At 52.9% G+C, this 186265-nt stretch carries 196 protein-coding genes, 1 other RNA gene and 1 pseudogene; 85 read left to right on the top strand and 113 right to left on the bottom strand.

The window, feature by feature from the left end; translation table 11 throughout:
- Positions 1–117, bottom strand: a 117-nt coding sequence (locus PHE17_RS21695; RefSeq protein ID WP_363320076.1) for a pentapeptide repeat-containing protein, incomplete at its 3' end; no start/stop codon positions are given.
- Between PHE17_RS21695 and PHE17_RS21690 the strand changes: the two are divergent.
- Positions 61–276: pseudogene (locus tag PHE17_RS21690) on the top strand (hypothetical protein); the annotation flags it as partial. The gene PHE17_RS21695 and the pseudogene PHE17_RS21690 sit on opposite strands and share 57 nt — an antisense overlap.
- A 28-nt stretch (positions 277–304) precedes the next feature.
- Here the strand turns inward: PHE17_RS21690 and PHE17_RS05380 are convergent.
- The 9 genes from PHE17_RS05380 to PHE17_RS05340 all read right to left on the bottom strand — a co-directional run bounded on the left by PHE17_RS05380 (position 305) and on the right by PHE17_RS05340 (position 4958).
- On the bottom strand, positions 305–565 hold the full coding sequence (locus PHE17_RS05380; protein ID WP_301014792.1) for a hypothetical protein: 261 nt from the start codon (positions 563–565) through the stop codon (positions 305–307).
- 31 nt (positions 566–596) lie between these two features.
- Positions 597–1418, bottom strand: a complete 822-nt coding sequence (locus PHE17_RS05375; protein WP_301014791.1) for a hypothetical protein — start codon at positions 1416–1418, stop codon at positions 597–599.
- A gap of 13 nt (positions 1419–1431) precedes the next feature.
- A complete protein-coding gene (locus PHE17_RS05370) occupies positions 1432–1710 on the bottom strand; it encodes a hypothetical protein (protein ID WP_301014790.1) in 279 nt (92 codons plus the stop codon).
- The gene (locus PHE17_RS05365; RefSeq protein ID WP_301014789.1) at positions 1698–2477 is read right to left on the bottom strand and encodes a phosphoadenosine phosphosulfate reductase family protein; all 780 of its coding nucleotides are present in this window, start codon (positions 2475–2477) and stop codon (positions 1698–1700) included. Before PHE17_RS05365 ends, PHE17_RS05370 begins: the two co-directional genes overlap by 13 nt.
- A 69-nt stretch (positions 2478–2546) precedes the next feature.
- Positions 2547–3551, bottom strand: a complete 1005-nt coding sequence (locus PHE17_RS05360) for a hypothetical protein (protein ID WP_301014788.1) — start codon at positions 3549–3551, stop codon at positions 2547–2549.
- Positions 3552–3716: 165 nt separating this feature from the next.
- Positions 3717–4001, bottom strand: a complete 285-nt coding sequence (locus tag PHE17_RS05355) for a hypothetical protein (RefSeq protein WP_301014787.1) — start codon at positions 3999–4001, stop codon at positions 3717–3719.
- Positions 4002–4096: 95 nt separating this feature from the next.
- On the bottom strand, positions 4097–4267 hold the full coding sequence (locus PHE17_RS05350; protein ID WP_301014786.1) for a hypothetical protein: 171 nt from the start codon (positions 4265–4267) through the stop codon (positions 4097–4099).
- Positions 4268–4376: 109 nt separating this feature from the next.
- The gene (locus PHE17_RS05345; RefSeq protein WP_301014785.1) at positions 4377–4604 is read right to left on the bottom strand and encodes a hypothetical protein; all 228 of its coding nucleotides are present in this window, start codon (positions 4602–4604) and stop codon (positions 4377–4379) included.
- A gap of 111 nt (positions 4605–4715) precedes the next feature.
- On the bottom strand, positions 4716–4958 hold the full coding sequence (locus PHE17_RS05340; RefSeq protein ID WP_301014784.1) for a hypothetical protein: 243 nt from the start codon (positions 4956–4958) through the stop codon (positions 4716–4718).
- A gap of 131 nt (positions 4959–5089) precedes the next feature.
- On the opposite strand from PHE17_RS05340, the gene PHE17_RS05335 reads away from it, so the two are divergent.
- Entirely contained in the window at positions 5090–5752 is a 663-nt protein-coding gene (locus PHE17_RS05335) for a S24 family peptidase (protein ID WP_301014783.1), read from the top strand.
- 58 nt (positions 5753–5810) lie between these two features.
- Here the strand turns inward: PHE17_RS05335 and PHE17_RS05330 are convergent, their stop codons facing one another.
- Together PHE17_RS05330 and PHE17_RS05325 are read right to left on the bottom strand one after the other, a co-directional pair.
- The gene (locus PHE17_RS05330) at positions 5811–6887 is read right to left on the bottom strand and encodes a type I restriction endonuclease (RefSeq protein ID WP_301014782.1); all 1077 of its coding nucleotides are present in this window, start codon (positions 6885–6887) and stop codon (positions 5811–5813) included.
- A gap of 13 nt (positions 6888–6900) precedes the next feature.
- A complete protein-coding gene (locus PHE17_RS05325) occupies positions 6901–7224 on the bottom strand; it encodes a TM2 domain-containing protein (RefSeq protein ID WP_301014781.1) in 324 nt (107 codons plus the stop codon).
- 509 nt (positions 7225–7733) lie between these two features.
- On the opposite strand from PHE17_RS05325, the gene PHE17_RS05320 reads away from it, so the two are divergent.
- The 3 genes from PHE17_RS05320 to PHE17_RS05310 are packed head-to-tail and all read left to right on the top strand — an operon-like array spanning position 7734 to position 9222.
- Complete coding sequence (locus PHE17_RS05320) at positions 7734–8051, top strand: hypothetical protein (protein WP_301014780.1); 318 nt, start codon at positions 7734–7736, stop codon at positions 8049–8051.
- Positions 8048–8896 carry a hypothetical protein gene (locus PHE17_RS05315; protein WP_301014779.1) on the top strand — a complete coding sequence of 283 codons (849 nt, stop codon included), beginning with the start codon at positions 8048–8050 and terminating at the stop codon, positions 8894–8896. Before PHE17_RS05320 ends, PHE17_RS05315 begins: the two co-directional genes overlap by 4 nt.
- An 11-nt stretch (positions 8897–8907) precedes the next feature.
- Positions 8908–9222 carry a hypothetical protein gene (locus tag PHE17_RS05310; protein WP_301014778.1) on the top strand — a complete coding sequence of 105 codons (315 nt, stop codon included), beginning with the start codon at positions 8908–8910 and terminating at the stop codon, positions 9220–9222.
- Between the two features lie 48 nt (positions 9223–9270).
- On the opposite strand, the gene PHE17_RS05305 is transcribed toward PHE17_RS05310, so the two are convergent.
- Entirely contained in the window at positions 9271–9792 is a 522-nt protein-coding gene (locus PHE17_RS05305; RefSeq protein WP_301014777.1) for a thermonuclease family protein, read from the bottom strand.
- On the opposite strand from PHE17_RS05305, the gene PHE17_RS05300 reads away from it, so the two are divergent.
- From PHE17_RS05300 to PHE17_RS05225, 16 genes are all read left to right on the top strand, one after another.
- Positions 9764–11302 (top strand): hypothetical protein, encoded by a 1539-nt coding sequence (locus tag PHE17_RS05300; protein ID WP_301014776.1) that lies wholly within the window; start codon positions 9764–9766, stop codon positions 11300–11302. The genes PHE17_RS05305 and PHE17_RS05300 overlap by 29 nt on opposite strands.
- Before the next feature lie 30 nt (positions 11303–11332).
- On the top strand, positions 11333–11587 hold the full coding sequence (locus tag PHE17_RS05295) for a hypothetical protein (protein WP_301014775.1): 255 nt from the start codon (positions 11333–11335) through the stop codon (positions 11585–11587).
- Between the two features lie 363 nt (positions 11588–11950).
- A complete protein-coding gene (locus tag PHE17_RS05290) occupies positions 11951–13645 on the top strand; it encodes a DNA translocase FtsK (RefSeq protein ID WP_301014774.1) in 1695 nt (564 codons plus the stop codon).
- Between the two features lie 66 nt (positions 13646–13711).
- Positions 13712–13903, top strand: coding sequence for a hypothetical protein (locus tag PHE17_RS05285; protein WP_301014773.1), 192 nt, complete (start codon positions 13712–13714; stop codon positions 13901–13903).
- Positions 13904–13944: 41 nt separating this feature from the next.
- Positions 13945–14256: a hypothetical protein gene (locus PHE17_RS05280; protein WP_301014772.1), complete on the top strand. Its 312-nt coding sequence runs from the start codon at positions 13945–13947 to the stop codon at positions 14254–14256.
- A gap of 31 nt (positions 14257–14287) precedes the next feature.
- Positions 14288–14545, top strand: a complete 258-nt coding sequence (locus PHE17_RS05275) for a hypothetical protein (protein WP_301014771.1) — start codon at positions 14288–14290, stop codon at positions 14543–14545.
- A complete protein-coding gene (locus PHE17_RS05270; protein WP_301014770.1) occupies positions 14542–14766 on the top strand; it encodes a hypothetical protein in 225 nt (74 codons plus the stop codon). The genes PHE17_RS05275 and PHE17_RS05270 overlap by 4 nt, the downstream gene beginning before the upstream one ends.
- Positions 14756–15220 carry a hypothetical protein gene (locus PHE17_RS05265; protein WP_301014769.1) on the top strand — a complete coding sequence of 155 codons (465 nt, stop codon included), beginning with the start codon at positions 14756–14758 and terminating at the stop codon, positions 15218–15220. The genes PHE17_RS05270 and PHE17_RS05265 overlap by 11 nt, the downstream gene beginning before the upstream one ends.
- Before the next feature lie 248 nt (positions 15221–15468).
- The gene (locus PHE17_RS05260; RefSeq protein WP_301014768.1) at positions 15469–16650 is read left to right on the top strand and encodes a site-specific integrase; all 1182 of its coding nucleotides are present in this window, start codon (positions 15469–15471) and stop codon (positions 16648–16650) included.
- A 255-nt stretch (positions 16651–16905) separates the two neighbouring features.
- Entirely contained in the window at positions 16906–17391 is a 486-nt protein-coding gene (locus PHE17_RS05255) for a C-GCAxxG-C-C family protein (RefSeq protein WP_301014767.1), read from the top strand.
- 234 nt (positions 17392–17625) lie between these two features.
- Positions 17626–18252 (top strand): hypothetical protein, encoded by a 627-nt coding sequence (locus tag PHE17_RS05250; protein ID WP_301014766.1) that lies wholly within the window; start codon positions 17626–17628, stop codon positions 18250–18252.
- A 146-nt stretch (positions 18253–18398) separates the two neighbouring features.
- Positions 18399–18986: a hypothetical protein gene (locus tag PHE17_RS05245; protein ID WP_301014765.1), complete on the top strand. Its 588-nt coding sequence runs from the start codon at positions 18399–18401 to the stop codon at positions 18984–18986.
- 57 nt (positions 18987–19043) lie between these two features.
- Positions 19044–20591, top strand: coding sequence for a hypothetical protein (locus PHE17_RS05240; protein WP_301014764.1), 1548 nt, complete (start codon positions 19044–19046; stop codon positions 20589–20591).
- Between the two features lie 159 nt (positions 20592–20750).
- Entirely contained in the window at positions 20751–22247 is a 1497-nt protein-coding gene (locus tag PHE17_RS05235; RefSeq protein WP_301014763.1) for a hypothetical protein, read from the top strand.
- A 4-nt stretch (positions 22248–22251) separates the two neighbouring features.
- Positions 22252–22719, top strand: a complete 468-nt coding sequence (locus PHE17_RS05230; protein ID WP_301014762.1) for a hypothetical protein — start codon at positions 22252–22254, stop codon at positions 22717–22719.
- A complete protein-coding gene (locus tag PHE17_RS05225) occupies positions 22688–23842 on the top strand; it encodes a hypothetical protein (protein WP_301014761.1) in 1155 nt (384 codons plus the stop codon). The genes PHE17_RS05230 and PHE17_RS05225 overlap by 32 nt, the downstream gene beginning before the upstream one ends.
- Positions 23843–23854: 12 nt before the next feature.
- Here the strand turns inward: PHE17_RS05225 and PHE17_RS05220 are convergent, their stop codons facing one another.
- Positions 23855–25279 (bottom strand): sigma-54 dependent transcriptional regulator, encoded by a 1425-nt coding sequence (locus tag PHE17_RS05220; RefSeq protein ID WP_301014760.1) that lies wholly within the window; start codon positions 25277–25279, stop codon positions 23855–23857.
- A gap of 382 nt (positions 25280–25661) precedes the next feature.
- On the opposite strand from PHE17_RS05220, the gene PHE17_RS05215 reads away from it, so the two are divergent.
- A complete protein-coding gene (locus PHE17_RS05215) occupies positions 25662–26267 on the top strand; it encodes a hypothetical protein (protein ID WP_301014759.1) in 606 nt (201 codons plus the stop codon).
- Positions 26268–26770: 503 nt separating this feature from the next.
- Positions 26771–27376, top strand: coding sequence for a hypothetical protein (locus PHE17_RS05210; protein ID WP_301014758.1), 606 nt, complete (start codon positions 26771–26773; stop codon positions 27374–27376).
- 57 nt (positions 27377–27433) lie between these two features.
- Here the strand turns inward: PHE17_RS05210 and PHE17_RS05205 are convergent, their stop codons facing one another.
- The 15 genes from PHE17_RS05205 to PHE17_RS05135 form a co-directional block, all read right to left on the bottom strand.
- Entirely contained in the window at positions 27434–28441 is a 1008-nt protein-coding gene (locus PHE17_RS05205; RefSeq protein WP_301014757.1) for an aromatic ring-hydroxylating dioxygenase subunit alpha, read from the bottom strand.
- Positions 28438–29559: a hypothetical protein gene (locus PHE17_RS05200; RefSeq protein WP_301014756.1), complete on the bottom strand. Its 1122-nt coding sequence runs from the start codon at positions 29557–29559 to the stop codon at positions 28438–28440. The genes PHE17_RS05205 and PHE17_RS05200 overlap by 4 nt, the downstream gene beginning before the upstream one ends.
- A complete protein-coding gene (locus PHE17_RS05195; RefSeq protein WP_301014755.1) occupies positions 29550–30704 on the bottom strand; it encodes an ATP-grasp domain-containing protein in 1155 nt (384 codons plus the stop codon). The genes PHE17_RS05200 and PHE17_RS05195 overlap by 10 nt, the downstream gene beginning before the upstream one ends.
- Entirely contained in the window at positions 30692–32035 is a 1344-nt protein-coding gene (locus tag PHE17_RS05190; RefSeq protein WP_301014754.1) for a F390 synthetase-related protein, read from the bottom strand. The genes PHE17_RS05195 and PHE17_RS05190 overlap by 13 nt, the downstream gene beginning before the upstream one ends.
- Entirely contained in the window at positions 32025–32876 is an 852-nt protein-coding gene (locus PHE17_RS05185; RefSeq protein WP_301014753.1) for an MBL fold metallo-hydrolase, read from the bottom strand. The genes PHE17_RS05190 and PHE17_RS05185 overlap by 11 nt, the downstream gene beginning before the upstream one ends.
- Entirely contained in the window at positions 32876–33886 is a 1011-nt protein-coding gene (locus PHE17_RS05180; RefSeq protein WP_301014752.1) for an NAD(P)-dependent oxidoreductase, read from the bottom strand. The genes PHE17_RS05185 and PHE17_RS05180 overlap by 1 nt, the downstream gene beginning before the upstream one ends.
- Positions 33886–34893: a beta-ketoacyl-ACP synthase 3 gene (locus tag PHE17_RS05175; protein ID WP_301014751.1), complete on the bottom strand. Its 1008-nt coding sequence runs from the start codon at positions 34891–34893 to the stop codon at positions 33886–33888. The genes PHE17_RS05180 and PHE17_RS05175 overlap by 1 nt, the downstream gene beginning before the upstream one ends.
- A gap of 2 nt (positions 34894–34895) precedes the next feature.
- On the bottom strand, positions 34896–36047 hold the full coding sequence (locus PHE17_RS05170; RefSeq protein ID WP_301014750.1) for a deoxyguanosinetriphosphate triphosphohydrolase: 1152 nt from the start codon (positions 36045–36047) through the stop codon (positions 34896–34898).
- A 12-nt stretch (positions 36048–36059) separates the two neighbouring features.
- Positions 36060–37301, bottom strand: a complete 1242-nt coding sequence (opgC, locus tag PHE17_RS05165; protein ID WP_301014749.1) for an OpgC domain-containing protein — start codon at positions 37299–37301, stop codon at positions 36060–36062.
- Positions 37302–37369: 68 nt separating this feature from the next.
- Positions 37370–38965: a hypothetical protein gene (locus tag PHE17_RS05160; RefSeq protein ID WP_301014748.1), complete on the bottom strand. Its 1596-nt coding sequence runs from the start codon at positions 38963–38965 to the stop codon at positions 37370–37372.
- A gap of 28 nt (positions 38966–38993) precedes the next feature.
- Positions 38994–40439, bottom strand: coding sequence for a DUF3131 domain-containing protein (locus PHE17_RS05155; RefSeq protein WP_301014747.1), 1446 nt, complete (start codon positions 40437–40439; stop codon positions 38994–38996).
- On the bottom strand, positions 40426–40953 hold the full coding sequence (locus tag PHE17_RS05150) for a hypothetical protein (protein ID WP_301014746.1): 528 nt from the start codon (positions 40951–40953) through the stop codon (positions 40426–40428). The genes PHE17_RS05155 and PHE17_RS05150 overlap by 14 nt, the downstream gene beginning before the upstream one ends.
- A gap of 36 nt (positions 40954–40989) precedes the next feature.
- Entirely contained in the window at positions 40990–42336 is a 1347-nt protein-coding gene (locus PHE17_RS05145) for an ATP-binding protein (protein ID WP_301014745.1), read from the bottom strand.
- Complete coding sequence (locus tag PHE17_RS05140) at positions 42336–42884, bottom strand: heme NO-binding domain-containing protein (protein WP_301014744.1); 549 nt, start codon at positions 42882–42884, stop codon at positions 42336–42338. The genes PHE17_RS05145 and PHE17_RS05140 overlap by 1 nt, the downstream gene beginning before the upstream one ends.
- A 51-nt stretch (positions 42885–42935) precedes the next feature.
- Positions 42936–43292 carry an Hpt domain-containing protein gene (locus PHE17_RS05135; RefSeq protein WP_301014743.1) on the bottom strand — a complete coding sequence of 119 codons (357 nt, stop codon included), beginning with the start codon at positions 43290–43292 and terminating at the stop codon, positions 42936–42938.
- A gap of 160 nt (positions 43293–43452) precedes the next feature.
- Between PHE17_RS05135 and PHE17_RS05130 the strand changes: the two genes are divergently transcribed.
- The 7 genes from PHE17_RS05130 (at position 43453) to PHE17_RS05100 (ending at position 52062) form a co-directional block, all read left to right on the top strand.
- Positions 43453–44655, top strand: a complete 1203-nt coding sequence (locus PHE17_RS05130) for a SpoIIE family protein phosphatase (protein ID WP_301014742.1) — start codon at positions 43453–43455, stop codon at positions 44653–44655.
- 84 nt (positions 44656–44739) lie between these two features.
- Positions 44740–45078 (top strand): STAS domain-containing protein, encoded by a 339-nt coding sequence (locus PHE17_RS05125; RefSeq protein WP_301014741.1) that lies wholly within the window; start codon positions 44740–44742, stop codon positions 45076–45078.
- A 36-nt stretch (positions 45079–45114) separates the two neighbouring features.
- Positions 45115–46305, top strand: coding sequence for an NDP-sugar synthase (locus PHE17_RS05120; RefSeq protein WP_301014740.1), 1191 nt, complete (start codon positions 45115–45117; stop codon positions 46303–46305).
- Positions 46305–46736: an ATP-binding protein gene (locus tag PHE17_RS05115; protein ID WP_301014739.1), complete on the top strand. Its 432-nt coding sequence runs from the start codon at positions 46305–46307 to the stop codon at positions 46734–46736. The genes PHE17_RS05120 and PHE17_RS05115 overlap by 1 nt, the downstream gene beginning before the upstream one ends.
- A 2-nt stretch (positions 46737–46738) precedes the next feature.
- The gene (locus PHE17_RS05110) at positions 46739–48889 is read left to right on the top strand and encodes a glycoside hydrolase family 2 TIM barrel-domain containing protein (protein ID WP_301014738.1); all 2151 of its coding nucleotides are present in this window, start codon (positions 46739–46741) and stop codon (positions 48887–48889) included.
- Positions 48890–48901: 12 nt separating this feature from the next.
- Positions 48902–50749 carry a cellulose synthase catalytic subunit gene (locus tag PHE17_RS05105; RefSeq protein ID WP_301014737.1) on the top strand — a complete coding sequence of 616 codons (1848 nt, stop codon included), beginning with the start codon at positions 48902–48904 and terminating at the stop codon, positions 50747–50749.
- Entirely contained in the window at positions 50746–52062 is a 1317-nt protein-coding gene (locus PHE17_RS05100; protein WP_301014736.1) for a DUF3131 domain-containing protein, read from the top strand. The genes PHE17_RS05105 and PHE17_RS05100 overlap by 4 nt, the downstream gene beginning before the upstream one ends.
- Before the next feature lie 5 nt (positions 52063–52067).
- Here PHE17_RS05100 and PHE17_RS05095 read toward each other — a convergent pair whose 3' ends face one another.
- Both PHE17_RS05095 and PHE17_RS05090 read right to left on the bottom strand, forming a co-directional pair.
- Complete coding sequence (locus PHE17_RS05095; RefSeq protein WP_301014735.1) at positions 52068–53432, bottom strand: sigma-54 dependent transcriptional regulator; 1365 nt, start codon at positions 53430–53432, stop codon at positions 52068–52070.
- The gene (locus PHE17_RS05090) at positions 53429–54895 is read right to left on the bottom strand and encodes a HAMP domain-containing sensor histidine kinase (protein WP_301014734.1); all 1467 of its coding nucleotides are present in this window, start codon (positions 54893–54895) and stop codon (positions 53429–53431) included. Before PHE17_RS05090 ends, PHE17_RS05095 begins: the two co-directional genes overlap by 4 nt.
- Positions 54896–55149: 254 nt before the next feature.
- On the opposite strand from PHE17_RS05090, the gene PHE17_RS05085 reads away from it, so the two are divergent.
- The 11 genes from PHE17_RS05085 to dapE all read left to right on the top strand — a co-directional run bounded on the left by PHE17_RS05085 (position 55150) and on the right by dapE (position 63157).
- The gene (locus PHE17_RS05085; protein ID WP_301014733.1) at positions 55150–55350 is read left to right on the top strand and encodes a hypothetical protein; all 201 of its coding nucleotides are present in this window, start codon (positions 55150–55152) and stop codon (positions 55348–55350) included.
- A 19-nt stretch (positions 55351–55369) separates the two neighbouring features.
- The gene (locus PHE17_RS05080; RefSeq protein WP_301014732.1) at positions 55370–57130 is read left to right on the top strand and encodes a SulP family inorganic anion transporter; all 1761 of its coding nucleotides are present in this window, start codon (positions 55370–55372) and stop codon (positions 57128–57130) included.
- Between the two features lie 118 nt (positions 57131–57248).
- The gene (locus PHE17_RS05075) at positions 57249–57494 is read left to right on the top strand and encodes an AbrB/MazE/SpoVT family DNA-binding domain-containing protein (protein WP_301014731.1); all 246 of its coding nucleotides are present in this window, start codon (positions 57249–57251) and stop codon (positions 57492–57494) included.
- Positions 57481–57870: a PIN domain-containing protein gene (locus tag PHE17_RS05070; protein ID WP_301014730.1), complete on the top strand. Its 390-nt coding sequence runs from the start codon at positions 57481–57483 to the stop codon at positions 57868–57870. The genes PHE17_RS05075 and PHE17_RS05070 overlap by 14 nt, the downstream gene beginning before the upstream one ends.
- Positions 57871–57920: 50 nt before the next feature.
- Positions 57921–59093, top strand: coding sequence for a hypothetical protein (locus PHE17_RS05065; protein ID WP_301014729.1), 1173 nt, complete (start codon positions 57921–57923; stop codon positions 59091–59093).
- A 9-nt stretch (positions 59094–59102) separates the two neighbouring features.
- Positions 59103–59339, top strand: a complete 237-nt coding sequence (locus tag PHE17_RS05060; protein WP_301014728.1) for a hypothetical protein — start codon at positions 59103–59105, stop codon at positions 59337–59339.
- Positions 59340–59351: 12 nt separating this feature from the next.
- Positions 59352–59804, top strand: coding sequence for a hypothetical protein (locus tag PHE17_RS05055; RefSeq protein WP_301014727.1), 453 nt, complete (start codon positions 59352–59354; stop codon positions 59802–59804).
- An 18-nt stretch (positions 59805–59822) separates the two neighbouring features.
- Positions 59823–61253 carry a siroheme synthase CysG gene (gene cysG, locus PHE17_RS05050; protein ID WP_301014726.1) on the top strand — a complete coding sequence of 477 codons (1431 nt, stop codon included), beginning with the start codon at positions 59823–59825 and terminating at the stop codon, positions 61251–61253.
- A 1-nt stretch (position 61254) separates the two neighbouring features.
- Entirely contained in the window at positions 61255–61656 is a 402-nt protein-coding gene (locus PHE17_RS05045; RefSeq protein WP_301014725.1) for a S24 family peptidase, read from the top strand.
- The gene (locus tag PHE17_RS05040) at positions 61653–62000 is read left to right on the top strand and encodes an ArsC family reductase (RefSeq protein WP_301014724.1); all 348 of its coding nucleotides are present in this window, start codon (positions 61653–61655) and stop codon (positions 61998–62000) included. The genes PHE17_RS05045 and PHE17_RS05040 overlap by 4 nt, the downstream gene beginning before the upstream one ends.
- Positions 62001–62017: 17 nt before the next feature.
- On the top strand, positions 62018–63157 hold the full coding sequence (dapE, locus tag PHE17_RS05035) for a succinyl-diaminopimelate desuccinylase (RefSeq protein WP_301014723.1): 1140 nt from the start codon (positions 62018–62020) through the stop codon (positions 63155–63157).
- A 15-nt stretch (positions 63158–63172) separates the two neighbouring features.
- Here the strand turns inward: dapE and PHE17_RS05030 are convergent, their stop codons facing one another.
- Complete coding sequence (locus PHE17_RS05030; RefSeq protein WP_301014722.1) at positions 63173–63637, bottom strand: DNA-binding protein; 465 nt, start codon at positions 63635–63637, stop codon at positions 63173–63175.
- Between the two features lie 431 nt (positions 63638–64068).
- Between PHE17_RS05030 and lptD the strand changes: the two genes are divergently transcribed.
- The 11 genes from lptD (at position 64069) to PHE17_RS04975 (ending at position 74816) form a co-directional block, all read left to right on the top strand.
- On the top strand, positions 64069–66249 hold the full coding sequence (lptD, locus tag PHE17_RS05025; protein WP_301014721.1) for an LPS assembly protein LptD: 2181 nt from the start codon (positions 64069–64071) through the stop codon (positions 66247–66249).
- Positions 66236–67408, top strand: a complete 1173-nt coding sequence (locus PHE17_RS05020) for a peptidylprolyl isomerase (protein WP_301014720.1) — start codon at positions 66236–66238, stop codon at positions 67406–67408. The genes lptD and PHE17_RS05020 overlap by 14 nt, the downstream gene beginning before the upstream one ends.
- Before the next feature lie 6 nt (positions 67409–67414).
- Entirely contained in the window at positions 67415–68431 is a 1017-nt protein-coding gene (pdxA, locus tag PHE17_RS05015) for a 4-hydroxythreonine-4-phosphate dehydrogenase PdxA (RefSeq protein ID WP_301014719.1), read from the top strand.
- A gap of 327 nt (positions 68432–68758) precedes the next feature.
- On the top strand, positions 68759–69340 hold the full coding sequence (gene rsxA / locus PHE17_RS05010) for an electron transport complex subunit RsxA (RefSeq protein WP_301014718.1): 582 nt from the start codon (positions 68759–68761) through the stop codon (positions 69338–69340).
- An 8-nt stretch (positions 69341–69348) separates the two neighbouring features.
- Positions 69349–69897 carry an electron transport complex subunit RsxB gene (gene rsxB, locus PHE17_RS05005; RefSeq protein WP_301014717.1) on the top strand — a complete coding sequence of 183 codons (549 nt, stop codon included), beginning with the start codon at positions 69349–69351 and terminating at the stop codon, positions 69895–69897.
- Complete coding sequence (gene rsxC, locus PHE17_RS05000) at positions 69894–71456, top strand: electron transport complex subunit RsxC (protein ID WP_301014716.1); 1563 nt, start codon at positions 69894–69896, stop codon at positions 71454–71456. Before rsxB ends, rsxC begins: the two co-directional genes overlap by 4 nt.
- Positions 71453–72469 (top strand): electron transport complex subunit RsxD, encoded by a 1017-nt coding sequence (rsxD, locus tag PHE17_RS04995; RefSeq protein ID WP_301014715.1) that lies wholly within the window; start codon positions 71453–71455, stop codon positions 72467–72469. Before rsxC ends, rsxD begins: the two co-directional genes overlap by 4 nt.
- Before the next feature lie 10 nt (positions 72470–72479).
- Positions 72480–73124, top strand: a complete 645-nt coding sequence (gene rsxG, locus PHE17_RS04990; protein ID WP_301014714.1) for an electron transport complex subunit RsxG — start codon at positions 72480–72482, stop codon at positions 73122–73124.
- A complete protein-coding gene (locus PHE17_RS04985; protein ID WP_301014713.1) occupies positions 73121–73759 on the top strand; it encodes an electron transport complex subunit E in 639 nt (212 codons plus the stop codon). The genes rsxG and PHE17_RS04985 overlap by 4 nt, the downstream gene beginning before the upstream one ends.
- Positions 73756–74388 (top strand): endonuclease III, encoded by a 633-nt coding sequence (gene nth, locus PHE17_RS04980; protein ID WP_301014712.1) that lies wholly within the window; start codon positions 73756–73758, stop codon positions 74386–74388. Before PHE17_RS04985 ends, nth begins: the two co-directional genes overlap by 4 nt.
- Complete coding sequence (locus tag PHE17_RS04975; protein ID WP_301014711.1) at positions 74388–74816, top strand: DUF1841 family protein; 429 nt, start codon at positions 74388–74390, stop codon at positions 74814–74816. Before nth ends, PHE17_RS04975 begins: the two co-directional genes overlap by 1 nt.
- On the opposite strand, the gene PHE17_RS04970 is transcribed toward PHE17_RS04975, so the two are convergent.
- Complete coding sequence (locus tag PHE17_RS04970; RefSeq protein ID WP_301014710.1) at positions 74813–75154, bottom strand: hypothetical protein; 342 nt, start codon at positions 75152–75154, stop codon at positions 74813–74815. The genes PHE17_RS04975 and PHE17_RS04970 overlap by 4 nt on opposite strands.
- A 208-nt stretch (positions 75155–75362) precedes the next feature.
- On the opposite strand from PHE17_RS04970, the gene PHE17_RS04965 reads away from it, so the two are divergent.
- The 3 genes from PHE17_RS04965 to PHE17_RS04955 all read left to right on the top strand — a co-directional run bounded on the left by PHE17_RS04965 (position 75363) and on the right by PHE17_RS04955 (position 78441).
- Positions 75363–76154: an inositol monophosphatase family protein gene (locus PHE17_RS04965; RefSeq protein ID WP_301014709.1), complete on the top strand. Its 792-nt coding sequence runs from the start codon at positions 75363–75365 to the stop codon at positions 76152–76154.
- Between the two features lie 154 nt (positions 76155–76308).
- Positions 76309–77766, top strand: a complete 1458-nt coding sequence (locus tag PHE17_RS04960; RefSeq protein ID WP_301014708.1) for a hypothetical protein — start codon at positions 76309–76311, stop codon at positions 77764–77766.
- A gap of 63 nt (positions 77767–77829) precedes the next feature.
- Positions 77830–78441: a hypothetical protein gene (locus PHE17_RS04955; protein WP_301014707.1), complete on the top strand. Its 612-nt coding sequence runs from the start codon at positions 77830–77832 to the stop codon at positions 78439–78441.
- 63 nt (positions 78442–78504) lie between these two features.
- Here PHE17_RS04955 and nrfD read toward each other — a convergent pair whose 3' ends face one another.
- From nrfD to dsrA, 12 genes are all read right to left on the bottom strand, one after another.
- Positions 78505–79710, bottom strand: a complete 1206-nt coding sequence (nrfD, locus tag PHE17_RS04950) for an NrfD/PsrC family molybdoenzyme membrane anchor subunit (protein ID WP_301014706.1) — start codon at positions 79708–79710, stop codon at positions 78505–78507.
- A 19-nt stretch (positions 79711–79729) separates the two neighbouring features.
- Entirely contained in the window at positions 79730–80482 is a 753-nt protein-coding gene (gene dsrO, locus PHE17_RS04945; protein ID WP_301014705.1) for a sulfate reduction electron transfer complex DsrMKJOP subunit DsrO, read from the bottom strand.
- Positions 80479–80994, bottom strand: coding sequence for a hypothetical protein (locus PHE17_RS04940; RefSeq protein ID WP_301014704.1), 516 nt, complete (start codon positions 80992–80994; stop codon positions 80479–80481). The genes dsrO and PHE17_RS04940 overlap by 4 nt, the downstream gene beginning before the upstream one ends.
- Positions 80995–81033: 39 nt before the next feature.
- Complete coding sequence (locus PHE17_RS04935; protein WP_301014703.1) at positions 81034–82995, bottom strand: NAD(P)-binding protein; 1962 nt, start codon at positions 82993–82995, stop codon at positions 81034–81036.
- A 105-nt stretch (positions 82996–83100) separates the two neighbouring features.
- Positions 83101–84657: a sulfate reduction electron transfer complex DsrMKJOP subunit DsrK gene (dsrK, locus tag PHE17_RS04930; protein WP_301014702.1), complete on the bottom strand. Its 1557-nt coding sequence runs from the start codon at positions 84655–84657 to the stop codon at positions 83101–83103.
- Positions 84658–84698: 41 nt separating this feature from the next.
- Entirely contained in the window at positions 84699–85457 is a 759-nt protein-coding gene (locus PHE17_RS04925; protein WP_301014701.1) for a respiratory nitrate reductase subunit gamma, read from the bottom strand.
- A 119-nt stretch (positions 85458–85576) separates the two neighbouring features.
- On the bottom strand, positions 85577–85912 hold the full coding sequence (locus PHE17_RS04920) for a TusE/DsrC/DsvC family sulfur relay protein (protein WP_301014700.1): 336 nt from the start codon (positions 85910–85912) through the stop codon (positions 85577–85579).
- Positions 85913–85944: 32 nt separating this feature from the next.
- Positions 85945–86250, bottom strand: coding sequence for a sulfurtransferase complex subunit TusB (gene tusB / locus PHE17_RS04915; protein WP_301014699.1), 306 nt, complete (start codon positions 86248–86250; stop codon positions 85945–85947).
- Between the two features lie 14 nt (positions 86251–86264).
- Positions 86265–86669 (bottom strand): sulfurtransferase complex subunit TusC, encoded by a 405-nt coding sequence (gene tusC / locus PHE17_RS04910; RefSeq protein ID WP_301014698.1) that lies wholly within the window; start codon positions 86667–86669, stop codon positions 86265–86267.
- Positions 86670–86682: 13 nt separating this feature from the next.
- Positions 86683–87075 carry a sulfurtransferase complex subunit TusD gene (tusD, locus tag PHE17_RS04905; RefSeq protein WP_301014697.1) on the bottom strand — a complete coding sequence of 131 codons (393 nt, stop codon included), beginning with the start codon at positions 87073–87075 and terminating at the stop codon, positions 86683–86685.
- A 28-nt stretch (positions 87076–87103) separates the two neighbouring features.
- A complete protein-coding gene (dsrB, locus tag PHE17_RS04900) occupies positions 87104–88180 on the bottom strand; it encodes a dissimilatory-type sulfite reductase subunit beta (protein WP_301014696.1) in 1077 nt (358 codons plus the stop codon).
- Between the two features lie 91 nt (positions 88181–88271).
- Complete coding sequence (gene dsrA / locus PHE17_RS04895) at positions 88272–89570, bottom strand: dissimilatory-type sulfite reductase subunit alpha (RefSeq protein ID WP_301014695.1); 1299 nt, start codon at positions 89568–89570, stop codon at positions 88272–88274.
- A 318-nt stretch (positions 89571–89888) separates the two neighbouring features.
- On the opposite strand from dsrA, the gene PHE17_RS04890 reads away from it, so the two are divergent.
- From PHE17_RS04890 to PHE17_RS04870, 5 genes are all read left to right on the top strand, one after another.
- A complete protein-coding gene (locus tag PHE17_RS04890; RefSeq protein ID WP_301014694.1) occupies positions 89889–90800 on the top strand; it encodes a TauD/TfdA family dioxygenase in 912 nt (303 codons plus the stop codon).
- Positions 90794–90991 (top strand): hypothetical protein, encoded by a 198-nt coding sequence (locus PHE17_RS04885; protein ID WP_301014693.1) that lies wholly within the window; start codon positions 90794–90796, stop codon positions 90989–90991. The genes PHE17_RS04890 and PHE17_RS04885 overlap by 7 nt, the downstream gene beginning before the upstream one ends.
- 4 nt (positions 90992–90995) lie before the next feature.
- Complete coding sequence (cas6, locus tag PHE17_RS04880) at positions 90996–91685, top strand: type I-MYXAN CRISPR-associated protein Cas6/Cmx6 (protein ID WP_301014692.1); 690 nt, start codon at positions 90996–90998, stop codon at positions 91683–91685.
- 100 nt (positions 91686–91785) lie between these two features.
- A complete protein-coding gene (locus PHE17_RS04875; RefSeq protein WP_301014691.1) occupies positions 91786–92130 on the top strand; it encodes a TusE/DsrC/DsvC family sulfur relay protein in 345 nt (114 codons plus the stop codon).
- 87 nt (positions 92131–92217) lie between these two features.
- Entirely contained in the window at positions 92218–92409 is a 192-nt protein-coding gene (locus PHE17_RS04870; protein WP_301014690.1) for a hypothetical protein, read from the top strand.
- 67 nt (positions 92410–92476) lie between these two features.
- Here PHE17_RS04870 and PHE17_RS04865 read toward each other — a convergent pair whose 3' ends face one another.
- Both PHE17_RS04865 and PHE17_RS04860 read right to left on the bottom strand, forming a co-directional pair.
- On the bottom strand, positions 92477–93349 hold the full coding sequence (locus PHE17_RS04865) for a hypothetical protein (protein WP_301014689.1): 873 nt from the start codon (positions 93347–93349) through the stop codon (positions 92477–92479).
- A 124-nt stretch (positions 93350–93473) separates the two neighbouring features.
- On the bottom strand, positions 93474–94142 hold the full coding sequence (locus PHE17_RS04860) for a Fe2+-dependent dioxygenase (protein ID WP_301014688.1): 669 nt from the start codon (positions 94140–94142) through the stop codon (positions 93474–93476).
- Between the two features lie 77 nt (positions 94143–94219).
- On the opposite strand from PHE17_RS04860, the gene PHE17_RS04855 reads away from it, so the two are divergent.
- The gene (locus PHE17_RS04855; RefSeq protein WP_301014687.1) at positions 94220–94540 is read left to right on the top strand and encodes a hypothetical protein; all 321 of its coding nucleotides are present in this window, start codon (positions 94220–94222) and stop codon (positions 94538–94540) included.
- Here PHE17_RS04855 and soxA read toward each other — a convergent pair.
- The 4 genes from soxA to PHE17_RS04835 are packed head-to-tail and all read right to left on the bottom strand — an operon-like array spanning position 94534 to position 97610.
- A complete protein-coding gene (soxA, locus tag PHE17_RS04850) occupies positions 94534–95301 on the bottom strand; it encodes a sulfur oxidation c-type cytochrome SoxA (RefSeq protein ID WP_301014686.1) in 768 nt (255 codons plus the stop codon). The two genes, PHE17_RS04855 and soxA, sit on opposite strands and share 7 nt — an antisense overlap.
- On the bottom strand, positions 95298–95768 hold the full coding sequence (gene soxX, locus PHE17_RS04845; RefSeq protein WP_301014685.1) for a sulfur oxidation c-type cytochrome SoxX: 471 nt from the start codon (positions 95766–95768) through the stop codon (positions 95298–95300). The genes soxA and soxX overlap by 4 nt, the downstream gene beginning before the upstream one ends.
- Positions 95765–96373 (bottom strand): 2OG-Fe(II) oxygenase, encoded by a 609-nt coding sequence (locus tag PHE17_RS04840; protein WP_301014684.1) that lies wholly within the window; start codon positions 96371–96373, stop codon positions 95765–95767. The genes soxX and PHE17_RS04840 overlap by 4 nt, the downstream gene beginning before the upstream one ends.
- Before the next feature lie 34 nt (positions 96374–96407).
- Positions 96408–97610, bottom strand: coding sequence for an MFS transporter (locus PHE17_RS04835; protein ID WP_301014683.1), 1203 nt, complete (start codon positions 97608–97610; stop codon positions 96408–96410).
- A gap of 102 nt (positions 97611–97712) precedes the next feature.
- On the opposite strand from PHE17_RS04835, the gene PHE17_RS04830 reads away from it, so the two are divergent.
- From PHE17_RS04830 to PHE17_RS04815, 4 genes are all read left to right on the top strand, one after another.
- The gene (locus PHE17_RS04830) at positions 97713–98588 is read left to right on the top strand and encodes a LysR family transcriptional regulator (protein ID WP_301014682.1); all 876 of its coding nucleotides are present in this window, start codon (positions 97713–97715) and stop codon (positions 98586–98588) included.
- Between the two features lie 16 nt (positions 98589–98604).
- Positions 98605–99105 (top strand): dual specificity protein phosphatase family protein, encoded by a 501-nt coding sequence (locus tag PHE17_RS04825; RefSeq protein WP_301014681.1) that lies wholly within the window; start codon positions 98605–98607, stop codon positions 99103–99105.
- Positions 99106–99241: 136 nt separating this feature from the next.
- A complete protein-coding gene (locus tag PHE17_RS04820) occupies positions 99242–99757 on the top strand; it encodes a hypothetical protein (RefSeq protein ID WP_301014680.1) in 516 nt (171 codons plus the stop codon).
- 160 nt (positions 99758–99917) lie between these two features.
- Positions 99918–100172, top strand: a complete 255-nt coding sequence (locus PHE17_RS04815) for a phosphotyrosine protein phosphatase (RefSeq protein ID WP_301014679.1) — start codon at positions 99918–99920, stop codon at positions 100170–100172.
- Positions 100173–100310: 138 nt separating this feature from the next.
- Here the strand turns inward: PHE17_RS04815 and PHE17_RS04810 are convergent, their stop codons facing one another.
- The 8 genes from PHE17_RS04810 to aroC form a co-directional block, all read right to left on the bottom strand.
- Positions 100311–103061, bottom strand: coding sequence for an SUMF1/EgtB/PvdO family nonheme iron enzyme (locus PHE17_RS04810; protein WP_301014678.1), 2751 nt, complete (start codon positions 103059–103061; stop codon positions 100311–100313).
- A gap of 197 nt (positions 103062–103258) precedes the next feature.
- Positions 103259–103465: an SUMF1/EgtB/PvdO family nonheme iron enzyme gene (locus tag PHE17_RS04805; RefSeq protein ID WP_301014797.1), complete on the bottom strand. Its 207-nt coding sequence runs from the start codon at positions 103463–103465 to the stop codon at positions 103259–103261.
- Between the two features lie 60 nt (positions 103466–103525).
- Positions 103526–103777 (bottom strand): type II toxin-antitoxin system Phd/YefM family antitoxin, encoded by a 252-nt coding sequence (locus PHE17_RS04800; RefSeq protein WP_301014677.1) that lies wholly within the window; start codon positions 103775–103777, stop codon positions 103526–103528.
- Between the two features lie 58 nt (positions 103778–103835).
- Positions 103836–104480 (bottom strand): SPOR domain-containing protein, encoded by a 645-nt coding sequence (locus PHE17_RS04795; RefSeq protein ID WP_301014676.1) that lies wholly within the window; start codon positions 104478–104480, stop codon positions 103836–103838.
- A complete protein-coding gene (locus PHE17_RS04790) occupies positions 104465–105226 on the bottom strand; it encodes a type III pantothenate kinase (protein WP_301014675.1) in 762 nt (253 codons plus the stop codon). Before PHE17_RS04790 ends, PHE17_RS04795 begins: the two co-directional genes overlap by 16 nt.
- On the bottom strand, positions 105223–105999 hold the full coding sequence (locus PHE17_RS04785; protein WP_301014674.1) for a biotin--[acetyl-CoA-carboxylase] ligase: 777 nt from the start codon (positions 105997–105999) through the stop codon (positions 105223–105225). Before PHE17_RS04785 ends, PHE17_RS04790 begins: the two co-directional genes overlap by 4 nt.
- Positions 105989–107131: an MFS transporter gene (locus PHE17_RS04780; RefSeq protein WP_301014673.1), complete on the bottom strand. Its 1143-nt coding sequence runs from the start codon at positions 107129–107131 to the stop codon at positions 105989–105991. The genes PHE17_RS04785 and PHE17_RS04780 overlap by 11 nt, the downstream gene beginning before the upstream one ends.
- 41 nt (positions 107132–107172) lie before the next feature.
- Positions 107173–108270, bottom strand: coding sequence for a chorismate synthase (gene aroC / locus PHE17_RS04775; RefSeq protein WP_301014672.1), 1098 nt, complete (start codon positions 108268–108270; stop codon positions 107173–107175).
- Positions 108271–108583: 313 nt separating this feature from the next.
- On the opposite strand from aroC, the gene PHE17_RS04770 reads away from it, so the two are divergent.
- The gene (locus PHE17_RS04770; RefSeq protein ID WP_301014671.1) at positions 108584–109198 is read left to right on the top strand and encodes a metal-dependent hydrolase; all 615 of its coding nucleotides are present in this window, start codon (positions 108584–108586) and stop codon (positions 109196–109198) included.
- Positions 109199–109262: 64 nt separating this feature from the next.
- Here the strand turns inward: PHE17_RS04770 and trxA are convergent, their stop codons facing one another.
- The 14 genes from trxA to ffh all read right to left on the bottom strand — a co-directional run bounded on the left by trxA (position 109263) and on the right by ffh (position 120916).
- Positions 109263–109631 carry a thioredoxin gene (trxA, locus tag PHE17_RS04765; protein WP_301014670.1) on the bottom strand — a complete coding sequence of 123 codons (369 nt, stop codon included), beginning with the start codon at positions 109629–109631 and terminating at the stop codon, positions 109263–109265.
- 23 nt (positions 109632–109654) lie between these two features.
- Positions 109655–110263, bottom strand: a complete 609-nt coding sequence (locus tag PHE17_RS04760) for a flavin prenyltransferase UbiX (protein ID WP_301014669.1) — start codon at positions 110261–110263, stop codon at positions 109655–109657.
- 12 nt (positions 110264–110275) lie between these two features.
- Positions 110276–111625 (bottom strand): UDP-N-acetylmuramate:L-alanyl-gamma-D-glutamyl-meso-diaminopimelate ligase, encoded by a 1350-nt coding sequence (gene mpl / locus PHE17_RS04755; protein ID WP_301014668.1) that lies wholly within the window; start codon positions 111623–111625, stop codon positions 110276–110278.
- An 18-nt stretch (positions 111626–111643) separates the two neighbouring features.
- On the bottom strand, positions 111644–113455 hold the full coding sequence (locus tag PHE17_RS04750) for an EAL domain-containing protein (RefSeq protein ID WP_301014667.1): 1812 nt from the start codon (positions 113453–113455) through the stop codon (positions 111644–111646).
- A gap of 82 nt (positions 113456–113537) precedes the next feature.
- Complete coding sequence (rplS, locus tag PHE17_RS04745) at positions 113538–113882, bottom strand: 50S ribosomal protein L19 (RefSeq protein WP_363320068.1); 345 nt, start codon at positions 113880–113882, stop codon at positions 113538–113540.
- Positions 113883–113891: 9 nt separating this feature from the next.
- Positions 113892–114641, bottom strand: a complete 750-nt coding sequence (gene trmD / locus PHE17_RS04740) for a tRNA (guanosine(37)-N1)-methyltransferase TrmD (RefSeq protein WP_301014795.1) — start codon at positions 114639–114641, stop codon at positions 113892–113894.
- A gap of 7 nt (positions 114642–114648) precedes the next feature.
- Positions 114649–115155, bottom strand: coding sequence for a ribosome maturation factor RimM (rimM, locus tag PHE17_RS04735; protein WP_301014666.1), 507 nt, complete (start codon positions 115153–115155; stop codon positions 114649–114651).
- Between the two features lie 3 nt (positions 115156–115158).
- Positions 115159–115413: a 30S ribosomal protein S16 gene (gene rpsP, locus PHE17_RS04730; protein ID WP_301014665.1), complete on the bottom strand. Its 255-nt coding sequence runs from the start codon at positions 115411–115413 to the stop codon at positions 115159–115161.
- A gap of 170 nt (positions 115414–115583) precedes the next feature.
- Positions 115584–116297, bottom strand: a complete 714-nt coding sequence (locus PHE17_RS04725) for a DUF1287 domain-containing protein (protein WP_301014664.1) — start codon at positions 116295–116297, stop codon at positions 115584–115586.
- 151 nt (positions 116298–116448) lie between these two features.
- Entirely contained in the window at positions 116449–117687 is a 1239-nt protein-coding gene (locus PHE17_RS04720; RefSeq protein ID WP_301014663.1) for a hypothetical protein, read from the bottom strand.
- A 232-nt stretch (positions 117688–117919) separates the two neighbouring features.
- Positions 117920–118279, bottom strand: a complete 360-nt coding sequence (locus PHE17_RS04715) for a hypothetical protein (RefSeq protein ID WP_301014662.1) — start codon at positions 118277–118279, stop codon at positions 117920–117922.
- A gap of 266 nt (positions 118280–118545) precedes the next feature.
- On the bottom strand, positions 118546–118830 hold the full coding sequence (locus tag PHE17_RS04710) for a hypothetical protein (protein WP_301014661.1): 285 nt from the start codon (positions 118828–118830) through the stop codon (positions 118546–118548).
- A 230-nt stretch (positions 118831–119060) separates the two neighbouring features.
- Positions 119061–119309: a hypothetical protein gene (locus PHE17_RS04705; RefSeq protein WP_301014660.1), complete on the bottom strand. Its 249-nt coding sequence runs from the start codon at positions 119307–119309 to the stop codon at positions 119061–119063.
- Positions 119310–119533: 224 nt separating this feature from the next.
- The gene (gene ffh / locus PHE17_RS04700) at positions 119534–120916 is read right to left on the bottom strand and encodes a signal recognition particle protein (RefSeq protein WP_301014659.1); all 1383 of its coding nucleotides are present in this window, start codon (positions 120914–120916) and stop codon (positions 119534–119536) included.
- A gap of 128 nt (positions 120917–121044) precedes the next feature.
- Here ffh and ccsA point away from each other — a divergent pair, with 128 nt between their 5' ends.
- The 4 genes from ccsA (at position 121045) to PHE17_RS04680 (ending at position 125200) form a co-directional block, all read left to right on the top strand.
- Complete coding sequence (gene ccsA, locus PHE17_RS04695) at positions 121045–121857, top strand: cytochrome c biogenesis protein CcsA (RefSeq protein WP_301014658.1); 813 nt, start codon at positions 121045–121047, stop codon at positions 121855–121857.
- The gene (gene radA, locus PHE17_RS04690) at positions 121854–123218 is read left to right on the top strand and encodes a DNA repair protein RadA (protein WP_301014657.1); all 1365 of its coding nucleotides are present in this window, start codon (positions 121854–121856) and stop codon (positions 123216–123218) included. The genes ccsA and radA overlap by 4 nt, the downstream gene beginning before the upstream one ends.
- A 205-nt stretch (positions 123219–123423) precedes the next feature.
- Positions 123424–124989, top strand: coding sequence for a DEAD/DEAH box helicase (locus tag PHE17_RS04685; RefSeq protein WP_301014656.1), 1566 nt, complete (start codon positions 123424–123426; stop codon positions 124987–124989).
- Positions 124990–124996: 7 nt separating this feature from the next.
- A complete protein-coding gene (locus tag PHE17_RS04680; RefSeq protein WP_301014655.1) occupies positions 124997–125200 on the top strand; it encodes a DUF465 domain-containing protein in 204 nt (67 codons plus the stop codon).
- On the opposite strand, the gene PHE17_RS04675 is transcribed toward PHE17_RS04680, so the two are convergent.
- From PHE17_RS04675 to PHE17_RS04655, 5 genes are all read right to left on the bottom strand, one after another.
- Positions 125197–126165, bottom strand: a complete 969-nt coding sequence (locus PHE17_RS04675; RefSeq protein WP_301014654.1) for a Nudix family hydrolase — start codon at positions 126163–126165, stop codon at positions 125197–125199. The two genes, PHE17_RS04680 and PHE17_RS04675, sit on opposite strands and share 4 nt — an antisense overlap.
- A 19-nt stretch (positions 126166–126184) precedes the next feature.
- On the bottom strand, positions 126185–127105 hold the full coding sequence (locus PHE17_RS04670) for a site-specific DNA-methyltransferase (RefSeq protein WP_301014653.1): 921 nt from the start codon (positions 127103–127105) through the stop codon (positions 126185–126187).
- Complete coding sequence (gene argJ, locus PHE17_RS04665) at positions 127086–128294, bottom strand: bifunctional glutamate N-acetyltransferase/amino-acid acetyltransferase ArgJ (protein WP_301014652.1); 1209 nt, start codon at positions 128292–128294, stop codon at positions 127086–127088. Before argJ ends, PHE17_RS04670 begins: the two co-directional genes overlap by 20 nt.
- A 15-nt stretch (positions 128295–128309) precedes the next feature.
- Complete coding sequence (gene secA, locus PHE17_RS04660) at positions 128310–131009, bottom strand: preprotein translocase subunit SecA (RefSeq protein ID WP_301014651.1); 2700 nt, start codon at positions 131007–131009, stop codon at positions 128310–128312.
- Positions 131010–131152: 143 nt separating this feature from the next.
- Positions 131153–132013 (bottom strand): M23 family metallopeptidase, encoded by an 861-nt coding sequence (locus PHE17_RS04655; RefSeq protein ID WP_301014650.1) that lies wholly within the window; start codon positions 132011–132013, stop codon positions 131153–131155.
- Positions 132014–132195: 182 nt separating this feature from the next.
- Between PHE17_RS04655 and PHE17_RS04650 the strand changes: the two genes are divergently transcribed.
- Positions 132196–132621 carry a hypothetical protein gene (locus PHE17_RS04650; RefSeq protein ID WP_301014649.1) on the top strand — a complete coding sequence of 142 codons (426 nt, stop codon included), beginning with the start codon at positions 132196–132198 and terminating at the stop codon, positions 132619–132621.
- Here the strand turns inward: PHE17_RS04650 and lpxC are convergent.
- The 22 genes from lpxC to PHE17_RS04540 form a co-directional block, all read right to left on the bottom strand.
- A complete protein-coding gene (gene lpxC, locus PHE17_RS04645; RefSeq protein ID WP_301014648.1) occupies positions 132618–133535 on the bottom strand; it encodes a UDP-3-O-acyl-N-acetylglucosamine deacetylase in 918 nt (305 codons plus the stop codon). The two genes, PHE17_RS04650 and lpxC, sit on opposite strands and share 4 nt — an antisense overlap.
- A gap of 229 nt (positions 133536–133764) precedes the next feature.
- On the bottom strand, positions 133765–134934 hold the full coding sequence (ftsZ, locus tag PHE17_RS04640) for a cell division protein FtsZ (protein WP_301014647.1): 1170 nt from the start codon (positions 134932–134934) through the stop codon (positions 133765–133767).
- 17 nt (positions 134935–134951) lie between these two features.
- Positions 134952–136193, bottom strand: a complete 1242-nt coding sequence (ftsA, locus tag PHE17_RS04635) for a cell division protein FtsA (protein ID WP_301014646.1) — start codon at positions 136191–136193, stop codon at positions 134952–134954.
- Between the two features lie 2 nt (positions 136194–136195).
- A complete protein-coding gene (locus PHE17_RS04630; RefSeq protein WP_301014645.1) occupies positions 136196–136999 on the bottom strand; it encodes an FtsQ-type POTRA domain-containing protein in 804 nt (267 codons plus the stop codon).
- Positions 136999–137907, bottom strand: coding sequence for a D-alanine--D-alanine ligase (locus PHE17_RS04625; RefSeq protein ID WP_301014644.1), 909 nt, complete (start codon positions 137905–137907; stop codon positions 136999–137001). The genes PHE17_RS04630 and PHE17_RS04625 overlap by 1 nt, the downstream gene beginning before the upstream one ends.
- Positions 137908–137918: 11 nt before the next feature.
- Positions 137919–139349, bottom strand: coding sequence for a UDP-N-acetylmuramate--L-alanine ligase (gene murC, locus PHE17_RS04620; protein WP_301014643.1), 1431 nt, complete (start codon positions 139347–139349; stop codon positions 137919–137921).
- Positions 139346–140470 carry an undecaprenyldiphospho-muramoylpentapeptide beta-N-acetylglucosaminyltransferase gene (gene murG, locus PHE17_RS04615; RefSeq protein WP_301014642.1) on the bottom strand — a complete coding sequence of 375 codons (1125 nt, stop codon included), beginning with the start codon at positions 140468–140470 and terminating at the stop codon, positions 139346–139348. Before murG ends, murC begins: the two co-directional genes overlap by 4 nt.
- Positions 140467–141687 carry a putative lipid II flippase FtsW gene (ftsW, locus tag PHE17_RS04610; RefSeq protein ID WP_301014641.1) on the bottom strand — a complete coding sequence of 407 codons (1221 nt, stop codon included), beginning with the start codon at positions 141685–141687 and terminating at the stop codon, positions 140467–140469. The genes murG and ftsW overlap by 4 nt, the downstream gene beginning before the upstream one ends.
- Entirely contained in the window at positions 141684–143021 is a 1338-nt protein-coding gene (gene murD, locus PHE17_RS04605) for a UDP-N-acetylmuramoyl-L-alanine--D-glutamate ligase (protein ID WP_301014640.1), read from the bottom strand. Before murD ends, ftsW begins: the two co-directional genes overlap by 4 nt.
- Before the next feature lie 14 nt (positions 143022–143035).
- Entirely contained in the window at positions 143036–144118 is a 1083-nt protein-coding gene (gene mraY / locus PHE17_RS04600) for a phospho-N-acetylmuramoyl-pentapeptide-transferase (protein WP_301014639.1), read from the bottom strand.
- Positions 144118–145461, bottom strand: coding sequence for a UDP-N-acetylmuramoyl-tripeptide--D-alanyl-D-alanine ligase (gene murF, locus PHE17_RS04595; protein ID WP_301014638.1), 1344 nt, complete (start codon positions 145459–145461; stop codon positions 144118–144120). The genes mraY and murF overlap by 1 nt, the downstream gene beginning before the upstream one ends.
- Positions 145458–146951 (bottom strand): UDP-N-acetylmuramoyl-L-alanyl-D-glutamate--2,6-diaminopimelate ligase, encoded by a 1494-nt coding sequence (locus PHE17_RS04590; RefSeq protein ID WP_301014637.1) that lies wholly within the window; start codon positions 146949–146951, stop codon positions 145458–145460. Before PHE17_RS04590 ends, murF begins: the two co-directional genes overlap by 4 nt.
- Complete coding sequence (locus tag PHE17_RS04585) at positions 146948–148783, bottom strand: penicillin-binding protein 2 (protein ID WP_301014794.1); 1836 nt, start codon at positions 148781–148783, stop codon at positions 146948–146950. Before PHE17_RS04585 ends, PHE17_RS04590 begins: the two co-directional genes overlap by 4 nt.
- A 50-nt stretch (positions 148784–148833) precedes the next feature.
- Positions 148834–149109 carry a cell division protein FtsL gene (ftsL, locus tag PHE17_RS04580; RefSeq protein ID WP_301014636.1) on the bottom strand — a complete coding sequence of 92 codons (276 nt, stop codon included), beginning with the start codon at positions 149107–149109 and terminating at the stop codon, positions 148834–148836.
- On the bottom strand, positions 149106–150056 hold the full coding sequence (gene rsmH, locus PHE17_RS04575) for a 16S rRNA (cytosine(1402)-N(4))-methyltransferase RsmH (protein ID WP_301014635.1): 951 nt from the start codon (positions 150054–150056) through the stop codon (positions 149106–149108). Before rsmH ends, ftsL begins: the two co-directional genes overlap by 4 nt.
- Positions 150056–150511, bottom strand: coding sequence for a division/cell wall cluster transcriptional repressor MraZ (gene mraZ, locus PHE17_RS04570; protein ID WP_301014634.1), 456 nt, complete (start codon positions 150509–150511; stop codon positions 150056–150058). The genes rsmH and mraZ overlap by 1 nt, the downstream gene beginning before the upstream one ends.
- Positions 150512–150777: 266 nt before the next feature.
- Positions 150778–151140: RNase P RNA component class A (gene rnpB / locus PHE17_RS04565), an RNA gene on the bottom strand.
- Positions 151141–151165: 25 nt separating this feature from the next.
- The gene (locus PHE17_RS04560; protein ID WP_301014633.1) at positions 151166–151324 is read right to left on the bottom strand and encodes a hypothetical protein; all 159 of its coding nucleotides are present in this window, start codon (positions 151322–151324) and stop codon (positions 151166–151168) included.
- A gap of 98 nt (positions 151325–151422) precedes the next feature.
- Positions 151423–151710: a hypothetical protein gene (locus PHE17_RS04555; RefSeq protein WP_301014632.1), complete on the bottom strand. Its 288-nt coding sequence runs from the start codon at positions 151708–151710 to the stop codon at positions 151423–151425.
- A 127-nt stretch (positions 151711–151837) separates the two neighbouring features.
- Entirely contained in the window at positions 151838–153466 is a 1629-nt protein-coding gene (locus PHE17_RS04550; RefSeq protein ID WP_301014631.1) for a hypothetical protein, read from the bottom strand.
- Positions 153466–156963: a WGR domain-containing protein gene (locus tag PHE17_RS04545; RefSeq protein ID WP_301014630.1), complete on the bottom strand. Its 3498-nt coding sequence runs from the start codon at positions 156961–156963 to the stop codon at positions 153466–153468. The genes PHE17_RS04550 and PHE17_RS04545 overlap by 1 nt, the downstream gene beginning before the upstream one ends.
- A complete protein-coding gene (locus PHE17_RS04540) occupies positions 156960–158630 on the bottom strand; it encodes a reverse transcriptase family protein (RefSeq protein ID WP_301014629.1) in 1671 nt (556 codons plus the stop codon). The genes PHE17_RS04545 and PHE17_RS04540 overlap by 4 nt, the downstream gene beginning before the upstream one ends.
- A 463-nt stretch (positions 158631–159093) precedes the next feature.
- Between PHE17_RS04540 and thiC the strand changes: the two genes are divergently transcribed.
- Positions 159094–160983, top strand: a complete 1890-nt coding sequence (gene thiC, locus PHE17_RS04535; protein ID WP_301014628.1) for a phosphomethylpyrimidine synthase ThiC — start codon at positions 159094–159096, stop codon at positions 160981–160983.
- Positions 160984–161043: 60 nt separating this feature from the next.
- On the opposite strand, the gene PHE17_RS04530 is transcribed toward thiC, so the two are convergent.
- The gene (locus PHE17_RS04530) at positions 161044–161748 is read right to left on the bottom strand and encodes a trypsin-like peptidase domain-containing protein (RefSeq protein ID WP_301014627.1); all 705 of its coding nucleotides are present in this window, start codon (positions 161746–161748) and stop codon (positions 161044–161046) included.
- A gap of 178 nt (positions 161749–161926) precedes the next feature.
- On the opposite strand from PHE17_RS04530, the gene PHE17_RS04525 reads away from it, so the two are divergent.
- Positions 161927–162883, top strand: a complete 957-nt coding sequence (locus PHE17_RS04525) for a hypothetical protein (RefSeq protein WP_301014626.1) — start codon at positions 161927–161929, stop codon at positions 162881–162883.
- Here the strand turns inward: PHE17_RS04525 and PHE17_RS04520 are convergent.
- The 4 genes from PHE17_RS04520 to PHE17_RS04505 all read right to left on the bottom strand — a co-directional run bounded on the left by PHE17_RS04520 (position 162880) and on the right by PHE17_RS04505 (position 165366).
- Entirely contained in the window at positions 162880–163491 is a 612-nt protein-coding gene (locus PHE17_RS04520) for an exosortase H-associated membrane protein (protein ID WP_301014625.1), read from the bottom strand. The two genes, PHE17_RS04525 and PHE17_RS04520, sit on opposite strands and share 4 nt — an antisense overlap.
- A complete protein-coding gene (xrtH, locus tag PHE17_RS04515; protein ID WP_301014624.1) occupies positions 163488–164000 on the bottom strand; it encodes an exosortase H in 513 nt (170 codons plus the stop codon). The genes PHE17_RS04520 and xrtH overlap by 4 nt, the downstream gene beginning before the upstream one ends.
- A 41-nt stretch (positions 164001–164041) precedes the next feature.
- The gene (locus PHE17_RS04510) at positions 164042–164311 is read right to left on the bottom strand and encodes a hypothetical protein (RefSeq protein ID WP_301014623.1); all 270 of its coding nucleotides are present in this window, start codon (positions 164309–164311) and stop codon (positions 164042–164044) included.
- A 143-nt stretch (positions 164312–164454) separates the two neighbouring features.
- Entirely contained in the window at positions 164455–165366 is a 912-nt protein-coding gene (locus PHE17_RS04505) for a serine/threonine-protein kinase (protein WP_301014622.1), read from the bottom strand.
- Positions 165367–165591: 225 nt separating this feature from the next.
- Between PHE17_RS04505 and rpsF the strand changes: the two genes are divergently transcribed.
- The 10 genes from rpsF (at position 165592) to PHE17_RS04455 (ending at position 173941) form a co-directional block, all read left to right on the top strand.
- On the top strand, positions 165592–165981 hold the full coding sequence (gene rpsF, locus PHE17_RS04500) for a 30S ribosomal protein S6 (protein ID WP_301014621.1): 390 nt from the start codon (positions 165592–165594) through the stop codon (positions 165979–165981).
- A 23-nt stretch (positions 165982–166004) separates the two neighbouring features.
- Entirely contained in the window at positions 166005–166232 is a 228-nt protein-coding gene (gene rpsR / locus PHE17_RS04495) for a 30S ribosomal protein S18 (protein ID WP_210227374.1), read from the top strand.
- 62 nt (positions 166233–166294) lie between these two features.
- Positions 166295–167203, top strand: a complete 909-nt coding sequence (locus PHE17_RS04490) for a hypothetical protein (protein ID WP_301014620.1) — start codon at positions 166295–166297, stop codon at positions 167201–167203.
- A gap of 48 nt (positions 167204–167251) precedes the next feature.
- On the top strand, positions 167252–167698 hold the full coding sequence (gene rplI, locus PHE17_RS04485) for a 50S ribosomal protein L9 (RefSeq protein ID WP_301014619.1): 447 nt from the start codon (positions 167252–167254) through the stop codon (positions 167696–167698).
- 163 nt (positions 167699–167861) lie between these two features.
- Positions 167862–169244 carry a replicative DNA helicase gene (gene dnaB, locus PHE17_RS04480; protein WP_301014618.1) on the top strand — a complete coding sequence of 461 codons (1383 nt, stop codon included), beginning with the start codon at positions 167862–167864 and terminating at the stop codon, positions 169242–169244.
- Between the two features lie 26 nt (positions 169245–169270).
- Complete coding sequence (gene alr, locus PHE17_RS04475; RefSeq protein ID WP_301014617.1) at positions 169271–170344, top strand: alanine racemase; 1074 nt, start codon at positions 169271–169273, stop codon at positions 170342–170344.
- A 111-nt stretch (positions 170345–170455) separates the two neighbouring features.
- On the top strand, positions 170456–171151 hold the full coding sequence (locus PHE17_RS04470; RefSeq protein WP_301014616.1) for a hypothetical protein: 696 nt from the start codon (positions 170456–170458) through the stop codon (positions 171149–171151).
- 165 nt (positions 171152–171316) lie between these two features.
- Positions 171317–172696, top strand: a complete 1380-nt coding sequence (locus PHE17_RS04465) for an ATP-binding protein (RefSeq protein WP_301014615.1) — start codon at positions 171317–171319, stop codon at positions 172694–172696.
- 12 nt (positions 172697–172708) lie between these two features.
- Positions 172709–173395: a response regulator gene (locus PHE17_RS04460; protein ID WP_301014614.1), complete on the top strand. Its 687-nt coding sequence runs from the start codon at positions 172709–172711 to the stop codon at positions 173393–173395.
- 129 nt (positions 173396–173524) lie between these two features.
- The gene (locus PHE17_RS04455) at positions 173525–173941 is read left to right on the top strand and encodes a periplasmic heavy metal sensor (protein ID WP_301014613.1); all 417 of its coding nucleotides are present in this window, start codon (positions 173525–173527) and stop codon (positions 173939–173941) included.
- 89 nt (positions 173942–174030) lie between these two features.
- Here PHE17_RS04455 and sdhD read toward each other — a convergent pair whose 3' ends face one another.
- Positions 174031–174411, bottom strand: coding sequence for a succinate dehydrogenase, hydrophobic membrane anchor protein (gene sdhD / locus PHE17_RS04450; protein WP_301014612.1), 381 nt, complete (start codon positions 174409–174411; stop codon positions 174031–174033).
- A 335-nt stretch (positions 174412–174746) separates the two neighbouring features.
- Here sdhD and PHE17_RS04445 point away from each other — a divergent pair, with 335 nt between their 5' ends.
- Positions 174747–175454 (top strand): OmpA family protein, encoded by a 708-nt coding sequence (locus PHE17_RS04445; RefSeq protein WP_301014611.1) that lies wholly within the window; start codon positions 174747–174749, stop codon positions 175452–175454.
- Between the two features lie 15 nt (positions 175455–175469).
- Positions 175470–176627 carry a mechanosensitive ion channel gene (locus PHE17_RS04440; protein ID WP_301014610.1) on the top strand — a complete coding sequence of 386 codons (1158 nt, stop codon included), beginning with the start codon at positions 175470–175472 and terminating at the stop codon, positions 176625–176627.
- A gap of 70 nt (positions 176628–176697) precedes the next feature.
- On the opposite strand, the gene PHE17_RS04435 is transcribed toward PHE17_RS04440, so the two are convergent.
- From PHE17_RS04435 to PHE17_RS04405, 7 genes are all read right to left on the bottom strand, one after another.
- Positions 176698–177750, bottom strand: coding sequence for a zinc ribbon domain-containing protein (locus PHE17_RS04435; RefSeq protein WP_301014609.1), 1053 nt, complete (start codon positions 177748–177750; stop codon positions 176698–176700).
- A gap of 13 nt (positions 177751–177763) precedes the next feature.
- Positions 177764–180325 carry a hypothetical protein gene (locus PHE17_RS04430; protein ID WP_301014608.1) on the bottom strand — a complete coding sequence of 854 codons (2562 nt, stop codon included), beginning with the start codon at positions 180323–180325 and terminating at the stop codon, positions 177764–177766.
- Between the two features lie 16 nt (positions 180326–180341).
- Entirely contained in the window at positions 180342–180959 is a 618-nt protein-coding gene (locus PHE17_RS04425; protein WP_301014607.1) for a hypothetical protein, read from the bottom strand.
- A 179-nt stretch (positions 180960–181138) separates the two neighbouring features.
- Positions 181139–183940 carry a hypothetical protein gene (locus PHE17_RS04420; protein ID WP_301014606.1) on the bottom strand — a complete coding sequence of 934 codons (2802 nt, stop codon included), beginning with the start codon at positions 183938–183940 and terminating at the stop codon, positions 181139–181141.
- Positions 183937–184800 carry a zinc ribbon domain-containing protein gene (locus tag PHE17_RS04415; RefSeq protein ID WP_301014605.1) on the bottom strand — a complete coding sequence of 288 codons (864 nt, stop codon included), beginning with the start codon at positions 184798–184800 and terminating at the stop codon, positions 183937–183939. The genes PHE17_RS04420 and PHE17_RS04415 overlap by 4 nt, the downstream gene beginning before the upstream one ends.
- Positions 184801–184981: 181 nt before the next feature.
- Entirely contained in the window at positions 184982–185977 is a 996-nt protein-coding gene (locus tag PHE17_RS04410) for an SH3 domain-containing protein (RefSeq protein ID WP_301014604.1), read from the bottom strand.
- Positions 185978–186058: 81 nt separating this feature from the next.
- Positions 186059–186265 (bottom strand): hypothetical protein (locus PHE17_RS04405; RefSeq protein WP_301014603.1); only part of this gene is annotated, 207 nt, incomplete at its 5' end.

Genomic DNA, 186265 nt, shown 5'->3' with positions numbered 1-186265 from the left:
TGCCCCGCTCAGGTCTGCCCCGCTCAGGTCTGCCCCGCTCAGGTCTGCCCCGCTCAGGTCTGCCCCGCTCAGGTCTGCCCCGCTCAGGTCTGCCCCGCTCAGGTCTGCCCGGCTCAGGTCTGCCCCTTCATTGGCAGCAATAACTACTGCATCTTTTACGCTAGTCGCCTCAGTGCTGAAAATTACTGCAAGAGTAAAACGGTGTTTAATTTCAATTTTCATCTTCGATACCTCTTTGCCTTGTTCTGTTCTGATGCGGTCATTGTGACAAATTAACTAAACTTTGTAAATCTTTTTTTTACACTCAAGATGAGCGGCAATCATCGCAAATATCAAAAATATCAACACCATCACAAGTGCGGATAACCCGCATTTCAAACCCGCTTGATTTCAAGCAGGCTTCAAACGTGCTTAGACGGCAGTCGCCCTGCAACAACATCCGGCGAACGGTGTTAAGGTGCAGCCCAACTTGATCTGCTACAAGCTGCTGCTGCTGCATGGTCGCCTTTTTGTCTTTAGGCGCTGAAAGCTGGAACCATTTCCAGATTAATTCCCTGATTTGCATAAGTTTATTATCCAAAGTGTAAAGTTTAGTTCTACTCGGCAGGTGCAACTTCGGCTTGTTCGGCCTTTACCCACGCGCACCCATCAGCAGGATTGCCGCCAATAAACCGCATTCTCCCGCACGGTGACAAATCACCCGGCTTGATGTTGTGCGCCGCTGGTTGTGGCGAGTACCGTCGACTTCCGAACACTTCGCGCATGATTCGCTCTACCTGCTCCGTGATCTGCTCAGGCGTGCTTTCCTTGGGCTTATCAGGCGCTGGCAATGCAGCGGCGGCAGATGCAGCAGATAACAGCTTCATGCCGCCAGCCGTTGCCTTGAACGACGAGCTAGGAAGCAGCTTAAGCGCGTAATCACGAGGCAGCCTGCCTGATTCAACTGAAATTTTTAACACTTGCTCACGGTGCTGGCGATCTTCACCAAGCGACACAGACCACTTGGGATGCCTGCACTCTGCCCGTGACCTGCGCACCTCTTCACGGTACTTTTCCAAGAAAGCCATGCGTGCGCCGATGCGGTCGCCATTCTGCAAAACTGGCGCTGCTACTGCCCACGCCGCCTGCATCTCACCAGACCAAATCACAGTTTCGTATTCAGTACGCGGGATTGCACTCCATGCCTCTTCTGGCGTCATGCGACCATCGTCAAGGCGCTCAAGGATATTTGCCGGTGTGAGCTGCCTACACTCAAGCCTTACGCGCTTTAATGCCGCTTCGATCATCTCTGCATTGTATCCTCCAAGGTCGTCAGCAATAACCATGATTGCCCCGGTGGTGATCTGCTGCCCCATCACTTCGGCGGTGATGGTAAGAGCAGATGCAATGCGCTTTTTGTTTTCTTTGGTGGATGGCATTTGAAAATAACTCCTAAAAAATTTCAGGGTTTGACATAGCGTCTCTTTCTTCCTCTAGTGCCAGCCATGCACCTTCAATTCCTTTTGCGTATATCAACTCTTCAATCATCCATTCATTTGAATGGCAATAACCGTATTCTTGAGACATTTTAGCCATTTGCTGAATCTCAATTTCCGTTAGCCTGCAACTATCCATCTTCGATACCTCTTTGCCTTGTTCTGCTCTGATTAATCCATTGTGCGTTTTTAACAAACGTTTGTAAATCTTTTTTTTACAAACTAGATAGAGCAAAACGCACAACCTGCCCCGCTGTTATCTAGTCCGCACTCAATTTTTGCGCCTATTTTCGTGTTGAACAACGGCTTGTTTCCGCTTGCTACTGTGATAGCTTCTAGTTTCTTTGCTATCTCGTAGTGCTTGCGCCCAGTGCTGTCGAAGTTGAAAGCACGTCCTTTTTCCTTGTCCCCTCCAGCAAGACAAGGGAAACAACCAACACGAGAAAAGCCATTGTCGTACAGCGGGTTATGTTCCCCATCTAGGTAAGTGAAAACGTCTCCCGAACTCCATTCAACAATTGGTGTGCAGTAGCGTATTCCAAGTTTATCACCCATGTACTTAGGGTATTTACTCGGCATGAACTCGTGCGGCATTATCAAAGATGCATCGTATCCTCCGTAACGTTTCGTGCGTTCTGGTGATTCATCAGCCCTAACTCCGATGTAGTTTATTATTTTTCCTCCTGTTTTAATGGCTTTGGCAATTAGCCAGTCCTTAGCTGGCTTAATCTTAAGGTATTCTGTACAGTGACGCGCACCACCTCCGGGAAAGCGACCCCACTTAGTCACTTCAGATTCAACCGATCCAGCATTAAGAGTAACTAGCTCTAGGTTATAAAGTTCTGCCACCCTCTCCACATGCGCGTAAGTCCACTGGTGCTCATACTGCGTATCGCAGAAAATGCCGACTATGTGCGCATCAGGGTTGCGCTCACGAACAAGCTTTGCACACGCTTGTGAATCTTTTCCACCTGAAATCTGTACAACATGCATTGTTTTCATTTTCTATTACTATATTTTGTTTCAATGAGTTAATTCTGACTAATTAACAAATGTTTGTAAATCTTTTTTTTACATTGCAGACGAACGGACAGAATCACCAGCGTCGATCTGGCGTAGCGCCTCTTGCAGTGCCGAGTAGTTGCCCATTGTGCGGTCTGCCTGCATTGCGCTGGATGCCGTGACCATCCGCCCTGTCATCATTTCGGCATAGAGCTTTTCGCAGTCTGCCAGCATCACCCCGACACCGTGCATTTTCTCCACGTACCAGCGGTTGTTGTGGGCTGGGAACCATCCTGCAACTGAAATTGCGTTCTGTTCACCAAGTCGCTCAACAAGGTTTGCAAGCATTCCAAAAGTTCTAGCATTGCCTATAGGCTCAATGCCGTGTCTGGCTGCGTAGGATGCGCTGTACGCACTCCAAACAAGTGACGCGCTACCCTTGCTTGCCTTTTTGGTTTTAGCGCCTTCTGCGTGATTCTGTGCGTTTTTTGGCTTGCGTGAATCTTCACATGGGAACAACTCACCAACTAGAGCAGGCGCAGGCTGCGTAGCAGGCTGTTTTGTTGGCTGCTGTTCGGCGTGCTGTTGCTTGCCGTTTTGGTCGTCGTTTGTGGTTGGTGCGATATTGGTATTATCAATTATTGTAGGATTATGAATAGTAGTAGGATATGTCGGATTTTTTTCCGAGTGCTTTTCGGATTTTTTTCCGAGTTTGCTCGGATTTTTTTCCGACATAGTGTCTCCGTGTAACTCGGATTTTTTTCCGACATAGTGGAGCTTGGTCTTTTCGGTGGGGCGCGTCAGGTCTTGCTTGCCATTCTTCGAGTAATCAATCAGGCCAAGCTCTGATAGTCTGCGCATGTGTCTGTACACCGTGTCCGGCTTAAGGTCGAGTAGCGTGAGTTCTTCGCAGATTCGCTGCCTTGCCGTCCAGTAGTACACCTCACCACATACGATGCACGGGCTTGCCCATCCACTGGCATTCACAAGAACGTCAAGGATATGGGCTTGCGTGATGTTTTCGACGCCAAGTGATATTGCCGCCGATTGGTTCACGTATAGGTTGTAACGCATTGCTTAAATTCTCGTTTAGTTATTGATCTGGAACCACAAGCGGCGTTATTATTTACAGCTTCTATATGTGGTTTGTTTTTTGTACTGGCTTTCGCAGTAAGCACTACATATCGTTTAGTGGTTAAGATAATTCACCCGGCACAATTCCAGTTGCGCCGGGTTTTTTTATGCCGCATTGCCACAAACAAATGAAGCACCACGAACAAATGCAGCCTGCATCACCCTTGATGGTTGCATCCTCAACTTTGCAGCAATTGCATAGCAGCTTTTGCCAGCGTCAATCATGCGCACCATCTCCAATTTCTTGCCAGTAATGCCGCCGCCTAGCTTTTTGCCTTCGTCGATTAACTGCTCAAGGCTTACGCTGCGTTCAGTGGCCTCCCATACCCTTGCCGATACGTTTGCATCCCAGCCGATACGCGCCCAGCGGTATACGGTTTCAGGTTGCACGCCGAGAATAGCCGCCGCCTTTGTTTTGTAACCATGGCGGCTGTTACCTGCGATCTGTGCCAGTGCCTTTTCAAGTTATGTGCTAAGTTCCATGACTATTTAACCCCTATTAATTTCTTGATCTGCTGGATTTGCTGGAATGCTTCGGCTGGACGCAGGCCAACAGAAAGCGCTATCCGGTAAGCGCTGGTTCCTTCGTTGTGCTGTAGCCAGATTTGTTGCTGCTTTTGAGAAAGCATTTTCATCAGATGTCTGTCGTAACTCATGGCTTCTGCTCCTTTTTTTTCTTTCGCTCTAATTCTTTAAGTTCACGTTCAAGCTGATGCTTTTTTCTAGTAAGTTCGTCAAGTTTTGACGGTTTTTTAGGTGTGCTGCTCATGCTACACGCTCCATCGCTTCGCCTTCTTCGATCAGACGCACTAAGTCGGCTTTGCGCCCGGTTGCATTCCACACCTTGACGGCGCAGGCCGCACCAAAGCCACGGCTGAACCAAGAGGTGACAGTGCACGGGCTTACTGCCATGTTTCTGGCAGCGCGTGTGCGGTATCCGCGAACCTTTTCAGTTCCAGCCACCATCATCAGGGCTTTTTCGAGTTCGTTCATAGTTGGTTTACCTCAGTTTTTTCGCTTGTAGAGCCACCATGATAGGCGTTATTTTACTTTATGTAAAGTTAAAGTATACAAAAAAGGCAGCAAAAAGCCGCCTCTTGTCGGTTACTTGTCCTGTAGCGCCCTCCTTCGCCGGGTGTCGAACAACTCCATCAGCAAACCAGCAACGTCAAACCCTGCCCCGGCTCCGTGCACTAGCGCCCATAGGTAGTGGTCGTGAATCGCCCCTGTCGCCTCCCATCGGTTAAGCGTGTGCTGCCTGCAACCAAGCCATTCCGCAGCGTCTGCCATGTACCCGCGCCCATCGTGACCAGCGATTTTCTTGAAAGCTTCGCGTAACTTGCTCATTATTTAATCCTCTTATAGTAGGTGTAAGTGTTTGTTATACGTAGATTATATCTCATGACAGATGATAAAAGTACCCACGGAAAGGTTAATATTGGTTTACACTAATAACCACGAAATGAGAGGGAAAACACATGGCAGACGACGCAAAAGCAGCGTTCAAAACGCGGCTCCAAGGACGGCTTAGCGAGATGGGGCTTAACTTTTCCGACCTTGCGCGGGAACTTGGGCAGGACAGGCAGGATATTTACGGCTGGACAAGGCGCGGGAGGGTTCCGCAAGAATACCTGTTTCAGACCGCCGCATTCCTTCGGTGTGACCCGCAGTGGTTGCAGGTCGGGGAAATATCAAATCCTAAAACGGTGAACATTTCAGCAAATCAAGTTGTCATACCTATCTTTAAACAGGGAGACTACAGGGATATGCAGGAAGGCGACCGTTTGAAATATGAAAGCCTGATCGGGCGTGACGAATGGCTTTCTGAGTTGTTCGGGGTTAACACGTCACAAGGTAACTACGAAATCTACCGGATGGAATCCACTGAGATGACGCCGACCATTCGCCGGGGTGATCTGGTTGTAATTGACCGCAACGCTAAAAGCCCAGTAAATGGCTTGTACGGCATTGCTGGAAAAACTGGTGGCCTTAGCATAGCAAGGGTTCAATTCGAGCCTGACGGTGAACACACGGCGATTACTTACGACAATGACAAGTTCAGCGCAATACGGATGAAAACCGCAAAGCTGGAACTTGCAGGGCGCGTGGTTTATGTTTGGCAGGGCTTGAGGGATTTGTGAGGGTGTTTCTGGTGGCCTGTTTCTATTACAGGCCACCGTGGCAATAGCTCTATGCTATTCAAGTAGTTGATTCTGTGTATCCTGATACTGTGGAAACAATCCTTTCAGTTAGTCCGTAAATGTCGTTAAGGCTCTTGATCTGAACCCGCTCTTCCTGTTTGCCATCGAACACGCCAATGTATTTTTGCGGCCTGTTGAAGTGAAGCCTGCATATTGGCTTCCGGTTATTGTCGTCAAGCAGAATTCCGCAATAGCTTTGGGTGTCGCGCATCACGACGCGGGAAATATCTACCGTCTGGCGTAATATCGCCTTGACGATTATGTACCCCTCAAGCTCTTCGCTTGTCGTGGTGACTTCCTGCTTTGCTTGTTCATAAGCCTGTAACGTTGGCTGCTGTTCCTGCTCTGGTGTTTGTATTCCGGGGCTGTTAAGGGCAATCTTAAGGCGCTCGTTTATCTTGTCGTCCAAGAATTGTTTGCACGAAGCCTTGATTATCGGCCTGAATTGCTCAAGAACTTGCGCGGTTATCCTGCCTTCGTAAATTCTTGAAATAATGAACCGTGAAAGCTCTTCGCCGGGTTCGGTCATTTCTTCAGAAATCAGCTTCTTTGCAGCCCTCAGATACTTTAGGAAGTTTGCTGTTTCAAGGATGCTCCCTACTGAAAACGACTGCTTTGAGAACTTCTTTAGCTCACCAGCATCATCTTCACGGAAATCTGTCACGTCAAACTCAAAGAATGGCCTTGAATCCATCTTGTTTGGTTGCTCAAGGTCTGAGTAAAAACGGTAAGACGCACCGTTGGTTAGCATCCCAAAGCGGGATTCTGTTGTTGTGAAGTACCGGAACAACTGGGAGGCGTGCTCTTTGCCAAGGTCTGCACCAAGCGGCTTGCACTCAACAAGCATTACCACCGCGCCATCCTTCTTTATGGCGTAATCAACCTTCTCTCCCTTCTTTATGCCAACGTCAGCGGTGAATTCTGGGACAACCTCAAGAGGGTTGAAAACATCGTAACCAAGGGCGCTAAGGAATGGCATTACAAGCGCGTTCTTCGTCGCCTCTTCGGTTCTTATATGTTCGCGCTGCCCTTCTATGCGACTTGCAAGCTCACGAATGCGGTCTATTAAATCCATCTCGTTGTTCCTTTTAGCTGTGCATTATCTTTGCCGTCTGGGCAATACTTAGTGCAATATCCTCGTTAAACCTTGCGGTAAGCCCATCAAGCCTGAATATGTCGATAAGCCACCAGATACCAAAGCCACCAAGAGTAACCCAGAACACAACCTGCAAACCCCATCTTCCGAAGTATGCGTAGTGCAGGCTTATCAACCACAAAAGCAAGGCAGGCCAGACGCTCTTTCGCTTTTTCTTGAATTGCGTGACGATGAACATTCTTGCGTCATCATCCATTTTCCTTGCCATCAGGCTGTATCCGGGTATTAGCCTGCCAAGATCATCTTCTACAGCCATCGCAATTCCTCGTGCTATTTGATTATTTTATGAACTATCAGAAATTATCACTAAACAAAAAGCAAAACAAGACGACCAAAACGCTAGATTCTTGTAAACTTTTACTTTACAATCAGTATCTTACGCACAAAAAACTGACAAACGGTATTGACCGCCTTAAATCATCCGAGTAAAGTTCACTCCATCGACACGGCGCAATAAAACGCCAAGTTGATGCGGGTTTAGAAGCCTGCCGAAGACGACCAAAGGTGGACACTACCACCGCAACTTATGCGGTTTTTTTGTGTCTGACAACTGCACATACAGCATAGTTTTCTATGGTTGGGTGTGCGGGCGTGAAGCGAAGCGATGTAAGGCGTGGTTTTGAATTGATACCTCTTTGCCATGCGTTTGCTGAGCTTGCCGGGTTTCCTTTGGTCTCCGGTCTTCTAACTCGCTCGTACATCCCGACCACCCTTATTTAGAAGTAAGGGTGTCGGGCTTAAAACTCGACCAAGGACACCAAAACTATGACAACTCAAGTCTCCATGCTCTTAAATCCTGAGCAGCTCAACGCAGCACAAGCTGTATCCCATAATATCCGTGAAGTTTCCGCATTCTTGCGCGGCAACATGATGGCAAATGATAATGCGGCCTCCATGGCTTCAATTTCTGAAGAGCCAAACACCAAATACATTGACCGCCTTGAGGCTGAATCCGCCGAACTGAAAGCACAAGTTGCCCTGCTGCAAAGTTCCCTGCTGTTCCTTGAGCGCCTGATGTTTGCAACTTTCAAGCCTGAAACTGCCGATACCTTCACCGTTGAAGTTGAAGGGGGTGCAGCATGAGCGCCATCGTCATCAACAACACTAGCCTTGAACCCATTGAATACCGTGGTGAGCGCGTGCTTACCTTCAAGATGGTTGACGCGGTTCATGCCGAAAAGCAGGCGAACGGATTAGATACAGATAGTACCTATTCAAAAGCCGGTGTAAGCAAGTCAAAAACAAGCTTCACCCGCAACCGCGCCCACTTCGTCCTTGATGAAGACTACTTCCATGCGCCAATGAAGGACGCACGGGCGCTGACCGGGGTACACGCACCGAACGGCCTTACCGTACTGACTGAATCCGGCTACCTGATGCTGGTGAAAACCTTCACTGATGATCTGGCATGGAAGATTCAGAAACAGCTTGTCCGTTCCTACTTCCGTGCACGCGGTGAAGTTGTCCCGACGCAACAGGAAATTGCCCTTCACCAGCCGGAAGTCATTCAGCCGCAAAGCGCTGACATTGCCCAGATGACCAATGCCATCATGGCGATGACCACCGGCATTACGTCGGCAATGGGTCAGATGGCGGCAAGCATTTCCCAGCTTGCGCAATCCATGCACCAGAAGCCTGAAGCGTCCTTGCCACGGGTGGAAGCGCCATACGCCATTGGTGAGCATGATGTGATTGTGATGGATGCCCGGAACATGAACCCGGCAATGCAGGAACTCCACAAGGTAATCCTGTCGTGCGGCGGTGCAAGTCGGCTTGCTGCCCTGATTGGCCTAAAGCGTCAGGACATTTACGGCTGGCAGCGTCGCGGGCGGGTTCCTGCGCATTACATCACCGATGTTAAGCGCCAGTTCCCATGGGTCAGTGTTGAAGCGCTGCTGTCATTCAAATCACCAAAATCAGAAGCGTAAGGAGAGCCATTATGAAATCTAACCAAGCAACAAAGGCATTTGCCAAAAACATCAATGCAATCCACGCGGCGAATGGCCTGCACTGGGACACCCCAGAAGGAAAGGCGCTGGCTTTGGCAATCCGTGAGCATAAGGGGTGTGTTGAGGCGTACCAGCGTGAACGCGGCTTTACCGGAAGAAGTTCTGCATGGAAAGGCTGGAATGGTGACGTGATGGCGGTGCTTAAGGCCGTGCCGTTCGACTTCGCCGTGGTTCCGTCATTCCACCGTCAGGTTGTGCTGGACGTTATCAGCACGCGGGTTTTCGGTCGCCGCAAGTCTGCCTAAGCCATAACGAAGAAGCCCGGAACTAACCGGGCTTTTTCTTTCCAGCATTCAACCCTGCCGTTTTTCCTTCCTGAACTCTTCCGGCATGACCGGGGCAACATCCAGCCACAAACCAACCCTACGCCGCGCTGCCTCTTGGTAAGCTGCCTTGAACTTTTCCGCCTGCCCGCGCTCCATCCACTTGCTGTACTTTTCGTAATAGTGGGCATTGCCAGTGGACACCATCCAGTAGTTGATGTTTAGCGCGTTGTCGTCCAGCGTGACCATGCCCACTGTACGACCGTACCTGTCGGTTTCCACGAACTCAAGCCGCCCGTGTTTTCCGGTTGCCATCTTCGCCAGTGCCGCCGCCGCCTCCTTGCCGAATGTCTGCGCTTTTTCTGGAGCGTCGATAGATGCAAGCCTGATGGTGTACGGCTTGCCATCGTCCCCGGTTGCCCGCACGGTGTCACCGTCAACAATGCGTGCGATGGTTATCCCGATCTGCCCGGCGCTGCCTTCCAGTGCGCCAGCAATTGCAATTGCGCCAATGGAAAGCGCAATGAGAAAAATGCTGAAAATGATCTTCATGGGTCTACCTCTTGTCGGATGTGTAAAACAAAGATTTACGCCTAATGCGCTTTTTGGTACATTCGGGCAAACTTTAACACAAAGAGGTATCAACATGGACTTTGCAACTTATGGAGCGATTGCAGCCGCGCTTGTTGTGCTGCTGCTGATCGGGTGGAGCACGCGCAACCGTAACCCGGTTTTCTACGCTGCTTTCCTGATTTCAGGTACTGCAAATGCGTGGTTCTGGTGGGAGGCCGGTAGCGCCTTGGGTGTCTGGTTTGCTGCCTCTGCATCTGCTACTGGGGTAATCATGGACGTTCTGAAGGTGCAGCACCAGAACAACCCCGGCCTAATAAGATTGGTACTTGTTTGGGGATTTCGCGCCGTGTCGATCTATGCCGGGTACAGCGCCGCGCACATGGCAATGGAGCAAAGCGCGGTCGCATCCATCGGCAACAGTCGTGATGTTGCCAGCATCAAAGCCGAGTTAAAGCGGGTTGATGGTGAGCTTTTTGAACAACCAAAGGCAGGCACGGAAGAGGCAATTAGCGCGGAAACTGAAAAGAAACTATCAGCACTTTATGCCATAAAAGTATACGACAAAAACGGCAGATCAGCCGGAACACTGCGAACGGTTAGCTGTGACAGCGGGTACTATGCGAAGCGTTACGCAGATGACTGCGCATCTATTTATTCGATCGAAAAAAACGGGGAAGCAGCGGGGAAGGTAGCGCGGAAGACCGGGGAACTAAGAAAAGAGAAAAAAGTTTTAGAATCACGGCTTAGTGCTGCCAGTGGTGGCAAGGTGTCGCTTCCAGTCATTAAGGACATTGCTGAATTGTGGTATGGAGCAGACTGGAAAGGCGCTACATTTGAGCAAAAACAAGAGCTTAGTAATGATGCATCACAAGTGTTTGCCGTTATCATGGCGCTGGTGTTTGAATCAACGCTACTCCTTGCAGGAATGGAAACACACCCAAAAAACCGCGTTTTCGCCGGGGAACCAAACCGGGGAACCATCGGGGAACCCTCCCCGGAAAAACGGGGAACCTCCGGGGAACCATCGGGGAACCAAGTAAGCGAAATGCAGCAAGATGCGATTGGCACGGTAATTGAATTCACTAAAAAACACATAATAGAGACTAAAGAAAAGATAAATACAGCCAACCTAGAGACAATAAAAAAGGACGCCGCTAGCGAGATGTGGGAAATGACTGCGCAAAAAATAGCAGACCTAACGGAGATAACCGACAGCAAGATGGTGGAAGCGATAGCAGCAATTTGCCGTGTTTACGAGCCAGAAGGCCGCGCTAGTCAGTCCGGCATCCAGTCGGCACTTAAGCGTTCTGGCGTCAGCTTTGGCATGGAGCGCATCAAGAAAGCGCTGGTTGCATTGGAGCGTAGCAACCTGTTTGTGGATGCAGTGGAGGACAAAAACGGGGTGTCCTACAAGTGGCGATCTTCTGCCGCCGTAGCAAATGACCTTGGAATTTGCAGCACACGTAATGTGGCTAGCCTGTTCGGGTGATATTATTTGGATTCTAACTTAGGAGGTTGTATGAAAATATCAGATGCACAGATAGATGCAATATTTGGAGATTCTCCATTCATCGCACAGAGGACATCAGACAAAAGGCGTCATGAGGTTGTTTTTCGACAAAACGATGATTGGTATGATGTAATAACAAACGACGAACCTGAGCACTGTGGTTTTTTTGAATCATATGCTGACGCAGAAAAAGTTAGGCGTCGACTGCATACTCGATGGGTTCTGTCTACATACATTCCACAAAATGATGGTGAAAAACCATGAGTGATGATGACGTTATAAGCGCAATGCCAGTATATGTATGATTGCACTTGCGTGTGGAGGTAATCCTATTGATGTATTAGCCGACCTTGTGCTATGCATTGGAGTTGATGCCAACGCCGAAAATCATATTAAATCTGTAGCGCATAACTGGATGTTCTCTCATGGGCGTGAATGGCAGTGGAATATATCCAAGCCAGACAACCATGCCACTTAGCTATCCATCATGATGCCAAGCACATAAATTATAGCCAAGCATGTCTTGGCTTTTTTGTGCCTGCCAATATTGCCGAGTATAAAAATAAGATTTACACAGATCGCGCCAAACAGCTAAAATAACCACAACAAAGTAAAGAGGTATCAGCGATGGAAAATGTAACGTATCAGCCACTACCACAGGAACGCGGGGTCAAGCCAGTAATGCGCAATATCGGTTCTGTTGGCCTGTCAGCATTCTGCAACCCGCGTGTTGTTTCCACTGCTGCACTGATTACCGTGTCAGCCGCGCTTGTGCCGATGATTCACGACGCGCCAATGATGCAACCAGTGGATTTTGCCGTTGGCTTTGCTGGGTATGCGCCAGTGTTCGGGGCGGTTGCGGCAACCGCGCTTAAGACCATCACGCCGCGCTCAGCTTTCCACCTTGCCGGGTCGTTTGCGTCAGCACTGGCAATGTTCGGGGTGGTCGGCCTTGGTGGTAAAGCCGGGTGGTACGCTGCTGCTGCTGCCCAGTACGCCTTTGGTGATGCCGCCTTGCCTCTTGCTGGCATTGCAACGGTAGCATTCCTACAAGCTGCTGGGGCGTTCAACCTGTCACGCATCGCATACGAAATCGGGGATACGTTTGATGAAATCCGTGAAAACTCACGGGCAAAGCAGGTTATCAACACCATGCCGGTTATCACCGCTCCACTGCTTGCAGCGCCGGATGGTGAAGACTTCGCGCAAGAACCAGCACTGCTACCAGCAATCAAGGCCAAGGGCGTGGGAGCTGATATTATCCGCATCCTTGGGGAGTACGGCATTAATGACGCAGCGATACTTGGCAAGGCGTCAGGCCACGTTCTTGACGTGTATACCGTGTCTGTTCCCGGTGGCGTGAAGTCAAAGGAGCTTGAGCAACTTGCTGGCGATCTGGCAAACCGCTTGGGCGTGCCGTCCGTATCTGTTCAAAGCCGTGGTGCAGGTCGGGGCAATGTGTTCGTGCAAGTGCCACGGTCAAAACGCGAAACTGTGGATTACGACAAAACCCGCAAGATGGCTGATGCAGAGTTTGCAAAGTGTGCGCTGCCAATGCTGCTGGGGGTTGATGTTTCCGGTAAGCCCGTGGTGCGCGATCTTGCCAGTGCCCCGCACATGCTGATTGCCGGGCAGACTGGTAGCGGCAAGTCAGTTGGTCTGAATGCAATCCTGCTGTCACTTGTTGAAAGCGACAAGGCGCACGTCCGGCTTGTGCTAATCGACCCGAAAAAAGTGGAACTAACTGCCTTTGAATCTGTTCCGCACCTGTTGCGCCCGATCATAACTGAAGCGGAAGAGGCCAGCGCCGCGCTACTAGAACTTGCAGCACACATGGATAGGCGTTACCAGATGTTCCTTGAGGCATCCCGCGTCGTTGGTCATCCTGTTAGAAACATCGGCGAATACAATGCAGTGGCGGAAAAGCTGAACAAGCCAGCGTTGCCCTACATCGTCTGCGTTATCGACGAATACGCGGATTTGGTGATGGTGAACCCTGAAGTAAGCAAGCCAGTCGTGCGCCTAGGTCAGAAAGCCCGTGCCGCTGGTATGCACGTCATCATTGGCACTCAGAAACCACTTGCTACCGTCATAGATTCGCTTATTAAGGCCAATTTCCCCACGCGCATTGCTTTCTCAGTGCGGACTAACATGGATAGCCGGGTAATACTTGACGAAGCCGGGGCGGAAAAACTCCTTGGCATGGGTGACAGCCTGCTGCTGGATTCAAGCACGCCAGAACCATTGCGCGTGCATGGCGTGTTTGCCAGCTCAAAGCGGGTTTCAGAGTTGGCGAATAAATGCCGCTCGTCTGCTGTGTAAAAAATAGATTTACACATTATGGTGTATTTGAGACAATTGGAACACCAAAATAAAGAGGTATCAGAGATGGCATTCAGAGACGACAGCGAAAAAGCCAATGTAGTTGATAGCTACATTGGCTTGACTATTATTGGTCATCGTGAACTTCACGGAGGCGATGAAGATTTAGCGGCCTGCATCATGGAAGCGGCTTATGAACTTTCATTAGGCTCAAGGCCACACGGATATAAGTTTGCAGTGCTGACCGATGAAGATTAATCTGGCCTGCATGTAAAACTATATCAACCAAGGATTACGCCATGTTGCTAAACGAAGCACAACTAAGAAACATCGCAGAGGACGTAGACAAAATGGAACAAGAGGCAAAAAAACTGAACAAGGTTGCACGCATCAAGCGTGAATCTCTCGAACTCGACAGCATCAGGCGCTTGCATAGTGCAGCACAAATATCTGAAAAGCCGTCCGCCATTAGCACTCGGCAGGCAGCAACGCTTCGTGCAGCAAAAAATGCTTGTGCACTTTTCCTGAAAATGATTGACCCGATTCAAGTGGCACAAGCAAAGCCGCTTGTTGCTGACCTTGAAAAAATGGCTCGCGCAATCAACAGCTAACCAATTTTAAACCAACAACCAAGAGGTAGACATGAAAGAGAAAAAGACACTTGATGAACTCCATGCAGCAATTCGCAAGCTTGTGGATATGAAGGCCGCTGTTGATTCGGCAGCTTTCGACTACTCAGAAGCGGTACGCGAAACAGCCAAGGAATTCAGCATTAGCCGAAGCATGATTTCCGGCTTCGTTGCAGAGCAAAGCCGCGAAACGTTTTTGGAAGAGGTCGGCAAAGAATTTGTTGAAACCTATGCAGAAAACCACGCAACACAAACAGGGGTGGAACAATGAGTAACGAAGCACTGAAAGACGCACTTGACGAACTGGCAAGCCTGAAACAAGGTGCGATGGATGCCGCCGAAACTTTCAAGGATGGTGTTGAAGCCGTGGCGAAAAAGCACGGAATTACCAAAGGTGCAATCACAAAGTACATAACCGCCAGAATTGCCGAAAAGCTGGATAAGCTGGAAGAAGAAGCTGGCGACATTGAGACGTTGCTTCATGCAGCTTGACCTTGTGTCAACCACCATGCGCTACCCTGTGTCCATCGGGCTTGATCCCGGTGAACACACTGGTTTTGCTGTTTACGACCGAGTTTCGCGCCGCTTTTCTGAGTTGCGCGAAATCTCTTTTGAAACTGCCGTGTGGGAAATCACCGAAAAGTACAAGGCCGCTATCATCGTTATCGAACTGCCAAACAATAAGAGCGTTTGGCACAAGCCGGGTGCAGGCGGTCTGGCGGCAATCCAGCGCACTGCCGTCAATGTTGGGTCAGTGCTGCGTGAAGCTGAACTACTCAAGCGGTCGCTGCAATACTTCGGTAAGCGCAAGGGATGCGATTATGAAATACGTACCGTCCACCCGCAAGGCAAGGTAGATGCGGCGCGGTTTGAGCGCATTACCGGGCACTCAGGACGCAGTAACCAGCATTGCCGTGATGCTGGCTTGCTGTGCTGGGGCGTGTAGTGCTTGTCCTCCTTCCAAAACTCGAAGAGCGCACAGGTATAACGCCTGATGCGTTCGGTAAACTCAAACGTACCAACGCCCTGCAAGAAGGCGAGCACTGGTACAAAGCCCCCAACGGTCGCATATTCGCTGACGTTGAAAAAATTGAGCAATGGATAAAATCACCGTACACTAAAAAACGGGGAACTGAACAGCGCGGGCAAGCATCAAACAGAGCCAATAAAAGCCCGCTACCATTGGTCTAAATCATGCCGAGAGACGGTTCAGGTGTTCGCGCAACAGCAAGCAACACCATATCAATTACGTTCATGTTCCGTGGCGTCCGCTGCCGTGAAACAATCAAGCTTCCACCAACAAAAGAAAACCTACGCCGCGCCAAGCTGCACAAGTCAGCCATAGAGGACGCAATCATTAAAGGAACGTTCGACTATTCGGCAACATTCCCAAAGTCAAAGCGGGTTAATCTGTTCGCAGAAACACCAGTACAAGAGCCGTGCGCCATCACCGTTGCCGAGTACCTGCACCAGTGGATGGAGCGGAAGGCCAAAGAGCTACACGCCAGCAGCATAAACGGTTACAGGAAAATCATTGATAACCAGATTATCCCGGCATTTGGCAGCACTCCAATTGGTGAGCTTACACGCCCGGTGGTGCGCCAGTGGATTGAAGCCCATCCAGCGACAAACAAGACGATCAGCAACGTTTTATCACCGCTTCGGGCTGCGCTTACTGATGCCGTTGATGACGGGTTTATCGAAAACAACCCGCTTGCAGGGTGGAAGTACCGCAAGAGGCAGCCACCGAAAAGCAAGCGCGGAAAAAAGAAAGACCCGTTCAGCACTGCCGAGCAATCGGCAATACTCGGGGCAACGACTGGGCAGGGGCGAAACCTGCTACAGTTCCTCTTTTGGTCTGGCCTGCGCACATCTGAGGTAGTGGCATTGGAGTGGGGTGATATTGACTGGATAGGCAGGACAGCTCACATATCCAGAGCAGAAACACAAGCGGCTGACGAACCAGAGGACACAAAGACCAATGCAGGAACGCGCCGCCTTAAGCTTCTTAACCCTGCACTTGAAGCACTGGCAAATCAGAAAGAATTCACCTTCCTTGAAGGAAAGCGGGTATTTCACAATCCCCGGACAAATGAGCCGTGGGCAGGTGATCAGCCAATACGCCGGACACTATGGACGCCAGTGCTGAAAAAGGCCGGTGTGAGATACCGGAACCCGTACCAAACCCGTCACACATACGCCAGCATGATGATAAGCAGCGGGGAGCCTATCAAGTGGCTATCGAAGCAATTGGGGCACTCTGACATGGTTACAACGTTGCGAACCTATGTAGAATGGCTTGATGATGCAGACCCAACAGCAGGTGAAAAAGCCGTTGATTTGTTCAGTTATGGCAAGATTAATGGCAAGAACTGAATTTATATAAATTATATTTTAATCAAAACAAAGACTTGTTAGACTTAAAACGCGGGTTCAATCCCCGCCGCCTCCACCAATGAGAAAAAGCCTTGCAAATCAAAAACTTGCAAGGCTCTTTACTTTATACCCCTCAAACTCAACTCATCTTTTGCATCCCAAAAACACCAGAAAACCTGATCTATATTAAGACTTTCTTATAGACCCCGTGTGAGAATGTGCGGCGAATTCCCCCCTAACACAAGGACTGAGCACATGGATAAGAAAGCAGCAAAACAAGCACTCGCAGAAGAGGCATACCACAAAGCGTTACAATATGAACTGGATTATGGCTGCTGCCCACAGTGTGTGCTGGCGACCGTACAAGAAACCGTCGGCTTGGTGGATGATGCCACCATCAAGGCAGTGCACGGGCTTTCCGGCGGTGGCGCATTGGCAGGCGCTGGCACATGCGGCGCATTGAGCGGCGGGCTGGTAGCGTTAGGGGTACGTTTCGGGCGTGACCGCGACAAATTGGATAAAGGCCGTTGCATCAATAACTTCAAGAAGTGCAAAGACCTGACAGAAAAATTCCAAGCGGAATTTGGCGGCACAACTTGCCAAGACTTGCAGCAGCAGTTCACCGGGCGCACTTACGATATGTGGGATGCGGGCGAATACAAAGCATTCGATGATGCACGCGGCAAACAGTGCGCCCACGCCACCGGCATGGTGACAAAATGGGTCATTGAAATGCTGTAACAGCACACCGCAGGTTGTAGATAGACAACGGCCTGTTGGACATTCACAGGGGATTGTTGAATATCTACAACCTCCCCTCCTTCCCCGCTCAATCAATTTTCAAACAACCTATTGTTATCACTGATAATTTCATTAGCCTCGGCAAGTTGGCACAGCTCCTGCAATATTCCAGTCAAACAGGCTGCAACACAAGCCAAACGACAATACCAAAAATGACTTTGCGAGGAACCAACCATGAAATTCAACTACATCGCCCTGAGCATCGCCTTATTTGCCGTTAGCACCCAAGGCTTCGCCGCAAACAGTGATACCGTGAAATATTCCGTTGATGTCAACCAAAGCATCAGCGTGGACAGCCCTGCTGACCCAAGCACCGCTGCGGCAGGCGATTCCATTGCAGTTGCATGGACAGTGAACAGCAATAATGCCTTCAAATACACATTTACTGGCGCATCCAAAGGCGATGATGGCTCTACCATCGCGTTCCCACAGTTCACCAAACAGGACGTGGATGCCAATGGCAAACTGGTCGATAAGAACTATGACCACCTTGATACCACCTTCGGTGTTTCCCTTTCTGAGTATGCCTCTGTCCAACGTGGCAATACCTGGGGAAATGGCAAAACGGCATCCGGCAAAGCGGAATCATTGGTGGCAGACACCTCCAAAACCGAATCCCCTTTCGGCACAATGGGTCGGGTCATGCCTAACGACAACACCGGCAAAGCAGTTGTTAGCTTGTTTGCTAAAGGCACACCGGATGCCGCTGACCAATCCGGCATCTACAACACAGAAGTCATGCTGACAGTCACAGCGGAAGAACAACTCGGCGGCAGAGAAGGCGAAAAAGAATCTGACTAAAACCTAACACCAACCCGCAACGCACAAATTGATAATTCATCAGGCTAATGGGTGACACCGACACAAGTCAGGTGTAATGTTATAAGCACCCAAGACTAAAGCCAAAGTTTGAATTATAACAATACGTGCTACTGCGAGGTGTCAGGATGAAACTCCGCAAGATGGTTGTTTTAACCATCCTCCTAAACGAACCGTTATTTGCCGTAGAGCAGGACACCGTAACGTATGCTGCACAAGTGCCCCTCGCTATCAGCGTGGACACTATCGGCACAACCTCTCAGGTGACGCCTGGCGAGATTATTTCCATGCAATGGATGGTGCATAGCAATAATGCATTCCGTTACAAATTTTCAGGGGTCGCCAAAGACGAAACGGGCAAGGAAGTGCCCTACCCCATGCTTTACAAACAGGAAATTGATGCCAATGGCAAACACATTCCTGATAGCTACGAAGTTATGGATACCCTGTTTGGTGTGACGGTATCGGACTACGGCTCAGTACAGCAATGCGACAACTGGGGAAAGGGAATGGCAGCCGTGGGTTCCGCCGCCGATCTGGTCAAGGAACCTGCCGACCTGCTCTCACCTTCCGGCAGTATGGGACGCATTATGACAGGCGATGCCGACAATCAGGCCAAGATTGGCCTTTACGCCAAAGGCATCGCCGATATGTCAGACCAGTCTGGCTTGTATAACGCCGTCGTCATGTTGACGGTCATTCCAGACGAACAATAAGCAAATACACAAACATTTTCATTTAATCAATAAAAAATCACGCGAGGTTTTTACATCATGGCCATAAAGAAAGCCCTATTACTGTTCACCCTATTTTGGCTGTTCCTGAATGAAGCCTTTGCAGGCATTCAGGTTACACCTGCGATTGTCAGGATCGAGGCCAAGGGCAGTGAATACGAAATCCCCCTGACCATCAAAAACACGTCCGATAAGGACATGAGCTATCTCGTCACCTACCTGAGCAACAACATCAGGAACGAAGACGGCGACTGGATTTATGCCAATACCGCCACCAACAAAGCTGCGATTGACTGGGCATCCTTGGACAAGGAAAAGATGGAAATCAAACCCGGCGGCAATGACGACATCAAAGTTGTCATCAAAATGAAGCCAACCATGACCGGCGACTTCAACCTTGCCCTGCTGTTGGAACAAGACCAAGACAAAATGCGCGAAAAGCTTTCGCCAGAAAACAAGACCGGGCAAAAGATCGGCGCACAAATCCTGCCACTCATGCGGGTTGCGATCCCCATTTACATCAGGAAAGCTTCCGAAGACATGATGACCATCAAGATTGGCAGCGCCATCAAGTATGACCCCATCGAAATGACGGCCTTGACCAAAGGCATCAAAGGCATCAAGGCAACGCAGGTCATCGAAAACAGCGGCATGTACGAAACACTGGCCACGACCCATTGCGACCTGATCAATGCAGAAAACAATGCCAAACTGAAAACCACCGATGCATTGCCGAAGATCATTGCCTTGTTGCCCACCGAACGCCGCCGGGTTGAATGCTTCTTCCCCGGTGTGTTACCTACAGGCAAGTACGAGATCGTCACTTACTATGACCTCAATATCCGCAATACCGAGATTGTCGAGAAAGGCTCACAACGCAAGGAATTCGATGTGTCAGCCGAGCTGGCGCAGTCCTTACAGTCTGAACTTGACTCAGAACTGCCTGCACCTGTGATCACCGATGTTACGGAATTGGCGGAACAGTTTGATGGCAAACCCAAGCCATTCAAGATCAAGATCACCAACCCAACGACAGAAACGCTCAAGTTGGAGCCGCTGGTTGAATTGGGCGAAGGGTCTGACATCAAAACCAGTGTGGAGCCTGAAAACTTGGAAATTGAAGGCGGCAAAAGCGCTATCCTGACCGTCAAAATGGATACGGCGGCAGAAGTGAAAAGCATCTACGGGCACTTGCTGCTGACCGCAACCAATATGGACGGCTATGCACCTTACCGTTTGCCAATTGCCCTGCGGGCCAGCGATGCCACCGTCAGCAGCGAAATCAAGGTCACGGGCATCAAGGTGGAAGCCGATGAGAAATCCAAGCACTTTAAACTGCTGCTCAGCAATACTGGCTCCGATTATGTGCCTGACATTACCGGCGAGATTACCATCAAGAGCTTCACAGGCCAGATCATTGACAAGCTGAAACCAGCCTTCAAGGATACCGCCCTGTTACCCGGCGAAAAGACCTTGGTTTACGGTGTCTCCGACAAGGTTGAACCGGGTTCCTACAAGCTGGATGTAAGCCTGCAAGACCGCACCGGCAAAGCCTACCAGCAAGAAGTTGAGGCCACCGTCAACTGACCAACGCGCTGACAACACCCTCCACCTTCCGGGCTACCACTTAGCCCGGAAGTCTGTAGTAGCAAGCTGGACAAGGTTTCATCTTTGATTCAGCTACTTACGCTAGAATGCCCACAGTGAGGGTAAATTCCCCCATCCCCAGACGCTTGGTAATCCTAAATGCAGACAAGAACAATAACGATAAAGGCATTGCTCCTGTTGTCAGGTTTCGCGTCTGCATGTGCGTATGGTTATGAACGTAACGGGCGTGCCGAAGCAGCCCCCACCGCCCAGCCCATCTGGCAAAACATGGACACCGCACCATCATCACCCGCCGCCAGCGTCCAGCAGGTGGATATTGCACCCGCTATTTCCCCCCCTTCCTTGCCAACCATTCAAAGTACAGATTTCGAGTCCAACGCTGCTGCAAAAAAGCAGTTTAACAAGGTGTTCGACTCGGTATACCAAGCCTTGGGGAAAGATGGGATTGACGCTGCCCAGCAGGATTTTTCCGGTAGCCGCCACTTAACGGATGGGCAAACCGTCAGTGTTGAATTCATTGAAGCCAATATCCGCGAAGCCTTCGCCGAACTTGGCAACCAAACCGGCATCCCCTTCATTCTGGAAGAAGGCGTGCAAGGTTTCGTCAGCCTGAAACAAGAAAAAGCCCCGCTAAAAAAAGTCATGGAAATGATGCTAGTTGCGGGTGGATACCGCTACAAAGAAATGGAAAATTATATTCTGATCGGAATTCCAGATTCCCAAAATCCTGTTTTTGACGACATAAAGAAGACCGAAACTGTCAACCCGGCCTTTTTGAAGCCCACTGAAATCCTGTCCTTGTTGTCTGATAAATACGTCAAGCTAGTCAAAGCCAATGATGACAACAACACCATTGCCGTTACTGCTGACCCCATTACTTTGGCAAGGATACAGGATGATATTGCTAAGATAGACCAACGTCCTGAACAGATCATGCTGGAAGTGTTGGTGGTCGATATTAGCAAAACCGCGAAAAGCCGTATGGGCATTGACTGGTGGTCCAGCAGCAGTGGCACACTGGCTGCTCCCGTCAACGGAAAAAGCCTTGGCTTTGAAGGCGTAGAAGAGAGCTTCAAACTGCTAAGCCCATTGAATATGCTGTCTTTACGTATTGAATCACTGGTTGATATTGGTGAAGCCAAAATATGGGCATCACCCAAAGTCTTAACCTCGAATGGTAAAAAAGCCAATATTTCTGTCAAATCCATCGAGACACTCCCGATCGTCTCCGGGCCACAACAATATTTGCAAGTGGAAACCAAAAACTTTGAATCGGGTGTCAGCATGATGATTACCCCCAAAGTTTCCAACGATGGCTCAATCAATTTGGTCATTGAGAATGCTCAAGTGGCAACCATTGAAATGGCAGGTGAAGCACAAACCACGGGTGAGCGTTTACCTGTCCTGACTTCACGCGCTATCAGTACAAACGTTACCATGCAAAACAATGAAACCTTGGTTATTGGCGGTTTACTGGATGTCCGAGGATCAGAAAATGACAAGCGTATACCGGGGCTGGGAACTGGTATGTTCGATAAAATTTTCGGCGCTGAACAGGCAAAAAGGGAAACCCGCGACCTTTTGATATTTATTACGCCAAGGGTCATGAAAGACAAAAAACTCAATTTAGGATGAAATCATGAAAAAAGAACTACAACTATTCGCTTTTTCCGGCATGTTAGCATTAGTCGGCTGCGCTGACGGCAATATCAAGCAAGACAACGCCATGACCCAAATCATGATGCAAAAAGAAACAGCAATCGACAACCAATACCAAGACAAACTCAGCCAACAAGATGGACGCATTAAAGGTCTTGAAGAGGCATTGATCAAAGGCTTAACCGACTCACTCCGCAGCGCCGAAGTGAACCGTGAAATTGCCAATGAAGCCCTTAGCTTGGCAAAAGAAAACAGCAACGCCTTGAAAAAGCTGGCTTCCGACTTGGCAGACTTGGAAGCCAAAGCCAAAAAATCTGCCTCTGCCAGCAAAAGCAGTCCAGCACCCGCCAAAGAAAAAGACAAAGGGACAGAAGCAAGCTTCTCAGAAAGCCCCTCCTCTGCTGACAAAGGTGGCGTTGATGACAGCGGTTTCAAAAAAATTGAATAAGTTTGCCAGCAGCATCCTCTTGCTGATGATAACCCTATCCCCACTACGGGGATGGGCGTTGGCTGTCACCCCGGATATTATTGAGCTGGAAGTAAACGCTCAGCCCGTCAGTGTCACCCTGCTACCAGCACTAGGGGATGATAAGCTAATCTACAAGTTACGCCCGACCGCCGAAGACACATGGGATAAATCCGTCAAGCTAGAAATCACTGTTGATAAGGTAAGGAAGGAAACCCTATCCCTCGAATCCCCTTATCTGTTCCTAGAATTTCCTGAAAAATACCCTGTCACCTTAAACATTACCGCCCAATCTGATGCAGCATTAGGCGACAAAGAATTAAGGGCACGACTATGGGGAGACAGCGGACAACATCCATTATTGTTACGGATAAAACCCAGCAGCAAATCACCCGAATCTACCGAAAAAAAAGAAACCTACTGCAAGAACAGCACCTTCTTCCATGACGCAATGGAGAAAGATGGGTTTTATTTAACTGATTTTGAAACCAGTCCATCAATACAGCTCTGCAATGATTATGGTTTTCCGGTAAAAATGCTATACAACTTTTACCAACTTGAATTTGACAAAGAAGGAAAGCCCATCAATCGACAAACCCTGAATGACCAAGATTTCAAAGTCAGCACGAATACCTTAGAAACCGGGCAAAAGGATACTATCCATATCATCCCCCGACAGGGACATGATTATTTTGCCATGACGGTTGATTTCGTCAAAACCGAAGACAGTGTATCAAAATTAGTCGGGCAAAATGTTTTTGTGTTTACCAAGAAAGCAAAAAGTATTCCTGATTACCAAATAACCGCAGCATCCTACCGTAAAGTCCCCTACTCCGCGTGGCTTGACTTAGAGCTTGAAAATACTGGCGAACTGCCCATGACGGCAAAGATCGACCTAATCCTCAGGAACACCAAAGGGATACCCGTCATACGAGGTGAAATGGCAAAGGATAAGCCACTGATACTCCCCCAGCAAAAGGGGGTTTTCAGCCTCGAATTTCCGGGATATGAAGAATACAGTTACCAACCCCTAACCGCAGAAATCTACATCACCTTGGATGGCAAATACCAACGCAAGCACCGTTACGCCATCAAAATAGATTAATGGCAGGGTAATTCACGCACATTCCTGATCCAGAGAATATTTCTGGATACGGTAAGTCAGTTGGCGGAAGGTCATCCCCAAAATCCGTGCCGCACGGGTACGGTTCCAATGTGTGTAATCCAATGCACGAAAGACCAAATCTTTTTCGGCATTTTCATCTTCAGGGTTCCAAACATCTTCTGATCGCAGCTCTTCAGATTCAGCCGCCTGCTTCGGTGGCAAAGCAGCGGCAACCACGTTGCCTACCGTAAAAGTTGGGGCATCCAAACGCAATGCCTGCAAGTGCAAATCCCCTGCTTCAATGACTTGGCTATTACACAGGGTACAAGCACGCTCAAGGATGTTTTCCAACTCACGCACGTTGCCGGGAAAGTCATACGTCGACAGGGAACGCCGCGCCGCATCCGACAAACGCACGGGCGACATCTGCCATGCACGGGCAATTTTCCCCAAGAAAAAGTCTGCCAGCAGCAAAATGTCGCTGCCGCGCTCACGCAATGCAGGCACATCCAGTTTGATCACATTCAGGCGGTAATACAAATCCTGCCGGAAACGCCCCGCGATGACTTCATTTTCCAAATTCTTATGGGTTGCGCTCAAAATCCGCACATCAACCCGCGTTTCATCCAAACCACCCACGGGCTTGACCGCCTTTTCCTGAATCGCACGCAACAATTTTACCTGCATGGTCAGGGGTAAATCCGCCACTTCATCCAGAAACAGCGTGCCTTTGTGCGCAGCTTGGAACAGCCCTTGTTTATCGGTAACTGCGCCAGTAAAACTGCCCTTTTTATGCCCGAAGAATTCGCTTTCCATCAAGTTTTCCGGGATTGCACCGCAGTTGACCGGAATGAAAGGCGCGGCTTGGCGTGGACTTTGTAAGTGAATCTCGTGTGCCACCCGCTCCTTACCACTGCCGGATTCGCCGTGGATGTAGACTGGCGCTTGGCTGCGAGCCAACTTCGCGATTGTTGCCTTAAGTTGCTGGATGACGGGGGAATTTCCCAGAATACTGCTCTCTTGAACATCGCCTGCCGCAGCACCTGTGTCCTTTTGCCGATGATTGCGGGCAACCAATTGTTGGGCGGCTTTAATCAATTCCCTCAGCCTCGGCATATCGACGGGCTTGGGAATGAAATCGAATGCCCCCGCCTTAAGTACGGCAATCGCCGCCTCCAAACTCACATTAGCGGTCAGGACAGCGAGCGGAATATGCGGGTGTTGTTTTTGCAGGAAATTCGCCACATCAAGGCTGCTGCCGTCAGGGAACTGCATGTCTGTCAGGCAAAAATCCGGCGCGTATTGCCCAATCTTGCTGCACGCATCTTGTACATTATTTGCCGTGACGGTGTTTAACCCCATCCGTAACAGGGTCAGTTCCATTGCTTCACGGGATGCAGGTTCACTGTCAATGATCAATACAGTTTGCTCTGCCATTGGGTTTTCCTTTTATTTTATATTTTTTGACACATGGGGCTTGGGGACATGGCCTACCCCTTCATGGTAGCTAAAATCGGGGCAAGAAACATTCGCTTTACGACGAAGTGGGTAGGCAATCTTGCGCATTTCCCGCCGCTTTGGGAAAAACCAACACCTAGCTGTTGAAAGCCAACCCAAAAACTGTAAAAAACCGCCATGCCATAGGGGGCCACCTACCAAACGAAAATCATGAAAAATTCCAACTTACTGTTATTTAATTAGTTTTTGTTAATTCAGGATAGTTGGCACAGCTCCTGCATTACCTAAGTCAAGGCCACAACGAAACAGCCTGAAAATTTAAACTGACCAATAAAACGATAATTCTACAAGGAGATTGACCATGAAACTGAACATCATCGCACTGAGCATCGCCCTGTTTGCCGTTAGCAACCAAGGTTTCGCCGCTGACAATGACACCGTAAAATACTCCGTCGACGTTAACCAGAGCATCAGCGTGGACAGCCCGGCTGACCCTAAGACCGCTGCGGCAGGGGATGCCATCCAAGTAGGTTGGACAGTCGACAGCAACAACGCTTTCAAATACGCTTTCTCTGGTGCTTCCAAGGGTGATGATGGCTCTGCCGTGACTTTCCCACAGTTCACCAAACAGGACGTGGATGCCAATGGTACGGCAGTCGCCAACAATTATGACCACCTCGACACCACCTTCGGTGTTGCCTTGGACAAGTTCCAGTCAGTACAGAAAGGCTCTACTTGGGGTGAAGCTGAAAAAGCCGGTGGCAAAGCCGAAACGCTGGTGGCTGACACTTCCAAAGCCGAATCACCTTACGGCACGATGGGGCGGGTTATGCCGGGCGACGAAACTGGCAAGGCGGCCATCAACCTGTACGCGAAAGGGACACCGGATGCAGCTGACCAATCCGGCATCTACAACACGGAAGTCATGCTGACCGTCACGGCTGAAGAGCAACTCGGCGGCAGCTAAACACAACGCTTACCTCGCAACAGCCCTGCATGATCCGTCATGTGGGGCTTTTTTGCGTCACCAGAAACTAATAGTCAGCAACGCCAGCACAAGGCTGACAGCAATCACCAACAGGATTATTTTTATATCATTCGTCATGGGGTTTCTCCTTGAGATGCCTACGATAGCCAACTGCCGCAACACCCGCCAGCCCCTTACCAAGCTAACCGACCAACGGTAAACCAGACTTCTTGAACGGCAGCACGCCCCCTTGCTGTGCTTTATTTTTCGTTTGGGGAAAACCAACACCGTCTTGTTGAAAGCAAACCCCGAACCTGTCAAAAACCTCCAACTTGCTGGCTATCGAAAAATCTCAAATTATCATAAATTATTGTTATTTAACTAGTTTTTATTAATGCTCGACAGTTGGCACAGCTCCTGCAATACCTAAGTCAAGGCCACAACGAAACAGCCTGAAAATTTAAACTGACCAATAAAACGATAATTCTACAAGGAGATTGACCATGAAACTGAACATCATCGCACTGAGCATCGCCCTGTTTGCCGTTAGCAACCAAGGCTTCGCCGCTGACAATGACACTGTAAAATACTCTGTCGATGTTAACCAAAGCATCAGCGTGGACAGCCCCGCTGACCCTAAGACCGCTGCGGCAGGTGATGCCATCCAAGTGGGTTGGACAGTCGACAGCAACAACGCCTTCAAATACGCCTTCTCGGGTGCTTCCAAGGGTGATGACGGCTCTGCCGTAACGTTCCCACAGTTCACCAAACAGGACGTTGATGCCAATGGTACGGCAGTCGCCAACAATTATGACCACCTCGACACCACCTTCGGTGTTGCCCTGAAAGAATACCAATCTGTGCAAAAGGGCGACACTTGGGGAGATGCTGACAAGGCAGGTGGCAAGGCTGAAACGCTGGTGGCTGACACATCTAAGGCGGAATCCCCTTACGGCACGATGGGGCGCGTTATGCCGGGTGATACCACTGGCAAAGCAGCCATCAACCTGTACGCTAAAGGCACACCTGATGCGGCTGACCAATCCGGCATCTACAACACAGAAGTCATGCTGACCGTCACGGCTGAAGAGCAACTCGGCGGCAGCTAAACACAACGCTTACCTCGCAGCAGCCTTGCATGATCCGTCATGTGGGGCTGTTTTTTTTTAAAGCCAGCACTCAATTGCCTTACCATCTTCAACCGTGAGCGCTTCACCTGCCAAGAGCTGACGGATTGACGGTGCTAACAAATCCAACCGACTATCCAACATCGATGCTTCCAATCTCACCTCCTGAAAACGCCCGATATTCTCACTGGTTTGTTCCAAAATACGCTTGTCTTGCCGCAAGATAACCCCAAACAACTGACGCAGGAATAACTGCTTCAACCAGCCGGGCAATATGCTGCACCGGGTCGCAACACGGGCATGAATGCGTAAACGCTGGTCACTTTCTGGGGTGAGCCACGCGCTAATCAGCAGGTTCAACCCGCGCCGCCCACGGTATTCGATTTCCGCCATGCCGGGCAGGCGGAAACGCCCCATGCTGGTTTGCCGATCCCCTTCCAACAGGCTGGAAATCAGCCCCGACTGTAAACCTTCATCGCTGTAACGCGCTTCCACCCCACTCGCCAAATGATGCACGCTGGCCCGCACTGACTGGCGTTGGCCGTCGCGCCGAATCCAACCAGCATGGACGAAATGGGTGTGGAAACCATCCAAAAAGTTTTCTGCCGCTTGCTGGAGGGTGCAGTTCACCGTATCGGTCATGAAAAAATAATCAACATTGTCCGTCACAGCAGGCATGACTGGCGGTGGCGTAGCCGCATCCGGCTCAAGGCAACCCCACACCAAACCATGCGCAATCTGGCAGGCAAAAGCGTGAACCAACGGTTTGTTACTCACGGGCAATTCCATCCCCGGCACAGTAGTGCAATGCCCATCTGCCGCGAAACGCCAGCCGTGATAAGGGCATTCCACTTCGCCCTTACGCACCCGCCCACAAGATAATGGCGCGTGACGGTGCGGACAGCGATCCTGCAAAGCTGCTGCTTCCCCAGACGCATCCCGAAACAACACCAACGGCACGCCCAACAAGGTACGCGCCAACGGTTTGCCCCGCGCTAATTCCACCGCTGTCGCCAACGGATGCCAGTAACGCCGTAATTCGATCATAGTTTTAACCGTTGCATCAAAGGGATACCAATACCGTGCAGTAGCTTGCTAAGTAGCCGCCAAATGCGTTGGCGTGCTGGTGGTAAATGCGCGATGTATACCATGCTGTATTCGATTTCCGCTTGCCCACCACGCAAGCGTTTGAAGTGCGCAGCCCCCGAACTGAAGTTGAGCAAGCATTCACGCTCGACCGCCGCTTGCAAACACAGTTGCGTAATCAGCCGATACAAACCCGTTTTCTGCGGCAAGGCGGTGTCGTAACCCACTACGGGCGCGGTCAGAATAGCGCCATTACCAAACCAGCCCAGCACGCCATCAATGCGGCCTTCGGGATTACGCAAGGCAGTCAATTCCAGCCAGCCGTCACGCTGCCCGCAACGTAACCAATCGGCACTGAACTGCGGATTCAACGGGCAATATTTTTCCAGATACAACAGGTTATACAAATGCTGCAAACGGGGGTAATCGGCATTGCTCAAGGCATGACCCGGCACGATTTCATAGTGCGTCTTGCGTAACAGCGTCGCATCAAGGCGGGTATTGTGATGGCGTAAAAATGCGGCTTGTTGCCCCGTGCATCCGTCGAATAAATACACCTGCCGACTCGGTACGGACACATAACCCAGTGCGGACAAGCGTTCCAACAACTGCGGATTACTGAAACGGTTGAGGGAACGGAAGCCGAAAACGTGATCAGGAAAGCGTTCGCGTAGCAATTGCGTCATAGCCGCCAGTTCATCACCCTGCCATTGCGGCGGGTACACATTGGTCGACAGCAACCAGTTGTTAACCTGCACAATGCGGTCAATGCGCTGACGTTCCAAATGCCTGCCCACCCCAGCGACCAACTGTTGCAAAGGCCAAGCCAACCACGGGCGACCCAAATGTGCCAGTTCGTAATCGGCATAACCCGTGAAAGCAGTCAGCGGCGACACCACGTAGCTATTATCCACGCATTCGCCACCGTCATTGATGCTCACCGGAAACTGGTACGCACCGAATTCCAGCAAGGCCATGCGGGTCGTGACATTGTTGATTTTATCCGCCGCGTGACGCACGAACCGCACTGCGAGTGAATCCTGATTTGCATCCAACTGTTCGGGCGTAATCAAGCGCATGATGATTCCTGCATGGGTTGACCATCCCATTCAATATCCGCTGTGGCTGCTGCCAGCAAACCGCGCCGCCGCGTCACCGCCCGCCCCATGATTTCCAGCAATCCGGGTAGCTGTGCCAGCAACGGCTTCCAATCCCCACGACGAATAATCACATCACGCGCCTCTGCAAAATCCTGCCAAAAGGCGCGGCTCAATCCGTGGCGCGGCAAGGCAAATAGCAGCATGGCAAGCGCGACCATACGCGGAGTTGATGTTGGTGTAAGTACGCTATCACCTCCTTCCCCCAACAACACCTTCACCAAGGCTTCCGGCTGATTATCGAACAAATGCACCCCGCTGGTGGCACGCGGATTACATTCCAGCACATAACATTGCCCGTCATCGGTTTCGATGAAATCGAACGCCACCTGCCCGTGATACCCCGTGGCTTGCCCAAACTGTTCTACGAATGCGCGAATCGCGGGTGGATCAGTCGGTTCAAACCAGATGCCTGAACCACGCCCAACCCGATAACGTGGATGGTAACAAGCGTGCGCGGTCAACTTGCCATTCACCAACAGGCTGTAACTGCAATGTTCGCGCCCCGCCACATAACGTTGCGCCACCCACGGTTGTTGCGATGTGGGTTGGATGCGTAGCAGTTGTTCACGCTCAGGACGTATCAAAGTGCGATTGGCAAAGCGCGAATAAGCAGGTTTGAATACCCATTCGTTACTACTTTTCGCAAAGTGGGCGACATCGGTGGCGGATTCCAGCAAGTGCGATTCTGGTGCGGCGACCGCCCAACCTTGCGTCATGCGAGCAAACTGGTACTTGTGGTGCAAAGGTTGCAACGCTGCCAATGGCATAGTCGCCACACGGCACGGAATGCGTTCCAAACCATAGCCCAGATAGAACACTTCCTCGCAGGTCGGCAACAGCAAATCAATGACATGGGTTTGCACTGCCTCGCGTAATGCCGCAATCCAAGCATCGGGGTTCGTGCGCGGTTCTGGCAAACGCAAATAGTGCAGCACCGCACAACTGTAACGCGCAACAGGCCAGCGCAACGAATCGGCGACGGTAACTTGCCAACCACTGGCAGCAAAAATCCGCGCCCATTCCAAACAAGCCGGAGCGCGTGCGCCCAAAATCAGAACGTGCATAAAAAGCCCTCCGGTGCGCTGAGCATTTGTACCCGCCGCCGTTTCGCCCCTAATGGCGGCACTTGCCAATCGGTGAAATGCAGCGTCGGGGCTTGTACACCAAGTTCCTGCCACAAATCCGCCAACCGCGTAGCAACGGCTTGCTGAACTTGGCTGGCATCACCATCCAACGACAAACCGATGTGCAGCGTCATACCACGTTGTTGCACGGCGAATTCGCGTATTTGCTCCCCGACCAACAACATGGCGCGACGAATAAAATCCGGGAAAATCGCCACCGCTATCCCATTATGCGCAGGCAGCCACAACACTTCATCGGCACGCCCTTCAATAGCGGCAATGCTGTGTTCCGCCCGTCCGCAAGGACACGGTTCTGTCCGCACACGCAACACGTCATTGAGGCGATAACGCACGATCAACTGCGTATCGCGGGTGAAATCGGTAATCACGGGCTGAAAACGGGTGCGTTCGGCATCCAGCCATTCCCGTTCCACCTGCACAAAACTCTCATTCAAATGCAACGCACCGTGTTCGCAGGTATAAGCCAGAAAACCTTCGGTTGCTTGATAAATCTGGTGGGGAATCCGCCCAAACGCGCTACGCACGCTGTCCGCATCGCGGCTTTCGAGCACTTCCGCCACCGCAATGATGTGGCTGGGTTGAATGCGCAAACGTCCCACCATTGCTTCCACAGCCAAGGCACGCAACACGGGCGGCGGAGCAACCAATACATCTGGCGGATTGGCATTGAGTTGCGGCACAGCAGCTTCCACCCCGTGTAACAAATCATGAAAAGTGAACTGGATGCGGCGGCTATTCAGCGTCGTGTACAGATTGCTATTCGCCCGCAGGAAAAACGCAATCCGCAACGGCGCGTGCCACGGCGACAGTAAATGCTTCAGCAAATGCGGCGGTAAGGTACGTGCCAGCAAGATGCCCGCCCAGCGCAAACGTTCGGCTTTGCTCACCAGAAACACGCCGCGATTACCGGACGTGCCACTCGACAAACCCACCGTCAAACCATCGTACACCGGACTGAAATCCCGACTGGTTTCGGCTTGCAAGGCAATCGGCAATACCGTTTCCAGCGCAACGCCGCGCGTGTTGTACGCCTGAAAATCTGCCATCAGCGTGGCTTTATCCATGTACGGCAAGTCGTCCAAAGTCGTTGGCTGCAAACCGCGAAAACGGGCGGCGCGGGGCAAAACATGGGTGAAAAACCGCTGTAGCCGTTGCTGTTGCCAGCGTTCCAACGCATCCCGCTGGCGAAAATCAAGCAGCCAACGGGTACGGGCGAAATGCGCCGCCATCAGCAGCGCGTCAGGCATCATGCAAGTATTCCTGCCATGCCACCGTGCAATGTGAAGGCAGCAAAGCCAATGCGGGTTCTTTCACCGCCAACTGCTGCAAGCCCCTGAAAGTTTGCGCGTAACGGCGACGATCCGGCGTAATCATGGCTACCAAACGCGACGGCAAACGCCCTTCGCGCAGAAATGGCAACGACCAAGCCGCATCGCCAATCAGAAACACGGGTCGCCCATCTGCATCCGGCATGAACAAACCCATTTGCCCATGACTGTGACCGGGCAAGGGCACGGCAAGCAAACTGCCATCCCCCAGCAAATCCAAACCGCTGGTAAACGGTTGCAACCACGCGGGCAAATCGACCTGCGCACAATCATCAGCGGCTTGCACACGCGGCAAGAAATCGTCCGGCAACAGCCCCGGCAAATAACCTTGCAACGTTGCCCGCCAGCGTTTGCCCGTCAGTGCCAAAAACTGTTCAGTATCCTTGCGCAAAGCAAAAAACTGTGCCTTTGGAAAATCGCGCAACCCCGCAATGTGATCGCCGTGGTAATGCGAAATAATCACCGTGCCAATATCCGCCGTGGTCAGACCCAATGTCGCCAATTGCGCGGTGAGCAATTCAGCGGGAGGTAAATCGACGGGCAAGAACTGGCGGTATAAACGTTCGGGCAAATGTTCGGTCGCGGTAAAAAAATGTTCCGCATACCCCGTGTCGTAGAGTATCCAACCGCGTGTCGGATGCTGGATCAGTCCACACAGCGCGGGAAAATCCATCATTGCCCAACGCCCACCCCGCGCTGCCATGCATTCCAGATGACGACACGCCCCGACGCGCAATAAATGTAATTTGACCGTGGTTGCCATTAGCGGTTACTCCCCATTTGGTCGCCGCGTAGCCATGCGGCATGACGGCGGATGCCTTCTTCAATGCTCACTGCTGGGCAATAACCCAACTCATTGCGTAGCGCATCAATATTCAAGGTCTGGCTGAATGCCATTACTCCCACGCTGTAACGCGTCAGTAACGGTTCGCGCCCATCCCCCCAGCGTGCGTGCAATTCCAACAAACGCGCCACTTTATCTATCAACCACCATGGTACACGCCGCGTGCGTAATGGCAGACGAAATTCCCGCGCCATGATTGCCAGCACATCCTGCAACTGGCGCGGTTCGCCATTCGTAATATTGTAGGTCGCAAGCGGACGCGGTAACGGGCGGGTCAATGCCAGCCAAATTGCTTCCACCGCATTGTCGATGTAAGTCAAATCCATGCTGATATTGCCGCCACGCATCAAGGGTAACGACCCGCGCTGCATCACCCGCAATAAACGCGGCACGAGTGTTTGATCCCACGCGCCGAACAAGGCTCGCGGACGCACAATCACCGTTTCGGGTAGTGGATTTTGCCGCACCAGCGTTTCGGCAAGCGTTTTGGTGCGCACGTATTCATTGGCTGGCGGCGGTAAAGCGGCATCTTCACGAATATCGAGCCGATCCGCAAAACCGAAATACAAACTAGGCGTGGAAACGTGAATCAAGCGGCGCGTACCCGCAGCGTGCCCCGCATCCAGCACTTCCTGCGTACTGACGACATTGGCACGATGAAACGCTTCCGGCGTACCCCACGGCGCGGATAAGGCTGCACAATGAATAATCGCATCCGTACCCTGTGCGAGTGTGCGCAAACTCGCCGCCGCGTCGGGCGTACCGTGTTCCAACGCTTGCCACGCCACCGGATGCGGTGCAAGGCACATGACTTCTTGCGCAGCAGTCGCATTCCGCCCAGTGAAAACCACTTGCGCACCTTCAGCAGCGGCACGCCACACCAGATGTCGCCCCAAGAAACCCGTGCCGCCGGTAATGAGGATTTTCATCAATACTCCAATACCATACCGCCCAACGACAAACCCGCGCCAGTCCCCAACAGCAACAGTTTTTGCCCACGCTGGATACGCCCGTCACGCACCGCAACATCCAAAGCGGTCGGCAAGGAAGCCGCAATCTGATTCCCATAATTGGCAAAAATATTAATCACTTTTTCCGATGGGAAACCCAAGCGTTTGCTGAGATGGGACAGTGCCAAATGGCTGGCTTGATGCGGCACGACCCAATCAATCTGTTCGCGCGTCACTCCGGCACTGTGCAGCAACCGTTGCAGAAAATCCGGTAAATACTGGGAAGCGAGTTTGAATACCCGTTTGCCATCCATTTGAAACAGCGTGAGGGGGTCAAACGGTTGGTCAATACGACTAGGGTGGAAACGGCTACCACCCGCAGGGATTTGGCAAAGTGCCGCGCCCTCCGAAATCGTCAGCAATTCACTGGCAAGAATGCGTGACTGGCTACCTTCCGGGCTTGCACCCAATACCGCCGCCGCTGCGCCATCACCAAAAATCGCACTGGCTTCCAAGGCTTGCCAATTCAAACCGCAGGAAGCAATGTCAGCCGCCACAATCAGCACGCGCCGATAACGCCCCGCCACCACCAGCCACGACAGCGTATCCAGTGCCGCCAAAAAACCGAGGCAACTCATGTTAATGTCAAACGCGGGAATGGTGGCATTCAAGCCCAGTTCACGGTGAATCAGCGCGGCATTACAGGGCATTCCCTGATCCATCGTGCCACTGGCAGCAATCAGGCAATCCATGTCATTCATAGCGAAATTGGCGACGGACAAAGCACGTTGGCAAGCTTGGGCAGCAAACTGGGCAGCCGTTTCATGCGCTGCGGCGAAATGGCGTTGGCTGACACCACCTGCTTGCTGAATCGTTCCCGGCGGAAACTGCAAACGCTGGTCGAGCGCGGAACTGGTAACAACCTGTGGCGGGACTGCGTGCCCCGTGCCCAGAATGGCGACGTGGCGGATAGCGTTTGTTTGCATAATTACCGTAACCCCGCTAAATCAAATAATTGCCCGTACTCGCGCATTGCGTAACGGTCGGTCATCCCCGCAATAAAATCAGCAATCGCCAGCGCCCTGCCCGTTTCCCCGTGGTCAACTTCGTAGCGTTTAGCGAATACCTGATATTTGGGCGTCAGCAAGCGGGTATCCTGCATGTAGGTTTCAAACAGCGCCCGCACCACCTTCCGCGCCCGCCACGTCATGCGGTAAACTGTGGGGTGGAAATACAGGTTCTCGCGCAGGAATTTCTTCAGCACGTTTTTCTGCGTGCGCATTTCATCACCGTAACGCATCAAGGCCAACGACTGTTTACGCACTTCGTCCAAGGTTTGCACACCAGAAAGCTGTATCGCGGCTTGGCTGCTTTCGATTAAGTCAATCACCATACGCCCGATCATGCGGCGCAAGGTTTCGCGGATCAAACGGCGGCCTGACAAATCCGGGTAAGCGGTGCGTACATGCCCGTATTCGAGCGCAAACACCGGCACTTCCTGCAACTGTTCCAGCGTGATCAGCCCCGAACGCAAACCGTCTTCGATGTCGTGGTTGTTGTAGGCAATCTCATCCGCCAAATTGGTCAGTTGCGCTTCAAGGCTAGGCTGGGTTTTGTTGAGGAAGCGCTCGCCGACATCCCCCAAGGTTGCGGCATGTTTCAGTGCACAATGTTTGAGGATGCCTTCGCGGGTTTCAAAGGTAAGGTTGATACCGGGGAAATCGGCATAACTGTCTTCCAGCACATCCACCACCCGCAGCGATTGCAGGTTATGCTCAAAGCCGCCGTAAGCCTTCATGCATTCGTTGAGTTCATCCTGCCCCGCGTGCCCAAACGGCGTATGCCCCAAGTCGTGGGAAAGCGCAATTGCTTCGGTAAGGTCTTCATTCAGCCCCATGCTGCGGGCGACCGAACGGGCAATTTGCGCCACTTCCAAAGAATGCGTCAGGCGTGTGCGGTACAAATCACCTTCGTGGTTGACGAACACCTGCGTCTTGTATTCCAGCCGCCGGAAGGCTTTAGAATGGATGATGCGGTCGCGGTCACGCTGAAATTCCGTGCGGTATTGCGGCGCAGGTTCGGGATAGTGGCGTCCCCGGCTTTGCGCGGGGATGGCGGCATAACTGGCTATCGTATTCATAATCTCCTGAGTCTAGCGCGGAACCCAGCGGAACAAAAATTCCTTTTTCACCATCACCCATACCAGCGCCAACAGCCCCGCATGAATGCCGGTATTGATCCAGAAATTGTCATACCCCGGCAGTGGTGTATTGGCAATCAATAGCAGTAAGAATACGTGGATGAAAAACACATACAGCGACGCCTGCCCCAGCGGGATCAAGAACCAACCCAACGCCTTATTAAGCGGCTGCCAGCAACGGGTCAGCAGCGCATAAATGCTGATGAACAACACCACCGCATTGAGCAAGCGCCCTACCCCCAACTTGTATTTGGGGAAATACGTACCGTAAAGCTGGTTGAACACATCTGCGGGCACAAAGTGCAACTTCGCCCATTCAGGGAATTGCGGCAGCGGGTGGTTGAATGAAAACACCATGAAACCAATGCTCAATAAGATGGAAACATACAGCACCACCTTGCCCCACTCGGTATTGAAAAAGTCCAGCACCGCTTGTTTGTAATAACCCGCCGCCACCCCATGCACATAAATGAGTTGCCACGCGAGGATCGGGAAAGCGTATTCAAACTGCGCCCCTGTCAAGCGTATCGCCGCCGTGGCAGGTGCGGGTTCCGGCAATCCATAGTTGATCAGGTAGATGACCCAACTTAAGCCCAGCAACAAATTGACACGTCCACGCTGGAGCATAAAAAACGCAAACGGCGTGATCAAGATGAACATAACCACGTACATGCCGATAATCTGGAACTGGTGCGGGCCAATCTGCAACAACAGCGCTTTGCTGATGACCTCAAAAATGCTCGCCCCAAGTCCGGGGTAAAGCTGGTAGACAACACCGGCGTAAGGGTCATGGAAGGTCGTAATAATCGTGCTGTCAATCCACGGAATGTAACGGATCGCTGCCACCAACAGGATCATCAGCACACTGACCCGGTACAAATCCACCGAGCGGCTAACCAGCCCCGGCATGGCAGCCCCCACCCCATCCTTTTTCACTTTTTTGCCATACACCATCCCCACCACAATGCCGGAAAGGATGACGAAAATTTCTGCCGTTGACACCACCCCGATACGTTCCCAGCCGATAAACATCAGCGCGGAAAAATACTCGAAATGGCTGGCAAACAGTAGCGGGATAACGAAGCCACGCATGAAATCTAGCCGTAGGTCACGGGTTGCCCCGGTATCGGCATAAATCCAATGGGTTGGAAGGCTAAAAAACGGGCGGGCGACGGACAGGGTTTCAGTGGTCATGGGGGGCGTCCTGCGATTATATTATTTTATTGCCTTGATTCTATTGACAGTCATCGCAGCAAAGCAAGTTAAAACTGCCAGCCCCGACTAACGGTAACAGCCCCTTTCCCGAAGTTGTCACCGGGTGCTTTATTTGCCCCGTAATTCGAGTATTCAACCCGCCATTTACCCGGATGTGGGTCTGAATAACCAAAGCCGTAACTCCACGTGGACTTGCCCCCTTCCAGTGGCTGGCTAACGGTGGTACGTGCGTACCAGTTGGGTTTGGGGTTCCATTGCAAGCTCGCATTGGCGCTAGGCTTACCCTTGAGCGGGGCATTCAGGCCAACGGCGGCAGCCAGTTTGTGCTTTTTCAGCGCATCCGATTTGAACTTGTAACCAACGCTGGCGTTAGTGTGCTCCAAGTCCAAACCTTTACCGGGGGCAATCGGGCCAGTATTACCGATTTGTGCCGACACCGTGCCCGGTCGCCAGTCGGAATAACCGGCACTCCACGCATAAGCGGGCTTACCGTCTTTTAGCGACAGATTGCCGTTAATAAACCAGTTCTTTTTTGGCGACCAGGTAGCACTGGCAGACAAGCTATTGCCGCCATCTTGGAGGGAAAAGGTATCCGCGATACTGCCTGCCAGCCGCAGCTTTTTAGGCTCGCTGTCGAGAATACCTGTCGTACCATGCGCTTGTGTTACCGGGATTTCCTCCTCGAAAAATACCGGAATATCCCCCGCAGGTGAGGTCATAGCGATGGTTGGCAGGATCACTTGCCCTGCTTCTGGCCTATCCAATGGCTCAGTACGCACCAACGATTTTTGCAATGCTGGTGTTTCTTCCTTATGCGCCACTGGAGGAGCCGCCACCGCAGCAACTTCAGCAACTGCCACCACGGGCGGAAGTGGAACTGGCACATGATGCGGCGCAGCGGCCTGTTTCTTGAGCGACTTACTGGCTGTTTTTACGACTGCCTGTATGGGCGCAGGTTTTGCGGGTAGCACGGATTTCGTAACCTTACACGCAGGATTCCACGTAAACGGATAAGGCACTGCTTGTTGCACACTCAGCGCAGTCGAGGAAAAATCACGCCCCAAAGGCGCTTCACGGTAAGATTCTGCCTCTGTCACCAATAAACCCGTTTCTGGGTGCGGAAAGCAGCGTTGCCGGTAAGCCTTGTGTAAAAACAGGTGGTAAGCACTCGGCGCAAGACGGATTTCATCCAACAGTTTCGGCACAAAACGCCCTGCTGGATCAGGTTCCAGAAACCCCCATTGGCGGAAACCGTCCCACTTCAGCGGCGCATCATCAGCCGCCAGCAACTTTTCTACTTTCTTTTGCCGCAACAGCAAATCGTAGAAATGCTGGTCTTCCAATACGTCGCAGTAATTCCACTGCAAAGCAATGCGCTCAGCCTCTTCGCGCAAGTCAGGGAAACGCTCGGCAGTCGCTTTCAGGGTGTGGAGGGCAATGTCCAATGTTCCGGCATAGAGTGCCGCTGCGTCAGGTTTCTGACCTAACCATTCGTCCGGCCATTCCTGACCGGGAGGGGAAATATTAAATAACTCGCGGAGGGTTTTTTGTGCTGTTTGGGAGTCAACAGCGCATTGCAGCGCCCCCAATTTTTGTAACAACGGCGTCGGTGGGTCAGACGCGCCAGCGGGCGTCATTAGCACGCCCCCTCCCATCAAGAGCAGCAGGGCTTTATTGCGCTGCGCAAACATCACAGGTTCTGGTTTTGCTGGCCTCCAGCTTCAGGCTGCGCTTACACTGCTTGCAGATGTTGTAAAATTCCCCGTATTTTTTATACAGCAGCATACTCATAATGATGCCGTTGGTATTCGCGGTAATCGACTTATTGTAACCACCACCGCTTTCATAAATGCCTGAATACCAGCCGCGTTCAGAGTCATAAGCCGTACCAACCGTATAAGCCAACTGCTTGCTGTAAGGGTCATCCGGGAACAGTAATGCCAAAGCCAATGCAGCTTTGGTAGAAACGGTTTTCAGGTTATCGTAACGCACACCTTTATCCGTAGTGGCGTTCCACGGCAAACCCGCCGTAAAAATGGTGTTGTAAAGGAAGTAAGGTTTCTGGTCGAGATTGTCTTCAGAAACGGCGGTGACAATTCCAGTTTCTTCCCAACGGCGTTTTTGCACTTTGTAGATATTTTCCAGCAAGGGGCGATTTTCATCGTCGATACCATTCTCGACGGCATCCATGACATAGGACTCGGTAACGACGTAGTTATACGCCCCCAAATCACGCGGATCACGGCGGTCATAGGCAATAGGCACGCCGTAAATCTCCGTTTTTTCGCGGAATTCATTGTTATACGTGGCGGAAACGTGTTGGTCGTAACCCAGTTCGCGGAAAATTTTGCCTGCGTATTGCTCGTAACCCAAGCGCCCTTCCTGTGCCAATTGGATTGCCTTAGAAACGGGGTCACGGTAAAGGCCGAACATCTGCCCATCTTTGATCAGGCGTTTCATGTCCCAACGTTCGATGGTCTTTTTCGCAGGGTAGGCGTATTTCGGGTGCATACACCCCAGCGTGTTCAACCACGAAACAATCCGGGCAAGGTCGAGTGCCGACACCCCAATACCCTCTGGCGAAGGGTTATTACGGTAATCGACCATTTCACCCTTACTGGTATTGTAAGCTTTATTCGGCGCTTCCTTGTTGAATAGCTCGATTTTATTCAAGGTCTTAAACATGGCCTGAATATGGTCATCAAAGGTCTTTTCGTCGATGAGACCGAAATCTTTTGCCGCGATGGTGGCTGCTAAGGCCGAACCCGTATCCCACATGGTGGTGGATTTATAGTTATCTGCCGCGTTATACAAACCCGTTTCTGGGTTGTAGTTGTTCTCAAAGTATTTCCACGCAATTTGCGCCATTTCCTTGTCTTTGCTGCACAGGTTGCCAGGTTCGCCAAGGCAGCTATTGTCCGGCCCTGCACTCAGGGCGCAAAAAGTGTCGCTCCGCCCCGGTTCTGTGCCGTGCATCAACCGCTGCAATACGCTGTAGGTTTGGGATGTTGCCGTAGTAACGGGTGGCGTGCTGCGGTTGATAGCGACAATAAGGATGCCCGCCAGCAGCAGACCTGCCAGCCACGCCAGCGCAACCCTGAGATTATTTTTGTTCATTGCCCAGCTCCCCCAGAACAGCTTCTAGCTCTTTGCGGACATCATCCGGTGCGGTATTGGTGTCACCGCCTTTCCATGCGGCTACCAGCTTGTCGATGGCGGGCATCAACCCTTGCAAACGGGCTTTTTGTGCGGCGAATGCCTCACCGGCTTGCCAGATTGCTTTTTTGGTACTGCCTAGTTTTTCCGCTGCCTCTGCACCCTTGCCTGCTGCCCGCAACTGGTTGGCCTGATTGACCGTGCCAAGGGTTTTATAAAGTTCGAGGCGGTTTTGTAGCACAGCGAGCTTCTGGTTGGTCGCTGCATCGGCATCCTTACCCAGCTTGCCCGTCACCGTATTAATGGCATCTATTTTTTCACCCAGCGGGGCAAGCGTTTTTGCCAATACCTCCGCCGAACCTTGTTGTAGGGTGTTGATTGCACCGATGTCGGCACGCAGTTGCTGGTTTTGCACGGCGAGGTAGACCACCAATGCCAGCAGCATACTCAGCAAAACATGTTGGAGACTGTTCATTGGTCATATTACCCCTGTTGTTTTTCTTGTTTTGGGCTAGGCAGGCACGAGACACCACTCCTTGAGTGCCGCAGCCAGCGTGTCAATTTGGATAGGTTTGGTCAGGCAAGCCTTCATACCCGCAGCCAAATATGCCTGTTCGTCACCTTTCATGGCATTGGCGGTCAAGGCGAGAATAGGCAAGTCACGGTGCGGAAATTCTGCACGGATTTTCCGCGTCGTTTCGACCCCACTCATACCGGGCATTTGGATGTCCATCAACACCAGATCGAAATCTTCACGGCGTAATACATCGAGTGCCTGAAAACCGTCTTCTGCTAACGTGACGTGATAGCCTAGCTTTGCCAACATCCCTTGGGCGACCATCTGGTTAATCTTGTGGTCTTCCACCACCAAAATGCGCTGGCCTTCCCCATGGCTGGCGGCGGGCGCTTGCGATACCAAGGTATTATCCACTTGGTTCTCTCCTCTCATCGGACAATCAATTTGTTCTGGGATCACGGGCAATTCCAACCAGAAAGTGCTGCCAACACCCTCAGTACTCTCTACCCCGACAGTTCCACCCATCAAATTAGCCAACTTACGGCTAATGGCAAGCCCCAGCCCCGTGCCACTGTTATTGTGTTGGTCGTAACGGTTAATCTGGCTAAACGCACGGAACAGGCTGGTTACTTTTTCCTGCGAAATGCCAATGCCAGTATCTTGCACCTCAAAACGCAGCACGTTGGCATCATGGCTGGAACGGGATACCCGCACGGTGACTTGCCCGACCGAAGTAAATTTGATGGCGTTACTGACCAAGTTCAGCAATATCTGGCGTAACCGTAACGGATCACCGCGCAAGTTGGTGGGAATACCGTTGTCCACCTTCAACACCAAAGCCAGTTGTTTTTGGCTGGCAATGGTGCGCATGGTGTCGATGATATTGGGCAAGATGTCACAGAGGTAAAAGTCCTCTTCCAACAACTCCAACTTACCTGCTTCCAAACGGGAAATATCGAGGATGTCGTTGATAATGCCCAGCAGGGATTGCGACGATTGCAGGATGGTGTCGAGTTGCTGCACCTGCGCGGTATTCAACAGGGTGTCTTGCAATAAGGTCGCCATGCCGATGATACCATTCATCGGAGTGCGGATTTCGTGGCTCATGGCAGCCAAAAAAGCGCTTTTGGCACGGTTAGCAATCATCGCCTGATCACGCGCCTCCACCAATTCGCGGGTACGTTCAGCGACGGTGTTTTCCAAAGAATCCGCTAGCGCCCGCAGTTCCTGATTAGCCCGATACAACTCTAGGCTTTTGCTTTCCAGCAGTTGCTCGGCCTGTTTGCGGGCGCTGCGTTCACGTTCCAGACGGCGGTGCAGACGTTCGACATCTGCATCCATCAGGCATCCATCCGCGTGATGTGGAATTCAACGTGAGTACCGCGCCCTGCCGAGCAATCGACGACTTCAACCTGTGCCTTAACCTTGAAATAATCCAGACAACCTTCGATCAAGCCTTCCGCCAGTGTTGCAAACGGGTGTTTGGAGCGGTAAACCATCATCAGTTTATGCTCACTCTCGCGGGTGGTCTCAAAGGTAGGGAGTTGCGCATCGGGGTATAATTTCCGCACCTCGATATGGACATAGTTTTCAATGGATTCAAGGAAGCTGAAGGCATTAGTGGCTGTGGTAAAAAACATCGGGTAAAGCGCCACGAAGCGCCCGAACAAATAATACCCGAAATGCTTGATCAGCGCCGGAACCGGCATCCCGCTTTGTTTGGAAAGGCTTTGTACCAACGCCACCATCTCCGCGTGCGGGTAAGTGCCCACCGCCGTGTACGCCCCACCCGATGGCAGGTCAGAAGCTTCGATAATGTCATCAACCATGTCGGCGGAAAACGTGCTTTCCACCATCTCCATGAATTCGGTGAAGACCATGCCTTTCATACTTATCCCCTTGTTTTAATTATTGTTATGAAATATGAAAAATGCTGCGCTCTAGGAGGTCGCTGTTTGTTGGTCTAACCAACACATTACATCTGCGCATTCTTCCCGCAGGCTTTGCCAGTTTTCTTGGGCGCGGGTTTGATCTTGGTCAGTCTTGTATTCTTCCAACAAACGGGCGAATTCAGCCAAACGGAATGCACCAATCAGCTTACTGCTGGATTTCATTTTGTGGCAAATCGAACCGACCTGCTCGCTGTCACCGGCATCAATACAAATTTTGAGCACATCAACGCCTTGCTGGGTGTCTTTGCGGAAAAAATCGACTAATTCACCAAACTCGTCAGCCATGATTTCTTGCAACATGGTGTAGGTTTGGTCGTCTACAGAAGGGCTTGTCATTGTTGTCATGGTATGTAACCCGCTGATTTTTTATTGTCCCGCACCTGATGGAGTACCAGTTGCCGGATTCACGTTAAACGATCACTTATATTTATACATATTACGTTGAGTTGATGGTAGCATAGTTGCATAAGAGTGTTAATAACATCATAAAAACAAGATATGACTCATGAATATTTTAGTCGTTGATGATGCCAGAGATATGCAGTTGATCCTGCGCCGCATCCTGACCCTCATGGGACATCAGGTGATGTTGGCTGACCACGGTCAAGCCGCGTGGGAACTGATCCAGCAAAAACATTTCCATGTTGTGATCAGTGATTGGCTGATGCCAGTGATGGATGGGCCGACCCTGTGCCGTACTATCCGTGCTGCTGACTTGCCGCATTACGTTTACATCATTTTGCTCACCGGCATGTCCGGCAAACAAAACCTGATTCATGGCATGGATGCAGGTGCGGATGATTTCGCCACCAAACCTATCGTGGGCGAAGAACTGGAAGTGCGCCTGCGGGCTGCCCAGCGGGTGCTGGATCTGGAACATACGCTGGAAGAAAAAAACCGGCATTTGGAAAACGTCAACCACTCCCTATCCGCCGCTCAAGCCCTGATTCAAAATGACCTGAAACGTGCTGCCGTCTTACAAACAGGCGTGCTTCCCAGCCAGAAAATCTTTAAGCACTTGTGTGTGGACTGGTTTTTCCAACCCGCCCAGTACATTGGTGGGGATACCTTCAACTATTTTCCGATCAATGATGAATTGCTGTTCTTTTACTCGATAGACGTATCAGGGCATGGCATATCCTCCGCCTTGCTGTCGATGTGCTTGCAAACACTGCTGAGTTCAACGGGTGAGTTGTACTGCGTCGATGAATTGAACCGGAAACAAGCGCCGATGTTCCCCTCCCGACTGGCTGAGCGCTTGAACCATCACTTGAACCACATGCTGGATACGGGCGACCACTATTTGACCCTGATCATGGGCGTGGTCGATACGGTGGACGAATGCTTGTATTTCGTACAAGCCGGACACCCCCAACCGTTCTTGTTTTCACCCGTCACGCGCAAACTGGAACGGCTGCAATGCACAGGCTTCCCCATCGGCCTGTTACCGGATGTGGAATATGAAACCATCAAAGTCCCCTTCCCCCCCGGTAGCCGCTTCATCCTCTACTCGGATGGCTTGTTGGAATTACAGACAGAATCCGGCAAACCCGTGAGCGAAGATGACTTGCAGGAACATTTGCAGGCATTGATGCACTTGCCCGCACGTCAAGTGATGGTGCAGCTAGGCAAGCAGCTTAAATTAGGGAACACGGGTGAAGACAAACCTGACGACATCTCCTTGTTAGCCATTGATTTTTGTGGCTAGCAAAACACTCTAATTATAGATATAGTTAATCTATAGATAATCAAAATAAATTACATAACAACATCAACAAAGAGGACAACAAGAATGCAATTTTCAACCCACACTCAAGGTGAATTCACTGTCGTCGCCATTGGCGAAGCCCGTATGGATGCCTCCGTTGCCCCTGAACTCAAACACAGTATCGCCCAACTGCTTGCCGATGGCGTCACCCGCATCGTCTTAGACCTCAGCCAAGTAACATTCATGGACAGCAGCAGCCTCGGCGCACTGGTCAGCCTGCTGAAAATGGTTGGCAACCGGGGCGACCTGATCGTTGCTGGCGCAAAAGGCATCGTTGCTGACCTGTTCAAACTGACCCGGATGGATCGCGTATTCCGCATGACGGAGAGCGTTGATGCCGCCACCTGCGCAGTAGCTGCCTAAGCGGAGTCCATCACCACCTGAGGAGGGGGGCTTCCTATGAAAGCGATGATTCTGGCGGCAGGCAAGGGGACAAGGGTACGTCCCATTACCAATGAAATGCCAAAACCGATGATCCCAATCCTGCGCAAGCCAGTGATGGAATCTATCGTAGAACTGCTGCGTACCCACGGTGTGCATGAAATCGTGGTCAACACCAGCCACCTTGCACCCGTGATCGAAAACTATTTCCGCGATGGCAACCAGTTGGGTGTGCACATTGCCTATTCCTATGAAGGTTACATGACCGAAGATGGGTTGGAAGGCAAAGCACTTGGCTCGGCGGGCGGCATGAAGCGCATCCAAGAGTTTTCCGGCTTTTTCGATGAAACCTTCATCGTCTTGTGCGGGGATGCATGGATTGACCTCGACATCAGTGCCGCACTGCGCCAACACCGGGAGAAAGGCGGCATTGCCACCATTATCTTGCAGGAAGTCCCACACGAAGAAGTCCACAAATACGGGGTGGTGAAACTGGACGAACACCAGCGCATTGTCCAGTTCCAAGAAAAACCCAAGCGGGAAGAAGCCGTTTCCAACCTGATCAACACTGGCATTTACATTTTCGAGCCAGAAATTTTCGACTACATCCCGGCGGAAACGGAATATGACATTGGCGGGCAATTGTTCCCTGCTTTGGTCGCAGCAGGCGAAGCCTTCTTCGGCATACCGATGGATTTCCAGTGGGTTGATATTGGCTCCGTACCAGACGTATGGGCAGCCACCCGCATGGCCTTACTGGGGCAAATCCACGGTTTCCAGATGCCCGGCAAACAAGTGCAACCGGGTGTATGGACAGGGATCAACGTCAGCATTAACTGGGATCAGGTCAAACTAACCCCTCCTGTTTACATCGGCAGCAGCAGCAAAATTGAGGCGGGTAGCCATATCACTGGCCCGTGCATGATCGGCGCAAACTGTGTGGTCGAATCCGGCGCAGAAATCAGCGAATGTCTTATCAGCGACTACACCCGCATTGGCGGTATGGCAGCGCTGGATAACAAACTGATCTTCGGCGGCGACTGCATTTCCCCGGACGGCAGTACCATGAATGTCAGTGAAACCCAAATCCGCTGGCTGGTGGATGATATGCGCCGCGTGCTCAACCCCAGCGACATTCACGACATGATGCTGTTCAATAACATGCTCAGTTACTATGGGGAACTGGAACATGAAAACGAGGTGGCCTAATGGATACGACGTATAAACACTACGACATCCGCCTTTCCATCGACAGCCGTCTGGAGCAAGTACGTGTCCTCTCCGGTGCGCTGCATGGCATCGGCAAGGAACTGCAACTCTCTGACGACAAGCTGGGGCAACTTGAACTGATGATGGTCGAAGCCGTCAACAATGTCATCGAACACGCCTATGAATTGCAGGCAGGCAATGACGTGCGGGTGCGGGTGGAATACAGCCCGCAAGCGGTACACCTGATCATTTCTGACAGCGGGCATACCATGCCGGATGAATTACATTCCGAAGCCCGCGAGATGCCCAATCCCGAAGACTTGCCGGAAGGAGGCTGGGGCATGGGTTTGATCCATTTACTGGCAGATTCCATCCACTATATCCGTGATGCCAAGGGCAACCACTTGCACGTCAGCAAGCAATTGGATTGAACATGAAACGGTACGTCTGGGCGGGCATTATGTTGTTTCTGCTGCTATTGCAGGGGTGCAGCGTAGTGCCGTCCGGTCAGCCTGTTGCTGTTGCCCATGCTGGATCACTGGCGGGTCGGTGGGAATTCCTGCCTTCCGGTTCGGTGGATATGCCTGCTGCGAACGCGCACTGGCAAACCATCAATGTTCCCGGTAACTGGTATCCACAAGGCTATGACCATCATGGGGTGGCGTGGTATCGGCTAAAATTTATCGCCAATACTTCCCCAGAAACCATTTCTACCCTGCATTTTGGCGGGGTGGATTACTTTGCGGATACCTGGCTAAACGGGCAAAAACTTGGCTCACACGAAGGCTATTTCCAACCATTTTCCTATGATGTAACGCCTTATCTGCAAGCGGGGGGACATACCTTGCTGGTGCGGGTGAATAGCCCGTTAGAAACACCGGAAGACTATTCACTGCACAAGCGCCTAATCAAAGGCATTTTTGCCCACCACGACACACGTCCCGGCGGTGCTTGGTCGGCGCGTGGGCAAGAGCGCAATACGGGGGGTATTTGGGGTGATGTAAGTTTGCACCAAACACAGTCCATTCAGCTTGAGCCGCAAAGTGTGCAAGTGCAGCCTGTGCAGGGGTTAGGGAAATGGCAGGTTAAGGTTGAGTTGGATACCTTGGGGCAATTGCCACTAGGGACGGAATTGCAGTGGCGTATTGGAGAATGGCACGGTGAAAATCCTGTGCGTAACACCCTCTCCATCCCCATCACCAACCCCAAACTCTGGTATCCCAAAGGCTACGGCGAGCAAAACCTTTACCAACTGACCGTCAGCGCCGTAAAAGATGGGCAAGTGCTTGATTCTTTCAGCCGCACTATCGGTTTCCGCAAAATCAGCAAATCGCCGCAGCAAATCTGGCGCATTAACGACCAGCGCATCCTGCTCAAAGGCACGAATTACATCGCTAACCAGTGGCTTAGTGAGATGAGCAGGGCGGATTTTCGCCGTGACATCCAATTGATGCTGGATGCGCATATCAATACCGTGCGTGTCCATGCCCACGTTACTGCGCCCGAATTTTACCGCTTGTGCGATGAAATGGGCTTGATGGTGTGGCAAGATTTTCCGCTGCAATGGGGTTATCAGGATACCCCCGAATTCCACCAGCAAGCGGTATCGCAAGTTGGTGACATGATCCGTCAATTCGGATACCACACTTCCATCATCCAGTGGACGTTACACAACGAACCGCCGTGGGATGCGGATTGGATGAAGTGGAAACACCCAGACTACGACCCGCAGCAGAACAAGGTGCTGGACAACAAGCTATACCGCGCGGCACTTGCCTTGGATACCACCCGCCCCATTGAGGCAATCTCTTCCACCAAGGAACACCCGTGGTTGGGCTGGTATTCCGGTCACTGGCTGGATTACGCCAAACCGACCAAGGCGGCGACTATTGCCGAATTCGGTGCACAAGCCTTGCCGGACAAAGCGACACTGGCGAAAATTCTAGGGCATGAAGCAACCCTGCCGGTCACTGACGCTGACTGGGAAGAATGGGCTTTCCACAATTTCCAGCGCAAAGAAACCTTGGAAATAGCCAAAGTCCCACAAGGTAAAACACTGGATGCTTTCATCAACAATACCCAGCAGTATCAAGCACAACTTAACCAGCTTGCGGCAGAATCTTACCGGCGGCAAGCCTATCGCCCGGTGGGTGCGCTGTTCCAGTTTATGCTGGTGGAAGACTGGCCTTCAATGAACTGGGGCATGGTCGATTTCTGGCGTAAACCCAAACCGGGGTATTACGCCTTACAACGCGCTTACCAACCCATCTTACCGAGCTTGGCATGGGACAAAGTGCAATACGCCACGGATGAGCCAGTCAAGATTGGCTTATGGGCATTGAACGACAGTTTCGCCAGCTACCCGAATGCGCAATATCAGGTCAGCCTGTTCCGGGGACAGCAAAAACTGGATACGCAAACGTGGGCTATCAACCTGACAGCGGATATGCACCAGCACTTGCGGGATTACACCGCAGCTACCGACAAGCCGGGGCATTATCGCCTCGAAGCAGGCATCCGTGATGCACAAGGCAAGCTGTTAAGTTCCAACGAATACCGTTTTACCGTCCAATTACCACAATAAGAATGCACTGCCATGGGATTCTATTTCGACAAGTTTGAAGACCGCAAACCCGAACCGCCGCTGGAATACTCGCCAGTAACGGAAGGGATATGGCAATACCTCGCCATCATCGCCATGACCTTGGGCGCATGGTATTTGTGGTGGCGTTGGACAGAATCGCTTAACCCGAATGCCTTATGGTACGCAATACCGTTGGTGGTAGCGGAAACAGCGTCATACTTCGGCTTAGGGCTATTCGTGTTCAATCTGTGGAAAGTGCAAGATTACGAACAATTACCACCACCGGCAAAATTCAGCGAAGTGGTACGTCCTGATCACGCGGAAGAGCGTCCGTTGAAAGTGGATGTGTTTTTCCCCACCTACAACGAAGAAGTCGAATTGGTGCGTTTGAGTATCCGTGATGCCAAAAAGGTCACGTATCCACACCCGATTGAGCTGAAAATCTTCGTGCTGGATGATGGCAAACGCCCGGAAATGCACCAAGTGGCAGAAGAAGAAGGCGTGGGTTACATCACCCGCAACAGCAATATTGGCTTCAAAGCAGGCAACCTGCGTAATGCGATGGAACAAACCCATGGTGATTTCATCGTCATTTGTGATGCGGATACGCGCCCATTTCCCACTATTCTGGAACATACCCTAGGCTATTTCCGTGACCCGGATGTAGCGTGGGTACAAACCCCGCAGTGGTTCTTTGACCTGCCTGAAGGCAAACGCTTACCGGATGTACTCGGTAAATACCTGAAAGCCCCCGGTCGCTGGATCGGCAAAGGCGTGGAGGCGATGATCGGTGAACTCCGTGTAGGCGAAGACCCGTTCGTGAATGAGCCGAAAATGTTTTACGACATCATCCAGCGCCGCCGTAACTGGGCGAATGCCTCATTTTGCTGCGGGGCTGGTTCCATCCACCGCCGCGAAGCCGTGATGGAAGCCGCACTCAAAACCTATTCCGACACCATCGAAAAACAAGTGGGCAAACAGTCCAAACAATTGCAAAAACTGATGGGCGGGCAAGCACTGGATAGCAGCTTAGTGCAGGAAATGCGCCACCAAGTCGCGGGGGAAGAAGAATTTACCCCCTACCGTTTCCACGTTTCCGAAGATATTTACACTTCCATCGTGCTGCACTCGGATGAAGAACGCCACTGGAAATCGGTCATGCATCCGGCGGTAGAATCCAAGATGCTCTCGCCGCAAGACTTACTGAGCTGGACGGTGCAACGTTTCAAATACGCGGGCGGCACGCTGGATATAGTGCTGCATGACAACCCAATGACGCGCAAAGGCATGAGTTGGGCACAACGCTTGATGTATGGCGCAACTGCATGGTCGTACCTCGGTGGTATTTGGAACATGATCTTTCTGGGTGCACCTCTGATTTACCTGTTTAGCGGGATTGCACCAGTGAGTGCTTATACGGGTGATTTCTTTAAGCACATCCTGCCCTTCCTGATTTTCATGGAACTGGCATTCATGGTCGGGACATGGGGAATCGCAGGCTACCGCTCCAAAGCCAGCTACCTGTCGTTTTTCCCGGTCAACCTGCAAGCCATCTGGACAGTACTGAAGGGTGAAAAGATCAAATTCCCGGTGACACCCAAAGACCGGCAGGAAGGCAACTTCTTCCATCTGGTGTTGCCACAATTCGCGGTGATTGTGCTGACCGTACTGGGGATTGCGTATGCCAGCGTGCAGTTTTTCGCGTTAGGCAATCAGGATTATTCGATGGGTGGGATTTTAACCAACCTGTTCTGGGGACTGAATAACATTTTTGCATTGAGCGGCATTGTAATGGCAGCATTTTGGCAGCCGGAAGCAGAAGAAGCCCCCGCCTATAACAACAACGAGGTGACAGTATGAGTTTCAAACAAGGATTGGTTCGGGCACGCAGCCACCTGATTTTTCTGACCGGATTGGTGACTGCCTTCGGCATGGTGGGCTGGTTGGAAGGCATCAGCATGGGCAATGCCGCCACCCCGGAAACGCTGATTGAAGCCAGCGCCGACGCCAAAATTGCCCCTTCGCGCCCATTGACCGCCCAAGAAATGGCATGGGCGAAAACGGCTTGGCGTTATTTCCAGAACAACACCATCCCCGCAACCGGGCTGGTCAATTCGGTGGATAACTACAATGCCTCGACCTTGTGGGATACCGCGTCCTATTTAATGGCAGTGATTGCCGCGCAACGGTTGGGGATCATTGAGCAAGACGAATTCGACGCACGTATTTTCAAGGCGCTGGATACGCTGGCAGCCATACCGCTGTTTGAAGGCAAGTTACCGAACAAGTCCTACAACACCGTTTCCCTGCAAATGGTCGATTACACCAACCAACCGACTGAAAAAGGCATTGGTTGGTCAGCCATCGACATCGGGCGGCTGCTCGTTCCCCTCAACGTATTGACGTGGAATTACCCACAGCATACGGCTTCGGTCAAACGGGTCATGGAACACTGGAACACCAAACCGATGCTGGTCAACGGCGTGTTGCAAGGTGCGGCTGTTACTGACAAAGGCGAAACCAAATACCTTCAGGAGGGCCGATTGGGGTATGAAGAATACGCTGCCAAATCCTTCAACCTGATGGGACTGGACGTTTCCAACTCGCTGCGTTACACCGACTTCCTCAAATTCGTGAACATTAGCGGCGTTAAGGTAGCAACTGACAGCCGCAGTGCGCAGCAATACGGAGCGCATAACTACGTGGTCAGTGAGCCGTACATTCTGGATGGCGTGGAATTTGGCTGGGATCACATCTCCCAAGAACTCGCATGGCGCGTATACAAAGCACAAGAAAAGCGTTTTGAAGAAACCGGCGTCCTGACTGCCGTGTCGGAAGACAACCTCGACCAACCGCCCTACTTCGTTTACAACACTGTCTTTACCGACGGCAAAGTATGGAATGCGATCACGGAAAAAGGTGCGGACGCCAGCCAGTTCAAAACCTTGAGCACCAAAGCAGCCTTTGGCTGGCACATGCTGTACGAAACGGATTACACCAAGCAATTGCTTGCAACGGCCGCGACACTTGCTAACCCAGAGCGCGGCTGGTATTCCGGGCTGTATGAAGTCAGCGGCAAGCCCAACAAAGCGATTACCGCCAATACCAATGGCATTATTTTGGAAGCACTGGCCTACAAACAGACCGGCAAGCTGATGCGGCTGGGCAAATAGCTGTCCTATTCCTCGCCTTCCGCCAGCCCATACTTCTTGAGCTTGCGCCAGAGCGACACGCGGTCAATGCCAAGAATTTGCGCTGCCCGCGTGCGGTTGCCGTCGCAGTGTTCCAGCACGTAGCGGACGTATTCCTCCTCACGCTGCACCAAGCTCGGCAAGTCACCTTGCGCGTCCGGCAGGGTGTGGATGGCTTGTTGCGCCAAAGCTTCCGGCAATTCCGCCTCGCCCAACTCTTTGCTACGCGCCAGCGCCACGCCGCGTTCGATCAAGTTTTCCAACTCGCGGACATTGCCGGGGTAGCCGTAACCCAACAGCAAGGACATTGCGGCTGGAGCAATATTATCCACCTCACGCCCCATGCGCAGCGCGTGTTTGCGCAGGAAATAGAATGCCAGCAACGGAATGTCTTCACGCCGTTCTGCCAACAGTGGCAGGTGCAAACCAACCACATCCAAGCGGAAATACAAATCTTGGCGGAAGCGCCCAGCAGCGACTTCGGCACGCAAATCGCGGTGAGTGGCAGTAATCAGGCGTACATCCACGGGCACGGCAGTCTGCGCCCCCAAGCGTTGCACTTCGCGTTCTTGCACCACCCGTAGCAGTTTGACCTGCATTGCCAACGACATTTCGCCGATTTCGTCGAGGAATAACGTGCCACCGTTAGCCGTTTCGATCAGGCCGGGGCGGGCATCAGCCGCGCCGGTATACGCGCCCTTTTCATGCCCGAACAGTTCGTTTGCCAGCAAATCTTCCTGCAATGCGCCGCAATTAACCCCGACGAATGCTCCCTTGCGGCGTTTGCTGTGGGTGTGGATGTAACGCGCCAGCAATTCCTTGCCCGTACCACTTGCGCCGCTGATCAGCACGGTGGTGTCGGTGCTGCCGATTTGTTGCGCCGTTTCCAGTAAACGTAACATCGACGGGTTTTGCGTCACCAAGCCAGCATTGAGGTGCAAGCCACTATTGACCTGCGCCCGCAATGCGCGGTTTTCGCGTTTGAGTTGCACCAGTTGCAGGGCGTTGGCAACGATGCTGCGCACTTCGTCGAGCCGGAAAGGTTTGGCAATGTAATGGAAGGCGCCCGCTTTCATCGCTTCCACCGCCGAATCCAGCGTGCCGTGGGCAGTGATCAACACCACCGCGATGTCCGGGTCGGTTTCGATGGCGCGTTTGAGGATCGCCATGCCATCCACCCGTTCCATGCGCAAATCGGTGAGGATCACGTCAAATGTGTGGCTGTGCAAGGCTTCCAACCCACCCGTACCGCTTTCACGGGTGGTTACGTCGTAGCCGTTTTTGCGTAATGCGTAAGCCAGATTTTTGACCGCAACGGGTTCATCATCGACGACTAAGATGCGTGGGTTCATGGGTGTTTTCCTCCACAGGGCAAGCGTATCACCACGCGGGTTCCCTGCCCCAATTCGCTGGCGATGGCGATGCAACCGTCGTGTTCCTGCACAATTTCTTGCACGATATAAAGCCCCAAGCCCATGCCATGACCGGGGGAACGGGTGGTGTAAAACGGCTCGAATACACGCGGCAGCTTGTCGGGCGGAATACCGGAACCGTTGTCGCTAATGCTGATTTCGATCATTGGCTGCGAATTACGTAACTGGCAACCGAGTTCGCCGACCACCGTCGCACCGGGTGGGAATGGCGAACCCGACAGGCTGCATGAATTGGCGTGGATGTGAATGGTGAGGTTTTCCCCGCCCTCCGCCGCGTTACGCAACAGGTTGATGAACACTTGTTGCAAGCGCTGCGGGTCGGCTTGCAGGCCAAGGTCGAGCGGGATGTGGTTTTCCACCGTTACCCCGCCCTTGCGCAATTGCCCGCGTAACAGCAACAGGGTGCGTTCCATCAAATCAGCGAGGTTGATGGCTTCAAAGCGCGGTTCTTGGCGGCGACCGAAATCCAGCAAGGCGTCAACGATGCGGCGGGCGCGTTCGGTTTCGCTGTCGATGGTGCTCGCCCAATCACGCAGGGTGTCGTGGTCGGCGGTGTCGAGTTCTTCCAGCAATAATTGACAGGAAGAGGAAATGTTCGATAGCGGATTGTTGAGTTCATGGGCAACGCCGGAGACGAGGACGCCGAGGGCAGCGAGCTTTTCGGACTGGATCAGGCGGCGGCGGCGGGCTTCGAGTTCGTCCAACATGCGGTTGAAAGCGCTGCGCAAGGTGGTCATTTCAGTATTGCGGGAGGTAAGTTCCAAACGGTCAAAGCGCCCTTCAGCGATAGGATTGAGGTCTTCAATCAGGCGTTTCATCGGGGCAACGACCGAACGAGCCAGCAGGCGCCCTACCCCCAGCAACAACACCGCCAGCACCGCCACGCCGATAGCTTGCGCCCATTTTGCATTGGCAATCGCTTGTTTTAAGGACTGGCGTTCATTCACAAACAGGCTTTCAGCAATTTGCGAAGCGGCGTGGCCTTGGTCGCGGATACGGGTCTCCAGCGTACTGTCAGCGGGTATTTGCTGCCGATACTTGGACAATAAGGCGCGGTAATCTTGCAGGAGGGTATGCAATTGGCGGATTTGTGTCGGGTTGCCCACCGCTAACAATGCTTCCGGCGCATCGTCCAACCAATGCAGGGCTTGTGCTGCCAGCTTGTCGGCATCACGCCCTGCGGTGGCGTCATGGTACAGGAACAGGTTTTTTTCTTCGCGGCGCATGTCTTGAACCGTCGCTTCAAGGTTGGTCACTGTCATACCTTGCTCTACCCTGTATTCCAGAAACAGCAAATCCAAGAAGGCAAACGCCGCCAATACCGCCATCAAAACAGCGAGGGCAACGAAAGCGAGGGTAATTTTACGGTGGAGGCTGCTCATGGAATCGGGCTATTTCAGCTTGCAACAGTGCGTTTCATTTTGTAACAGCTTAGCACGGGGAAAGCAATCCCAATCAAAGCAATGACTTGGCGTAAGCAGATAAAATGCTGTTGCAGGCTGCAACATTTGGACATTCCGTCACGCTTTGGCAAAACACCATTATTACCAATTTAAACAATAGGTTAAATTCAAGGAAAATACTGGCACAGGGCTTGCATTGGAGGTTGTGAACATAACGATTATCTGGAGCAATCATGCACACCTTATCCGAAGCCCTAAAACGCATTCTCAACGGGTTAGCCATGCAATACGAAGGCGATTACCTGAGCGATGACGACAAAAAAGCCAACCTGCAACGGGTACTGGCTAAGATCGAGCAGGAAAAACGCCTGCAACCTCCACCGCCACCTGCGGTTATTTCCCCTGCCCCTCACATGACCCTTACCACCAAATAAAACAACACGGCTTAATTCAATGAATACCCAAGTAATTCCTTCTCCGTGGGGGTGGCTGTTGCCATTCCTGAACTGGCTACCCAGCGTCAATGGGCGTGACCTGCGGGCTGACCTGATCGCTGGCCTGACGGGCGCGATTGTAGTGCTGCCGCAAGGCGTGGCTTTTGCCACCATCGCCGGAATGCCACCGCAATACGGCCTGTACGCAGGCATGATCCCCGCTATCGTTGCAGCACTGTTCGGCTCTTCGCGCCATCTGGTTTCAGGGCCAACCACTGCTGCTTCGGTGGTGTTGTTTTCTGCCCTTTCCATTCACGCCACACCGGGGTCAGCGGATTATGTGACACTGGCATTAACCTTAACCTTCATGGTCGGGGTATTGGAATTGGCGTTGGGGCTAGCCCGGATGGGCGCACTGGTCAACTTTATTTCCCATTCGGTGGTAGTCGGCTTTACTGCCGGGGCTGCAATCCTGATTGCTGCCAAACAGTTGAAGCACTTTTTCGGCGTGGAAATGGACAACGGCGGGCATCTGACCGACCTGTTACTGCGTTTCAGCCAACATCTGGATGGCGTCAACCTGTATGCAGTGCTGATTGCTTCGGCAACCCTATTTTCTGGGATTGCGGCAAAAATCTGGCTGAAACGCTTGCCCTACATGGTCATCGCCATTTTGGTCGGCAGTTTATTGAGCGTGGCACTGAATGCATGGCTAGGTGTTGCTGTTACCCATATCGCCACAGTTGGGGCATTGCCAGATTCTTTCCCACCATTATCCGCACCCTCATTGACGCTGGAAAACATTAAGATGCTGGCTCCTGCGGCGTTAGCTGTGACATTGTTTGCCTTGACGGAGGCCGTTTCCATCGGGCGGGCAATGGCAACACGCGGTGGTTACAGCATCAATGGCAATCAAGAATTCATTGGGCAGGGCTTGTCCAACCTCGCTGGGGCGTTTTTTTCCGGCTACGTTTCGACTGGCTCATTCAACCGCACGGGCGTCAATTACGAAGCCGGAGCGCGAACCCCGATAGCCGCAGTACTTGCCGGGTTGTTGCTGATGTTCGTCGTGGTGTTGGTTGCACCGTATGCGGCTTACTTACCCAAAGCAGCGATGGCGGGCGTATTGTTTTTGGTATCGTGGGGGCTAATTGACTGGCACGAAATCCGGGAAATCATCCAGTTTTCCCGCCGCGAAACCGTGGTGCTGGCAGTCACCTTCTTTGGGGCACTATTCCTTGACCTTGAATTCGCCATTTTCCTCGGGGTGATGTTGTCGCTGGTGTTGTATCTGGAAAAAGTCTCGAAGCCACAGATCATAACCCGTACACCAGACAAGAACTTGCCCAACCGGGCGTTTTCCAGCGAAACCAGCCTGACCCAATGCCCGCAACTGCGTTTCCTGCGCATTGACGGCTCGCTATTCTTTGGCTCAGTCAGCCATTTGGAAGAAAAGTTTGGCAAAATACGCGCCGAATCCCCACAGCAAAAACACCTCGCCATCATCTGCGACGGTATCAATTTCGCCGACTTGCAAGGTAGCCACGCCTTATTCAAAGAGGCAGTCACCCGCCAACTGCGCGGTGGCAACTTGTACCTGATCAACGTCAAGGAAGGCTTGTGGGATGCGCTGGAAGCCTGTGAATGCTTCGACCGAGACGGGGCGCGGAATATCTTCCAGTCCAAAGCGGCGGCGATCCACGCGATTTACCAGAAGTTGGATAGGTCAACGTGTGCAACGTGTACGGCACGGATTTTTAAGGAGTGCAGTCAGGCGTAGCAGGAATGTTTTGAACTGGGATGTTCAGGATGAAAGGATGGGCAGGAAAAGCGGTACTTGCCCATTCAATTCCTACCATGCAACAATGATTCCAACTATCTTACGGAGGTAAGGAATCATGCTTGCACAACAGCACACCCTAAAAATTTCCGCCAAAGGACAAATCACCCTACCCAAGTACATCCGGCAGGCATTGGGCAGCGAGCGCATCCGCCTGATCTTGGTCAATGGGCAGGTACGCATTGAGCCAGTTAAATCGGTCGCGGGCAGCTTGCGGGACTATGTCAAGCCTAACGTGGACGTAGAGAAAGAAACCGATATGGCTTGGAGTGCCGTTATTGGGGAGCAATATGCAACTCATTGATACCAATGTCATCCTGCGGTATTTACTGGCAGACAATGAGGCACTGTACCAACGCGCTTGCACCATCCTTGAGCCGCTCCAACAGGGCGAAACCCAAGGCACGATCACCGAAGGCGTACTGATTGAGTGTGTGTATGTGCTGCTGAAAGTGTATGAAATCCCGCGCCCGCTGATTGCCGACAAACTCAGCGCAGTATTGAGTTATGCTGGCCTGTATCAACCGCAGTATGACCACTATATTCAGGCATTGGAGATTTTCGCCGCACACAATGTTGATATTGTGGATGCACTGCTGTTCACCCGCTCCCAGCAAGAAGGCAGTAGCATCCAATCATTCGATAAAGACATCCAGAAGCTGATCAAGCGGCTGGGGTAGGAAAGGCCACGACATTCGTTTAGGTCGCCTACCACAACAGGGTTATTGGCTTGCGACTCCCATCCTCCGATAATCTTGAGTCATTATCTGGGGAAATGGTACACACCTTGCAGCTTTCCAACGAAGACAACCTGCGGCTCAATGTCTTACTTGCGCAACCTTTGCAGGCAATCCGCATTAACGAGTCGACCATGACCGTCCACGCCCTGACGGAAAAAGGTGAAGCCAAGGTACGCCTCAACCCCACCACCCGCGACGAACAATACCTGCGCTGGGTACGCGAATTATTGTCGATGAAAATCACCGGCTCGCCCGGCGGCTACCCGATGTTCCTGCAACGCTGGACGCGCATGGGGCATACCCGCAATAACCTCGAACAAATGCTGTTACTGGGAGAACCCGAAGCCGTAGTCGCCGTCGTCCACGCCCCCTCGCTTTCTCACGAAATAGGCCGCCGCGCATGGTGGGCTAGCCCCAGCGCCCACAATGCCCGCCGTTTGCTGGAAAAACCGGACGTGGTAGCGGGAGCATTAGGTAAGGAACTCGCCGCTTACCTGCTCGAATTCCTCCCCTTCGAGGAAGTGCAACTCGATGTGGTCGACAGCGTGCGCCTGTGCCTGCAAGGTGAACTGATCCCGCCCGAAGAGCGTGAAAAACTCTGGAACCGCGCCAAACGCAAAAACCCGTTTTACGTCGGTTTCCTCTATGCTGATCCGGCTTATATCCCGTTACCTGCAAAACCCAACCGACACCACGCAGAAATCAGCCAACAACTGGCAGCATTGGATGCATCTAGTAACCCTTATGCCCGTGCTTTCTGCGAATTGCTCGACAGCCACGGGCAAAACTGGCTCAAAGCCCTACAATTGGCGCTGGAAAAACCCGTCGACCAAGATGTGGTGATTTCCCTATTCATTGCGATTGGCGCACACTTCGCCTTACCCTTCCCCGAATACCGGGGTGTACGCGAAATCAGCACGGCTTTGCAGCGGGCAGAGGAATATTGCAGCAACGATGCACCACCCGACCTGAAAGCGGTAGTGGATAACTTGAATGCTGCCACTTTGCCCCTATTTAAGGCCATGCTGATATTGGCACAGGTTGGGGAAGATTCCCTCATCCCGTTTTTCGGCGGCAATGATTCAGTCGGCTCGGTGATGCGCAAGCGCCTCGCCCCCATCACTGACCCCTTGCTGGCACTCGCAAAACTTTTATTGCAATAGGTAGACACCATGCCCTACTACGTCTTCAAAATTACCCAACCCAACCCGATGATCAAAAATCTGGACATGCAGCAAGCGTGCGAAACCTACAAGGAAGCCCGCGACCTATCCCGCAGCCTGCGGGCGCAACTGGAGCCGGGTGACAAAGCCATCGTTAAACTGGTATTCGCTGCCAACCAATTGGAAGCGGAAGAAAACCTGCACGAAACCCGCGAAAAACCCATCCTGATGGAATGGGAAAAGTAAGCTGCCCCACGTATGGATGAAGACCAATTCCGCGCGGTCTATCGTGAAATCAACGCCAAGCGTTGCGTGTTCGAGAAGGCCATCAACAACCGCCGCTGCGATTGCAGCCGCCAAGAACGCTTCCTGCTCGCCACGCGGGAAGGTGTTGGTTGCCGCGTGGAAACTAGCCTTGCCAACTGCACTGCCTTCCTCAATACCTTGCGCGAAAAGTCCCGTTTTGCCCTGCACGAAACCTTCATTGACGGCCCTTTACCGCACAACAAGGAATTAAAGGTGCAAGCAGGCGGCACATTAGCCCTGCAACTGCACCTGTTTCCTGCACTGGCGGGGGCAAAGGCAGTGCAAGACATCTACGATTTGGTCAACATCGGGCTGTCAAAATACGTTAACATTGCCGATTTCCCGTATGGCGAACTCGTTAAGGGTGTTGTTCACTACGAAAGCCGCCCGAAACGCGGCAAATAACCCAGTTTTAGGTGATAAATGGATCGTTTTCCTGTCTTTCTCGACCTCCACAACCGCCATTGCCTCGTAATCGGCGGTGGAAAAGTAGCCGAACGCAAGGTCGACAGCCTGCTCAAAGCGGGCGCTAGCGTGACACTGGTTGCCCCGCACATCACAGCAGAAATGGACATCACTATCAGTGGGCAGAACGTCCAACACCATGCGCGGGCATTTGAAGATGGCGACATTGAAGGCCAATTCCTCATCATTGCCGCCACCAATGACGCGAGCGTGAATGCGCATGTCGCCAGCCTTGCCAATGCCCGCAATATCCCGGTGAATGTGGTCGATGACCAATCACTGTGCAGTTTCATCGTGCCCTCCGTGGTTGACCGCTCGCCCGTGATCGTGGCGGTGTCCACCGGCGGCGCATCGCCTGTTTTGGCGCGGCAACTGCGGATGCGCTTGGAAACGATGATTTCCTCGCAATGCGGCGAACTCGCAGGCATCACCGAAGAATACCGCGACATCGTGAAAGCCCGCCTGCCCGAAGAACAGCGCAAAGGTTTCTGGGAACAAGCGCTCAAAGGCACGTTCGCCGAACTGGTTTACGCTGGACATTTGAATGATGCACGCCGCTTGCTGGAAGAAATGCTCAGCAATTACCCCAACGGACAAACCATGGGCGAAGTGTATTTGGTCGGTGCAGGCCCCGGCGACCCGGACTTACTCACTTTCAAAGCGCTGCGTCTGATGCAACAAGCCGACGTAATGGTCTATGACCGCCTCGTTTCCAAGTCGATTTTGGACATGGCAAACCAAAACGCCGAACGCATTTACGTCGGTAAAGAAAAAGCCAACCACGCCGTGCCTCAAGAGCAAATCAACGACTTGCTGGTGGAACTCGCCAAGCAAGGCAAACGTGTGTTGCGCCTCAAAGGCGGCGACCCGTTCATTTTCGGGCGTGGTGGCGAAGAAATCGAAACGCTGGCGGAAAACGGCGTGCCGTTCCAAGTCGTACCGGGCATTACTGCTGCTTCTGGCTGTTCTTCCTACGCCGGAATTCCGCTCACCCACCGCGATTATGCGCAATCTTGCACCTTCGCCACCGGGCATTTGAAAGACGGCACGATTGACCTCAACTGGGCGCAACTTTCCCAGCCGAACCAAACGGTCGTGTTCTACATGGGGCTAACGGGTATCGAAGTCATCAGCCAAAAATTGCAGGAATTTGGGCGTTCCGGCGACACCCCTGCGGCTCTGGTCGAACAAGGCACAACCCGCAACCAGCGCGTCCACATCGGCACGGTCGCCACCTTGCCGCAACTGGTGAAAGACAGCGGGGTACGCGCCCCCACCCTGACCATCGTCGGCGAAGTCGTCAACTTGCATGAAAAATTGCATTGGTATGAACCGCAACGCCACGTCATTGCCAGCGAATTCAGCCGCAACACCCCCGTGGAGGCATAAGATGTCCGAAACCCGCATCAACGTTGAAACCTTCAAGCAAAGCCTGAATGCTGCTGCCCAGCCCGACTTCAAGCACAACATGAGTTCCGAAGGCAATTGTTCCGAAAACGAACCCTATGCCCTGCAAGTCATTGACGACAGCATGGAACCGGAATTCGCCAAAGGTTGCATCATCATCATCGACCCGACCGGCATTGTGCGTGACGGCGCGTATGTATTCGCCATCGACGACAAAGACGAATACATTTTCCGCCAGTTACGCATCATCGACGGCAAATACATCCTCGTTGCTCTCAATGAAGCTTACGAAGCGATGGAAATCAGCGGCATGAACCGTATCGTCGGCGTGATTATCCAACGCGCAGGCAGACGCCGCGCTTACCACAAGTGGTACGACAAATGACAGTCATGTACGGCATCCGCAATTGCGACACGGTGAAAAAAGCCCGCGCATGGCTGGAAGAGCGCGGCATTGCTTACACCTTCCACGACTTCCGCAAAGATGGGGTAAATCCCGTTTGGCTACGAGCTTGGGTAGACGAATTCGGCTGGGAAACGCTGGTCAACCGCAAAGGCACAACTTGGCGCAAACTGCCGGAAGAAACCCGCGAACACATGGATGAAGCCATTGCACTGGTAGTGATGGAAGAGCAACCTTCCATCATCAAACGTCCGCTGCTGGATACTGGCACACGGCACATTGTTGGCTTTGCGCCGGATACTTACCGCCAGCTATTTCAAAACTAAAACAAGGATTCCCCTTGATGTCCGCTACCCTCGATCTCGCTATCGACCTGATTTCACGCCCCTCCGTCACCCCGCTGGATGAAGGTTGCCAACAATTACTGGCGGAGCGTCTTGAGCCGCTAGGTTTCGTTGCCGAACACCTGCGCTTTGATGACGTGGATAATTTATGGCTGCGGCGCGGTACTGCCTCCCCGGTGTTCTGCTTTGCCGGACATACCGATGTCGTACCAACTGGCCCGCTAGATGCATGGGATAGCCCCCCCTTCCAACCGGAAATTCGTGACGGGATGCTCTACGGGCGTGGTGCGGCGGACATGAAAGGCAGCATTGCCGCCTTCACTGTTGCCTGCGAAAATTTCGTGCGCGAACACCCCGAGCACCAAGGCTCCATCGCCTTCCTGATCACCAGCGACGAAGAAGGCCCCTCCATCAACGGCACGGTCAAAGTGGTGGAAACGCTGGAAGCACGTAATGAGAAAATCGACTGGTGTCTGGTCGGCGAACCTTCCAGCACTTGTTGCGTGGGGGACGTGGTGAAAAACGGGCGGCGCGGCTCCCTCAATGGCGTACTGACCGTGATTGGGCAGCAAGGCCATGTGGCTTACCCGCAGTTGGCAGATAACCCCATCCACCGCGCCGCGCCTGCACTGGCAGAACTGGTCAGCATTGAATGGGATCGGGGTAATGAGTTTTTCCCACCGACCAGTTTCCAAATTTCCAATATCCGGGGAGGGACGGGCGCGAATAATGTGATTCCGGGAACCATGACCGTAGAGTTCAACTTCCGCTTTTCCACCGAACAGACAGAAAACGGCTTGCGCGAACAGGTCGAGGCGATTTTCCAGCGGCATGGACTGAACTATGAATTGGTGTGGACGCTTTCGGGCAATCCATTCCTAACACCGCGCGGGGATTTGGTATCTGCGGGGGTTGCTGCCATCCAAGCAGTGAATGGGGTGGAAACGGAACTGTCAACGTCCGGGGGCACGTCAGACGGGCGCTTCATCGCACCCACCGGGGCGCAGGTTATGGAGCTGGGGCCTGTAAATAAAACCATCCACAAAATCAACGAGTGCGTTGCGGTTGATGACCTAAACGCACTCTCCATCATCTACCAAAAGATTTTAGAACGGCTACTGTTGCCAGCGTCGGGCTAAAGCCCGACCCACAGGCTACTTGAAGGTTTTGCGCGGTCGACCACGCTTGCGGCGCGTGACCTGCCCCTCTTCCAGCTCTGCATCTGCCCAGTCGACCAAACTCTTGTGAATATGGTCGGCGACAATCTGCAAGCGGTCTTCCAACGCGGCACGAAAAAATGCCTCGCGTTGCTCACTAACCCTTAAGGCTTCCTGCAATTCACGGATTTCCTCGCGTGACTTTGCATCAAGTTCTTCAAGCTGGGCACGTAGCTGATCAAGCTTGCCGCCCAATTCATCCCTTATTTTGCGCTTTTCTTCCGCAGCTTGGGCACGTACATCGGACAAAGTGCTAGATGTTGCACCTTTCGGACGACCTCTTCCACGTTTTTTCATAGAGCTATCTGGTTGCATCTCGGTCTGACCTGTATGTTTTTCATCAACGTCACTCCGGGCGACAAACGCCATACCTGCCGCTCCGGTTGCATATTCAGTTCTCATTGATACTCCCTCAACCCAAGAACAAAATTCTGTTACTTGACAACACTCAAACGTGAATATTATCTGAATAAGTTTTACACAAATCAAGACGATTCAAGAATTTTATTTATGACAAAAGTCGTTTTCTAAACATCGCTCAAATATATGACCGACGCAAACGCACCAAATCTGCCAGATTTGCCTATAAATTCACCAGATAATAAACACAACAATAATGTCAGGCGCATAGGTTACACTGCACCGTGTAACGGTTTCAAATAAAATGTGTTACCACAGGTAGTGGCACAAGCAGCAGTGTCCTCGCAAGACCCTCGAAGCATATCACGATACTTGTGGAATTCACGCCCATAGCATGAACTTTCGGCGTTTTTTCATTGAGTCTCAACGCAGAGTGTGCGATGTTAAGACGCTTTAAACAGTGCACCGGACGCATGGGAACATCACTACAAGAAAACCTGATCCGCTTAGCCTTCCTGGGTTTGTCCTGTAGCCCAGCGGTTGCGTTCGCCCAAACCCAGTGGATGAGTTGCCCCGTCCCTCCTGATCCTGCCAACGACATCCATCGTCCGGCAGACTTGCCTCCGCCCGCTGTATATATTGAGGCCGATTCCGCGCTTTTCAAGGAGCAAGGAGTCTCGGAGATGTCAGGTAACGTACATATATCCCAAAATGACCAAAAGCTGAAAGCCGACAAGGCCACCTATGAGCGGGCGAACTCGCATGTGACTGGCAAGGGTCATGTGGTTTTCAACACCGATACAATGCATGTCAAAGGCAGCGAAGTTGATTACAACATTGACCAAGGCAGTGGCGAATTCAAGGACGCAGATTACCGTCTGATTACCGCAGACGGGCGTGGAACCAGCAAACGGGTGGTGCGCGAAAGCCCCAAACTGACGCGCATGGAACAGGCAACTTACACCACTTGCCCGCCCGGAAATGCCGCATGGAGCCTCAACTCCCCCGACATCCGTCTTTACCATGACCAAGAACGCGGCACAGCAACCAACGTGACGCTGAAAGTGCGCAAAACACCAATTTTGTACTTGCCCTATATCTCTTTCCCACTGACCGATAAACGCAAATCTGGATTCTTGTTCCCCACCATCGGCAGTAGTAGCAAAACAGGGCTGCAAATAGGCGCACCGTACTATTTCAACCTTGCCCCCAACTACGACATGACGCTGACCCCTACGCTGCTGAGCAACCGGGGATTACAGCTTGGCAGCGAATTCCGCTACCTGACAGAAAAACACAATGGCACGTTCAACTACGTTTTGTTACCTGATGACAAAGCCAGTGACCTTGGCAGCCGTTATTATTTCAACTTCAAAAATAACACCAGCATTGACAGCCGCTCTTCACTGACCCTGAATGCTGAGGGCGTATCTGATAGCCAGTATTTCGTCGACCTTGGCAACTCGCTACAAGCCACCAGCACCGTCAATTTGGAACGGCGGCTGCAATACCAAACCAGTGGTGATAACTGGTCTTTTTCCGCCCTGACACAAGATTATCAGGTGCTGGATGGCGGAACTCAACCACACGCACGCCTACCGCAGTTGCTATTGAACTACCACCCATTGCGGCAAGGTAACGGGCCGGATGTAGCTGTGGACAGCGAGTACACCAAATTTACTGGCAGCAAAACCATTACCAATGGCTCACGTTTGGATGTAAAAACCCGCGTCAGCAAAAACTTCTCCAATGATGCCGCTTACATCAAACCATCCATCAGTCTGCGGCATAGCGAATACGCGCTGGATGACAGTAATAAAACCCGCATCAGCCGCACGCTACCAACAGCCACCTTGGATACGGGGCTGTTCTTTGAACGCAATGTGAAACAGGGCAAGTACCTGCAAACGCTGGAACCGCGCCTGTATTACACCTACACCCCGTACAAAGACCAAAGTGCCATCCCGATATTCGACTCCAGCGAAAATGGCTTAAGCTACGGGCAGTTATTCAGCGAAAATCGCTTTACCGGCAAAGACCGGATTGAAGATGCCAACCGTTTGTCGCTATCCCTAACCTCCCGTTTGCAAAACCAGCAGGATGGGCGCGAAATGCTCCATGTCAGCGCGGGGCAAATTTACCACTTCGATGACCGCAAAGTGACCTTGCCAGGTCAGGCAATCCAAACTGGCAAACGATCGGAACTGGTGCTGGAAACAGGTGGGCAAATCAACGACCGCACCAACGTCAGCAGCACCACCCTTTGGGATGCCAGCACCCGAAAAATCACTTCCAACCAGTTCAACGTGCGTTACAAGGATGACAAAAAACGCATCTTCAATGTCGGTTATACCGAAACCAAGGGCAGCGCCCAAGCCATCAACGCGGCCTTTTCCACACCTGTTAAAAACAACTGGAAAGCCGTTGGCAGCGTCAACCAAGATTTGCTCAACAACCGCAACCTAGAAAATGTACTGGGTGCGGAATATGAAAGCTGTTGCTGGAAAACCCGTGTGGCAGCGCGTAATTACCTCCTTCCCGATAACAAAACACGCGACAACGCCGTATTTATCGAGTTTGAACTCAAAGGACTGGGGAACTTCGGCAGCGGAACCCGCGACCTATTTACAGACCGCGTATATGGTTACGAATAAAGCTTTGCGGTATTTTTCCATCGTTGCAGCCCTTATTGCCGTGCTTGCATCTACGCAGCCAGCACAGGCAGAAACCGACACCCCCATCGACCAGATTGCCGCAGTGGTCAACAACAGCTCAATTCTACTGAGCGAAGCCCAGCAGCGTATGGCTACCCAACATTCGACACTCAAACAGGCCATTGATGACCTGATCCTAGAGCGTTTGCAGGTACAAAAAGCCAAAGAAGCAGGCATCCCCGATGGCGACCCTGCCCAAATGATCGCGGCACTGCGCAAGCAACAACTCCAAGGCAAGATCAAGGTCAGCGACCAAGAAGTAGCAGACTTAATTGCCAGCCAAAGCGATACCATTACCCAAGGTGAGCGCTACAACCTGCAACACATTTTGATTGCTACCCCTGTCGGGGTTTCGGTCGCCCAAGCCAATACTACCCGCCAACAGGCCGAGCAAATCCGCAGCCGCATCCTTGCGGGTGAAGATTTCGCCCAGCTTGCCCGCAGCGAATCCGATTCCAATGCGGCAAAAAACGGCGGCAACCTCGGCTGGCAAGATGCCACCAGCCTCCCCTCCAGTTTTACCCGCGCCATCACATTGTTAAAAACCGGGGATGTGTCAGAAGTCATCCGCGACACCAAAGGTTTCCATATCCTGAAATTGCTGGAACGCGAAGGGGGCAAACGCCAAGCAGCGGCTGCCACCGCCATCCGTACCCGCCATATTTTAGTGAGCACCGAAAAGCTCCCCGAAGAACAAGCCAAACAAAAAATTGATGCGCTGTACCAGCAACTCAAGCAAGGTGCGAGCTTTGCCCAGCTTGCCCAAGCCAATTCTGACGACCCCGGCAGCGCTGCAAAGGGCGGGGATTTAGGTTGGGTCACGGCAGGGCAAACCGTGGCAGAATTCGAGCAAGTCATGAACCAAATCGCCGACAACGCCATCAGCAAACCGTTTAAAACCCAGTTTGGCTGGCATATATTGCAAGTGCTGGCACACAAACAGGAAGACCGCACGGTCGATTCGCTGCGCAACAAGGCCAGCGATTTCATCGGCGAACGCAAAGCCGAAGAACAATATCAAGCATGGCTGCAAGGCTTGCGCAACAGCGCCTACATTGACTACCGTGTCCCGCTGGACAACAACCTACAACTGCATTAAAACACCATGAAACCACGTCTACGCATTGCCATCACCGCTGGGGAACCCGCCGGGATCGGCCCTGACATCATCCTGATGCTGTTACAACAACAACTTTGGCCTGAGGTTGATCTGGTCGTGATTGCTGACCCGGACGTGTTACAGGCACGGGCGCAGCAACTGGGTATCCAGGTGCATCTGCGCATCTACACCCCTGACGCAGTACAACCCGCGTGCAAACCCGGCGAATACCTCGTATTGCCGATCCCTTGTGCCGCCCCCGTGGAACCCGGCGTACTCAACCCAACCAATGCCGAATACGTACTGCAAACCTTACGCCGCGCCACCGTGGGTTGTTTAAATGGTGAATTCGCAGCCATCGTCACCGCGCCTTTGCACAAAGGGGTTATCAATGATGCGGGGATTCCATTTACCGGGCATACCGAGTTTCTGGCGGAACTGACCCACGCACCGTTGCCGGTGATGATGCTGACCGCAGATACCTTGCGGGTAGCGTTGGCAACTACTCACTTACCCTTGCGCAAGGTCAGTGATGCCATTACCGCCGAATTGCTGGAGCAAGTGTTGCGCATCCTGCATCAGGATTTGCAGCAGAAATTTGCCATCCCCAACCCGCACATACTGGTCTGTGGCTTGAACCCACACGCGGGGGAAGGTGGGCATCTGGGTACGGAAGAGTTGGATACCATCATTCCGGTCGTCCGGCAGTTACAACAGCAAGGCATGAACCTGACGGGGCCTTTGCCTGCCGATACGCTATTTACCCCGCGTAACCTGCAAGGTGCAGATGCGGTACTTGCCATGTACCACGACCAAGGTTTGCCGGTACTCAAGCACGTGGGGTTCGGTAAGGCCATCAATATTACGCTGGGTTTGCCCATCATCCGTACTTCGGTAGATCATGGCACGGCGTTGGATTTGGCGGGCACGGGTAAGGCTGATACTGGCAGTTTACGGGAGGCGATTGGGTTGGCTGTCCAGTTAGGCTACAAAAGCGTTGGGAATAAAAAAGGGCATCCCTAAGATGCCCAACCGCTAGGAGGGTATAACCAGTACCTTTCACCCGTTCTGGTTATGCCTTCCCGACACAGACACCCCTATGTCGCAAGACTTAGTAGAATAGTTCAAGCCTATATAATAAATTTATTAATTTAGTATATAAGTCGATACTAATACATTGACCATCGGAATACAAGTGCCAATCCTGCAACGGCGACCAGTGGCAAAGAATAGAACTATGATCTTCCAGACAATTATCTCAGGGAGCGGCTTTGCTGTAGGTTATAATCGCGAAGCCGTGGCACAATGCGCCACCTCCTACACAAACCGGATGCTTGTGGACTTACCCGTATGAGCGAATACCTTCTGATCCTTGTCAGCACCATTTGGGTCAACAATTTTGTGCTGTCCCACTTTCTGGGGCTGTGCTCGTTCGTGGGCGTATCCAAACGGCTGGAAGCCTCTGTCGGTATGGGCATGGCGACGACTTTCGTGCTGACACTTTCGAGCATTATGAGCTATTTGGTGGACGCTTACCTGCTGATCCCGTTTGGGTTGGAATACCTGCGTACCATCAGTTTCATTCTGGTGATTGCCGCGACCGTCAGTTTTACCGAAATGGTGATGCGCAAAAGCAGCCCCGTACTGTACAACGTACTGGGGCTTTACCTGCCCCTGATTACCGTGAACTGTGCAGTACTGGGGGTTGCCTTGCTAAACATACAGGAAAGCCACAACTTCATTGAATCGGCGCTGTACGGTTTGGGTGCATCGCTGGGCTTTACCCTCGCGCTGATCCTGTTTGCCGGTATCCGTGAGCGTATTGCCGCTGGCGATGTGCCGGAAACATTTCAGGGTAACGCTATCGGGCTGATCACAGCGGGATTGATGGCACTGGCGTTCATGGGTTTTTCTGGCTTGGTGAAAGGATAACCGGCCTTATGTTGGCAGCAATACTGGTCATTTGTGGTTTGGCGCTGTTTTTCGGCGCACTCTTGGGTTACACCGCAATCCGTTGTAAGGTGGAAGGTAATCCTTTGGCAGAAAAAGTAGATAAGCTGCTCCCTCAAAGCCAGTGCGGGCAATGCGGCTATCCCGGTTGCCGCCCTTACGCCGAAGCCGTTGCCAAGGGCGAAGCGCCGGTCAATTTGTGCGTTCCCGGCGGCGAAACCACCGTCAAAGCCTTGGCAGAACTGATGGGGGTGGATGCCACGCGGCTGGATGTGGCAACGGGCGACCCCGTGCCAATGGTGGCTGTCATTGACGAACAAATATGCATTGGTTGCACCTTGTGCCTTCAGGCTTGCCCAGTGGATGCCATCGTCGGCACTGCCAAACACTTGCACACAGTCATTGCCAGTGAATGCACCGGCTGTAAACTGTGCCTGCCGCCCTGCCCCGTTGATTGCATCAGCATGGTTGCACCCAAGACCGAACCCACGACGTGGAAATGGCCTTACCCACTGTTCAAGCTGGAGGTGAAGCCATGATCACGAGCTTACTCAAACGTTGGCTTAATCCCGGTGGCTTGCACCTCGACTACCACAAAGAGGAATCGACCCAGCAGCCGGTACGCAACCTGCCATTACCCGCTGAACTAGTAATCCCACTCCAACAGCACATGGGGCAAAAGGCAAGTTTATGCGTGCGCGTTGGCGATTACGTGCATAAAGGCCAAGCGCTGACAAAACCCGATGGGCAGATGCAAGTGCCAGTACACGCCAGCACTTCCGGCACGGTAACGGCGATTGAAGAGCATCCGGTAGCACACCCTTCCGGCCTCAACGACCTGTGCATTATCCTCACCCCGGATGGCAAGGATGACTGGGGTGATGCCCGCATGACACCCTACCTTGATCCGGCACAAGAAAAGCCTGAAACCCTGCGCCAACGCATCAGTACTGCCGGGATCGTGGGACTAGGTGGGGCAGTATTCCCCGCTGCGATCAAACTGGCTGCCCACACTCCCATCACTACCCTGATCATCAACGGGGCGGAATGCGAACCCTACATCACTTGCGATGACATGCTGATGCGCGAAAAGCCCGACGAAATCATCGCGGGCATCCAAATCATGCTGCACATGCTTGCCCCCCAACAGTGCTTGGTTGGGATTGAAGACAATAAACCCCAAGCCCTTGCCGCCATGCAAACAGCAGCGGAAAAAGCGGGAGATAGACGCATCCAGATAGTATCCGTCCCCACCCTGTACCCGACCGGCAGCGAAAAACAGCTCATTAAAATCCTTACCGGCAAGGAAGTCCCCAGCGGCGGCAGGCCAGCCGACATTGGCATGGTTTGCCACAATGCCGCGACCGCCCGCGCCATTTACCGCGCCGTGGTACTGGGTGAGCCACTGCTTGAGCGTTATGTCACCGTCACCGGCGAAGGGGTTGCCCATCCCTGCAACCTCAATGTGCCATTGGGAACGTCCGTAGAATACTTGCTGAACCAAGCCGGAGGCTGCACACCAACGGCTGACCACCTATTGATGGGCGGGCCAATGATGGGCATTACCCTGCAAAGCGGACAAGTTCCCGTGGTTAAAGCTACCAACTGCATCTTGGTTAAAACGGCTCCCGAACAGCAACAGCCCGTCATGCCCTGCATCCGTTGCGGACGTTGCGCGGAAAGTTGCCCTGCCAACCTGTTACCGCAACAGCTTTACTGGCACGCCCGCGCCCGCGAATTTGATAAGACAGAACACTACCACCTGTTTGACTGCATCGAATGCGGTTGCTGTGCTTACGTTTGCCCCAGCCACATCCCGCTGGTGGATTATTACCGCTTTGCCAAGGCCGAAATCCGCACCCAACGCGCTACCCACGCCCAAGCCGAACACGCCCGCAACCGCCACGAATTCCGCCTACAACGGCTGGAACGCGCCAAGCAAGAAAAAGCCGAAAAGCTGGCAAAACATCGCGAACAAGCAGCAAAAACCGGAGCCGATGACGCCAAGAAAGCTGCCATCCAAGCGGCACTGGCACGCGCCAAAGCCAAAAAAGCCCAAGCCGCCGCTGCCACCACCACGGGGGAACCCACGGAATGATTTTCACCCAACGCACCTCCCCCCACATTAGCGCCAGTACCGATGTCAGCCACATCATGCGCCAAGTACTGTATGCCCTGCTGCCCGGAACTGTGCTGCTGGTCTGGTATTTCGGCTGGGGAATGCTCAGCAACCTGCTACTGGCAGTGCTCTTCGCCGAAGGGTTTGAATGGGGTATGTTGAAACTGCGTAACCGCCCGATACGCCCGTTCCTGTCGGATTACAGCGCGGTGGTGACGGCATGGCTGCTGGCGGTGGCGCTGCCTGCATTTGCGCCGTGGTGGCTGATCGCGGTTGCCATGCTGTTTGCCATCGTCATTGCCAAACACTTGTACGGCGGGCTGGGGTACAACCCTTTCAATCCGGCAATGGTAGGCTATGCTGCGGTGCTGGTGTCGTATCCGGTGCAAATGACTGGCTGGCCTGCCCCGCAAGATTTCAGTTTCAGCCACATAGGGCTGATGCAGGCCGTACAACAGGTATTTCTGGGCGGAACCACGGGCTGGGATGCTCTGACAGGCGCAACCGTGCTGGATACCGTCAAGGTTAACCTGCATTTGCACAAAGCTTTAGCAGACATTTACCCCACCAAGCCGTTTGGCCTATTGGGTGGCAAAGCATGGGAATGGGTGAATGTGGCATGGCTGGTGGGTGGCTTGTGGCTGTTCTACCAGCGGGTCATTGCGTGGCAGTTGCCAGTGGCATTTTTGGGTTCACTAGCTTTGATGGCAACGGTTTTCTGGGTGATTGACTCTGCACACTATGCGTCAGCGCTGTTTCACTTGTTCAGTGGGGCTGCCATGCTGGGGGCATTTTTCATCGTTACCGACCCGGTAACAGCCAGCACTACGCCGCGTGGCAAGCTGATCTATGCCGCGTTCATTGGCGTGTTGGTCTATGTTATCCGCACGTGGGGAAGCTACCCAGATGCGGTGGCGTTCTCCGTCATCATCATGAACATGGTAGTACCATTGGTTGACTATTACACCCAACCACGGGTTTACGGGACTTGAGGGATAGGACATGCGGGATTTGCCACTGATCAAAGACATTACCAAACCCGCCCTGCTATTGGCGGGGTTTGCCCTGTTAGGGGCGGTCGCGCTTGCTTTCATCTTTAACCTGACCAAACCACTGATCGAGGCAAACGACCAGCTTGCCACCCTTGCCCGTTTGAATGCGTTGGTTCCCGCCGAGCTTTATGACAATGCCCCCGCCAAGGATAAGCTGATCTTGCCTGCCGCTGATTTTGGCAGTGCCGAACCTGTTACCGTTTACCGCGCCCGCAAACAGGGGCAACCCGTTGCGGCACTGTTTGAAACGACCGCACCCGATGGCTATAGCGGGAATATCCGCCTACTGGTAGCCATCAACAGCGACCTGTCACTGGCGGGCGTGAGGGTCATCACCCACAAGGAAACCCCCGGTTTAGGGGATAAGATTGAGGCGGAAAAAAACGATTGGATCACCCGTTTTAGCGGTAAATCGCTTGGCTCACCACCGCTGGCAGCTTGGGCTGTACGCAAAGACGGCGGTGAATTTGACCAGTTCAGCGGCGCAACCATTACCCCCCGTGCGGTGGTCAATGCTACCCTGCGGGTACTGGTTTGGGCGCAAACCCACTACCCTAACGCTTTCGCCCCCCCACCCACGGAGGCCGCACCATGACCAACGACTTCCGCACCATTGCTGTTAACGGCTTGTGGCGCAATAATCCCGGCTTGGTACAACTGCTGGGGCTATGCCCCTTGCTGGCTGTGACCAACAACATGGTCAACGGGCTGGGCTTAGGGTTGGCAACCCTCATTGCACTGATTAGCAGCAATGTAGCGGTTTCCCTAATGCGTAACTTTGTCCGGCAAGAAATCCGCATTCCGGCCTTTATCCTGATCATTGCTGCTAATGTCACCATCATCGACATGCTGATCAAAGCATTTTTCCACGAGTTGTACGGCATTCTGGGCATTTTTATCCCTCTGATCGTTACCAACTGCATTGTGCTGGGGCGTTCCGAAGCGTTTGCCTCCAAAAACCATCCACTACACGCCGGGTTAGATAGCCTGATGATGGGGGTAGGCTTCATGCTGGTACTGATGGTGTTGGGGGGAATGCGTGAACTGTTCGCCAATGGCACGCTGTTTTCCCAAGCGCACCTGATGTTCGGTGAAGCCGCTCGCGCTTGGACGATCAGTCTGGGTAAGGATTTTCATGGCCTGTTGCTGGCGGCATTGCCCCCCGGTGCATTCATCGGCTTGGGCTTGTTAGTGGCACTTAAAAACTGGATAGACAAACGGCTGGCATGAACAATACCAAACGGGAAGAAATCTTCCGCCGCTTACGCGATGCTAACCCTGAGCCAACTACTGAACTGGCCTACAACAGCGCATTTGAATTGCTGATTGCGGTAATCCTCTCTGCCCAATCCACCGACAAAGGTGTGAACAAGGCCACTGCAAAACTGTTTCCGGTAGCAAATACCCCAGAAGCGATTTATGCACTCGGCGAAGACGGGCTGAAGGCTTACATCAAAACCATCGGCCTGTTCAACAGCAAGGCGAAAAACATCATTGCCACTTGTAAGGCACTGGTGGAACAGCACCATTCGCAAGTCCCCGCGCAACGCGAAGCCCTCGAAGCACTGCCCGGTGTAGGCCGCAAAACCGCCAATGTGATCCTCAATACCGCCTTTCGCCAGCCAACAATGGCGGTGGATACGCACATTTTCCGCGTTGCCAACCGTACTGGCATTGCCCCCGGCAAAACCGTGCTAGCCGTGGAAAAAGCCCTGCTCAAATACGTGCCGAAAGCATACTTGCTGGATGCGCACCATTGGCTGATCCTGCACGGACGCTACACCTGTACCGCACGTACCCCTAAATGTGGGCAATGCCTGATTGCCGACCTGTGTGATTTCAAGGAGAAAACTGCCTGATGTTTGGCAATGACCGTGACAGTATGCGCCGCTACTACCTGCAATGCTGGCAGAAATTACAGCAAAAATTACCGATGGACGCTTTGGAACAACAGGTTGCCAGCGTGATAGCGGAACACCCTGAGTACCATGCTTTACTGGGGAAAAATGAACACGCCATCCAGCGCGACTACATCCCCGAAACTGGGGAAACCAACCCTTTCCTGCACATGGGCTTACACTTAGGCATCCGCGAACAGGTAGCAACCAACCGCCCCACCAGCATTGCCGCACATTACCAACAACTCATCAGCAAACACGGTGTCCACGAAACCGAACACCGGATGATGGATTGCTTGGCAGAAAGTATCTGGCTGGCGCAACGCAACCATGCCGCCCCCGACGAGGCGGCTTATTTGGAATGCATACAGAAAATAGCAGCGCGTTAATCCATCGCCACCACGATATTGCTGCCAGTGCGGCTACTCACGTCGAATATGCGTGAACGGCTAACATTATTCAAACTGGCATCCGCCCGGTAACGCCCCGGTGGCAGCGCAATCGAGAGGGAATGCCGGTGGTTAAAGGTTTCGATAGGCACTGGCCTGCCGTTATCCAAACGGTAAACCGACCATTTAACCGCACTGAAAGCCGGGCCGTTATTCAACGTTGCCACCAAATTGACATTCGGGGCGGGCGTTGGAGTGGCTGCTGTACCAACCGCGTGTGCAGACATCACAGGCGCTGCAATTAACAGTGTCATCACTAAAAAACGTTTCATGTTCATGACGGCATCTCCTTTGCCTACTCATATCAACTAACTAATTTCACGACTTAACATTAGCTGAACGCGATAAATTTACAACCAGATTATACTTGTGCTATCCATAGTTTCATGTTATGGAACTTTTCAGCGAAAAACTGTCCTCACAAGTTTGCGGCAACTATGCTATCCTAGCGCCCCCGTATATCCAGTCCTGCAACGGAGTTCTTGTATGCATCCCATGCTTAGAAAAGCAATTGAAGCCTCACGTTTGGCTGGCGAAGCCATCCGCCATTACGCCAACCAAGTGCAAAAACTGGACGTGGAAAACAAAGACCACAATGATTTCGTCACAAAAGTTGACCGCGAAGCAGAAACCCTCATTATCCGCTTATTGCAACGCGCTTACCCTGAACATGCGTTTTTAGGGGAAGAAAGTGGCAAATTTGGTGCTGACAGCGATTACGAATGGGTCATCGACCCGCTGGATGGCACAACCAATTTCCTCTACGGCATCCCACAATTTTCGGTTTCCATTGCCCTCAAACACAAAGGCCGCTTGGCAGTTGGGGTGGTGTATGACCCACTGCGTGACGAAACCTTCGCGGCTGCACGTGGGGATGGCGCAACCCTGAATGGTCGCCGCATCCGCGTTTCCGAACGTAGCAGTATGCAAAGCGCCCTATTGGGTACGGGTGTCCCGTTCCGCGCCAACCAAAACCTCGACCTCTACCTGCAAACCATGAAAGCCTTGCTGCCGGATACTGCCGGTGTACGCCGTCCCGGTTCTGCTGCGCTGGATTTGGCTTACGTTGCCTGCGGTCGCTTTGACGGTTTCTGGGAATTCGGCCTGAATGAATGGGACATGGCGGCTGGGGTACTGCTGGTACAAGAAGCCGGTGGCCTGATCAGCGACATGCACGGTGGCAATACCCACTTGCAAACCGGCAACATCGTTGCTGCCAACCCCAAAGTTTTCAAGGAAATGATTAAGCGCCTGCATCCTGTCATGCAAAAAGCTTAAGTCCATAAAATCAGCCTGTTGCCGTCTATTTTCTATTCGGCAACCAGCGCCTTGTTGCTACCATTGGTCAACTTATTTTACAGATTGTGCGTTGATGCACTAGATTTAAAGGGGTACTGTAAAATAAGCAAACCTTGCGACAAGGAGTTAAGTCATGTCACAGACAGAACAACAAATTAATGCGTTTCTGCAAGACTTCGACCAGAATACCGCAGAAGTCATGGATCGCATCCCACCCAAACTTGATCAAGACGGCAACGTTGTCACCGGCAACACCCTCTTCTCCCAAGATGCCATTGATAACCAGACCTTCATCACCGCCCGCGACAGCATCCGCCAACACATTTACCGTATGGAAGAAGTTGCGGATGACCGCGCCGCGTATGAAGCCAATGACAAAGCCGAAAATCTGGTAGACAAGTTCGCCTATGCCACTCTGGCAAGCATGGAAAGCGCAGGCTTACGCAAAGCCAAATTGGCGGAATCACCGTGGTCAGATGACTACTGGGGCATTTACAAAGGGATTATTGGGGCGCGTTATGCCGACCCTAGCTTCCCAGCTTCCGGTAACTGGAAACAGAACTTTGATTACGTCCGCGCCCACGCGCCACAAGCCATCCTCAGCAGCGGCAATGCAGCCGCCATCAACCGGCTGTCTCCGGCAGAAAAATACGATGCACTGGTGGGTGATGCCAATGGCACACTGACCCGCCGCCAATGGTCAGACGGCAAGTATTTCTACGACGCGCACGGTTCCGTGGAAACATGGATGGGCATTTGCCACGGCTGGGCTCCTGCGGCCTACATGCTGGCGCGTCCACGCAAATCCGTGGTGGCAAAAACCCCTAACGGTATCGCCATTACCTTTTACCCCTCTGACATCAAAGCGCTGGGGTCATTGTTGTGGGCGAATGTGCGTTCCGCTTCACGCTTCATCGGCGGGCGTTGCAATGACCAGAACCCCGCGAAAGACCCGGTAACTGGGCGCGTCACTTCCAGCACCTGCTTCGACACCAACCCCGGCACTTGGCATTTGGCGGTAGTGAATCAGATTGGCGCTTCCAAGCGCAGCATGGTCATGGATGTCACCTATGACTACGAAGTGTGGAACCAACCCACTTACGGTTACGAATACAGCTATTTCAACCCGCAAACCCGTACCCAAGCCAGCACCTTAGCCGGTGCGACGGTCAGTAAAGCGGCATTTACCAGCGACAAGTTCAAGGCATACCGCAGCAGCCGTGCCGTTTCTTTTGTCGGGGTTGCCATGCGGGTTTCTTATGTGGTGGAAACCAGCCCCAGCCAGCGCCCGGATGACAATCCAAGCCATGATGCCATCCAAAGTGCTGATTACCACTACGATCTGGAACTTGATGCCAGCGGCAAGATCATAGGGGGAGAGTGGTACACCAATAAACACCCTGACTTCCTGTGGACACCACCGAAAGGAACAAGGGCAACCACCCATTACGATCATCTGGCAACCGGAGCATGGCAACGCGGTCAAGCCGTTCCCCCGAACTGGCGTACCGCTGCGCAACAATCATCCAAAACAGATGGCGCACCACTAGCCGCCATTGTTGAGCAATTGATCCAGTTTGCCAACAGTTAACCCTGAAAGGGGCAGCCACACCGACTGCCCCCTTTTCAGTCAACCACAAGGGGCGTGGATACGATGAAAGGGAACCGAACCAGCTTGCTGCACGGGTTAGTGGTGGCTGGGCTATTGTTAGGACTCAGTGCCTGCGACCAACACGAAGACAAACCCACATCGCCCGCATCGGAACCTACCCACATGAACACCCCGACCATCCCATCCAGCCAAGCAACACCTTCCCCACCCCTTTCGCAAACCGCCACGGATAGCCAGCTCTACCTGCGCTTTTTAGCAACGGGTGAAAGTTTTTATACTGAAATCAAACTGGAAAACGGCGTCCTCAGTTACACCTACTTCGAAGACACCACTAAACGTTGTGGGCAATGGGTGCAAAGCCGCCCCTGCTGGACAGAGGATGACCTAAAAACCGTTAGCGTGAAATTACCCGACAAGGAGATCGACAAGCTCTACGCCGCCATCGGTGACAGTGGCATCCTCGACATTGATGAAACCAAACTGGGCGGGGCGCAAAAAGGCCAACGTTTCTACGCCCAACACCTTGAAATCCATGCAGGAAGTATTGAGAAACACCTGATTTACCAAAGCTTCCCCGGCGCTAGCAAAAAGCCGGAAGCCTTCCAGCGCTTAGAAGACATCCTGCACAAATACGCCCACGACTTACCGCGCTAACCTTCTCTCCGGGCAAACAAAAACCGGCACGAGGCCGGTTTTTTTTAGAAGTTCAAGCAACGCTTACTTGAGAGGGTCAACCATCGCATCTGACAGGGAATCGGGCAGGAAGCGCAACACTTTCACCCCAATTGTCACCATCACCAAAGCCAGTGCCACACCGCCAACACCCAGCATCAGTTCCCAAATACTCGGGGCATAGCTATTGATAGCGCCGTCGAAATAACCACTGGAAACTTCCGCGCCGGGGAACAGCGTCAAAGGATAGGCTTGCCCACCAATCAGAATAACGTACAGTTGGGCAAAACCACCCAAGATGGTGAATGCCGCTGCCAACAACAAAGCAGTGCGGTTATTCGCCAACTTACGGCAGAAGATCAGACCCAACGGCAGCAAGCTACCCAACAGGATTTGCCCAACCCAGAACAATTGGGTGTAAATCCCGCCATCACGCAGAATGAAAGTTTCTACCCCAAGCCGTTGGGCAATATACAAGCCTGTCAAATGACGCGCCAGTTCAAGCAGCAGCACGCCGCAGATAAAGACTGCCAGCAGGTTACGTAAACGGTTCATCACCACTTCGCCCAGTTCACGCTCTGTCCATTTGTACGCGAAATGCAGTACCAGAATGAAAATCGCCAAACCGAATGCAAAAGACATCACGATGAACAACGGTGCCATTACCGCAGAGTTGTAGAAATCGCGTGATACCAAGAAGCCGAAGATGGAACCCGTACCAGTAGTCAGGATCAAGCGCCATGTAAAGGCTGAAAACCCTGCCAACTTGTAGAATCCTTTCACCTTACGATCCATCATTGTCCAAATATACATCCCACACAGGGCAAGGAAGCCGTTATACAGGATGATGTTCCACGCAAAGATGGATTTAAAGTTGTAATGGGTCATCGCAATGATCAAGCGGTCAGGATGACCCAAGTCCAGCACCAGCACGATCAAACCACCGATCAGCAATGAAATCGCCACCAGTGCCGATAAACGCCCCATTGGCTGGTAGAGTTTCTTGCTGAAGACCGTACCGATGGAGCCGACATTCAGCGCCCCAGAAGCTGCCACGATCAAGAAAATGGCGAATACATGCGGCAAACCCCAGACCGTTTGGTTATTCATGCCAGTGACATGATGCCCGTGATGTTCCGCATAGAAAAACGCTATCGCACCCAGCACAAGGAATACACCGAGCACAGCCAAGAGGGTAAAGAACCCTTTGCTGCCCTTGGTTTCGCGGAAAATAATTGCTTGACTCGCCATTGCTGTTCGTCCTTTGCCGTTAAATGCCGTGGTAACGCACGCCAGTATTCAAGTTGAGGTCGGCACGGATTTGCTTGCCACCGATGTCTTTCAAGGTCTTGCTGAGTGTGCTGTTCGGATCATTCAGATCACCGAAAATCACTGCATCCGGGGCAGCTTCCACACAAGCAGGCAATTGACCGTTGTCGATGCGGTGGATGCACATATTGCAGGCTTCAACCGTGCCCATACCACGCGGGGAATAAGGCTTTTGGTCGTGCAATGCTTCATGCACAAAGCTACGCGCCTTGTAAGGGCAAGCCATCATGCAGTAACGGCAACCGATGCAGAGATGTTTGTTGACCTGCACAATGCCGTCAGCACGCTTCATGGAAGCACCTGTTGGGCAAACGTCCACGCATGGCGGCTGTTCACAGTGCTGGCACATGACTGGCAGGCTGAAGCTGTTCTTGGTAAGTTTATCCGTTACCTTGACCACCCGCGCCCAATGCGTTTTTTGCGCCTCATCGGAATCGGCTTCGTTGCCCCAGCCATGCTCTTTCTTGCAAGCCTCGACCATACCCGCACCACCATCGGTGAGTTTGGTCACATCAATCAACATGCCCCAGCGCTTGTCGCTAGTCACTGCTTTATCAAGCGGGCGGCTGGAGACTTCGCCAGCAGCATTGGCTTCACGCAGGATAAAACCCTGTGCAACCGTAACAGCCGCAGCCGTACCACCCAACGCCATCACAAACTTGCGGCGGTATTCATCAACACGGTTCTGGCTCATTTTGCAGCTCCTTGTTGTGGTTGTGCCACCATCTGGACTTCAGCCGCTGTCGGTTCAGCCGCAGCCGTAACGCCTTGGGTGAAGTGATGCCCTTCCGCACTACCAACCGTGTGCTGGTAATTAGGGTCTTGCGCGACTTCAGGACGGTCAGCATGACACTGGAAGCAGTCAATTTTCACCCCGGCATACGCATGGCATGTCGTGCAAAAATGTTGCTCATCACCATAATGCAACGGCGTGCCGTCGTCTTTGGTCGGAGCAACGTGGCAATTGACGCACTCTTTCAGGCTGTGCTGCTTGGTACGGATACCTTCGAGCATGGTCGCGTCACGTTGGTGCATCAGCATCCCCATGTGATTGCGGCGCATCTCAGCGGTAGGTTCAACGCACTGTTCAGCCTTCTGCTTTGCGGTGGCAAGATTGGTTGGCGGCGGGGCTGAATCACAGCCCGCCAGCAACCCGGCAAATGCCAGCGCCGCTGCAAGAAGGATATTTGAAAACTTGCTAGTCATGCTGATTCCTGTCGAGCCTGCACTCAAAGGCAAGGGTGATTATTCACCCAGACCCATTTCGATATAGCCAGTCGGGCAAACGTCTGCACAGATGTGGCAGCCGACACACTTGGAGTAATCGGTTGCAACATAACGGCCCAGTGTTGCCTGTTTCTTAGGAACACGGTAAACAGCCGTTTGTGGGCAGTAGATCACGCAGTTGTCGCACTCGAAGCACATACCGCAGCTCATGCAACGTTTGGCTTCTTTAACCGCATCAGCTTCTGCCAGCGGGTTCATCCGTTCTGCAAAGTGCCCCAGTACTTCTTCAGCCGTTGGCACATCTTCAGTACGCAGGTTACGAGCTACGTTATTAAAGTGCCCCAAGAACAAGGCTTTAGATGGGACGATCACGTTTTTGGAACGGTCATCGTAGTTGTGTACGGCATAACTTGCATCGGACGTACCACGCATATCTTCCGCACGGGTGCTTTCGTAATCTGCCGGATCAAGACCTGCTTCGTGCAATTTTTGCATCAGGTCGAAGTGGTGCTTGTCCACTTTCGGACGCTTTTTCAGCTCTTCCGCACGCAGGTACTGGTTAATGGTTTCAGCCGCGATGGAGGCTTGACCGATAGCCGTGGTCAGCAGGTGTGGACGCACAATGTCGCCAGCCGCGAAGTGGCCTTTCTTGCCCGGAACTTGGTACAGGGCATCAGCATTCACTTGGTTACGACCGTTGTTGAGACCGTCCAGACCATCAAACTTACCGAACTGACCGATTGCAGAAACGATGATGTCAGCGTCGATGATGGTTTCTTTACCGCCTTCTTTCGCTTGCGGCATGTTGCCTTTCATCACGCACTCAACCACTTTCAGGCCGATAGCGCGACCGTTGGCATCCAGTACGATTTCGGTTGGCATCACTTCAGTCAGGATGGTAACGCCTTCTTTCAGCGCGTCCTGAACTTCGTGTTCTGCTGCCGTCATTTGGTCAAGCGCGAACAAGCTGGTCAGGGTAACAGCAGGTGCGACTTTCTCGCCGACTTCGCCGTGTACCAGTTTGCCAGTTGCTGCGTCTTCAGCATTTTCAGCGTAGTTAGCCAATGTGCCGATACGGCGGGAAACGGATACCACGTCGATGGATGTATCACCACCACCCACGCACACTACGCGCGGTGCGGTATATTTCATCGTGCCTTTGTTGAAGGCTTCGAGGAAGTCAACGGCAGTGACGCAGTTAGGGGTTTCAGCCCATTTGTCGACGAACAGGCCACGACCGTTCCAGCAACCGATAGTCCACAGGATGGCATCGTAATCACTTTCCAGTTTCTCAACCGTGATGTCAGCACCGATTTTGGTGTTGCAGCGCACTTCGATGTCGCCCATGTCGACGATACGCTGGATTTCTGCTTCCAGTTTATCGCGTGGAATACGGTAGCCAGGGATACCGTAACGCATCATGCCGCCCAGTTCAGGGTGCTGTTCAAAAATAGTGGAAGCATGACCCATACGCCGCAGTTGGTAAGCTGCTGCCATACCTGCTGGGCCACCACCGATGATGGCAACTTTCTTGCCGCTCAGTTCTGCCGCTGCTTCAAACTTGAAGCCGTTGGCAATCGCGGTATCACCGATGTATTGCTCAATGGAGTTGATGCCGACGAAATCGTCAACGTCATTACGGTTACAGCCAGTTTGGCAAGGCGCAGGGCAAACACGACCCATCATGGATGGGAACGGGTTAGCATTGGTAGAGCGGCGGAAAGCGTATTCCTGCATGGTCATGCCAGCCGGTGCTTTCTCAATGCCGCGCACGATTTGCAACCAGCCACGGATGTCTTCACCAGCCGGGCAGCTACCTTGGCAAGGTGGCGTTTTGTGAATGTAGGTAGGGCACTTGTGGGTAGTATCTGCGACAAAAATACTGTCGTGCATACTGCCCCATTCGTTGTCGCCGTCTTTAAAACGACGGAACGTTTGACCTTGACCTGTGAGCTTGCTGTCGTGAGCTGCGGTTGCCATGCCTATCTCCTGTTGGAAAACCCGGAAAAAATGCCGGATCAATCAATACCTAAATCGTTGTTTCAATCCACTCCCAGCAACGCCGGGAGGAACCAAGTGACGAGATCAGTCGTCGTCATCCCCATCTTCGTCAGGGCGTGCCTGCACGGACACTTGCCGTTGCAGGATGATTGCGTTGCTCACCAACTGGTGGACGCTGACAATCTGATCCATCGTGAAACCGTAATACGGCAACACTTTCGTAAACTGTGATTTGCAGATGGCGCAAATCGCTGCCATGTGCGTAACACCATTGTTGATACTGACATGCCTGAGGGCTTCCGCACGCGGCTGGATGCCTTTCACGCGAATTTCCATCAAGTCATCAGTCAACAAGCCGCCACCGCCACCGCAACAGAAGGTTGCGTCATGGATGGTATCGGCAGGCATGTCCACAAAGTGGTTACAAACCGCCTTGATGACATTGCGTGGAATATCGAACTGACCGCCGGGGTAATCACCCATACGGCTACCACGCGCGACGTTACATGAGTCGTGGAAGGTCAATACCTTGTCGTCATTCTCGGTCTTATCCAGCGTCAACGTACCCGCTTGGATATGGCTCCAAGTGAATTCCAGAATGTGCTGGGGCACGGGATAACGCTGGTCGAGGAAATCAAACGGCCCTGCCAAAGTATTCAGGAAGCTATACGCTACCCGCCATGCGTGACCACATTCCCCAAACACAATGCGCTTAACCTTGTGCTTGATTGCCGCCTCACGTACCCGCAGGGAAACCCTGCGCATGGTCTCGTAAGAGCCGATAAACATCCCGAAGTTACCCGCTTCTGAGGCGATAGTACTCATCGTCCATGTCACGCCGGTTTCATGGAACACTTTGGCGTAACCAATCAAACCGTCGATGTGCGGCTCGGCGAAGAAGTCCGCAGAAGGTGTTACCAACAACACTTCCGCACCGTCTTCATCCAATGGGAAGCGCACTTTGATGCCAGTATCGGCTTCAACGTCCTCTTCCAAACCTTCTACGGTATCAAACAGCGCAGGACCAGGCAGGCCGAGGTTGTTACCGATCTTGAAGACCTTGCCGATAATCTCATTACAATACTTTTGACCGTAACCTACATGGTCAAGGATTTCCCGCGCTGCCATTGAAATTTCAGCGGTGTCGATCCCGTAAGGGCAGAACACTGAGCAACGGCGGCACTGGGAGCATTGGTGATAATAGTTATACCAGTCAGCCAACACTTCTTCAGTCAGGTCAGTTGCACCGACCAGTTTGGGGAAATACTTGCCCGCAAACGTGAAGTAACGGCGATAAACCTTACGCAACAAATCCTGACGTGCCACGGGCATATTTTTCGCGTCAGACGTGCCGATGAAATAATGGCACTTGTCGGTACATGCGCCACACTTGACGCAAATATCCAAGAAAACTTGCAGTGAACGGTAACGGCTTTTCAAATCAGCCATTTTTTCCAGTGCGCGTTCTTTCCAGTTCGGAACCAATTCACCTACAGCGGCAAAATCGTCCGGGAAATGCAACGCCTTCTGGAAATCCGGCTTGGCGATGAACGGGCCTTTGCCTGCCATTACACCTTCACGTACTGCCGGAACCACGGTGTAACCTTCGCCGGTCAATTTCGGGACTTCGTAATCAGCCACGATGCTTACCTCTTGTCAAAACCTGATCTTCAGTTACACGTTTATTTGTTCAGTTCGTCGCGGTAAAGCTTACCTTGACGTTCCAGTTCCAAAGCCCATGCGGATACATGACGTTTTTCGCGCGGGTTATCCACTTGGTTACGGGTCGGGCTGAAAAATACTCCCGGTGCGTGCAACAGCTTGCTGATCGGGAAAATGATCATCAGCAACGCTACCAAGAACAGATGAACCAATGCCAACGGGTCAGACGGCAACGGCTGCCAATGGAAAACCATCAAACCGTGGAAAAACCCTTTAATTTGCGTCACGTCGGTGTGTGAAACGAAGCTCATCATCAACCCTGTCACACCAATACTGATCAGCAGTGCCAACATCAGGTGGTCAGAAGGTGCGGAGATGTAACGTACACGATCTACCACGAAGCGGCGTGCCCACAAACCAGCCAAGCCCAATACCATCGTGATGCCTGCGTAACGCCCGAACGGTTGCATGAACACCAATAGCTCATTCATGCTCACGAAATAGCGGGCATGGCGGATCAGCACCAGCCACAACGACATGTGGAACAGGAACGCAAACAACCACAGCGTTTTGTTCGAGCGGAACAGGCTTTCAAAGAAGGCCACTTCGCGGAACATACGCCACACCACCCCACCTTGCGTGATAGGCGCGGGCGTGGTTGGAATTTTCAATGGGGCTGGGGTGTTCCAGTATTGACGGACTTTTACAGCAACACCGCCAACAAGGATCAGCGTTGCCGCCCAAAACAACAGTCCGTAAAGGATACTTACGAATGTCACTGCGTACTCCTGAAGCCAAAATTCTCTCTTCTGAAAACCTGTCAACAACAGGGTTTGAGAAGAGGCTCCGGCGAACCGGAGCTTTCTTCGTGTCTTACGACCGAACTAGCGACGTATAATTATACGCAACCAGTTGGCTTAGGCAGACCGCCGTATTTACAAGCTTGTTTGCCAGGGCCGTATGGGAACAGGCTGTACAGGTACTTAGAGTTACCTTTGTCAGCGCCCAAACGCTTGCCAACAGCTTTAGTCAGAACGCGGACTGCTGGAGCAATTTGATACTCTTCATAGTATTCACGCAGGAAATTCAGGATTTCCCAGTGTTCGCTAGTCAGGGTTACGTCTTCTGCTTTAGCCAGTGCTTCTGCGACTTCAGGTGTCCAGTCGCTCAGATTTTCCAAGTAACCTTCTTCGTCCAGAGCGATTGTTTTACCGCCAACTTCAAATGCTGCCATCGTGTGGCCTCCTGTCAAAAAATGTTTAAAACTTACAGCCAGCTTTGGGTGGTGTCGTTGTTTGCGGTCAGGTCTACAAAACCCGCGTAATCAACGCTCACAATCCCTTCCATCGCTTTGCCTTCCAAACCGCGTGCTGCTAGGTCTGCACCCAACACATACACGGTTTTATCTGACATTGCCGCTTTTACTTTATCAGAAAAGCTTGACCCATCGACTGCACCGACCACGGCATCTTCAATCATCAGGATCGAATCACCTGCATTGGCATGTGCCAAGCAACTAGCAAAAGCCACTCGTTCAAACGGGGACTTGTTCACAATATGTAACATGGACATTCTCAAACCCTCCGTTAGAAGCTCAGGATCACTTCTTGCTCAGCCATCATTGCAGCCATTTCCTCGCGGTTGACCAGAATGATGGAAGGCTTTTCAGCGTAATCATCGTCAGCGTCTTCGTAAGTGAGTTCCATCAGGTCATCAACCGTCAGGCCACGCTCTGCCAAAGACTCAGTGGAAACATACAACTTAGTAATGTCGTAGTCACCCAGTGCACGGAAGGTTGGCGAGAAGTTCTTCATGCCGATACCTTTGCTGTTTTGGCCTTTGGTAATTTGGTAAACACCGTCGTCGATGAATGCCAAACTTACGTTTTGCTCAAATGCAGCAGAAATCAGCACAACTTCCAGTGATTCCAGTGCGTAGACCGTGCCGTAAGGAGCTTTGCGGTTTACAAACAGAAAATTCTTTGTAGACATCTTTATCAGCTCCTTAATCGCCAAACACGACTAAACGGTCAGCCTGAATACCACCTTCAACCAATTGACCCAGACCGGAAATACGGAAACCGGGAGCAATGTTGTTGGCGTCCAGACCTTGGCGCTTAGCTTCGTCTGCATCCATGATGCCGCGACGCTGGGCAGCGGCGATACAGATAACCAGATCCAAGCCGTGCTTTTCTGCCAACTCTGTCCAAGCTTTTTGGATCAGGCGGTCATCAGCCGGTGGAACGGTCAAACGTGTACCGTTGTTTACGCCATCGTGGTAGAAGAAGACACGGAAAATTTCGTGTCCCTTCTCCAGTGCAGCACGGACGAATTGAATGGCGGAATCAGCCGCTTGGTGCTGATAAGGCCCTTCGTTAACCAGAATAGTGTATTTCATTCCGTTTTCATTCCTCGTGCCGCTTCGATCAGAAACGGATGTGCGTTGAAGAGTTCAGGTTCGCACGCGCACCACGCCAGTTGTCGATGTGGTACTTAGTGAATGGCAAACCAGTGACTTCAAAGAAACGCGGCCAGCCGATACGCTCAACCCACTCGTTGATACGTTCCCAATCTTTCGCACCTTCTTTGTAGCAAGCCAAGATTTTCTTAACAACCGCAGTGGCTTCAGGCCAACGTGGTGGATTGTTCGGGATACCGGCAGCAACCAGACGTTGGAAGGTTGGTTTGCCACGCGCATTGGAGTGGTTACCACCGATCCAGACAGCCAATTGGGTCGCTTCGTGGTCGTTGATTTGCATAGGAGGGCATGGCGGGTAGCAAGCACCACAGCAAATGCACTTCTTCTCATCAACTTCCAAGGAAGGCTTGCCGTCAACCATCGCAGGGCGGATCGCCGCTACTGGGCAACGTGCAACAACCGTTGGACGTTCGCAGATGTTACCAACCAAAGCGTGGTTGATTTTCGGTGGCTTGGTGTGCTGGACGTTGATCGCGATGTCACCTTGACCGCCGCAGTTGATCTGGCAGCAAGACGTGGTGATGTGTACGCGGTTAGGCATGTTCCATGCTTTGAACTCAGGCAGCAACTCATCCATCATCGCTTTCACGACACCGGATGCGTCAGTACCAGGGATGTCGCAGTGCAACCAGCCTTGGGTGTGGGACAGGGAAGTAACGGAGTTACGAGTACCACCAACAGGGAAACCGGCATCTTCCAACGCGGCAACCAGAGGTGCAACTTTCGCTTCGTCCGCCACCATGAATTCGATGTTGGAACGGATAGTGAAGTGGACGTAACCATCGCCGAGGTTATCGCCGATGTCCATCAGTTTGCGAAGGGTGAACACGTCGAGGATACGCTGAGTACCCGCACGGACAGTCCAGATTTTTTCGCCTGTTTTAGAAACGTGTACCAATACGCCTGGGCGTGGGTCTTCATGGTATGCCCACAGACCGTAGTTGCGGCGCATAACAGGGTGCATGTACTGGAACCCATCCGGGCATCCAGACTCAATAGGATCGCGCATTTCTGGTGCGGCCATTGTTTAGCCTCCGTCAGAGTAAACTTAAAATTCGTGAATAATCCGGGCAAACGGGGCGGGATAACTCACCGCCCTGCTTACAAAGTACTGTTTAGGCAGCCGCCATCTTTTCTTCGCGCTTGCGGTTGAACCAAGCTTCAGCAGCTTCGTCCCAACCGTCAGTACGCACGTAAGAAACGTTACGTGGTTGCTTGATCATGTTTGGATCCGGGTCAATACCGATGCCTTCGAGGAAGTTCACCAGACCGATACGTTCAATCATTTCACCGCAACGTTCGTGTTCCAGACCGTTTTCAGCCCAGAAGTCGATGATGGTGACAGCCAGTTCAACGATGCGCTCGTAATCTTCTTCGGTATCCAGCTTCATGAATGGGATCGTAACGATACCCATCAAGTCGCCGATCTTCAGGGTACGCTTACCGCCGATCAGGATAGTTACGCCTTTGTCGTCACCAACTTGCAGTGCTTTTGGCATAACGTTCAAGCAGTGCATACAACGTACACAGTTGCTGTTGTCAACGGTGATGGTGTCATCATCGTTCAGTTTGATCGCTTGCGTTGGGCAACGGCTGATAACGTTGTCGAACATGTATTGGCGGCCTGCGGAACGATCACCTTCTTTGCCAATTTCTTTAGCTTTCTTCATGATCATTTCTTTAACGGCTTCTTGGTTGACTTTCATGTCGTCACGCCAAGTACCGATAACAGCCATATCCGCACGTTCAATCGCGTTTTGGCAGTCGTTAGGGCAGCCAGAAATTTTGAACTTGAACTTGTAAGGCAGTGCCGGACGATGCACATCATCCGTGAAGTTATTCATCAGACGGCGATGGATAGCGTGTTCGTTGCAGTTGGACATTTCGCAACGGGCAGCACCCACGCAAGACATACCTGTACGGACGCAAGGGCCAGCACCACCCAAGTCCCAACCGTATTCATTGATTTCATCAAAGAAGTGTTGGAAGTTGACGCTGTTCGCACCGATGAACATGATGTTGCCGGTTTGACCGTGGAAAGTTTGCAGGCCGGAACCCCATTTTTCCCAGCTATCAGCCAATTGGCGCAGCATGTCGGTGGTGTAGTAGTTGCCCGCAGGTGGCTGTACACGCAGCGTGTGGAATTCTTTGGATTCAGGGAACATGTGACCGACTTCAGAGAAGCGCGGGATGATGCCGCCGCCGTAACCGAAGACAGAAATAGTACCACCCTTCCAGTAGCCCATACGGGTTTCGTAAGAGTGCTCCAACTGCCCTAGCAGACCATTAATGGTGCTACGGATGCGTTCATCTGGATGATCATCACGCAGTTTCTTGAAACCGCTGATGAAGCTAGGCCATGGGCCTTCTTCCAGCACGTCCAGCATCGGCGTTGGATAATGTTTCGTTGCCATACCTGCCTCCTCAGTAAACGATACGATGGCGTTTTCCCCTGACTGGCTCTACACCCGAAATCAGGCTGAAAATTAAGTCAAAAACGGGTCGCGCAGACTTGCGTCCGCTCTATTTGCGAGTGTGCTAAGTGTATGCGTCATGTCCCCGTCATAGAATCTCACCCATGGGGTGTTACCTGAAACTAAGGGCTATCCCTAAGGGGATAGGCATTCAACATAAACAAAAATAGCTCACTTGCAGCGGTACAATAGCATATTCGGATTTTTTAATATTGCAAATAGTTGAAAATGCCAACAGCCTGTATTGAGGTCTGCAAGATGAACAACTCTCCCTTTAATCTCAGTGCCTTAAGTGCCTATCAAGGGTGGCGCAGTGAAAAACTTTCCGCCTATCCATTACGGCTCGATGGGCTGTTCACCACCATCCAAAACCCCGAAGCCCCCGATGATGCTGAAATAATGAGCCTTCAGGACACCTGCCGCCGTTACAACCTCGCACTCTACCGACTAGCCAAAGGGGATATACGCAGCAAGCGCCATGTCCACCGACTTGGACAAAAAAGCGGCCTCTTCCGCTTGGACAACAACCTGTGCGTGGATGAGGATGGCCTGACTTCGTTGCACGTCACCACCCACGCAGGCCAGCACGATTACATCCCCTATACCACCAAACAGCTCAGTTGGCACACCGATGGTTATTACAATGTGCCGGAAGAACAAATCCACGGATTACTATTGCATTGCGCCCAACACGCAATCGAAGGCGGTGAAAGCTGGCTGATGGATCACGAAATTGCCTACATCCTGCTGCGGGATACTAACCCACAGTACATTGAGGCATTGATGCACCCTGAGGCATTCACCATCCCCGCCAATATATTAAATGGGGAAACCATCCGCGCCGCCCAATCTGGCCCCGTGTTCAGCGTGACAGCGGCAGGCAACTTGCACATGCGCTATTCCGCCCGCCAACGCAATGTACAATGGCGTGACGACCCGCTGACCCGCGAGGCGGCAGATTTCCTATTGAATTTATGGCAACAGGACTCACCTTATAAAATAAGGTACACCTTGCAAGCGGGGGAAGGTTTGCTGTGCAATAACGTGCTGCATTGCCGTACTTCATTCAAGGACAGCGATGACCCGGCGCAGAAACGCCTGTTGTATCGCGGGCGTTATTACGACCGCGTAGCCAATACCAACATGACTTTTCAGGAGACTACATGCTGACATTAAGCCAAATTTTGCTGGTGGATGGCGACCAGATCAGCACTTTCGACGAGTTGAAACAGACCGTGCAGAAACGCGCACTGGAAACGGGTTCCATCTTTTTCCAGATTGACATCGAACCACCCGGCTACAAAGACCGCCCGGAAGATTGGTACGACCAACTGGAAATCGCATTTTCTTCGGCGAGGTAAACCCATGTTCTGGCAGGAAGACGAAGACAAGACCCTACCCTATATCGCACCGGATGATGTGCTGGATGTGAGTTTTGCCATCCAATGCAAGCAATTGCCACTGGATCATGCGTGGGATTTGTCACAAGCCGTGCAGCAAGCCCTGCCGTGGTTTGCGGAGGAAGTGGTTGCTGGCGTGCACCCCATCCATGTGGCGGAAAGCGGCAATGGCTGGGAACGCCCGGACGACCCCAACAACCAGTTTTTGCTGCCCTCACGCCGCACCCGCCTGTTTTTGCGCATTCCGAAAAACCGGATAGCAGCAACACAAGCGCTCACTGGTAAAACGCTGGATGTCGGCGGCTACGCAGTCAGCTTACGCGATATGAAAGAAAAGCCGCTTACCCATACTTCGGTGATCTTTGCCCGCTATGTTTTATCCAGTGCCGAAGAAGACGAAAACAGCTTCCTGCGGCGCATGGTCGATGAAATGAAGCGCATCACCGACTTCAAGGTAAAAAAAATGCTGTGCGGCAAAAGCCATACCTTGCACACCCCCCAAGGCACACAACACACCCGCCACCTGATGATTGCCGATCTGGATAACGACCCGTCGGTAGGGCTGCAACAGTATGGCTTGGGCGGTGGGCGTAAATTCGGCTGCGGCTTGTTTATGCCGCACAAAGGCATCAAAACACTGAAACCCACGGAATAGTCGCCCCACTGCCCCTATCCCTTTTGAGGAATGGGAGGTGTAGCGCTTTTTCGTATAATTTTGCGGTCAAGAATTTCATCGAATGCATGAGGAACAAAACATGGCTTACGAAGTAAACGGCACAACCATCGAAACCACCGAAGCGGGCTACTTGGTAGACCTAAATGATTGGAACGAAGAAGTTGCGAAGGTTATCGCCACTGAAGAAGGTCTCGGCGAGTTGACTGAGCGTCATTGGGATGTCATCAACTACCTGCGTGACCAGTACATCAACAATGGTGGCAACCAGCCAATGGAACGCATCATCCAGAAAGCGATGACTGAAAAGTGGGGCGACAAAAAGCTGTCCAGTAAAGACATGTACACCCTGTTCCCACGCGCACCGAGCAAGCAAGGCTTGAAAGTTGCTGGCCTACCAGCCACTAACCGCAAAGGCGGCTATTGATTTCTACCCGAAAGGGGGTATTCCCCCCTTTTTAGTATCCGTTTATCCTGACCACAGAAACTGGTTATTTTACGAGAGGCATCGGACATGAGCAAAAAGCAAGAGCTGATCAGCGAAATGCTTGAAATGCAGAAGAAATTCATTGCACACGAGCAATCTGGCGCGTTTGACGCTGAAGAATATTACGTTGGTGAGTGGAAAACTTACCGTGAACGTTACCAAGAACTGGCTGCTGAAGTCCGTGAAATCGCTTCCCAAGAAGCCAATTTCTGGAAATAAGCTGATCCTAGCTCCAATAAAAAAGCCGCTTCTGCGGCTTTTTTATTATTGGCACGAGATCAACGGCCTACCGCCCTGACACTTTTGCCCACACATCATTCTTTGCCCCGCGCCGTACTTCCTGTATGTACACCGATTCCCCTAAATGGAATTCACCATCCCGCTGCTTCCCATACGGTGCGTCGTAGAACCCCTGAATATGCTGGGTTTTATATGTCCTACCGACTTCCGGCAAACCGCTACTGGGAGAGATATGCAGCTTCTGGTCATACCAACCGTAACCACGCAACTCGCCGAGATACACCCAAACACCGCCTTCGGCAGAAGCAGGCTTCACCTCGGGCATTACTAAGGGGCTAGCAGTCGCCGCAGCACTTCTGTGGAGCGCCTCGCGGTTGGCAATAGCGGTCTTATCCGCATCGCTATTGGCTGGCTGCTTTTTCTCTTTAACAACAGGCTCTGGCTCAGGCTTCTTTTTTTCCGCCTTAGGCTGCTCTTTAGCCTCAGCTTTGGCTTTGGGGGGATCAGCAGGCTTAACGGCAACCGGGGCAGGCTCTGGTTTGACGGATGCCAACACGATCTTGTCTTCCTCCACCACTTTATCTTCCTGCGTTTTATCGCGCAGCAAGGTAGCAGCTTGAAGCAGCACTTCCTTCGCCACCGACACATCCGCTTCCGAAACCGGGGGGCTAGAGGGCACGGGAGGGACAGGGGTAGCCACCGATATATCAGTCGCCGCTAACATCACCGGCGTATCGGCAACCACCATAGAGCGGGAATTACTGACATCCGCCTGCTGTTCCAAGTTGTCGAGCCTGTGATAGAAATAGCCGAACCCTGTCAACGTTGCCGCTTGCAAGGTTGCCAATGGCAGCCACACCATCACTAGTTTTTTGTGCGCTACCCACCACGGGGTTCTTTTAACTACCAACCGCGCCATCACAAACTCCTTCTAAAACTACTTACTAAAATCCATTTGTTAGTTCTCGCGCCAATGCGGCATTCTTTCAAGAAAATCTCCGACAGAAAAATAGATTCCTCTGCCAAGTGGTTATCCCTGATATTTATACTTCACTCCACATGCGCAAAAGGTTGATGTGTACCGTGCTGATACTTGCCGCCTCATCGGAGAGTGACAGCTTTTCCATAACCCCTTCACGCGCCTGTGCCAATTGGTAAAGCAGCTCGCGTTGCGCCGGGTCTTTGACCAAACTTTGCGCCCATGTCACCGCGACCAAACGTTCACCTTTGGTCACTTCCGCCACTTTGTGCCAGCTACCGGAGTCGTACACCACGGCATCACCGGCCTTAGCGCGGATTTTTTCTTCGCCATAAGTGGTACGGATGACGATTTCCCCACCTTCGTAATCATCATTGAGGAACACGGTCGTCGAAACATCGGTGCGGTAGCGCCCTGACATCGGCCCCATAATCGGGTCATCAACGTGGAAACCGTAAGTCATGCCGGGTTTGTAGCGGGCGTAAAACGCGGTCGCCACGCGCAGCGGCAGCACGGCTGCTTGGTATTGCGGATGTTGCACCAGCGGCCCCATCACCATCGCATTGAGGCGGCGATGCAAAGGGCTATTGAGGGAAAGTTCCTCGTTGTTTTTGACCTTGGCAGCTTCTGCCCCGGCGGAAAAGCGTCCATCAACAAATTCGCCAGTCGCCAGTAATTCCCGCACTTCCTGCAAACGTTGTGGGTCGAGTACATTCTTGATCAGTAATAACATGATGGTTTCCTCTTGTTGGTTCCGTTCAGGGGCAGAATCCGGTAATCTGCCTGCGAGTACAAAACAGGTAGAGAGTGATGCAATTACGGATTCAAATCAACGACACCACACGCGATATTGACGTACCTCAATTTATGCTGGAAGAAGGCGAAGATTTTTTCACCCAACTCGATCAGGACATGAATAAAGGCTATCAAATGAGCCGCTTGTGGGTAGACAAACCGGATCAAGAACAGCGTTGCCAGATTATAGCCGACAAAATTCTAACTGCACTGACCAATGGTAATATGAAGAGCGGAACCTTGATGGCGGCATATATCCTCAAACGGATGCCGCAGGTGCGCGAAGTGCACATGAATATCGAAGGCGACATGACCGGGCATGAACTGGTTCAGTAACGCACAGCAGGCGTTTCGATCTTCAAGCCATTGGAACGCGACATAACGTAAGCCCCCAGCAATTTGATTTCCTCGGAATCAGCGTCAAACGGTTCGGCACGCATCAGCGTCAGGCATTGCTGGATGCGTTGGTCGAGGTTGGTCATTTCACCAATATCCAGCCGGTAAGCAGGGAAACCGTTGCCCTGCCCTTGGCTGATCTTTTGCCCCCGGATCATTTGCCCCGGATACCTGTCGTGGCAATGCGCACAAGACATATCAATCAGGCCGTAACGCACATTGTACATTTCCTGCCCTTTTTTCAGCACGTCTGCCATCTCACCGTCGGTTTGTACATTGACGGGTTCGCCGAAAGCCAGATGGCGCACAAACGTTTCCAGCGCAATCAGCTCGTGATGGTTGGCGAGTAACGCCGATTCGCCAGACTGCTTTTCGCGGCAGGTTTTGATTTTGTCCTGCAAGCGCACGATCCCGCCTTGGGCTTTGTCGTAAATCGGGTAACGCGCAAGGTTTTTCGCCGCCAACTTTTCGCCTGCCTCGCCGTGGCAACTGGCACAGGATTTACCTGAAGCGGGTGACTTGTTAAACAAGCCACGCCCTTCTTCCACCGCGATGAAGCCGGGATTTTGCATGTCATCATCCTGCATTGCCCGTGTTTCTGCTTTGATGAATTCATAGCCGGACTTTGCACTGCCATCCGCCCACACATTGCCGATCAGCAGCACCACTAACAACAAAACTGCCGGTATTTGCTTGCTCATTTGAGTGTTACCAGATAAGCGATGACATCTTCCACTTCCTGCGCTTGCAGGAATGTCCTGCCCTCATAGGCTTTGGCGGGGCGATTGATCAGCTTGGGGTCGCGGTAAAAACCGGGCATGATCGACATCGGGTTAAGGTTACGCGAATCGACCACCCGCAAACGCAGTTGCGCTTCATTCATGCGGTTGCTGATGCCTGCCAGTGGCGGGGCAATCGTGCCGTAGGCTTCCACCCCATCAATCGGCAACTGATGGCACGCCAAACAATTGCCCTTGTGACCATCTGACACGATCAACTTGCCACGGGCAGCGTCACCTTTCAGGCCACACAGCGGCGCGGTAATGGAATAATTACTCATCTCCCACTGGCAATACTTTTCTGGCGGCGGCAATGTACCTGCATCGGCAGACAGAGCAACAGATGAGTAAGCAAACACTAGCGGCAGCAAAGCCATGACTATTTTCATGCAAACACGACCCACGTGGTGGCGATGTATTTCGCACCGGAGGTCACGACGCCAGCGCGGTGTTCGTGCGTCCAGAACGGCGGGAACAGTACCAGCGTCCCTTTTTTCGGTTGCACTTTGATATTTTGGAACAGGAACTCAGTCGCCCCGCCCGCTTCTTCCGGCACATCATTTAAATACCACAAGGCCACCAATTGGCGCATGGCAAACTGATGGCTGCCACCGTCGATATGCCAGTGGTAATACTCGCCCGTCTCATAACGTTGCAGGTTGTAACCCATGTCCTTGAAAGGCCCTTTGAAATACGGGTAGGTTTCGCGGAATTCACGCAAAGCCAGCGCCAAGGAACGGTGCAGGTTATTATCCACGTCCTTCCAATGCGGCTTGTCGTCACCACTGACGAAAATATCGGTGGTTTTCTTGATGTTTTGGTTCAAGCCCGTGTCTTGCCCCAAGCGCCCCGCGTATTGGTCAGCCATGTTCAGCTCGAAACGTTCCACCATGTTGTCACACAAGAAACCCGGAATGGCATCGTGTTTCACAAAGATAAAGGAGTTGGGCAAAACTTCATGGAGGGTTTGCAAAGGTGGGCGTACATCAGTCATGGCATAACCTGTGGCAAAGGGGGAGACCAACAGATTATACCCCAACTTTGCTGACGGCTGGGATGGATTGCCAACGATATAACCACAAGCTGCAAACCAAGGTCAGCGAATAAACCAGCAAGGAACCTACCACCACCCCCAGCCAACCTTGCCAATGCCAGAACGGCGCAAGCAAAATCCCACCCGCACTCGCCCCCGAGTAATAAAACACCAAATACAGCGACGAAGCACTCGCCCGCGCCTTCAACGCATGGTGGCTGACCCAACTGCTTGCCAACGAATGGGTAAAAAAGAAACCGAAACTGCTGACCATAAAACCCCACACAATTGCATACAGATTGGGGATCAGCGTCAGCAACGTCCCACCCATGAGCAATAGGATACCCAGCGCCATCCCCAGTGGCGCAGGCAAATGTTGCGCGATCCGCCCAGAAAACGCCGCCGTCACCGTTCCACCCAAATAAGTCAGGAACAACATCCCCAGCGCGTGCGGCGACAAGTAATAAGGCGCATCCGCCAAGACAAAGGTGATGTAGCTGTACTGGTTGAGGAAGATCATGAAATTTCCCCCCGCCACCAAACACGCCGCCAGCAACACCGGGTTACGCAGATGCCCCCACAAATCTTGCAGCACATGCACCGGATGCAGCGGCTTAGGCTGGAAATGGCGCGAAGGCGGTAACAGCAATACGAAAACCACCAGCAACACCGCGCTGATCATCCCCATCACCCCAAAGGCTGCCGCCCAACCGAAATGTTCCCCCACGAAACCACCCACTATCCGCCCACTGACCCCGCCCAAACTGTTGGCACTGATATACACACCCACTGCCAACGCCACCGCTTTACGGCTGAATTCATCGCCCATGTAAGCAATCGCAATCGCGGGCAAACCGCCGAGGAAAAAGCCCTGCACGCCGCGCAACAGTAGCAACGTGGAATAACTTTCCACCTGCGACAACGCCAACGTGGTCAACACCGCCCCCGCCATTGTCACCACCATGATCGGTTTGCGCCCAATCGCATCCGATAGCGGGCCGTAGACCAGCAATGACAAACCCAACATTAAAATCGCGATGGTCAAACTCCAACTGGCCTGCAATTCCGTCAGGTGAAATTGCAGCGCAAAGGTCGGCAACAACGCCTGCACCAAATGCAAGTTGGCGAAAATCATCGCCGAGCCAAGACACAGGGCTAACGTGGCGAGGTGAAAAGCGCGGGTATTGGCTTCAATCATGGCAATCTCCTGAATTTCTTCCAGCATAATTGCACCGCAGAAATTGATAAAATATATAGTAGGAATGGTTTCGATAACGTTTGTTTACCGATAGGGGCTGGTATGGATTTCAAACAACTGCGCTATTTCCACGAAATCGTCCGGCTGGGCAGCTTCACCCGTGCAGCGGAAGCCTTGTACGTCGCCCAACCTGCCGTCAGTGTCGCCATCCGTAAGTTGGAGGCGGAACTGGATTTGACCCTGTTCCATCGCCACGACCGCAAAGTGACGCTGACCGATGAAGGCGCACGCTTGCTGCCCCATGCGCAACGCATCCTGCAAGCCGTCAGTGATGCGCAACTGGAAATGCAGGAACTCAAGGGGCTGACGCAAGGCATGGTGCGCGTCGGGATACCGGGGATGTTGGGTTCGTACTATTTCCCGCCAATCCTGATGGCGTTCCGCCACTGCCATCCACACCTGAGCCTGCAAGTGGTGGAAGGCGGCACATGGCAACTGCAACAAATGCTGGAAGGTGGTGAACTGGATTTGGCGGTAATCGTGCGTGATTTCGTCCCAGAAGAGCTGGAAGCCAAAACCTTCCGGCGCGAAGAAATGCGCGTGATCGTGGCGCAAGACCATCGCTTTACCACCCAAAACTGCGTCAGTTTGCATGACTTTTTCAGCGAAGAACTGGTAATGTTCCGTCCCGGCTATTTTCACCGCAAAATCATCGACCGGCTGGCGCAAGAGGCTGGCGTTACGCCAAATATTGGTTTTGAAACCAACCTGCTGCCGCTGATCAAGTCGATCATCAAGCAGGGTTTTGGCATTTCCACACTGCTGACGATGGTGACGAAAGAAGACCCGGAACTGGTGGACTTGCCATTTGAACAACCCTTGTGGCTGGATTTGTGCATCGCATGGCGGCGTGATGGCTATCTGTCACGAGCAAACCGGGCGTTCGTCGACTTCCTGCTGGAACAAAGCCCTATTTGAGTGCGACACTACCCGCATGAAACCACTGATTTTTGAAGTTTCCCCCGTTGGCGCAGGCACGCTGTGCATCATGCCGAAACCGGACGGTAACTACCTGCCGGAAGCCGTGGCATTTTTCCAGCAACTCGGTATCAACAGGGTGGTATGCTTGCTGGAAGACAGCGAGATGCAGCAGTTTGGGCTGGAACAAGAGGACGAACTTTGCCAAGCAGCGGCGCTGGACTTTACCCACTTCCCGATTGCCGACAGCCAAAACCCCACGGATGAGCCAGCATTCCGGCAACTGGTGGCGGAATTGCACACAGAATTGCTCGCGGGGGCAAACATCACCATCCACTGCCGTGCGGGGATTGGGCGCACTGGCGTGCTGGCGGGGTGCATCCTCAAACGCGATGGGTATGACATGGAAACCGCCATCCAGATGGTTTCAGACGCACGCGGCTTCCCAATCCCTGAGACGCAAGAGCAGTATGATTTCATTGCCGATTTTGTCGAAAATTGTCAAAACGAATCGTAGTCATATCTGCTGCCATCTGTTCACAAAACGCACTGTCGCCCGCAAAAAAAAAGAGTATGCTTTAACTCTATAACAGTAAACAAAATTCCGGTATCAACGTTACCTATAAAGACTAACTTGCATAAGGAGTATCACCATGAAACCACGTTACATCGCCACTTTGATCGCCTTGACTGCTGCCATGAGCATTGGCACAGCCATCGCTGATAATACTGTCCGCTTACCAAGCGCCGCCGCTGTCACCAACATCGGCAACCACATCCCCTTGCTGCTGGCTCCCGTGATCAAGGATGTGAAATACGTCTGCGGCAACCCCTCGTCATCCAGCGTCATCGGCACACTGGTTAACAAAAACACTACCCCACAAACCTATACGCCTGTGTTTAAAGGCCAAAAACTAAACCAATGCGTCGAATACTACCCAGTGGATTGCAGTGGTATGCCTGCTGGGTCTCTATGCATCCCTACCAAATGCAAAACGACAAAACCGGGCGAATTCGTGACCATCAAAGGCTCACCTGTGGTAGTCCCTGCCAATGGGCAAAAGCAAGCCTCTATCGGTGTCCCTAATACCGACTTCCAATCAGCCACACTCAACGTAGGCACGGTCAAAGCCAACGTTGCACCGCTGCCGCACTCCTGCATTTTCTGATTGCGTTGCCCAACAAACTCATTGGAAGCAGGCCGAAAAACCACTCCCCCTGTGATACCGCTAGTGGTACATGGGGGTGGGTTGGTGTCTTGTGATTCGCGCCCTATTCATCTGTACCCAAAACCGCCTGCGCAGCCCAACCGCTGAGCAGGTTTTTTCTATGTGGCCTGATGTGGAAACGGACTCTGCCGGACTCGGCAATGATGCTGACGTGCGCCTATCCGTCGAGCAAATCGAATGGGCAACGCTGATTTTCGTGATGGAAAAAACCCACCGCAACAAACTCGCAAAGCAGTTCAAAACTCACCTGAACGGCAAGCGGGTTATCTGTTTGGATATTCCTGATGATTACGACTACATGCAGCCGGAGTTGGTGCGGCTGTTGGAAAACAAGGTGGGTGGATTTCTGCGGTGAATAGATGGTGAGCAAGATGCTGTTTTTCTTAGCCCCTCTACCTCTGGGAGAGGGGTTGGGGTGAGGGCTTCCGGCAGAAGATCAGCAATCAGAAGTCAGGATACCAGTACCCAGCACCGCAGAAAAGCCAGGGAGAACTCACTCACCTAACACCACTCGAAACCCCAAGTCGCCGCTCCGAGAGAGGGGATGATTCCAGTAACGGACAGCGCACCGAACGAAGCCGGAGGAACTGACCCAAGAACCGCCGCGAATTATGCGCAAAACATCACCATCGGAATTTAAGTTATCACGCTTTTCTGCCTCCTCATCCCATTTATCGTAAGTGAACTCAGGATTCTGCCAATCTTTTCCCCATTGGCTAGTTGTCCACTCCCATACATTCCCTGTCATATCCTGTAAACCAAATGCCTTACCCGCAGGAAATAAGCCCACAGCGGATGTTTGCCCAAGCCCAGTGTCATCGTAGTTACCCAATCTAGGGTCAGCCTCATTACCCCAAGCATAACGCCACCCATCCGCACCACGGGCGGCATATTCCCATTCTGCCTCTGTCGGTAAACGCACCCGCTGCCCGTGCAAATTGCCCATTCTATTTAGCCATTCACAAAAAGCCAAAGCCTCATACCAGCACACTCCCACAACAGGGTGATTGGGGTTACTCCATTTGCGTTGATCCCAATACACAGGGAAACGCACCTCACGCTGTTTCCACCATTTAAAACCCGCATCACTGGTCTTCCAATAAAGCTCATCCTGATAGCCACCTGCCCCCACAAAACAGGCAAACTGGGCATTGGTGACAGGGAAACGGCTCATCAAAAAGACGGGCAAGGCAACATCGTGGGCAGGCTTCGCGTGTTTGTCCCAATTTTCCAATTGGTTTTCATCCGCTTCAAACCCCATGCGGAGCCTACCCGATGGGATTCTTACCCAATCAATATCTGGTAAACCTTTACTTTCACCATCGCGGATAACACCCACACCGGGGCGCGGATCGCCGAGTTCACCCAATAAGCGTCCTGCTTCCGCACATTCAACCACTGCAAGGTCAGAATTTGGTAACAATAGAACCAACTCCGTTTGCAGGAAACGGTACAACTCCTCATGGGTACGTTTACCAAGATTATCCGGCAATTCCATTTCCATCGCCGCTTCCGCCGCCAAAATCAGCAGACGCTGTTGGGCAACATCGTCACGTTTATAACCACCCAACAATGCGTCATGCAAAAATGCCACCGCTTTGCCATAACGCCCATCTGCTTCATCTTTTGCCATGAACAAGAAAACTTCACGCCACCACTGCGGGTTAGCCAACAGCAAGCGGGTAATCTGCTCTTCCCAATCAGCCTCATTGAATAAATGCCGCGCCGCCAAATATTCATGGAAGGACTTGTGGGCAAATTGCAGCTTGCCCGGCTGATTGCCAGCCACCAACAAGGTGCTACGGTCTTGCAGAAATTCCAAAACATGGTTGAGGTTATCGCTTTCACACTTGCCGTACAGGTTGCCCAACGCAATGGCAGCACTGAATTCCAAAACGGCATTTCCCGCCCCCGCGCTCCCAAGGCTTTCGTAGGTTTCATACGCGGTTTTCTGTAAGGATTTCATCAAGGCATCCGGGGATTTTTGCAATACCCGCATCCCCTCTTGTAACTCAGGGCGCAAAGAAGGCAGGTGTTCGCGCAAGTTTTCCTGCCAACGTTGCAGCAAAAGCTCGATAATTTCCCGGTAAACTTCGGGGCGTGAACGGTTCAGGCTTTTCCCCGCCGAGTTCAGCCCAATCAACAGGGTCAACAGCAAAGGGCGTTCCGCCATTTCCTGTAAATCTTTCCTTTCTTTCAAGGCCGGGTTATCAAAAATATCCCGCGCCAAGTCATCCGCTCGCTTTGTCGCTTGAGTCGGGTCACTACTCTCGATCACTTGATACCATTGACGGATAAAGGCACGGATTTGGTCTTCATTCATTGGTTCAAGCTCAGTCTGCAAGAATCCCGGCAAGCGTTGTTCCTCACGCTCATACGCCGATGGGCGACTGGTCACAACGATAAACACATTCTGGTTAGCTTTATCAGCAGCAAACGCGAGCAAACCTTCGCGCAAAGCAGCCACAGCATCTTCCCTGCTCACTTCATCCAAACCATCCAGTAGCAAAATACCATTCTGCTGGATAAAATCACGTTGAAACGCAGGCCAAAACTGTTCAAACTCGCTTGGTTTCAGTGCCATTTCCCCTTGGCTCAACAAATGCTTTTCAATCTGTTGCTGGACACCTGCCTTGAGTTCGCGCCAGATCAGCCCATTACTGTTGCTGGTTGAATCCACATGCAAACCAACCTCACGCAACAACAACCGCACGATGGGGCGGTTACTCATAAAACTGGGTAAATTGGCAACGGGCTTGCTGCGGCTTTGGATAATGCAGTGAGTCACGTAATTCACAAAACTGCTTTTGCCTGAACCCAGTTTGCCAAGAATGACCAAGCGGCGGCTTTCAAGTTTATTCAATGCCTCCATCAACGGCTCTGCATCTTTGCTTTCGCGCAGGTGTTCGCCCGCTTTGGCTTTATCGCCTGACTCCGGCAGGCGGATACGTTGGTCTTGATAAATTTCGGATAATCCTAAACGCCCAGCCTGCTTGTCGCCCAAGCGTTTCTCAATCAAGTTGAGTTTTAGCATTTCACAGCTTGCATCCAAGCCCGCGTAGTAAAAAACAGTCAAATCACGGGCAGGTTGTGGCACAACAGGTGTAGGTTCGGATACCACCACAGGAGGTTTTCGCAAACGTCCCCACACCCCCCACCAAAGACCCCATAAAATCAGGACAAATGCAGCAAGAGCTTCAATACTTTGGATATTTCCCCAAATCCACGTCCACAATGACTGCATAAGCACCTTCCTCACATCACTTTAAAAAACCCCGCACCGTACCACCCAAGACAGGGCGCGGGATTGCTTCGCTATTCGACCGGAGGGCAAACCGTCGCGATCCGGGTCAGGACAAGCTGGCTGTTGGTCATTGCACCGCCGTCGGCTATCCGTGGATACACCGCTTTGCCGGATGCAAGCCGTTGACTATGGAGAACTCACTCACCTAACACCACTCGAAACCCTATGTTGTTGTTCCGATTGTTAGGATGATTCCTGTTACGGATAGCGCACCGAACGTTGTCGGAGGTATTGTTCCAAGAACCGCCGCGAGTTGCCCCAACCCGCCTAAGAATGTGGCTGATAATTAGCGCATTTGCAAACGAAAAAGCCGCATTAATGCTGCATCCGTTCCCAACACTCACGCGGCGAAAGGATAGGAATTCCCCCAACCATCGCCAAATCCGTTAAATCTCCGTCACCACTCAGCTTTCATCAGCAAGCAATTCAGCCAACTTTTCTTCGGTTAGCCCCTGACTGGCAGCATACTCACCCACTTCGCATAGAGTTTGTAGCAAACGGTTCGCATAGAACTTCCGCATTTGCTCGTAATCTTCAACAGATACCATCACACCGACCAAACGCCCACGGCGCATCACGCCGACAGGAGTTCGTTGTGCTTTGTCAATAAATTTTCCGAAATGGGTTTTGGCCTCATTCGCTGTCATGGTTTGCATCGCACACCTCGTTTCAGGGTTGTTACTTACCGATTCGCGCTATTCTAACCCGACACCGCTACTTACACGCCCTCGGAATCCGCTGCACTTCCGAAGTCGCGTCTATCGCCGCGCTCCACGCCTGCACAGGCGTATTGCTGCCGAATGGCTCGTCGTAGTCCAGCCAGAACACTTCCCGCGCCGTCTGCTGCTCGGTATACCGCGCATCGTAGCCGAGGTAGCGGACGTATTCCGCGTGGCGTTTGGCCTTGTTGAGGTTGTTGAAAAAGCCCAGTGAAATCGCGTTGCGGTAAGGGCCTTCGTTGATGATAGAGACATCCTGCACGTCGGCGTGGGCAATCTCCTGCGCGGTCTTTTCCGCCAGCGCATAATCGGCAAGGGGGGGGATGTAAACGAGGAAGTTGAGGGTTTCCATGCTGCGCATCGGGCGCATTTGCACCGCAAGGCCAAAGCCACGGATTTTATCTGAAACCAGTTGCGCGGCTTTTTCGCTGTTGTAAGGGCCGATGGTGTAGCAACTGCTTTGGGTATTCGCCGCACCGCTACTGTAAACCACCTGCTCCACATCGGTGCGCAATTCCAGCGCAGGGACATTCGGCTCCACCAACGGCGGACGGGTATGTTCCGCGTCCCGCGACACTGCGACATTCCACGCCAGCACCGAGACATTGAGCAGTAACAGGATGATCAGCAGTGGATACATGCTTCCTGCTCCGTGATGTAGCGCAAGCCCTGCATCAGCAAATCGGGGATAATCAGGCAATTGCCCTGCAACCACGGGCGCAGGTGCTCGGCATCGCCACCCGTGAGGATGCGTACCAGCGGGGTAGTCATGGCGTGCTGCATCCGCGCACAAATGCCTTCAATCGCGCCAACAAGCCCGAACAGGCAACCACCACCAATAGCGCGGCTGGTTCCATCGGCGAAAATGGTGGGGTGTTCAAACGACAGGCTGAGGCGGTTTTGGGCGCGTGCAATCAAGGCATCCGCCGAGAGCTGCAAGCCGGGTAAGATCAGCCCGCCCAGATGCCGCCCGTCCTTTTCCACCGCATCGACCGTAACTGCCGTGCCGCAATCAACCACGATGCAGGCTTTGCGCTCCACCAAATGGTGTGCTGCCACCAAGCCAACAAAGCGGTCAGCGCCCAAAGTCTGCGGAAGCTGGTAGCCAGAGGTAATGCCGTAAGCCTTGGCGGCGGAACGCGCAATGTGCAGGCCGATACCACGTTGCGCACAGGTTTCTTCCACCGTGTCGGCAAACAGGGTGGTCAGCACATGCACCAAGGTAATGTGCGTCACTTCTGGGTAGGTATCCAGCAAATCCAGAAACGCTGCCAACGCAGGGCGACCTGCATACGCCTGCGCCTGCTGGACGGAGGTGTTACCCGCAGCATCCAGCACCGACCATTTCAGGCGTGAGTTGCCTGCATCCACCAGCAAAATTGTCACATCCGCACCGATACATCCGCTGAAGAAAAAACTTTTACTAATCCATCATTTAATGCAAGCCGTAATTGTCCCTGACTATCGACCCCGCAAGCAACCCCTTCCAGCACTTCATTGCCAGACAATACCCGCACCGGGCTGTTTGCCAGAATATCCCAACGTTGCCAGTCGCGCTGGAATTGCGCCATATCCAGTTGGGGGAATGCCCTCAAATGGGGCAGCAAACGTTTGAGGATGGCAGCGACCAACAGGTTGCGGTCAAGGTTTGCCCCGACCACTGCCCGTAGGCTCGTCCACGGCTGGTCGATGCTGGAATTTGTGCCCGGTTGCATGTTGACGTTCAGGCCGATGCCGATCACTACTTGATCCAACGTACCCACCGCTTCCAGCAAAATACCGCCGAGTTTCTTTCCGGTATGGTACACGTCATTAGGCCATTTCAGGCCGTGACCGTGTATTGCGCAATCATCCAAGGCTTCCGCCACTGCCAAACCTGTTACCAGACTGAGCATCGGTAAATGCGTGGGCACTTGGGCAAAACACCAACGCAGGGAAAAGTACAGGTTTACACCCGCAGGCGATTCCCACTGCCGCCCACGCCGCCCGCGCCCAGCGGTTTGCTGCTCAGCAAGGCATACGTCGCCACATTGCCCGTGTTGCAAAGCCCAGCGGTTGGTGGAATCGAGTTCCGGGAAAATGTGGATGTCACGTAACCCCACGCTATCCGCTACATCCAGATGCTGGCGGATTTCATCAGCCGATAAGTTATTGCCCATAGCGCCTCCCCAAATCCCGCATGGCATACAAGCTCAGGAACAAGCCCACATTGACCGTGACAGTTGCGATGTAAAAGGTTTGCGTCGCACCCAAGGTTTCCCAGCCATAACCACTGAGCAAGCTGCCTAACGCACCGCCCAGCCCGAAACTTACCCCGGAATATAACGCCTGCCCGCGCCCCTGCAAACGCCCCGGAAACACATGATGCACCACATGGATGGCGGATGCATGAAACAGCCCATAAGTCGCAGCGTGCAACACCTGCGCCAACAGCAGCACCGCCAACACATCCACCCATGTGCCCAGCAACAACCAGCGGATGCCAGTCAGCAGCATTGCCAACACGAACAAGCGTTCCGCACCGAAACGTTGGATCAGGCGGTGCATGAACAAAAACAGCACCACTTCCGCCATCACCCCCAGCGCCCACATCCAGCCGGTAAAGGTGCGCGAATAGCCGTGGTCTTCCAAATACAAGCTGAAAAAGGTGTAGTACGCCCCGTGGCTAGCCTGTTGCAAGGCGCACGCCAACAGCAACATCCACACCGCAGGCTGGCGGATGACTTCGCGCAAACGGCTCGCGGTTTCGGTATGCGCATGGTGCGGCTTATCCCGCACCAGCCACGTCGCCAACCAAATGCCGACGAACAGCACCAGCATCGCATCCACCACCCGCGTCATGCCACCACTTTCCAGCAACGGCGGCAACCCCACCACCATCACAATGAAACCGATGGAACCCCACAAACGTATCCAGCTATAACGCCCTATGTGCGTCCCTAAATGATTGAGCGTCAACGCCTCAAACTGCGGCAACGAAGCATTCCAGAAAAACCCGAAACCCGCCATCAGCAGCACCATCCAGCCGTAGCTTTGCTGCCAATACACCCCGACAAAACACAACACTGCCAGCAAACTTGCTAAGCGGATAATGCGCAAGCGGTGTCCGGTATGGTCTGCCAACCACCCCCAAATGAACGGTGCAATGACTTTGCTCGCCATGAACACCGCCATCAGTTCCCCGATTTGTGCAGCGGAAAAGCCCGTGACTTTTTTCAGGTACACCGTCCAATACGGGACGAATACCCCCAGCGCGGCGAAATAGGCGAAATAGAAAACCGAAAGCCGCACATACGGCGGCTTTGCAGTACTTGAAGTGAACGGATTCGGGTTCAAGGCGATGCGGGAATGTCGGGCAGGCTCGTGACCACATCCGCATTTTGCGCCCGATGCCGTAAGGCATGATCCATCAGCGTAATTGCCAACATGGCCTCGCAAATCGGGGTAGCGCGAATGCCCACGCACGGGTCGTGGCGGCCTTTGGTAATCACTTCTACCGCTTCGCCATCCAGATTCACCGTGCGCCCCGGAATGCGCATACTCGAAGTCGGCTTGAAAGCGGTGTGCACAATGATTTCTTGCCCCGACGAAATGCCACCGAGGATACCGCCCGCGTGGTTGCTCAAGAAGCCATCCATCGTGATTTCATCGCGGTGTTCCGTGCCTTTTTGCGCCACACAGTCGAAACCCGCGCCGATTTCCACACCTTTAGCGGCATTGATCGACATCATCGCGTGGGCAATGTCGGCATCCAAACGGTCGAAAATTGGTTCGCCCCAGCCGGGTGGAACGTTGGAGGCCACCACGGTAATCTTTGCCCCGACGGAATTGCCTTCCGAACGCAGCGCATCCATGTAGCTTTCCATTTCCGCCACTTTGGAGGCATCCGGGCAAAAGAACGGGTTATTGGCGATTTCGTCCCAATCCAGCTTTTCCGCCACAATCGGCCCGAGTTGCGACAAGTAGCCACGAATAGTGACGCCGTAACGTTCCTGCAACCACTTTTTAGCAACCGCACCAGCAGCAACCCGCATCGCAGTTTCACGTGCCGACGAACGCCCGCCGCCACGGTAATCGCGGAAACCGTACTTTTTGTAGTAGGTGTAATCGGCGTGTCCGGGGCGGAAACGGTCGAGGATGTCGCCGTAATCCTTGGAACGCTGGTCGGTGTTGTGGATTATCAGCGCAATCGGCGTGCCGGTAGTCTTACCCTCGAACACGCCGGAAAGGATTTGCACCTCGTCGGCTTCGCGCCGCTGCGTGGTGTGGCGGCTCTGCCCCGGTTTGCGCCGGTCTAGGTCAATCTGAATATCGCTTGCCGTGAGGGCGAGTCCGGGCGGGCAGCCATCAACGATGCAACCGATTGCGGGGCCGTGGCTCTCACCAAAGGAGGTCACGGTAAAAAGTTTTCCAAAGCTATTTCCTGACATGGGGCGATTGTAGCAGTTATCCCGAACGGCGGGCAGTAGTCTTGGCGTGCATATTTATTGACCACACTCTTGCTTTGCTATAAAATTAAACTCGTCATGATAAAAATAATTGCTATGTTGTTTCGACGCAAAAGCCCGATAGAGGGATGCCCGTTCCCTCTTTTTTTACCCTTTTCGTTCATCTGGCTGTTCTTTTTACCGTGATACCATAAACAAAAATAAGGCAATTCGCATATTGATGACCGGGCTGGGAATCAAATGCAAATTCAGATGTCACAAATTACAGCAAAAATAAAACATGGGGATACAGGCAATGACAGAATGCAAAACGCATCAACTGGCGTCATTGGCAGTAGGCATCGGGGCGGGTGCAACGGCGATGACATTCCTGCCGGGGATTGACTGGACAATTATCGGGGTAACAGCGCTAAGCGGTTACGTGGGCGGGTTATTGGCGGATGTCGATGACGAACAGTCACTGAATTTCCGAATCGTCCAAACACTGAGCAAAATGGCGGCTGTATTGGTTCCTTCCATCCAATTTTTCTACCGACCGACCGACCTTGTGTTGGGGGTGGCGTTATCGCTGTTCTTGGTATCGAACTTCTGGGTGGTGCTACATAACCTGCTGAAACAAGGCAAGCGCAGCCATTCGGTGATCGCAGCCGTGTGCTTGTCACTGGGGGTTTCGTGGGTCGCTTATTTGACTACCAATTCGCTGGCGGCAGTCCCGGCCTTCTTAGCAGCGGCAACAGGTTATCTGGTGCATCTGTTGCTGGATGATTTGAATACCAAAGCAAACCCTGAGCAGAACCGTCCTGCCGACACCGATTCAGCGCTGAGCCTGATGGGCAAAGGCAACACGTTGGAACTGTATGGGCTGCTGACCATTGGGCTGGTTTGCGTCGTGGCCTTGTGGGGAATTTAAACCCACCAAACAAAAAGCCGGGCTAAACCCGGCTTTTTGCGAAGCACTACAAGCAAACACGAGCTTACTGCTGTTCTTCCTGTGCTGCGATGTCTGCATGGACTTTCGCCATGTCGATGGTGCGTACTTGCGCAATCACTTGTTCCAGTTGCCCTTCGCTCAGCATCCCCGGCTGTGCAAACAGGACAACCTGCTCACGGAAAATCATCAGCGTCGGGATAGAACGGATTTGGAAATGCGCTGACAACTCCTGCTCATCTTCCGTATTCACCTTGGCAAACACGATGTCGGCATGATTTTCAGAGACTTTTTCGTAAATCGGTGCAAAGGAACGGCATGGGCCACACCAAGGTGCCCAGAAATCAATGATCACGATGTCGTTCTGGGTGATGGTTTCCTCAAACGTTTGCGAGGTAAGTTCTTCAGTTGCCATAGCTAGTTCCTTATATAAAAAATTTAAGTTGGTTCGCCCCAACGCGGCATCAGCGTGTGGGAAATATCCAGATGGTCAAGCACCCGCGCCACCATGAAATCGACCAATTGTTGTACCGTTTCAGGGCGTTGGTAAAACCCCGGACAGGCAGGCATGATAATAACGCCCATCCGTGCCAGTTTCAGCATGTTTTCCAGATGAATCTCGGAAAGTGGCGTTTCGCGCACTACCAAAATCAACTTTTTACGCTCTTTCAAAGCGACATCGGCAGCACGTTCGATCAAGCTGCGGCTACTACCACAGGCAATGCTGGACAGCGTTCCGGTCGTACAAGGGCACACCACGGTAGCATCCGCCACCCCACTGCCGCTCGCTATCGGCGCTGTCCACTGCTCGCGCTCGAAGACCTGCAATTGCCCTTCCGAAGCACCATACAAAGCGCTGAAATACGCCTGAATCTCACTGGCACGCCCCGGCAAACGGTGTTCGGTTTCCATGTTGACCACCACCTGTGCAGGGCGCGATAACAGCAGATACACCCGGCAACCGCTTTGCAGCAGACATTCCAGCAAGCGTAAACCGTATTGCGCCCCGGAAGCACCCGTCATGATCAGGGTAATGGTTTTAGTCAAAGGGACAAGTCCTCAGTCAGCCAGTTTTGCCAACAGCTTGTCATGAATCCCGCCAAACCCGCCATTACTCATAACCAGAATGTGGTCTCCTGCCTGCGCTAAGCGTGTTGCTTGCACCGCCAGATCATCAATATCGTGCAGCAAATGGCCTTTCGCACCAATGTCTGCCACCACATCCGCCAAATCCCAACCCAAACCTTGCGGCTGGTAGAGGAACACGGCATCGGCTGCCTGCAAGGACGCCGCCAGTTGTGCTTTGTGTGTCCCCATGCGCATGGTGTTGGAACGCGGCTCCAGCAGCGTAATAATTTTCGCGTTGCCTACTTTCGCCCGCAAACCTGCCAGCGTAGTAGTAATTGCCGTCGGGTGGTGGGCAAAATCGTCGTAAACGGTCACATCACGCACCGTTCCGCGCACCTGCATCCGCCGTTTCACACCTTGGAATTCTGCCAACGCCGCAATCGCATGGACGCTCGGCACACCCGCATGGCGTGCAGCGGCAACCGCTGCCAGCGCATTGTTGACGTTGTGCTCCCCCAGTGAATCCCAGCGCACCACGCCCTGTTCCACACCTTGGAAAAATACCCGGAATTCACTGCCATCGGCACGCAAGTACTCTGCTTTCCAGTCACCATCGGCAAAGGTTTCTACCGGCGTCCAGCAGCCCATAGCCAGAGTGTCACGCAAATTGGCGTCCTGCGCATTGACAACCGCCAAACCGGAACCCGGCACGGTACGCATCAAATGGTGAAATTGGGTTTTGATCGCCTGCACATCGGGGAAAATGTCGGCATGGTCGTATTCGAGGTTATTCAGGATAACCGTGCGCGGGTGGTAATGCACAAATTTGGAACGTTTGTCGAAAAACGCGGTGTCATACTCATCGGCTTCCACCACGAAAAATGGAGCGTCACCCAACCGCGCCGATACCCCGAAATTTTCTGGCACTCCACCGATTAGGAAGCCTGGTTTTAGCCCAGCGTATTCCAGAATCCACGCCAACATGCTCGCCGTGGTGGTTTTGCCGTGCGTCCCCGCCACCGCCAACACCCAACGCTCGCGCAGGATATTTTCACCCAGCCATTGCGGGCCAGAAATGTATGGCAGATTACGGTCAAGCATGTGCTCAACCACTTCCAACCCGCGCTTCATCACGTTACCGACCACGATAGCATCGGCATCTTCCGGCAAATCCTGCGGCTGATAGCCGTGCATGATGTCCACGCCCTGTTCCGCCAGCATGGTGCTCATCGGCGGATACACATTGGTATCAGAACCCGTAACCTGATGCCCTTTTTCGCGCGCCAACAGGGCAATGCCGCCCATAAAAGTCCCACAGATACCCAAAATATGAATTTTCATGTGCGTGCCGCTTACCTTTTACAACCGATGGCGTTGGATGACTTCATCCAGTGGGATAGGCTTGGAAATGCCATAACCTTGCCCATAATCCACCCCAATATCCCGTAAAATCTGAATGATACGGTCGTTTTCGACATACTCGGCAATCACCTGCACGCCCATCAAGTGCCCGACCTGATTCACCGAACGCACCATCGCCTCTGCCACTTCGTCCGTGGCAATTTCCTTGATGAAGCTGCCATCAATTTTTAGATAATCGACTGGCAAGGATTTCAAGTAACCAAACGAACTGACGCCCGTACCGAAATCATCCAACGAAAAACTGCATCCCAAGCTTTTCAGCGTACCGATAAATTTCTGCGCCAATTCAAGGTTATGGATCGCTACCCGCTCAGTAATCTCGAAACACAGCATCGCAGGGCTAATACCCGCAAGCTGGATTTCCGCCAGCACAAACTGTAAGAAATCCGGTTCATCCAAACTCTGGCCTGAAAGGTTAACAGCAAAAATCGGGCGCGGAACCCGCTGGGTAATTTCCTTCAAGGATTGCAACAATTGGCGCACTACCCAACGGTCTAAGCGCGGCATCATGGAGTAATATTCTGCTGCCGGAATAAATTCATCAGGGGAAATCGGCTGGTTACTTTCGTCATAAAGACGGATCAGCACTTCGTAATGGTGGAAAGGCTTCTTGAATTCCTGCGGCTCCAGCGAATGGATAGGCTGCGCCACCAAGCGGAAATTGCCCGCTTCAAAGGCTTTTTTCAGCCGCCCCAACCAAACCATGTTGCCACGTTGCTTGAGGATTTCCTGATCGTTTGGTTTGTAAATATGGATACGGTTGCCACCTTTGTCTTTGGCAACCCGGCAAGCGGCGTCGGCTATGGATAGAATCCGGTTAGGCGTCGCCAAGCCTTTGTACAAAGGCACGAACGCAATACTGGCGGTAATCTTGTGGCGGGCTTTGTTCCACTCGAACTCGTAACTTTCTAAGCGCTGACGGATATGCTCAGCGGCGCGGGCAGCAACTGCCGGTTCGCTCTCCTGAAACAAGATACCAAACTCATCCCCACCCAAACGCGCCAGCACATCGCGTTTGACATCAATTTCTTCTTTTAAGATACGGGAAATACGCTCAATCAACACATCGCCCGCTCCGTGCCCCAAAGAATCGTTCACCAGTTTGAACTGATCCATCGACACCAAACAGAACGCATGTTTGACACCGTGCTGCCGCACTTGGTCAATCGCCACTTTCAGACGCGATTCAAAACTTTTGCTGTTGAGCAACATGGTCTGCTGGTCGTGCATTTCCATGTGATCCAAACGCAACTGCATCGCATGGATTTCAGTCTGGTCACGCAGCAACAACATGTAGCTGGGCTGATCAACTTCGGCGTAATGCAATGGCTGGATGCTGTATGAAACTTGTAGCTCATGGATACCAGCGGAATTCAACAAGGCATTCCCTGTCAGGGTACAGTCAGTCCGCAGTACCTTTTCCAACCAGACCAGCGGGTTGCGTGTAACCGGGTCGATCAGCGTAAATAAGCTGCTGTAATGCTTACCACGGGTGCTACGTAACTTGTATTTGAGTATTTTTTCTGCGGCGGGGTTAATGAAATCGACGATACCACCAGCATCCACCAGCACTGCCACTTCGGCAACATCAGCCAGTGAGGACGACAGCATATTCTGCTGCATCCAGCGTAAACGCTTACGGAACTGGTTCCGCATGATAAGCAAAATACCCGCAAACGCCGCAACGATAACGACGATCAGCAGATACCATGCTGCGTTGTTTTGCCATGAAGACGCTAGGAGTTCCACGATTTAGCCCCCCCAGTAATAGACGCGAACAAAACCGACAGACTGGACACAGTACTGCCGGTTCCATTGCATAATGATGGGATCAGACTTTTTCTTTGATACGGGCAGATTTGCCGGTACGTCCACGCAGGTAGTACAGTTTAGCGCGGCGTACATCGCCTTTACGCTTCACTTCGATACCAGCGATGCTGTTACTGAACGTCTGGAATACACGCTCAACACCTTCACCGTAAGACATTTTACGTACAGTGAAAGAGGAGTTCAGACCACGGTTTTTGATGGCAATGACAACGCCTTCGTAAGCCTGTTGGCGCTCTTTGTCACCTTCTTTAACGCGCACCTGAACCACGACAGTATCCCCTGGGTTAAACGCAGGGATTTCCTTAGTCATTTGTTCTTGTTCAAGTTGTTGAATAATCGTGCTCATGATGATCCTCTAGTGAAGTTCCGTACTTCTATCAAACTCGTTTACATATTCGTCCAGCAACACACGCTCGCTGTCCGTTAACTGTCGTGCCCGCAATAGCTCCGGCCTGCGTTGCCACGTCCTACCCAGCGCCTGTTTTTTGCGCCAGCGGGCAATATCTGCGTGGTTACCACTTTTCAAGACTGCCGGTACGCTTAGCCCTTCCAGTTCTTCTGGGCGGGTATAATGCGGGCAATCCAACAATCCGTCAAAAAAAGAATCCTGTGCAGCGGATTCGTTGTGACCTAATACGCCCGGTAACAAGCGTGCCACGGCATCAATCAAGACCATTGCCCCCAGCTCGCCGCCGCTGAGTACATAGTCGCCAATTGAGCACTCCATATCGACTTCCAACGCAATAATGCGTTCGTCGATACCTTCATAACGTCCACATAACAAGATAAGGCCATCTTCTGATGCTAACTTGCCAGCTAACGCTTGGTTTAGCGGCACACCTTGCGGACTTAGGTACACAACCTTACCCGGATTCGTTTGCCGGGCAGCACGTATGGCCTGAAGCAGGCAATCAGCTTTCATCACCATACCGGGGCCGCCGCCGTAAGGCCGGTCATCCACTGTACGGTGCACATCCGTCGCATAGTCACGCGGATTCCATGACTTCAGGGAGATGATGCCCCGCTCGACTGCCCTGCCCGTTACGCCGCTATGAACGACGCTTTCGACCAATTCAGGGAAAAGCGTAACAACATCAAACTGCATGGTCATGCTAAAAGTCTGGATCCCACTCTACCAGAATACGTCGTTCTTCCAGTGAAACCGACTTGATCACGTCACCCATGATCCAAGGAACTAAACGTTCCCTTTCACCGCGCACCACCATCACGTCATTGGAGCCAGTCTCAAACAAGGAATCAACCTTACCGAAACCAACGCCACCTGTCGTAACCACATCCATCCCTTTCAGGTCAGTCCAGTAATATTCACCCTCTCTCAAGGGCTGTAACTGTTCCCGTGGAATGGCGATAGCGCAACCGACTAATGCTTCCGCCTGTTCACGTGTAGCAATCCCGTCCAGTTGGGCGACGAGTCCCTTACCCTGAACTTGTCCTGCGATCACCTTAAAAGGCTTCCACTCACCCGCCACACGTAAAAGCCAAGGGTTATACCCTAAAATGCCGTCACGCTGTTCGGTGTGAGAAAACACCTTAACCCAGCCTTTTACACCAAAAACACCAGCAATTTTTCCCAATGCAATCATGTCCGGCTGGGACATAACTTACGCTGCTACTGTTTCTGCTGTTTCTTTCAGCAGCTTGGCAACGCGATCTGTTGGCTGCGCACCGCAACCCAACCAGTAAGTAGCACGGTCTTGCTCAATGTGCAGACGTACTTCCTGACCACGCGCAACCGGATTGAAATAACCGATACGCTCAATGTAACCACTATCACGTGGCTTGCGTTTGTCGCTTACAACGATGTGATAGAACGGACGCTTTTTCGCGCCACCTCTTGCCAAGCGGATATTAACCATTGCGAAACCTTAAAATAATACAGTCAACACGCGGCAGGCTACCCTGCCCCGAAGTAAACGCGGAATTGTACGTTAATTTCAGAAAAAGTGAAGCGCTGATTACACCGCTTACAAAGAAAAAAGCCCCCGGCACGGCGGAGGCTTAGTTCGCAGGCATCCAACTGACTGGTTTAGTTAGCTGATGCGTACTTTGTCCCTCTCCTGACACCCGGAAAATAACGGAAATGTCCGCTAACTGGCATCTGGAACAAGACATCCTCAATTTTCTCACCTTCACCGATGTTGTGCACAACCAAATGACGGCTAGGATCGGCGGAAGACACACGGTCAACCACAATACCGATATGCTCCTGATCCCCACCCAGATGCCATGTCACTACATCGCCAGGACGGTAATCCCGCGCATTGCTGGTAACAGGAACACGCCCACCGTGACGGGCAAAGAACGCCTTCAGGTTCGGCACACGACGGTGGTCAATATTGGCATCCGGGCCACTCAAACCCCACTTCGGCAAGTTCGGGTAAGAGTAAAAGTTACGTGACATATCCTCATGCACCAGACGCTGAAGATCGACACCCAACTTACGGTAGGAACGGATAACTGTATCCGTACACACACCCATGCTAGGTGGCACATCACCATTCGGGTAAGAAATCGGAATGTAACGCCCATCATACACAACCCGATGACGCAGCCGGTCAAGCGCCGCATAAGACAAACGTTCGGGCGTAGCCAAACCATACCGTGCCGTTGGTGAGCGTTTCATGTTGAAACCATCAGAAGAAGCCTCCTGACTGGAACAACCACCCAAACTGCCCAGCACAACACCGCCAGCCAATAATGCCATTACACTTAAATTAGAAAACACAGACACACTTCTCATTTACCCCTCTCTTGCTTACGCAACAGAAACACTACGACAGATAGAGACCTCACAGGAAACGCCGTCTAATAGTAGTTGTAACCAGCGCTAGCATCAGCTTAACCCGACAAAAAGATACCCCAGCTTAATAGCTGAGGCATCTTCCCATGAATTAATAACTCGGGCATCCAGAATTGAACGGCTCCTTCACAACCCCCCAACGGAACGGCAGAGGCGCATGTGGATCAGACACCAGCGAAGCAGCATCCACGTTCTGACGCAACTCCCGCAAGGTCATGTAATACTCTTCACCCAAGGTCATTTGCACCATGCAGAAGTTATTCAGGCTTTTCATTTCCTGTGGTGGCGGCTGATCATTGGAGAATACTGCTTTTGCCCAACGTGCGGGCTGTGAGCGCGGATCAAAGCGACCGACACGATCCAAATGACGACGAATGGAATCAAAGAACATCTTCAGACGCTTATCACGACCCGGCGTGGAATGGTCATCGTATTCCTTGGCGTTCATGCAACGGCGACCTTCACCACGGATTTTTTGCAAATACCACAGGGCATCGTAAACATAGACGCTGCGGTCATTGGCATACATGCAGAGCGCGAGCAACAAACGCATGGTTTTTTCATCCGGCTTCTCTTCGCGCTTGCCCAGCTTCTTGGAAATGATGTCGGTGAAAGCCACATAATCGTAGTTCAGGTCAGCAGCGAGACGGAACTGCTCTTCACTGTATCCAGGCTGCTGGCTGGCTGGACGACCAATATTTTGCGCTTGCTTGAAGCGGCGATAGCCATCACCCAAACGCTTGTCTTCCGGCACGTAGAACGGGAAGGAAGGGGTGCGCAGCAAGTAACGTGCCTGCTTAGGCGTGGTGGATGCCATAACCTCAGCGATCCCAGCATCGGTTACGTCGGCAATCTGGTAGGAATGCACACCCGGTGCTACATAAACGTCGCCCGGTTTGATGTCATTCAGCGCAACAGGATAGGTGTCATTGCGCAAGGACTCACTGCTGGTCATATCCGCAACATAGTTCATAAACTGGCGCACACGCTGCGGAGGCGCGAGATTATCCCACATATTCATTCGGTTACTGATCACTTGCCCAGCTTTATCACGGTTATTAATCGCAAATGGCAAGCGGTTCTCGAAAGAGAAAATGAGGCGCATCGCATAAACCGCATCCGCACAGTCGTTTTCAAACTTGTAGTAAATCGGCTTGGCGGGGTTCATGAAAATATCGTCTTTCCAGTTGGTTTTTACCCAATCGCGATAACGACCTTCCCACATGTCATCCCACTGATTTTCTTCCGGCCACACGTCGGCAGACGCAACTGACGGCACGAAGGAAAGCAAGACAAGCAATATGCAATACAAACCAAATATTTTTTTCATGGGCTTACAATCTTGATACAAAGTTAGTGAACACTCTCACGGATTAAGTGGATATGCCCGCAGGCTGCGCCAAAGGGGAATCCTGAAACACATCCATCTCAAAGTCACTTAGGTTAGTGTGCATCACCGTGAATTTCAACCAAAAAAAATGCCCAATCGCTCAGCAATTGGGCATTTAGGGAGATTTGCCTAGCTTTTCAGGGCAGACAATGACCTACCGCAGCGGCACAGATCATTTTTGATACTGTTGCATCGTTTGCTTGGATGCATCATCCATCGCGACTGGGCCTTTGTAGTTGCCTTTAGCTTTAACTTTAGGAACTACAACCTGCTGCTGACCCGCCAAGCAACCGTAAGTGTGCTTGTGGTTAGGATCTTTGAATGGATGGCTGTGCGATTTAGTCTTCGCGCAGTCTGGCGCTTCTGGATGGTTATGCGTGTTACCAGTAGCACCGCCACCAGTAGTACCGCCGCCATTATCAGCTACTTGCTGACTGGATGCACCTTCAGTTTGCTGCATTTGTTGGCAGCCCGTTGCAAACAAGCCAGCAACAATCAGGGTTGCAAGTGTGAGTTGGGATTTAATTTTCATCGTCTTGGTCTCTTTCGTTGTTTAAGGGAAAGCACTTAGGAGTGTAGCAAAGAATTAAGGGGTTCATCGCTTGACACCGAATAAATTTAGCACGGTTTTTCGTAAAAGCCGACAGACATAATGAAATACCGCACATAAATCTGCGCGGGATAGTCGTGCAGACAAATGGTTGCCCACCAGTAGGTTGCACCAACCCCATTGTAGGTTCAAATAAAAAGGCCCCTATCGGCAAGATAGGGGCCCTCAACAATCAAGCCAGCATCAACTTAGCGCTGATATTGTTGCATTGTTTGGCGTGAAGACTGATCCATCTGGACAGCGCCTTTGTAGTTCCCTTTCGCCTTGACGTGAGGAACTTTAACAGGCGGAACCGCAGGTGGACGGTACGCAGGAGCAGGCCGCTGTACTGGAGCTTGAACAACAGGAGCAGGCTCAGCAGTCTGCTGACCAGTAGTTTGTTGGCTGCCAGTTGCTTGCTGTTGGCTACAACCTGTAGCAAACAGACCAGCGCAGATCAGGGTGGCAAGTGTTAATTTTGACTTCAATTCCATGGCTTTGGCCTCATTTCATTAAGATAAATACTTTAGAAGATACTTCAGAAAGTGCATCTGAGTGTAGCAGAGGATGACCGACCTTTGCCGCACACGTAATATATTTAGTACAAATTCGCCCTAAAAGCCGACTAACGGTAAACTTTCCTGATCAAACAGATAAAAAAAAGCCCCTTACCGAGGTAAGGGGCTTTGGATGCGCCATCCGAAGATGGCTAATCCGACAAGAATTACTTCTTGTACTGTTGCATAGCAGCAGCAGAAGCAGCGTCTTGTGCGACTGGACCTTTGTAGTTGCCTTTAGCTTTAACTTTAGGCACTACAGGAGCAGCAACAGGAGCAGCAGGAGCAGCAGCAGGAGCTTCAGCAGTTTGTTGAGCAGTAGTCTGCTCACCGGAAGCTTGTTGTTGTTGGCAACCAGAAGCCAACAGACCTGCGAACAGCAGTGCAGCGATAGCAAATTGAGATTTCATTTTCATAAGTCAAACTCTCTCACGGTTAATAATAGAAAGGGGAATACTGAACCGGATCAAGCCGATCCGAATCATGAGCTATCCAGTTTTCAGCACAACAACCCCCGTCATGCCTATCTCATGGAACCTCTGGACGAAGCGCATCATACAACTAGATAATTGAACAGGCAAACTCCTCTTATCACAAATAAGCGGATACGGTCACAAAAACACGAAAAAATCACCCGCAATCAGCCCGGAAAACCACCCATCGGCGGGAATCCGCCTCCCGGAGGCAGCTTACCTTTCAATCCACCCATCAATTTGCGCAAGCCCCCCTTGGAGAATTGCTTCATCGCTTTACTCATCTGCAAATGCTGCTTAAGCAGGCGGTTGACATCCTGCACCTGCAAGCCACAACCCGCAGCAATCCTACGTTTGCGGCTGGCCTTGATCAGATCGGGGTTCCGCCGCTCCGCCAAAGTCATGGAGTTGATGATGGCAATCATGCGGCGGATTTCTTTGTCATTGGCCTGATCTTTTACGTTGGCGGGCAAGTTTCCGACGCCCGGTAGCTTATCCAACAGACCGGCAATGCCCCCCATATTCAACATTTGCGTCATTTGGTCACGCAAATCTTCAAAATCGAAACTTTTTCCCTTGTTGAGCTTCTTCGCCAACGCTTGGGCTTTCTTGTGGTCAACATTACGCTGGGCTTCTTCGATCAGGCTGAGTACGTCACCCATGCCGAGGATACGCGACGCCATACGGTCAGGGTGGAACGGTTCCAGCGCATCCAGCTTTTCGCCCATACCGATGAACTTGATGGGTTTGCCGGTAATTTGGCGCACGGAAAGTGCCGCCCCACCCCGCGCATCACCGTCTGCTTTGGTCAACACTACACCTGTCAACGGCAGGGCATCACCAAACGCCTTGGCGGTATTCGCAGCATCCTGCCCGGTCATGCTATCGACCACGAACAAGGTTTCAATCGGGTTGACGGCTGCATGGATGGCCTGAATCTCAGCCATCATCTCCGCATCAACATGCAAACGCCCCGCCGTGTCGATGATAAGCACGTCCATGTACTTGAGTTTGGCTTGCGCAACGGCAGCCTTGGCAATATCAACAGGCTGCTGCGATGACTCGCTGGGGAAGAAAATACCACCCGTTTGCCCGGCAATCGTTTCCAACTGCTTGATCGCCGCCGGACGGTACACGTCGCAACTGGCAACCATCACGGATTTGTTGTGGCGTTCTTTCAACAGACGGGTCAGCTTGCCGACCGTGGTGGTTTTACCCGCACCCTGCAAACCTGCCATCAGGATAACAGCGGGCGGCTGGGCATTCAGCGACAAGGTTTCATTTGCCTTGCCCATAATGGCAACCAGCTCGTCGTTGACCACTTTGATCAGGGCTTGACCGGGGCTAAGGCTTTCTAATACCTCTTGCCCGATAGCGCGGTCACGTACCCGATTGGTGAATTCACGCACCACTGGCAGCGCCACGTCCGCTTCCAACAGCGCCATCCGCACATCACGCAGGGCATCTTTAATGTTTTCATCGGTCAGACGCGCCTGACCACGGAGTTTTTTTACCGTCTGCGAGAGACGTTCACTTAAATTCTCGAACATGTTTGACTTCTTTCTAGTCCCATTCAGGCACAAATTGCTATCATAACATTAAAGCAAAAACGAGTGCGTTCCCGAAAGGGGGGCATTTCTCCTGACATTGACAGCTAACACACGAAGTTCATTTGACAATGACAATAACGATCAACCTGTTTGCAACCTTGGCATGGCTAGCTACGTGGCTATTGATTGGCGTGCGCTTGCGTGACCGCCTGCAAGCACGTCCTTTGCAATACCGGCATTTGCTGATCCTCGTGTGGCTAGCAGCACTCATCATGCACGGGTGGACAATCATCCATGCCATCTCGCAAGCACCAGGCATTTCCATCAACTTTACCGATGCTGGCTCCATTGTCATGTGGTTATGCAGCTTGTTGCTGTTTGCTGCCATGCTCAGCCGCCCATTGGAAACCTTGGGGATATTCATCGTACCGTTCACCCTGACGGCAATGTTATTCCCCTTGCTGGATTCCGCCCACGTCAACACCATTGACCTGAAAAACGGCTTGGGCGTGCACATTTTCACTTCGTTGCTGGCTTACAGCATGTTTACGCTGGCAACCTTGCAAGCCCTGTTACTGGCGTGGCAAAACAAACATTTGCATAACCATCATCCCGGCGGGCTGATCCGCACCCTACCCCCCTTGCTGGATATGGAAGCATTGCTGTTCAAGCTGATCGGGCTGGGCGTAATACTGCTGTCATTCGGTCTGTTGAGCGGCGCGTTGTACATAGACAACCTGTTCAGCCAACACCTGACGCACAAAACCACTTTGTCGATTGCCGCTTGGTTTGTGTTTACCGCCCTGCTGCTCGGTCACTGGCACTATGGGTGGCGCGGGCGCATTGCTATCCGCTGGGCGCTCGGTGGGTTCTTTATCCTGATGTTGGCCTTTTTTGGCAGTAAGTTTGTGCTGGAATTCCTCGTAAGCCCGCCAGCATGAGCAAAGCCAAACTCCAGTACTATTGCACCGCTTGTGGCAGCTTGCATACCAAATGGGGCGGGCAATGCAGTGATTGTGGCGCGTGGAATACCTTGGAAGAAAGCCTCAGCATCCCCACCACCAAAGGCACATCAAACAACCGCAGCGGTGGGTACGCCGGGGAGCAGGTTGCCATCCGTTCCCTGCACGAAGTCAGCTTAAGCGAAAACCCGCGCATCCCTACCCGCCAACCCGAACTTGACCGTGTACTCGGCGGCGGCTTAGTCGCAGGTTCCGTGGTGCTGATGGGCGGCGACCCCGGCATCGGCAAATCCACCATCCTGTTACAAGCGCTGACCGTACTGACGGAACTGGATAGCCTTTACGTGACCGGGGAAGAATCCCTGCAACAAGTTGGCCTACGTGCCCAACGTTTGGGCTTGCCAACCGACAAATTGCGCCTGCTGACCGAAACTTGCGTGGAAAATATCCTCACGCTGGCGGAGCAAGAAAAACCCAAGCTCATGGTCATTGACTCGATCCAGACCATTTTTACCGAGCACTTGCAATCTGCCCCCGGTTCGGTCAGCCAAATCCGTGAAGCAGCGGCTAAACTGGTGCGTTTCGCCAAACAAACCCAGACCGCCATGTTCCTCGTGGGGCACGTCACCAAAGAAGGCACGCTCGCAGGGCCACGGGTGCTGGAACACATGGTTGACACCGTGCTGTATTTTGAAGGCGATCCGGGCGGACGTTACCGTATTCTACGGGCGGTGAAAAACCGTTTCGGCGCGGTCAACGAACTCGGTGTGTTCGCCATGACTGAGCAAGGGCTAAAAGGCGTCAGCAACCCTTCCGCCATTTTCCTTTCCCGCCACGAAGAACCCGTCTCGGGCTGCGTCGTCATGGTCACACGCGAAGGAACCCGCCCGCTGATGGTGGAAGTGCAAGCCTTGGTGGATCAAAGCCACGGTGCTGCACCCCGGCGTGTTACCCTTGGATTAGAACAAAACCGCCTTGCGATGCTATTGGCAGTGCTACATCGGCACGGTGGCATATCAATGTTTGATCAAGACGTATTCATAAATATTGTTGGCGGTGTTAAGATTTCAGAAACCGCTGCTGATTTACCATTGTTGTTGGCAGCGCTCTCAAGTTATCGTAACCGTCCTCTACCTGCTGATCTGGTGGTTTTTGGAGAGGTTGGGCTGGCAGGCGAAATTCGCCCAGTCCCAAACGGGGAGGAAAGGTTGCGTGAGGCTGCCAAGCACGGTTTCAAACAGGCCATTGTGCCGAAAGGAAACCAACCGAGGCATCCGATAGAGGGGATGAACGTCATAGCAGTTTCGCGGCTAGAAAAAGCCATCGAAATAGTGATGTAAAATTACCACAGAAGCACTTATTATTGTTGACTAAACGCAACAGATATAATAATTTTATAAATACTACCCGCACCGCCATTCGAGTCATAAATACGGGTTTTTGGAAGCGGACAGAGGGTAATTTTGCTGGTTCATCCTTCTCCAATGTGGCAGTTGCCGTTAATTTTAAACCACTCTCACCCTTTACAGACGGGGAGTACGTGTCTTGTCTTTCTCAGAACTAGGTCTTAACGAAACATTCGCAGCCACCATTCAGGCGGCTGGTTATGAAAATCCGACTGAACTGCAAAAGCAGTTGATCCCATTGATGACCGCGAACAAAAGCGTCATCATCTGGACGCAATCTGCTTCCGGTAAAACTGGCGCGTTCCTGATACCTGCCATCAACCATGTATTGAGCAACCCGCTGGAAGAGCACCGCCACGCCCGTGTCCTTATCCTGACTTCGCGCCGCGACCGCGTGAACCAGATCAATTACACCATCAAGCGCCTGCTGGGTGATGGGAACCAAATCCGCTCAGGCTTTATTGTCAGCGGACGTCCCTACCAGCCACAAATGCGCCTGTTACGCCGCCCTTTGGATTTGATGATTGCCACGCCGGGTCGTTTGAATGACTTGGTTGACAACAACAAAGCTGATTTTTCCAAATTGGAAATGCTGATCATTGACGACTTGAGCGCCATCTACCACAAAGGTTTACATGGCCTGATCAATAAAATCCTCTCCGAGCGCTCCTCCGAATGCCCGATTATTGCTTTTGTACGCCCGGAAGATGACATTGCCGGTTACGCCCGCACTGTCCTTGCTGGCGCGGAAGAGCTGGAGATGGACGATGACCGCAACCCACTGCTGCAAATTCCGCAAGTCGTGCATCTGGCGGATGACTACACCCACAAAATCGCTTTGATGGATCACTTGCTGGATGAATTTGCCGGGGAACCTACCTGCATTTTCACCATTACCAGCAAAGCCGCCAAAGCATTGGCAGAAAGCCTGAGCAATCATGGGCATACTGCCGAAGTAGCCGCCGACATACCGGAAGCGGAACGCAACAGCGACGCTTGCCCAATCCTAATTTATGCCGACCAAGATGGCTTATCGCCTAATTTGCGCGGCGAAGAGCACATCATCAACTTTGAGTTACCTGCTAAAGTCGATGATTACGAAACACGCTTACACGGGCTACCCACTGACCGCGAAGAAGCGGTCATTGCCATTGTCCTGCCGCGCGAACGTGAAAACCTGAAGCAGATCGAAGATTTTCTGGGTGATTCCATCGAACAATGCACCCTGCCCGGTTTGGCTCCGCTGGAACATACTTCCGGCTTCACCCCCGCAGTCCGTTCCCCCAGAAGCAATAATGGCGGGCAACGCAGCAATACAGGACAGCAAGGCAGAGGGCGTCAGCAGAATCAAGGCGGCGGACACCATTCCAACCAAGGCCGCTCCAGCGGACAAGGCCAAGGGCGCAGCCAAGAACCACGGCGCAACGATAGCCAACAACAACAGCCAGCAGCGGCAGGCGACCGTCAACGCAAAGGGCCGTATGGACGCCTCAACGGTGGTGCACAACGTAAACGCGAAGGTGGTTCCAATACGGGCGGCGGTCACGCAACGGGCGGAATGCGCCGCGATACGGGTGGTTCTTATGAAATCGGTAGTTGGGAAAAGCCCAGTTATGCGCCCCAACAACAGTCCGGTGACAAACCAGCAGATGACAAAAAGGTCGTAATCCGCTACAAAGAGAAGCGCCGCATCCTAACCAAGTAAAGCAGACATGCATTTAGACCCAGAGATATTGCACCAGAAATTGGCTGAGCTGACACAGGAACACCGCGAGCTTGACGAGGCGATTGCCCTCTTGCTGGCGGAACCTGACCACGACCAGTTCAAAGCAACACGCATGAAAAAACGCAAGCTGTTGCTGAAAGACATGATTATGCGCATCAGCAGCCAGTTGATCCCCGACCTGCCAGCTTAAAGCGGGTTCTCACCCCACAAACTGCGGATCGCCGCGATGCCTTGCCCACCGTGCTGACGTGCGGTGGCAACGTGTCCCGCCCCCATGCCACCCAAGGCATATACCGGAAAATTCACCGTTTCCACCAAGTGATTGAACACATCCCAACCCAACGCAGGGCTACCGGGATGCGAAGCTGTTGGCAATACCGGCGACAGAAAGGCGAAATCCACCCCGATTGCCGCCGCCCGTTGCAATTCCTGCGCATTGTGGCACGAAGCCGATAACCACTGCCCATCTCGCCGGAACGCATTGCCCACGCCCATTTCCCGCCATAATTGGCTACTGGTCAAATGCAAACCATCTGCCGCTTCCAACATAACGGGCGGCGAATTCAAGATCAGCTTACCCCCCACAGAATGGACTAAAGCAATCGCTGCTTCAGCCAACGCCACGTAAGCATCCGCCGACAAAGATTTCGCCCGAAACTGCACCAAACGGATGCCAGATTGCAGCGCAGCTTCCAACTGCCGCAAGAAATCAGCGGAATTCTGGGGTTCTGGGGTAATCAGGCAATGCGCAGGCAAGCGGGCAGCAGTGACAATCGGGTAATTGGCAGGGGGGAATTCGAGCGCGGGTAACTGCTCCGCTTCAAACCAAGCGACAGGCTGGCCTTCCCGACCGTGTGGTTCACCGCCAAAAACAGTTACTTCCCACACATCCAGCAGCACCGCACGTTCGGGGTAAACATAACGGACTTTGAGCAGGGGATTGGCGAGGGAAACCACAATGCCGAGCTCCTCCTCCAATTCGCGCCGCAGAGCCTGCAATGGGGCTTCACCCGCTTCCAGCTTGCCACCGGGGAATTCCCATTTGCCGCCTTGATGTTTATTGGCGGGGCGTTGCGCCAGCAGGATTTTGCCATCATTGCCCCGGATAACCGCAGCCACTACATGCAGCCATTGCCCCAACGTTTTCACCGCCATATCAAAACCTACCCTTTGCTTATTTGCTGTTAGTGTCATTCAAGCGGGCTTTGGCAACCTGTGCGTATTGCGGGTTAGCCTCAAAACCGATGTAATGCCGCCCCGTTAACTTTGCAGCCACCAAGGTAGAGCCACTGCCGCAAAAAGGGTCGAGTACAATTTGTCCTTGCTGGGTTGCAAGCTCAATCAGCGACTGCATCAGTGTTATGGGCTTCTGGGTGGGATGCCGCCCCGGCTCGCCCGACATAAAACCACGGGTGAGGACATTATCCGGCGAGCTTTCATAGCGCAGAAATGCCGCTTCATTGAAAGCGCCAACGCCATGAGTCAGCACGTTATCGGCGATAGTCGTGCCAATTTTGTAGGGTTTCGTGAACCACAACACCGGCTCAAAGGTAGGACGCAAGTTACCCACCCGCCAACCTTCCCACCTTGCCGCATTTTGCCCATCACCACGGCGGTCATAAACCACACTGACCCGTTGCGCTCGATGCGGTGCATGTTGGCGCATCCAAGCGAACATATCTTTGAAACTAAAACCGGCATCTTCAAGTGCGGCAATGCAACGGTGCGAAAAACGCCGACCGGCAAAAATAAACACCGAAGCACCGGGTTTCAACACCCGCAACCACTCCCCTGCCCAACGGGAACACCAGTCATAATATTGTTTGGGAATTTCGCGATCGGCTTCCGACCAGCCATTGATAGGCTTGCCGCGTTTTTTGAACACGGCTCCGGCTTTCAATTGGGCGGGGCTTGTCCCTAAATACGCGGAATTGGTGTTGTCGTGCAGCACATCCCAGTCTTCGACGCCAATGCCGTAAGGGATGTCACTGAGGATCAGATGAATAGCATCATTGGGAATGGCGGACAGCGCAGTAATGCCGTCCGCATTAATCACTTGGTTTAACAGTTCTGGATCAACTGCGGTATTCGGCATTGATTTTGACGTAATCGTAAGAGAAATCGCATGTCCATGTGGTTGCTGATGCCTCCCCGCGCCCCATATCAATGCGGATGGTAATTTCGTCGCGTTTCATTTCTGCCGCGCCCAATTCCTCGCGGTAAGTGCTGGCAGGCTCGCCGTTTTCGATCAGCAGGGTTTCACCCAACCAAATCGTGATGCGGCTGACATCCAATTCTTCCAACGGGCAACGCCCTACTGCGGCGAGGATACGCCCCCAGTTAGGGTCACTGGCGAACAGTGCGGTTTTGACCAGCGGCGAAAGTGCCACTGTGTTACCGACAATCCGCGCTTCGTGGCGGGTTGCCGCGCCTTGCACTGCAATGCTGATGAACTTGGTAGCACCTTCGCCATCACGGATAATGGCTTGCGCGAGGTACATGCAAACTTCCTGCAAAGCGTGCTGGAACGTTGCCAAACCTTCGCTTCCAACGTAGACGCCGGAACTGCCCGTTGCCATCACCACCAAGGAATCATTTGTAGATGTATCGCCATCGACGGTAATGCAGTTGAACGTTTCTTCCACCACCGCATTCAACACGCGCTGCAAGGTTTCTTTTTCAATCAGCGCGTCAGTTGCCACATAGGACAACATGGTTGCCATATTGGGGTGGATCATCCCCGCGCCTTTGGCGATCCCGGTAATGGTGATGGTTTCGCCGAAAATTTCCACCTGACGGCTGATGCCTTTGGCAATGGTGTCGGTGGTCATGATGGTGCGGGAAGCTTCCTGCCAACCATCGGCATCCAACTTCGCCAAGGCTTCGGGCAGCGCGGCAGTGATTTTTTCTACCGGCAATTGCTGACCGATCACCCCCGTGGAAAATGGCAACACTTGCTCAGCCCAGCATTCACCTTGTTCGGCAAGCTGTTCGCAGCACTCGCGGGCAGCTTGCATCCCTTGCTCACCCGTCCCGGCATTGGCATTCCCGGCGTTGATCAGCAGATAACGCGGGTTGGAATGCTGTAAATGGCTGCGGCAAACATGCACAGGCGCGGCACAAAACGCATTGCGGGTGAAAACTGCCGCCGTGTGGCTACCGTTTTCCAATTCCACCAGCAACAGGTCGTTACGGTTTTTGTAACGTATCCCCGCATTGACCGATGCCAGCCGCACACCCGCGATGGGCAGTAATGTTTCAGGTGCTTGCAAATTAACTGCCATATCCGCTACTCCTGCTTAGTTCAGCTTGCCGTGGCAATGCTTGTATTTTTTGCCGGAACCACAAGGGCACAGGTCATTACGCCCCACTTTATCGCCTTCGCGCTGATAGGTATCACCCACCACGGCGTCTACCACTTCGTCATCAGCCGCTAGCACGCTGCTGGCATCCGGGTGGGAAAACTCCAGCGGCTGCTGTTCGTGCGTTTCCAGTTCCGCCATCGCCTTTTGCGGCTCTTGCAATTGGATGCGCATGAGGAATGCGATTACGTCGTGTTTGACACGTTCCAGCAATTGCTCAAACATTTCAAAGGCTTCACGCTTGTATTCCTGCTTGGGGTTTTTCTGCGCGTAACCACGCAGTCCAACGCTTTGGCGCAGGTAATCCATCGCTGCCAGATGATCCTTCCACTCGGTATCCAGCACGTGCAACATAACATCGCGTTCCAAACGGCGCATGTTGGGCGCACCGATCATCTCTTCTTTGTGCGTGAGGGTCGCGGCAACTTGCGCTTGGATACGGTCACGCAGCGTTTCTTCGTACAAGTTTTTCTCGGTCGCCAACCAATTTTTGACCGGCAAATCCAAGCCAAAGTCGGTGTAAAACTGCTTGTACAAGCCATCCACATCCCATTGCTCATCCACGCTGCCGGGCGGGATGTGGGTACTGAAAGCAACATCCGCCACGTCTTCACGGATCGCAGCAATCATTTCAGCAATGTCGTCAGCTTCCAGCAATTCATTACGCTGAGCATAAATGACCTTACGCTGGTCATTGGCAACGTCATCGTATTCCAGCAAGTGTTTGCGCATATCGTAGTTGTGCGCTTCGACCTTGCGCTGGGCATTTTCGATGGATTTGGAAACCAGACCCGCTTCAATCGCTTGGCCTTTTTCCATCCCCAAACGCTGCATCATGCCTTTCACCCGGTCAGAGGCGAAAATGCGCATCAGGTTATCTTCCAACGACAGGAAGAAACGCGAGGAACCGGGGTCGCCCTGGCGCCCTGAACGCCCACGCAACTGGTTGTCGATACGGCGGGATTCGTGACGCTCCGTACCCAAAATGTGCAGGCCACCGGATGCCACTACAGCATCATGGCGCTTCTGCCACAGTGCTTTGATTTTTTCCACTGCTTCCGGGTTCGGGGTAGCCAATTGGCGGATTTCTTCATCCAGACTGCCGCCCAGCACGATGTCAGTACCACGACCTGCCATGTTGGTAGCGATGGTAACAGCACCCGGACGCCCCGCATTGGCGATAATATGTGCTTCGCGCTCATGCTGCTTGGCATTGAGGACTTCGTGCGGAATCCGCAGAGCCTTCAGTTGCCCAGACACCAACTCAGAGGTTTCAATGGAAGCCGTACCTACCAGTACCGGCCTGCCTCTGGCAACTTGCTCTTCGATTTCCTTGATGATCGCGGCGTATTTTTCTTCTGCCGAAAGGAAAACCAAATCGTTGGAGTCAATACGGATCATCGGACGATGAGTCGGGATAACCACGACTTCCAGACCGTAAATCTGTTGCAGTTCAAACGCTTCTGTATCCGCCGTACCCGTCATACCAGACAGTTTTTCATACAGACGGAAATAGTTCTGGAAGGTAATGGAAGCCAGCGTCTGGTTTTCAGCCTGAATTTCCACCTGCTCTTTGGCTTCGATGGCTTGATGCAAACCTTCTGACCAGCGGCGTCCGGGCATGGTACGTCCAGTGAATTCATCGACGATGACGATTTTGCCGTCACGCACAATGTAATCGACATTGCGCTGGAACAAGGCATGGGCACGCAAAGCCGCACCCACGTGATGCAGGACACTGATGCTGACCGTATCGTACAAACCTTGACCTTCTGGCAGGATACCGGCTTCCGTCAGCAATTGCTCAGCGCGTTCTTGGCCTGCTTCTGTCAGGTAAACTTGGCGGGCTTTCTCATCGACAGAATAGTCGCCCGGCCCTTCTTCTTCCTCTTGCTTGGTCAGCGTCGGAATAATCTGGTCAATGGCAATGTAAAGCTGGGAAGCGTCGTGGCTGGGGCCAGAAATAATCAGCGGGGTACGCGCTTCGTCGATCAGGATTGAGTCCACCTCATCCACAATCGCATAAGTCAGGGAACGCTGTACGCGGTCTTCTTTGCGGAACGCCATGTTGTCGCGCAAGTAGTCGAAACCGAATTCGTTATTCGTGCCGTAAGTAATGTCTGCTGCGTAAGCTTCGCGGCGCTGTTCCGAAGACAAGCCATTGATAATGACGCCCGTAGTCATGCCTAAGAAACCGTACAGACGCGCCATCTGCGCAGCGTCACGCTGGGCAAGGTAATCATTCACGGTAATGACGTGCATCCCACGCCCCGGCAAGGCATTGAGGTAAGCCGCAGCCGTTGCCACCAGTGTTTTACCTTCACCTGTGCGCATCTCGGCAATCTTACCGTCATTCAGCACCATTGCGCCGATCATCTGCACGTCGTAATGGCGCATCCCCAACACCCGTTGGCTGGCCTCACGCACTACTGCAAAAGCTTCCGGCAGCAAATTTTCCAATGCCTCGCCCTGCTCTAAGCGGGAACGGAACTCAATGGTTTTAGCCGCCAGTTGGGCATCCGACAAGGCACGGCACGATTCTTCGTGCGCGTTGATTTTCTTGACAACTTTGGAATAAGACTTGACCAAACGGTCATTGCGGCTGCCAAAAATCTTCTTGGCTACGGAACCCAGCATAGTTTTCTCTCTTGTATCCTTGTCCAAAGAAAAAGTCCGGCTGTAGCAATATGGAGGGCATACGGCTACACCGGACGGTGCGTATTACATTATATATTGATTAACTGGCTGTACGGTGAATTTTTAGTAATGTATCCAAAGGGCTACTCGGTATAACCCAGATACTCACGTGGATTCAGTTGCGCACCATCCTTCAATACTTCCAGATGCAGGTGCGGCCCCGTGGAACGCCCGGTATTACCCATCAGCGCCACCAGATCACCTTTTTTCACCACCTGCCCTTCACTGACTTTAGCGGCACTCAAGTGCCCGTAGCGGCTGAGCAAACCATCACCATGATCAATTTCGACCACATTGCCATAACCTGTGCGGGTTCCGACGAAAGCAACCACACCACCGCCGACGGAATGGATGTCCGTACCCACAGGCCCGGCAAAATCCAAACCTTTGTGCAACTTGCTGCGCCCATTGAAGGGGTCACGGCGGAAGCCAAATTCGGAAGAAATATAACCACGGATGACAGGCCAACCGGACGGCAGGACTTCTTCTTGCAGCGTAATACCTTCCAGTATTTGCTCAAGCGCCGCCAACATGCCTTTTTCACGGTCTACGTTGTTTTCAGCCAGTTGGAACGCTGACAGCAGCTCTTGCGATGAATTACGCTCCGTACCTTCAGACAAGTCCGCCCCATCGAAACCACCGCGAGCGGGCTTTTCATCCAAAGAAAACTCTTGGGGATCAAGCTTGGCCTTATTGGCGACACGCTTTGCCAATGCGTTCAAACGCACGATCTCGGCTTCCAACGAACCCAAACGGGTTGCCAGCGTATCCACATCAACGGTGTAATTGGAGTAGGCTTTTTTAATCTGGTCAACAGTGGTGATTTGTTGCTCCAGCGCGGAGATAATTTTACCCGCCTCATGCTCAGACAAAGCGGCATTCTGTGGGGTTTCATCCAAACTGTACAGACCCAACATCTGGTTGACTGACAGTCCTATGATCAATAACGCGACAATCCCTGCCGGTATGATCAAGTGCTTCCATGGCTGGAGGCTAAACGATGCCCGACGCGAGCCATCGTCACTTAAACAAATTACTTTCACGAGTCCCTCAACTTCCTGACTAGGTTCGACGTGCTGCCACCCTTATAATAGGAGTTATTGTAGCTAACGGATTCACTGACAGCATGGAAAAGATTAACCGGTTGGTAAACACGGAAATCACCGAAAGGTTGGAACAACTGGACAAGCTGGCGGAGGAAATTGGGCACTTCTTGTCTCTGTCGACAGAAAACAGAATATGGCCAATATTGAAACACCATCGGTTGACACTCTTGACTGACGACCCTCATTTGGCGGTACAAATCAGGTTCCAACAGAACACACTCAGCAAACATCTAAGCAAACGCCTAAATCTCAAAATTAGTGCGCTGCATATTAAATTGATTAGTTTGCCATTTGCAAGCATTGAGCAAAAAAACAACGGATTTAAGCTTTCAAACGACACTGCAAGCGTTGTACGCAGTATCGCCTTCGGCATCGAAGACAAAGAGCTGCAAGAGGCCATCATGCACTTGGCAGCAACGGCTAGCCGCGAGCGACCAGCGGCCTAAATGCCTGCGAATACATAGTTATCGACAAAAATGACCTGCTTTTTGCGCTTTTCACCGAGCGTGACCATTTCCCACGCATCCTGCTGTTGCAGCAGTTCCCGCGCCAACAAGTTGTTCACGGCATGGCCCGATTTATGTGCCTGATAAGCACCAATAATGCCATGCCCTAGGGTATACAAGTCACCAATCGCATCCAGAATCTTGTGGCGGATGAACTCATCGGAGTAACGCAAACCATCTTGGTTCAGCACCCGATACTCATCCAGCACGATGGCATTTTCCAGACTGCCGCCCAAACCGAGGTTGCGGGAACGCAACACTTCCACATCCCGCATGAAACCGAATGTCCGCGCACGGGCAATTTCACTGGCATAGGCTTGGTGGGAAAAATCAATTTCCAGCGACTGGGTGGTAGCGTTCACTGCCGGGTGGTTGAAATCAATCTCAAAACTGGCTTTGAAGCCATCGAAAGGCAGTAATTTTGCCCAAGCATTCCCCTTGCTGGCTTCAATCGGCTTTTTGATGCGGATGAAACGCTTAGGTGCTTTGAGTTCCTCAATCCCGGCGGAAAGGAACAAATAAAGGAACGGGGCGGCGCTACCGTCCATAATAGGAATTTCCGGCGCATCCAAATCAACGTAGAGGTTATCAATCCCCAGACCCGCTAAGGCGGACAACAGGTGTTCCACGGTTGAAACTTTGGCATCCTGTTTGACCAATGCGGTACACAGCATGGTGTCGGCAACTTGTTCGGGGTGCAATTCGATCAGTACAGGCGGGTTTAGGTCGACCCGGTGAAAGACGATACCTGTATTGGAGGGAGCAGGCCGCATCGTCAGTGAAACTTTTTTCCCTGAGTGCAGACCGATACCCACTGTCGATACCGTCTGTTTCAATGTCCTCTGCCTTAACATGATGCCCCCTGAAACAATTCTTAGTGCGCCAACCTTAAGGATAGACGGATTTTATTGGATTTGGGCAGGCATCGCCTGACCATTTTTTGCCGGAAACAAAAAATCACCTGAAAATCCCCTTGTTGAAGCCGATTTTCAGGTGATCCTGCTAAGCACACCACTAAATGATGGCTGGGGCAAACGCCCCAACCACCACGGGCATGTTTTATACTATCAACACAGCAGTGCGCTAGTCTGCTTGCTTGCGCAGGAAAGCTGGAATATCCAGATTATTTTCACCGCTGGCGTTGTTGCGGATATAAGGTGGAATTTCCGACACATTGTCGAACCGGCTTCTTACTCCGACAGCAACTTTCTGCCCTTGTTCCAACTCAACTGGCTTTAAACGGGTAACATTCGACTGATCAACCACCTTTTTGGTTGGTTGAACACTGACTTTACCTACGTCTTCCAGACCTGTTGCCACGATGGTGACGCGAATTTTGTCGCCCAAATCAGCGTTCAGGGTTGTGCCAATGATGACATTCGCATCATCCGCAGCAAACTGCCCGACCACGGAGCCAACTTCCTCGAACTCGTGCATGGTCATGTCCATGCCACCGCTGATACTGACCAGAATGCCACGCGAACCATCCAAGCGGATGTCTTCGAGCAGCGGGCTGGAAATCGCCATCTGCGCAGCTTTGGAAGCACGGTCTTCACCTTGCGCTTCGCCAGACCCCATCATGGTGACACCGCCGCCGGACATAACCGCACGCACGTCAGCAAAGTCCACGTTGATCAGACCGGGGTTGGTAATCAGTTCCGCAATCCCCTGCACCGCTTTCAGCAAGACATCATTGGCTGCTTCAAACGCGGAGAGCAAAGAAACATTCTTACCCAAAGAAGTCAGCAACTTCTGGTTTGGAATGGTAATCAATGAATCCACGTGTTTGTGCAACTCAGCAATACCTGCGTCTGCCGATTTCTTGCGGCGAGCACCTTCCATCAGGAAAGGCCGAGTGACTACCGCCACGGTCAGGATGCCCATGTCACGTGCAATTTCTGCAATGACTGGCGCAGCGCCTGTGCCTGTGCCACCACCCATGCCTGCGGTGATAAACAGCATATCCGTGCCGCTGACCAATTCCTTGATGCGCTCACGGTCTTCAATCGCAGCTTCACGCCCGATGTCAGGGTTCGCACCCGCACCCAAACCTTTGGTCAGGGAAGCACCCAATTGCAGGACGCTTCTGACGCCAATGCCTGCTAGGGCTTGGGAATCAGTATTCGCACAAATGTATTCGACGCCTTCGATACCGGATGCCAGCATGTGCTTGACAGCATTGCCACCGCCTCCGCCGACACCGATTACCTTGATTGCAGCACCTTTGGCTGCACTATCCATTAGTTCAAACATGCCCGTATCTCCAACTGTTAAAAGTTACCGTTAAACCAGCTTCTCAAGCGTTCCCACCACCCTTCTGATGACACGACACTCGTGGCATAAGTACGCTTGGTTCCATAAGCCTGCTGCGCCATCCCGTACAGCAGGAGACCTACCCCAGTGGAATGGATAGGATTTTCGACTTCACCACGCAGGCCACCGATGTTCCGGGGCACGCCGATACGTACCGGCATGTGGAACACCTCTTCGGCTAACTCACGTACCCCCCGCATTTTGGAGGTTCCGCCCGTCAGCACGATGCCTGCACCAATCCGTTCTTCATAACCGCTGCGACGCAGCTCCTGAAGGACGAGTGAAAACAATTCTTCGTAGCGGGGTTCGATCACCGAGGCCAATGTCTGTGCAGACAGGCTGCGCGGTTCACGTTCCCCCACGCCCGGCACTTCGATCAGTTCGTCTTCCTCGACCAACTGGCGTAGTGCTCGACCGTACCTGACCTTGATTTCTTCCGCGTGTTGGGTTGGTGTCCTTACCGCCACCGCAATGTCATTGGTCACTTGGTCGCCCGCAATCGGAATGACTGCCGTGTGGTGGATTGCGCCATTCATAAACACCGCAATGTCACTCGTGCCGCCGCCGATGTCGACCAAACAGACACCCAACTCTTTTTCGTCCTCTTCCAACACGGCGTAACTGGAAGCAACCTGTTCAAGGATGATGTCTTCGACATGCAGGCCGCAACGTTCCACGCACTTGACCAGATTCTGTGCCGCGCTATGCGCTGCCGTGACCAAATGCACCCGTGCTTCCAAGCGCACACCTGACATACCCACAGGTTCGCGGATGCCTTCCTGCTGGTCGATCACGTATTCTTGGGGTAATACGTGCAAGATCCGCTGGTCGGCAGGGATAGCGACGGCGCGTGCCGCATCCATGACCCGTTCCACATCATTTTCGGTCACTTCCTTGTCTTTAATCGCCACAATACCGTGCGAATTCAGGCTACGGACGTGGCTGCCAGCAATACCGACGTAGACGGAACGGATTTGTGTACCCGCCATCAGTTCCGCTTCTTCCACCGCCCGTTGGATCGACTGGATGGTGGATTCGATATTGACCACCACACCTTTTTTCATGCCCCGTGATGGGTATGAACCGATCCCAATGATCTCCAAGCGTCCGCTGTCATTGATCTCGCCAACCATGGCCACCACTTTCGAGGTTCCCAAGTCCAGCGCAACAATCACGTTATGCTCTGTTTTCTTTGACATCATTAAACTCCTCGACCCGCGTCTGTAATATCCCGTGAGCCGACCGGGGATTGCTTCCATTCAACTGCAAAACCATTGGTATAACGCAGGTCTACACGGCGTACATTACCCAACTTACTCGCCAATTCCTGCTGAAAACCGACCTTGAACCGTAATATCCGGCGACCCTGATCTTCGTTACCGATCAATACTTCCGGCCCATCCTTTAGTTTTATCCGCCAAGAACCACTTTCATCTTCGCTGAATTCAGCGATGACCAGTGGCAAACCTGCGAGCCATTGGTAGAGTTTCTTGTAGTTCTCTGCCATTTCCCGCCCCTTGTCTTCTGGACTGTACAGCTTTGGCAAAATGCCACGCATCGCAGGCAGGTCAGCGGTGAACAGCTCACCGTACTTGTTCATAATCCGGTCATCACCCCAGAATGCATAGGGGTACTGTTCTTCCACAGTGACGATCAACTGATCAGGCCATGACTTACGCAAGGTAACAGCACGGATCCACGGCTGGGTTTCAAGGTCAGCTTCGAGCGCGTCAACATCCAGTAAATACAGATTGGTATGTGTGTATTTTTCGATGACTGCCCGTACTTCACCATCTTTGATAAATTTCAGCTCACCTTGTACATCAATCTGACTAATGGGCAGGTTTTCTGGATTATTAAGCATTGCCCGCACACCCAGTACACCACCCAGCACCACCAATACCAATGCAAGCACCACCGCCAGCTTCAAGACATGCGGCGGTATCCGCGCCAAGTCGAAGCGAGTGCGGGAACGTTTGATCGGTTGGCGACGCCGTTGAGTCATTACACCGTGGTCTCCAGTATGCGCAAAACTAGCGCGTTAAAATCCATGCCAACCGCACGCGCCCCCATCGGGATCAGGCTGTGATCGGTCATGCCCGGATTGGTATTCACTTCGATCAGCCATGCTTTACCCGCAGCATCGCGCATCATGTCTACCCTGCCCCAACCACGTCCACCGACTGCCGCAAAGGCTTGTCGCGCCAATGTTTGCATGGCCTTTTCATCGGCAGCACCTAATCCACAGGGGCAGTGGTAACGGGTATCGTTACGCAGGTATTTGGCCTCAAAGTCGTAAAATTCGCCCGGCACTTCCAAACGGATCAACGGCAGCGATTCGCCCGCAACAATCCCGGCGGTGTATTCGTCGCCAGTGATCCACTGCTCGGCGATGACCACGGCACTGCATTCAGCAGCTTTGTGGTAAGCGCCTTCCAGATCGGCGGCGGCTTTCACTTTGCTCATGCCAATGCTGGAACCTTCTGTCGCCGGTTTCACCATCAGTGGCAAACCCAACTCAGCAACCACGGCGGCGAAATCGGTATCAGCCGTCAGCACCCGGTAAGCCGGAGTGGGTAAACCAGCCCCCATCCACACCTGCTTGGTCATGAACTTGTCCATGCTGATCGCAGATGCCATCACCCCGCAGCCAGTGTACGGGATGCCGAGAATTTCCAATGCGCCTTGCAATACGCCGTCTTCGCCGCCCGCGCCGTGCAGGATGTTGAACACGCGGTCAAACTTGCCCGCCTGCAACACGCTGATGATGTTGCGGTCAACGTCAATGCCGTGCGCGTCCACACCACTGGCTTGCAAAGCGGCAAGCACCGCCGCGCCACTTTTCAGGGAAACCGGGCGCTCAGCCGCCCAACCACCGAACAGGACTGCGACTTTGCCGAATTTGTTTTGCATGGCTGCATCCATTATTCGCCCCCCCGTACACTGAGTTTTTCCGGCAAGCTGGCTGCCAAAGCGCCAACGCTGCCAGCACCTTGGGTAAGGATCAGGTCACCGTCTTGCAGGATGTGCTTTAACACTCCTGGTACGTCCTCTACGTCCGCCACAAAGATAGGGTCAACCTTGCCACGGATACGGATGGCGCGAGCCAAGGCGCGTCCGTCAGCACCCGGAATCGGCTGTTCGCTGGCGGCATACACATCCATCAGCACCAGCACATCGGTTTCCGACAGCACTTGCGCGAAATCTTCAAACAGGTCGCGGGTACGGGTGTAACGGTGCGGCTGGAACACCTGCACCAAGCGGCGTCCGGGCCATGCATTCCTGACCGCATCCAGCGTGGCTTTCATTTCACGCGGGTGATGCCCGTAGTCGTCCACCAGCGTGGCCTTCTTACCGACGGCAAAGCTAATGTCGCCGTACTGTTGGAAGCGGCGGCCTACCCCGTCAAACTTGCGCAGACCCGCAATGATCGCCTCGTCGGAAACATCCAGTTCCGTGGCAATCGCAATCGCTGCCAGTGCATTCAGCACGTTGTGGCGACCCGGCAAGTTGAGCGTAATCTCCATCGTGCGGTTGCCCCGTGCGCAATGCACCGTAAACAAGCTCTGTGTGCCTTCGTAACGGACATTGGTCGCCTGTACATCCGCTTCTTGGTCAATCCCATAGGTGATGATCGGGCGGTTAACTTCCGGCATGATTTCACGCACGTATTCATCATCCACACACAACACCGCCAGCCCGTAGAATGGCAAGTGATGCAGGAACTCCACAAACGTCTGTTTCAGTTTGGAAAAATCCCCACCGTAAGTGGACATGTGGTCTTCGTCGATATTCGTCACCACCGCAATCATCGGTTGCAAGTGCAGGAAAGATGCATCGCTTTCATCCGCCTCTGCCACCAGATATTCGCCCGTGCCGAGCTTGGAGTTGCTGGCGGAACTGTTCAGTTTGCCACCAATCACGTAAGTCGGATCCATCCCACCTTCAACCAACAAACTCGTGGTCAAACTAGTGGTGGTGGTTTTACCGTGAGTCCCCGCAACCGCAATGCCTTGGCGGAAACGCATCAGTTCCGCCAGCATTTCTGCGCGGCGTACAATCGGGATGCGTTGTTCACGCGCTGCCATGATTTCCGGGTTATGGCTGTCAATCGCGGTGGAAACCACAATGACATCCGCCCCTTGCATATTTTCCGCTGCATGGCCTTTGAAAACCGTCACGCCCAGCGATTGCAGGCGGCGCGTCATAGCACTTTCCGACAAATCTGAACCTGAAACCGTATAGCCCAAATTGGCAACCACCTCAGCAATACCGCCCATCCCCGCACCACCGATACCGATGAAGTGCAGGCGATTGATGCGCTTGCGGGCAAGCCCGTCGTTTCCTGTTTTCATTCTTGCTTTCCTTCTTTGTTATCAACGTCATAACCGGCATAAGCGGCAACGATGGCTGCTACCTGCGCGGTAGCGTAAGGCTTCGCCAATTCGCGCGAAGCCATGCTCATCTGGCGCAGTTTTGCACGGTCAGAACACAAATCTTTTAACACCCCTGCCAGCTTTTCCGCCGTCAGGTCACTTTGCTGCATCAGTAAGGCCGCACCGTTATCGGCAAGGTACTTACCGTTGGCAGTCTGGTGGTCATCCACCGCATATGGGAAAGGAACCAACAGTGCTGCCACGCCCGCAGCCGCCAATTCCGCAATGGTCAATGCACCCGCCCGGCAAATCACCAGATCAGCCCATGCGTAAGCTTCCGCCATATCCTCAATGAACGGCATAACTTCCGCCTCAACGCCCGCAGCCGCGTATTGGCTACGTGCGTCATCAATATTACGCACACCAGCCTGATGACGTACCACGGGACGCCCAGCGGTAGCTAATTGCGCCAAGGCTTGCGGAACCATTTGGTTCAACGCTTGCGCACCTAAGCTGCCACCTACCACCAGCAAGTGGACAGGTTCATCGTCACGGTCTGCCAAACGTTCCAGCGGGTTAGGCAGGCTGGCAATATCCAGACGTACCGGGTTGCCGGTCGCCATCACTTTATCGCTGCCAGTAAACGTACCGGGGAAACCTTCCAGCACCCGGCGGGCAACCCGCGACAACAGTTTATTGGTCAACCCCGCGACGGCATTTTGTTCGTGGATCACCACAGGTGTCCCCATTAGTGCCGCGACAAAACCACCGGGGCCTGCAACGAAACCGCCCATGCCCAAAATGGCAGCGGGTTTGTGTTTCAGCATGATCTGCACGGATTGCAGCAATGCACGGATCAGGTTGACCGGTGCCATCACCACTGTTTTCCAACCTTTTCCGCGCAAGCCATTCACATCCAACCACGCCATTTCGATGCCTGCTTCGGGAATGACCCGTGCTTCCAAGCCTTTGCGCGTCCCCATCCAAACCACGGGAATGCCTTGCGCAATCAGGGCGCGGGCAACCGCCAACCCCGGATAGACGTGACCACCCGTACCACCGGCAGTAATCATGATCGGGCGCTGTTGCTTATTATTCATTGTGCAGTCCTCCCTATCGGACGGGCTTTACGTACATTCGGCACTTTGCGCTCCGGTAAACCAAAACGGGCAATCCACGTCTCACGGTAAACGCGCATCAACAAGGCCATTGCCACCAAGGTAATCATCAAGCTACTGCCACCGTAACTCATCAACGGCAGGGTCAAACCTTTCGGCGGCAATACTGCCAAATTGACCCCGATGTGCAGCACCACTTGGAACCCCATCCAGAAACCGATCCCGTAAGCCAAATACGCACCAAAATGCCGCCCGCTCTTGTCAGCCTGAAAACCGATGACAAACGCCCGCATCACCAACCAGCCATACAGCGCCAGCACCGCCAATATCCCGATGAAACCCAGCTCTTCCGCCAATATCGAGAAGATGAAGTCGTTATGCGCTTCCGGCAGGTAGAACAGTTTTTGTACTCCACCGCCCAAGCCACAGCCGAACCAGCCACCATCACCAATTGCCATCAATGCATGGACAGTCTGATAACCTTTGTCCGCCTCATGCGCCCAAGGATTAATCAACGCATCCCAACGGTCGCCGCGATAACCCATCATCGAAACCGGGATCATCACCAAAATAGCGCCACCCAACAGCACACCTAAGCGTTTCAACGGCACGCCACCGAGGAATAAGAGCGCCAACCCCGTCACGAAAATAACCACCGTTGAGCCAAAATCTGGCTCCAGTAACAGCAAGCCACCCGTTACCCCTAATACCAGCAGCGGAATCACCAACGGCTGGTAAGACGGTGACATTGCCAAACTCTTACCGTGCCGGATCAAATAGCCGGACAGGTACATCAGCATGATCAGTTTCGCCATTTCTGATACTTGGATGGCGGTGAACCCCAGATTTAACCAACGGCGGCTACCGTTTATTTGCTTGCCGATCCCCGGAATCAGCACCAACACCAGCAGCAGCAACACGATCGGCAGCAAGCGCACGCCCAATTGCTGCCAGAAATCAATGCGCACTTGATAAATTGCCAAGGCCAACAAAATCCCCACCCCCATGAACACCAATTGGCGTTGCAGGAAATAGTACGGGTCTTGGTACTGCTTTTCCGCCACCCACATGGACGCAGACGCCAGTATCACGATGCCAATGCCAATGATTGCCAACAAAGCCAGCACCATGTCGCGGTCAACGTAGCGTTCCCATGGGTTGTTGTCGAAAACTTCTACTGGCGTGGCGGCTGCGTTCATGGCAACCCCCTGACAGCTTCGCTGAACACATCACCGCGATGTGCGTAGCCTTTAAACATATCGAAACTGGCGCACGCGGGGGAAAGCAGCACGTTGTCGCCCACTTGCGCCAGTTCTGCGGCAACTTGCACCGCTTCCTGCATATCCGCTGCGAATACATAAGGGGCGTAACCTTCCACCACCGCTGCGATCTTGTTGCGGTCTTCACCGATCAGCACCAAAGCGCGGGCTTTTTCTGCCGCGACAGGTTTCAGCGGGGCAAAATCCGCGCCTTTACCTTGTCCGCCTGCAATCAACACGGTTTTGCCGGGCAAGCCTGCCAAAGCCGCCAAGGTTGCGCCGACATTTGTGCCTTTGGAATCGTTGTACCAATTCACCCCGTTGCGCTCACGTACCCATTGGGTGCGGTGCGACAGACCCGTGAACTCACGTAAGGCAGCAAGCATCCCTTCCAACGGAATACCAGCCGCTTCGCCCAAAGCCAGTGAAGCCAAGGCATTGGCGTAATTGTGTTCGCCGGGAAGCCTCATTTCATCGGTCGCCAACAGCAGGGTTTCACCTTTTGCCAACCAACGTTTACCGTCGTGTTCGCGGATGCCGTATTGGCCTTCGGCAGGAACATCAAGGCCGAAACTGACGCACTCCCCTTCCACCATTGCCATCACCAGCGGGTCATCACGGTTCACCACCGCGCAGCCGCAATTGTGGTAAACCACTTGCTTGGCTGCGGCGTAATCGGCGTAACTGGCGTAACGATCCATGTGGTCTTCGCTGACATTCAGTACCACGGCGGATACCGCATGTAACGACTGGGTGGTTTCCAACTGGAAGCTGGAAAGCTCCATCACGTACAAATCAGGCGCAGGCTGTTGCAGCAAATCCAGCGCGGCATAACCAAGGTTGCCACCTGCGTAAGATTTCATGCCCGCCTTTTGTGCCATCAAGTCAACCAAGGTGGTCACGCTGCTCTTACCGTTGGAGCCAGTAATCGCAATCACCGGAGCTTGGGCTTCGCGCACAAACAATTCGATGTCGCCGATGATTTCCGCGCCACGTTTCGCCGCCGCGTGGATTTCTGGGGTTGCTACCGCAATACCGGGGCTAACCACCAGCGTTTGTGCTGCCGCAAACAGTTCCTGCGCGTCGGCAAACGCACCGAAGGCATACGGCGCTTGCGGGAACTCCGTGAGCAACTCATCCTTGCCCGGCGGATTGCTACGGCTATCCACCACCGCAAAAGCAACGCCACGTGCCTGCAAATGACGCGCAACCGAAAGCCCCGTCTGCCCAAGGCCGACGACGAGTGTTTTCCAGTTGTTTGCTTGCATTGCCATGTTCACGTTACCCATTAACGAATTTTCAACGTTGCTAGACCAATCATCACCAGAATCACGGTAATGATCCAAAAACGCACGATAACCCGTGGCTCAGGCCAACCCTTCTTTTCATAGTGGTGGTGCAAGGGAGCCATACGGAAAATCCGCTTACCACCCGTTGCTTTGAAGTAAGCCACCTGCATGATCACCGACAGCGTTTCCATCACGAAAATGCCACCCATGATCGCCAATACGATTTCCTGACGCACGATCACTGCCACGATGCCGAGTGCCGCACCCAGTGCCAGCGCCCCCACATCACCCATGAATACTTGCGCGGGGTAAGTGTTGAACCACAAGAAACCCAGCCCTGCGCCGAAAATGGCGGCACAGAACACCACCAACTCACCTGCACCCGGCACGCGCGGAATCCCCAAATATTGGGCCATGGTTGCGTTGCCGCTGACGTAAGCAAAAATCGCCAAACCACCTGCCACCATGATGGTCGGCATGATCGCCAAGCCATCCAGCCCATCCGTCAGGTTCACCGCATTACTGGAGCCGACTACCACCAAATACACCCACGGGATGAACAACCACCCCAGTTGCCAATGCGCATCTTTCAGGATCGGCAAAAACAGCGTGGTTTCAGTCGAAGTTTGCGCCGTGAAAAACAGGAAAAACGCCGCCGCGAACCCCACGAGGGTTAACCCAACAGTCTTTTGGCGGGCGGTCAGCCCCATATTGCGGCGCATTTTCAGCTTGATGTAATCATCCAGCCCACCGACCAGACCAAAGCCCAGCGTGGCAAACAGCGACACCCACACGTAGCGGTTACTCAAATCCGCCCACAGCAGCGTTGCCACCGCAATCGCCAAGATAATCATCACCCCACCCATGGTCGGCGTACCCGCCTTCATCTGGTGTTGCGGGCCATCTTCACGAATATATTGCCCAATTTTTAGGCGGGTCAGCGCCCGGATCATGCCCGGCCCTGTCCACAGCGCAATAAACAGCGCCGTCAGCAAACCCAAAATCGCCCGCAAAGTAATGTAATGGAATACATTGAAACCGTGGTAAAAACGGTCGAGGAAATCAAACAGCCACAACAACATTACGCAGCCTCCTTAACAGCACCTGCTGTTAGCGCGTCTACCACCCGTTCCATGCGCGAACTGCGCGAACCTTTCACCAGCACATTCGTACCCGGTTGCAAATCTTGTTCCAAGGTATCCAGCAAAACACCCAAATCGGTGAAAGCCTTGCCCGTACCAAAGGCTGACGCAGCGCCTGCGCTCAATGTACCCAACGTGTAAAGCGCGTCGAGGCCAAGCACTGCGGCTTGTTGCCCAATCGCGGCATGTAATTGCTCGCCGGTGTTGCCCAATTCGCCCATGTCACCCAGTACCAATATTTTTTTTCCGTGCAAGCTAGCCAGTACTTCAACTGCGGCGGCAGTAGAGCTGGGGTTAGCGTTATAGGTGTCGTCGATCACCATGCCACCGTGTTTGCCTGTTTTCGGGTTCAAACGCCCTTTGACAGGTTGCAGGGATTCTAAGCCTTGGCGAATTGTGTCCAGTTCCACACCCAGCGCCAGTGCGGCAGCAGCCGCTGCCAGTGCATTCATCTGGTTGTGGCGACCCAACAATTTCAGGTCGACTGGCACGGTTTGCCCCTTGGCTTGCAGGCAGAATTGGTTGTTATCACCGTTCACGCCTTGCACGTCAGCCACGCGATCCATGCCGAAACTCAGCACCTTGCGAGTAGGGTTCAAACCCCGCCAGTAATCGGCATAGGTATCGTCGGCATTGATAACTGCCACACCGTTATCATTCAGCCCATTGAAAAGCTCACCTTTGGCGCGGGCAACCCCGGCAATATCACCAAAGCCTTCCAAATGCGCTGCCCCGGCATTGTTCAGCACTGCCACATCCGGGCAGGCAATGCGGGTTAAATAATCAATTTCACCGAAATGGTTTGCGCCCATTTCGATCACCGCGAATTCGTCTTCTGCACGCAAGCGCAGCAAGGTCAACGGCATACCCAGATCGTTGTTCAAGTTGCCAATCGTCGCCAAGGTACGGCCTTGCAGCGACAAGATCGCGGTAAGCATTTCCTTCAACGTGGTCTTGCCGTTACTGCCGGTCAAACCGATGACTGGCTGATGGAACTGCTTGCGCCATGCGGCTGCCAACCTGCCCAGCGCCAAACGCACGTCATCCACCACCACTTGCGAAATATCGGCATCCACAACCCGTGAAACCATGGCGGCACTGGCTTTACCTGCAACTTGCGGGACGAAATCGTGGGCATCGAAACGCTCACCTTGCAGTGCCAAGAACAAATCGTCTGCCTGTACAGCGCGGGAATCGCGTTCCACCCGCTCGACTGCCACATCTTGACCGTGCAATGCCCCACCCGTCATTTGCGCAATTTGTGAAAGCATCAACCATGTCATACGGCGCACTCCCGCAACGCTTGCGCTGCCTGTTCGCGGTCATCAAATGGCACGCTATGGTCTACCAAAATCTGCACGGTTTCGTGCCCTTTGCCAGCAATCAGTACGGTGTCGCCTACTTGTGCCTGCCCAATGGCAAGGCGGATAGCCTTGGCGCGGTCGTGCTCAAAAGTCACGCCTGCGGTGTTGTTGAAGCCCTGCATAATGTCCTCAAATATTTGGTATGGATTTTCAGTGCGCGGATTATCGTCGGTTACGATCACCACGTCAGCACTAGATTCTGCCATTTGAGCCATTAATGGGCGCTTGCCCCGATCACGGTCGCCACCACAACCAAATACACACAGTAAACGCCCGCGCGTGTGGACATGCACCGCTTTCAACACCTGTTCCAGCGCACCGGGCGTATGGGCGTAATCGACCACCACCAGTTTGCCGCCATCCTTTTCTGCCACTACCCGTTCCATACGACCGGGTACAACCCAGACGTGTTGCAGGCGTTGTAGGGCATCCGCCAATTCCAGACCTTTTGCCAGCAACACGCCTAAAGCTGCCAGCAAATTATGCAGGTTAAATTGTCCCAGCACTGGCGCTTGTAGTTCACCACGGTCATTCCCCACCACCACCGTGGCGCGGATGCCGCTGTGGTCAAATACTGGGTCAGTTGCCACCAACGTTCCGGCGGGATAAACATCAACATTGCCAACACCATAGCCAATGACCCGCACGGATGTACCCGCCAATTCTTCCGCCAAACGACGCCCGAAAGCATCATCCAAATTCAGCACCACGGTTTTCAAATCAGGCCAGTGGAACAGCTTGCGTTTGGCTTCCGCATACGCATCTACCGTGCCGTGGTAATCCAAATGGTCGCGGGTCAGATTGGTCAGGACTGCCACATCAAAGCGGATACCATTAACCCGCCCCTGATCCAGCGCATGGGAGGAAACCTCCATCGCGATGCTGTTAAAACCACTGTCCTGCAAATCACGCAGCAGGTGGTGGACAGTCAATGCATCCGGCGTGGTGTGGGTGGCAGGCTGTAATGCACCGGGCAAACCGATACCCAATGTGCCAATTACTGCGGCATCCGCAGTGCCTACATTCAAAGCTTCGGCAACGAAATGACTGACGGAGGTTTTTCCGTCTGTCCCGGTAATACCGACCATGAATAGCCCGGCACTGGGGCTGGTATTAAAACGGTCGGCGAGCGTGCCCAGATGCTCCCGCAAGGAAGGCACAGGCACTAGCCCAACCGACAAGGGTGGCTGTTGCAAGCCGTCTTCTGGCTCGAAAAGCACGACCGACGCGCCTGCCTGTACGGCGGCTTCGGCATACATCAAGCCGTGTTGACGGGTTCCGCGCAAGGCGACAAAGGCCATGCCCGGTTGGACTTTGCGGTTATCCAGCGTCAAACCGCTCACCATTACCTCGGGGGCGGATGGCACGATGCCGTCAAGCAATACCCGCAGGGACATTATCTGTTTCATGTTGCCCCTCCTACGGGTTGCGCTATTGGTGTCGTTGGCGTTGGTGCTACGGGTGCTGGCACTGCGACGGGCTGTTGCGCTGCCTGTTTCACCGCTGGCAGGTTATCCGGCGGAATATCAAGCAGGCGCAAGGATTCGCCCATCACTTTCGAGAAGACCGGGGCAGCCGCTAAGCCGCCACTGTCTGATATTTTGGGTTCGTCAATCTGCACAGCAACCACCAAACGCGGGCGGCTAGCCGGTGCGATACCGATGAAACTGGTTAGGTAACGGTCATTGCGGTAGGCTTTATTAATGAATTTGTAAGCCGTACCCGTTTTACCGGCAATACGGTAGCCATCAACCATCGCCTTTTCACCCGTACCGCCTTTTTGTACCACCGCTTCCATCATGCGCAGCACAGAACGGGCGGTTTCCGGTGACATCACTTGTTGACCAACCACTTGCCGGTCAACTTTGTAAATACTGGCAGGCATCAACAAGCCGTTTGCCGCAAACGGGGCATAAGCATGGGCAAGTTGCAGCAGGCTAACCGACAGGCCATAACCATAACCGTGTGATGCACGGTCAACTTTTCCCCACTCGGTGTAATTGGTCAACTCACCGGGGCTTTCACCGGAAAACCCAGCATCCGGCACGCGCCCAAAACCCATACGGCTGAGGAACATCCAGTGATCACGCGCCCCCACCAACAAAGCAACACGGCTAGCACCCACGTTACTGGACTTTGCCAGCAAGGTCGGCAGGCTGATGGAGCCGTAGTCTTTGGGGTCTTTCACCACGTATTTGCCGAAGTTGATTTTGCCCGGTGAGGTATTAATTTGCACATCAGGCCCCAACACCCGCGCCTCCAAAGCAGCGGCGATGGTTAATGGCTTCAAGGTCGAACCCGGTTCTGATTTGTCAGCCACCGCACGGTTGCGGTACAAGTAGGGTTCAATGCCTTTGCGGTTATTTGGGTTGAAAGACGGCACATTTGCCATCGCCAGAATTTCCCCGGTATGGGCATCCAACACCACCAAGGAACCAGCTTTCGCACCCAGTTCAGCAACGCGGGTTTTCAATTCTTTGTAGGCCATGTACTGGATACGGCGGTCAATACTGAGTTGGACATTTTGCCCCGGCTGCATATCTTCTAGCCGTACAACACTCTCCACCAACCGGCCTTTGCCATCGCGGATAACCCGTGTTTTGCCATTTTTGCCTGCCAGTGAATCATTACGGGCTTTTTCTATGCCCTCAATACCGAGACCATCCACGTTCGTCATGCCGACCACATGCCCAGCCATTTCCCCTAATGGGTAATAACGGCGGTATTCGCGGGTAGCCGCAACGCCCGGCAAATCCAATGCCAAAATGCTGGCCGCCACTTCCAAAGGCAAATGCCGCCCCAGATAGAAAAACTGCTTATCACTGGCTTTTTCCAACTCAACAAGCAGCTCCCCCTCCTGCAAGCCGCCCTCTTGTTCTATGCGGCGCAAGCCTTTTTCAAGGCGGGCAAATCCCGTAGCTGCCACATCACGGGCTTCCTGCTCTTCAGCCGTTGCATCACCGACGGTGGCATCCGTTACCTGACGGGTCAATTCGTAATCGTGGCGCAACTCTTCGCGGGCTTTCAACAGGTCTTGTGGATTACACCACAACGAATCTACCGGGGAACTGATCGCCACTGGGTCGCCGTTACGGTCAAGGATCATGCCCCGGTAAGCGGGAACAACCACCTCGCGGAGCTGCCGCTTACCCGCCTGCTGTTGCAACATTTCCTGCTGAAAGACTTCCAGCCACACCGCCCGCAGCAGCAAAACGCCGATCACAAGCAACAGGGCGAGCATCAAGAAGAGCCGCCTACCCTGAAAAACTGGTGATTTAAGTTGCTTGCGTTTCACTCGCGTATGACCTTAATGTTTTCTGCGGAAGGCTTATGCATCCCCAGTTCTTGGTTCGCCCGTGTATCCACGTGCACCTGATTCAATAACACGCCTTGTTGTTCCAGCTTTAACTGGCTCCAATCGGCATTTAACCCATCACGTTCTTTGTCCAGCTTTTGGATGTCAGCAAACAATTGGCGAGCCTCATGCCTGTTTGCCACCACCAGCAATGCCATGCCGATAACCAGCACGTACAAAGCCAGTAAACCCAAAAAACTGGCGCGGATCATGCAACCCGCTCCCCGATGCGCATGATGGCGCTGCGTGCACGCACATTGCCTTGCACTTCCGCCTCTTCAGGACGCATCGCTTTTTTTACAATCTTCATGGGAGGCTGCACGGATTTCGGCATCACTGGCAACCCCTTAGGCAATGATGGCGGAGTGGAAACATCACGCAGGTAGTGCTTAACAATCCGGTCTTCGAGGGAATGGAAGCTAATAACGACCAAACGCCCGCCGGGAGCCAAGCAATCAACCACCTTGTGTAAACACGCTTCGACATCATCGAGTTCCTGATTAACCTTTATGCGTATTGCTTGAAAACTACGGGTAGCCGGATGCTTGCCCGGCTCACGTTTACGAACCACTCCTGCGATTAATTCAGCCAGCTTCGTTGTGGTTTGCAAGGGGTTTTGCAAACGGGTGCGTACAATTTCGCGTGCAATCTGGCGGGAAAACTTCTCTTCCCCGTAACGCCAAAGCACATCGGCAATTTCAGCTTCGCCTGCCTTATCCAACCATTCAGAGGCACTCATACCCTTGGAAGTATCCATCCGCATATCGAGCGGGCCTTCACGCATAAAGCTGAAGCCACGCCCAGCATCATCCAGTTGCGGGGAGGAAACACCCAAATCAAGCAACAAACCTTGAATGTTGCCATTCACACCAGCAGCTACCAGTGCTTGAGGAAAATCACTGAACGAACCGTGCCAAACAAACACACGTGGGTCATTGGCGTAGCGCTGACGCGCATGTCCGACCGCAACCGTATCTTTATCAATGACAATCAACCGCCCGTTTTCGCCCAACTGCTCCAGAATCAAGGCGGAGTGACCGCCACGCCCGTATGTACCATCCACATAAACACCTGACGCCTGCACTTCCAGCGCAGCAACAGCTTCATGTAGAAGCACCGTGTCGTGCTTCCAGACCTCATCAAATTGTGGTGTTGTCATTACATCGAGACCTGACTAAGAACTTCATTGGTTTCATCGTCTTCCTGCGCTTCCAGCAACCAAGATTCACGCGCAGCTTCCCAAAGATCAGCGTCCCACAATTCAAACTTGTTTGCTTGCCCAACGAGGACAACGTGCTTGTCGATGCCAGCGTACTCACGCAAAGGTGCAGGCAAAAGTACCCGCCCTTGGGCATCTAATTCCATATCCGAAGCATGACCTTGGATCAAACGCTGCATACGGCGTACACGGCGATCCATGTTAGGCAATGACATCAGGGTTTTCTCGACTTTTAGCCATTGATCCATGGGGTAAATCAATAAGCACTTATCCATGTGGTCAACGGTAATGATAATTTGCCCACCCGCAGACTCCGCGATGGCATCACGGTACTTGGCAGGCATCGCCAAGCGCCCTTTCGTGTCAACCGTGATATGCGAAATGCCGCGAAACATACTTCAGAACCCATCCTTACTGGGAAAGTTACCCACTTTTCCCCACTTTCTTCCACTTGAAAAGGAATATAGGCAGACAACTCCACAGTGTCAATAAAATTCCGAAGAAATAGCTTTAAAGTTAATTAAATAGGGGTTTAAATGGAATTAAATATAGGATAATAATCAAGCTATTTCTTTTATTTCAAGGTGTTGGCATGGACATGCGATAAATCACATTAACTTTGAGGTGAAAATTATTCCACAAAGGCGGGAGAGAAAAAAGAAGAGAGAGCTGACCTGTAAGCCGGGTTCTGTCGAGGACAATCATTCATCTGGGATGTACGTCACCGCACACCTCAAGCAACCTACCCGGATGCAGCGCGGGTCACACCATCGCATCCCTATTTGGTCTTGCTCCAGACGGGGTTTGCCGTGCCGTCGACTGTTACCAGCGACGCGGTGCGCTCTTACCGCACCCTTTCACCCTTACCGACGAATCCCCCATTGCTGGAAGCTACGCAGGCGGTTTACTTTCTGTTGCACTTTCCGTCGGCTTACGCCGCCCAGGCGTTACCTGGCGTCTTACCCTATGGAGCCCGGACTTTCCTCCACCCTGCAAGCAGGGCCGCGATTGCCCGGTCAGCTCTCAAGGCGCACCATAACAGATAGTGATCAGCGTTGCACCTGCGATGGCATAACGCCACCCCAATATTGGAAGAAGCTTTGCGGGAAAAATTCGGGGTAGCGGGTCGCACCGAACCACAGCAGCACGGTTGCCAACACAAAAACGATTAAAATATCCACCACACGGCTTACAACCCACTTAAACACAAGCACTCCTTTGGCATTACCCCAACGGCGGGGCTGGTCACGCTCACAAGGTATAGCCCAAATTTACCCAGATTGTCCGCTGCTTGGCGCAAAAAACGCTACATCATCCCCAGAATGGTATCTTGCAGGTAGACAGCACCGACGATGAAAAGCGTTCCCACCAGCAAAACCAGCCCCGGCTTACGCAAGATAGAGAGCCAATGCAAAACCAAAATAGCGCCAACAAAGAAAAAAACGATCAAGCCCAACGCCCATGACATAGGAACCCCGACCCCTGCCAGCCGCGCCAGCGTTAGGGAAACCACCCCAATAACCCCAACCAGCAGGGATGCTTTCAACACTTCTGACGGAACCGTGCACGTTGCACTTGCTGTCATTTCGTTCATGTAATGCCCCTCATGATTGACACACAAAACAGGGGCATCATATAAGAACCTAATTACATTGAAATTAAGCAATATCAAAATGCAGCCGATCTGTCCGCCGCCCGGACGAACGGCACTCGGCCTAGAATTACTGGGATAAACGCACCGCCAGTATGTGTTCACACGGCCCCTGATTCAGCTTGTTCTGAATATAGAAGTGGCAATGGCACTTCGCTTCCACCAAACGCATATCCGCATCCAGCGTAATCTCCGACTGGTAAGTATGCGCATTGTCGATCACTTCGCCGCGCACTAACTGTCTGCCGTTTTGCTGCGCTTCCCTTGCCACCACCGTCACCAAACCCGCCTTACGGAAATTATCCGCTTTCGCCTCGCGCTCATTGCTGAAACGCAGTTTATCCATTGGTAACGGGTCTTTGCTGAGTTCACGAATACGGTACATATCGTTATCCATGTCATACAACACCCGCCCGTATTGCGAGTAAATCCCCAGTGCGGATTTGACCGTCAGCACATCCAAGCCCAGCCGCAATGCCAGCGAAGTCGCACTTTCCTGCCAAGTGGTCTGCAATGCCGCAAACACGCGCTCGGCGGTCACGCTATCGACCTCGCCACGCGGAGCCATCAAATCGAAATTGCCCATGCGCGAAAAATCATTGGCACTCCAGCCTGATAAGCCCAAGGTAAAGGTCATGTGTTCCATTTCCGCCACCCAGAAGCTCGGTAAACCCGAACCCAGCAAACTCACGCGGAAATGCTTCACAATCGGCAACAAGCGTTCCAATATGAACAAACGCCGCCGTCCCCAAATCCGCACGTCCTGCGCCGCATTGCCGGTGTAAACACTGCGCGGACACGTCAAGGTTTCGCCCCACGGATCAAACTTCACCTGAATCGGCTGGTCAGGTGTCAGGCAAAACCGCAAGGAGCGAGGGCCGGTTTTTTCCTTGTGCCGCTTCAAAAACAGCAGGATATTGTACATATCCATCGGGTGCAGGTTAAAAGTCGTAAACGGCAAACTCATTGCCGAACTGACTTGCAGGAAACCGCGCACCCAACTGTCCGGCAGGTCGATTTTCTCTTCCTTGAAGTCATCGCTCAGGTCGGTTTTGACCTCAAAACCGGACGGATCAATCACGAATTCGGTACGTTTGTAATCGCGGATTTTCTGGAATTCCTGATACAACTCGTGCGAATAGTCGATATTGGTCGTGCCGTAAGCGTGTTCGCGCACATTCTGGAACACTTCGTAGCGGCAGCTTAATTTCCCGTAGCTGGATTCGTCTTGCGAAAAGCATTCAAAGAAAATACTGTCGGGGTGAACGGTGATCACCGGATCAAGCACATACCACGCATCAATATCGTTCTTGTACAAATACTGGAAATACTTGGAACGCGCAGCGTAGAACGGCGACAAAACAGCACTTTCAGCGTGTTGCACTTCGCGCATTTGCTGGCGTAATTCATCCAGTTGCGCTTTGATTTGCCCTTGTTTTGCCATCGCTTCTGCTAAAAACACATCTTCTTGCGCTTTCAGCCACGCTTTGTAATCGGATTTGTCTTTGGGCTGGAAGCTCATATCTGACACCACTACTTGATGCAGCGCGGACATGGCTTCGCGGAACGGAATATGTTGCCCCAAATCAGCGGCAAAAAACGTCGGGTTGCGCAACGCATCCGGCACGAAAGACATAGTCGTTTCACGGCTAGTGTTCGAGACTTGCGAGTTGCCGTTATATTTTCTGGAAAACTCCATCAGAAAGCCCTCACTGCGGGTGCGATCACGCGCACTGGCGTTTGTTGGATGCCGTAGCGGTTTTGCAATTCAAACAAAGTCTTGATGTAACGTGCTTTATCGGCAATCACGCGGCTCAGGGATTGGTCGGTAAACAATGCCGCCACCATGCGTGCCACTTGCTCATCCTTGCCGGATTCGGTGAACAGGAAGGCAATCACCCGATCTTTCACCAAACGCCCACGATTCACTTGCGACAAGACGGTATTGAAATAGCCTTGCAGCTTGAGGATGATAGTGGGCTTGCCACTGGCGTATTGCTGCAAGAAATTCGACACGAACAATTGCACGTTGTTGGCAGGATGTTGGCTCAATTGCAGCAAATAGTGTTCGCCTTCGCCGTGTTCAAAGCCGCGCAACACCAGTTCGCGCCCGAATTGTTGCACATCGTGATAAACCTGATCACACACTGCTACCACACGTTCGCTTGTCCAAAAGTCAGCCTCAAACGTAGCAAACAGGGCAATCGCTTGGGCGCGGGTATCGTCCCAACGATTATCCAAAATCCGCACGGCTTCGGCGAATTGCTCCGTTACCCGTGCTGGATCGGCTTGCAACGCTGCCATTGCCCACGTCCGCACTTGCAAGGTGGGAATTTTAGTGAGCATCGCCAATTGCTTGATTGAAAACGCGCTGGCAGGGTGATCAGGCAAGATCAATGCTCCGGCACGTTCCGCCAATTTGCTTTTTGCTGTCAGCAGCCGCCACAGCAAGTTTTGGTCAATCTCGGCGTGAATGGGTGCTACCGCTTGCACAATTGCCAGCATATCCTCGCTGTAACCCTCAACTGGCTCGGCTTTGAATAGCACGGGCAGAATGTGCGCGAAAATGTCTTTCTGAAAGTCGGCATCCTTGACCGACAGCACTGCCAGCCGCGCTCCACGGCGCAATTCAGCATTTTCATCGGTCAGCGCATTGAACAGCAGCACACGGTATTCGCGTTTTTCAGCATCGCTCAATTTGCCAATCAGCGCAATGCCCAAGGCTTGCAGCGCAGGTTCGGGGCGAGCCAATAACAGCGGCAACAGCGTATGGTTGTTGGGCATCGCGTACACATAATTCTTGGCGAATAACTGCACATCGTCGTGTGGCGAGAGCAACAAGTTCAGCAATAAATCCGGGTGTTCTGCAAAATGTTCGGGTCTCAAGTTTGCCAAGCCGTGATGGCGGATGGCGGCAAACTGCGCATTCAACAGCACAAAAACCACCTCGGTTTGCTGCACGCTATCACGCAGGTGTTCCAACCCCAGCAGCGCGGTATTTTCGTAAGGGCGCACCACCAGTTCCAACCACGTCGCTTGGGTTTGCTCCTGCAAAAACGCGGTTTGCGGTTGCAGGCGGCGGAAGGCAAAATCGTTCACCATCGCCGCTTTACATTGGCGCAAGATGTAGAGCAAATCCTGACCCGCATACGCCCACAAGGTAGCAAATGCTTCGGGCTGATTGGCCTCGTTTTGGCGATTTTCTTGCAAAAACCATGCGCCCTTATAGTCTTGTTCGTACAAGTGACTATGGCGATGCAGGATGAAATTCATTGCTACCAAGTCGGGGAAATGAATCAGTTGTTTTTTCGGGGTACGTTGTGCTGCTGGTGAGGCATCGTCCGCCAATACCAGTATTTCCCGTGCGAGTCGCAAATAATCGTTGGGCGAAAACTTGCCGAGATTGCGCAAATGGCGCACGGTACGGCGGCGCAAATAGCGTTTGCTTTGTTGGGTGAAGCTGGGGTTTTCTTCGCGCCAGCTTTGCCGTCTGCCATCGTCTGGCGTGGTTTCCAGCCGATGATTCAGTATGGCTAAGGCTTCGTGATCATCCAAAAACTCTGCCATTTTGTAGAGCTTGCGGAACGATGCCGTAAACGATTGGTTGACTGGCGCATGTTGGATAGCGGTGAATGCCACCGCCCGTTTGTCCGGCGTAATGCTGGCAAGCGCATACAAACTCACCACCTGCTGGCTGTAATGTTCCAGCAATTGTTCTTTGGGCTGGAGAGCTTCCTGACGTAAATCAGCAAAGCGATCCATAAACAGGCGGCGCACATGGCAAGCCAGCGAGGTATCGTATTTGCTGCGGATGGCTGCATCAACCTCATGCTGGTAGCCATAAAACCAGCGGTCAGCACTGATCTTGCGCACCACGCGGTTGACTACATCGTGATATGCATCATGAGTTTTCAGGATGGCATAGCATTGCTGCAAACGGTCAGCGGATACGTCTTGTTGGCGTTTGCTATGTAGATCGTAGTAGTTGATCACCCGTTGCCACAAACTATTGAGATTTTTTACTTTGCCGGTGGCTTTCAGAGCGTTTTGCAGGTTGCGTTTGGAGTCGCCCCACAGGTATTGCACGTTGCCTTCGTTGGCGCGGGCAATATTCCACGTATCGTTTGCCAACACGGTTTCCAGATTCATGCCTGCCAACAGTTGGGTATACAGGTCGAAATCGGCTTGGTATTCGTGCTTTTTCTGATCTAGCAGCTCGTTATAGTGGTAACGCAACACATCCATAATCGCGGGTTCGAGTTCCGGCACGGCGGCTTTGTTGGCTTGGATTGTAGCGTAACTGGCGGCATCGACACGCAGTTGCATGAAATCCTGATCCGCATCCGCCAATACGGTTTGGCTCAATGCTTGTTCGATAGCTGCGTTCAGCCCGTGCCAATGCAGCACTTGCTGAATGTATGCGCGGTCTTCGGTGTTCAAGCGCTCAAACGACATCGCGGCGTAATGGTCGAAGGCTTGGATGGCTTCAATTGCTTGCACCGCATCCAGCGTTTGGTCGAATGCTGGCAAACAGCTTTCCGGTGGCTGCCCCACTTGCAAGCACGCAAATTGGTACAAGTGCGCAGGGATTTTATCTTGGAGCTGCTGCAATACGGCGAATGCGGCAGGATCACGGGTACGCCCTGTTGCCCATGCAATGCTGTAATACGTCATCGCATCGTCTTTGGCTTTGGCGGGCAAATTAGCGAGTAAGGTTTGCAGGGCAGCGGCGAGTTCGGGAATGCGCAATTCGCCCGCTTTCCATACGCTGCGGCTCAGGCTGTAGCCGTCAATCAATCCTGTACTGTCAGCGGGTGTATCGCCTTCGGCAAACTTTTGCAGGCGTTCGAGGATTTGCTGGTCGCGGTTTTGCGCTTTTTTGCCTTTGCGCGGCGCGGCTTCGGTTTGCGCAGCGGCATTTGCGCCGATAGTTTCGCCAGTTACGGGGTTGTAGCCCATCAGTACTTGGTAGCCTTTGTTCATCTTGCTGACCAGCAGGCTATCGGCGACTTTTTTGGCTTTGGCAGAATCCACGGGGGCGGTGGTTTTGCTGCCTTCGGTCAAAGGTTTACCGGAACGTCCGTAGCGGAAATTGACCAAATAGCTGTCATCAGCGGCTTCCACGATGTCGACTTCGTACACTTTGTCGGACGTGCCGTCCTGAAAGCGCAGGGTAGTACGGCGAATCAGTTTCATGATTTACCTCTCAACAGGGACATAAGCGTGGATACCAAGCCTTGCGGCTGGCTAGGTGTTTCAGGCGTTGTAGCGGGCGCAGATTCGGGTGCAGTTTCCACGGTTTCGGGTACTGACAAACCTAGTGCAGCTTCTACTTGCGGCAAGACATCTCGGTGTTGAATCGTGTCATCCAACGTCGGTTGCGGCTTGGCGGAGGCAACGCGCATGGATTCCAGTGGCAACTGACCTTGTGCAGCACGTTCGCGGAATTGCGGGTTGGTGAACTTCATGGCACGGTCGGGTTTACCATGTTTTTGCTGGATGGCTGCAATCTGTTCCAGAAACTGGCTGCCTTTTTCCGGGTTCACCATGCGCACGTAATGGGCGTAGCTTTTGATGCTTGCCAGAATATTGTAACCGTTGCCCCAGCTTTTATCAGCGTAACCGTCTTTGTCGATCTGGAACAGCAGGGCGCGGAATTGCTTGAGCTTTTTGTTATCGACCGACAGGTGTTGGTTGACCACAATGCCCGTCACTTCCTGCTTGCTGCCCTGTTTCATGATGCGGGTTTTGTCGGGATGGACGTTGAAACCTTCCGCTATCACCGTAGCTTTTGCGCCGTACAACAGCGCGGGAACGGTGGCAGTATCCGCACCGGAAAAGGTCAAATCGTCGGCGTAACGGGTGTAGGCGAAACCGTGTTTGGTCGCCAAGCCTTGCAGGCGTTTATCCAGCGTGCGGCAAATCACGTTGCTCAAGGCGGGGCTGGTGGGTGCGCCTTGCGGCAAGCGTCGGCTGGTGCTGTTGAGGTAATAACGTTGCCCGTCCATTTCCACGGCTTGGGTGTCGGCTTCGGAACACAACAGCGCGAGCAGGGACGCGACTTCGTTGTTGTAGCCGAATTGCGCGAATGTGCCTTTGATGCGCGGGTAAGTGACAGTCGGGAAAAAGTCTTTCAGATCCATATTGATCACGACTTTTTGCGCCAAGTGCGGCTGGGCATTGCTGACAATGCTGCGCCCAGTGACGAAACCGTGTGCTTGCTCGGTGAGTTCCAGCGGTTGCAGGATATTGTCCAGCACCCAGTATTGCAGGCGTTTCAAGCGCGGCATCGGTGCAGAAATCAGGCGTGTGCCGCCGGATTTTTTCTGCATCGCAAAATGTTGGTAGTGGCACACCCGCGAGACTTGATTGCTGTAAGTCAGAAAGCGCAATTCGTTGAGGGTAATGCCCATGCCTGCGGCGAGTTCGGCGGCGTTGGAATAGACAGGTAAGCCAAGGCTGTTGAGGCGTTCTGCGTCGGACACATCGTCGGCGGCGGAGGGTTTGAATCCGGCAGCGTCACCAAGGTAATGGATGTGGTTTTGCTGCTTTTCATGCCAAGCCTGTGCGCGTTGGTAGCGGTCGACTTCGCGTTTGACCTTGGTATCAATCCGTTGCTGGCGAGCTGCTGCCATGCGTTCTTGGTGGATGGCTTTGAGGGCGGCTTTGGGGTCAGTAATTTGCGACGATAAGGCATTGATTTGCCGTTGCAAATCGCCACGGCGTTTGATCAGGGATGCTGCCAGCGTCGGCTGTGCGTCTTCCTTCCAGTAGCCCAAGCGTTGCATCTCGCTGAGGATGTATTCATCCTTGGAGGTTTCTTTAATCTTGTCGTAGAGTTGCTGGCGGGTGAGTTGGCTCATGCAAATCCCTGATTTTCTATTATTTTTAAAATAAATAGCCGACACGAAGTCGGCTATTGGGCAGTAAACACCTTCGTTCATCCAGAAGATCAGCTTGCTACACTCGATGCGGGGACGGCCTACCGTGCGATATTGGTTTCCTAGAAACGCAATGCAATTCGCACGGTAGGCCAGTCCCCGCCCTAGTAAAGAGCAAGCTGATGTCGCTTTGACAGGCTCTTTGCGCGAACAGCGATCCACTGTTCAAGTTGCAAGGGTTCATTTACTGAAGAATGATTCTACTATCCCCGTGCCTGCGGTCAATTTTCGATGGATAAACGGCTACTGGGTGCGGGATGTACGAATGTCACAGATGCGATACCCTTCCCCGCAATTCCTCAAGCTATTATGCTGCCCTTTCCAAATCTGCTACATTAGGTTGCTTACCTTCCCCACCTTAAAATGGAACTAGAGAAAAGAAAGTATGAGCGCGATCCCAGAATCCTTCCTGAAAAAAACGGCTGAATTATCCAGCGAAGTTACCCAACCTTTCCCTAATTCACGTAAGGTGTATGTGCAAGGTTCGCGCCCGGACATCCGCGTGGGAATGCGTGAAATCGACCAATCACCGACCCCTGCCAGTTTCGGCGCTGAAGAAAACCCAGCAATCCCGGTTTACGATACCTCCGGCCCTTTCACTGACCCGGCGGTATCCGTCAATCTGTTGGAAGGCATTCCCGATGTGCGCCTGAACTGGATTTTGGAACGTAACGATACCGAGCAACTCGACGGCCCCACCTCCGACTACGGGCGTGCCCGCCAAAATGACCCAAGCCTTGCGTACCTGCGTTTTGCCCACTTGCGTGCGCCACGCCGTGCCAAAGCAGGCAGCAATGTCACGCAGATGCATTACGCCCGCCAAGGCATTATTACCCCGGAAATGGAATACATCGCCATCCGCGAAAACCTGCGCCTGCAAGAACTGCGCAATGACCCGCGTTATGCCAAATTGTTGCGCCAACACCAAGGCCACTCGTGGGGCGCGAACCTTCCGGCGGAAATCACCCCCGAATTCGTGCGCGTGGAAGTGGCAGAAGGCCGCGCCATCATTCCCGCCAACATCAACCACCCGGAACTGGAACCGATGATCATCGGGCGCAATTTCCGCGTCAAAATCAACACCAATATCGGCAACTCGGCGGTTTCCTCCTCCATTGAGGAAGAAGTGCAAAAAATGGCGTGGTCAGCGCGTTGGGGCGGCGACACCCTGATGGATTTGTCTACTGGCAAAAATATCCACGAAACCCGCGAATGGATTTTGCGCAACGCCCCCGTCCCAATTGGCACTGTGCCGATTTACCAAGCACTGGAAAAAGTGAACGGCAAGGCCGAAGACCTGACGTGGGAAATTTTCCGTGACACGCTGGTTGAGCAAGCCGAGCAAGGGGTGGATTATTTCACCATCCACGCAGGCGTGCGCTTGGCGTATGTGCCGATGACTGCCGACCGCGTTACCGGCATCGTTTCACGCGGCGGCTCGATCATGGCGAAATGGTGTCTGGCGCACCACAAGGAAAACTTCCTTTACACCCACTTCGCTGACATCTGCGAAATCATGAAAGCGTATGACGTGGCCTTCTCGCTGGGCGACGGCTTGCGCCCCGGCTCTGTGGCAGACGCTAATGACCGTGCGCAATTCGCTGAACTCGAAACGCTGGGCGAACTGACCAAAATCGCGTGGGAACACGACGTACAGGTAATGATCGAAGGCCCCGGACACGTGCCCTTACACATGGTCAAAGAAAACATGGATAAGGAACTGCGCGACTGCTTTGAAGCACCGTTCTACACCCTTGGGCCATTAGTGACCGACATTGCCCCCGGTTACGACCACATCACTTCCGGCATCGGTGCGGCGAATATCGGTTGGTACGGTTGCGCGATGCTGTGCTACGTCACCCCCAAAGAGCATTTGGGCTTGCCGAACAAGGAAGATGTGCGCGTCGGCATCATCACTTACAAACTCGCGGCACACGCTGCTGACCTCGCCAAAGGCTGGCCGGGTGCGCAACTGCGTGACAACGCCATGTCCAAAGCGCGTTTCGAGTTCCGTTGGGAAGACCAGTTCAATCTGGGGCTAGACCCAGACCGGGCGCGGGAATACCACGACGAAACCATGCCGAAAGATTCCGCGAAAGTGGCGCATTTCTGCTCCATGTGCGGCCCGCATTTCTGCTCAATGAAAATTACGCAGGATGTGCGTGAGTATGCGGCGAAACAGGGTGTGGATGCACAACTAGCGCTGCAAAAAGGCATGGAAGAGAAAGCAGTGGAATTCATCAAAACCGGCGGTAAGATTTACCACGAAGCGTAAGCCCAAACCGCAAAAAGCCCCGCACCACCCGGTAGCGGGGCTTTTTTGGGGCAGTTACATTTATTCCGCTTTATTTTTGCCCGTCTTTTTAGCCAACAAGCTTGGAACCACCTGTTTCACTATGTCGATAGGCAGCGCAAAACTGACCCCATCGGAACCACCTGACAAACTATAGATTGCCACATTGACGCCGATGACACGCCCGCTGCTGTCCAGCAATGGCGAACCGGAACTACCTGGATTAATCGACGCATCGGTCTGGATCAGATTACGGATAACCCCGTTTTCTTCACCCTCAAAATTACGCCCCAAGGCCGACACAATCCCGGTGGTGAAACTGCGCCCCAGCCCGAAGGCATTGCCGATGGTAAACACCGTTTGCCCCACTTTCAGCCCATGACTACTCCCCAGTACCGCCGGGCGCGGCAAATCATCGCCGCCACGGACTTTGAGGACAGCGAGGTCATGTTCCGCACTCAAACCGACCACGGTCGCATCCAAAACACGTTGGTCAGCAAGGATGACTTTCACTGAGCGCGAGCCTTCGACCATGTGGTTAGTGGTAATAATATGCCCGTCATTATCCCACATGAAACCCGTACCTGATGCAGCAGGCATTTCGCTGGAAAAGTCGCCGCGTGCGTAATCTGGCAATTGTTCGTCAACGGTAATGCACACCACCGAAGGGTTGCTGCGCTCGAATATTGCAATGGTCTTTTGCTCATTTGCTAGCAGCGTGTCCCCAAGGGCGGCTTGTATGGGCATAGAACTGCAACCATGCAAACATAAGCCCAGAAAAGGCACGGCAAGTAAATTATGGGGGTATTTCACAAAATGTCCCTCGAATTAATCGGCAACAACCACGCAACCGTGGCACAGTTTCCTAACGTTATCGTTTCTAGCCACTACCAACAACAGGATTCTTTCGTGGTAAGATAGCCACATGGAAGAATCACTGTCATTTGTCGTCACACTGGAGGGCGGTCAGCCCTCGGTACAACTGGTCGTGCTAGAGGGCTACCGCCATCCTAGCAGCATCCTTGAAATCCCGTTCGGCTTATTGGATTTTCGCGCCCTTGTGCGCAGTGCTCAGGCCACAGGTGATTATTGGATCGTCAACAGCACCCCCGATTTACCGGAATTCCAAGTCGAATCCGCGATTTTCGTGCGCCACCGCGACGGCAAAATCCTCTGGGACATCGTTTACGAACATTACGAACCTTTCCTTGACGTGGAATTGGACGTAGATGACGACGAAGAAATTGATGAATTCGATGAAAACGTCATCACATTGACCTTCGACCCTTACCAATACGTCAGCGCGATGTACCAGTTCTGCCAACTTTACCCGCAGTTCCAACCCGTCACTTTCCAACCCGCGACCGCCGATGATAGCCAGCGTTTGGAAGAATACTTGCCGCAGTTGCACATCCTTTGGCGGCGACACGGCGAAGCTTACGGCGCGGTCGATGCAGAAGGAACATTAATCAGCGACAGTGACAATTTTGCCCGCCAAGCGGAAGAACAATGGACGGACGAAATCTTGCGTTCCCTGCTGGAAATGCGTTTCGGCAAAATCCTTGGCAATATCGACACCTACCTTGATTCCCTGCCGGAAGACGTGCTGGCAAAACTCGAAGCCGACAGCGAAAGCATTGAAAAAGCCCTGAATGAACGCTGGGAAAAACTGGTCAATTCCCTAACCGAAGAAGAAGCCGAAGCGCTGGAAAACGACCAAAGCGCCAGCAAATTCCCCAATAGCCTGAAACTGCGCCTGATGCGTGAATTCTTGTCCGGCAACCCCTCGGTATTGCTGGGGCATTCACTATTAGCGGACGCTGCTACCGACAGCCCCACCAAGGTCGTCAGCCTCGAAAACTGGCGCAAAGAAAAGCATTAACGGCTAAACACCCGCTCCAATTGCGGCGCAAGTTGGGTGATGAAAGCGCGGTTGAGTGCCACCCAAATAATCAGGGGCGCAATCATCGGCAGCAGCAACGTCCCCACCTGATAGCCCAGCGCCACCGCATCCACCCCAGCTTGCGAAAACCCCTGCTGGGCTTGGAATGCCGCCCCCACATCAAACGTCAGGGTTTTCAACACACTGAAAATCATGCTGAACATTTCCGCCGGAATCACCAGCAACATCCCCCAAAGCAGATTCCCCCACTTATCCTTGCCCGGTGTCGCCAGCATCAACGCCGCCACCAAGGGTAAGCTGTAACTGTAAATCAGCGGGTTCAAATGGAAACCCAACACATCTTCACCCGGCGGTGGCGACAACACCGCACCGCTCGCATCACGCCCGAAATTGGATGCCACCACCAGCGTATGCCCATCCAATTTCAGCCACATCAAAGCATCAGGAACCAGCAAGTTCAACAACTTGCCACTGAGCAACGTCACAGGTGCGAGATGAAAGGTTGCAGTCACGTACCAAACAAAAAAGGTCAGGGGAAAAAACACCAACACCCCCAACATGAAACGTTGCAACGGTCGCTGCGTCATACGGACACCTCCGCAGGCGCTGGACTTGCATTCCCACCCGGCAAATAGCGTATCCAAATCAGGAATACCACCAAGGCATCCAACATGATCAAAGCTTGCCAGATGTACAAATGCGCCCAATCGAACAACTCACGGCTCCATTGCCCCAGATAGAACAGGCTGATGATCCGTAACAAATTCATGCCCTGAATAGCGACAAAGCCCCACAACAGCCCCATCAGTTTGTAAGCAGGGGGCGCGGGAAACGCCAAAATCGCTGACAGCAACACGATCATTGCTTCCACCCCGTTACACCCCGGCTCAATGGAAACAGCGAAACCATTCAACGTACTGCTGACAATTTTACCGGAAGTAGCAACATGGGAATCAAAAGCAGACATCAACCAGCCACTGGCATCAGCCAGCCAACCAGTCCACGGCAGAATTACGGCGGATTGCACGGGTTGCAGCATTTCAACCCCAAACAACACACCTTGCACGAGCAAGAATACCAGCAGAAAACGTAACATAGCCCCCTCTTATTCTTTTTTAGAATTATCTTTATAACCAGCTATCCCGACTTTACACCATTTTTTGACCAAGTAACAGGTTGCCCCAAAGACGTATTCATCCGCAGGGCATGGCAACTTCCGGCCTTTTTCCTTGTGCCGCATTCGCTCTCCAGCAAGCACTGCCCCATCCAGAACAGGATCACCCCGCTGACCACACAAATGCCACAAAACACCCAGTTGACCGCATCACCGCGACTGAAATGCAGGATCGCATCGGCAAGGCCAATCCCCAGCAATAACGCCAGCGCCCCCCACCTCGCCACCGCCATGAAGCGGGCAACCAATGAGTGTGCACACGTATTTTTATATTTACATGATGACCGAGTAGCCATATTCCAATCCCTCCTAAATCCGAGAAACGGCAAATCTGAGCCGTTCCCATAACCTTGCTATTATGATCGTTGTGAAATCGCTATAAACCATGCAATAAACAGACCACTTCATCCGTAGACTGTAGCCTGTCTTCTGGTGACTTAGCCAATAACCCATCTACCAGCGGTTGATAAGCAGAATACCTTGGCGGCAAGCGTGGAATAGGAGCAAGCATATGTTTTTTCAAGAGTTCAGACAATACCACTGAATCATAGGGTTTATGACCAACCAGTAATTCATACAGTATCACCCCTAGTGCATACAGGTCGGAACGCTCATCAGCCATATCCCCGAGTATCCGTTCAGGGCTGACGTAATACGGTGTGCAATAAATTTCATCCACCCGCAAAAATCCTGCCTCCACCAGCAACGCGGTTTCTATACCGAAATCCAGCAGAGCCAACGAACCCGCTTCACGCACCAAAATGTTCGATGTTTTCAAGTCACGGTGCAGCAAACCGGCAGAATGCACCATTCCCAACACCGCGACCAATTCGTCAAACCAACGCAGCCGCTGGGAAAGCGGGGGCAAAGGGGACGCTGCCAAATGATTTTTTAAGGTATCCCCCCGCACGTATTCCATCACGAGGTAAATTGCCTGATGGTTGATGCCAGCATCCAACAAACGTACCAAACCCTGTTGCTGCCCCAACAAGCGCAAGGCATGGCATCCCAGCAGGAAGCGCTCCACCCGCGCCCTATCGACATCCTGTACAGCAAATTTAAAACGTTTGATGACTGCAAAGAAACCTTGTGCATTTTCCGCCAGAAAAATCACGGCATTATCACTGTTGTGCAGCACTTCGCGCATTTTCCAGCCCGGCACATCCAAGGGGAATGCCTGCAAACAGCGCTGCAACTCTTGCTTCAAGAGGAAATCACCCCCGCCCGTCCCTAAGCAAGCTGATTCGGTACTCGCCTCATTCCCAAACACCGCTGATATACCCCCCATATCTATTTATCCGTTTTATAGCCTGACCTAAATTGTAGGACAAATTCACCCGCAGTTCTGAAATGATCACGCCATTGATCGGAAAATTATCATTCACATAAAATTGACAAGCGCCCCCGAGTTCCCGGATAATTCCGCGCTTTTCTATGGGTACTTGTGCCCAAAGAAAGCCCTTGCCTCACCGCGATACGACGGGAGGCTGTTAAACCCGAAAGGAAGACCTTAATGAGACATTACGAAATTGTCTTTCTGGTTCACCCGGACCAGAGCGAACAAGTACCAGCCATGGTAGAACGCTACCGGAGCATGGTGCAGGAAAGTGGTGGCGCAATCCACCGCCTTGAAGACTGGGGTCGCCGCCAACTGGCTTACCCAATCAACAAGCTGCACAAAGCACACTACGTGCTGATGAACATTGAGTGCGGCGCGGAAACACTGACAGAACTGGAAACTATTTTCCGCTTCAACGATGCAGTCATCCGTAGCGTTACCATCCGTTGTGATGCGGCTGTCACCGAACCTTCCCCACTGAAGAAAGACGGTGAACACAAGCCTTCCAAGCGTATGCGCGAAGAAGAACCCGCTGATGATGATTACTCATCTGACGACGAATAACCACGGCTGATCTGGAGATACCTATGTCACGTCAATTCCGCCGCAAGAAATACTGCCGCTTCACTGCTGAAGGCATTACCGAAGTCGATTACAAAGACCTCGACATCCTGAAAAGCTTTATCACCGAAACCGGCAAGATTGTCCCTAGCCGCATTACCGGCACTAAAGCCAAGTATCAGCGTCAACTGGCGACCGCGATCAAACGCGCACGCTTCTTGGCACTGCTGCCATACTCAGACCAACACAAGTAATTTGTATGCCTATGCCACGTTCCGGCGTGGCATGACTGCGGAACGGCAAGTAGTGGAATCCCATGGCTAAATTCATCATGGTAGGCCCATTGCAAGCAATCGGATTTATTCTCTTGTTTGCTATCTTGTCCGTTTTTTTGCCGCTCATGAGCTTACTGAGTAATGCAGCTATCGGGCTGATTACCTTGCGCATGGGCTGGCAGCGCGGCCTGATGATCGCTACGGTCAGCAGCGCCGTACTGGCGGGGTTAAGCCTCATCACGCAAGCCGACCCACTGATGGGTTTTGTGTTAAGCATGATGGTGTGGCTACCCGTGATTGCATTGGCTGCGGTACTGGGAAACACCGTCTCTTGGTCACGCACCCTCTCGGTGCTGTTAGGGATAGCAGTAGTTGGCATCTTGCTGTTTCACCTGAATGTAGGTGATCCGGTCAAATTCTGGCAGGCTCAGCCCGCATGGCAAGAATTTGTCGTACTGGCTGATACCATGAAGGTATTTCCCGCAGACCTGCCAGCAGAAGACAAACAGCAGATACTGGACAGCATCCCAACGCTGTTGGCAGGCGGCATTGCTGCTATCGCCAGCATCCTGTTGATCCTGTCGTTATTGCTCGCAAGGCACTGGCAGGCGATGCTGTATAACCCCGGTGGTTTCAGCGAGGAATGGCGTCAACTGAATGTCGGGAAAATACCCGCATTGTTAATGGTTGGTGTCATCGGGCTGGCTATCATGGGCAAGCAGCCAACCGCCATAGATGTGGTGTTCGCGGGTCTGGCGATATTCGTGTTTCAAGGTTTAGCCTTGATGCACAGTGTGGTCGGGTCATTGCAGCAGCACAAAGGATGGCTGGTTGGGATGTATGTATTGCTGTTTCTCATGCCGGTGCAAGTCGGCATTTTGCTGGCAGCCTTCGGCATCATTGACGGGTTAGCCGATTTTCGCAGTCAGATTAAGGCACGCAAAAGTTAACGTTTTACGCGCAGGCCAAAAACCTGCTTACAAGACAAGGTGAGAACGATGGAAATCATTCTGCTGAAGAAAGTAGAAAATCTGGGCGCACTGGGCAGCGTCGTCAATGTACGCCCTGGTTTTGCACGTAACTTCCTGATCCCTCAGGGCAAAGCCAAAATGGCGACCAAAGCCAACATGGCTGAATTTGAAGCACGCCGTGCAGAGCTGGAAGCTGAAGCTGCCGAAGTACTGGCTGCTGCTGAAGCCCGCAAAGCCCAATTGGAAGGCATGGTGCTGACCATCAAGGCAAAAGCTGGTAACGAAGGCAAACTGTTCGGTTCCGTTTCCAACCACGAAGTCGCTGATGCCATCAATGCAGCAGGCGTCGCTGTGGAACGTCGCGAAATCCGTATGCCGGATGGCGCACTGCGTCACTTGGGTGAATTTGAAGTCGGCCTGCACCTGCACACCGAAGTCAATGCCACCGTCAAAGTTGTGGTTGAAGCGGAATAATTTCCCGCTAATAGGCCGTAGCTGAAATATAAAATCCCGTAGCATGGCTTGTGCTGCGGGGTTTTTTCTTGCGTGTAATTCCCGACATCCACAAGTTATCCACACCTTTCACACCGAGCTGTCACTAACGTTTTAACCCGAAATTCCGGTAGACTTAGCTGCTATGGCAGACTCATACGAATCACTCAAAATTCCTCCCCACTCCATCGAAGCTGAGCAATCCGTACTCGGAGGCTTGCTGCTGAGTGGCTTAGCCAACGATAGCACCGCATGGGACACCATCGCTGACAAAGTGACGGAAGGCGACTTCTACCGACAAGACCACCGTCTCATTTTCCGCGCTATCGCTGATCTGGCAGAAGACAACAAGCCACTGGACTTGGTAACGGTTTCCGAATGGCTGAAACAACGTAACGAATTGGAAAATGCCGGGGGCTTCGCCTACCTCGCCACGATGGCAAAGGACACTCCGAGTGCCGCCAACATCAAAGCGTATGCAGAAATCGTGCGGGAAAAATCTATCCTGCGCCAACTGATCAGCGTCGGCACGGGCATTGCGGATTCCGCCTTTAACGTCCAAGGCCGCCAAAGCAAAGAACTGCTGGACGAGGCCGAACAGAAAGTATTCAAAATTGCCGAACAAGGCACGCGCCAAGGGCAAGTTTTCAAGCCACTCAAAAAACTGCTGAAAATCACGCTGGAACACATTGAGGAATTGAGCAAGCTCAACAGCACCATCACCGGGGTTTCCACCGGCTATACCGAGTTGGATGAGATGACCTCCGGCTTGCAGAAAGGCGACTTGGTGATCGTGGCAGGGCGTCCCTCAATGGGAAAAACCACCTTCTCGATGAACATCGCCGAATACGCCGCTGCCCACAAAAAGTTACCCACAGCCATCTTCAGTATGGAAATGCCCGCCGAACAGCTTACCTTGCGTTTACTGTCGTCAATGGGGCGAGTTGACCAACATCGGGTACGTACCGGCAAGCTGACCGACGAGGATTGGCCCCGCATCGCCACTGCCGTCAAGATTTTCGCCGATGTGCCAATGTTCATCGACGACAGCCCCGCGCTATCACCGACGGAAGTCCGCGCCCGCGCCCGCCGCCTGATGCGTGAACACGGGCAACTTGGCCTGATCGTGCTGGATTACCTGCAATTGATGCAGACCGGAACCAGCACCGACAACCGTACTGCTGAGATTTCGGAAATTTCCCGCTCCCTGAAATCACTGGCGAAAGAACTGGCCTGCCCCGTGATTGCCCTCTCGCAGCTCAACCGCAGCTTGGAACAGCGCCCCAATAAACGCCCGGTGATGTCGGACTTACGCGAATCGGGCGCAATTGAACAGGATGCTGACGTAATCATCTTCATCTACCGCGATGAGGTCTACAACCCCGAATCCCCCGACAAAGGCACGGCGGAAATCATCATCGCCAAGCAACGGAATGGCCCGATTGGCAGCTTGCGGCTTACGTTCCTCGGCAAATACACCCGTTTCGAGAATTACACCCCGGATGTTTATTCGCCGGGATTTGAATAACGGGCAGAAAACGCTACACTGCCCGCATGAAACGATCTGCCCGCGCCATCATTGACACTTCCGCCCTGCGGCATAATTTAAGCCGTTGCCGCGAGGTTGCGCCCAACAGTTTGGCGATGGCAGTGATCAAGGCCGATGCCTACGGGCACAACATGCTGAAAACGGCAGAAACACTTAGTCATGCCAACGGTTTTGCGGTTTCCTGCATCACCGAAGCGTTGGAACTGCGCCAAGCCCGTTTCATCCACCCCATCCTCGTACTGCAAGGCTTCCAGACCATGCAGGGCATGAAAGCGATGGCGGAACACCGTTTACGCGCCGTCGTCCACGACCGTTACCAACTGGAACTGCTAGAAAGTGCCCCACCGTCCATCAAGCTCGATATTGCCATCAAGCTCGATACCGGAATGCATCGCCTTGGCTTTCCCATCGAACAAGCATGGACATTGTTTGAGCGTTTGAGCAAGCACCCCAATATTAAACCGACCCCGTGGCTGATGACCCACATGGCGTGCGCTGATGAACCCGGCAATAGCCATACCCAGCAGCAAATCGACCGCTTTGAAAAATACACCGATGGCCTGCAAGCCCCGCGCAGTATTGGCAATTCCGCCAGTATCCTCGCGTGGCCGCAAACCCATGTCAATTGGGTACGCCCCGGCATTATGCTGTACGGTTCCTCACCTTTCAGCCACGGCAATGCACGGCGGGATGGCTTGGAAGCGGTCATGACCCTGACAGCACCTCTGATTTCCATCCACACCATCGCCAAGGGCGAAAGTATCGGTTACGGCGCAAGCTGGACATGCCCAGACGATACCCGCACAGGCGTGGTAGCGTGCGGCTATGCAGACGGCTACCCACGTCATGCCCCTACCGGCACACCTGTATGGATCAATGGCAAGGAAAGCCGCATCCTTGGGCGGGTTTCGATGGACATGGTGGTTATCGACCTGACCGCCATCGAAGCACGGATCGGCGACCCAGTGGAATTGTGGGGCAAGCACATTTCCGTTGACCGCGTGGCACAAGCCGCCGGAACGATCAGCTACGAAATCCTCTGCGATGTTGGTGGCCTCTGCCAACACGAATACGTTTGATTAAAAGTTCATGAGATTGATCAAAAAATAACATCATTTGCTGGCAATCGCGCGAAGCTTTAGCTAGGCTCACACATACACAATAAGTTTGATTGATGGATGGTGGCGCAAATGACGGCAGGGATTTCTAGCGGTACGCAAAACCGCAAAGACCGTATGGCACGGGCAATCGGTATTTTGATCATGGTGCTTGGCGGGGGGCTAATTGGTATAAGCTGGCTATTCCAGCAAAACGCAAACAGTAATCCCACACCTATTACCCAAGCGGAAGAATTCCAACCTGCTCCACCCCGCCCCATACTGCCAGCCAAAACCAGTATGCCCCCAAAATCATTGGCGGTTGCCAGCACACAAGATAAACCGTTGCCAGATACAGCAGCAGTAATCCCCGTGAATGCCAATACGGCTTGGCCTTCAGACGCCCCGCCTGAAACCCCTAAAACAAAACCGACAGAACCAGCGTTAGAAACTGCTGCCACTAAACCGGCAGAGCCAGCAGCAGCAATCACTGACAAACCAGCCGACCCAATACCCACCACAACCAGCACTAAAACCGGATGGATTTACGCCGGGCAATTCACTGATGGGGCGTGGATAGAACGCGGCTTAGTCATCGGCGACGAGCTGCCTGTCAGTGGACAAAGTTACGCACTCAACTGGGGAGCCAATATCCGTTCCCAACCGCCCGGCAAAACCACAGAGCTGAGCGAAAACGTTGGCTATTTGGCACAAGGCCACAATGTCGAGATCGTGCAAGTAAAAAAATCGGGTAGTAAAGGCCATGTATGGCTCGAAATAAAACGCTGAAATAACTTAAAGCGGTTATTCCTTGTAGCTTGGTTTGCGTTACACTGGCAACTATCCGTGAGTTGTTGTGTCCAACCTTGAACTATGACCCTGAGTATCCGCACCAAATTATTTATTGCCGTTTTTCTCGCCTGCCTGCTCACTGTTGGCGGGGTAGCTGGTTTTATGCAATTCAACTTCAAGCGCAGTTTCTTGGATTACTTGAATGAGCAGGAAAGCCGCTCCCTCACCCAAATTGAAACAGAACTGGTGCAGCTTTACGAAACCGATAATAGTTGGCAAGCACTCAATGACAACCCCGGTCAGTGGGAATCCCTGTTGCGTACTGCCGTGCGTAGCAGCCTGTTTCCTGCCAACGGTGAAGCGCGGGATGACCAACCCCCTTTCCCACCGCCACCACATGAGCATGAAATTGGTGGCCTCAAAGCGCCACGCCATCCGACCAAGCAACGGGTAGACCGTTTCATCACGCGCATCGTGCTGCTCGACAGCGCCCGCACCCTACTGAAAGGCAGCATCTACCTCGGCATCCCCGCCAATTTGCATGAACTCAAATCGAAGGGCAAAGCCATCGGCTATTTGGGCATCCACCCCCGCCAAAATCTGACAGAAAAGGTCGACATGGAATTTGCCGATCGCTGGCAACACATCCTGTGGCTAGCGGGGTTGCTCGCCCTACCCGTCACTGGCATCCTCTCCTTCCTGTTTGCACGTCATTTGGGGCGACCTATCCAAGCCTTGCGGGATGGAACCCGGCAACTGACCGACGGCAATTACACCTTACGCATGGCGCAACAAGGGCACGATGAATTGGGGCAATTGACCAGCGATTTCAACAAACTGGCGGAACGCCTGCAACAGAATGAAACTTCGCGCAAACAGTGGATTGCCGACATTGCCCACGAATTACGCACACCGCTCTCCATCCTGCGCGGTGAAATTGAAGCCCTGCAAGACGGTATCAACCAACCGGATGTGCAAACATTTACCTCGCTGCATCAGGAAGTCAGCCATTTGCAACGGCTGGTCGATGACCTTTACGACCTTTCTATGTCCGACAGCGGCGCACTCAGCTACCGCAAAACCCCGCTCGACATCATTGCGCTGTTGCGTGAAACCTTGACCTTACACAGCAGCCAGTTACAGGAACAAAACCTGCACATTGATACCTTGGGTATCGGCCTGCAAGCCGCCAATGTGCAAGGCGACCCGCAGCGTTTGCAGCAATTGTTCAAAAACCTGCTGGAAAACAGCCTGCGTTACACCGACAAACCGGGGCAACTGCGCGTTACCACCTCCGTCCAGAACAACAGCATTACCATCAATTTTGAGGATTCCCCGCCCGGCGTACCGGATGAAGCCCTGCCGCGTCTGTTTGAACGCCTCTACCGGGTAGATAGTTCGCGCAACCGCGCCACGGGCGGCGCTGGCATCGGTTTGAGCATCTGCCGTAACATTACCGAAGCGCATGAGGGCAGCATTACCGCCAACCATTCCCCCTTGGGCGGGTTGCAAATCCAAGTACGCCTCCCCCTCAAAACCTGACCGGACAACCCGATGGAACGCATCCTGATCGTCGAAGACGAACCCAAAATTGCCGATTTGTTGCAAAAGTATCTGCAAAACGCCAATTACCAAACCGATTGGCTCAACAGCGGCATGGGTGTAAGCGACTGGGTACGCAAGGAAAAGCCCAACCTGATCTTGCTCGACCTGATGCTGCCGGGCAAAGACGGCTTGGAAGTCTGCAAGGAAGTCCGCCAGTTTTCCAACACTCCGATCATCATGCTGACAGCCCGTGTGGAAGAAATCGACCGGCTGCTCGGCCTCGAAATCGGCGCGGATGATTACATCTGCAAACCGTTCAGCCCACGTGAAGTGGTCGCCCGCGTCAAAGCCATGTTACGGCGCTTGCAAGCCTTTGCACACCCGGACAGCAAACATGAAACGACTACTGCGCCGCTGCTGGAATTAGACCGTGACCGCTTGGTCGCCAAATCCGGGCAACAGGAAATTGCCCTGACCTTGGTGGAATTCGAGTTGCTCGCCACCCTGTTGCAACATCCCGGCAGAATCTTCGGGCGCGAACAATTAATGACGAAAGTCTACACCGACAACCGCATTGTTTCTGACCGCACCATCGACAGCCATATCAAAAAGTTACGCAAGAAACTGGATGAAATCATCCCCGAACACGAAGTCATCCACTCGGTTTACTCAGTTGGCTATAAGTTCGAGGCGTAACTGCATTTCCTTATTGTTTGCACATTTGCGGCAAACTTCCTGCGCAATCCCTGCGTAATATCATCCCCCATTGGAAGGCAAAACGCCTACAAGAAACCTACTCTCAAACTTGGTTCTAGGGGAACACAAATGAAAAAAGCACTGATTGTAACGGCACTGATTGGCGTTCTGGGCATGACGGTTGCACTGGCAGACCACGGTGGTTTTGGTGGCGGCGGCTGTGGCGGCAAAGGTGGTCACGGCGGCTTCGGCGGACGCGGCGCAATGATGGGCGAAATGCTGAAAGACAAACTGAAGCTGGATGAAGCACAAACCACCAAAGTGGATGCCATCATGGAAGAGCAGCGCACCAAAATGGACGAAATGCGCAAGCAAATGCAGGAACAAATGAAAGCCCTGCGTACTGACGGCGAAACGAAAATTGCCGCTATCCTGACGCCGGAACAGGCTGCAACTTTCAAACAAATGCAGGACGAGCGCCAAAAACGTCAGGATAAACGCCGCGAAGAAATGAAAAAACGTCTGGACAGCGGCAGCGACTTGTAAGCTGTTTCCGGCAACACCGATCTATCGTCTATTGAGTCTTATTTCACCTCGCATTGGGCAGCCACTGGGCTGCCCGTTTTTTTGCGGCATTACCCGGCAAAGAACAGCCGCAACAGTAGCACAACGCAAAACGTCCCCAGCAACACCAGCGCCAACTTAACCGCGACCAGCGCCGCAATTTTAGCTGCTTGATGATGGATATAATCTTCAATAATAACCTGCAAACCCAAACTGGCATGGTAAGTGGCAACTGCCACAAACAGCGTCAACATGACCGTGGTGAAAGGTTTGGCAAACCACGCACTGACATGGGCGTAATCCTGCCCCACCAGCGAGGCCACCGAAAATACTACCCACAAAGTTAGCGGAACCAGTGCAATGGAAGTGACACGTTGCACCCACCAATGGTGTACGCCCGTTTTCACGGAACCTAAGCCACGGGCTTTCTTGTTCGGGGTCACGAAACGCATGGAAATTCCTTTAAACAGCTAGCCACTAGAGAGGAGGGGAAAAAGCACGATGCCATAAACCCAACTTTTCCGCACTCTGCCAAAAGGATTATCTCCTAAGGGTATAGGCTGCTACCGCCCCCATATCCCCCCTTAATTCCAACAAGCTATGTAATCGCCGAAAATTTTTAACAAAATTTACTAATAAAGCCTACCATCCCACAAAACTTGTCTAGACTTAGAGCTGAAGCGCCCCGCCCTATCGCTTATTTTTCTACCGGAATCCCGCAAGGCGCTTAAGAACACATGCACGGATGCATGTTTGCACATAGGAACAATCAGCATGGAAGGTGATTATGTCGGATAGTACCTTAGACAATGATGATCTGACCCCAACGCAAGAATATGGCATTGCGGGGATTGTCATCTTACTGTTTGGCTTGCTCTATTGGTTTTTGAATGGCGGTTGGAATCCTGCGCCAGTCACTCCCTTAACTGTTGCCCAAGCGCCGAAAGCGGAACTAGCAGCACCTGCCCCACCTGCCGTTGCAGCCATCCAAGCCGAAGCACCTAAACCTAAAGCCGCAACCGCGCCCAAGCCTGTAACACCCGTACAAGCCGCTGCACCCAAAGCGGTAGCAACTCCCCCGCAACCAGCGCAAACCATTGCCATTAGTAGCTCAGAAGCCGCATTCAAAGAAAACCTTGCCAACAATGTGCATGACAAACCCGTTACGTTTGGTGACATCCGTTTTGAGCAAGGTTCCACCAACATCAAAGCAGAATCTGACCACCAGATCAGGGCAATTGCCGCCTTGTTACAGCAATATCCCAAAACCCGCGTACTCATACGTGGGCACACCGACAAGACTGAGGTTTCCAATAGCGACGCCCAATTATCGCTAATGCGGGCCAATGCGATGGGGCTTGCCTTGGTTAATTTCGGCATAGAAAGAAGGCGCATCAGCATTATGGGCATGGGAGACACTGCACCAATTGACACTAACGCCACGGAAGAAGGGCGCAAAAATAACCGGCGTATTGACCTATCAATCATTGAATAACACAGGAGTAAAACTATGGATGGCACTCTATCTTCTATCACCGATGCCTTAGGCCAACTGGCCTCCGGCAAGCTGGGGCACGCCTTGATTGGCTTGCTGATCCTCGTCGTCGGCCTTATCGTTGTTAGCCTTATTTCCAGCCTCTTCAAGCGCCTGCTTAAGCGCGTGGGCTTTTTGGATCGCACCAACCTTGCAGCACCCCTTGCATCACTGGTAAAAGCGCTACTTACCATCTTTGTGCTCATAGCTGTATTGCAACACTTTGGTTTAACAGGGGTATTGGCTCCGCTGAAAAATATGCTGAACAAATTCCTCGCGGCGATCCCCAATATTATCGGCGCGGGTGTCATCGGCTACGCAGGCTGGGTTATCGCCAAAATCGTGGCGGAACTGGTCGGCATTGCCCTGCACAAAGTTGACCAGAAACTGGCTGACAACATGGGCAATAGCGGCATGAAGTTGTCGAAAATTGGCAGTGCCTTCATGTTTGCCGCCATCTTGATTCCTATCGCAGTGAGCGCCTTGGGGGTATTGAACATCCCTTCCATTACCGGGCCTGCCTCAGACATGCTGAATAAGCTCATGGCAGCAATCCCGAACATTATCGGTGCGGGCATCATTCTGGCGGTCACGTATTTCATTGCCAAATTCGTGGTTTCGATGCTGAGCAACATTCTGGATGGCATGGGTATTGATGCCCTACCACAAAGACTCGGCATCACCGGAGTATTCACGGGCACATTCACCCCAACTAAATTGGTTGGCAATGTCATCATGTTTTTCGCCATGTTGACGGCAATCACTGCTGCGGTGAATACCTTAGGCATTGACATCGTTTCCAATATTTTCGCCAAAGTGCTGGAATTCGGCGGTGGCATTCTGGTGGGTGGCGTGATCCTGCTGCTCGGTTATTTCCTGAGCACCTTGGCTTACAACAAGCTGCAACAGTATGGCAACAGCGGAATCGCCAACATTGCCCGCATTGCGATTCTGGGCTTGGTATTGGCAATGGGTCTGCGGGCAATGGGGCTGGCGGATAATATCGTCAATATGGCATTTGGTTTCACCCTTGGGGCTGTCGCCATCGCAGCAGCATTGGCTTTTGGCTTGGGTGGTCGCGATGCAGCCAAACGCATTGCCAATGGCTGGGCGGACAAAATCAGCAACAGCTAAAACGTTTTTTCAAGTCGGACTCTCTCACTTGGGCAACCACAGGGTTGCCCGTTTTTTTGATGGCAGGGCATCAAATAGGCGTACCGCACGCAGCGCAAAACCGCGCATCAGCAAGTAAGGGCTTACCACACTGGCGGCAAAAACGCGGACGCGGCCTTGCGGGGGGAGTTTCTTGCGCTTTAGGCGGCGCGGTGGGTTTTGGCAAAACGGTGAATCCTGCCAAAACTCCATCCAAGAACGCCATGGCACGGGTTGAACTGATACTTGCCAGTTCGTGCTGTGCACCTTCACGTCGCCATAGCCACACCGAACCTAGCAGCCGGAACAGGGTGAAATCCGTCACTTCCACCTCTCCTTCCATGAGCCGCGCAAGTTGGACACTCGCGCCTGCCAAGGGAAGCTGCCAATGGGCGCACCCCACGGTAAAACTGCCCGTCGGCTGCCAATTGTTTCCCACAGTTTGCACCCAACTCGCTTGCTGCAATTCCTGCATACCTTGCAGGAGCACTGCTTCACCCACGTCAGGCAAGCCATCAACCAATTGGGCGACCAAAGCCGTGCTCCAGCGCACATCACCAGAAACCATCCCATCCAGTGTCCGCAAGTAAATTTCTTCCAGCGACACACGGCTTTCGGGTTTGGGTAAGCGTGCCAACAGGGTTTCCAAGTCACGCTGGCGTAGCGCATCGGCAAACCCGACCAAAGCCAGTAAACCAACGCGGCTCAGTGGGGCAGATAGGTGCAATTCGTTGATGTCCTGATCCAGACCTAGCCCGGTGATGACCAATGCGGCAAGGTGTTCAGGCGAAAGTGCGGTTGCCAGATTGAAGCTGCCATCGCCGCCCGCCGTAAAACCCACGAGACGTTCGGAATCACCTGCACCGTAGGCCACGAGGTTGCGGACATTGCCGGGGGAAGCCAGTGTCACGCCGATACGCACCTGCGGATCAGCAAGGAAAGCCAAGCCAGCTTTATCCAAACCGTCGGGTAAGGCTGCGTGCTTCGCTGCTACGGCGCTTGGCGCAATGGCGGGAGCCAGTTTGCCTTTTATACCCCCCCCCAACAAGTCCGCCGCCTGTGCCGCATCCAAACGGTGTTGGACTAAGGCAGTTTGCTCATTCATCGTTCTACTCCTTTCATTTCGCCAGTTTCAGGCTGTCAAACTGACCGGCAAGCGATTTGCCGAATTCATCAAGGTTACTGAACCCTAAGTTTTCCAGCCCTTCCTGAAGTGCCGCCAGCTCATGGGCATTGGGTTTGGCAGGCAGGTTGGAGGCGCGGATCAGTGTCATCGCATCACTCAGGCGTTCCGGCAGCTCCCCTGCTTTTAGACCTTGTACATCGTAAGCTTTGCGTACTGCGTCCAAGGTATCCACGCCTTTTTGTGCTTGGGCAACGGCCTCAAACGTGTCGCCACGCCGTAAGTTTCCGGCAATCTTTTCGTCAAACTGCTGCCCAATTGCGCCGGGGTCACGCAACTGCAAGGGGCTTTCCGGTACACCCGCTTTGCCGGAGGCTATGTTCTTCAGCTCTTCAATGCGCGGCGTTCCCCTGACACGTTCGCCAGTAGCGGCGTCAATGAGTTGGTCGGAATAGTCGGGGCAAGCTTCGCGGAAGGTACGGTCAGTGGCGGTGTGACCGTGTTGTTCCGCCCACCATGCTTTTTGTTGTGCTGTGTCCAGCCCTTTGGGGCATTTGCTGGCATCGTAACCTGTCAGGTCGGCGAAAATGTCTTGTGAGTTCTTTTCCCAGCGTTCGCGGGGCACTTCGAGCCATTCACCACTTTCGTTTTTGAACATGACGCGGAAATCGCGGTCGGTGTTGATGCCGGAACTGGCTTTGCCGGGGGTGCGGAATTCGTGCACCACGAGCTTGCGGTCGGCGAGGTCGGGGCAGGTTTCCTTGAGTTGCCGTACCAGTGCTTTGTCGTGGGGTTTGTAAACTTCGGAACGCAGGGTGTTGTTGAAGCCTTCTTGCAGTTCCGCCGCGCCAGTTTGTTTGAGGTTACGCACTTGATGGGGGGTGCGCTGCATTTCCAATACGTCTTCCAAGCGGGCGCGGGGATGCCCAGAGGCGTCTTTCACGAGGTTTTGTTCGAGTTTGGCGAGGTTGCGTTCACTTTGTGCCGCCAGATCGCCGACCGCATTGTGGGCAGCACCTAAACGTTCGGCGACTTTGGCGGCTTCTTCTGCGGCTTCGCCCACTTCACGCCACGCGGTGCGGGCAGCACCAACGGCATGGCCGAGGTATTCCGCTGATTTGCCAATACCAAAGTCGACGGCGGCGGCGGTCACGCCTGCTTTGGCGATTTCGTAAAGTGATTTGCCTTCCCGCGCTGCATCGCGCATGGCAAGGCTGCTGCCCACGGCTGAACTGGCGTAACCATGGGTTAGCACGGTATCCAGTGCCGCCGCGCCAATCTGTACCGACGTGTCAAACACGGCGTCCTTGTAGGTATAGGTGGGGGTAAAGCCAGCACGCGCTTGCTGTTCAACCACGCCGCCCAAGGTGGAAAGTTCTTCTAGGGCGCGGGTACGGTCAGGTTGCAGCGAAAGTTCTTCGGCCTTGTTTTGCAGGTGGTCGAGCAATGCTTTGCGGGTTTCGTCGAGTGTGCCGTCTTGGATGTCCTTGCGCCAGATGGCTTCAATGGCGTCGTCCAGCTTGCGGCGTTCCTCGAATACTTTGGCGATTTCCGCGCGTTGGCGGGGGGCATCCAATATCTCCGCGCCCATTGCTCGGGTTTTGGCATCGTATTCCTGCATGGCATCGGCGGAACGGGCTTCAATCGCGGCAATGTCTTGGGCGCGGCGTTGGTTCTGTTCGTACAGGTTGCGTCCTACCCAGCCACCGTCTTCAGCACTCCAGATTTCACCCGTTGCCGGATTGACATCGCCATCTTGGGATGGGCGTTCGGCGGGTGGGGAAACGGGGGCTTGGTCGGGGGGGATGAAACGGGCGATGCCATTTTCTTCGACGTATTTCCAGCCGAGTGCTTGGTGTTTCGCTTTCCATGCGTCGAAACCGTCATCGGGTAACTGCCCGCGCAGCAAGCCGCCCATATCCTCAAATGCCTCACGCCGACCGACACCGATTTGCCCCAGCATCAGCCATGCGCCTAAACCGGCAACACCAGCACCAAGGGTCGTGCCGACTCCGGTGGCAACGGCAACTTCGGTTTCACTCCATTCTGGTGGATTGGCAGGAGTGTATGGCACGTCCACGGGCGGCTCTTCCTGCCCAGTATTAGGTGGCACATTGCCATTCTGGTAGGGGTTCTCGAATAGCTTTTCGATCTCTTCCTGATTGGGGGTGAACGGTGGTGGAGTAGCAGGCTCTGGAGGCTGAATGTCAGTTTTGGCATCGTCAGGCGGGGGATCCTCAGATGGGGGAACAAGGGGTTGCCCATTATTAAACGGCTGGTTTTTGAAAAGCCTATCTATCGTTTCCCTGTCGGGAAGGGTTCCATGTGGCGTAGGTGGACTTCCACCGCCAATAGGATGCGTTTTAAGACGATCCCGCAAATTGGAAACCGTAGTCCCCGTATCATCGTTGGCAGCAACAACGTAAACCCCAGCCCCCTGAACATCCAGTGACCTGATGACGGACTGATCTTGGGCATCCAGCGCATAGGCAGGTGGTGTGAAACAGCACATCCCCACCACTACTAGCAACAACACCAAGCGATGGAAGCGTTTCATGGCTCGAACTCCACCATCAGAGACCTCCTTGTGGCAAAGGATTTGCAGAAACCGCAAGCATCGCCGTAGCACGCCGATAACGCATGAGCTGGTACACATTATTACCAACCGCCACACCCGTGCCGACCAGCAAGATGACCAGACCGCCCGCAGGCGCAGCGCCCAATACCAACGCCATCAATTGGTTGGAAAGGAACGTGATTGCCCACACTACCAGATACCATGCAGTGCCTTGGCTGCGCACTGCATCACCGTCGATAAATACCTTGGTGGTACGCGCCCAACCCATCCCTACCAGCCCGCCTGCCAACAGCGCAAGGAACGCCAACAATAAGCCCGGACGCTGCGCTGCAAACAAGAACTGGACTCCGGCAACGGCGAAGGTGGTTGCCAACGACACAAGCAACGCGCCGGGAACGATAGCGCGTGCTTTACGGAAAGTGAGAACCATCATGGTAACGGAGAGGAGCACCATCCCTGTGCCGAGCAGCGACAAGGTGCGGAAAAAGGTTTTGGCAGGGTCGTCGGTAAACAGGCTGGCAATCAGCAGCAGCACAAGCCCCCCTGCTGCCATGCCCGCGACTTTCACCAAACGCCGACCTTCTGCTGTGATTTGTTGCCAAAGAGACTTCATCTGTTTCCCTCGACTTTATATTTATCTTATTTGTCAGTATTCCCCTTTTTTGTAGATGTAACCATGACCTCCGTCAAGTCATGCAGCGAGCTGGATACATAACCTTCAAAACCAGCGCGGAACCCGCCGTAAATAATCGCGTAAACATCTGCTCTTCGGGGGGTAATTTGCCACTTCCTTCATTTCGCCAGCTTCAGGCTGTCAAACTGACCGGCAAGCGATTTGCCGAATTCATCAAGGTTACTGAACCCTAAGTTTTCCAGCCCTTCCTGAAGTGCCGCCAGCTCATGGGCATTGGGTTTGGCAGGCAGGTTGGAGGCGCGGATCAGTGTCATCGCATCACTCAGGCGTTCCGGCAGCTCCCCTGCTTTTAGACCTTGTACATCGTAAGCTTTGCGTACTGCGTCCAAGGTATCCACGCCTTTTTGTGCTTGGGCAACGGCCTCAAACGTGTCGCCACGCCGTAAGTTTCCGGCAATCTTTTCGTCAAACTGCTGCCCAATTGCGCCGGGGTCACGCAACTGCAAGGGGCTTTCCGGTACACCCGCTTTGCCGGAGGCTATGTTCTTCAGCTCTTCAATGCGCGGCGTTCCCCTGACACGTTCGCCAGTAGCGGCGTCAATGAGTTGGTCGGAATAGTCGGGGCAAGCTTCGCGGAAGGTACGGTCAGTGGCGGTGTGACCGTGTTGTTCCGCCCACCATGCTTTTTGTTGTGCTGTGTCCAGCCCTTTGGGGCATTTGCTGGCATCGTAACCTGTCAGGTCGGCGAAAATGTCTTGTGAGTTCTTTTCCCAGCGTTCGCGGGGCACTTCGAGCCATTCACCACTTTCGTTTTTGAACATGACGCGGAAATCGCGGTCGGTGTTGATGCCGGAACTGGCTTTGCCGGGGGTGCGGAATTCGTGCACCACGAGCTTGCGGTCGGCGAGGTCGGGGCAGGTTTCCTTGAGTTGCCGTACCAGTGCTTTGTCGTGGGGTTTGTAAACTTCGGAACGCAGGGTGTTGTTGAAGCCTTCTTGCAGTTCCGCCGCGCCAGTTTGTTTGAGGTTACGCACTTGATGGGGGGTGCGCTGCATTTCCAATACGTCTTCCAAGCGGGCGCGGGGATGCCCAGAGGCGTCTTTCACGAGGTTTTGTTCGAGTTTGGCGAGGTTGCGTTCACTTTGTGCCGCCAGATCGCCGACCGCATTGTGGGCAGCACCTAAACGTTCGGCGACTTTGGCGGCTTCTTCTGCGGCTTCGCCCACTTCACGCCACGCGGTGCGGGCAGCACCAACGGCATGGCCGAGGTATTCCGCTGATTTGCCAATACCAAAGTCGACGGCGGCGGCGGTCACGCCTGCTTTGGCGATTTCGTAAAGTGATTTGCCTTCCCGCGCTGCATCGCGCATGGCAAGGCTGCTGCCCACGGCTGAACTGGCGTAACCATGGGTTAGCACGGTATCCAGTGCCGCCGCGCCAATCTGTACCGACGTGTCAAACACGGCGTCCTTGTAGGTATAGGTGGGGGTAAAGCCAGCACGCGCTTGCTGTTCAACCACGCCGCCCAAGGTGGAAAGTTCTTCTAGGGCGCGGGTACGGTCAGGTTGCAGCGAAAGTTCTTCGGCCTTGTTTTGCAGGTGGTCGAGCAATGCTTTGCGGGTTTCGTCGAGTGTGCCGTCTTGGATGTCCTTGCGCCAGATGGCTTCGATGGCGTCATCCAGCTTGCGGCGTTCCTCGAATACTTTGGCAATTTCCGCACGTTGGCGGGGGGCATCCAGTATCTCCGCGCCCATTGCTCGGGTTTGGGCATCGTATTCCTGCATGGCATCGGCGGAACGCGCTTCAATCGCGGCAATGTCTTGGGTGCGGCGTTGGTTCTGTTCGTACAGGTTGCGCCCTACCCAGCCACCGTCTTCAGCACTCCAGATTTCACCCGTTGCCGGATTGACATCGCCATCTTGGGATGGGCGTTCGACGGGTGGGGAAACGGGGGCTTGGTCGGGGGGGATGAAACGGGCGATGCCGTTTTCTTCGACGTATTTCCAGCCGAGTCCCTGATATTTTGCTTTCCATGCGTCGAAACCGTCATCGGGTAACTGTCCGCGCAGCAAGCCGCCCATATCTTCAAATGCCTCACGCCGACCGACACCAATTTGCCCCAGCATCAGCCATGCGCCTAATCCGGCAACGCCTGCGCCAAGGGTCGTGCCAACTCCGGTGGCAACGGCAACTTCGGTTTCAGTCCACTCTGTTAGATTGGCAGGGCTGTATGGTACGTCCACAGACGACCCGTCCTGCCCACCATCAGATGGGACATTGCCATTCTGGTACATGTTATCGAACTGTTTCCCGATTTTATCCCAGTCCCAGTTAGGGTTGGTGAGTGGGGTTGTCCCAGCAGGCGGTGGCGTTTCACCTGATGGGTTGTCACTGCTGGCATCTGCATTGCTACCATCATCTTCCGCAGGCTGGGAATACACTTCGCCATCACCCGTGATAACCTCATTAACCCTTGCTTCCAGCAAATCCAGTAATGCTTCACCACGCTGTGGGCAAAAATGACTGCCGACATGGATAACGTAACGCCCACCCGCCAACCGATGGCAATCCAAACTTGGGTCGTAGTCATTCGAGAATAGATTTCCCCGTACTGGGTGCTTCATAAACTGCTGGGCACTGGCATCGTCTTCAAAGACATAAAGCGCGATAGCAGTCGACCCCACCCCAAAACAACGCTGCAAATAAGTGGGGACAGGAGGCCCACCGGAACGGGGCGGTTGCTGGTTCCAAGAGCAATCGTAAAAACGGAAACCCTTCTTCCAGAAGGCATTGCGGTAACGCTCGCTGCGCATGGTCTGGGACAAATTCAGTGCCTTGATCACCGCCTGATCTTGGGCATCCAGCGCATGGGCGGACGACGGGAAGCTACATATCCCCATCAGGATTGCCAACAATAGGAGCAATGCCCGCACAGAGGTTCTGCGGGCTACCGGCTTCATGACCCAAACTCCAAGCTCGCCAATGCTTGTTCCATAGCCTGCTGCGCGGTATGCCATAGCGGCTCAGGCGCGGTCAGTTCCAGCCGATAAATGACCTTGCCGTGTTGGAAGACGACCATTTCCGTCATCAGTTTCCCCGGCGAATCACTGGGGCCGATATAGCGCAGCACGGCACGCTGCCCCGTTCCCACCCGCGACAGGATTTCCGCTTGTTCAAGTACTTCTGCATCCGCTGCCATGTCCCGCAATTCGGTGATGTGCGCTGTTGCCACATCGGCTGCGGAATGCCCTTTCGTTGCTGGTTCCGCCAATACGGCAAGGAACATCTGTGACTCAGGGGTATCATCCGGTGACTTGAATACCAGTTCATGTGCCTGTGTCCCTTCTTCACGTTGCCAGCCAGTGGGGATGTCCATACTAAAACCAACATCGCCTTTCACGCCCTCAACCTTAAAACCGGCATCGGCACTGCGGATGTGCTGGTAACGGAAAGTGTCCACGCCTTGCTCATTAACAACCAGCGGCGGCTGTGCTGTCGTCTCATGGGAACCGGGGCGTAACAGGATGACAAGCAGAAACAGTAATATCACGCCCCCAACTACCATGATGGCAGTCAAAACCCGTTTCCCTCCCGCTTTGACGGGCGGCGGTGGAACGGATTGGATGGGAGGCGGCTGAACGGGAAGTGGTTGGACGGGAACCGACGGTGCAGCAGGCGGCAAAATAGGTGGCACAACGGGTTGAATGGGTAGTTCAGGTTCAGGCCGCACTGCTTTCAATGCAGCCCCGCATTCGCCACAAAATGCATCTTCGGGCAAAACTAACGCACCACATTGTGGGCAGAAACGGGTATCACCCATCAGACACCTCCTTAGAGACTTCATCCGCTTCCCTCGACTTTATATTTATCTTATTTGCCAGTATTCCCCTTTTTTGTAGATGTAACCATGACCTCCGTCAAGTCATACAGCAAGCTGGATACATAACCTTCAAAACCAGCGCGGAACCCGCCGTAAATAATCGCGGTAAACACCCGTAAACTTACTGCACTTTCAAACGGCTGAGCTGTTTCCGCAACTGTTCTGCCGTTTTGCCTTCCACAGGTTTCAGGATCGCTTCCCAGCCTGCCAGATTGGTTTCCGCCCTTTCGTCTGGCTGGCTATCCCAATCGGCTTGTAAGGAATCCAACGTGGACTTCACCATTGCCAGTGCGGGTTCAACGTATTTGCCCTTGGGGAAACGTTTCAGGTATTCACCTTCCGAACGTTGGCTGGCAAGCGAATAACAGGACATAAACCCTTCACATTCACCGCCCAAAGCAGCATTGGCAGCGTGGAACGCAATTGCATCGCCGATCGCGGCATTTTTGTATTTATCTGCCAACTTCCAAAAACTGTCGACAGGAACCAAATAAGACCCCGAAACTTCATCGGCAAACACTTGGTCGCCCTGCGCTTTCAACCAACTGGCATAAGGCTCGGCAGCACGTTTTTCTGGCTCTATCGGCAGTGCATACACGGCGATTTGCATAGCCCGCAAACGTGCCAACGCCAATTCACCTTGGGTTTCCGGGTCAGTGCTTTTGGCGGCAACGGTCTTGGCGAAAGCCGCCAGTTCCACTGCGTCGGAAAAACCCAAAGGCAAGGCATCGCCCGTCAACACTTTATCTTCCTTGCCCAACTTCGCGCGAGTCAGCTCCAACCACGCTGCATCGGGATGAGTCGCATCAAAATCTTGGGTAAAGCCGCCAAATACCCAACCGCTGACGGGGCTGGAAATCTGATACCAGTAAGCCGTATTACTGCCCACTTTCGCTTTCTCTTTGCTGCGCTGGCTGACATCCACTACCGAACCCAAGGTCAGCTTGCCAACCTCTTTGCCACTGACTGACGGTGCATTACGTACCCTCACGCCCGCCCCAACCACAATTTTCTGCCCACTTGCAGCGACGGAAGCCTCCATTGCCGTAACAGGCAACATGATTGACAGCCATAATACTGCTGCCGCCAAAAGCATCTTTTGCAGGGTGATTTTCATTACGTTCCCTCCCGTATTTAAGTTAAATCTGACCTCACCAGCCACCCAAGCGGGTGACTGGCTCAAGGAAAAAAGGAAAACTTATTCGTCGTCGCCTTCGTCACCGCCATCATCGTCGCCACTGTCTTCCTCTTCCTCTTCCTCTTCCTCTTCCTCTTCCTCTTCCTCTTCCTCTTCCTCTTCCTCTTCGGATTCGTCCTCGTCAGATTCTTCTTCACCCTCTTCGTCGGACTCGTCGTCGGCTTCTTCTTCGTCCTCTTCCTCGAATTCTTCGTCGTCGCCCTCTTC

The organism is Thiothrix sp., from assembly GCF_028714775.1.
GTDB lineage: Bacteria > Pseudomonadota > Gammaproteobacteria > Thiotrichales > Thiotrichaceae > Thiothrix.
This window is presented reverse-complemented; position numbering and strand designations above follow the sequence as displayed.

What these genes read in the sequence shown, in the direction of transcription:
- PHE17_RS05380 (WP_301014792.1), bottom strand. Translation starts at nt 565, where the DNA reads ATGCAAATCAGGGAATTAATCTGGAAATGGTTCCAGCTTTCAGCGCCT.
- PHE17_RS05375 (WP_301014791.1), bottom strand. Translation starts at nt 1,418, where the DNA reads ATGCCATCCACCAAAGAAAACAAAAAGCGCATTGCATCTGCTCTTACC.
- PHE17_RS05365 (WP_301014789.1), bottom strand. Translation starts at nt 2,477, where the DNA reads ATGAAAACAATGCATGTTGTACAGATTTCAGGTGGAAAAGATTCACAA.
- PHE17_RS05360 (WP_301014788.1), bottom strand. Translation starts at nt 3,551, where the DNA reads ATGCGTTACAACCTATACGTGAACCAATCGGCGGCAATATCACTTGGC.
- PHE17_RS05350 (WP_301014786.1), bottom strand. Translation starts at nt 4,267, where the DNA reads ATGAGTTACGACAGACATCTGATGAAAATGCTTTCTCAAAAGCAGCAA.
- PHE17_RS05345 (WP_301014785.1), bottom strand. Translation starts at nt 4,604, where the DNA reads ATGAACGAACTCGAAAAAGCCCTGATGATGGTGGCTGGAACTGAAAAG.
- PHE17_RS05340 (WP_301014784.1), bottom strand. Translation starts at nt 4,958, where the DNA reads ATGAGCAAGTTACGCGAAGCTTTCAAGAAAATCGCTGGTCACGATGGG.
- PHE17_RS05335 (WP_301014783.1), top strand. Translation starts at nt 5,090, where the DNA reads ATGGCAGACGACGCAAAAGCAGCGTTCAAAACGCGGCTCCAAGGACGG.
- PHE17_RS05330 (WP_301014782.1), bottom strand. Translation starts at nt 6,887, where the DNA reads ATGGATTTAATAGACCGCATTCGTGAGCTTGCAAGTCGCATAGAAGGG.
- PHE17_RS05325 (WP_301014781.1), bottom strand. Translation starts at nt 7,224, where the DNA reads ATGGCTGTAGAAGATGATCTTGGCAGGCTAATACCCGGATACAGCCTG.
- PHE17_RS05320 (WP_301014780.1), top strand. Translation starts at nt 7,734, where the DNA reads ATGACAACTCAAGTCTCCATGCTCTTAAATCCTGAGCAGCTCAACGCA.
- PHE17_RS05315 (WP_301014779.1), top strand. Translation starts at nt 8,048, where the DNA reads ATGAGCGCCATCGTCATCAACAACACTAGCCTTGAACCCATTGAATAC.
- PHE17_RS05310 (WP_301014778.1), top strand. Translation starts at nt 8,908, where the DNA reads ATGAAATCTAACCAAGCAACAAAGGCATTTGCCAAAAACATCAATGCA.
- PHE17_RS05300 (WP_301014776.1), top strand. Translation starts at nt 9,764, where the DNA reads ATGAGAAAAATGCTGAAAATGATCTTCATGGGTCTACCTCTTGTCGGA.
- PHE17_RS05305 (WP_301014777.1), bottom strand. Translation starts at nt 9,792, where the DNA reads ATGAAGATCATTTTCAGCATTTTTCTCATTGCGCTTTCCATTGGCGCA.
- PHE17_RS05295 (WP_301014775.1), top strand. Translation starts at nt 11,333, where the DNA reads ATGAAAATATCAGATGCACAGATAGATGCAATATTTGGAGATTCTCCA.
- PHE17_RS05290 (WP_301014774.1), top strand. Translation starts at nt 11,951, where the DNA reads ATGGAAAATGTAACGTATCAGCCACTACCACAGGAACGCGGGGTCAAG.
- PHE17_RS05285 (WP_301014773.1), top strand. Translation starts at nt 13,712, where the DNA reads ATGGCATTCAGAGACGACAGCGAAAAAGCCAATGTAGTTGATAGCTAC.
- PHE17_RS05280 (WP_301014772.1), top strand. Translation starts at nt 13,945, where the DNA reads ATGTTGCTAAACGAAGCACAACTAAGAAACATCGCAGAGGACGTAGAC.
- PHE17_RS05275 (WP_301014771.1), top strand. Translation starts at nt 14,288, where the DNA reads ATGAAAGAGAAAAAGACACTTGATGAACTCCATGCAGCAATTCGCAAG.
- PHE17_RS05270 (WP_301014770.1), top strand. Translation starts at nt 14,542, where the DNA reads ATGAGTAACGAAGCACTGAAAGACGCACTTGACGAACTGGCAAGCCTG.
- PHE17_RS05265 (WP_301014769.1), top strand. Translation starts at nt 14,756, where the DNA reads ATGCAGCTTGACCTTGTGTCAACCACCATGCGCTACCCTGTGTCCATC.
- PHE17_RS05260 (WP_301014768.1), top strand. Translation starts at nt 15,469, where the DNA reads ATGCCGAGAGACGGTTCAGGTGTTCGCGCAACAGCAAGCAACACCATA.
- PHE17_RS05255 (WP_301014767.1), top strand. Translation starts at nt 16,906, where the DNA reads ATGGATAAGAAAGCAGCAAAACAAGCACTCGCAGAAGAGGCATACCAC.
- PHE17_RS05250 (WP_301014766.1), top strand. Translation starts at nt 17,626, where the DNA reads ATGAAATTCAACTACATCGCCCTGAGCATCGCCTTATTTGCCGTTAGC.
- PHE17_RS05245 (WP_301014765.1), top strand. Translation starts at nt 18,399, where the DNA reads ATGAAACTCCGCAAGATGGTTGTTTTAACCATCCTCCTAAACGAACCG.
- PHE17_RS05240 (WP_301014764.1), top strand. Translation starts at nt 19,044, where the DNA reads ATGGCCATAAAGAAAGCCCTATTACTGTTCACCCTATTTTGGCTGTTC.
- PHE17_RS05235 (WP_301014763.1), top strand. Translation starts at nt 20,751, where the DNA reads ATGCAGACAAGAACAATAACGATAAAGGCATTGCTCCTGTTGTCAGGT.
- PHE17_RS05230 (WP_301014762.1), top strand. Translation starts at nt 22,252, where the DNA reads ATGAAAAAAGAACTACAACTATTCGCTTTTTCCGGCATGTTAGCATTA.
- PHE17_RS05220 (WP_301014760.1), bottom strand. Translation starts at nt 25,279, where the DNA reads ATGGCAGAGCAAACTGTATTGATCATTGACAGTGAACCTGCATCCCGT.
- PHE17_RS05215 (WP_301014759.1), top strand. Translation starts at nt 25,662, where the DNA reads ATGAAACTGAACATCATCGCACTGAGCATCGCCCTGTTTGCCGTTAGC.
- PHE17_RS05210 (WP_301014758.1), top strand. Translation starts at nt 26,771, where the DNA reads ATGAAACTGAACATCATCGCACTGAGCATCGCCCTGTTTGCCGTTAGC.
- PHE17_RS05205 (WP_301014757.1), bottom strand. Translation starts at nt 28,441, where the DNA reads ATGATCGAATTACGGCGTTACTGGCATCCGTTGGCGACAGCGGTGGAA.
- PHE17_RS05200 (WP_301014756.1), bottom strand. Translation starts at nt 29,559, where the DNA reads ATGCGCTTGATTACGCCCGAACAGTTGGATGCAAATCAGGATTCACTC.
- PHE17_RS05195 (WP_301014755.1), bottom strand. Translation starts at nt 30,704, where the DNA reads ATGCACGTTCTGATTTTGGGCGCACGCGCTCCGGCTTGTTTGGAATGG.
- PHE17_RS05190 (WP_301014754.1), bottom strand. Translation starts at nt 32,035, where the DNA reads ATGATGCCTGACGCGCTGCTGATGGCGGCGCATTTCGCCCGTACCCGT.
- PHE17_RS05185 (WP_301014753.1), bottom strand. Translation starts at nt 32,876, where the DNA reads ATGGCAACCACGGTCAAATTACATTTATTGCGCGTCGGGGCGTGTCGT.
- PHE17_RS05180 (WP_301014752.1), bottom strand. Translation starts at nt 33,886, where the DNA reads ATGAAAATCCTCATTACCGGCGGCACGGGTTTCTTGGGGCGACATCTG.
- PHE17_RS05175 (WP_301014751.1), bottom strand. Translation starts at nt 34,893, where the DNA reads ATGCAAACAAACGCTATCCGCCACGTCGCCATTCTGGGCACGGGGCAC.
- PHE17_RS05170 (WP_301014750.1), bottom strand. Translation starts at nt 36,047, where the DNA reads ATGAATACGATAGCCAGTTATGCCGCCATCCCCGCGCAAAGCCGGGGA.
- opgC (WP_301014749.1), bottom strand. Translation starts at nt 37,301, where the DNA reads ATGACCACTGAAACCCTGTCCGTCGCCCGCCCGTTTTTTAGCCTTCCA.
- PHE17_RS05155 (WP_301014747.1), bottom strand. Translation starts at nt 40,439, where the DNA reads ATGAACAAAAATAATCTCAGGGTTGCGCTGGCGTGGCTGGCAGGTCTG.
- PHE17_RS05150 (WP_301014746.1), bottom strand. Translation starts at nt 40,953, where the DNA reads ATGAACAGTCTCCAACATGTTTTGCTGAGTATGCTGCTGGCATTGGTG.
- PHE17_RS05145 (WP_301014745.1), bottom strand. Translation starts at nt 42,336, where the DNA reads ATGGATGCAGATGTCGAACGTCTGCACCGCCGTCTGGAACGTGAACGC.
- PHE17_RS05140 (WP_301014744.1), bottom strand. Translation starts at nt 42,884, where the DNA reads ATGAAAGGCATGGTCTTCACCGAATTCATGGAGATGGTGGAAAGCACG.
- PHE17_RS05135 (WP_301014743.1), bottom strand. Translation starts at nt 43,292, where the DNA reads ATGACAACAATGACAAGCCCTTCTGTAGACGACCAAACCTACACCATG.
- PHE17_RS05130 (WP_301014742.1), top strand. Translation starts at nt 43,453, where the DNA reads ATGAATATTTTAGTCGTTGATGATGCCAGAGATATGCAGTTGATCCTG.
- PHE17_RS05125 (WP_301014741.1), top strand. Translation starts at nt 44,740, where the DNA reads ATGCAATTTTCAACCCACACTCAAGGTGAATTCACTGTCGTCGCCATT.
- PHE17_RS05120 (WP_301014740.1), top strand. Translation starts at nt 45,115, where the DNA reads ATGAAAGCGATGATTCTGGCGGCAGGCAAGGGGACAAGGGTACGTCCC.
- PHE17_RS05115 (WP_301014739.1), top strand. Translation starts at nt 46,305, where the DNA reads ATGGATACGACGTATAAACACTACGACATCCGCCTTTCCATCGACAGC.
- PHE17_RS05110 (WP_301014738.1), top strand. Translation starts at nt 46,739, where the DNA reads ATGAAACGGTACGTCTGGGCGGGCATTATGTTGTTTCTGCTGCTATTG.
- PHE17_RS05105 (WP_301014737.1), top strand. Translation starts at nt 48,902, where the DNA reads ATGGGATTCTATTTCGACAAGTTTGAAGACCGCAAACCCGAACCGCCG.
- PHE17_RS05100 (WP_301014736.1), top strand. Translation starts at nt 50,746, where the DNA reads ATGAGTTTCAAACAAGGATTGGTTCGGGCACGCAGCCACCTGATTTTT.
- PHE17_RS05095 (WP_301014735.1), bottom strand. Translation starts at nt 53,432, where the DNA reads ATGAACCCACGCATCTTAGTCGTCGATGATGAACCCGTTGCGGTCAAA.
- PHE17_RS05090 (WP_301014734.1), bottom strand. Translation starts at nt 54,895, where the DNA reads ATGAGCAGCCTCCACCGTAAAATTACCCTCGCTTTCGTTGCCCTCGCT.
- PHE17_RS05085 (WP_301014733.1), top strand. Translation starts at nt 55,150, where the DNA reads ATGCACACCTTATCCGAAGCCCTAAAACGCATTCTCAACGGGTTAGCC.
- PHE17_RS05080 (WP_301014732.1), top strand. Translation starts at nt 55,370, where the DNA reads ATGAATACCCAAGTAATTCCTTCTCCGTGGGGGTGGCTGTTGCCATTC.
- PHE17_RS05075 (WP_301014731.1), top strand. Translation starts at nt 57,249, where the DNA reads ATGCTTGCACAACAGCACACCCTAAAAATTTCCGCCAAAGGACAAATC.
- PHE17_RS05070 (WP_301014730.1), top strand. Translation starts at nt 57,481, where the DNA reads ATGCAACTCATTGATACCAATGTCATCCTGCGGTATTTACTGGCAGAC.
- PHE17_RS05060 (WP_301014728.1), top strand. Translation starts at nt 59,103, where the DNA reads ATGCCCTACTACGTCTTCAAAATTACCCAACCCAACCCGATGATCAAA.
- PHE17_RS05055 (WP_301014727.1), top strand. Translation starts at nt 59,352, where the DNA reads ATGGATGAAGACCAATTCCGCGCGGTCTATCGTGAAATCAACGCCAAG.
- cysG (WP_301014726.1), top strand. Translation starts at nt 59,823, where the DNA reads ATGGATCGTTTTCCTGTCTTTCTCGACCTCCACAACCGCCATTGCCTC.
- PHE17_RS05045 (WP_301014725.1), top strand. Translation starts at nt 61,255, where the DNA reads ATGTCCGAAACCCGCATCAACGTTGAAACCTTCAAGCAAAGCCTGAAT.
- PHE17_RS05040 (WP_301014724.1), top strand. Translation starts at nt 61,653, where the DNA reads ATGACAGTCATGTACGGCATCCGCAATTGCGACACGGTGAAAAAAGCC.
- dapE (WP_301014723.1), top strand. Translation starts at nt 62,018, where the DNA reads ATGTCCGCTACCCTCGATCTCGCTATCGACCTGATTTCACGCCCCTCC.
- PHE17_RS05030 (WP_301014722.1), bottom strand. Translation starts at nt 63,637, where the DNA reads ATGAGAACTGAATATGCAACCGGAGCGGCAGGTATGGCGTTTGTCGCC.
- lptD (WP_301014721.1), top strand. Translation starts at nt 64,069, where the DNA reads ATGGGAACATCACTACAAGAAAACCTGATCCGCTTAGCCTTCCTGGGT.
- PHE17_RS05020 (WP_301014720.1), top strand. Translation starts at nt 66,236, where the DNA reads ATGGTTACGAATAAAGCTTTGCGGTATTTTTCCATCGTTGCAGCCCTT.
- pdxA (WP_301014719.1), top strand. Translation starts at nt 67,415, where the DNA reads ATGAAACCACGTCTACGCATTGCCATCACCGCTGGGGAACCCGCCGGG.
- rsxA (WP_301014718.1), top strand. Translation starts at nt 68,759, where the DNA reads ATGAGCGAATACCTTCTGATCCTTGTCAGCACCATTTGGGTCAACAAT.
- rsxB (WP_301014717.1), top strand. Translation starts at nt 69,349, where the DNA reads ATGTTGGCAGCAATACTGGTCATTTGTGGTTTGGCGCTGTTTTTCGGC.
- rsxC (WP_301014716.1), top strand. Translation starts at nt 69,894, where the DNA reads ATGATCACGAGCTTACTCAAACGTTGGCTTAATCCCGGTGGCTTGCAC.
- rsxD (WP_301014715.1), top strand. Translation starts at nt 71,453, where the DNA reads ATGATTTTCACCCAACGCACCTCCCCCCACATTAGCGCCAGTACCGAT.
- rsxG (WP_301014714.1), top strand. Translation starts at nt 72,480, where the DNA reads ATGCGGGATTTGCCACTGATCAAAGACATTACCAAACCCGCCCTGCTA.
- PHE17_RS04985 (WP_301014713.1), top strand. Translation starts at nt 73,121, where the DNA reads ATGACCAACGACTTCCGCACCATTGCTGTTAACGGCTTGTGGCGCAAT.
- nth (WP_301014712.1), top strand. Translation starts at nt 73,756, where the DNA reads ATGAACAATACCAAACGGGAAGAAATCTTCCGCCGCTTACGCGATGCT.
- PHE17_RS04975 (WP_301014711.1), top strand. Translation starts at nt 74,388, where the DNA reads ATGTTTGGCAATGACCGTGACAGTATGCGCCGCTACTACCTGCAATGC.
- PHE17_RS04970 (WP_301014710.1), bottom strand. Translation starts at nt 75,154, where the DNA reads ATGAACATGAAACGTTTTTTAGTGATGACACTGTTAATTGCAGCGCCT.
- PHE17_RS04965 (WP_301014709.1), top strand. Translation starts at nt 75,363, where the DNA reads ATGCATCCCATGCTTAGAAAAGCAATTGAAGCCTCACGTTTGGCTGGC.
- PHE17_RS04960 (WP_301014708.1), top strand. Translation starts at nt 76,309, where the DNA reads ATGTCACAGACAGAACAACAAATTAATGCGTTTCTGCAAGACTTCGAC.
- PHE17_RS04955 (WP_301014707.1), top strand. Translation starts at nt 77,830, where the DNA reads ATGAAAGGGAACCGAACCAGCTTGCTGCACGGGTTAGTGGTGGCTGGG.
- nrfD (WP_301014706.1), bottom strand. Translation starts at nt 79,710, where the DNA reads ATGGCGAGTCAAGCAATTATTTTCCGCGAAACCAAGGGCAGCAAAGGG.
- dsrO (WP_301014705.1), bottom strand. Translation starts at nt 80,482, where the DNA reads ATGAGCCAGAACCGTGTTGATGAATACCGCCGCAAGTTTGTGATGGCG.
- PHE17_RS04940 (WP_301014704.1), bottom strand. Translation starts at nt 80,994, where the DNA reads ATGACTAGCAAGTTTTCAAATATCCTTCTTGCAGCGGCGCTGGCATTT.
- PHE17_RS04935 (WP_301014703.1), bottom strand. Translation starts at nt 82,995, where the DNA reads ATGGCAACCGCAGCTCACGACAGCAAGCTCACAGGTCAAGGTCAAACG.
- PHE17_RS04920 (WP_301014700.1), bottom strand. Translation starts at nt 85,912, where the DNA reads ATGGCAGCATTTGAAGTTGGCGGTAAAACAATCGCTCTGGACGAAGAA.
- tusB (WP_301014699.1), bottom strand. Translation starts at nt 86,250, where the DNA reads ATGTCCATGTTACATATTGTGAACAAGTCCCCGTTTGAACGAGTGGCT.
- tusC (WP_301014698.1), bottom strand. Translation starts at nt 86,669, where the DNA reads ATGTCTACAAAGAATTTTCTGTTTGTAAACCGCAAAGCTCCTTACGGC.
- tusD (WP_301014697.1), bottom strand. Translation starts at nt 87,075, where the DNA reads ATGAAATACACTATTCTGGTTAACGAAGGGCCTTATCAGCACCAAGCG.
- dsrB (WP_301014696.1), bottom strand. Translation starts at nt 88,180, where the DNA reads ATGGCCGCACCAGAAATGCGCGATCCTATTGAGTCTGGATGCCCGGAT.
- dsrA (WP_301014695.1), bottom strand. Translation starts at nt 89,570, where the DNA reads ATGGCAACGAAACATTATCCAACGCCGATGCTGGACGTGCTGGAAGAA.
- PHE17_RS04890 (WP_301014694.1), top strand. Translation starts at nt 89,889, where the DNA reads ATGAACAACTCTCCCTTTAATCTCAGTGCCTTAAGTGCCTATCAAGGG.
- PHE17_RS04885 (WP_301014693.1), top strand. Translation starts at nt 90,794, where the DNA reads ATGCTGACATTAAGCCAAATTTTGCTGGTGGATGGCGACCAGATCAGC.
- cas6 (WP_301014692.1), top strand. Translation starts at nt 90,996, where the DNA reads ATGTTCTGGCAGGAAGACGAAGACAAGACCCTACCCTATATCGCACCG.
- PHE17_RS04875 (WP_301014691.1), top strand. Translation starts at nt 91,786, where the DNA reads ATGGCTTACGAAGTAAACGGCACAACCATCGAAACCACCGAAGCGGGC.
- PHE17_RS04870 (WP_301014690.1), top strand. Translation starts at nt 92,218, where the DNA reads ATGAGCAAAAAGCAAGAGCTGATCAGCGAAATGCTTGAAATGCAGAAG.
- PHE17_RS04865 (WP_301014689.1), bottom strand. Translation starts at nt 93,349, where the DNA reads ATGGCGCGGTTGGTAGTTAAAAGAACCCCGTGGTGGGTAGCGCACAAA.
- PHE17_RS04860 (WP_301014688.1), bottom strand. Translation starts at nt 94,142, where the DNA reads ATGTTATTACTGATCAAGAATGTACTCGACCCACAACGTTTGCAGGAA.
- PHE17_RS04855 (WP_301014687.1), top strand. Translation starts at nt 94,220, where the DNA reads ATGCAATTACGGATTCAAATCAACGACACCACACGCGATATTGACGTA.
- soxA (WP_301014686.1), bottom strand. Translation starts at nt 95,301, where the DNA reads ATGAGCAAGCAAATACCGGCAGTTTTGTTGTTAGTGGTGCTGCTGATC.
- soxX (WP_301014685.1), bottom strand. Translation starts at nt 95,768, where the DNA reads ATGAAAATAGTCATGGCTTTGCTGCCGCTAGTGTTTGCTTACTCATCT.
- PHE17_RS04840 (WP_301014684.1), bottom strand. Translation starts at nt 96,373, where the DNA reads ATGACTGATGTACGCCCACCTTTGCAAACCCTCCATGAAGTTTTGCCC.
- PHE17_RS04835 (WP_301014683.1), bottom strand. Translation starts at nt 97,610, where the DNA reads ATGATTGAAGCCAATACCCGCGCTTTTCACCTCGCCACGTTAGCCCTG.
- PHE17_RS04830 (WP_301014682.1), top strand. Translation starts at nt 97,713, where the DNA reads ATGGATTTCAAACAACTGCGCTATTTCCACGAAATCGTCCGGCTGGGC.
- PHE17_RS04825 (WP_301014681.1), top strand. Translation starts at nt 98,605, where the DNA reads ATGAAACCACTGATTTTTGAAGTTTCCCCCGTTGGCGCAGGCACGCTG.
- PHE17_RS04820 (WP_301014680.1), top strand. Translation starts at nt 99,242, where the DNA reads ATGAAACCACGTTACATCGCCACTTTGATCGCCTTGACTGCTGCCATG.
- PHE17_RS04815 (WP_301014679.1), top strand. Translation starts at nt 99,918, where the DNA reads ATGTGGCCTGATGTGGAAACGGACTCTGCCGGACTCGGCAATGATGCT.
- PHE17_RS04810 (WP_301014678.1), bottom strand. Translation starts at nt 103,061, where the DNA reads ATGCAGTCATTGTGGACGTGGATTTGGGGAAATATCCAAAGTATTGAA.
- PHE17_RS04800 (WP_301014677.1), bottom strand. Translation starts at nt 103,777, where the DNA reads ATGCAAACCATGACAGCGAATGAGGCCAAAACCCATTTCGGAAAATTT.
- PHE17_RS04795 (WP_301014676.1), bottom strand. Translation starts at nt 104,480, where the DNA reads ATGTATCCACTGCTGATCATCCTGTTACTGCTCAATGTCTCGGTGCTG.
- PHE17_RS04785 (WP_301014674.1), bottom strand. Translation starts at nt 105,999, where the DNA reads ATGGGCAATAACTTATCGGCTGATGAAATCCGCCAGCATCTGGATGTA.
- aroC (WP_301014672.1), bottom strand. Translation starts at nt 108,270, where the DNA reads ATGTCAGGAAATAGCTTTGGAAAACTTTTTACCGTGACCTCCTTTGGT.
- PHE17_RS04770 (WP_301014671.1), top strand. Translation starts at nt 108,584, where the DNA reads ATGACAGAATGCAAAACGCATCAACTGGCGTCATTGGCAGTAGGCATC.
- trxA (WP_301014670.1), bottom strand. Translation starts at nt 109,631, where the DNA reads ATGGCAACTGAAGAACTTACCTCGCAAACGTTTGAGGAAACCATCACC.
- mpl (WP_301014668.1), bottom strand. Translation starts at nt 111,625, where the DNA reads ATGAAAATTCATATTTTGGGTATCTGTGGGACTTTTATGGGCGGCATT.
- rplS (WP_363320068.1), bottom strand. Translation starts at nt 113,882, where the DNA reads ATGAGCACGATTATTCAACAACTTGAACAAGAACAAATGACTAAGGAA.
- trmD (WP_301014795.1), bottom strand. Translation starts at nt 114,641, where the DNA reads ATGCAGTTTGATGTTGTTACGCTTTTCCCTGAATTGGTCGAAAGCGTC.
- rimM (WP_301014666.1), bottom strand. Translation starts at nt 115,155, where the DNA reads ATGTCCCAGCCGGACATGATTGCATTGGGAAAAATTGCTGGTGTTTTT.
- rpsP (WP_301014665.1), bottom strand. Translation starts at nt 115,413, where the DNA reads ATGGTTAATATCCGCTTGGCAAGAGGTGGCGCGAAAAAGCGTCCGTTC.
- PHE17_RS04725 (WP_301014664.1), bottom strand. Translation starts at nt 116,297, where the DNA reads ATGAGAAGTGTGTCTGTGTTTTCTAATTTAAGTGTAATGGCATTATTG.
- PHE17_RS04720 (WP_301014663.1), bottom strand. Translation starts at nt 117,687, where the DNA reads ATGAAAAAAATATTTGGTTTGTATTGCATATTGCTTGTCTTGCTTTCC.
- PHE17_RS04715 (WP_301014662.1), bottom strand. Translation starts at nt 118,279, where the DNA reads ATGAAAATTAAATCCCAACTCACACTTGCAACCCTGATTGTTGCTGGC.
- PHE17_RS04710 (WP_301014661.1), bottom strand. Translation starts at nt 118,830, where the DNA reads ATGGAATTGAAGTCAAAATTAACACTTGCCACCCTGATCTGCGCTGGT.
- PHE17_RS04705 (WP_301014660.1), bottom strand. Translation starts at nt 119,309, where the DNA reads ATGAAAATGAAATCTCAATTTGCTATCGCTGCACTGCTGTTCGCAGGT.
- ffh (WP_301014659.1), bottom strand. Translation starts at nt 120,916, where the DNA reads ATGTTCGAGAATTTAAGTGAACGTCTCTCGCAGACGGTAAAAAAACTC.
- ccsA (WP_301014658.1), top strand. Translation starts at nt 121,045, where the DNA reads ATGACAATAACGATCAACCTGTTTGCAACCTTGGCATGGCTAGCTACG.
- radA (WP_301014657.1), top strand. Translation starts at nt 121,854, where the DNA reads ATGAGCAAAGCCAAACTCCAGTACTATTGCACCGCTTGTGGCAGCTTG.
- PHE17_RS04680 (WP_301014655.1), top strand. Translation starts at nt 124,997, where the DNA reads ATGCATTTAGACCCAGAGATATTGCACCAGAAATTGGCTGAGCTGACA.
- PHE17_RS04675 (WP_301014654.1), bottom strand. Translation starts at nt 126,165, where the DNA reads ATGGCGGTGAAAACGTTGGGGCAATGGCTGCATGTAGTGGCTGCGGTT.
- PHE17_RS04670 (WP_301014653.1), bottom strand. Translation starts at nt 127,105, where the DNA reads ATGCCGAATACCGCAGTTGATCCAGAACTGTTAAACCAAGTGATTAAT.
- argJ (WP_301014652.1), bottom strand. Translation starts at nt 128,294, where the DNA reads ATGGCAGTTAATTTGCAAGCACCTGAAACATTACTGCCCATCGCGGGT.
- secA (WP_301014651.1), bottom strand. Translation starts at nt 131,009, where the DNA reads ATGCTGGGTTCCGTAGCCAAGAAGATTTTTGGCAGCCGCAATGACCGT.
- PHE17_RS04650 (WP_301014649.1), top strand. Translation starts at nt 132,196, where the DNA reads ATGGAAAAGATTAACCGGTTGGTAAACACGGAAATCACCGAAAGGTTG.
- lpxC (WP_301014648.1), bottom strand. Translation starts at nt 133,535, where the DNA reads ATGTTAAGGCAGAGGACATTGAAACAGACGGTATCGACAGTGGGTATC.
- ftsZ (WP_301014647.1), bottom strand. Translation starts at nt 134,934, where the DNA reads ATGTTTGAACTAATGGATAGTGCAGCCAAAGGTGCTGCAATCAAGGTA.
- ftsA (WP_301014646.1), bottom strand. Translation starts at nt 136,193, where the DNA reads ATGTCAAAGAAAACAGAGCATAACGTGATTGTTGCGCTGGACTTGGGA.
- PHE17_RS04630 (WP_301014645.1), bottom strand. Translation starts at nt 136,999, where the DNA reads ATGACTCAACGGCGTCGCCAACCGATCAAACGTTCCCGCACTCGCTTC.
- PHE17_RS04625 (WP_301014644.1), bottom strand. Translation starts at nt 137,907, where the DNA reads ATGCAAAACAAATTCGGCAAAGTCGCAGTCCTGTTCGGTGGTTGGGCG.
- murC (WP_301014643.1), bottom strand. Translation starts at nt 139,349, where the DNA reads ATGAAAACAGGAAACGACGGGCTTGCCCGCAAGCGCATCAATCGCCTG.
- murG (WP_301014642.1), bottom strand. Translation starts at nt 140,470, where the DNA reads ATGAATAATAAGCAACAGCGCCCGATCATGATTACTGCCGGTGGTACG.
- ftsW (WP_301014641.1), bottom strand. Translation starts at nt 141,687, where the DNA reads ATGAACGCAGCCGCCACGCCAGTAGAAGTTTTCGACAACAACCCATGG.
- murD (WP_301014640.1), bottom strand. Translation starts at nt 143,021, where the DNA reads ATGGCAATGCAAGCAAACAACTGGAAAACACTCGTCGTCGGCCTTGGG.
- mraY (WP_301014639.1), bottom strand. Translation starts at nt 144,118, where the DNA reads ATGTTGTTGTGGCTGTTTGATTTCCTCGACCGTTTTTACCACGGTTTC.
- murF (WP_301014638.1), bottom strand. Translation starts at nt 145,461, where the DNA reads ATGACATGGTTGATGCTTTCACAAATTGCGCAAATGACGGGTGGGGCA.
- PHE17_RS04590 (WP_301014637.1), bottom strand. Translation starts at nt 146,951, where the DNA reads ATGAAACAGATAATGTCCCTGCGGGTATTGCTTGACGGCATCGTGCCA.
- PHE17_RS04585 (WP_301014794.1), bottom strand. Translation starts at nt 148,783, where the DNA reads ATGCTCGCCCTGTTGCTTGTGATCGGCGTTTTGCTGCTGCGGGCGGTG.
- ftsL (WP_301014636.1), bottom strand. Translation starts at nt 149,109, where the DNA reads ATGATCCGCGCCAGTTTTTTGGGTTTACTGGCTTTGTACGTGCTGGTT.
- rsmH (WP_301014635.1), bottom strand. Translation starts at nt 150,056, where the DNA reads ATGACAACACCACAATTTGATGAGGTCTGGAAGCACGACACGGTGCTT.
- mraZ (WP_301014634.1), bottom strand. Translation starts at nt 150,511, where the DNA reads ATGTTTCGCGGCATTTCGCATATCACGGTTGACACGAAAGGGCGCTTG.
- PHE17_RS04555 (WP_301014632.1), bottom strand. Translation starts at nt 151,710, where the DNA reads ATGAACGAAATGACAGCAAGTGCAACGTGCACGGTTCCGTCAGAAGTG.
- PHE17_RS04550 (WP_301014631.1), bottom strand. Translation starts at nt 153,466, where the DNA reads ATGGAGTTTTCCAGAAAATATAACGGCAACTCGCAAGTCTCGAACACT.
- PHE17_RS04545 (WP_301014630.1), bottom strand. Translation starts at nt 156,963, where the DNA reads ATGAAACTGATTCGCCGTACTACCCTGCGCTTTCAGGACGGCACGTCC.
- PHE17_RS04540 (WP_301014629.1), bottom strand. Translation starts at nt 158,630, where the DNA reads ATGAGCCAACTCACCCGCCAGCAACTCTACGACAAGATTAAAGAAACC.
- thiC (WP_301014628.1), top strand. Translation starts at nt 159,094, where the DNA reads ATGAGCGCGATCCCAGAATCCTTCCTGAAAAAAACGGCTGAATTATCC.
- PHE17_RS04530 (WP_301014627.1), bottom strand. Translation starts at nt 161,748, where the DNA reads ATGCCCATACAAGCCGCCCTTGGGGACACGCTGCTAGCAAATGAGCAA.
- PHE17_RS04525 (WP_301014626.1), top strand. Translation starts at nt 161,927, where the DNA reads ATGGAAGAATCACTGTCATTTGTCGTCACACTGGAGGGCGGTCAGCCC.
- PHE17_RS04520 (WP_301014625.1), bottom strand. Translation starts at nt 163,491, where the DNA reads ATGACGCAGCGACCGTTGCAACGTTTCATGTTGGGGGTGTTGGTGTTT.
- xrtH (WP_301014624.1), bottom strand. Translation starts at nt 164,000, where the DNA reads ATGTTACGTTTTCTGCTGGTATTCTTGCTCGTGCAAGGTGTGTTGTTT.
- PHE17_RS04510 (WP_301014623.1), bottom strand. Translation starts at nt 164,311, where the DNA reads ATGGCGGTGGCGAGGTGGGGGGCGCTGGCGTTATTGCTGGGGATTGGC.
- PHE17_RS04505 (WP_301014622.1), bottom strand. Translation starts at nt 165,366, where the DNA reads ATGGGGGGTATATCAGCGGTGTTTGGGAATGAGGCGAGTACCGAATCA.
- rpsF (WP_301014621.1), top strand. Translation starts at nt 165,592, where the DNA reads ATGAGACATTACGAAATTGTCTTTCTGGTTCACCCGGACCAGAGCGAA.
- rpsR (WP_210227374.1), top strand. Translation starts at nt 166,005, where the DNA reads ATGTCACGTCAATTCCGCCGCAAGAAATACTGCCGCTTCACTGCTGAA.
- PHE17_RS04490 (WP_301014620.1), top strand. Translation starts at nt 166,295, where the DNA reads ATGGCTAAATTCATCATGGTAGGCCCATTGCAAGCAATCGGATTTATT.
- rplI (WP_301014619.1), top strand. Translation starts at nt 167,252, where the DNA reads ATGGAAATCATTCTGCTGAAGAAAGTAGAAAATCTGGGCGCACTGGGC.
- dnaB (WP_301014618.1), top strand. Translation starts at nt 167,862, where the DNA reads ATGGCAGACTCATACGAATCACTCAAAATTCCTCCCCACTCCATCGAA.
- alr (WP_301014617.1), top strand. Translation starts at nt 169,271, where the DNA reads ATGAAACGATCTGCCCGCGCCATCATTGACACTTCCGCCCTGCGGCAT.
- PHE17_RS04470 (WP_301014616.1), top strand. Translation starts at nt 170,456, where the DNA reads ATGACGGCAGGGATTTCTAGCGGTACGCAAAACCGCAAAGACCGTATG.
- PHE17_RS04465 (WP_301014615.1), top strand. Translation starts at nt 171,317, where the DNA reads ATGCAATTCAACTTCAAGCGCAGTTTCTTGGATTACTTGAATGAGCAG.
- PHE17_RS04460 (WP_301014614.1), top strand. Translation starts at nt 172,709, where the DNA reads ATGGAACGCATCCTGATCGTCGAAGACGAACCCAAAATTGCCGATTTG.
- PHE17_RS04455 (WP_301014613.1), top strand. Translation starts at nt 173,525, where the DNA reads ATGAAAAAAGCACTGATTGTAACGGCACTGATTGGCGTTCTGGGCATG.
- sdhD (WP_301014612.1), bottom strand. Translation starts at nt 174,411, where the DNA reads ATGCGTTTCGTGACCCCGAACAAGAAAGCCCGTGGCTTAGGTTCCGTG.
- PHE17_RS04445 (WP_301014611.1), top strand. Translation starts at nt 174,747, where the DNA reads ATGTCGGATAGTACCTTAGACAATGATGATCTGACCCCAACGCAAGAA.
- PHE17_RS04440 (WP_301014610.1), top strand. Translation starts at nt 175,470, where the DNA reads ATGGATGGCACTCTATCTTCTATCACCGATGCCTTAGGCCAACTGGCC.
- PHE17_RS04435 (WP_301014609.1), bottom strand. Translation starts at nt 177,750, where the DNA reads ATGAATGAGCAAACTGCCTTAGTCCAACACCGTTTGGATGCGGCACAG.
- PHE17_RS04430 (WP_301014608.1), bottom strand. Translation starts at nt 180,325, where the DNA reads ATGAAACGCTTCCATCGCTTGGTGTTGTTGCTAGTAGTGGTGGGGATG.
- PHE17_RS04425 (WP_301014607.1), bottom strand. Translation starts at nt 180,959, where the DNA reads ATGAAGTCTCTTTGGCAACAAATCACAGCAGAAGGTCGGCGTTTGGTG.
- PHE17_RS04420 (WP_301014606.1), bottom strand. Translation starts at nt 183,940, where the DNA reads ATGAAGCCGGTAGCCCGCAGAACCTCTGTGCGGGCATTGCTCCTATTG.
- PHE17_RS04415 (WP_301014605.1), bottom strand. Translation starts at nt 184,800, where the DNA reads ATGGGTGATACCCGTTTCTGCCCACAATGTGGTGCGTTAGTTTTGCCC.
- PHE17_RS04410 (WP_301014604.1), bottom strand. Translation starts at nt 185,977, where the DNA reads ATGAAAATCACCCTGCAAAAGATGCTTTTGGCGGCAGCAGTATTATGG.